The organism is Flavobacterium swingsii, assembly GCF_900111965.1.
Classification (GTDB): Bacteria; Bacteroidota; Bacteroidia; order Flavobacteriales; family Flavobacteriaceae; genus Flavobacterium; species Flavobacterium swingsii.
In genome coordinates this window covers 173,014-403,699 of sequence record NZ_FOJT01000002.1, presented here as the reverse complement: position 1 = coordinate 403,699, position 230,686 = coordinate 173,014, and the positions used below count along the sequence as shown (strand labels likewise).

The 230,686-nt window shown below is 32.0% G+C and carries 215 protein-coding genes and 1 tRNA gene (2 of these 216 running past the window's edge); 95 read left to right on the top strand and 121 right to left on the bottom strand.

What is annotated here, in order from left to right; translation table 11 throughout:
- Positions 1-125 carry the 3' portion of an alpha/beta hydrolase gene (locus BM053_RS04645; protein ID WP_091474545.1) on the top strand. The gene continues 940 nt to the left of window position 1, outside the view, so only the last 125 of its 1,065 coding nucleotides appear in the window; its start codon lies beyond the left edge, outside the window; it ends in the stop codon at positions 123-125.
- A 213-nt stretch (positions 126-338) separates the two neighbouring features.
- Here the strand turns inward: BM053_RS04645 and katG are convergent, their stop codons facing one another.
- Positions 339-2,555 carry a catalase/peroxidase HPI gene (gene katG / locus BM053_RS04640; RefSeq protein ID WP_091474543.1) on the bottom strand — a complete coding sequence of 739 codons (2,217 nt, stop codon included), beginning with the start codon at positions 2,553-2,555 and terminating at the stop codon, positions 339-341.
- A gap of 216 nt (positions 2,556-2,771) precedes the next feature.
- On the opposite strand from katG, the gene BM053_RS04635 reads away from it, so the two are divergent.
- Positions 2,772-4,754 (top strand): amino acid permease, encoded by a 1,983-nt coding sequence (locus BM053_RS04635; protein WP_091474541.1) that lies wholly within the window; start codon positions 2,772-2,774, stop codon positions 4,752-4,754.
- 70 nt (positions 4,755-4,824) lie between these two features.
- On the opposite strand, the gene BM053_RS04630 is transcribed toward BM053_RS04635, so the two are convergent.
- On the bottom strand, positions 4,825-6,027 hold the full coding sequence (locus tag BM053_RS04630; RefSeq protein ID WP_091474538.1) for an aminotransferase class V-fold PLP-dependent enzyme: 1,203 nt from the start codon (positions 6,025-6,027) through the stop codon (positions 4,825-4,827).
- A 262-nt stretch (positions 6,028-6,289) separates the two neighbouring features.
- Between BM053_RS04630 and BM053_RS04625 the strand changes: the two genes are divergently transcribed.
- Positions 6,290-6,748, top strand: a complete 459-nt coding sequence (locus BM053_RS04625) for an Lrp/AsnC family transcriptional regulator (RefSeq protein ID WP_091474536.1) — start codon at positions 6,290-6,292, stop codon at positions 6,746-6,748.
- Between the two features lie 89 nt (positions 6,749-6,837).
- Positions 6,838-8,241, top strand: coding sequence for a dihydrolipoyl dehydrogenase (gene lpdA, locus BM053_RS04620; RefSeq protein ID WP_091474533.1), 1,404 nt, complete (start codon positions 6,838-6,840; stop codon positions 8,239-8,241).
- Positions 8,242-8,309: 68 nt separating this feature from the next.
- Here lpdA and BM053_RS04615 read toward each other — a convergent pair whose 3' ends face one another.
- Positions 8,310-9,572, bottom strand: coding sequence for a dicarboxylate/amino acid:cation symporter (locus BM053_RS04615; protein WP_091474531.1), 1,263 nt, complete (start codon positions 9,570-9,572; stop codon positions 8,310-8,312).
- Between the two features lie 105 nt (positions 9,573-9,677).
- A complete protein-coding gene (gene aroC, locus BM053_RS04610; protein ID WP_091474529.1) occupies positions 9,678-10,745 on the bottom strand; it encodes a chorismate synthase in 1,068 nt (355 codons plus the stop codon).
- A 157-nt stretch (positions 10,746-10,902) separates the two neighbouring features.
- Between aroC and BM053_RS04605 the strand changes: the two genes are divergently transcribed.
- On the top strand, positions 10,903-11,472 hold the full coding sequence (locus BM053_RS04605) for a hypothetical protein (RefSeq protein ID WP_091474527.1): 570 nt from the start codon (positions 10,903-10,905) through the stop codon (positions 11,470-11,472).
- A gap of 42 nt (positions 11,473-11,514) precedes the next feature.
- On the opposite strand, the gene bshA is transcribed toward BM053_RS04605, so the two are convergent.
- The 10 genes from bshA to BM053_RS04555 all read right to left on the bottom strand — a co-directional run bounded on the left by bshA (position 11,515) and on the right by BM053_RS04555 (position 22,507).
- Complete coding sequence (gene bshA, locus BM053_RS04600) at positions 11,515-12,663, bottom strand: N-acetyl-alpha-D-glucosaminyl L-malate synthase BshA (RefSeq protein ID WP_091474524.1); 1,149 nt, start codon at positions 12,661-12,663, stop codon at positions 11,515-11,517.
- Between the two features lie 72 nt (positions 12,664-12,735).
- Entirely contained in the window at positions 12,736-13,089 is a 354-nt protein-coding gene (locus tag BM053_RS04595) for a hypothetical protein (RefSeq protein WP_091474522.1), read from the bottom strand.
- 7 nt (positions 13,090-13,096) lie between these two features.
- Complete coding sequence (locus BM053_RS04590) at positions 13,097-16,108, bottom strand: serine hydrolase domain-containing protein (RefSeq protein WP_091474520.1); 3,012 nt, start codon at positions 16,106-16,108, stop codon at positions 13,097-13,099.
- Between the two features lie 156 nt (positions 16,109-16,264).
- Positions 16,265-16,747, bottom strand: a complete 483-nt coding sequence (locus BM053_RS04585) for an ABC transporter ATPase (protein WP_091474518.1) — start codon at positions 16,745-16,747, stop codon at positions 16,265-16,267.
- Between the two features lie 13 nt (positions 16,748-16,760).
- The gene (locus BM053_RS04580) at positions 16,761-17,555 is read right to left on the bottom strand and encodes a phosphatase PAP2 family protein (protein ID WP_091474516.1); all 795 of its coding nucleotides are present in this window, start codon (positions 17,553-17,555) and stop codon (positions 16,761-16,763) included.
- On the bottom strand, positions 17,555-18,346 hold the full coding sequence (locus BM053_RS04575) for a (Fe-S)-binding protein (protein WP_091474513.1): 792 nt from the start codon (positions 18,344-18,346) through the stop codon (positions 17,555-17,557). Before BM053_RS04575 ends, BM053_RS04580 begins: the two co-directional genes overlap by 1 nt.
- A 70-nt stretch (positions 18,347-18,416) precedes the next feature.
- The gene (locus tag BM053_RS04570; protein WP_091474511.1) at positions 18,417-18,860 is read right to left on the bottom strand and encodes an LNS2 domain-containing protein; all 444 of its coding nucleotides are present in this window, start codon (positions 18,858-18,860) and stop codon (positions 18,417-18,419) included.
- 138 nt (positions 18,861-18,998) lie between these two features.
- Positions 18,999-20,324 carry a 4Fe-4S dicluster domain-containing protein gene (locus BM053_RS04565; RefSeq protein WP_091474509.1) on the bottom strand — a complete coding sequence of 442 codons (1,326 nt, stop codon included), beginning with the start codon at positions 20,322-20,324 and terminating at the stop codon, positions 18,999-19,001.
- Between the two features lie 24 nt (positions 20,325-20,348).
- Positions 20,349-21,296 carry an MlaD family protein gene (locus tag BM053_RS04560; protein ID WP_091474506.1) on the bottom strand — a complete coding sequence of 316 codons (948 nt, stop codon included), beginning with the start codon at positions 21,294-21,296 and terminating at the stop codon, positions 20,349-20,351.
- Positions 21,297-21,337: 41 nt separating this feature from the next.
- Positions 21,338-22,507: an N-acetylmuramoyl-L-alanine amidase family protein gene (locus BM053_RS04555; protein ID WP_091474504.1), complete on the bottom strand. Its 1,170-nt coding sequence runs from the start codon at positions 22,505-22,507 to the stop codon at positions 21,338-21,340.
- A 78-nt stretch (positions 22,508-22,585) separates the two neighbouring features.
- On the opposite strand from BM053_RS04555, the gene BM053_RS04550 reads away from it, so the two are divergent.
- A complete protein-coding gene (locus tag BM053_RS04550; RefSeq protein ID WP_091474502.1) occupies positions 22,586-25,312 on the top strand; it encodes a putative LPS assembly protein LptD in 2,727 nt (908 codons plus the stop codon).
- 23 nt (positions 25,313-25,335) lie between these two features.
- Positions 25,336-25,716: a RidA family protein gene (locus tag BM053_RS04545; protein WP_091474500.1), complete on the top strand. Its 381-nt coding sequence runs from the start codon at positions 25,336-25,338 to the stop codon at positions 25,714-25,716.
- Positions 25,717-25,790: 74 nt separating this feature from the next.
- On the opposite strand, the gene BM053_RS04540 is transcribed toward BM053_RS04545, so the two are convergent.
- Positions 25,791-27,104, bottom strand: coding sequence for a tetratricopeptide repeat protein (locus BM053_RS04540; protein WP_091474498.1), 1,314 nt, complete (start codon positions 27,102-27,104; stop codon positions 25,791-25,793).
- Positions 27,105-27,196: 92 nt separating this feature from the next.
- A complete protein-coding gene (gyrA, locus tag BM053_RS04535; protein WP_091474495.1) occupies positions 27,197-29,812 on the bottom strand; it encodes a DNA gyrase subunit A in 2,616 nt (871 codons plus the stop codon).
- Between the two features lie 257 nt (positions 29,813-30,069).
- Here gyrA and BM053_RS04530 point away from each other — a divergent pair, with 257 nt between their 5' ends.
- The 4 genes from BM053_RS04530 to BM053_RS04515 all read left to right on the top strand — a co-directional run bounded on the left by BM053_RS04530 (position 30,070) and on the right by BM053_RS04515 (position 35,715).
- On the top strand, positions 30,070-32,625 hold the full coding sequence (locus BM053_RS04530; protein ID WP_091474493.1) for an ATP-dependent Clp protease ATP-binding subunit: 2,556 nt from the start codon (positions 30,070-30,072) through the stop codon (positions 32,623-32,625).
- Between the two features lie 119 nt (positions 32,626-32,744).
- Entirely contained in the window at positions 32,745-34,118 is a 1,374-nt protein-coding gene (rimK, locus tag BM053_RS04525; RefSeq protein WP_091474491.1) for a 30S ribosomal protein S6--L-glutamate ligase, read from the top strand.
- A 12-nt stretch (positions 34,119-34,130) separates the two neighbouring features.
- A complete protein-coding gene (locus tag BM053_RS04520; RefSeq protein WP_091474488.1) occupies positions 34,131-34,634 on the top strand; it encodes a DUF421 domain-containing protein in 504 nt (167 codons plus the stop codon).
- A 70-nt stretch (positions 34,635-34,704) separates the two neighbouring features.
- On the top strand, positions 34,705-35,715 hold the full coding sequence (locus BM053_RS04515) for a hypothetical protein (protein ID WP_091474486.1): 1,011 nt from the start codon (positions 34,705-34,707) through the stop codon (positions 35,713-35,715).
- A 7-nt stretch (positions 35,716-35,722) separates the two neighbouring features.
- On the opposite strand, the gene ypfJ is transcribed toward BM053_RS04515, so the two are convergent.
- The 3 genes from ypfJ to BM053_RS04500 form a co-directional block, all read right to left on the bottom strand.
- Entirely contained in the window at positions 35,723-36,577 is an 855-nt protein-coding gene (gene ypfJ / locus BM053_RS04510) for a KPN_02809 family neutral zinc metallopeptidase (RefSeq protein WP_091474484.1), read from the bottom strand.
- A gap of 43 nt (positions 36,578-36,620) precedes the next feature.
- The gene (locus BM053_RS04505; protein ID WP_091474481.1) at positions 36,621-40,640 is read right to left on the bottom strand and encodes a PAS domain S-box protein; all 4,020 of its coding nucleotides are present in this window, start codon (positions 40,638-40,640) and stop codon (positions 36,621-36,623) included.
- A gap of 104 nt (positions 40,641-40,744) precedes the next feature.
- Positions 40,745-41,974 carry a glycosyltransferase family 4 protein gene (locus tag BM053_RS04500; RefSeq protein ID WP_091474479.1) on the bottom strand — a complete coding sequence of 410 codons (1,230 nt, stop codon included), beginning with the start codon at positions 41,972-41,974 and terminating at the stop codon, positions 40,745-40,747.
- A 96-nt stretch (positions 41,975-42,070) separates the two neighbouring features.
- Between BM053_RS04500 and miaE the strand changes: the two genes are divergently transcribed.
- The 3 genes from miaE to BM053_RS04485 are packed head-to-tail and all read left to right on the top strand — an operon-like array spanning position 42,071 to position 43,290.
- The gene (miaE, locus tag BM053_RS04495) at positions 42,071-42,652 is read left to right on the top strand and encodes a MiaE family protein (protein ID WP_091474477.1); all 582 of its coding nucleotides are present in this window, start codon (positions 42,071-42,073) and stop codon (positions 42,650-42,652) included.
- A gap of 17 nt (positions 42,653-42,669) precedes the next feature.
- Positions 42,670-42,954 carry a DUF2752 domain-containing protein gene (locus tag BM053_RS04490; protein WP_091474475.1) on the top strand — a complete coding sequence of 95 codons (285 nt, stop codon included), beginning with the start codon at positions 42,670-42,672 and terminating at the stop codon, positions 42,952-42,954.
- Between the two features lie 6 nt (positions 42,955-42,960).
- Positions 42,961-43,290, top strand: coding sequence for a CCC motif membrane protein (locus BM053_RS04485; protein ID WP_091474473.1), 330 nt, complete (start codon positions 42,961-42,963; stop codon positions 43,288-43,290).
- Positions 43,291-43,359: 69 nt separating this feature from the next.
- Here BM053_RS04485 and rocD read toward each other — a convergent pair whose 3' ends face one another.
- Together rocD and BM053_RS04475 are read right to left on the bottom strand one after the other, a co-directional pair.
- Positions 43,360-44,604 carry an ornithine--oxo-acid transaminase gene (gene rocD, locus BM053_RS04480; protein WP_091474470.1) on the bottom strand — a complete coding sequence of 415 codons (1,245 nt, stop codon included), beginning with the start codon at positions 44,602-44,604 and terminating at the stop codon, positions 43,360-43,362.
- Between the two features lie 99 nt (positions 44,605-44,703).
- The gene (locus BM053_RS04475) at positions 44,704-45,249 is read right to left on the bottom strand and encodes a DUF1697 domain-containing protein (RefSeq protein WP_091474467.1); all 546 of its coding nucleotides are present in this window, start codon (positions 45,247-45,249) and stop codon (positions 44,704-44,706) included.
- A gap of 86 nt (positions 45,250-45,335) precedes the next feature.
- On the opposite strand from BM053_RS04475, the gene BM053_RS04470 reads away from it, so the two are divergent.
- The 5 genes from BM053_RS04470 to BM053_RS04450 all read left to right on the top strand — a co-directional run bounded on the left by BM053_RS04470 (position 45,336) and on the right by BM053_RS04450 (position 51,618).
- Entirely contained in the window at positions 45,336-48,119 is a 2,784-nt protein-coding gene (locus BM053_RS04470; protein WP_091474465.1) for a CUB domain-containing protein, read from the top strand.
- A 140-nt stretch (positions 48,120-48,259) separates the two neighbouring features.
- Positions 48,260-49,672 (top strand): 23S rRNA (uracil(1939)-C(5))-methyltransferase RlmD, encoded by a 1,413-nt coding sequence (rlmD, locus tag BM053_RS04465; RefSeq protein ID WP_091474463.1) that lies wholly within the window; start codon positions 48,260-48,262, stop codon positions 49,670-49,672.
- Between the two features lie 9 nt (positions 49,673-49,681).
- Entirely contained in the window at positions 49,682-50,188 is a 507-nt protein-coding gene (locus tag BM053_RS04460) for a DUF6452 family protein (RefSeq protein ID WP_091474461.1), read from the top strand.
- Entirely contained in the window at positions 50,160-50,870 is a 711-nt protein-coding gene (locus BM053_RS04455; protein ID WP_091474459.1) for a DUF6048 family protein, read from the top strand. Before BM053_RS04460 ends, BM053_RS04455 begins: the two co-directional genes overlap by 29 nt.
- A gap of 100 nt (positions 50,871-50,970) precedes the next feature.
- On the top strand, positions 50,971-51,618 hold the full coding sequence (locus BM053_RS04450; RefSeq protein ID WP_091474456.1) for a hypothetical protein: 648 nt from the start codon (positions 50,971-50,973) through the stop codon (positions 51,616-51,618).
- Positions 51,619-51,671: 53 nt separating this feature from the next.
- On the opposite strand, the gene BM053_RS04445 is transcribed toward BM053_RS04450, so the two are convergent.
- Positions 51,672-51,905: a hypothetical protein gene (locus BM053_RS04445; RefSeq protein ID WP_091474454.1), complete on the bottom strand. Its 234-nt coding sequence runs from the start codon at positions 51,903-51,905 to the stop codon at positions 51,672-51,674.
- Positions 51,898-53,082, bottom strand: a complete 1,185-nt coding sequence (locus tag BM053_RS04440) for a THUMP domain-containing class I SAM-dependent RNA methyltransferase (RefSeq protein WP_091474452.1) — start codon at positions 53,080-53,082, stop codon at positions 51,898-51,900. Before BM053_RS04440 ends, BM053_RS04445 begins: the two co-directional genes overlap by 8 nt.
- A 123-nt stretch (positions 53,083-53,205) precedes the next feature.
- Here BM053_RS04440 and BM053_RS04435 point away from each other — a divergent pair, with 123 nt between their 5' ends.
- The 8 genes from BM053_RS04435 (at position 53,206) to BM053_RS04400 (ending at position 58,448) form a co-directional block, all read left to right on the top strand.
- Positions 53,206-53,970 carry a methyltransferase domain-containing protein gene (locus BM053_RS04435; protein ID WP_091474450.1) on the top strand — a complete coding sequence of 255 codons (765 nt, stop codon included), beginning with the start codon at positions 53,206-53,208 and terminating at the stop codon, positions 53,968-53,970.
- An 81-nt stretch (positions 53,971-54,051) separates the two neighbouring features.
- On the top strand, positions 54,052-54,720 hold the full coding sequence (locus BM053_RS04430; protein WP_091474448.1) for a ZIP family metal transporter: 669 nt from the start codon (positions 54,052-54,054) through the stop codon (positions 54,718-54,720).
- Between the two features lie 5 nt (positions 54,721-54,725).
- Positions 54,726-55,238, top strand: coding sequence for a hypothetical protein (locus BM053_RS04425; RefSeq protein WP_091474446.1), 513 nt, complete (start codon positions 54,726-54,728; stop codon positions 55,236-55,238).
- 18 nt (positions 55,239-55,256) lie between these two features.
- A complete protein-coding gene (murQ, locus tag BM053_RS04420) occupies positions 55,257-56,075 on the top strand; it encodes an N-acetylmuramic acid 6-phosphate etherase (RefSeq protein ID WP_091474444.1) in 819 nt (272 codons plus the stop codon).
- A 221-nt stretch (positions 56,076-56,296) separates the two neighbouring features.
- A complete protein-coding gene (locus BM053_RS04415; RefSeq protein ID WP_091474442.1) occupies positions 56,297-56,524 on the top strand; it encodes a DUF6095 family protein in 228 nt (75 codons plus the stop codon).
- A complete protein-coding gene (locus tag BM053_RS04410) occupies positions 56,511-57,092 on the top strand; it encodes a DUF1572 family protein (RefSeq protein ID WP_091474440.1) in 582 nt (193 codons plus the stop codon). The genes BM053_RS04415 and BM053_RS04410 overlap by 14 nt, the downstream gene beginning before the upstream one ends.
- Before the next feature lie 85 nt (positions 57,093-57,177).
- Positions 57,178-57,549: a DNA topoisomerase IV gene (locus tag BM053_RS04405; protein WP_091474438.1), complete on the top strand. Its 372-nt coding sequence runs from the start codon at positions 57,178-57,180 to the stop codon at positions 57,547-57,549.
- A gap of 38 nt (positions 57,550-57,587) precedes the next feature.
- Positions 57,588-58,448, top strand: a complete 861-nt coding sequence (locus BM053_RS04400) for a TerC family protein (RefSeq protein WP_091474436.1) — start codon at positions 57,588-57,590, stop codon at positions 58,446-58,448.
- 209 nt (positions 58,449-58,657) lie between these two features.
- Here the strand turns inward: BM053_RS04400 and BM053_RS04395 are convergent, their stop codons facing one another.
- The gene (locus BM053_RS04395; RefSeq protein WP_091474434.1) at positions 58,658-61,393 is read right to left on the bottom strand and encodes a DNA gyrase/topoisomerase IV subunit A; all 2,736 of its coding nucleotides are present in this window, start codon (positions 61,391-61,393) and stop codon (positions 58,658-58,660) included.
- A 42-nt stretch (positions 61,394-61,435) separates the two neighbouring features.
- The gene (locus BM053_RS04390) at positions 61,436-63,292 is read right to left on the bottom strand and encodes a DNA topoisomerase IV subunit B (protein WP_091474431.1); all 1,857 of its coding nucleotides are present in this window, start codon (positions 63,290-63,292) and stop codon (positions 61,436-61,438) included.
- Positions 63,293-63,511: 219 nt separating this feature from the next.
- On the opposite strand from BM053_RS04390, the gene BM053_RS04385 reads away from it, so the two are divergent.
- Positions 63,512-66,259 (top strand): TonB-dependent receptor, encoded by a 2,748-nt coding sequence (locus BM053_RS04385; RefSeq protein WP_091474429.1) that lies wholly within the window; start codon positions 63,512-63,514, stop codon positions 66,257-66,259.
- A gap of 50 nt (positions 66,260-66,309) precedes the next feature.
- Here BM053_RS04385 and BM053_RS04380 read toward each other — a convergent pair whose 3' ends face one another.
- The 4 genes from BM053_RS04380 to BM053_RS04365 all read right to left on the bottom strand — a co-directional run bounded on the left by BM053_RS04380 (position 66,310) and on the right by BM053_RS04365 (position 69,901).
- Complete coding sequence (locus BM053_RS04380) at positions 66,310-66,990, bottom strand: TIGR02117 family protein (protein ID WP_091474427.1); 681 nt, start codon at positions 66,988-66,990, stop codon at positions 66,310-66,312.
- 87 nt (positions 66,991-67,077) lie between these two features.
- Positions 67,078-68,172 carry a redox-regulated ATPase YchF gene (gene ychF, locus BM053_RS04375; RefSeq protein ID WP_091474425.1) on the bottom strand — a complete coding sequence of 365 codons (1,095 nt, stop codon included), beginning with the start codon at positions 68,170-68,172 and terminating at the stop codon, positions 67,078-67,080.
- A 108-nt stretch (positions 68,173-68,280) separates the two neighbouring features.
- The gene (locus BM053_RS04370) at positions 68,281-69,441 is read right to left on the bottom strand and encodes a hypothetical protein (protein WP_091474422.1); all 1,161 of its coding nucleotides are present in this window, start codon (positions 69,439-69,441) and stop codon (positions 68,281-68,283) included.
- A gap of 109 nt (positions 69,442-69,550) precedes the next feature.
- Entirely contained in the window at positions 69,551-69,901 is a 351-nt protein-coding gene (locus tag BM053_RS04365; RefSeq protein WP_091474421.1) for a 4Fe-4S dicluster domain-containing protein, read from the bottom strand.
- Positions 69,902-70,002: 101 nt separating this feature from the next.
- Here BM053_RS04365 and BM053_RS04360 point away from each other — a divergent pair, with 101 nt between their 5' ends.
- The 6 genes from BM053_RS04360 (at position 70,003) to BM053_RS04335 (ending at position 74,824) form a co-directional block, all read left to right on the top strand.
- Positions 70,003-71,061 carry an acyl-CoA reductase gene (locus tag BM053_RS04360; protein WP_091474419.1) on the top strand — a complete coding sequence of 353 codons (1,059 nt, stop codon included), beginning with the start codon at positions 70,003-70,005 and terminating at the stop codon, positions 71,059-71,061.
- Positions 71,062-71,203: 142 nt separating this feature from the next.
- Entirely contained in the window at positions 71,204-72,274 is a 1,071-nt protein-coding gene (gene serC / locus BM053_RS04355; RefSeq protein ID WP_091474753.1) for a 3-phosphoserine/phosphohydroxythreonine transaminase, read from the top strand.
- Between the two features lie 76 nt (positions 72,275-72,350).
- Complete coding sequence (locus tag BM053_RS04350; RefSeq protein ID WP_091474417.1) at positions 72,351-73,310, top strand: D-2-hydroxyacid dehydrogenase; 960 nt, start codon at positions 72,351-72,353, stop codon at positions 73,308-73,310.
- A 49-nt stretch (positions 73,311-73,359) separates the two neighbouring features.
- Positions 73,360-74,016 carry a DUF937 domain-containing protein gene (locus BM053_RS04345; RefSeq protein ID WP_091474415.1) on the top strand — a complete coding sequence of 219 codons (657 nt, stop codon included), beginning with the start codon at positions 73,360-73,362 and terminating at the stop codon, positions 74,014-74,016.
- 46 nt (positions 74,017-74,062) lie between these two features.
- The gene (locus BM053_RS04340; RefSeq protein WP_091474413.1) at positions 74,063-74,488 is read left to right on the top strand and encodes a DUF6146 family protein; all 426 of its coding nucleotides are present in this window, start codon (positions 74,063-74,065) and stop codon (positions 74,486-74,488) included.
- A gap of 30 nt (positions 74,489-74,518) precedes the next feature.
- Positions 74,519-74,824, top strand: coding sequence for a DUF6787 family protein (locus tag BM053_RS04335; RefSeq protein ID WP_091474412.1), 306 nt, complete (start codon positions 74,519-74,521; stop codon positions 74,822-74,824).
- A gap of 28 nt (positions 74,825-74,852) precedes the next feature.
- On the opposite strand, the gene BM053_RS04330 is transcribed toward BM053_RS04335, so the two are convergent.
- Together BM053_RS04330 and msrA are read right to left on the bottom strand one after the other, a co-directional pair.
- Positions 74,853-75,167: a hypothetical protein gene (locus BM053_RS04330; protein ID WP_091474409.1), complete on the bottom strand. Its 315-nt coding sequence runs from the start codon at positions 75,165-75,167 to the stop codon at positions 74,853-74,855.
- 49 nt (positions 75,168-75,216) lie between these two features.
- On the bottom strand, positions 75,217-75,855 hold the full coding sequence (gene msrA / locus BM053_RS04325; protein WP_091474407.1) for a peptide-methionine (S)-S-oxide reductase MsrA: 639 nt from the start codon (positions 75,853-75,855) through the stop codon (positions 75,217-75,219).
- A gap of 140 nt (positions 75,856-75,995) precedes the next feature.
- Here msrA and BM053_RS04320 point away from each other — a divergent pair, with 140 nt between their 5' ends.
- From BM053_RS04320 to BM053_RS04305, 4 genes are all read left to right on the top strand, one after another.
- Positions 75,996-76,673, top strand: coding sequence for an ABC transporter ATP-binding protein (locus tag BM053_RS04320; RefSeq protein ID WP_091474404.1), 678 nt, complete (start codon positions 75,996-75,998; stop codon positions 76,671-76,673).
- Positions 76,666-77,430: a TIGR02757 family protein gene (locus BM053_RS04315; protein WP_091474402.1), complete on the top strand. Its 765-nt coding sequence runs from the start codon at positions 76,666-76,668 to the stop codon at positions 77,428-77,430. The genes BM053_RS04320 and BM053_RS04315 overlap by 8 nt, the downstream gene beginning before the upstream one ends.
- A gap of 42 nt (positions 77,431-77,472) precedes the next feature.
- Positions 77,473-78,879 carry a tRNA uridine-5-carboxymethylaminomethyl(34) synthesis GTPase MnmE gene (gene mnmE, locus BM053_RS04310; protein WP_091474400.1) on the top strand — a complete coding sequence of 469 codons (1,407 nt, stop codon included), beginning with the start codon at positions 77,473-77,475 and terminating at the stop codon, positions 78,877-78,879.
- 74 nt (positions 78,880-78,953) lie between these two features.
- The gene (locus BM053_RS04305) at positions 78,954-79,433 is read left to right on the top strand and encodes a universal stress protein (RefSeq protein WP_091474398.1); all 480 of its coding nucleotides are present in this window, start codon (positions 78,954-78,956) and stop codon (positions 79,431-79,433) included.
- A gap of 70 nt (positions 79,434-79,503) precedes the next feature.
- Here the strand turns inward: BM053_RS04305 and BM053_RS04300 are convergent, their stop codons facing one another.
- Positions 79,504-79,878 carry a YchJ family protein gene (locus BM053_RS04300; protein ID WP_091474396.1) on the bottom strand — a complete coding sequence of 125 codons (375 nt, stop codon included), beginning with the start codon at positions 79,876-79,878 and terminating at the stop codon, positions 79,504-79,506.
- Between the two features lie 130 nt (positions 79,879-80,008).
- On the opposite strand from BM053_RS04300, the gene BM053_RS04295 reads away from it, so the two are divergent.
- From BM053_RS04295 to BM053_RS04285, 3 genes are all read left to right on the top strand, one after another.
- Positions 80,009-80,731 (top strand): DUF4369 domain-containing protein, encoded by a 723-nt coding sequence (locus tag BM053_RS04295; protein ID WP_091474394.1) that lies wholly within the window; start codon positions 80,009-80,011, stop codon positions 80,729-80,731.
- Positions 80,728-81,156: a TlpA family protein disulfide reductase gene (locus BM053_RS12275; protein WP_167357296.1), complete on the top strand. Its 429-nt coding sequence runs from the start codon at positions 80,728-80,730 to the stop codon at positions 81,154-81,156. Before BM053_RS04295 ends, BM053_RS12275 begins: the two co-directional genes overlap by 4 nt.
- Positions 81,157-81,306: 150 nt before the next feature.
- Positions 81,307-81,388: transfer RNA gene (locus tag BM053_RS04285), tRNA-Tyr, on the top strand.
- Between the two features lie 119 nt (positions 81,389-81,507).
- Here the strand turns inward: BM053_RS04285 and BM053_RS04280 are convergent.
- From BM053_RS04280 to BM053_RS04265, 4 genes are all read right to left on the bottom strand, one after another.
- Positions 81,508-81,930: a DoxX family protein gene (locus BM053_RS04280; RefSeq protein WP_091474392.1), complete on the bottom strand. Its 423-nt coding sequence runs from the start codon at positions 81,928-81,930 to the stop codon at positions 81,508-81,510.
- Between the two features lie 77 nt (positions 81,931-82,007).
- On the bottom strand, positions 82,008-83,648 hold the full coding sequence (locus BM053_RS04275; protein ID WP_091474390.1) for a M1 family metallopeptidase: 1,641 nt from the start codon (positions 83,646-83,648) through the stop codon (positions 82,008-82,010).
- Between the two features lie 89 nt (positions 83,649-83,737).
- A complete protein-coding gene (locus BM053_RS04270) occupies positions 83,738-85,303 on the bottom strand; it encodes a S41 family peptidase (RefSeq protein ID WP_091474388.1) in 1,566 nt (521 codons plus the stop codon).
- Positions 85,304-85,347: 44 nt separating this feature from the next.
- On the bottom strand, positions 85,348-86,976 hold the full coding sequence (locus BM053_RS04265) for an acyl-CoA carboxylase subunit beta (RefSeq protein ID WP_091474386.1): 1,629 nt from the start codon (positions 86,974-86,976) through the stop codon (positions 85,348-85,350).
- 172 nt (positions 86,977-87,148) lie between these two features.
- On the opposite strand from BM053_RS04265, the gene BM053_RS04260 reads away from it, so the two are divergent.
- Both BM053_RS04260 and BM053_RS04255 read left to right on the top strand, forming a co-directional pair.
- Positions 87,149-87,802 carry a DUF47 domain-containing protein gene (locus BM053_RS04260; RefSeq protein WP_091474384.1) on the top strand — a complete coding sequence of 218 codons (654 nt, stop codon included), beginning with the start codon at positions 87,149-87,151 and terminating at the stop codon, positions 87,800-87,802.
- A 22-nt stretch (positions 87,803-87,824) separates the two neighbouring features.
- A complete protein-coding gene (locus BM053_RS04255; protein WP_091474382.1) occupies positions 87,825-89,267 on the top strand; it encodes an inorganic phosphate transporter in 1,443 nt (480 codons plus the stop codon).
- 145 nt (positions 89,268-89,412) lie between these two features.
- Here BM053_RS04255 and BM053_RS04250 read toward each other — a convergent pair whose 3' ends face one another.
- From BM053_RS04250 to BM053_RS04240, 3 genes are all read right to left on the bottom strand, one after another.
- Positions 89,413-89,976: a hypothetical protein gene (locus BM053_RS04250; RefSeq protein WP_091474380.1), complete on the bottom strand. Its 564-nt coding sequence runs from the start codon at positions 89,974-89,976 to the stop codon at positions 89,413-89,415.
- A gap of 131 nt (positions 89,977-90,107) precedes the next feature.
- Entirely contained in the window at positions 90,108-90,689 is a 582-nt protein-coding gene (locus tag BM053_RS04245; RefSeq protein ID WP_091474378.1) for a dual specificity protein phosphatase family protein, read from the bottom strand.
- A gap of 66 nt (positions 90,690-90,755) precedes the next feature.
- Positions 90,756-92,684, bottom strand: coding sequence for an LTA synthase family protein (locus tag BM053_RS04240; protein WP_091474376.1), 1,929 nt, complete (start codon positions 92,682-92,684; stop codon positions 90,756-90,758).
- A gap of 129 nt (positions 92,685-92,813) precedes the next feature.
- Between BM053_RS04240 and BM053_RS04235 the strand changes: the two genes are divergently transcribed.
- On the top strand, positions 92,814-94,241 hold the full coding sequence (locus BM053_RS04235) for an L-serine ammonia-lyase (RefSeq protein ID WP_091474374.1): 1,428 nt from the start codon (positions 92,814-92,816) through the stop codon (positions 94,239-94,241).
- Positions 94,242-94,264: 23 nt separating this feature from the next.
- Complete coding sequence (locus BM053_RS04230; RefSeq protein ID WP_091474372.1) at positions 94,265-94,864, top strand: hypothetical protein; 600 nt, start codon at positions 94,265-94,267, stop codon at positions 94,862-94,864.
- Here the strand turns inward: BM053_RS04230 and BM053_RS04225 are convergent.
- From BM053_RS04225 to BM053_RS04205, 5 genes are all read right to left on the bottom strand, one after another.
- Positions 94,853-95,950 (bottom strand): porin, encoded by a 1,098-nt coding sequence (locus BM053_RS04225; RefSeq protein WP_091474369.1) that lies wholly within the window; start codon positions 95,948-95,950, stop codon positions 94,853-94,855. The two genes, BM053_RS04230 and BM053_RS04225, sit on opposite strands and share 12 nt — an antisense overlap.
- Positions 95,951-95,964: 14 nt before the next feature.
- A complete protein-coding gene (locus BM053_RS04220; RefSeq protein ID WP_091474367.1) occupies positions 95,965-97,899 on the bottom strand; it encodes a KUP/HAK/KT family potassium transporter in 1,935 nt (644 codons plus the stop codon).
- A gap of 108 nt (positions 97,900-98,007) precedes the next feature.
- Positions 98,008-98,697 carry a response regulator gene (locus tag BM053_RS04215; RefSeq protein ID WP_091474365.1) on the bottom strand — a complete coding sequence of 230 codons (690 nt, stop codon included), beginning with the start codon at positions 98,695-98,697 and terminating at the stop codon, positions 98,008-98,010.
- A complete protein-coding gene (locus BM053_RS04210; protein ID WP_091474363.1) occupies positions 98,690-99,802 on the bottom strand; it encodes a sensor histidine kinase in 1,113 nt (370 codons plus the stop codon). Before BM053_RS04210 ends, BM053_RS04215 begins: the two co-directional genes overlap by 8 nt.
- Positions 99,803-99,891: 89 nt before the next feature.
- The gene (locus BM053_RS04205; protein ID WP_091474361.1) at positions 99,892-100,332 is read right to left on the bottom strand and encodes a nuclear transport factor 2 family protein; all 441 of its coding nucleotides are present in this window, start codon (positions 100,330-100,332) and stop codon (positions 99,892-99,894) included.
- A 101-nt stretch (positions 100,333-100,433) separates the two neighbouring features.
- Here BM053_RS04205 and panB point away from each other — a divergent pair, with 101 nt between their 5' ends.
- Genes panB through BM053_RS04185 form a run of 4 tightly spaced genes read left to right on the top strand, consistent with a single transcriptional unit; the run spans position 100,434 to position 104,052 of the window.
- A complete protein-coding gene (panB, locus tag BM053_RS04200; RefSeq protein WP_091474359.1) occupies positions 100,434-101,252 on the top strand; it encodes a 3-methyl-2-oxobutanoate hydroxymethyltransferase in 819 nt (272 codons plus the stop codon).
- 7 nt (positions 101,253-101,259) lie between these two features.
- A complete protein-coding gene (locus BM053_RS04195; RefSeq protein WP_091474357.1) occupies positions 101,260-101,955 on the top strand; it encodes an RluA family pseudouridine synthase in 696 nt (231 codons plus the stop codon).
- 28 nt (positions 101,956-101,983) lie between these two features.
- On the top strand, positions 101,984-103,312 hold the full coding sequence (locus tag BM053_RS04190; RefSeq protein ID WP_091474354.1) for an aldehyde dehydrogenase: 1,329 nt from the start codon (positions 101,984-101,986) through the stop codon (positions 103,310-103,312).
- 20 nt (positions 103,313-103,332) lie between these two features.
- Entirely contained in the window at positions 103,333-104,052 is a 720-nt protein-coding gene (locus BM053_RS04185) for a DUF2189 domain-containing protein (protein ID WP_167357285.1), read from the top strand.
- 72 nt (positions 104,053-104,124) lie between these two features.
- Here BM053_RS04185 and BM053_RS04180 read toward each other — a convergent pair whose 3' ends face one another.
- Positions 104,125-105,012 carry a hypothetical protein gene (locus BM053_RS04180; RefSeq protein WP_091474350.1) on the bottom strand — a complete coding sequence of 296 codons (888 nt, stop codon included), beginning with the start codon at positions 105,010-105,012 and terminating at the stop codon, positions 104,125-104,127.
- A gap of 118 nt (positions 105,013-105,130) precedes the next feature.
- On the opposite strand from BM053_RS04180, the gene BM053_RS04175 reads away from it, so the two are divergent.
- Complete coding sequence (locus tag BM053_RS04175) at positions 105,131-106,165, top strand: formimidoylglutamase (RefSeq protein ID WP_091474347.1); 1,035 nt, start codon at positions 105,131-105,133, stop codon at positions 106,163-106,165.
- A gap of 101 nt (positions 106,166-106,266) precedes the next feature.
- A complete protein-coding gene (locus BM053_RS04170) occupies positions 106,267-107,511 on the top strand; it encodes a DEAD/DEAH box helicase (RefSeq protein ID WP_091474345.1) in 1,245 nt (414 codons plus the stop codon).
- Positions 107,512-107,742: 231 nt separating this feature from the next.
- On the opposite strand, the gene pdxH is transcribed toward BM053_RS04170, so the two are convergent.
- From pdxH to BM053_RS04155, 3 genes are all read right to left on the bottom strand, one after another.
- Positions 107,743-108,387: a pyridoxamine 5'-phosphate oxidase gene (gene pdxH / locus BM053_RS04165; protein WP_091474343.1), complete on the bottom strand. Its 645-nt coding sequence runs from the start codon at positions 108,385-108,387 to the stop codon at positions 107,743-107,745.
- 87 nt (positions 108,388-108,474) lie between these two features.
- Entirely contained in the window at positions 108,475-109,380 is a 906-nt protein-coding gene (locus BM053_RS04160; RefSeq protein ID WP_091474340.1) for a ribonuclease Z, read from the bottom strand.
- Positions 109,380-110,552: a proline dehydrogenase family protein gene (locus BM053_RS04155; protein WP_091474338.1), complete on the bottom strand. Its 1,173-nt coding sequence runs from the start codon at positions 110,550-110,552 to the stop codon at positions 109,380-109,382. The genes BM053_RS04160 and BM053_RS04155 overlap by 1 nt, the downstream gene beginning before the upstream one ends.
- Positions 110,553-110,648: 96 nt before the next feature.
- On the opposite strand from BM053_RS04155, the gene aroB reads away from it, so the two are divergent.
- The 4 genes from aroB (at position 110,649) to BM053_RS04135 (ending at position 114,865) form a co-directional block, all read left to right on the top strand.
- Positions 110,649-111,716: a 3-dehydroquinate synthase gene (aroB, locus tag BM053_RS04150; protein ID WP_091474335.1), complete on the top strand. Its 1,068-nt coding sequence runs from the start codon at positions 110,649-110,651 to the stop codon at positions 111,714-111,716.
- 275 nt (positions 111,717-111,991) lie between these two features.
- On the top strand, positions 111,992-113,386 hold the full coding sequence (locus BM053_RS04145; protein ID WP_091474333.1) for a type III PLP-dependent enzyme domain-containing protein: 1,395 nt from the start codon (positions 111,992-111,994) through the stop codon (positions 113,384-113,386).
- An 81-nt stretch (positions 113,387-113,467) separates the two neighbouring features.
- Positions 113,468-114,439: a deoxyhypusine synthase family protein gene (locus BM053_RS04140; RefSeq protein ID WP_091474331.1), complete on the top strand. Its 972-nt coding sequence runs from the start codon at positions 113,468-113,470 to the stop codon at positions 114,437-114,439.
- Between the two features lie 9 nt (positions 114,440-114,448).
- On the top strand, positions 114,449-114,865 hold the full coding sequence (locus tag BM053_RS04135; protein ID WP_091474329.1) for a DNA primase: 417 nt from the start codon (positions 114,449-114,451) through the stop codon (positions 114,863-114,865).
- A 62-nt stretch (positions 114,866-114,927) separates the two neighbouring features.
- Here BM053_RS04135 and BM053_RS04130 read toward each other — a convergent pair whose 3' ends face one another.
- The 7 genes from BM053_RS04130 to BM053_RS04100 form a co-directional block, all read right to left on the bottom strand.
- The gene (locus tag BM053_RS04130; protein ID WP_091474327.1) at positions 114,928-115,257 is read right to left on the bottom strand and encodes a ribonuclease Z; all 330 of its coding nucleotides are present in this window, start codon (positions 115,255-115,257) and stop codon (positions 114,928-114,930) included.
- A 9-nt stretch (positions 115,258-115,266) separates the two neighbouring features.
- Entirely contained in the window at positions 115,267-116,193 is a 927-nt protein-coding gene (locus BM053_RS04125; RefSeq protein WP_091474326.1) for an aspartate carbamoyltransferase catalytic subunit, read from the bottom strand.
- A gap of 1 nt (position 116,194) precedes the next feature.
- The gene (gene pyrR / locus BM053_RS04120; RefSeq protein ID WP_091474324.1) at positions 116,195-116,731 is read right to left on the bottom strand and encodes a bifunctional pyr operon transcriptional regulator/uracil phosphoribosyltransferase PyrR; all 537 of its coding nucleotides are present in this window, start codon (positions 116,729-116,731) and stop codon (positions 116,195-116,197) included.
- 84 nt (positions 116,732-116,815) lie between these two features.
- Positions 116,816-118,093: a glycosyltransferase family 4 protein gene (locus BM053_RS04115; protein WP_091474322.1), complete on the bottom strand. Its 1,278-nt coding sequence runs from the start codon at positions 118,091-118,093 to the stop codon at positions 116,816-116,818.
- The gene (gene crcB, locus BM053_RS04110) at positions 118,090-118,464 is read right to left on the bottom strand and encodes a fluoride efflux transporter CrcB (RefSeq protein WP_091474320.1); all 375 of its coding nucleotides are present in this window, start codon (positions 118,462-118,464) and stop codon (positions 118,090-118,092) included. The genes BM053_RS04115 and crcB overlap by 4 nt, the downstream gene beginning before the upstream one ends.
- Positions 118,465-120,906 carry a YfhO family protein gene (locus tag BM053_RS04105; RefSeq protein WP_091474318.1) on the bottom strand — a complete coding sequence of 814 codons (2,442 nt, stop codon included), beginning with the start codon at positions 120,904-120,906 and terminating at the stop codon, positions 118,465-118,467.
- A gap of 113 nt (positions 120,907-121,019) precedes the next feature.
- Positions 121,020-121,295 carry a DUF4834 family protein gene (locus BM053_RS04100; RefSeq protein WP_091474316.1) on the bottom strand — a complete coding sequence of 92 codons (276 nt, stop codon included), beginning with the start codon at positions 121,293-121,295 and terminating at the stop codon, positions 121,020-121,022.
- 107 nt (positions 121,296-121,402) lie between these two features.
- On the opposite strand from BM053_RS04100, the gene BM053_RS04095 reads away from it, so the two are divergent.
- From BM053_RS04095 to BM053_RS04085, 3 genes are read left to right on the top strand one after another with little or no spacing between them, the layout of a single operon-like run.
- Positions 121,403-122,470, top strand: coding sequence for a transporter (locus BM053_RS04095; RefSeq protein WP_091474314.1), 1,068 nt, complete (start codon positions 121,403-121,405; stop codon positions 122,468-122,470).
- Positions 122,470-123,588: a GTP cyclohydrolase gene (locus tag BM053_RS04090; RefSeq protein WP_091474312.1), complete on the top strand. Its 1,119-nt coding sequence runs from the start codon at positions 122,470-122,472 to the stop codon at positions 123,586-123,588. Before BM053_RS04095 ends, BM053_RS04090 begins: the two co-directional genes overlap by 1 nt.
- Before the next feature lie 11 nt (positions 123,589-123,599).
- Positions 123,600-124,406, top strand: coding sequence for a tetratricopeptide repeat protein (locus BM053_RS04085; protein ID WP_167357284.1), 807 nt, complete (start codon positions 123,600-123,602; stop codon positions 124,404-124,406).
- Positions 124,407-124,458: 52 nt separating this feature from the next.
- On the opposite strand, the gene BM053_RS04080 is transcribed toward BM053_RS04085, so the two are convergent.
- From BM053_RS04080 to BM053_RS04065, 4 genes are all read right to left on the bottom strand, one after another.
- Positions 124,459-125,718 (bottom strand): cysteate-C-fatty acyltransferase, encoded by a 1,260-nt coding sequence (locus BM053_RS04080; protein ID WP_091474308.1) that lies wholly within the window; start codon positions 125,716-125,718, stop codon positions 124,459-124,461.
- Between the two features lie 264 nt (positions 125,719-125,982).
- The gene (locus BM053_RS04075) at positions 125,983-126,630 is read right to left on the bottom strand and encodes a hypothetical protein (protein ID WP_091474306.1); all 648 of its coding nucleotides are present in this window, start codon (positions 126,628-126,630) and stop codon (positions 125,983-125,985) included.
- A gap of 84 nt (positions 126,631-126,714) precedes the next feature.
- Entirely contained in the window at positions 126,715-128,058 is a 1,344-nt protein-coding gene (gene purB, locus BM053_RS04070; RefSeq protein WP_091474305.1) for an adenylosuccinate lyase, read from the bottom strand.
- A gap of 72 nt (positions 128,059-128,130) precedes the next feature.
- A complete protein-coding gene (locus BM053_RS04065; RefSeq protein ID WP_091474303.1) occupies positions 128,131-128,820 on the bottom strand; it encodes an SIR2 family NAD-dependent protein deacylase in 690 nt (229 codons plus the stop codon).
- Positions 128,821-128,882: 62 nt separating this feature from the next.
- On the opposite strand from BM053_RS04065, the gene BM053_RS04060 reads away from it, so the two are divergent.
- The gene (locus BM053_RS04060) at positions 128,883-129,536 is read left to right on the top strand and encodes a TrmH family RNA methyltransferase (protein ID WP_091474301.1); all 654 of its coding nucleotides are present in this window, start codon (positions 128,883-128,885) and stop codon (positions 129,534-129,536) included.
- 21 nt (positions 129,537-129,557) lie between these two features.
- On the opposite strand, the gene BM053_RS04055 is transcribed toward BM053_RS04060, so the two are convergent.
- The 3 genes from BM053_RS04055 to BM053_RS04045 form a co-directional block, all read right to left on the bottom strand.
- On the bottom strand, positions 129,558-130,967 hold the full coding sequence (locus tag BM053_RS04055; RefSeq protein WP_091474299.1) for an MBL fold metallo-hydrolase: 1,410 nt from the start codon (positions 130,965-130,967) through the stop codon (positions 129,558-129,560).
- 71 nt (positions 130,968-131,038) lie between these two features.
- Positions 131,039-131,824, bottom strand: a complete 786-nt coding sequence (locus tag BM053_RS04050) for a sulfite exporter TauE/SafE family protein (protein ID WP_091474297.1) — start codon at positions 131,822-131,824, stop codon at positions 131,039-131,041.
- 29 nt (positions 131,825-131,853) lie between these two features.
- The gene (locus BM053_RS04045; RefSeq protein WP_091474295.1) at positions 131,854-132,606 is read right to left on the bottom strand and encodes a carboxypeptidase-like regulatory domain-containing protein; all 753 of its coding nucleotides are present in this window, start codon (positions 132,604-132,606) and stop codon (positions 131,854-131,856) included.
- A 211-nt stretch (positions 132,607-132,817) separates the two neighbouring features.
- Between BM053_RS04045 and BM053_RS04040 the strand changes: the two genes are divergently transcribed.
- The gene (locus BM053_RS04040; protein WP_317040202.1) at positions 132,818-133,279 is read left to right on the top strand and encodes an SRPBCC family protein; all 462 of its coding nucleotides are present in this window, start codon (positions 132,818-132,820) and stop codon (positions 133,277-133,279) included.
- A gap of 143 nt (positions 133,280-133,422) precedes the next feature.
- On the opposite strand, the gene BM053_RS04035 is transcribed toward BM053_RS04040, so the two are convergent.
- The 5 genes from BM053_RS04035 to BM053_RS04015 form a co-directional block, all read right to left on the bottom strand.
- The gene (locus BM053_RS04035; protein WP_091474290.1) at positions 133,423-135,396 is read right to left on the bottom strand and encodes a DEAD/DEAH box helicase; all 1,974 of its coding nucleotides are present in this window, start codon (positions 135,394-135,396) and stop codon (positions 133,423-133,425) included.
- A 100-nt stretch (positions 135,397-135,496) separates the two neighbouring features.
- The gene (locus BM053_RS04030) at positions 135,497-136,069 is read right to left on the bottom strand and encodes a non-canonical purine NTP diphosphatase (RefSeq protein ID WP_091474289.1); all 573 of its coding nucleotides are present in this window, start codon (positions 136,067-136,069) and stop codon (positions 135,497-135,499) included.
- Positions 136,070-136,087: 18 nt separating this feature from the next.
- Complete coding sequence (gene guaB, locus BM053_RS04025; RefSeq protein WP_091474287.1) at positions 136,088-137,560, bottom strand: IMP dehydrogenase; 1,473 nt, start codon at positions 137,558-137,560, stop codon at positions 136,088-136,090.
- Positions 137,561-137,748: 188 nt separating this feature from the next.
- Positions 137,749-138,615, bottom strand: a complete 867-nt coding sequence (locus BM053_RS04020) for a hydroxymethylglutaryl-CoA lyase (protein WP_091474285.1) — start codon at positions 138,613-138,615, stop codon at positions 137,749-137,751.
- A gap of 22 nt (positions 138,616-138,637) precedes the next feature.
- Positions 138,638-139,699, bottom strand: coding sequence for a quinone-dependent dihydroorotate dehydrogenase (locus tag BM053_RS04015; RefSeq protein ID WP_091474283.1), 1,062 nt, complete (start codon positions 139,697-139,699; stop codon positions 138,638-138,640).
- 191 nt (positions 139,700-139,890) lie between these two features.
- Here BM053_RS04015 and BM053_RS04010 point away from each other — a divergent pair, with 191 nt between their 5' ends.
- Both BM053_RS04010 and BM053_RS04005 read left to right on the top strand, forming a co-directional pair.
- A complete protein-coding gene (locus BM053_RS04010; RefSeq protein WP_091474281.1) occupies positions 139,891-141,075 on the top strand; it encodes a hypothetical protein in 1,185 nt (394 codons plus the stop codon).
- 60 nt (positions 141,076-141,135) lie between these two features.
- Positions 141,136-141,912 (top strand): hypothetical protein, encoded by a 777-nt coding sequence (locus BM053_RS04005; protein ID WP_143076461.1) that lies wholly within the window; start codon positions 141,136-141,138, stop codon positions 141,910-141,912.
- 8 nt (positions 141,913-141,920) lie between these two features.
- Here BM053_RS04005 and ytxJ read toward each other — a convergent pair whose 3' ends face one another.
- The 14 genes from ytxJ to BM053_RS03935 form a co-directional block, all read right to left on the bottom strand.
- A complete protein-coding gene (ytxJ, locus tag BM053_RS04000; protein ID WP_091474279.1) occupies positions 141,921-142,307 on the bottom strand; it encodes a bacillithiol system redox-active protein YtxJ in 387 nt (128 codons plus the stop codon).
- Between the two features lie 48 nt (positions 142,308-142,355).
- The gene (locus BM053_RS03995) at positions 142,356-143,063 is read right to left on the bottom strand and encodes a response regulator transcription factor (protein WP_091474278.1); all 708 of its coding nucleotides are present in this window, start codon (positions 143,061-143,063) and stop codon (positions 142,356-142,358) included.
- Positions 143,064-143,066: 3 nt separating this feature from the next.
- Complete coding sequence (locus BM053_RS03990) at positions 143,067-144,650, bottom strand: sensor histidine kinase (RefSeq protein WP_091474277.1); 1,584 nt, start codon at positions 144,648-144,650, stop codon at positions 143,067-143,069.
- A gap of 68 nt (positions 144,651-144,718) precedes the next feature.
- On the bottom strand, positions 144,719-145,303 hold the full coding sequence (gene coaE / locus BM053_RS03985) for a dephospho-CoA kinase (RefSeq protein WP_091474275.1): 585 nt from the start codon (positions 145,301-145,303) through the stop codon (positions 144,719-144,721).
- 1 nt (position 145,304) lies between these two features.
- The gene (locus tag BM053_RS03980) at positions 145,305-146,303 is read right to left on the bottom strand and encodes a glycosyltransferase family 2 protein (RefSeq protein ID WP_091474273.1); all 999 of its coding nucleotides are present in this window, start codon (positions 146,301-146,303) and stop codon (positions 145,305-145,307) included.
- Between the two features lie 89 nt (positions 146,304-146,392).
- Positions 146,393-149,245 (bottom strand): T9SS type A sorting domain-containing protein, encoded by a 2,853-nt coding sequence (locus BM053_RS03975; protein WP_167357283.1) that lies wholly within the window; start codon positions 149,243-149,245, stop codon positions 146,393-146,395.
- Positions 149,246-149,384: 139 nt separating this feature from the next.
- Positions 149,385-150,575 (bottom strand): enoyl-ACP reductase FabV, encoded by a 1,191-nt coding sequence (gene fabV / locus BM053_RS03970; RefSeq protein ID WP_091474270.1) that lies wholly within the window; start codon positions 150,573-150,575, stop codon positions 149,385-149,387.
- Between the two features lie 55 nt (positions 150,576-150,630).
- A complete protein-coding gene (gene recN / locus BM053_RS03965; protein ID WP_091474268.1) occupies positions 150,631-152,283 on the bottom strand; it encodes a DNA repair protein RecN in 1,653 nt (550 codons plus the stop codon).
- A 9-nt stretch (positions 152,284-152,292) separates the two neighbouring features.
- A complete protein-coding gene (gene porD / locus BM053_RS03960; RefSeq protein ID WP_091474266.1) occupies positions 152,293-153,180 on the bottom strand; it encodes a type IX secretion system protein PorD in 888 nt (295 codons plus the stop codon).
- A complete protein-coding gene (gene coaBC / locus BM053_RS03955; protein ID WP_091474264.1) occupies positions 153,173-154,381 on the bottom strand; it encodes a bifunctional phosphopantothenoylcysteine decarboxylase/phosphopantothenate--cysteine ligase CoaBC in 1,209 nt (402 codons plus the stop codon). Before coaBC ends, porD begins: the two co-directional genes overlap by 8 nt.
- A 7-nt stretch (positions 154,382-154,388) precedes the next feature.
- On the bottom strand, positions 154,389-154,703 hold the full coding sequence (locus BM053_RS03950; protein ID WP_091474262.1) for a DNA-directed RNA polymerase subunit omega: 315 nt from the start codon (positions 154,701-154,703) through the stop codon (positions 154,389-154,391).
- A gap of 9 nt (positions 154,704-154,712) precedes the next feature.
- Positions 154,713-155,507, bottom strand: coding sequence for an outer membrane protein assembly factor BamD (locus BM053_RS03945; protein WP_091474260.1), 795 nt, complete (start codon positions 155,505-155,507; stop codon positions 154,713-154,715).
- Positions 155,508-155,607: 100 nt separating this feature from the next.
- Complete coding sequence (dapA, locus tag BM053_RS03940) at positions 155,608-156,489, bottom strand: 4-hydroxy-tetrahydrodipicolinate synthase (protein WP_091474258.1); 882 nt, start codon at positions 156,487-156,489, stop codon at positions 155,608-155,610.
- Positions 156,490-156,493: 4 nt separating this feature from the next.
- Complete coding sequence (locus tag BM053_RS03935; RefSeq protein ID WP_091474256.1) at positions 156,494-157,012, bottom strand: DUF6913 domain-containing protein; 519 nt, start codon at positions 157,010-157,012, stop codon at positions 156,494-156,496.
- 56 nt (positions 157,013-157,068) lie between these two features.
- Here BM053_RS03935 and BM053_RS03930 point away from each other — a divergent pair, with 56 nt between their 5' ends.
- Positions 157,069-157,854 (top strand): 5'-nucleotidase C-terminal domain-containing protein, encoded by a 786-nt coding sequence (locus BM053_RS03930; RefSeq protein ID WP_091474254.1) that lies wholly within the window; start codon positions 157,069-157,071, stop codon positions 157,852-157,854.
- 27 nt (positions 157,855-157,881) lie between these two features.
- Complete coding sequence (locus BM053_RS03925) at positions 157,882-158,799, top strand: bifunctional metallophosphatase/5'-nucleotidase (RefSeq protein WP_091474252.1); 918 nt, start codon at positions 157,882-157,884, stop codon at positions 158,797-158,799.
- On the opposite strand, the gene BM053_RS03920 is transcribed toward BM053_RS03925, so the two are convergent.
- From BM053_RS03920 to rpsF, 7 genes are all read right to left on the bottom strand, one after another.
- The gene (locus tag BM053_RS03920; RefSeq protein WP_091474250.1) at positions 158,796-159,479 is read right to left on the bottom strand and encodes a lysoplasmalogenase family protein; all 684 of its coding nucleotides are present in this window, start codon (positions 159,477-159,479) and stop codon (positions 158,796-158,798) included. The genes BM053_RS03925 and BM053_RS03920 overlap by 4 nt on opposite strands.
- A gap of 2 nt (positions 159,480-159,481) precedes the next feature.
- A complete protein-coding gene (locus BM053_RS03915; RefSeq protein ID WP_091474248.1) occupies positions 159,482-160,165 on the bottom strand; it encodes a hypothetical protein in 684 nt (227 codons plus the stop codon).
- A 1,480-nt stretch (positions 160,166-161,645) separates the two neighbouring features.
- Positions 161,646-163,646: an NAD-dependent DNA ligase LigA gene (ligA, locus tag BM053_RS03900; RefSeq protein WP_091474241.1), complete on the bottom strand. Its 2,001-nt coding sequence runs from the start codon at positions 163,644-163,646 to the stop codon at positions 161,646-161,648.
- Between the two features lie 71 nt (positions 163,647-163,717).
- Positions 163,718-164,191 (bottom strand): DUF6495 family protein, encoded by a 474-nt coding sequence (locus tag BM053_RS03895; protein ID WP_091474239.1) that lies wholly within the window; start codon positions 164,189-164,191, stop codon positions 163,718-163,720.
- 102 nt (positions 164,192-164,293) lie between these two features.
- A complete protein-coding gene (gene rplI / locus BM053_RS03890) occupies positions 164,294-164,737 on the bottom strand; it encodes a 50S ribosomal protein L9 (RefSeq protein WP_091474237.1) in 444 nt (147 codons plus the stop codon).
- 63 nt (positions 164,738-164,800) lie between these two features.
- Positions 164,801-165,097 (bottom strand): 30S ribosomal protein S18, encoded by a 297-nt coding sequence (rpsR, locus tag BM053_RS03885; RefSeq protein ID WP_091474235.1) that lies wholly within the window; start codon positions 165,095-165,097, stop codon positions 164,801-164,803.
- 5 nt (positions 165,098-165,102) lie between these two features.
- Positions 165,103-165,444, bottom strand: a complete 342-nt coding sequence (gene rpsF / locus BM053_RS03880; RefSeq protein WP_011963956.1) for a 30S ribosomal protein S6 — start codon at positions 165,442-165,444, stop codon at positions 165,103-165,105.
- Between the two features lie 169 nt (positions 165,445-165,613).
- Between rpsF and BM053_RS03875 the strand changes: the two genes are divergently transcribed.
- Positions 165,614-166,306, top strand: a complete 693-nt coding sequence (locus BM053_RS03875; RefSeq protein ID WP_091474233.1) for a LytR/AlgR family response regulator transcription factor — start codon at positions 165,614-165,616, stop codon at positions 166,304-166,306.
- Here BM053_RS03875 and priA read toward each other — a convergent pair.
- The 4 genes from priA to nadC are packed head-to-tail and all read right to left on the bottom strand — an operon-like array spanning position 166,303 to position 170,999.
- On the bottom strand, positions 166,303-168,753 hold the full coding sequence (gene priA, locus BM053_RS03870; RefSeq protein ID WP_091474231.1) for a replication restart helicase PriA: 2,451 nt from the start codon (positions 168,751-168,753) through the stop codon (positions 166,303-166,305). The genes BM053_RS03875 and priA overlap by 4 nt on opposite strands.
- 1 nt (position 168,754) lies before the next feature.
- Entirely contained in the window at positions 168,755-169,177 is a 423-nt protein-coding gene (locus tag BM053_RS03865) for a DUF2147 domain-containing protein (protein WP_167357295.1), read from the bottom strand.
- Positions 169,178-169,179: 2 nt separating this feature from the next.
- On the bottom strand, positions 169,180-170,127 hold the full coding sequence (locus BM053_RS03860) for a YihY/virulence factor BrkB family protein (protein ID WP_091474227.1): 948 nt from the start codon (positions 170,125-170,127) through the stop codon (positions 169,180-169,182).
- Positions 170,128-170,141: 14 nt separating this feature from the next.
- The gene (gene nadC, locus BM053_RS03855) at positions 170,142-170,999 is read right to left on the bottom strand and encodes a carboxylating nicotinate-nucleotide diphosphorylase (RefSeq protein WP_091474225.1); all 858 of its coding nucleotides are present in this window, start codon (positions 170,997-170,999) and stop codon (positions 170,142-170,144) included.
- A gap of 106 nt (positions 171,000-171,105) precedes the next feature.
- Here nadC and rlmH point away from each other — a divergent pair, with 106 nt between their 5' ends.
- The 3 genes from rlmH (at position 171,106) to BM053_RS03840 (ending at position 173,215) form a co-directional block, all read left to right on the top strand.
- A complete protein-coding gene (rlmH, locus tag BM053_RS03850) occupies positions 171,106-171,579 on the top strand; it encodes a 23S rRNA (pseudouridine(1915)-N(3))-methyltransferase RlmH (protein ID WP_091474223.1) in 474 nt (157 codons plus the stop codon).
- Positions 171,580-172,476: a glycosyltransferase family 2 protein gene (locus BM053_RS03845; RefSeq protein WP_091474221.1), complete on the top strand. Its 897-nt coding sequence runs from the start codon at positions 171,580-171,582 to the stop codon at positions 172,474-172,476. It abuts the gene before it with no gap.
- A gap of 241 nt (positions 172,477-172,717) precedes the next feature.
- Positions 172,718-173,215, top strand: a complete 498-nt coding sequence (locus BM053_RS03840; protein ID WP_244148503.1) for a methyltransferase domain-containing protein — start codon at positions 172,718-172,720, stop codon at positions 173,213-173,215.
- Here BM053_RS03840 and BM053_RS03835 read toward each other — a convergent pair.
- From BM053_RS03835 to BM053_RS03825, 3 genes are read right to left on the bottom strand one after another with little or no spacing between them, the layout of a single operon-like run.
- On the bottom strand, positions 173,212-174,294 hold the full coding sequence (locus BM053_RS03835; RefSeq protein WP_091474216.1) for a glycosyltransferase family 4 protein: 1,083 nt from the start codon (positions 174,292-174,294) through the stop codon (positions 173,212-173,214). The two genes, BM053_RS03840 and BM053_RS03835, sit on opposite strands and share 4 nt — an antisense overlap.
- Complete coding sequence (locus BM053_RS03830; RefSeq protein ID WP_091474213.1) at positions 174,291-174,689, bottom strand: sugar 3,4-ketoisomerase; 399 nt, start codon at positions 174,687-174,689, stop codon at positions 174,291-174,293. The genes BM053_RS03835 and BM053_RS03830 overlap by 4 nt, the downstream gene beginning before the upstream one ends.
- Before the next feature lie 3 nt (positions 174,690-174,692).
- Positions 174,693-175,793 carry a glycosyltransferase gene (locus BM053_RS03825; RefSeq protein WP_091474211.1) on the bottom strand — a complete coding sequence of 367 codons (1,101 nt, stop codon included), beginning with the start codon at positions 175,791-175,793 and terminating at the stop codon, positions 174,693-174,695.
- A gap of 36 nt (positions 175,794-175,829) precedes the next feature.
- Here BM053_RS03825 and BM053_RS03820 point away from each other — a divergent pair, with 36 nt between their 5' ends.
- Positions 175,830-176,966, top strand: coding sequence for a glycosyltransferase family protein (locus tag BM053_RS03820; RefSeq protein ID WP_091474208.1), 1,137 nt, complete (start codon positions 175,830-175,832; stop codon positions 176,964-176,966).
- On the opposite strand, the gene BM053_RS03815 is transcribed toward BM053_RS03820, so the two are convergent.
- From BM053_RS03815 to BM053_RS03800, 4 genes are read right to left on the bottom strand one after another with little or no spacing between them, the layout of a single operon-like run.
- The gene (locus BM053_RS03815) at positions 176,963-178,048 is read right to left on the bottom strand and encodes an acyltransferase family protein (RefSeq protein WP_091474203.1); all 1,086 of its coding nucleotides are present in this window, start codon (positions 178,046-178,048) and stop codon (positions 176,963-176,965) included. The two genes, BM053_RS03820 and BM053_RS03815, sit on opposite strands and share 4 nt — an antisense overlap.
- On the bottom strand, positions 178,048-179,322 hold the full coding sequence (locus tag BM053_RS03810; RefSeq protein WP_091474202.1) for an O-antigen translocase: 1,275 nt from the start codon (positions 179,320-179,322) through the stop codon (positions 178,048-178,050). The genes BM053_RS03815 and BM053_RS03810 overlap by 1 nt, the downstream gene beginning before the upstream one ends.
- Complete coding sequence (locus BM053_RS03805; protein WP_091474201.1) at positions 179,323-180,414, bottom strand: DegT/DnrJ/EryC1/StrS family aminotransferase; 1,092 nt, start codon at positions 180,412-180,414, stop codon at positions 179,323-179,325. It abuts the gene before it with no gap.
- The gene (locus BM053_RS03800; RefSeq protein WP_091474200.1) at positions 180,411-181,388 is read right to left on the bottom strand and encodes a GNAT family protein; all 978 of its coding nucleotides are present in this window, start codon (positions 181,386-181,388) and stop codon (positions 180,411-180,413) included. Before BM053_RS03800 ends, BM053_RS03805 begins: the two co-directional genes overlap by 4 nt.
- Positions 181,389-181,495: 107 nt before the next feature.
- Between BM053_RS03800 and BM053_RS03795 the strand changes: the two genes are divergently transcribed.
- Positions 181,496-183,283 carry a T9SS type B sorting domain-containing protein gene (locus BM053_RS03795; protein WP_091474199.1) on the top strand — a complete coding sequence of 596 codons (1,788 nt, stop codon included), beginning with the start codon at positions 181,496-181,498 and terminating at the stop codon, positions 183,281-183,283.
- Here BM053_RS03795 and BM053_RS03790 read toward each other — a convergent pair whose 3' ends face one another.
- Positions 183,284-183,889: a trimeric intracellular cation channel family protein gene (locus BM053_RS03790; protein WP_091474198.1), complete on the bottom strand. Its 606-nt coding sequence runs from the start codon at positions 183,887-183,889 to the stop codon at positions 183,284-183,286.
- Positions 183,890-184,037: 148 nt separating this feature from the next.
- Here BM053_RS03790 and BM053_RS03785 point away from each other — a divergent pair, with 148 nt between their 5' ends.
- The 4 genes from BM053_RS03785 to BM053_RS03765 all read left to right on the top strand — a co-directional run bounded on the left by BM053_RS03785 (position 184,038) and on the right by BM053_RS03765 (position 189,214).
- Positions 184,038-184,826 (top strand): TrmH family RNA methyltransferase, encoded by a 789-nt coding sequence (locus BM053_RS03785; protein WP_091474197.1) that lies wholly within the window; start codon positions 184,038-184,040, stop codon positions 184,824-184,826.
- A 259-nt stretch (positions 184,827-185,085) separates the two neighbouring features.
- Positions 185,086-187,305: a RelA/SpoT family protein gene (locus BM053_RS03775; protein WP_091474194.1), complete on the top strand. Its 2,220-nt coding sequence runs from the start codon at positions 185,086-185,088 to the stop codon at positions 187,303-187,305.
- 108 nt (positions 187,306-187,413) lie between these two features.
- Positions 187,414-187,866, top strand: a complete 453-nt coding sequence (locus BM053_RS03770; protein ID WP_091474193.1) for a Fur family transcriptional regulator — start codon at positions 187,414-187,416, stop codon at positions 187,864-187,866.
- Positions 187,867-187,942: 76 nt separating this feature from the next.
- The gene (locus BM053_RS03765) at positions 187,943-189,214 is read left to right on the top strand and encodes an adenylosuccinate synthase (protein ID WP_091474191.1); all 1,272 of its coding nucleotides are present in this window, start codon (positions 187,943-187,945) and stop codon (positions 189,212-189,214) included.
- A gap of 67 nt (positions 189,215-189,281) precedes the next feature.
- On the opposite strand, the gene BM053_RS03760 is transcribed toward BM053_RS03765, so the two are convergent.
- The 3 genes from BM053_RS03760 to BM053_RS03750 form a co-directional block, all read right to left on the bottom strand.
- Positions 189,282-190,055, bottom strand: coding sequence for a toxin-antitoxin system YwqK family antitoxin (locus BM053_RS03760; protein ID WP_244148502.1), 774 nt, complete (start codon positions 190,053-190,055; stop codon positions 189,282-189,284).
- A gap of 149 nt (positions 190,056-190,204) precedes the next feature.
- Positions 190,205-192,088, bottom strand: coding sequence for a membrane protein insertase YidC (gene yidC, locus BM053_RS03755; protein WP_091474186.1), 1,884 nt, complete (start codon positions 192,086-192,088; stop codon positions 190,205-190,207).
- Between the two features lie 92 nt (positions 192,089-192,180).
- Complete coding sequence (locus BM053_RS03750; protein WP_091474183.1) at positions 192,181-193,791, bottom strand: CTP synthase; 1,611 nt, start codon at positions 193,789-193,791, stop codon at positions 192,181-192,183.
- A 179-nt stretch (positions 193,792-193,970) separates the two neighbouring features.
- Here BM053_RS03750 and BM053_RS03745 point away from each other — a divergent pair, with 179 nt between their 5' ends.
- Complete coding sequence (locus BM053_RS03745) at positions 193,971-194,291, top strand: magnetosome magnetite crystal formation protein family (RefSeq protein ID WP_091474181.1); 321 nt, start codon at positions 193,971-193,973, stop codon at positions 194,289-194,291.
- 53 nt (positions 194,292-194,344) lie between these two features.
- On the opposite strand, the gene BM053_RS03740 is transcribed toward BM053_RS03745, so the two are convergent.
- From BM053_RS03740 to guaA, 5 genes are all read right to left on the bottom strand, one after another.
- Complete coding sequence (locus BM053_RS03740) at positions 194,345-194,575, bottom strand: DUF3820 family protein (protein WP_011964002.1); 231 nt, start codon at positions 194,573-194,575, stop codon at positions 194,345-194,347.
- 81 nt (positions 194,576-194,656) lie between these two features.
- On the bottom strand, positions 194,657-195,058 hold the full coding sequence (locus BM053_RS03735) for an OsmC family protein (RefSeq protein WP_091474180.1): 402 nt from the start codon (positions 195,056-195,058) through the stop codon (positions 194,657-194,659).
- Positions 195,058-196,974 (bottom strand): PBP1 and LysM peptidoglycan-binding domain-containing protein, encoded by a 1,917-nt coding sequence (locus BM053_RS03730; RefSeq protein ID WP_091474155.1) that lies wholly within the window; start codon positions 196,972-196,974, stop codon positions 195,058-195,060. Before BM053_RS03730 ends, BM053_RS03735 begins: the two co-directional genes overlap by 1 nt.
- A gap of 44 nt (positions 196,975-197,018) precedes the next feature.
- Positions 197,019-198,722 carry a LysM peptidoglycan-binding domain-containing protein gene (locus BM053_RS03725; protein ID WP_091474153.1) on the bottom strand — a complete coding sequence of 568 codons (1,704 nt, stop codon included), beginning with the start codon at positions 198,720-198,722 and terminating at the stop codon, positions 197,019-197,021.
- Between the two features lie 244 nt (positions 198,723-198,966).
- Positions 198,967-200,496 (bottom strand): glutamine-hydrolyzing GMP synthase, encoded by a 1,530-nt coding sequence (guaA, locus tag BM053_RS03720; protein WP_091474151.1) that lies wholly within the window; start codon positions 200,494-200,496, stop codon positions 198,967-198,969.
- A gap of 100 nt (positions 200,497-200,596) precedes the next feature.
- Between guaA and BM053_RS03715 the strand changes: the two genes are divergently transcribed.
- Positions 200,597-201,118, top strand: coding sequence for a hypothetical protein (locus BM053_RS03715; RefSeq protein ID WP_091474149.1), 522 nt, complete (start codon positions 200,597-200,599; stop codon positions 201,116-201,118).
- A gap of 92 nt (positions 201,119-201,210) precedes the next feature.
- Here the strand turns inward: BM053_RS03715 and BM053_RS03710 are convergent, their stop codons facing one another.
- Positions 201,211-201,912 carry a gasdermin gene (locus BM053_RS03710; protein ID WP_091474147.1) on the bottom strand — a complete coding sequence of 234 codons (702 nt, stop codon included), beginning with the start codon at positions 201,910-201,912 and terminating at the stop codon, positions 201,211-201,213.
- 138 nt (positions 201,913-202,050) lie between these two features.
- Between BM053_RS03710 and BM053_RS03705 the strand changes: the two genes are divergently transcribed.
- The 4 genes from BM053_RS03705 to BM053_RS03690 are packed head-to-tail and all read left to right on the top strand — an operon-like array spanning position 202,051 to position 205,829.
- Entirely contained in the window at positions 202,051-203,061 is a 1,011-nt protein-coding gene (locus BM053_RS03705) for a DHH family phosphoesterase (protein WP_091474145.1), read from the top strand.
- A 7-nt stretch (positions 203,062-203,068) separates the two neighbouring features.
- On the top strand, positions 203,069-203,635 hold the full coding sequence (gldI, locus tag BM053_RS03700) for a gliding motility-associated peptidyl-prolyl isomerase GldI (protein ID WP_091474143.1): 567 nt from the start codon (positions 203,069-203,071) through the stop codon (positions 203,633-203,635).
- Between the two features lie 26 nt (positions 203,636-203,661).
- Positions 203,662-204,756 carry a peptidylprolyl isomerase gene (locus BM053_RS03695; RefSeq protein ID WP_091474141.1) on the top strand — a complete coding sequence of 365 codons (1,095 nt, stop codon included), beginning with the start codon at positions 203,662-203,664 and terminating at the stop codon, positions 204,754-204,756.
- 20 nt (positions 204,757-204,776) lie between these two features.
- Positions 204,777-205,829, top strand: a complete 1,053-nt coding sequence (locus tag BM053_RS03690) for a BamJ family beta-barrel-assembly machinery protein (protein ID WP_091474139.1) — start codon at positions 204,777-204,779, stop codon at positions 205,827-205,829.
- 78 nt (positions 205,830-205,907) lie between these two features.
- Here the strand turns inward: BM053_RS03690 and BM053_RS03685 are convergent, their stop codons facing one another.
- The 4 genes from BM053_RS03685 to BM053_RS03670 all read right to left on the bottom strand — a co-directional run bounded on the left by BM053_RS03685 (position 205,908) and on the right by BM053_RS03670 (position 209,730).
- On the bottom strand, positions 205,908-206,345 hold the full coding sequence (locus BM053_RS03685) for a hypothetical protein (protein WP_091474137.1): 438 nt from the start codon (positions 206,343-206,345) through the stop codon (positions 205,908-205,910).
- Between the two features lie 91 nt (positions 206,346-206,436).
- Positions 206,437-208,677 carry a M1 family metallopeptidase gene (locus BM053_RS03680; RefSeq protein ID WP_091474135.1) on the bottom strand — a complete coding sequence of 747 codons (2,241 nt, stop codon included), beginning with the start codon at positions 208,675-208,677 and terminating at the stop codon, positions 206,437-206,439.
- 120 nt (positions 208,678-208,797) lie between these two features.
- A complete protein-coding gene (locus tag BM053_RS03675) occupies positions 208,798-209,079 on the bottom strand; it encodes a hypothetical protein (protein WP_091474133.1) in 282 nt (93 codons plus the stop codon).
- Positions 209,080-209,208: 129 nt separating this feature from the next.
- The gene (locus BM053_RS03670; RefSeq protein WP_091474749.1) at positions 209,209-209,730 is read right to left on the bottom strand and encodes a hypothetical protein; all 522 of its coding nucleotides are present in this window, start codon (positions 209,728-209,730) and stop codon (positions 209,209-209,211) included.
- 344 nt (positions 209,731-210,074) lie between these two features.
- Between BM053_RS03670 and BM053_RS03665 the strand changes: the two genes are divergently transcribed.
- From BM053_RS03665 to BM053_RS03655, 3 genes are all read left to right on the top strand, one after another.
- Positions 210,075-210,620 (top strand): GNAT family N-acetyltransferase, encoded by a 546-nt coding sequence (locus BM053_RS03665; protein ID WP_394332540.1) that lies wholly within the window; start codon positions 210,075-210,077, stop codon positions 210,618-210,620.
- Between the two features lie 49 nt (positions 210,621-210,669).
- Positions 210,670-211,179, top strand: coding sequence for a hypothetical protein (locus BM053_RS03660; protein WP_091474128.1), 510 nt, complete (start codon positions 210,670-210,672; stop codon positions 211,177-211,179).
- Between the two features lie 98 nt (positions 211,180-211,277).
- Positions 211,278-213,482, top strand: a complete 2,205-nt coding sequence (locus BM053_RS03655; RefSeq protein ID WP_091474126.1) for a TonB-dependent receptor plug domain-containing protein — start codon at positions 211,278-211,280, stop codon at positions 213,480-213,482.
- A gap of 83 nt (positions 213,483-213,565) precedes the next feature.
- On the opposite strand, the gene BM053_RS03650 is transcribed toward BM053_RS03655, so the two are convergent.
- Positions 213,566-213,790 carry a VF530 family protein gene (locus BM053_RS03650; protein WP_091474124.1) on the bottom strand — a complete coding sequence of 75 codons (225 nt, stop codon included), beginning with the start codon at positions 213,788-213,790 and terminating at the stop codon, positions 213,566-213,568.
- A gap of 64 nt (positions 213,791-213,854) precedes the next feature.
- Here BM053_RS03650 and smpB point away from each other — a divergent pair, with 64 nt between their 5' ends.
- Entirely contained in the window at positions 213,855-214,307 is a 453-nt protein-coding gene (gene smpB, locus BM053_RS03645) for an SsrA-binding protein SmpB (protein WP_091474122.1), read from the top strand.
- An 8-nt stretch (positions 214,308-214,315) separates the two neighbouring features.
- Here the strand turns inward: smpB and BM053_RS03640 are convergent, their stop codons facing one another.
- Complete coding sequence (locus tag BM053_RS03640; protein WP_091474119.1) at positions 214,316-214,957, bottom strand: protein-L-isoaspartate(D-aspartate) O-methyltransferase; 642 nt, start codon at positions 214,955-214,957, stop codon at positions 214,316-214,318.
- Positions 214,958-215,086: 129 nt separating this feature from the next.
- On the opposite strand from BM053_RS03640, the gene BM053_RS03635 reads away from it, so the two are divergent.
- From BM053_RS03635 to BM053_RS03595, 9 genes are all read left to right on the top strand, one after another.
- Positions 215,087-216,052 carry a Gfo/Idh/MocA family protein gene (locus BM053_RS03635; RefSeq protein WP_091474117.1) on the top strand — a complete coding sequence of 322 codons (966 nt, stop codon included), beginning with the start codon at positions 215,087-215,089 and terminating at the stop codon, positions 216,050-216,052.
- 41 nt (positions 216,053-216,093) lie between these two features.
- Complete coding sequence (locus BM053_RS03630) at positions 216,094-216,981, top strand: 3-hydroxyacyl-CoA dehydrogenase family protein (protein ID WP_091474115.1); 888 nt, start codon at positions 216,094-216,096, stop codon at positions 216,979-216,981.
- Between the two features lie 70 nt (positions 216,982-217,051).
- On the top strand, positions 217,052-218,278 hold the full coding sequence (locus BM053_RS03625) for a DUF1015 domain-containing protein (protein ID WP_091474113.1): 1,227 nt from the start codon (positions 217,052-217,054) through the stop codon (positions 218,276-218,278).
- A 17-nt stretch (positions 218,279-218,295) separates the two neighbouring features.
- On the top strand, positions 218,296-218,958 hold the full coding sequence (locus tag BM053_RS03620; protein WP_091474111.1) for a YggS family pyridoxal phosphate-dependent enzyme: 663 nt from the start codon (positions 218,296-218,298) through the stop codon (positions 218,956-218,958).
- A gap of 56 nt (positions 218,959-219,014) precedes the next feature.
- Positions 219,015-220,376 carry an exonuclease domain-containing protein gene (locus BM053_RS03615; protein ID WP_091474110.1) on the top strand — a complete coding sequence of 454 codons (1,362 nt, stop codon included), beginning with the start codon at positions 219,015-219,017 and terminating at the stop codon, positions 220,374-220,376.
- 155 nt (positions 220,377-220,531) lie between these two features.
- Positions 220,532-221,455 carry a tRNA (adenosine(37)-N6)-dimethylallyltransferase MiaA gene (gene miaA / locus BM053_RS03610; RefSeq protein WP_091474107.1) on the top strand — a complete coding sequence of 308 codons (924 nt, stop codon included), beginning with the start codon at positions 220,532-220,534 and terminating at the stop codon, positions 221,453-221,455.
- 229 nt (positions 221,456-221,684) lie between these two features.
- Positions 221,685-221,966 (top strand): hypothetical protein, encoded by a 282-nt coding sequence (locus BM053_RS12085; RefSeq protein ID WP_143076460.1) that lies wholly within the window; start codon positions 221,685-221,687, stop codon positions 221,964-221,966.
- Positions 221,967-222,160: 194 nt separating this feature from the next.
- Positions 222,161-223,423 (top strand): peptidase T, encoded by a 1,263-nt coding sequence (pepT, locus tag BM053_RS03600; RefSeq protein WP_091474103.1) that lies wholly within the window; start codon positions 222,161-222,163, stop codon positions 223,421-223,423.
- Between the two features lie 12 nt (positions 223,424-223,435).
- Positions 223,436-224,011 (top strand): YdeI/OmpD-associated family protein, encoded by a 576-nt coding sequence (locus BM053_RS03595; RefSeq protein ID WP_091474100.1) that lies wholly within the window; start codon positions 223,436-223,438, stop codon positions 224,009-224,011.
- Between the two features lie 53 nt (positions 224,012-224,064).
- On the opposite strand, the gene yajC is transcribed toward BM053_RS03595, so the two are convergent.
- From yajC to BM053_RS03575, 4 genes are all read right to left on the bottom strand, one after another.
- Positions 224,065-224,337 (bottom strand): preprotein translocase subunit YajC, encoded by a 273-nt coding sequence (yajC, locus tag BM053_RS03590; RefSeq protein WP_091474098.1) that lies wholly within the window; start codon positions 224,335-224,337, stop codon positions 224,065-224,067.
- A 5-nt stretch (positions 224,338-224,342) separates the two neighbouring features.
- On the bottom strand, positions 224,343-224,858 hold the full coding sequence (locus BM053_RS03585; RefSeq protein WP_091474096.1) for a DUF1573 domain-containing protein: 516 nt from the start codon (positions 224,856-224,858) through the stop codon (positions 224,343-224,345).
- Between the two features lie 11 nt (positions 224,859-224,869).
- Positions 224,870-225,781: a transcription antitermination factor NusB gene (nusB, locus tag BM053_RS03580; RefSeq protein ID WP_091474094.1), complete on the bottom strand. Its 912-nt coding sequence runs from the start codon at positions 225,779-225,781 to the stop codon at positions 224,870-224,872.
- Between the two features lie 167 nt (positions 225,782-225,948).
- Positions 225,949-227,052, bottom strand: a complete 1,104-nt coding sequence (locus BM053_RS03575) for a Glu/Leu/Phe/Val family dehydrogenase (RefSeq protein ID WP_091474092.1) — start codon at positions 227,050-227,052, stop codon at positions 225,949-225,951.
- Between the two features lie 193 nt (positions 227,053-227,245).
- On the opposite strand from BM053_RS03575, the gene BM053_RS03570 reads away from it, so the two are divergent.
- Positions 227,246-229,006, top strand: coding sequence for an ABC transporter ATP-binding protein (locus tag BM053_RS03570; protein ID WP_091474090.1), 1,761 nt, complete (start codon positions 227,246-227,248; stop codon positions 229,004-229,006).
- A 63-nt stretch (positions 229,007-229,069) separates the two neighbouring features.
- Positions 229,070-229,459 carry a PUR family DNA/RNA-binding protein gene (locus BM053_RS03565; RefSeq protein WP_091474747.1) on the top strand — a complete coding sequence of 130 codons (390 nt, stop codon included), beginning with the start codon at positions 229,070-229,072 and terminating at the stop codon, positions 229,457-229,459.
- A 45-nt stretch (positions 229,460-229,504) separates the two neighbouring features.
- Here the strand turns inward: BM053_RS03565 and BM053_RS03560 are convergent, their stop codons facing one another.
- Both BM053_RS03560 and secDF read right to left on the bottom strand, forming a co-directional pair.
- On the bottom strand, positions 229,505-229,843 hold the full coding sequence (locus BM053_RS03560; RefSeq protein ID WP_091474087.1) for a tRNA-binding protein: 339 nt from the start codon (positions 229,841-229,843) through the stop codon (positions 229,505-229,507).
- 106 nt (positions 229,844-229,949) lie between these two features.
- Positions 229,950-230,686, bottom strand: the end of a protein-coding gene (gene secDF / locus BM053_RS03555; RefSeq protein WP_091474084.1) for a protein translocase subunit SecDF. It continues 2,230 nt past the right edge of the window; the window shows 737 of its 2,967 coding nt (coding positions 2,231-2,967); its start codon lies off the right edge, out of view — the gene reads right to left on this strand; it ends in the stop codon at positions 229,950-229,952.

Genomic DNA, 230,686 nt, shown 5'->3' with positions numbered 1-230,686 from the left:
TAAAACAAAGAGCAGACGCAGTTGGAGTTGAAAATGTGACATATTATGGAAAAAACCCAATCTTGTATTCTGACCCAAGTAATGAAATTTGGACACAATTCTGCAAAAGAAAAATTAATGAATAACTGCCTACAACAAGGCGGTTTGCAAAAATTGAGGTTTAGTCATTAATTTAAACTCTGTTTTGTACTTTTTTGGTTCGTGATTTAACTAAAATTTAGTAAAACCAAATTCCTCAATGTCATAAAGCTGTCGGAACGTTATTTAAAAGAAAAAACATACTCTATAAAAAACTCTCAAGTCACCTTGAGAGTTTTTGTTTATAACGCAAAGAAAAATTATACCAAATCGAAACGATCCAAATTCATTACTTTGTTCCAAGCTTTTACAAAATCATTAATGAATTTTGGTTTCGAATCCGAACAAGCATACACTTCTGCTAATGCTCTCAACTCTGAATTAGAACCAAAAATAAGATCTACGCGAGTACCTGTCCATTTCAATTCGCCAGTTGCACGATTTCGACCTTCAAAAACTGTTGCATTATCAGTTGAAGCTTTCCAAGTTGTGCTAATATCTAATAAATTTACAAAGAAATCATTTGAAAGTGTTTCTGGTTTGTTTGTAAAAACACCTAATTTCGACTGATTAAAATTGGCATTCAATACACGTAAACCACCAACTAAAACCGTCATTTCTGTTGTTGTTAATGTCATTAATTGTGCTTTATCAACCAACATTTCTTCTGCAGAAACGGTATAATTCGTTTTCATATAATTACGGAAACCATCAGCTTCGGGTTCTAAAACTGCAAAAGATTCTATATCAGTTTGTTCTTGTGATGCATCTGTTCGTCCAGCCACAAAAGGAACTTTTAGATTTTGTCCCGCATTATTAGCTGCTTTTTCAATTCCAACAGAACCTGCCAAAACAATTAAATCGGCTAAAGAAACTTTTTTACCATCAAATTGTGAATTGTTAAATGCTGATTGGATACTTTCTAATGTTCCTAACACTTTCGATAATTGAGAAGGATTATTAACTTCCCAATTCTTTTGTGGTGCTAAGCTAATTCTTGCTCCGTTGGCACCACCACGTTTATCTGAATTTCGGAAAGTAGAAGCCGATGCCCACGCTGTAGAAACCATTTCAGAAACCGTTAATCCTGAATCAAGAATTTTAGTTTTCAATGCAACAATATCATTTTCATCGATTAATTTATGAGTAACAGTCGGAATTGGGTCTTGCCAAATTAACTCTTCTTTTGGAACTTCAGGTCCTAAATAAAGTGGTTTTGGCCCCATATCTCTGTGCGTTAATTTGAACCAAGCACGAGCAAATGCATCTGCAAATTCATCAGGATTTTCATGAAAACGTTTAGAAATTTTAGCATAAATTGGATCCATTTTCATGGCCATATCTGCAGTTGTCATCATTAATCTTTGAGATTTTGATGCATCACCAGCAGTTGGAGCCATTTTTGCATTTGATCCAGCAGTTGGTGTCCATTGATGAGCACCAGCTGGACTTTTAGTTAATTCCCATTCGTAACCTAATAATACATTAAAATAATCGTTATCCCATTGTGTTGGATTTGGTGTCCATGCTCCTTCAATTCCACTCGTAATAGTGTCGTTACCTTTTCCACTACCAAATGTATTTTTCCAACCTAAACTTTGTTCTTCAATAGAAGCACCAGCAGGTTCTGGACCAACATATTGACCCGGATCAGCAGCACCATGCGCTTTTCCAAATGTATGTCCGCCCGCAGTTAATGCAACCGTTTCTTCATCATTCATTGCCATACGAGCAAAAGTTTCACGAATGTCTCTAGCAGAAGCCAAAGGATCAGGATTTCCATTAGGTCCTTCTGGGTTTACATAAATAAGTCCCATTTGAACCGCAGCTAACGGATTTTCTAATTCCCTATCACCTTCATAACGTTTGTCATCTAACCATTTTCCTTCTGGTCCCCAATAAATATCTTCTTCTGGTTCCCAAACATCAGCACGACCACCACCAAAACCAAAAGTTTTAAATCCCATTGATTCTAAAGCACAGTTTCCTGCTAAAATCATTAAATCTGCCCAAGAAATTTTATTCCCATATTTTTGTTTGATTGGCCAAAGTAATAAACGAGCTTTATCTAGATTTCCATTATCAGGCCAACTGTTTAGTGGTGCAAAACGTTGTGTTCCAGCTCCAGCTCCACCACGACCATCGGCAATACGATAGGTTCCAGCACTGTGCCAAGCCATACGAATAAAAAATGGACCATAATGTCCGTAATCGGCTGGCCACCAATCTTGAGAATGGGTCATTAAGTCTACGATATCTTGTTTTAAAGCTTTATAATCAACACTTTTAAATGCTTCTGCATAGTTAAAATCTTCTCCCATTGGATTAGATAGTTCCGAATGTTGACGAAGAATATTTAGTTTCAATTGATTTGGCCACCAATCTGTATTTCTTGTTCCGCCACCGGCAGATTGTTTTGGTGTACCTCCAGAAAAAGGACATTTTCCTCCTCCGTTTGAATTTGTGTTATTTTCCATAATGCAATAGTTTTTTGATTTTCAGTTTATTATATCAAATTTAAGGATTAAACCGACAAGATTATATCAGAATTGATTATTAATTTTTATTTTAAAATAGCAAATAACTATCATTTTTAATAAGAATTATGAAACATAAAATTTTTATTCAGTAAGTTTTATATATTTGTTTCCTGCAAAAAAAGCAGCATTAATCAAACTATAATTAACCCATTTATGTCTTTTTCAAAATTATTCAGAAAAAAAACAGTACAAGATATTCTTAAACAAGTCGCTCAAAATGAAGCCGACGGTCATAATAGCTTAGGAAAACATTTAAAAACCAGAGATTTAGCTGCTTTTGGAATTGCTGCCATTATTGGTGCAGGAATTTTTAGTACGATAGGAAAAGCTAGTTTTGATGGTGGACCCGGAGTAATTTTCTTATTCCTATTTACTGCCATTGCTTGTAGTTTTGCCGCTTTTGCTTATGCAGAATTTGCTTCGATGGTTCCCGTTTCAGGAAGTGCATATACCTATTCTTATGTTGCATTTGGAGAAATCATCGCCTGGATTATAGGTTGGGCTTTAATTATGGAATATGCTATTGGTAATATTACCGTTGCCATTTCATGGAGTGATTATTTTACGGGATTGATGGACGGAATTATAACCACATTAAACACCAAATACGGATTGCATTTAAAACAAATAGCCGAATGGGTTCAAATGGATTACTTAACCGCTTCTAACGGATTCAAGGAAGCTACTGCCTTAATGCAAGGTGGAAAATCGTTCGAAAACTTATCTGATGGATTAAAAAGTGCTTACACTGCCTGGACAACTGCTCCAACATTAGGGTCGTTCCATTTTGTAGCCGATTTACCCGCTTTATTCATTATTATTTTAATTACTGCATTAGTTTACAGAGGAATGAAAGAATCACGAAATGCCAGTAACTTTATGGTAGTTGTGAAACTTTGTATCATTTTATTAGTAATCGCTGTAGGTATATTTTATGTGGATACTGCCAATTGGCATCCGTTTGCACCAAATGGTGTAGGTGGAATTCTAAAAGGTGTGTCTGCTGTTTTCTTTGCTTATATTGGTTTTGATGCTATTTCAACTACTGCCGAAGAATGTGAAAATCCACAACGTGATTTACCACGAGGTATGATGTGGGCTATCATTATATGTACCGTTTTATATATTATTATTGCTTTGGTTCTTACTGGAATGGTCAATTATTCTGAATTGAATGTGGGTGATCCATTAGCATTTGTTTTCGATAAATTAAACTTGAAATGGATGTCAGGAATTATTGCCGTAAGTGCTGTAATTGCTATGGCAAGTGTTTTATTGGTCTTCCAGATGGGACAACCAAGAATTTGGATGAGTATGAGCCGTGACGGATTATTGCCGAAACGTTTCTCTAAAGTTCACCCTAAATTTAAAACACCTTCATATGCAACTATTGTTACTGGTTTTGTGGTTGCTATCCCTGCGTTATTTTTGAACCTTACAATGGTAACCGACCTATGTAGTATTGGAACTTTATTCGCTTTTGTATTGGTTTGTGCTGGAGTTTTAGTATTGCAAAACAAACCAAATATTCCAAGAGGAAAATTCAAAACACCTTATGTGAATTCAAAATTTGTAATGCCATTTTTAATTATTATAGGTTTTATTTTTGCATTTATATACAATAAGCAATCTACCATGGATTTCTTAACTAATGAAAAACAAATTAATGATCCAGCAACGATTGTGACTTCTTTAAACAAAGAACAAACAACACTTGTTTTTGATTATATTACTAAAAATAATTCTGGAAATGTTAAGGCTTCAGAAGATTTAGAGCAGGTTTTGAGTGATTTCCAACAAAAAGACGACACAAGTTATAAAATAGTAGTAGATAGTCTTCCAATTGATAATTCATTGAAATACGAAAGTGGTTTCAGTTTATTTAAACACAAAATTCCAATGTGGATTTTCTTAATTGTTTTATTTGGTCTAACTATTTGGTCTAATCGTCAGAATTTATCATTAATACCTCTTTTAGGATTAATCTGTTGCTTGTATATGATGGCCGAATTGAGCATCTGGAATTGGATTTACTTTACGCTTTGGCTATTAATTGGTCTTTGTATTTACTTCGGGTTTAGTCGAAAAAATAGTAAATTGAATTTGGCAGAATTAAAATCTGATATTGAAAATTAATAAAATTTTAAATCAATAAAAAAATCCCATCTCAAATTGAAATGGGATTTTTTATTTTATAAGAATAAATCTACAAAATTTCTAATTCTTTCATACAAGCATGCATCATCTCATAAGTACGATTAATATCATTATCTAAACCTATCGAGAAACGAATTAGACCATCTGTTAAGCCCATTTCTGCTTGCTCTTCCAAAGGAATTTCACTAGATGTAGAAGTTCCCGGAGCACTAAACAAAGTTTTATAAAAACCTAAACTTACTGCTAGATAACCTAAGTTTCTTTCTTGCATCAGTTCCATCAATTCGTTGGCTTTATCAAGCGAACCCACATCAATAGTCATCATACCACCAAAACCATATTCGTGGTTAATCATACCTGAATAAACTTCGTGACTTGGGTGAGATTTCAAACCTGGATAAACCGTTTTTATTCCGTTTTCTTCAAATTTTTGAGCCAAAAACATCGCATTATGACTGTGTTGCTTCATTCTAATGTGCAAAGTTCTCAAGTTTTTCATCACACTTGCCGAACGCAAACTATCCATCGTTGGTCCTAAAAGCATACTAGCACCAGAATTTACATTTTTTAAATCATTAATAAATTCTTGCGAAGCACAAACCACACCACCTACCGTATCACTACTTCCATTGATGTATTTTGTTAAGCTGTGAATCACAATATCCGCACCTAATTTTACTGGAGAAACCGACAAGGGCGAAAAAGTATTATCAACCACTAATTTCAAATCATGTTTAATCGCAATTTTTGCCAAACCAGCAATATCAGCAACTTCAAGCAGAGGATTACTCACCGTTTCGCAATACAAAACTTTTGTATTTGGCGTAATGGCAGCCTCTACAACATCCAATTTAGTAATATCTACAAACGTAGTTTTGATACCAAATCGTGGTGCTAAATTTTTCAAAAAAGCATACGTTCCACCATAAATAGTTCTACTCGAAACAATATGATCACCGTTGCCACACAACTGCAAAAGCGTTGGTGTAATAGCTCCCATTCCAGAAGCGGCAACGTTTGCCGTTTCCGTTCCTTCCATCGCAGCAAGTGCTTTGTCTAAATACAAATTACTTGGCGAAGAATGGCGAGAATATAAGTAACAACCTTCAGCATTACCTTCAAAAGTGTCGAACATTGTTTTTGCCGACAAAAAGGTATAAGTCGAACTATCTGAAATAGATGGGTTTACACCACCAAATTCTCCAAAATATTGTAAATCTTGTATTTTGTCTGCGGGATTAAAATTTTTCATACTTTTATTTATTTTTTAGAAGCTATTTCCTGCTATCCACTTTATCTTTTTGTTTGTCGAAAAAACAAAACAAAAAGGATATCGTTTCTATCAGGGCTAGGACATTCCATTATTAACTAACAATCATCAAAAAAACAAAATATTAGATTTAATTACAATACAAATTAAATAAATTAGAAAATAAAACTATAATTTAATATATTTGTAATTATTTAAACATTAAATTTAATTATAAATCCTCATTTTTAGAAAATTTAAAATCATGAATTTAGACGAAATCGACAAAAACCTATTAAAACTACTACAAACCGATAGCAAAAAAACAACAAAAGAACTTTCTTCGAAACTAAATCTTTCTGTAACAGCGGTTTACGAACGCGTAAAAAAACTAGAACGAGAAGGTATTATAGAAAAACATGTTGTTTTGTTAAACAGAAAAAAGGTTGAAAAAGGATTTGTAGTTTTCTGTCATATCAAACTCATTCAACACACAAAAGAATTCTTAACAAAATTTGAAAGTCAAGTAATTAAACTCCACGAAGTACTAGAATGTCATCACGTGAGTGGCGATTACGATTATATTCTAAAAATTGTTCTCAAAGACATGGAAGAATATCGTGAATTTCTAGTAGAAAAACTCACGACATTAGAGCATATAGGCAGTACGCACAGTACATTCATGATTTCTGAAGTAAAAAACACAACCGTTATAGAAATTTAATTTTTTTTTAAAATTGCTATTAATTTTTGCCATTGTCATTGCAATTAAATTCGTAATTTTGCATCACTAAAAACAAAAACACACTTACTATGAGTTCATTTGACGTAGTCATTATAGGTTCAGGTCCAGGCGGATATGTATCAGCAATTCGTTGCGCACAATTAGGTTTCAAAACTGCAATCATCGAAAAATATTCGACTCTTGGCGGAACCTGTCTTAATGTAGGTTGTATTCCATCAAAAGCATTATTGTCATCATCACACCATTACGAAGAATTACAACATTTTGCAGACCACGGAATTGAAGTTTCGGGAGAAGTAAAAGTAAATCTAGAAAAAATGATTGCACGCAAACAGGCTGTTGTTGACCAAACTTCTGGCGGTGTAAAATTTTTGATGGACAAAAACAAAATCACAGTTTTCGAAGGATTAGGTTCTTTTGAAGATGCAACTCATGTAAAAGTTACAAAAGCAGACGGAACTTCAGAAGTTCTTGAAGCTAAAAATATTATTATTGCAACAGGTTCTAAACCATCAAATCTTCCTTTTATCAAAATCGATAAAGAAAGAATTATCACATCAACCGAAGCCTTAAAATTACCAGAAGTTCCTAAACATTTAGTAATTATCGGTGGTGGTGTTATCGGGATTGAATTAGGTCAGGTATATTTACGTCTTGGAGCACAAGTTTCGGTAGTAGAATATATGGACAGAATTATTCCAGGAATGGATGCTAGTTTGTCTAAAGAATTGACAAAAGTGTTGAAAAAACAAGGCATGAAATTCTACGTTTCTCACAAAGTAAAATCGGTTGAAAGAAATGGCAATGCTGTTACTGTTCAAGCTGAAAATGCTAAAGGAGAAACCATCACTCTTGAAGGTGATTATTCGTTAGTTTCTGTTGGTCGTCGTCCTTATACTGATGGGCTTTCGGCAGATAAAGCTGGTGTAAAAATTACTGACAGAGGTATGGTTGAAGTTAACGATCATTTACAAACTTCGGTTTCAAATATTTATGCTATTGGAGATGTAGTTCGTGGTGCAATGTTAGCGCACAAAGCAGAAGAAGAAGGTATTATGGTTGCCGAAATTTTGGCAGGTCAAAAACCACATATCGATTATAATTTAATTCCTGGAGTCGTTTATACATGGCCAGAAGTTGCTGCTGTTGGAAAAACAGAAGAGCAACTAAAAGCTGATGGTATTAACTATAAAGCGGGAAGTTTCCCATTCAAAGCATTAGGAAGAGCAAGAGCTGGTGGAGATATCGACGGATTTGTAAAAATTCTTGCCGATGCAAAAACGGATGAAGTTCTTGGAGTTCATATGATTGGTGCTCGTTGTGCCGATTTAATAGCCGAAGCTGTAGTAGCAATGGAATTTAGAGCATCTGCCGAAGATATTTCTAGAATGTCACACGCACATCCTACATTTGCAGAGGCAATAAAAGAAGCAGCATTAGCCGCAACTGATAATAGAGCATTGCACGTATAGTTTTATTTATATATTACAAAAAAAGCCAAATCTTACGATTTGGCTTTTTTTATGTAAAAATTTTTAATTTATTCTTTCTCCCACTTTCCTACAACACTTGTCGCTAATGCATTTCCTAACACGTTTGTTGCGCTACGAAACATATCACAAAAATGGTCTATTGGTAATATTAAAGCAATTCCTTCTACTGGAATATCAAACATGCCACAAGTAGCGGCAACTACTACTAAACTCGCCCTTGGCACACCTGCAATTCCTTTGCTGGTAAGCATTAAAACCAAAAGCATGGTCATTTGTGTGGGTATATCTAAATGAATTCCTGAAGCTTGCGCAATAAAAATACTAGCAAATGTCATATACATCATACTTCCATCAAGGTTGAAAGAATATCCTAGGGGCAACATAAACGAAACAATTTTGTCTTTTACACCAAAACGTTCTAATTCTTCGGTTAGTTTAGGAAAAACCGCTTCCGAGCTTGTAGTTCCGAAAGCAATGATTAATGGACTTACAATATGTTTTAATAAAACTTTCATTCTGCTTCCCAAGAAAATAAATCCAATTACAAGTAAGAAAACCCACAAGGAACTAATTCCTACTAAGAAAGAACCAAAAAACTTGGCATAAGTTAATAACAAATCATTTACATCACGAATGGCAAAAACTCCCGCAACAGCACCAAATACTCCTATTGGCGCAAATTTCATTACGTAACCAACCATTTTAAGAATTACATGAGAAATTATTTCTAATACATTTGTTACGGGTTTTGCATAAGTCCCCATTGATGCAGTTGCCAACCCGAAAAAGATAGAGAAAATAACAATTTGCAAAATCTCATTGGTTGCCATGGCTTCAAAAATACTTTTTGGAATAATATGTTCTATAAAGTTTTGTGCCGAAAAATTTTGTGTTTTATCTGTAACCTCAGAAGCGGTTGCTGGATCGATATCTATTAATTTTAGTCCAACGCCTGGTTCGAAAAAATTGACCCAAAACATCCCTATTAACAACGAAATAAAGGAAGCCGTAAAAAACCAACCCATTGCCTTTCCTCCTATTCGTCCTACGGATTTGATGTCGCCCAATTTTGCAATTCCTACCACTAAGGTTGTGAGTACTAATGGTGCAATAATCATTTGTACCAAACGAATAAACACGGTGGCTAACATTTTTATATAACCACTAAATGCTTTGGCATCTTCTGGTGTGTAATTGTTGTGAATAAAGATTCCTAAAACTGCTCCAAGAAGCATTGCTATTAGGATTTGAGTGGTAAGGTTACTAAAAATTGATTTTTTGGTTTCGATTTTAGGTTCTGTTGAATTCATAGTTTATGGTTGAATGTTATTGTTTTTTAGCCCCGATAGTAGTGGAAATCCTTTTGTTTTTTTCTTTAAAAAACAAAAGATTGGAACGTATAGCGGGATTGGCTTCTAATGCTTGTTATAAATTTTATTTAAAAGAAAAAAATCAGCAATTACAAGTGCTGCCATTGCCTCTACAATGGGAACAGCACGTGGCACAACGCACGGATCATGACGTCCTTTGCCTTGTTGTTCGATAATTTCGTTCGTATTTGTGAGTACTTCTTGTTTTTGAATAAGTGTGGCTACGGGTTTGAAAGCAACACGGAAATAAATATCCATTCCGTTTGAAATTCCGCCTTGAATTCCTCCTGAAAGATTCGATTTTGTAGTTCCATCTTCGTTATAAGAGTCGTTGTGGTCGCTTCCTTTCATCTTAGCGCCACAAAATCCGCTCCCGAATTCGAAACCTTTTACCGCATTTATAGAGAGCATAGCTTTGCCTAATTCAGCATGAAGCTTATCAAATACTGGTTCTCCGAGACCTATTGGTACGTTTTGTATGACGCAAGTTATAGTTCCGCCAACGGTGTCTCCTTGTTTTTTAATTTCTTTGATATAGTTTTCCATTTTCTCAGCCGAATCCAAATCTGGACAACGGACAGCATTGCTTTCTATTAATGAAAAATCTAAATCTTGGTAAGGTTTGTCTATAAAAATTTCTCCTACAGATGATACAAAAGCATTTATTTTTATTTCCGGAATGACTTGTTTTGCAACCGCACCAGCCACTACTCTACTGGCTGTTTCCCGAGCAGAACTGCGTCCACCTCCACGATAATCACGAATTCCGTATTTTTTTTCGTACACATAATCCGCATGACTTGGACGATATGAATCTTTTATGTGTGAATAATCATCAGATTTTTGATTTGTATTAGACACAATAAAACCAATTGGAGTGCCTGTGGTTTTTCCTTCAAAAATTCCTGAGAGAAATTGCACTTCGTCCTCTTCTTTTCGTTGGGTAACTATTATTGATTGTCCTGGTTTACGGCGTTGCATTTCGATTTGAATGGCGTCTAAGTCGAGTACTATGTTTGGCGGGCAACCATCGATAATTCCTCCCAAAGCTTCTCCGTGAGATTCTCCAAAAGTGGTAATTTTAAAAATGTTTCCGTAACTATTTCCTGCCATTATTTTTAGTTTGAAACAAATATAACCTAATCATTAAAACTTATAAAATAATATTTAGATTTAATTTAGATATCATTAAATAAATGACTAAAATTGATTAATGGTGCAATAATTGTATCTTTATCTGCGTTAAATAATAACTTAAAACAAATTTATTATGAAAAAATTATTTATTACTGCTTTAATGCTTACAGGATTTGCATTTAGCACACAAGCACAACAAAAAAATGCAATTGGGATAAGATTAGGAGATAACTCAGGTTTTGGTGGTGAAGTTTCATTTCAAACCGCTGTTTCTAAAAATAATCGTATCGAATTAGATTTGGGTTTTAGAAACCAAGGTAATGTTTATTATGGCTACGGAAATGGTTATGGAAATAACTATAATTATGGTAAAGGTTATGGTCATAATGATGTTAAATTAGTTGGGATTTACCAATGGGTATTTGATATTAATAACGGATTTAAATGGTATATAGGTCCTGGAGTTGGAGCTGGTATATACAGTTCGAAAAACTATTACAATCCAATAATTGAACAATATGAAACTAAAAATGGTGCTTTTGCTGTTATAGCTGGAGATGTTGGAGTTGAGTATAATTTTAAATTTCCTTTGCAACTTTCTTTTGATGTAAGACCAGAAATATACCTTAGCCCTGATTATGTAGATGCTAGAGATAATAGTTTTGGTCCTGATTTAGGATTGAGTGCTAGATACAGATTCTAAAAAATATTTTATACCAAACATATAAACATCATTAATCTAAATTTAGATTAATGATGTTTTTATTTTAGATTCTTCTATAGCTTCTAAATATAAGTTTTCATACAAAGGAACTATTTTTTCTACCGAGAATTGTTTGGCTACTTCTAATGATTTTTTCTTAAATAAGTTTAGATTATTTTCATCAGAAATAATTTTAAGTGCATTTTCGGCCATTTCTTTTACGTCGCCAATATTACTCAAATAGCCTGAAACTCCATCGATATTTACTTCTGGCAAACCACCCGAATTACTAGAAATTACAGGAACGCTACAAGCCATGGCTTCAAGTGCTGCAAGACCAAAACTTTCGGTTTCTGATGGTAGTAAAAACAAATCGGTAAGTGCTAAAATTTGATTTATCTCGTTACTATTCCCGAAGAAAATAACTTTGTCTGTTATGCCTAATTTTTCACATAATTTTTCGGCTTTGGCTTTTTCTGGACCATCGCCAACCATCATTAGTTTTGCGGGTATTTTTTGTTGAATTTTATAAAAAACTTTTACAACATCAGGAATATTTTTTACTTTCCTGAAATTACTAATATGTGTAATAATTCGCTCCTCAGGTTTCGCCATTACCGAACGTTTACAAGGAATATTATCGACTATTTTATTTTCTAATTCGATAAAATTTGGGATAACTTCGATCTCATTTCTAATATCAAAAAGTCTGAGTGTATCGTCCTTTAAACTCTGAGAAACCGATGTTACTTTGTCCGATTTATTAATACTAAACGTAACGGCAGTTTTGTAAAATGGGTGGTTTCCAACCAGCGTAATATCGGTTCCGTGCAATGTCGTAACCATGGGAATAATAATCCCTTGATCTTTTAGCATTTGCTTTGCCATATAACCCGCATAAGCGTGCGGAATGGCATAATGTACGTGTAATAAATCTATTTTGTGGAGTTTTACCATATCGACCAATTTGCTGGACAAAGCCAACTCATATGGTTGATAATGAAACAGTGGATATTCGGGAACATTTACCTCATGGTAATGCACATTTGGGTTTAATAATGCCAAACGAACGGGTTGCCTGTAAGTAATAAAGTGTATTTCGTGACCACGACGGGCGAGTTCTAGACCTAATTCGGTGGCAACAACGCCACTTCCTCCAAAGGTTGGATAACAAACTATTGCTATTTTCATTTATTGATTTTGATGAAACGAATTTACTGAAAATAGAATTTATCCTACGATAAATAAAAGTTAAATATTCAACTATATTTTACAACAACCATCTAATGATGCAATACCTTCTGCAGTTGCTTTTGTTTCATCTGCATCATATCCCATTTTTGAAATGCTATTTTTTATAGTTTGTAAATTTGTCTTTTTGGCATTATAATATACTGTAAATGTCATTTTTTTATCATCTAACTCATACATTTTTAGTCCTTTTATTTTCAACATTTCTGTCTTAAATTTCAGTCCACAAGTTTCACATTCCTTACAATGATCACAATTTAAAGTAGTTTTGATAACCGCTTTTTGATTTGTTTTTTGGGCGAATGTTGTATTTGAAATAAAGAATACAAAGATGATTGAGATTGCTGATTTTAATAGATTTTTCATTTTATAATTATTTTATAATAGCTTCTTGAATAATTTTCTGAATATCTTCTCTAATATTTTCTTTAGATAATTTATTTGATGCGTTTGAATCTGGAAAAGTCCTGTTAGATAAGAAAACATACACAATTTCTGTTTCTGGATCTACCCAAGTCATAGTTCCTGTAAAACCTGTATGTCCAAAACTTGTTAATGATGCACAACCGCATGTTGGTCCTGATGTTCCTGGCAATTGTGGCTTGTCAAGTCCAAGCCCTCTCCTATTGCCTTCGGCACAAAAATAACAGGTGTTAAAATCGTTAAAAGTCTTTTCCGAAAAATATTGAATACCGCCGTAATTTCCTTTTTGTAAATACATTTGCATCATTTTTGCAATATCTATAGAATTAGAAAAAACTCCTGCATGCCCAGCAACACCACCTTGCATAGCTGCTGCCATATCATGTACATATCCTTGAACTATTTGATGACGGAAATAGGTATCGTTTTCTGTTGGTGGAATCATATCTATATCAAATCTTTGAAGAGGATTATATAATGTACTACTCATTCCTAGCTTAGAAAAAAAGTTTTCTTCTGCTAATACATCTAACTTTTTATGATGGTGTGTCTCAAGATATTCCTTTAGTAGGATAAAAGTAAAATCGCTGTATTTGTATTCTTTTTTAAGTAATAATTTACTATCAATAATCTTTTTTATAATTGTATCATTGTAATCATTTCGTATAAACAAATTTTCATCTACTTGTGTAGAGAAGTTTATTAATTCTGTTTTTTTATAATACTTTGCTAATGGTTTTTTAGAAATTGAATCGATTGTTTTTTTGTAAAATGGCTCCCAAGCTTGCAAACGAGCATAGTGAGAAAGCAATTCTTTGAAAGTAATTGAATCTTTATTTGAATTTCTTGCTTTATGAATCATTTCGCCAAGACGAGTATCTAAATTTATTTTTTTTGTGTCATAATCTAACATTACGTTAGGTAAAGTTCCTATTATTTTAGATAGTGAGGCAATATCATATATATCTGAGTTTTTTACTTTGATCTCTTTTTTGTAAGTATGGTAACCAAAAGATTTTTGATAAATTACTTTTCCTCTTCTCGCTACTAAAATTTGAGCTCCAGGCGTTATTCTATTTTCAATTGCTTTTAAGGCTATTTTGTCTATTTCTGCTAATTTTTCCGAGCTCAATCCTACACTTTCTGGAGTTGAAAATCCTAATCTATTAATTTTTTGAGTCGATAATCCATCACCTACTTTAAACAGATTACCAACCGAAACAGGTAATTTCCCTTTAGCTTCGATGGCTCCAAAAATTAATTCTGCTGATACTTCCTGAGCGATATCTCCATTTTGATATGAAACTATTATACTTTCAATATTATCAATACTTTTTAGTGATGATAGAATATAAGGTTTAGTAAATACATCTAAAATAACATCATTATTTTCTGATATTTTCTCAATTAATGCTAATTCAGTCTCAGTAAATTCATATTTTTTCCACCATGATTTATCTGAAACATGATAACCTAAAATTACTTTATTATATTTTTTTAGCTCTAAATTTAAGCTATCAATATTTTCATTAGAGACAACTGTAATATCTGCATACTTTTTTAGTGTAGTTAAAAAGGTATTTCCAGAATCATCACCAATTTTCACGTAAGCAATTTTAGTTTTCTCTAGTTCATTAATAGGTAAAGTCTGATGGTCATTCTTTGCAACTGTGATTGCATTTTCAAATAACTTATACTGCAAGGAATTACTATATGGTGTGTTAAGTTCAGAATATAAATTATTTATTTCTATTGGTTTATATTTATTTAAACCTGCTTTATATTTATAATTTAAAATTTTCTTTACTGAATATTCAATACGTTCATCAGGTATTAAGGTGTCTTTGTAGGCTTGTGTAAATTTTTCGACTGCAAGTGGTACGTCTTCTGCGAAAAGTAGAATATCATTTCCCGCTAAAAATGCTTCAAGATCGATTTCTCCTGGCTTTTTAAAATTACTTGCTCCTTTCATATTCAAAGCATCAGTAAAAATTAATCCGTTAAAGCCTAATTGTTTTTTAAGGATATTTGTTACTACATTATAAGATATTGATGATGGATGATTTTCTCTAGTTTCAAGACTTGGCACGTTTAAATGAGCAACCATAACTGAAGACAACCCTAAATTAAACATTTTTTTATACGGATAAAACTCCACTTCATTTAATCTCTCTTTAGAAAAATTAACGATAGGAAGTCCTTTATGTGAATCCGTTTCAGTATCGCCATGACCAGGAAAATGCTTACCCGTAGAAAAAACACCTTGGTTTTGAAACCCTTTCATTAGAGCAACGGCCCTTTTTGTTACTTCTTCTTTGTCTTCTCCAAAAGAACGGTTACCTATAATTGGATTATTTGGGTTTGTATTAATATCTAAAACTGGTGCAAAATTAAATTGTAAACCCATTCGTTTGGTTTCCTTTCCCATTTGAGCTCCCAAATCTTCGATAAGCTTCATATCTTGAATGGCACCGAGTGTCATATTCCAAGGGTATTTATAGGTAGAATCTAGTCGCATACTTAATCCCCATTCGGCATCATTTCCGATAAACAAAGGGATTTTAGATGCTGCCTGAAAACGATTGGTTAGTTTTGCTTGACGAACTGGTCCTCCTTGAAAAAAAATCAGGCCTCCAATTTTATAGTTTTTTATCAGTTTGTCTAATGCGTTAAAATGAACCGTATCTTTATTAGAATAAGCTGCAACCATAAATAATTGACCCAATTTTTCTTCGAAAGTCATGATGTTGTAAATACTATCTACCCATTTTTTTTCTGAATGTGTATCTTCAAAAAAGTTGAAACCAACTTTTGAAGGATCGATAAATTTTTCGCTTTTAGATTTTTCTACATTTTTAGAAACAGCAGTTTTTTCCTTACTCAAATTTTTATTTACAGAACAATTGACCATAAATAAAGTGAGTACAGAAAACAATAGAAACTTAAAACCTAAATTTTTCATTATAATTCTTTGTGATTGCCCGCTTTGCAGACCATTCTTTTTTTACCGCAGATTCACATATTTTTTTTGTGATTCTTGAATTTGTGTGATTTTTTTCGCCGCAAATTCACGAATTTATAATCTGTGAATCTGTGGTAAAAATAACGTTATCCTTTTTTAAAAGAAACGACTATGCCAGCTATCTTCTGCAGGAACTTCCCAAGATTCGTTAAATTCTTCGATAGAATTTACTAGATTATTAAAGACAATTGTCGAACCTGTAACGGCTTTGTCTTTAGCCATTTTTTTAAATTCGATTAATGTTTTGTGGGCTACAAACTTACCATTTTTGAAAGTTACATTCATTTTATCTAACAAATCAACCTTATATTTTTGTTCTAATTCTTGTATAAACTGAACAGACTTATCGATAGAACAACCTGTTGCTGCTTGCACTTCTGGATTTACTGCAAAAATAATAAACCGATTGTATTTTAGTAAATATGAAGCTTCAAGACTTGTTCCGTGAGCAGACCAATCTTGAATAAATGCTTCTGTTGCAACTTGAATTTCGGCAAATTCCTCATCGGTAAATTTACGATTGGATTGGTAAATCCATATTTTTGATTCTAATGGTAAGTCTTCAAATGGAACTAACATATTTTATATTTTTTTAAAATGTAGAAACTAACCCAAAACCAGTGGTTTTTCCATCATAATATGGAATAAATGCTGTTTTTGTATTTGATTCTTTTTTATTTGTAAAAAGCTTACTTACAATTGGGTGTAACCAATATCCAGCTTTGGCACTTAAAATTCCTATTCCTGCTCCAGCAACCACATCAGACAACCAATGTCTATTATTATACATTCTGAAAGCTCCCGTTCCTGTGGCAACTACGTAACCTGATATTCCGTACCAGATTGATTTTTCTTTATATTCTTGATATAACAACTCTGCTCCCATAAATGCTGTAGCGGTGTGTCCTGAAGGAAATGAATTAAATGATGTTCCGTCTGGTCTTTCCGATACGTATGTTCTTTTTAATGTATTTACCGCTAATCCCATAATTAAATAAGATGTGGCAGAAATAATGGTTTTATCCTTAATGCTATTTTTACTTTTTACTCCCAATGCATCTATAGCATATATTGAAACCAAAGGTGTGTATTGAGAAAAATCATCTATTGTTAATTTTTCATCAATATGTTCTTTTACTTCTTCTCTTATTTGAGTGTTAAAAGACGTTAATTGATGACTTTCTAAACCTATAATACCATATCCGATTAATACGGCTGGAATTACTAGTTGATAATAATTAAATTTTATATTCTTATTTTCAGAAATCTTAACAGAGTCGATAAAAACATTACTATTTATTTCTTGTGCAAACGATGATGAACCTATGTAAAGAAAAAGTATTGGTATTAAAAATATATTTTTAATCTTAAAACAGAAATCATACATTATAAATCTTGAGCATTTGCAATTAGTTCGGCGATATCCATCACTTTTACGTCAGCTTCTTTTTCTTTATTTTTTACACCGTCGGTTAACATTGTGTTACAAAACGGGCAACCTGCTGCGATGATTTCTGGTTTGGTTTCTAGAGCGTCTTCTGTTCTTTCAACATTGATTTCTTTGTTTCCTGGTTCGGCATCCTTAAACATTTGCGCTCCACCTGCTCCACAACATAATCCGTTGGCTTTAGATCGTTTCATTTCGACTAATTCGGCATCAAGTTTTTGAATTAATTCTCTTGGCGCTTCGTATATTTTGTTGGCACGTCCCAAATAACATGGGTCATGAAAAGTGATTCTTTTTCCTTTGAATTGCCCGCCTTCAATCGTTAATCGTCCGTCGTCTAATAATGATTTTAGGAATTCTGTGTGGTGTACTACTTCGTACTTTCCGCCTAATTCTGGATATTCATTTTTTATTGTATTGAAACAATGTGGACAAGCGGTTACTATTTTTTTTGCTTCATAAGCATTTAGTACCTCGATATTCATCATGGCTTGCATTTGAAACAAAAATTCGTTTCCTGCACGTTTTGCTGGATCGCCTGTACAACCTTCTTCGGTTCCTAATACTGCAAATTCGACGTTTGCACGGTTTAGAATTCGTACAAAAGCTTTGGTTATTCTTTTTGCTCTATCATCGAAACTTCCTGAACATCCTACCCAAAATAATACTTCTGGTTGTTTGCCTTGGGCTAGCATTTCGGCCATTGTAGGCACTATTAATGTTTCTTGCATAATCTGTTTATTTGGTTATTCGGTTATTTGGTTAATCGATTGAACGATTGAAAAAATAAACAAATTTTAATTAATCTTTTCCGTCGTCGAAGACTTGTATTGTTACTTGTTTGTCTATCAAATCGGTGAATTTTCCTTGGTAACGTGTTGCTTTTACCAAATGATTATCTATCCAGTGGTAGTTTCCTCCTCGTGGTTTTCCCATGACCATTCCGTGGTATTTGAATCCGTGCTTTTTGAGCCAGATTTCGGTATATTCGCGGTGTTCTTCGGTTCTTGAGGTAAAAAAGAAAATTATATGTCCTTCGTCGTACCATTTGTTTAGCGTTACTAATGCGTCAGGATATACTTCGGCAGTAAGCATACGTTCTGGTTCTTCGTTTGGAATATCGTCGCAAATGGTTCCGTCTATGTCTATTAAATAGTTTTTTACACCATCTGGCAAGATGGGACTTATGGTTTGTCCGTTTTCTGATGTAGCTACTAAATTTTTATTTAAATCTTCGATGTTCATTGTAATGCTTATTTATGCTGTGTGTTGCGTGAGGGATTGTAGTGAAAATCCTTTTCTTTTTTTCTTTAGAAAAAGAAAAGATTGTAACGAAAAGCCCGACCCCGCCATTAAAAGCGGGGTCACGCCCAAAATATTATTTTATTCGTTTTTCCAATTTAATCGGTCTTGCTGGTTGTATTGCCATGGCGCACCGTTGTTTTCGATGTTTGTCATCATGGCGTTTAATGACTGTGGCGCTGCACTTTGCTCCATAACGAGGTAACGACGCATGTCCATAATGATTGATAATGGGCTGATATTTACGGGACATTCTTCGACGCAAGCGTTGCATGAGGTACAAGCCCAAAGTTCTTCGGGTGTAATGTAATCGCCCAGTAGGAATTTGCCGTCTGGTATGAATACGCCTTTATTGGTATCGATATTATTTCCTACTTCGACCAATCTGTCACGAGTATCCATCATGATTTTTCTTGGTGATAATTTTTTACCTGTTTGGTTGGCTGGACATGATGATGTGCAACGACCACATTCAGTACAAGTATAGGCATTTAACAACTGAACCCAATTTAAATCTTGCACGTCTTGTGCCCCGAATTTACTTGGAACGGCATTGTCGTCTGGTGCTGGTACAGCGAATGGATCGGCATTTGGATCCATCATTAGTTTTACTTCTTTGGTAACACTTTCTAGATTGTCAAACTGTCCTTGTGGATTAAGGTTTGCAAAATAAGTGTTTGGAAACGCTAATAATATGTGTAAATGTTTAGAGAAATACAGATAATTTAGGAATACTAAAATTCCGCAAATGTGTAACCACCAAGCCGCTCTTTCGATTAGAATTACAGAACTTTCATTCATTCCGTTGAATATTGGCGCCAAAAACTGACTGATTGGAAATGAACCAGCATGAGTATAATGATGTACATTCATAGTTTGCAACCACAAATCGGAAGCGTTTAATATCAGAAATAATGACATTAATACTATTTCAAAATATAAAATATAATTGGCGTCAGATTTTGGCCAACCTTTTAAATCGGAATGTATAAATCTTTTTAGTTTGATGATATTTCTTCTTATTAAAAAAGCAATTACAGCAACTAATACTAACAGTGCTAATATTTCGAACGAACCTATTAACACATTGTAAAATACTCCTAAAAACGCAAAAACTCGGTGTGTTCCGAATAATCCGTCGATAACGATTTCTAAAACCTCAATATTGATAACTACAAATCCTACATAAACAAATATGTGAAGGATTCCTGCTACGGGACGTTTGACCATTTTAGATTGTCCGAGTGCAATCATTGCCATATTTTTCCATCTTTCTGATGGGTTGTCAGAACGATTTATGTCTTGTCCTAGTTTTATGTTTCGGAGAATTTTTTTGACATTGATAGCAAAATACCCAATTCCTATAGAAAGAATAACGAAGAATAATATATTGTCTAAATAGCTCATAAATGGTTAGTTTATTTGGGTTGTTTATTTTTGTACTGGTTGTTCCACATAAGGTTTTTCTTTTTTGCCAAAAAGAGAAACATTAACATATCTTGTTGGGTGTAATCTTACATCTTGCAGTAATAATTCTAACTCTTTTGATGCTTTAGATAGATTAGTATACATGGCATCGTCTTTTAGCAATTTACCCATTGTTCCTTTTCCTGACTCTAAATTTGTCATGATTTTATTGACATTGTCTAAAGTTGCTTCTAGATTTTTGACTGTCGCTCCTAGATTTGCTTTGTCTAAATCGGAAGATATTTTTGCGAAATTTTGAGTAGTTTTGTCTAAATTAGCTACTGCACTTCCTAGTTTCTCTTTGTTATCTACCAGAATATCATCTACATTTTTAGATACTTTACTAAAGTTTGACATGGTTTTGTTTAGCTCGGCAATTGCAGTTTTTAGATTTGCTTGTGTTTGTGCATCTAAAACGGTGTTGATATTTGATATTAATGCATCGGCATTTGCCAAAACTTTGTCTAAACGAGCTTGAAGTGGTTCTAGTTTTTGTCCCAAAGCATCTGTTAATCCTAATTTTATTCCAGACAATAGTTTATCGCCATCGCTAGTCATATTATTATCTTTATAATTTGGAATAATTGCAATTTGCTTTCCTGCAATAACGCCTGGCTCATAAATTTGTGCCACACTTGTTTTTGAAATAGGAAACTGGTCATCATCTATTTGTAGTTCGACTAATAGTTTTCCGTTTGTGTTTAACACTATCGAATTTACTTTTCCTATTACTTTTCCGCTTACAGTAACTGGTGCCGATGTTGCTAATCCTTCTACATTATCGTATTCGACGAATAGTTTTTTGTGGCTGTTAAATAAGTTTTGACCTTTTAGGAAACTGTATCCCCAAATGAATAACAAAATTGAGGCAATGACTAATATGGCGGTTTTAATTTCTCTAGTGATTTTCAAGGTAAGTTGTTTTTAACAAAATTAATAAATTCTTATTAGTATTACTTCTTTAATGCTTCGTTTAAGCTAATTTTTATTCCATTTTTAAAGGCTACAATAAATGCAGAATCATAACCTTTGGTTTTTGCTTCAAGCAATTGCATTTTGGCAACAACAAAATCGTTTGTTTCTCCGTACATATATTTGTAGTAATCTTTTTCTAAAATAAATGAAATTTTATCTAAACCATTAAAATTTTCTGGTTTTGCCTCTATTTTAGATGTGCTTGCTTTTAGTTGGATTTTAAAAATTGGTTTGTTTACATCTAATTTTTTATTATCAACGGCTTTTTTTATTTCTTTTGAAGTATCCTTTATTTGAGTTTGAACATTTACTTTTGGTGTAGAATCTTTTATTTCTGGTTTTTCATATTTTTTAATATCAATAACTGGCATTGTACCACCAAAATGTTCAACTTTCATTCTAAAAATAGCATCGGCAATTGTTTTTGCAATATTATGTTGTCCTTCTTCTGAATTTAAATAAGCGCCCTCTTCTTTATTTGATATAAAACCCGTTTCTACAAGAACTCTTGGCATAAATGCTTTGTGCAATACCATAAATGGGGCTTGAGCAACACCACGAGATTTTCTGTTTAATTTATTTTCTAAACCATCTTGTATTCTACTTGCTAGTTCGATACTTTGATCTAAATATTCTTCTTGTGCTAATGTCGCGCTTATTAATGATTCTGGCGAATTAGGATCATATCCTGCGTATTTTTTCTTATAATTATCCTCTAAGGTAATAACCGCATTCTCTTTCTTTGCAATTGCCAAACTCGAAGCGCTTTTAGAAAGTCCCATTACAAATGTTTCAGAACCATAAGGATCTGGTTTTACATTTGCATTACAGTGTATTGATACGAAAAAATTAGCATTTGCTCTATTAGCAATATTAGCTCTTTCTACTAATTCGATAAAAGTATCGTCGTTTCTAGTGTATATAACTTGTACGTCAGGATCGGCTTCTAATATTTTTCCTATTTTTAAAACTATACCTAAATTTATATTTTTTTCGACACAACCATTATAAACAGCACCAAAATCTTTGGCACCATGTCCTGCATCAAGAACAACTTTAAATTTAGAATTGGTTTGTGCTGAAGTTGTTGCAACAAAAACTAAGGATAAGGTTAAAATTAAATATTTTACTTTTAATGTGAATTTCATACTTGTATTTTTTTATAAATGACCTTAAAGGTTATAATTTTACTAAATGCTTAATTTTTTTAAAAATAGATTGTAAGTTTGTCACTTCAAAAATTAAGCCATATTTTTACAAAAATAGTATTTATAGCGTTGCGTACAAACTTATTTCATATCGTTTTTTTAGCTTTTTTATTAACTTTTGGATATAACACTTCTTATTCCCAAGAGTTGTCTAAAAAAAGTCTTGCTATACCAGCTAAAAATCAGAAAGATAGCTTAAATATTGGTATAAAAAATATTGTTAAAATGAATGATACTATCAAAAAAGATAGTGTTGTTAAAAAAAAGCCCTTACTTGATGCTCAAATTAAGTATAAAGCTGCAAAATATGCCAAAATAAATCAAAAAAAGAAGCAAATTACACTATATGACAAAGCCGAAGTATATTATAATGATATCGAACTAAAGGCTGGAACTATTGTAATAGATTACGAAAAAGACGAAGTTTATGCAGGAAGAATAAAGGATTCTGCCAATGCTTATTCTCAATATCCTTATTTCAAACAAGGAGAAAATGTAGTCGAACCAGATTCTATTCGTTTTAATTTTAAAACAAGAAAAGCTTTAATCTGGAATTCTAGAACCGACCAAGATGAATTTAGAGTAAAAGGAGAAATTACAAAAAGAGAAAACGATTCGGTTTATTTTATAAAAAATGCTCGTTTTACTACCTCAAAAAACCTAGAAGATCCTGAGTATTATTTTCTTGCTCGAAAAATCAAACTAGTTCCCGGAAAAAAAGTAGTAACTGGATTTACAAACATGGTAATTGCAGGTGTTCCAACTCCTATTGCAATTCCGTTTGCTTATTTTCCTTTATCGAAAGAAACCAATGTTTCGGGAATAATCATTCCAACGTTTGGAGATTCGAATGCGCAAGGTTATTTTTTGCAAAACGGTGGATATTATTTTGCTTTAAGTAAGCATTATGATTTGGCACTTTTAGGCGATTATTACACGAATGGAAGTTATGCTTTTAGAGCAGAAACAAATTATGCAAAGATTTATAAATACCGTGGTAATTTTAACTTCAGGTTTGAAAATCAGATTACTGGTGAACGTGGTTTACCTGGTTACGGAAAAAATAATATTTATAATTTGCAATGGAGCCATTCTCCAGATACTAAAGCAACACCAAATTCTAGATTTTCGGCATCGGTAAATTTAGGAAGTCAGAAATATTTCAAAAGTTCATTTAATCAAATAAATAATTCAGCTTCGTTAAACAATACGTTAAGTTCTTCCATAAATTATTCGAAAACATTCAATACCGTTCCACAAGCAAATATTGCCATTACTGCAAACCATAGTCAGAACACAAATACAGGACAAATAAACATGACTTTGCCAACGTTAACAGCAAGTTTAGACAGAATGTATCCTTTTGCTAAAAAAGAAGAGAATAAAAAAGGTTTTGTAAAAAATATTAACCTTACTTATAATTTATCGGCAAGAAACGAAATACAAACAGTCGATTCTTTATTTTTTAAACCTCAAATGTTTCGTGATGCAAAAAACGGAATGCAACACACAATTCCATTAAGTACCAATTTTAAAGTTTTAAAATATTTGAATGTAAATACATCAGCAAATTATATCGAAACATGGTATTTGAAAACAATCGATAAAAAATACAATGCTGTAACTAATGTTGTTGATGAAACTATAAATAATGGTTTTGATGCCTTTAGAACCTATAATTTTAATGCAGGATTGGGAACTACAATTTACGGAACTTTTAACGTAAGTAAAGATAAAAAAATTCAAGCTATTCGTCACGTTATGACACCAAATGTAGGATATAGTTATAAACCAAGTTTCGAAAAATATTATGATACTTACGCCACCGATGGAAGTGGGAAAATGGCAGATTATACTCGTTTTGAAAAAGGAATTTTTGGAGCACCAGACAAGAATTTTTCTAATATTTTAAGTTTCGGATTAAACAATACTTTCGAAGCCAAAGTAAGAGATCGAGATTCTACAAAAGTAGAGCCAAAGAAGATAATGTTACTTAACAACCTTCAATTTTCTACAGGTTATAATATGAGTGCAGAAGAAGGAGCACAAGCTTGGCAACCAGTTCGAGTTAGTGGCGGAACAAATTTGTTTAAAGAAAAAATGAATGTGAATTTTGGAGCCACTTTAAATCCTTATGCGATAGATGCTAATGGGAAAGCACTAAACATCTTTAATATAGACAATAATGGAAGCCTTTTTAGACTAACAAGCGCTAATATGACCCTGAATTATTCCTTGTCTAGTAAAGGTAATAAGGAAGAGAAAAAAGACGATTCATTCAACAATAAAGGATTACAAAATGGTGGTCGGGAAGATGATTTATTCGGAAAAACTACCGATTTTAGTAACCGTAATGAAAGTCAGTTTGGAAAAGATGACGAGGAAGACAAGTTTGCAGGTTTTTTTAATGCTCAAATACCTTGGGATTTAAAACTAGCCTACTCGCTAACTTATGACAACAACAATCGAGAGAAAAAAATTTCCAGTAGTTCGCTTATGTTTTCTGGAAATATAGATATTACACCTAAATGGAAGGCTGGAGTTTCGTCTGGTTACGATTTTGTACAAAATGGTGTTACTTATACCCAATTGCGTTTCGAACGAGATTTGTTAAGCTGGCGAATGGATTTTAATTGGATGCCTTTTGGTAACCAAGCTTCGTGGTACTTTTTTATAGGAATTAGCTCTTCTGCTTTAAGCGATATTAAGTGGGACAAACGTAATACACCAGACAAAAGACTTTAATTTTAAATAAAAAAAATAATTAAATGAAAAAAATAATTTTTACAGACAAAGCGCCTGCTCCTATTGGCCCATACAACCAAGCAATTTTGAGTGGGAATACTTTATACACTTCTGGACAAGTAGCTATAAATCCTACTACAGGAGATTTAGTTTTAGATACTATTGAAGTAGAAACCGAGCAAGTTATGCAAAACCTAAAAGCAGTTCTTGACGCAGCTAATATGACTTTTGATAACGTAATAAAAACAACCATTTTTATCATGAATATGGGTGATTTTGCAAGAATAAATGCCGTTTATGGAAAGTATTTTACCGAAGAAACTGCTCCTGCAAGAGAAACAGTTCAAGTTTCTTGTTTACCAAAAAATGTAAACATCGAAATATCGATGATTGCTGTGAAGTAATTTTTTTTGTAGATATTATTTTAATATTAAACATTATCCATAAAAAAAGGCTCTAAATATAGAGCCTTTTTAAGTTATTTTTTTGCCTTTAATGCTTTCGCTTTTTCGGTCATATCGAGCGCATAATAAATATTAAGTAATGTCGTTTTTATTTCTGTATCACCTGTAAAAAGTTCTTCTGCTTTTTCTAAATAAGGTAATGCTGATTTATATATTTCTCTTTGTTTAACTTTTAATGCATCATATTTTTTATTTTCCGCTGGAGAAGTACCAAGTTTATTCATTTGTTCTACAATTTTAGTTGCTCCTTCTAATTTTAGAACAGCAAGATTGATGTAGGCATTTTTATATTTTGGATCGATTTGTATTACTCTCAAATAATTTTTTTCAGCTTCAGCCTGTCCGTCTTTAGATTTTGCAGAAATAACACCTAAATTAAAAAACAAATCAGCATCATTTGGATTTTTAGCTAAGACTTCTGTAATTAATTTTTTATAAGTATCATAATCCTCTGTTTTTAAATACAAATTGGCTTCTACCATTATTAGGTTTGTATCGTCAGGATTGACAAGTCTTGCATCAACAATAGCTTTTTTTGCGTTTGGAATATCATTTTTTCCAATATATGATTCAACAATATTCTTGTAAATATCTCCTTTTCTAGATGGTGTTTTTTCAATTTTAGGATCGGTATGTGTTCCTATTTTTACTGCAAGATCTCTTTCGGCAATTGTAGTAAAAGAGTTATACTCGTCATTTACCTTACTTTTTGCTAAATAAGTTGTTGCTTCACCTGTATATTTTAGTGCATTTAACTCATTATAATATTCAATGGCTTTATTATATTCCTGAGCTCTGAAAGCATACTCAGCAGCAATATAAAGTCTCTCTAAATCCTTTTTGTCTAATTGATATATTAAATACGCTGCTTGAGAAACTTCTTTATACTTTTTTTGACCATCTAATGCAACAACATATTCCCATAATAATGGTTTATATTTTACTTTATTTTCGTTTATATTTTTAGTGTAAACCTCTTTACCTGCTTTTTTCTCAAAATCTAAAGTTGCATTTAGTCCTGAAGATAAGTTGGCAATAGTTTCCAAATTTATAAAATCAGCTTTTTGCATTGCGGTTGCATTTGCTCCCAAAGCATTTATTTGCAAAATTGGCAACATACATTTGTAAAATTCTGAATAAATTTTATCTTCTTCTTCGATAGCTACATCACCATATTTTATAGCATTTTTTTTGTAATCTACTAAATCTGCTTCAGTAATGATTTCTTTTGTGTAGATTTTTTTTAGTGTTTTAATCTCATCTTTTTGAGCAAATGTTGCTAGTGAGAAAAATAATAATCCTGTAATTATTTTAGATTTTGTATTCATTTTTATATGCGTATTAATTTTTATTTATTAAAATTTAAAATAGGATTTTCAATATCTGTGCCAAACATTAAAAATCCTATTTATATAATTATTTATGCTTCGTCGTCAGAATCGTCTTCGTCTTCTTCTTCCGAATCATCTTCTTCTGAATCGTCATCGTCGTCATCGTCAGCCGTTCCGTCATCTTCAAGAACTTCTAATACTGGTTTTACTCTTTCGATTACCGATTCGATAACATTTCCTTCTTCGTCAACAAGAACTTCTTCTACATCATCTTTCATTACTTTTGTAACTGCAGCGATTGAATCTTTTCCTTTTAAGTTAATTAATTTCACTCCTTGTGTTGCACGACCCATTACTCGTAAATCTTCTACAGCCATTCTGATCGTTAATCCTGATTTGTTTATAATCATTAAATCATCAGCATCGGTAACAGAATTGATAGAAATAAGTTGTCCAGTTTTTTCTGTAATATTCAAAGTTTTTACACCTTTTCCACCACGGTTTGTAATTCTGTATTCATCAAGACTAGAACGTTTTCCGTATCCGTTTTCGGCAACAACTAGAATTTCGCTATTCATATCATTTACAGAAACCATTCCGATAACTTCATCAGATTCGTCTTTTAGTCTAATTCCACGAACTCCAGAAGCTGTTCTTCCCATTGGACGGGTTTTAGTCTCTTCAAAACGTAGTAATTTACCCGATTTTACTGCTACAATTATTTGACTATTTCCATCTGTTAATTCGGCTGATAATAATTCATCACCTTCCTTAATCGTAATAGCTGCAACACCGTTTACACGTGGTTTAGAATATTTATCTAAAGATGTTTTCTTAACCAATCCTTTTTTGGTCACCATAATCAAATTATGAGTCGTCGTATAATCCTTATCTTTAAGATCTTGTGTACAAATAAAAGCTTTTACTTTATCGTCACTTTCTATATTGATTAAGTTTTGTAAAGCACGTCCTTTTGCCGTTTTACTTCCTTCTGGAATTTCGTAAACACGCATCCAATAACATTTTCCTTTTTGAGTAAAGAACATCATATACTGGTGGTTTGTCGCCACATACATATGTTCTAAGAAATCGGCATCACGAGTTCCTGCTGATTTTTGACCAACTCCTCCTCTATTTTGCGTTTTGTATTCGTTAAGGTTTGTACGTTTAATGTATCCTGCGTGAGAAATTGTAATTACAACATTTTCATCGGCAATTAAATCTTCAATACTAACATCTCCTCCAGAATATTCGATTTGAGAACGACGAGCATCGCCATATTTCTCACGCATATCCTCTAATTCTTCTTTAATTAATGCTGTTCTTAAGTTTACATCTGCAAGTAAAGCTTTCAAATGCTCAATTAATTTCATTAATTCTTCGTATTCTGCTCTTAATTTGTCTTGCTCCAGACCTGTAAGCTGACGCAAACGCATTTCTACGATAGCACGTGCTTGAATATCAGATAATTTAAATCTTTCGATTAATTTTTCTTTGGCTTCATCGGTATTTTTAGAAGCACGAATTAAAGCAATTACTTCATCAATATTATCCGAAGCAATGATTAAACCTTCTAATATGTGTGCTCTTTCTTCTGCTTTTCTTAAATCGAATTGTGTTCTACGAACTACAACATCGTGACGGTGTTCTACAAAATAATGAATCAAATCTTTTAGATTCAACATTTGCGGACGACCTTTTACCAGTGCAATATTATTTACACTAAATGAAGATTGTAATTGGGTATATTTATAAAGTGTATTTAATACAACGTTTGGTGTTGCATCTCGCTTCAAGATATATACGATACGCATTCCGTTTCTGTCCGATTCGTCACGAATATTCGATATTCCTTCGATTTTTTTATCATTAACCAAATCGGCCGTACGCTTAATCATATCGGCTTTATTGACTTGGTAAGGGATCTCGCTCACGATAATACATTCGCGACCATCCACTTCTTCAAAACCAACTTTTGCACGCATAACGATACGTCCACGACCCGTTTTAAAAGCTTCACGAACACCTTCGTATCCGTATATTATACCACCAGTAGGAAAATCTGGTGCTTTAATATGGTGCATTAACTCATCAATCTCAATATCGTTATTTTCAAGATAAGCTAAAGTTCCATTTATAACTTCGGTTAAATTGTGAGGTGGCATATTTGTTGCCATACCAACCGCAATTCCAGTAGCTCCGTTTATTAATAAAGTGGGAACTTTAGTAGGCATTACTTTTGGTTCATATAAAGTATCGTCAAAGTTTAACTGAAAATCGACAGTTTCTTTTTCTATATCGGCCATAATTTCTTCCGAAATTTTACGCATTCTGGCTTCTGTATAACGCATGGCTGCTGGGCTATCTCCATCGACAGAACCAAAGTTACCTTGACCATCTACTAATAAATAACGTAAAGACCATTCTTGAGCCATACGAACCATCGCATCATATACTGATGTATCTCCGTGTGGGTGATATTTACCCAGTACTTCTCCGACAATTCTGGCAGATTTCTTGTGGGCAGATTTTGAAGTTATTCCTAAATCATACATACCATATAAAACCCTTCTGTGAACTGGTTTTAGACCATCTCTCACATCTGGTAAGGCACGCGATACAATAACCGACATCGAATAATCGATGTAAGCTGTTTTCATTTCGTCTTCAATGTTAATTGGTATTAACTTTTCTCCTGTCGACATACTATATTTATGTTTAATTATGTAATTTTAAAAATCTTGCTAATATAAGCTTTCTCGATTATTTTTTACATACTAATAAATAGATTTTTCTTCTTTTTATTAACAATATCAAAGGTTGTTTTGGTTAATAAATAATCTATATTTTAACACTTGTTTTTGAATATTTTTTTGTCAATTAGCTGTCAGTACATTTGATGCGGAACGATTTTTGCATTTCTATTGATAAATCACTAAATTTACATTAACAAGATATAATTATGGATGATAATTTTTCACCAAGAGTCAAAGATGTAATTACTTATAGTAAGGAAGAAGCCTTGCGTTTGGGTCACGATTTTATTGGTACCGAGCATTTAATGTTAGGTATTTTACGTGACGGAAATGGTACAGCGATTTCTATATTAAATAATCTTTCTATCGATTTAGATCATTTGCGTAGAAAAGTCGAAATACTAAGTCCTGCCAATCCAAACGTAATTGTGAGTAACGATAAGAAAAACTTGCATCTTACAAGACAGGCCGAAAGAGCTTTGAAAACTACTTTCTTAGAAGCTAAAGTTTTTCAGGCTACTTCGATAAGTACTGCACATTTATTGTTATGTATTTTGCGTAACGAGAATGACCCAACGACAAAATTACTTAATAAATTACAAATTGACTACGATACAGCCAAAGAACAATATTTGAATATGACACCAACAAATAACGAAGAAGATTTTCAAGACAACTTACCGAAAAATGAATCTTCTTATGGAGATGATTCAGGACAAGATGACAGTCTAAAAGGAGATAGTTTTAACAATCCTGCCAACAAATCGAATAAGAAGTCTAAAACTCCTGTATTAGATAATTTTGGTAGAGATTTAACCGAAATGGCCGAAGAAGGCAAACTTGATCCTGTAGTAGGACGTGAAAAAGAAATAGAACGTGTTTCTCAAATTTTAAGTCGAAGAAAAAAGAACAACCCATTACTTATAGGTGAGCCTGGTGTTGGTAAATCGGCTATTGCAGAAGGTTTGGCATTAAGAATTATACAAAAAAAAGTGTCTAGAATTTTATTCGGAAAACGTGTAGTTACTCTAGATCTAGCTAGTCTTGTGGCTGGTACAAAATACCGAGGACAGTTTGAAGAACGTATGAAAGCTGTGATGAATGAATTAGAGAAAAACGATGACATTATCCTTTTTATCGATGAAATTCATACCATAGTTGGCGCTGGCGGAGCAACAGGTTCGCTAGATGCTTCTAACATGTTTAAACCAGCTTTAGCCCGAGGAGAAATACAATGTATTGGTGCCACAACACTCGACGAATACCGTCAATATATAGAAAAAGACGGCGCTTTAGAAAGACGTTTTCAGAAAGTAATTGTCGAACCAACTTCTGTTGAAGAAACTATTACCATCTTACATAATATTAAAGACAAATACGAAGACCATCACAATGTAACGTACACCGACGAAGCCATTGAAGCTTGTGTAAAATTGACTGATAGATACATGTCTGAACGATTCTTACCAGACAAAGCGATTGATGCTCTTGATGAAGCTGGTTCTCGTGTGCACATTACAAACATTGATGTTCCTAAAAAAATTCTTGAATTAGAACGTCAATTAGAAGAGGTTCGTGAACTTAAAAATTCGGTTGTAAAAAGACAAAAATATGAGGAAGCAGCCAAGCTTCGTGATGATGAGAAAAAATTAGAAAAAGACTTAGCCATTGCGCAAGAAGAATGGGATGATGATGCTAAAAACAATAAAATTGTAGTATCGGAAGATAATGTTGCCGATGTGGTTTCGATGATGACAGGAATTCCTGTAAATCGTATTGCTCAAACCGAAAGTAATAAATTAGCTCACTTACCAGAACTTATTCAAAATAAAGTAATTGGACAAAACGAAGCGGTACTAAAAATTGCTCGTTCTATACAAAGAAATCGTGCAGGATTGAAAGATCCAAACCGACCAATTGGTTCCTTTATTTTCCTTGGACAAACTGGTGTTGGAAAGACACAATTGGCAAAAGTTTTAGCCAAAGAATTATTCGATTCTGAAGATGCGTTAGTTCGTATCGACATGAGTGAATATATGGAAAAATTCGCTATTTCTCGTCTAGTTGGAGCGCCTCCAGGATATGTTGGTTATGAAGAAGGCGGACAATTAACAGAAAAAGTTCGTAGAAAACCATATTGTGTCGTTTTATTAGACGAAATTGAGAAAGCACACCCAGATGTTTTCAATATGATGTTACAAGTTCTTGACGATGGTTACATGACCGATAGTTTGGGTCGAAAAATCGATTTCAAAAATACAATTATCATCATGACATCTAATGTTGGAGCGCGTCAATTAAAAGATTTTGGTCAAGGAGTTGGTTTTGGAACTGCTGCCAAAGTTTCGCAAGCAGATGATAACTCGAAAAGTATTATCGAAAATGCCTTGAAGAAAACATTTGCACCAGAATTTCTTAACAGAATTGACGATGTAATTGTATTTAATGCTTTAGAAAAAGAAGATATTAATTCGATTATCGAAATTGAATTAAACAAATTATACGCTCGAGTTAAAGAATTGGGGTACTCACTTTCTTTGTCAGACAAAGCAAAAGCTTATGTTGCCGAAAAAGGATTCGATAGACAATTTGGTGCTAGACCACTAAAAAGAGCCATTCAGAAATATGTAGAAGATGTTCTTGCTGAGGAAATTATCACCTCAAAAATTGCTTCTGGCGACGAGATTTTTATGGACTTTATAGAAGGAGAAACTGAACTAAAAGTTACGATTCAGAAAAAAACTGAAGAACCAACAAGTTAATTTTTTTCACAATACATTCAGACCATCTTTTCTTAGGATTAGATGGTTTTTTTATTTTAAAAAACTACACTTTTATTAATTCAAATATCTACTTTTGATTTATTAAAATATCCCATAATATGTTAGCACAAAAACTAATTCTAGGAAGCGAAGAATGGTGTTCATTTCCAGATTTAAATATTCCAGTTATCAAAGCCCGTGTAGATTCAGGTGCAAAAACATCGGCATTGCACGCAGTAAATATTGCGCCTTTTATTCGTGACAACGAGAATTGGGTCAAATTTGATATCAATCCAATTCAAAACAACACCAAAACTGTTAAACATTGCGAAGCAAAACTAATAGATAAACGTGTTGTAAAAAGCTCTAGCGGTTATCGCGAACAACGCTTTGTGATACAAACAGAACTAAAAATTGGAGAGGCAACTTGGAAAATAGAAATGACATTGACCAATCGAGATTCGATGGGTTTCCGTATGCTTTTGGGTCGTGAAGCCATGAGTGGAAGAGTTTTAGTTGATCCTGAACAAAAATATTTATTAGGACAACCCACTTTAGAATCGATAAAAACATTTTATCAAAATTCTGATGAAGTAAAAAAAGGACTAAAAATTGGGCTTCTTGCCAGTAATCCTGAGTTATATAGCAACAAACGTATTATGGAAGCTGGTGCCATGCGAGGACACGAAATGCATTTTTTGAATATTAAAGAATGTTATATGAAACTCGACGCTACCAATCCCGAAATTCATTATCGTGGTGGAAAAGTATTAGACAATTTTGATGCTGTAATTCCTAGAATTCGTCCAAGTATTACTTTTTATGGTTGCGCGCTAACCAGACAATTTGAAGCTTTGAAAGTTTTTTGTTTAAACTCATCGGCGGCAATAACACAATCTCGCGACAAATTATATTCGTTGCAATTGCTGTTAAATCACGGAATTGATATTCCAACTACAGGCTTTGCAAATTCCCCTTTAGATACTGACGATTTGATAAAAATGGTTGGTGGTTCGCCACTTATCGTAAAATTATTAGAAGGAACGCAAGGAAAAGGTGTCGTTTTAGCAGAAACAAAAAAAGCGGCCGAATCGGTTATAAATGCTTTCAAGAGTTTGAATGTTAATATATTAGTACAAGAATTCATCAAAGAAGCCAACGGTAAAGATTTGCGATTATTTGTTGTAGATGGTAAAGTTGTAGCTACAATACAGCGTGAGGCTTTGGCCGGAGAATTTCGTGCCAATATTCATTTGGGCGGAACGGCATCGGTAATAAAACCAACCGCAGAAGAAAAGAAAATTGCAATAAAAGCTGCAAAAGCCATGGATCTTAAAGTGGCCGGTGTAGATATTATTCGTTCATCGAAAGGACCATTATTATTAGAAGTAAATTCATCGCCCGGACTAGAAGGAATTGAAGGTGCAACGCACAAAGATATTGCTGGTGAAATGATTTTAGCGATTGAGAAAAATTTTAAAACGAAACATTAATTTTTTTTTTAAATGAATGAATATCTTGAAATAATCATACGAAGTGTTTCTGTATATTTTTTTATGCTAATCGCTTTGAGAATATTTGGCAAAAAAGAATTATCCCAACTCAACACTGCCGATGTCATTCTTATTTTACTCATAAGCAACGCCGTACAAAACGCTATGGTTGGTGCTAACACATCACTTGTGGGCGGAATCATAGCTGCTTTTGCATTGTTTTGCATCAATTTTATTTTTAAAAAAGTAATGCTAAAATCTTCCTTTATTAAAGATTTAGTACAAGACAAACCCGAAATTTTAATTCACAACGGAAAAACCGAATTCGAAACGCTTGCTCGATTGGGAATTACTTCCGACGAACTCGAAGAAGCCATTCGCGAACATGGTGTTGAACATTATAATGAAGTAAAATTAGCCATGTTTGAAATAGACGGAAATATTAGTGTTATTTCTGGAAACGAAAATTTAAAACAAACGAAACACAAGCGAAGAATTCATAAATCGTTGGTTTAGTTTGACAATGAGATAGTTGGTAATAATTTTCATACAACACTAAAAATTGATAAAAAAATAAACAATAAAAATGCCCAAAGCCAAAAAAGGATTTAAGTTAGAAAACTATATGATAGTTATTGGAGGATTTATTCTAATCTTTTTAACTTATATAGGTTACAGAATAAACAATTCAGAAGGAAGATTAATACCAATTAGTGTCGTAGCATTAATTGCAGGAGTAATATATGAAAGCAAACGTATAACTGAGAAATGGTCTACCGTTTTATATTCTGCTCTTGGCTCATTTGTTTTTAGTTTTTTGGCATTCCTGCCGGGAAAAAGAGAAAGAATATACGACTTCGAAAATCACATAGAAATGTGGCCATATACTTTCATACTAATTTTCATAATTATAACAATTGCAATGAATGAAGATAAAATAATTCCAAAACTAACCGAAGGAATTACGCTTATGAAATCAGTAGCAATTATATATTGGGTTATAGATTATGGATTTTTAAATACTGAAAATAAATTCATGATTGCAATTATGATTATTGGTTTACTGTTTGCTATATTTTCAATAATTCATGCATTTACACATATTGAATTAACAAGAACTAACAGATTAATATTAAGTACTTGGAGTTCAATAATACTTGTTTTATTTGCATTAGACAACATTTATAGAGTTTATCAAAATGATGATATTGAAAATACGAGCAATATAATAAATGGAATTTGGATTGGAATTCAATATTTTCTACTTGGAATTTCAAGTGTATATATTATTCAAAATATGTTTATGTTAATTGGATTTTTACCAGGAAAACAAAGTTTTTTTAATGCCAGATATTATAGAGAGCTTAAAGAATTAAAAAATCAACATATAAAAAGATATTCTGAAGAACAAATCAGTATTTTAAATTCTATATTTTGTATTTTATTTACTTCTACAATATTTTATTTGAACTATAAGTACCAAATTTTACCAAGACACACTGCTATTTGGCTTGTATTTGTATTATTTCCTTTGATTTTATACATTTATGAATATATAAAAAGAAAAAAACTACTACTAACAGAGGTTTCAAAATAATTACTAACTAATTCATTTCTGCAAAAGTATCTCCTTGGCGAATATCGCCAGTAGTGTAACCTTTCATAAACCAATATTTGCGTTGTTCAGATGTACCATGTGTAAACGATTCAGGAACAACCTGTCCTTGTGTTCTGCTCTGAATAGCATCATCACCTACAGCTTGTGCCGCGCTTAATGCTTCGTCAAGATCGTCCATATCAAGATTTTGCTGGTTGTATTTTGCCCAAAGTCCTGCATAAAAATCAGCTTGAAGCTCTAAAGCTACCGATAATTTATTAGCTTCTACTTCACTCCTACTTTGCTGTAATTGTCTTACTTTATTAGATGTTCCTAAAACGGTTTGAATATGATGCCCAACTTCGTGAGCAATAACATAAGCAATGGCAAAATCTCCGCCTTTTGCACCAAAACGTGTTTGAAGTTCTTGGAAGAAAGCCAAATCCATATATACTTTTTCGTCTCCTGGACAATAAAATGGTCCTGATGCTGCTGAAGCACTACCACAAGCAGTTTCGACTGCATCGGTAAATAATATCATTTTTGGCTGACGGTATTCTATATTATTTTCGCTAAATATTTGTGCCCAAATATCTTCGGTATCGGCAAAAACGGTTTTTACAAATCCACCAACTTCTTGTTCTTCTTGAGTCAATTCTCTCGAATCAGATTGTGTAGTGGTTTGTTGCTGATTCATCTGCTCTAACATTGGTGTAAGCATTTGTGCATTTTCACCACCAAAAAGATTAAGTAACAAAATAATAATTCCTAATGCTCCGCCACCCACAACTGCTTTACCACCTGTTGACATTCCTCTTCTATCTTCAACGTTTTCACTTTGACGTCTTCCTATCCATTTCATAATTTAAATTTTAAAACATTTATACAAATATACTTTTTCCTTTTTATTGTAACCATTTCAGTAATATATTTTCAAAAACTTCTTTTATAATTGGTTTCGAAATATAATCGTTCATTCCTGTTTCTATACATTTTTCCTTTTCGCCTTTTATTGTGCCAGCTGTTAGTGCAATTATTGGAATTATTTTATCTATTTTTCTTATTTTTTGAGCAGTTTCATATCCATTTAAAATTGGCATTTGAATATCTAATAATATAATATCTGGTTCGACTTCCAGATACTTATCTATTCCTAGTTGACCATTTACGGCTTCATAAATTACTGTGTTGGGCATTATTTTTTTTACTAATGTCCTAGCAAGCAACATATTAATTTTATTATCTTCTACGATTAATACTTTTTTATTTAAATTAAAAACGTCATTTTTATAGAACTGTCTTACATCTTCGTATTCTACTTCAATATTATTTATGTTTACTTCATTGGCTTTAGAATAGGCGAGATTAAGATCGAAGAAAAAAGTGCTTCCTTTTTGTAAATCACTATTCAATTCTAACTTACTACCCATTAATCCTAAAATATTATTTGAAATGGTAAGTCCTAAACCTGTTCCTCCAAAATTACGAGTTGTCGAGTTATCTTCTTGCGAAAATGGCTCGAATATTTTTTTGTGGTTGTCTTTCTTAATCCCAATACCACTGTCTATTACGGAAAACTTGAGTATTACGTTAGTTTCAGTTTTTGATTCGACTAAAATATGTAATTCGACTTTTCCTTTGTTTGTAAATTTTACCGCATTAGATAATAGGTTGAGTAAAATTTGCTTTATTCTCAAAGCATCAATCGAAATATATTCAGGAGCTTCTTTGTCTATAGTTAAGTTTAATGAAATATTTTTTTGTTCGGAATCGAAACGAATAATATCGATTATTTGATTTGCAAGCTCATACAGGTTTACAATTTGATAATCAAGTTCTAATTTTCCTGTTTCAATTTTTGAAAAATCTAAAATATCATTTACAACTTCTAACAAAATATTTGCCGATTGGTTTACTGTTGCGATATATTCTGACTGATTTGTGTCTAGTTTTGTGTCTTGCAATAAGTTTGAAAAACCTACAATTGCATTTAGCGGAGTTCGAATCTCATGACTCATATTTGCTAAAAATTCGGATTTTGCTCTGTTTGAAGCTTCTGCAAATTCTCTAGCTTTAATTTGAGATTCAATAGTTTTTTTCTCGGTAATATCTATTAGAATTCCTTCTATATAGGTTACAATTCCTTCTTTTACAATTACATCTCCAAATTCTTCAACCCATATATATTCTCCATTTTTTCTTTTAAGCCTATATGTTAGATGAAAAGGCTCTTTCTTAATTATTGATTCTTTATTTATCTTAATTGCAAGGGATTTATCATCTGGATGAAGAAGGTCTATTAATGAGATGTTTTTGTTTAGAAATTCACTTTTGTGGTATCCTGTTAATTTTTGAATTTCATCATTAACGAAAATTTTAGACCAATTATCATCATTTTCAGATAAATAGACTGTTCCTGGAATGTTATTTGCCAGTAACTTAAATCTATCTTCACTTTCTTGAAGCAAAATTTCGCTTTCTATCCGCTCGATTGTTGTAGAGATATTATTTGCTAAAATTTGCAAAACCCCAACTTCATCTTCTGACCAAGTACGCCCGTAAGTGCAATCATCAAAACCTATCGAGCCATAAAATTGATTTTTCACAAAAATCGGGAATATTAAGATTGTTAATATGTTTTGTTTTTCTAATCTCTTTTTTATTTTTTCATCTTTAATATCCTTAATAACGGCATTATAAACCTTATTTTTTGAGAGATAATTTATAAAAAGTTCATTCTCAGAATGCGGCATGTTTTGTAACTCTGGATTATTAATCTGAGCTTCGATATTTGTATTTACCCATTCGTTTTTTTGGCTCATTGTTTTTTGCAACGGATTATTTTCAAAATAATAAATTCGGTCTACTTTTGTAGATTTTGCTACTATAGAAAAAATGTCTGTTAAAATTGAGTGAATATTATTACTCTTCAATAATTTTTCAGTCGATTTTGCAATTGATAATAAAATTTCTGATTTCAAAGCCAATTTTTGTTCCGTTTCAATACGTTTTTTAGACTCAACAACTAACGAAATTATATCAGCTATAGAACGTGCAAAACTAACATCATCAGTATCCCATTTTCTGATTTTTCCTGTATTTTGCATACATAATACTCCAACTTTTTCTCCGTTTGCAATTACCGCGACATCGATCATCGATTTTATATTGTGATTATTGTAATTACTAACAAACTCCTGAACATAATTATTATTAAAAACATTTTCAGAAACAATAACATTTTGTTTTTCAATTCCTTCAAAAAATTGAGGACAATCTGATTTTAATATTTCTTTTGGGTTTGAAAATGTATTTTTATTCAAATCATATAGACTCTCGCACGTAATTTTGTCATTCAAATAATTCCAATAACTTATCCGATTAATTCCTGAACCTTTAGATGCATATTTTAATATTTTATTAATAATTTCGTAAAACGAATCATCGTGTGTGTATCTGTTTGCTATTAGATTATTAATGATTTTATTATAAACCTCTATTTTTTCTTGTCTATTTTTTTGTTCAAATTCTAAATTTTTTATAAATGAAATATCTCTTGCAATGGCAAGATGTCCAATTATTTTTCCCTTTGCATTTCTAGATAGAGTAACCTTTTGTGATACCCATAATTCTTGCCCATCTTTTTTTATTATTGGAAATTCTATATACGGAATTTCGTCATTAGTAAGTGAGCAATCCATATAAAATTTTGTAACCGTATCTACATAATCTTTATGTACAAATAATGAAAAATGTTTTCCTATTCCTTCTTCTATCTTATAATCTAATAATTTTTCGGCAAATTCATTTATAAATGTAAAATTGCCATATTTGTCTGTTTCGTAAATAATATCCGAAGCAGATTCTATAAGGTTTTTGTATTGGTTTTCGACTTCAATTTGTTCTGTTACGTCTTGACCAATTCCTAGATATAATTCTTCTGAATATTTTGAATCTTTCCATTGAATATATTTATAATTACCATTTTTACATTTTAATTTTCTAGTGTATAATTTTGGACTTATTTCATAATCGATTGTTGTAAATTCTTTATCGTCTGTTAATTTCCAAAAATTAAATCCTTTAACTTCTTCTGAGGTATAGCCTAAAATACGATTTATGTTTTCGCTGCAATAGATGACTTCTCCTTTTTTATTTACTGCTAGAACAAGCGAAGTTCCATTATTTACAATGTTATCAGCAAAAAGAAACTTGTCTTTTGAATTAAGGTTTGTAATATGTCTTATATGATTTAATATCGATATTAAAACTGAAAAAGATAAAAAAACAACTGCTTCTTTTTTATTAATAAATTCTAATAAATACAATAAACAAATTATAGTTAGAACTGAAAAAACGAATAACCAGTAATATTTTAAAACCCTAAAAACATTGTATGATAAGAAATACATAATTGCAAACTCGATTGCAGATGCGATACTCGTTGGGTATACTATTATTTTATAAATAGTTGATATTCCGTAAAATATAAAAACTACAGCGAAAATTATGGCTATATTATTATACACACTTTTATATTTTTTGCTAAGAAAATATATTAGTAATAAGACGAAACCTGTAATAAGATTAAGTTCTAAGGTATTTCTCTCTCTAACTCCAGTAAATTCGATTACTAAATCTATTACTGGAATTATAATTCCTAGAAATAAAAAATATAAACTAAGTTGTTCGTTTGTGGATTCAATTTTCGAATAGTTTTTTACAAAATCTTTATTGTAGTTGGAAGATTTTCTGAAAAGAATATTTATTAGTAAATATAAAATCCCAACAACACTCAAAATAAACCACCAGCTAGAAAAAATAGGTTTTTGAATTGGTATAATTTTTTGATAATCTACAACTTGACCAATCAAAGATTGATTAATTACAAATAATAAAATAAAATATAAATATTTTTTTAACATCAAAACCGCTTATTTAAACCTATTTATCTTAATTTTTTATAAGATGTATGCACATAAAGTTAACACATTTTAGGAAACAAATACACTATACAATAAAAAAACTCTTACTTATTTTTTTCTTCAATCCAGCGTGACATATATTTTGTGCTTAATGCTGTGTGATGTAGTAACAAATTCCCCATAAAATTTTGCTTTCTATGGCTTTCTAAATTCGATTGTAGAAAATTAATTTTATCTGCAAACATATTTTCAAATAAATCGACTTTAAATCTATTTTCCAAAATTTTAAATCCGTTTTTTTGAGATTGATTCCAAATACTTTCCTCTTGATATAACAACACTACTTTAGATGCAAATTCGTTAAAATCATCAGCTATAAATCCGTTCCAATTATAATTTGCATTTATTCCTTCTGCACCAATATTCGTAGTAATACTTGGAGTTCCTAATTGCATGGCTTCGAGTAGTTTTCCTTTTAGACCAGCTCCAAAACGTATTGGGGCAAGCAAAATTTTTGCGTTTCTAATTACATCTCTTGCATTTTCAGCACGGCCATGAATCATGAAATTTTCTTTTGGATTGTGTAATTGCAATACTTTTTGCGACGGATAAGCGCCATAAATATGCATTATTGCATCAGGTAATTCTTTCCTTATTTCTGGCCAAATCTTCTCTTTAAGTTGTTTTACTGCGTCCCAATTGGGTTCGTGAAGAAAGTTCCCTATAAATACAAAATCTTTCTTTTGATGAAAACTCAATATCAAATTTTCTGCTGTAAAACCATAAAACAAAGGTAAATAATGTAATAAATCAGGATTTATTTTGAATGTTTCTATTAAAATTTTCATCTCAAATTCTGATATGATTAATGACAAATCGCATCGCAAAATACTAGCGATTTCTCGTTTAGCTATTTCAGATGTTAACAAATCCGAAAGTTGAAATTCTATGTTTTTCTTAACCGCATTTTGACGCGTTAATCTTAAGCAATGTAAATCTTCGGTATCTAAAATTCGTAATGCATTTGGGCAGTTTTCGTAAACGCGCCAGCCAAACTGTTCTTCGATAACAAATCGGTCAAACAATACCATTTCAGGATTTAATTCTTTTATAAAATCATCGAAAGTGTTAGAATTTAGAACAATCTTTTGTGTTGTAACTCCAATAGATTTTAAGTCATAAGAAAAATCACTTTCCTGTGCTGCCGATGCAAAAACAACAGAAAACCCTTGTTTTTGAAACAACTCAATCAGTTGCAACATTCGTGTTCCTGCTGCCGAAGATTTTGGTTCTGGCCAAACCAAACCTATTATTAAAAGTGTCTTATTTTTCAATCTAAAAAATTTTATGCAAAATACGATTATTAATTATTTTATTCGAGGTTAAAATCAAAACTAAAAAATGTAATTTTACAGTCTTATTTTTAAGTTATGTTAGGATTAAAATTAAAAACCGACCCACGCTGGGTAAACATCGTAGAATCGAACATAGAAGAAATTCTTACTGATCACGCTTGGTGCGAACAAAAAGCAGCCACAAATGTAATTACCATAATTACTTACAATTCCGAACATGAAGAATTAGTAACCGAATTGCTTAAAATCGCCAAAGAAGAAATAGATCATTTTCAGATGGTTCATGAAATTATTAAAGAACGTGGACTAACTTTAGGGCGAGAACGCAAAGACCATTACGTAAACGAATTGTTCAAATTTCTAAAAAAAGACGGTAGTCGTAATGATGCTTTTGTAGATAGATTACTATTTTCGGCAATGATTGAAGCTAGAAGTTGCGAGCGTTTTAAGGTGCTTTCTCAAAATATTAAAGACAAAAAACTAGCGGATTTTTATAGAGAACTCATGATTAGCGAAGCAGGACATTATACTACATTTTTAGGATTTGCCAGAAAATATTCAGAAAAAGTTGATGTAGACAAACGTTGGGCAGAATGGTTAGAATTTGAAGGTGAACTCATCTCAAATTATGGAACAAAAGAAACCATTCACGGCTAATTATTTAAAGTCAAAAAATGAAAATCGAAGACTTCATGATTCCCTGCGTTAACAAAACACTCTTTGGTATAGATTGTTTCGGTTGTGGTACGCAAAGAGCATTCGTTTTAATCCTAAAAGGAGAATTTGTTGAAGCTTTTTATATGTTTCCTGCCATTTATACTACTATTTTATTTTTTATAATTCTGGGATTAAACTTTATTGACAAATCTAGAAATTACCACAAAATAATTATTTCATTGGCAATTATTAATGCTTTTATTATGGTAATTTCTTACATTTACAAACTAACAAACTTTTAAAAAACTATGGAAAAACAAAAATTACCAAATGGAACTGCTGTCCTTATTTTAGGAATTTTATCAATTATTACCTGTTGTTGTTATGGAGTTGGTTTAATTTTAGGAATTATAGCTTTCGTCTTAGCTAAAAAAGACATTGCATTATATGCAGCAAATCCTGAATTATATTCTAATTATAAAAATGTAAATACAGGTAAAATATTAGCCATTATTGGTATTGTTTTAAGCGCAATATACTTACTTTTTGTTATTTGGATGATTGCTACATTTGGATATGAGAACATGCAAAATCCAGCATTGATGCAAGAAAAAATGAGAGAATTAATGGGCCAATAATTCCATTTAAAAACATAAAAAAACCGCTTCAACTAATTTCGAAGCGGTTTTTTATTTTACTATACTTTCTTATTTTTCAAATTGTTTCAATGTTTTAATAATTATCGAAACACAATCTAACAATTGTTCTTCATTCATTACTAATGGTGGTGCAAAACGAATAATATTTCCGTGAGTTGGTTTGGCTAACAATCCGTTATCACGCAAAGCCATACAAATATTCCAAGCGGTATCACTTTCTTCGGTATCATTTATCACAACTGCGTTTAACAAACCTTTTCCACGAACTAAAGTTGCAATGGTTGAAGTTTCGATAAATTTAGCTAATTCCGAACGGAAAATCTTTCCTAATCTCTCAGCATTATCAGCTAATTTTTCATCAGTAACAACTTGAAGTGCTGCAATAGCAACCGCCGCCGCAATTGGGTTTCCACCAAAAGTAGAACCATGTTGACCTGGCTTAATCACATTCATAATAGCATTATTTGCTAAAACTGCCGAAACCGGATAAGCTCCACCCGAAATTGCTTTTCCTAAAACTAAAATATCTGGTTGTACATTTTCGTGATTTACTGCTAATAATTTACCCGTACGAGCAATTCCTGTTTGTACTTCGTCAGCAATAAATAAAACATTATGTGCTTCACAAAGTGCTTTGGCTTTTGCCAAATAACCTTCTGCAGGAACGTAAACACCAGCTTCACCTTGAATAGGTTCTACCAAAAATCCTGCAATATTTTTTGATGCTTTTAATACATTTTCTAAAGCTGTCAAATCATCATAAGCGATGCTAATAAAACCAGCGGTGTAAGGACCAAAGTTTTTACGTGCATTCTCATCGTTAGAAAACGAAATAATTGTCGTTGTTCTTCCGTGAAAGTTTCCGTCGCAAACAATAATTTGTGCTTCATTTTCGGCGATTCCTTTTTTCTCGTAAGCCCATTTTCTACATAGTTTCAAAGCAGTTTCTACCGCTTCGGCACCAGTATTCATTGGTAATACTTTATCAAAACCAAAATAATTGGTAATAAATTCTTCGTAAGGTCCTAATTTGTCATTATAAAAAGCACGAGAAGTTAATGTTAATGTTTGAGCTTGTTCTATCATAGCTCCCACAATTTTTGGGTGACAATGACCTTGATTTACTGCCGAATAAGCCGACAAGAAATCATAATATTTTTTTCCTTCAACATCCCAAACATATACGCCTTCTCCACGAGCCAAAACAACTGGAAGCGGATGGTAATTGTGTGCTCCGTGTTTGTCTTCTAAAGCAATAATTTCTTGTGAACTGATTTTTTCTAATACTGACATGGTAATAATTGTATTGATTTTAGTAATCTCAATTCCTTCTTTTGGAGAGAAATCATCCCTATTTTCGACAAAAATAATGAATATTCTTCAATTTACTGCTTATCTTTCTTCAAACATTTCCAACAACTTGGTAACCGTATTCCAGTTTCTGATCGTTGCCGTTACACTTAGTTTCTTTTCGATATATTTCTGATCTAATCTGGTTTTCCCTGCGCCAATATCATATTTAATGTAAATTCTGCTAGAATCAATACTCGCTTCATCAGGTTTAAACTGGCTGATTTTTAAATCATTTAGCGCCGAAGCATTCAATTCTTTCGAAATAAAAGCTACATACAATTTTTTCGTATCTATTTCTTTTTCTTTTAGATAGGTATTATTTTTAAAACAATCTTCTAAATCTTTTTTACCAATAACAACGATAGGAACATCATGACCAAAAACCTTAAAAATCTCCTGTTTGATTGTAAAACCAACACTTGGACCGTTTTCTTCTTCCGAATCTACAAATACATTTCCTGATTGAATATACGTTTGCACATTTTGGAAACCAATATTTTCTAATGCAATTTTTAATGCATCCATTTTTATCATATTGTGTCCGGAAACATTGATGCCACGTAGAAGAGCGAGATGGGTTTTCATATTAAATTAAAATTTTAACAAAAGTATTTTTTCTAAACCAGTATAACAAGAAAAAGTATATATTTGATTTTCAAACTATTACTTTTATGGAAAAAAAAATACTCTACCTTTTTTTATTAATTACATTCTCTGCTAATTCTCAATCTTGGGAAATAAAGTCCAACAAAAATTACAACCTTATTTTTGAAGAAGCTTATGCACTTTATCCTGATATTCCAAAAGGAATTTTAGAATCTATTGCTTATACCAACACGCATTTAAATCATATTGTACCCAATCTTGAACATCAAAGTTGTATCGGTTTACCAAACGTTTATGGTGTGATGGGCTTAACGGATGATGGCAAAAACTATTTCAGAAGCAACTTAAAATTGGTTAGTATTTTATCTGGTTTTTCTGAAAAAGAAATAAAAGAAATTCCGCAAACAAACATTTTAGCGTATGCAAAAGCGTACAACACTTTATTGCAACAAACTGAAGATAAATCGATTGAAAACCAGCGCGCAATTTTAAATCAGTTAAGCGAATTACCACAGCAAAATTCTTATTTTTTAGATTCGTTTTTTTATTCAGTGTTAATGAATATCAACCAATCGCAATTTCAAGCCATTCATAAATTACCCAATTATAACATCAATTTTCAAAAAGTTTTTGGTCAAAATTTAAATATTTTACAATCGAAATCGATAAAAATCACGAAAGATAAAATTGAAACCGAAGACGGACAAACTTACCAACAAAACAAAATAATGGCGCCACCTTGCGGTGATGTTTCGGCAGGATTTCCCTATACTGTTTTGGCAGCTCCAGCCGATCCTGGAAATTATAGTTCACGTAGTGGTACCGCAATAACTCACGTAACTATTCACACCATGCAAGGTTCGTATGCAGGTGCTATTTCATGGTTTCAAAACCCTACGGCAAACGTTTCGGCACATTACAATATTCGTGCTTCCGATGGTCAAATTACACAATCTGTTTGCGAAATTGATAAAGCTTGGCACGTGAGTAATTCTAATCCATATGCCATTGGAATAGAGCATGAAGGTTTTGTTGAAGATGCTTCTTGGTACACCAATATCATGTATGTTGTTTCGGCAAAGTTAACTGAAGATATTGCAACTCGCCGTGGAATTAACCTAAAAAGAACCTACGATAAAAATGGAGATAGTGGTACAAATTCTATTAGCGATGGATGCTTCAAAGTAAAAGGACACCAACATTTTCCTGCTCAAACCCACGTAGATCCAGGACCGTATTGGGATTGGAATCGATATTATGATTTACTAAATCCAGCTTCTGATGCTACAACAAATACTTATACAGCGTGCAACGGAACGTTTTATGATTCGGGTGGTTCCGCTGGAAATTATGGTAACGACGAACGTACTTTTTATCTCATAAAACCTATTGGAGCAGGAACAGTGTCTCTAAACTTTACCGCTTTAAATTTAGAAGCAGGATACGATTATCTATATGTTTATGATGGCGAAAGTTATAACGACCCTCTCATTGCAACCTTAAATGGCACTACTCTACCTGGTACAATTACTGGCACAAGTGGCAAATTATTATTGGAATTTAGAACTGATTGTTCAACAGTAGGTTCAGGCTGGGCGGCCAACTGGTCATGTAATACTACAGCACCAATTTGTGAAGAACCAACGACTCTAACTGAAAATAATATTACACACAACACTGTTCGGTTTGATTGGGCTGATGTAGCCACAGCAACTTCTTACGAGATAAGATACAGACATGTTTTAAATACTTTTTGGGATACATTTACCACAACAATTTCTCAATATGATGCCACCGGATTAGCTTCAGATGGACATTATTTATGGCAGGTACGAGCCATTTGTAACGAACAAGACCGTTCCGCTTGGATTAGTAAGGAATTCATTAAAGCTACTGTTGCTGCAAACATGACCACAACTATTTGTACTGGTCGTTTTACAGATGTTGGAGAAGAAATTGGTGGTTACCGTAACAACGAAAACTACACGTTTACTATTGCACCAACAGGAGCTTCATCAGTAAAATTGACCTTTGAAAGTTTTAATACAGAACTTAATTATGATTTTCTTAGAATTTATGATGGCCCCACAACCGCTTCAACTTTGTTGGGAACGTATTCTGGAACAACTATTCCTCCAGTAATTAATTCATCTGGCGGAAGCTTAACACTAAGATTTACTTCCGATAATTCGACAACAAAAGCAGGTTGGGTAGCCAGTTGGACCTGTTGCGATGCTAAAGAAATCAATATCACAGGGAATGGCAACAACGTATTATATAACAGCGTGACAACAAGCACTACAAACAACACCAATTTTGGTACTGTAAGCGCCGATACAACTAAATCTTTTAAAATTAATAATACTGGTTCTACACCATTAACTGTTAAAAATATTGGAATTTCAGGAACTGATGCTTCAAGTTTTACGATTTCAGGAGTTACTTTTCCAGCGGTTATTGCTGCTTCGGGGAATTTAGCTTTTAGTATAGATTTTGGAATCAGTACGACAGGAACTAAAAATGCAACTGTAATTATTAACAATGACGATTGCAATGAAGCATTGTACAATTATGCAATTCAGGCAACTTACAGCACATTATCACTATCTGAATTTGAAAATTCGAGCAACATTTTAGTGTATTCAAATGGAAGCGCAATTCATGTTGATTCTTCTTTAGAAATCATCAAATCGGTTCGTATTTTTGATGTTTTAGGTCGACAATTATATGAAAATGACAATGTAAACAGTACTGCTTTTAAAGTAAATTTGGTTTCCAATAAAAATATTTTACTCGTTCAAGCAAAAACTGAATCAGGAAGTTTTAAAACAGTGAAAATAATTCATTAACAAAGTTAAAAGCACAAATCATTCAAACTAAAAAAGCTGCAATTAGTATCGATTGCAGCTTTTTTTATACAATATATTTCTAAATTTCATACTTCTAATTTTATAGTTCGTAAAGCGCTTCATTTTATTATCTTTGCAACATGGGAAAAAAAATAACAGACAAAATCGTTTTTGATACGGTAAAAGTCCTTGATGCGGGTGCAAAAGGCGTTTCGGTAGCTAAGGCTCCTGATGGTAAAGTAATTTTTATATCTAATGTCGTGCCTGGCGATGTGGTCGATGTGCAAACTTTCAAGAAGCGTAAGGCTTATTATGAGGGAAAAGCCATCAATTTTCATGAATATTCTGAACACAGAACGGAACCTATTTGCGAACATTTTGGTGTTTGTGGTGGTTGTAAATGGCAGAATATGAAATATTCGCAACAATTACATTACAAACAAAATGAAGTTTATAACAATTTAAAAAGAATTGGAAAGGTAGAAATGCCTGAATTCGAGCCAATTTTAGGCTCTGAAAAGCAGTTCTTTTACAGAAATAAAATGGAATTTGGTTTTTCGAACGCTCGTTGGATGACCGAAGCCGAAATAAAAAGTGAGGAAGAATTTGATGACCGAAATGCCTTGGGTTTTCATATTCCAAAAATGTGGGACAAAATTTTAGATATTACCAAATGTCATTTGCAAGAAGATCCTTCAAATGCAATTCGTAACGAAATCCGTCGTTTTGCAATAGAAAATGATTTACAGTTCTTCAATCCAAGAAATCACGAAGGTTTACTTAGAACATTAATGATTCGTACCGCTTCGACTGGTGAAATCATGGTTTTGATTCAGTTTTTTGAAGAAAATAAAGTACAACGCGAATTGATTATGAATCATTTGGCTGAAACTTTTCCAGAAATTACATCATTACAATATGTGATAAATGGAAAACCAAATGACACGATTTATGACCAAGATGTAAAACTTTTTAAAGGTCGTGATTATATTTTAGAAGAAATGGAAGGTTTAAAATTTAGTATTAATGCCAAATCTTTCTACCAAACCAATTCTGAACAAGCTTACGAATTATACAAAATAACTAGAGATTTTGCTGGATTAACAGGAAATGAACTGGTTTACGATTTATATACTGGAACTGGAACTATTGCACAATTCGTATCAAAACAAGCCAAAAAAGTAATTGGAGTTGAAGCTGTTCCTGAAGCTATTCTTGATGCTAAAGAAAATGCAAAACGCAATAATATTACCAATTGCGAGTTTTTTGTTGGTGATATGAAAAACGTTTTCAATGATGCATTTATAGCCCAACATGGTCACCCTGACGTAATTATTACCGATCCACCTCGTGATGGAATGCACGCTGATGTAGTGAAACAAATCTTAAATATTGCTCCTGAAAAAGTAGTTTATGTAAGTTGTAATTCAGCAACACAAGCCCGTGACTTGGCGCTTATGGACGAAATGTACAAAGTAACTCGTGTGAGACCTGTAGATATGTTTCCACAAACACATCATGTTGAAAATGTTGTACTTTTGGAAAAACGATAATTAATTTCGATGAAAAAACTAATTATAGCTTCGATTGTCTTAGTAATTGCATTTTTATTCTGGAATTGCGAGAAAGATGATATTTGCGAAGACGGAACGCCAACAACACCAAGAATGATTGTTGAGTTTTATGATAATTTAGAACCTACAACAAAAAAAACTGTTACTAATTTAGGAATTGTTGCCGACGGAATGACAACTGGGCTTTTGTATAATGGTGTAAGTAAAATTGAAGTTCCGCTACAAACCACTGCTGATATTACTAAATATAGTTTCATTTTTGATTCACAAAATGTAGATACTTCACTTCGAAATACGGACAAAATAACCATCAATTATACAAAAACTGATGTTTTTATTTCTAGAGCTTGTGGTTACAAAACCGTTTTTAGTTTGCTTGATAATCCTAACGGAATTGTAAAAACTATTGATACTGATAATTGGATTAAAGAAATTGTAATTCAGAAATATAAAATTCTTAACGAAGATGAAGTTCATGTTAAAATTTTCTTTTAATATCCTAATTCTATTCTTATCGTTTGGCACTTTTGCACAAGATAAAAAGAAAGACACAATTGTACCTAAAACACAACGATATGGTTTGCGTGTCGGTGTCGATTTGTCTAAACTAGCCAGAACAGTTTACGATAAAAATTATAAAGGTTTAGAATTTGTAGGCGATTATCGTTTGACAAAAAAAATGTATCTCGCCGCAGAAATTGGTAACGAAACTAAAACCACCGACGATAACACGCTAAACTTTACAACCAAAGGAACTTATTTTAAAGTAGGTTTCGATTCTAACAATTACGAAAACTGGTTAGACATGGAAAACATGATTCACATTGGTTTGCGATATGGAGTCAGTTCTTTTAGTCAAGAATTAAATAATTATAAAATATACAATACTGACACTTATTTTCCAGTTGCCCAACCAGTTGCTGTTGGCACAAAATACAACGGATTATCTGCACAATGGGTTGAAGTTGTTGCAGGTATGAAAGTAGAATTGTTTAATAATCTCTATGCCGGATTTAGTGGTCGTCTAAACTATCTGGTTTCGAACAAAAAACCTGAGAATTTTGATAATTTGTACATTCCTGGTTTTAATAGAACTTACGACGGAAAATTTGGTGTAGGTTGGAATTATACAATTAGTTATTTCATTCCTTTGTATAAATCTAGTGGCAAAAAATAGTAAATTCTAAAAAGGAAATGAAAAAATAATCTCTCCATCTATACTTGGATAATTTTATTTTTATCACCAATTAGGCAAATTTAGACGTTAGCCAACATTTATGAAAAACTCAATAATCATACTAACCTTATTTTTTAGTAGTTTGTGTTTAAGTCAAGTTAAAGAGGACAAACTTGATTCAATACTTTCTACAACTACATTAAATCTAAAAGCCAAGAAAGTAATTGATATATTTTGTATTTCACAAAGTTGTTGGGAAACAGTAGGTAGAGAAATTATAGATACGAAAACTGATATAGTAATTAAATCTGAGTTTTTTGAGTTAAATAATTTTACAGCATATGTATTTTGGAAAGAAAATTCCAAAATTTATTTACAGAAATTTGATTACATAAATAAATTTAACCCTATTGAAATTGATGATTTTGGATTGTTTGAAATGATAAAAAAAAACTCTCCAAAAATCAAAAATGAAAAAGTTTTAGAATACGAAACTAGAATTGGATTCAAAAAAGTAGTAATAGATCAATTACCAAGTTGTCAAAGTAAGCTTTATTTTTACAATAAAAAGGATTTACTTATTAAAGAATTTAATGAACACCATCTAAAAACTGAATATTCAGATGGCAGTAATAAAAACTTAAATTACAAATCGAATAGTAAACTAAAAATGATTGAAATATTTAATGTTTGTGATTCAAAAATTGAAGAAGCAAAAGAAAATAAACTATTTCACAAAATAGAATAGTAAACGTCACTTAACAAAGATTTTAGCAAGAAGGAGTTTAAGAATTGAAAAAACTACTTTATCTCCTTAAATCCTTTTATAAAAAGCCATTTCATAAATAATTTCTCGCCTTCATTAGTTTGAATGGTTTGAAATTTTGGAGCCAAAATTGTTCCCACTACAAAAGCAGTAACCGGAATCCAATAACCTTCCAAATTAGTATAAGTTCCTACTAAATAGCGAACTGTAAAAAAGATAATAGCAAATCCTATAAAATTATAAACGAATGATTTTGTTTTTTTAGACATTTTCTTCTTGATTTAAATCATTATTAATTTGAAATTTCGTTCTCTTGCTTCCTTCGTACATTTCGTATTTTACCAATCGAGCTTCTAAACTTCCGTTGAAAAGTTTAATTTTTCGTGAAGGTTTTAATCCTACAAATTTTAATGCTTCAAGGTTTGCTGTAATAAACCAAGCATTTGTATTCGGATAACTTTGTTTTAAAGTATCACCAATTTCTCTATAAAAACGTTCCATTTCGATGTCTAATCGTTCACCGTAAGGTGGATTAAAAACCATGTGCAATTTGCCCTCTGTATTTTTTTCAGTTTCAAAGAAATTTTGCTCAGAAATGGTTACATATTCATCAAGATTAGCGTTTTTTATATTGGCAATCGCTTTCTGAACAGCACTTGGCGCTTTATCGTGACCAACAATCGTATAATGAAATTCTTTAATTTTTTTCATTAACGAATTCATAATACTGTCAAACAATTCGTTGTCCCAATCGTTCCATTTTTCGAAAGCAAATTCCTTACGATTTATATTTGCAGGAATATTACAAGCAATCATAGCGGCTTCGGCAAGAATTGTTCCCGAACCACACATAGGATCTATAAAATGTCCTTGACCTTCCCAACATGAAAGAAGCAACATTCCGGCTGCTAAAACCTCATTTATAGGTGCAATATTCGTTGCAGTTTTGTAACCACGTTGGTGCAATGAAGCTCCAGAAGTATCTAAAGCGACCGAAACCTGATCTTTATCTATGTGAACATTGATTCTCAAATCTGGAAAATCCTTATCTACACTTGGACGAATTCCCGTTTTTGCTCTAAACTGATCTACAATTGCATCTTTACATTTCTGAGAAACAAACTGCGAATGTTTAAAATATTCTGAGTGAACCGTCGTATCTATTACAAAAGTTTGATTGGTATTTAAATATTGAGACCAATCGATTCCTTGAATGTTTTTGTATAAATTCTCGTCACTTTTAGCTCTAAAATAATAGATAGGTTTCAGAATTTTTAAAGCAGTTCGCAAAGACAAATTGGCTTTGTACATAAAACCTTTATCACCAGCAAAACTTACCATTCTGGTTCCCATTTCTACATCTTGCGCACCTAATTGTGTGAGCTCTTTTGCTAATATTTCTTCGAAGCCAAAAAAGGTTTTGGCAATCATTTTAAAATTTTCCATTTTTAATATCAATGTCAATTACAAAAATCAATTCAAAAAGCGTTGTGAATGTTGATGTAATAGTTATTTTTCTGCAAAAATACATTAAATTTGCAGTTATATTTGAATTTCAAAGAACAAACAATGTCAGAATCCGAAAATCCTAATTCTCAAATCGAAAATTCTAAATCAAATAACTGGTTTGCTACATGGTTTGACTCACCTTATTATCACATACTTTACAAGGATAGAAATTACCATGAAGCTCAGGTTTTTATGGATAATCTTACACATTATTTGAATCTTCCCGAAGGTGCGACTGTATTAGATTTAGCTTGCGGCAAAGGTCGCCATGCGATTTATTTAAACCAATTGGGATTTAATGTTTTAGGTGTAGATTTATCGCCAAATAGCATTGCAGAAGCTAGTAAAAACAACAATATACATCTGAATTTTAAAGTTCACGATATGCGTGAGCCGTTTGAAGAAAAATTTGATGCTATTTTTAATTTATTTACCAGTTTTGGATATTTTGAAAGTGATTCCGATAATTTAAAAACATTAATTTCTATAAAAGAAAGCTTGTCGGAATATGGTTTTGCCGTTATCGATTTTATGAATGTAAATCATGTTATACAAAATCTAGTTCCTGAAGAAGTAAAAACGGTTGATGGAATCGATTTTCATATCAAGCGTTATCTAAAAGACAATCACATTTGTAAAGAAATTGATTTTAAAGACAACGGAGAGAAATTTCATTTTACAGAAAAAGTACAAGCATTAACCTTACAAAATTTTGAAGAAATGATGGAAGAAGCAGGTATTTATTTGCTTGATATTTTTGGTGATTATAAGTTAAAGAAATTTCATAAAGCCGAAAGCGAACGATTAATCATGATTTTTAAATAAAATGGCTATTGTTTATTCGGTTAATCGTTTATTTGTTTAATCGATTAACCAAATAAACGATTAACCGAATAAACCAAATTAATGGAATATTTATTACCTCTTTTTTCAGTGTTATTAGGTTTCGGAATTGCTTTGTTTTTGCAACCGAAGAACAAAACCAATCTGAAATTATTACTGGCTTTTAGCGGTTCTTTCTTGTTGGCATTAACCGTTATACATTTATTGCCAGAAGTTTACGAAACAAAAAGTCATGCTATCGGGATTTATATTATGGTTGGAATTTTGTTCCAAATCATACTCGAATTTTTCTCGAAAGGAGCCGAACACGGTCACGTTCATGGTCACGACAAACTAACACAAATGCCTTGGGCGCTTTTTATTAGTTTGTGTTTACACGCTTTGTTAGAAGGTTTTCCGGTAGGTCATCATCATGATTTAGCCATTGGGATTGCGATTCACCACTTCCCTATTGCTATTATTTTAACGACATTTTTCTTGGGTGCTCAGCTAAACAAAACGACTTTATTTTTGTTTATGATAACCTTTGCCGTCATGACACCGTTAGGAACTTTAGTGTCAGAAAACTTTCCTGTTTTAAACGATTATTACACACAAATAACAGCTGTTGTAATTGGAATATTATTTCATATTTCGTCAACTATTATTTTTGAAAGTAGCGAAGGACACAAATTTAATATTGCCAAAATTTCGATGATTATTTTAGGAATTGGATTGGCTTATTTTGTGTAAAAAAAATGAAAAAAAAATCTAAAATGAAAAATAAATCTAAAATACTGCTGCTTTTTTTGATTTTGATGAATAACATTTCTTGTGGAATTCGTAATCATATACATGGTGGAGAAAGTTTTCAAAAAAACACATCATTTGCTATTATGAATGATGAAGACAAAATAGGAACAACAACAAAATTAAGTACTTTTTTGAAAGAGAAAGGATTTAATGTTGTACCTATTAAAAATGCTACAGATGCTATTAAAAATAGAACTCCCCTTAAAGGAAGTAATGTAAATAAAGATATTGAGAATATTTTTTCTATTGCTGACATAAACTCTGTTTATGGCATAGAATTATTTTATGAATCATATGGAGACATCTTTACAAGTTCATATAAGTATTTTGGATATAAAATAATTAATCTTAATACTGGTCAAGAAGTAATGACTGGTTACAATCAGGATCAAATTAATAATACTATGAAACAAGTTTTGAAGAAATTATCTGAAGAAATATATAAAAAAGTTATCTAATTTTAAAGATTCAAATTAATGACCTTCACAAAAACCACCGAACAATCTTCAAAATACGAACATTTAGAAAAAATGTCTATCAATGAATTATTATCTAACATTAATAATGAAGATAAAACTGTTCCATTTGCCGTCGAAAAAGCGGTACCACAAATAGAAAAATTAGTTGCTGAAATCGTTGCAAAAATGAAACTCGGCGGGCGATTATTTTATATTGGAGCCGGAACTTCTGGAAGATTAGGCATTGTAGATGCTTCGGAATGTCCACCAACTTTTGGTGTCCCGTTCGATTTAGTAAACGGAATTATTGCTGGTGGAGACAAAGCCATTCGCAGAGCAGTCGAAAATGCCGAAGACGACACGACTCAAGCTTGGATAGATTTATGTGAATTTAATATTAATGAAAACGACGTCGTTATTGGGATTGCAGCTTCTGGCACAACTCCTTATGTGATTTCTGGATTAGAAAAATGCAACGAAAATAACATCATTACTGGTTGTATTACTTGTAACGAAGGAAGTCCGTTGTCGCAAACTGCAAAATTTCCTATTGAAGTCGTTGTAGGTCCGGAATTTGTAACTGGAAGTTCTCGTATGAAAGCAGGAACGGCTCAGAAACTAGTCTTGAATATGATTTCGACAGCAACGATGATTCAGCTCGGAAAAGTAAAAGGTAACAAAATGGTCGATATGCAATTGAGCAATGACAAACTTGTAGATCGTGGCGTAAAAATGATTATCGAAGAAATTAATGTGAGTTACGAAGAAGCTTCGGAATTATTGAAAAAATACGGAAGTGTGAGAAATGCCGTAGATAATTTTCATTTAAATAAATAGAATATAGACAATCAAATTTGACTATTCGTGACTTGTGTCAAGTCTTTTTTCTTGCCACAGATTTCACGGATTCACACAGATTTTGTAGGCATTTAAAAGGAATCTGTGGAAATCTTTTTAATCTGTGGCAAATTTTATAGTTTTGGTACTAGTCATATAATTAATTTTTTGTCCGTTTTATGAAAATCCTAAATCAAAATTATTAAATCATAAATTACTATATGTCAACAAATAAAGAAGTATTATTTAAAGGAATAAAATATATAGCATGGGCTTTGCCTTTGTACTTTATGGGTCCATCAATTATATACAATGCTTTTATAAATAAAGAAAATAATTGGCATTATTTGGTTTTAGCAATTGGGATGACGGCTTGTTTTTTTGCTATATTTTTAACTTTTAGAGGATTAAAAACCATAATGCAAAGCTTATTCGATGGAAACAAATAATATTTATCTAGAAAGTGTAAAAAAGCAAATGCTTTATTATAAAACAATTGCTGAAAAAGCAATGGAACAATTAGAACCAGAGCAATTATTTGTTTCGGTAAATGAAGATACAAATTCGATAGCGACCATTGTAAATCATCTTTCAGGAAATATGCTTTCTCGTTGGACGAATTTCTTAACCACAGATGGTGAAAAAAAATGGCGAGAACGTGATGCTGAATTTGATTCCCATTTTGATGGAAATGACAAAAAAACTATTATAGAAATTTGGGAGAAAGGTTGGGATTGTTTTTTTAATGCGATTAATGATTTACAACCAGAACAATTATCACAAATCATTTATATAAGAAACGAAGGTCAAACGGCAATGGACGCTATTAACAGACAATTGGCACATTATCCTTATCATATTGGACAAATTGTTTTTTATGCCAAAATGCTCAAAAAAAGTGACTGGAATAGTTTGTCGATTCCTAAAAACAAATCGAAGGATTATAATGTCGATAAGTTTTCGAAAGAAAAAAGTATCAAGCATTTTACTGATGATGAATTGAATAAACTAAAATAGCCCAGATTGTAACGAAAATCCTTTTGTTTTTTTCTTTAAAAAACAAAAGATTGTAGTGTAAAGCTGGAAATAGCTCCTAAAAAATATGAAAAAATTATTGATACTTCCTTTACTCCTATTATTAGCTTCTTGTTACAACCAGGAACGAAATTGTAAGGATTTTAAAACCGGGAAATTTACATTTACACAAGTGATTGATAGTGTCCAAAAAACATCGACTTTCGAGAGGTCTGAAAACCTGCAAATAGAGACTTTTGAAGGCAAAACCGATACCGCATCGGTGCGTTGGGTAAACGATTGCGAGTGTGTTTTGCAAAAATTAAACCCTAAGAATATGCAAGAAAAGAAATCTATTTCGATGAGAATCGTTACTACTAAAAAAAATACTTATACTTTTGAATATTCTTATGTAGGAGAAGCAAAAAAAGAAAAAGGAACTGTAACAAAAATTGATTAACTCCGTATAAACTTTAAACACTAAATACTTACTATAAAATGATGGAATTATTAACAAACCCAGATGCTTGGATTGCCTTATTAACACTAACTTTTCTTGAAATTATTCTCGGAATAGACAACATTGTATTCTTGTCTATCGTTTCTGGAAAACTAAAAGAGGAAGACCAACCAAAAGCTCGCAGAATTGGACTTTTGTTAGCTATGGCTTTTAGAATCGTATTGCTTTTCGGAATTACTTGGGTTTTAGGATTACAGCAAACATTGTTTTCGATAGATTTAGGAATTTTTTCGGCACATGTTACGGGTCAGAGTTTGATTATTTTTGGTGGTGGTTTGTTTTTATTATACAAATCGGTTTCTGAAATTCACCACAAAATGGAAGGCGAAGAAGATTCGGAAAAAGGAAAAGCTGGAAATACTTTGTCGGCTGCAATTATTCAAATTGCATTGTTAAACTTGGTTTTCTCTTTCGATAGTATTCTTACAGCAATTGGATTAATAAGTATGAAATCGCCCGCAGAAGGCGGTTTTGGTTACGACGGAGCACTTGCTATTATGATATTAGCCATTATAATTTCGGTAATTATTATGATGATTTTTGCTGGTCCGGTAAGTAAATTTGTAAATGAACATCCTACAATACAAATTCTTGGATTGTCATTTTTAATACTTATTGGAGTAATGTTACTGGCAGAAGGTTCGCACTTAGCGCATTTCCGTTTTGGTAATGATGTAGAAGTAGGAACTATACCAAAAGGTTATTTGTACTTCTCGATTTTCTTCTCATTATTCGTCGAATTCTTGAATTTACGAATGAAGAAAAGCAAAAATCCTGTCAAATTACACAACAGTACTATTGTAGATAAAGATTTAGAAGATACTAATGTTACGAATTAATTTGTAGCGAAACGCTCGGGAATACTTGTAAACCATGTTCCTGCTGTTGTTTCAATCTAACAAAAAATCCCAATTATAAAACTATAATTGGGATTTTTTTGTTAGGATTTCCACTGCCATCAGGGCTAAAGAGAAAATTAAATTTTGTATTTGTTAATTATACCTGAAAGGTTTCAAAAACCTGTCAGGTATTTTTATTCTAAATATATTTAATCTAAACTTAACGTTATTTGTCCGTCATCATCTAATTCGGTTTGAATATCTTCAGAAACATTTTCATCATCTGAAACTTCTAATTCTTCAGGAACAACTTCGACTGGTTCATCGTAAGGTAAAGATTCTAAAAGATTCACTTGCTTTAGCTTGTCAGTTGTTAATTGATTTCCAATGGCTTTTATTCCTTTTATTCCTATAAATTGTTCTAAATCTATCGTTTGATTTTCTTTCTGAACACCTTTTACTTTATTAAAAATAATTTCGGCAACAGGACGCCAATCGGTCGAAACAATTTCTAATTGAGACTTTTCGTGTTCCGTAATAAAAATTTCTTCTTTATTTTCGTTTTCAACTAAGAAACGTTTGATATAATAGCGTTCTTTTTCGCCATCGTAATAAATCGCCGAAACAGGTTTTTTAGGATGCCATTTTTCCAACACAACCATATCTTCATCAAAATGCGTGGTTAATTCTGGAATAATAGTTTTCAGTTTCCCTGATTGATTGATGATTAACAAACGATCATTCGGTCGAAATTCTCCTAACAATTCTCCTCTTCCATCTACATTCAATTTCTGAACAGTATCATCAAACCAAACTTTTCTTGGTCGTAAAGTAGATATTCCTTTTTCTTTTAATTCAATTTTCTTAATCGGATATTTAGAAACCGTATTTCCTTTGCTCACACGACCTTTTATGGCAATTTCAGCAAAATCTAAATCCCATTTCAGCTTCTTAATACTTCCTACTTGACGCAACAAAATAGTGACAACCTCAGCTTCTCCATTTGGATTATGAGAGAAATATAAAACCTGCGAACCACTGGTTCCGTTGGTTAAATCGTACATTTTATCACGAGTAACTCCCGAAACATTGAAACGTTTTATAAACGAAGAACCATTTTTTCCGTCACGGTAAATCATGTTGTAAATCGTGCGTTTGTCGCTTTTGTCGAAAATTGCAATATGAATAATGTCTTTACCAATAAATTTCTTTTCATCGACCTTTGTTACCATCATATTTCCATCACGAAGGAAAACAATAACGTCATCAATATCAGAACAATCGGCAACATATTCGTCTTTTTTGAGTCCAGTTCCTACAAAACCTTCTTCCTTATTTACATACAATTTTGTGTTACGTAAAGCTACTTTTGTTGCTTCAATTGTATCGAAACTTCTCAGTTCTGTTTGGCGCTCACGACCTTTTCCGTATTTATCTTTTAATTTGGTAAAATAATCAATAGCAAAATCGATTAGATTCTCTAAATGGTGTTTTACTTGTTCGATATCACCTTCTAAAGCTTCTATTTTATCTTGCGCTTTGTTACTGTCAAATTTAGAAATACGCATAATTCGTATGTCTAACAATCGAAGAATATCTTCTTCGGTAACGGCACGTTTCAGGTTTTTTGTAAATGGTTTTAATCCATCGTCAACTGCTTTTATAACATCTTCACGAGTAGTTTTGTCCTCAATATCACGGTATATTTTATTTTCGATAAAAATACGTTCTAACGAAAGGAAATGCCATTGCTCTTCGAGTTCACTTAACTGAATTTCGAGTTCACTTTTTAGCAATTGAACCGTTCTGTTAGTCGAAATTTTCAACATATCAGAAACACCAATAAATAATGGTTTGTTGTCTTCAATAACACAACCTAAAGGTGCAACCGACGTTTCGCAAGCTGTAAATGCAAACAAAGCATCGATGGTTTTATCTGGAGAAACACCAGGAAAAAGATGAATTAATATCTCAACTTCTGCAGCTGTATTGTCTTCTATTTTTTTGATTTTGATTTTCCCTTTTTCATTGGCTTTCAAAATACTATCAATTAATGTTGATGTATTTGTCGAAAACGGAATTTGGGTAATGACTAATGTTTGCTTGTCTAATTGAGAAATTTTGGCACGAACACGAACTCGTCCGCCACGAAGACCATCATTATAATTGGAAACATCGGCAATACCAGCCGTTTGAAAATCTGGATAAATGGTAAATGGTTTTCCTTTCAGAATTTTTATCGAAGCATCAATTAATTCATTAAAATTGTGTGGCAAAACTTTTGTTGAAAGTCCAACGGCAATTCCTTCTGCCCCTGAAGCCAATAACAACGGAAATTTAACAGGCAAATTATTTGGTTCGGCACGACGACCATCGTAAGAAACACCCCAATCGGTAATTTTTGGAGAATACAAAACTTCCAAAGCAAATTTAGACAAACGTGCTTCGATATAACGAGAAGCTGCAGCGCTATCTCCTGTTAAGATATTCCCCCAGTTTCCTTGACAATCAATCAGTAATTCTCGTTGACCAATTTGTACCATTGCATCACCAATACTCGCATCTCCGTGAGGATGATACTGCATCGTGTGACCTACAACATTGGCAACTTTGTTATAACGACCATCATCTAACTCTTTAAGTGAGTGCATAATACGACGCTGAACTGGTTTGAAACCATCTTCAATCGCAGGAACGGCACGCTCTAGAATTACGTAGGAAGCGTAGTCCAAAAACCAATCTTTGTACATTCCTGTAACTTTGGTAATGGTATCTTCCGGATTTTCGTCGTTTTCGTAAAAATGCTGACCTTCAAAGTGTTTTGCATCTACTTCGATAATTTCATCAGCGTCATTTTCTTCTTGATTTTCATCAATAGAATGGTCTTCCGATTGGTTATCGTCTTCTGAATTTGGGTTTATGTTATCTTCTTCTTCGTCTTTCATTTATGCTGAATTATTTCAGTATCTTTTCCGTTAACTTAATATTTAATTTGCTTCAACAACATCTAACTCAACTTTCAGATTATTGATAATAAATGTTTGTCTATCCGGTGTGTTTTTACCCATATAAAACTCCAATAATTTTTCAATCGATGTGGCTTTATCTAACATAACAGGATCTAGACGAATGGTTTCTCCTATAAAATTCTTGAATTCATCGGGCGAAATCTCTCCTAATCCTTTAAATCGAGTAATTTCTGGTTTTGGCTTCAGTTTTTCGATGGCATCTCTTCGCTCTTGCTCGGAATAACAGTAAATGGTTTCTTTCTTGTTACGCACACGAAATAATGGAGTTTGAAGGATATATAAATGTCCTTCTTTGATCATTTCTGGGAAAAATTGCAAGAAAAAAGTAATTAACAACAAACGAATGTGCATTCCGTCGACATCGGCATCGGTAGCAATTACGATATTGTTGTAACGCAAATCTTCCATACTTTCTTCAATATCTAATGCGGCTTGAAGCAAGTTGAATTCTTCGTTTTCGTAGACAATCTTTTTAGACATTCCGTAGGAATTCAAAGGCTTACCACGTAAACTAAACACCGCTTGCGTGTTTACATCACGTGATTTAGTAATCGAACCAGAAGCTGAATCTCCCTCTGTAATAAAAAGCGTACTTTCTAAACTTCTAGGATTTTTAGCATCAGTCAAATGCACTCTACAATCACGCAACTTTTTGTTGTGCAAACTAGATTTTTTGGCTCTGTCTTTGGCTAATTTTCTTATTCCAGAAAGCTCTTTACGTTCTCTTTCTGCTTGTAGAATTTTACGTAAAAGTAAATCGGCTGTTTCAGGATTTTTATGTAAAAAATTGTCTAATTTGGTTTTAATAAAATCATTTACAAATGTTCTCACCGAAGGTAAATTAGGTCCCATATCGGTAGATCCTAATTTGGTTTTGGTTTGACTTTCGAAAACTGGTTCTTCAACCCGAACTACAATCGCAGAAACTATCGATTTACGAATATCTGATGCTTCGAAAGGTTTGTTGTAAAACTCTTTGATAGTTTTTACAATCGATTCTCTAAAAGCACCTAAATGCGTTCCTCCTTGTGTGGTATTTTGTCCGTTTACGAACGAGTAATATTCTTCCGAATATTGTGTTTTGCTATGCGTTATCGCTACTTCGATATCATCACCAAGAAGGTGAATAATCGGGTAAACCATGTCTTCTTCGGCAATGGTTTCTTCTAATAAATCTTTTAATCCATTATCTGAAAAATATTTTTCGCCGTTGTAAATTATCGTGAGTCCTGTGTTTAGATAACAATAATTTTTGAGCATTTTGATAATATACTCATTTCGATATTTATAGTTTTTAAAAATAGCTTCATCGGCAACAAACGAAACTTTTGTTCCTTTACGCTTCGTGCTTTCTATAATATCTTCTTCGAGAGTTAGATTTCCTGCAGAAAACTCGGCAGCTTTTTGCTGGTTGTCACGAACAGATTCTACACGAAAATAATGAGAAAGTGCATTTACAGCCTTTGTTCCTACTCCATTTAAACCTACTGATTTTTTAAATGCTTTAGAGTCGTACTTTCCTCCAGTGTTCATTTTAGAAACTACATCGATAACTTTTCCTAATGGAATACCACGTCCGTAATCACGAACGGTAACCAACTTCTCTTTCATAGTCACTTCGATGGTTTTTCCGGCACCCATCACAAACTCATCGATACAGTTATCGAGAACTTCCTTGAGAAGAATATAGATACCATCGTCTGGCGAAGAACCGTCGCCTAGCTTCCCAATGTACATTCCCGGACGCAAACGAATGTGTTCTTTCCAGTCGAGTGAACGTATATTGTCCTCATTATATTGATCTTGCTCTTGCATAAAGAAATCTTGGAATTTTTGCTAATGTAAGATTTCTAATGAAAAAATAAAATAGCTTTTACAGAAAGTTATCAAAAGAGTTGTTATCATTTATTTTGATATAAAATTCTTCGAATTAATAAATTATTAACAATGATTACCTGATAATATTATTGGATTTGATATTTTTTAATACAAAAAATTCATAATTTAGCAGAAACCAATAACAAACACACAATTATGAAAAAACAACTTTTATTTACCTTACTTTTATTAGGATTATCCTTTTTAGGATATTCGCAGAAGAAAATTTCGGGGCAAATTAATAACCCGAATGGACAACCTTTAACAGGAGTAAATATTCTTGAAAAAGGTACAAATAACGGAGCTTCAACTGATTTCGAAGGAAAATTCTCAATCACTGTACAAAGTAGTGAATCTAAATTAATTGTAAGTTCTTTAGGATTTAAAACTATCGAAATAAAAGCTTCTGAAAATATATCAATAAATCTTGAGGAAGAAGGCTTTGGACTAGAAGAAGTAAATATTCAAGCAGTAGGCTCTAGAAATTCTAAGAGAACTGTTGTAAATTCTGCTGTTCCTGTTGATATTATTAATGTAAAAGATGTAACAACACAAAGCGGAAAAATTGAAATTAATGAATTACTACAATATGTTGCACCATCATTTAATGCCAATAAACAATCTGGTTCAGATGGTGCCGATCACGTAGATCCAGCTTCACTTAGAGGAATGGGACCAGATCAAACGTTAGTATTAATTAACGGAAAAAGAAGACACCAATCTTCATTAATAAATCTTTTTGGAACTCGAGGAAGAGGAAATACAGGGACCGATTTGAACGCAATTCCTGCTTCAGCGATAAAAAGAATTGAAATTCTTAGAGATGGAGCCGCAGCACAATATGGTTCTGATGCCATTTCAGGGGTAATAAATATCGTTTTAAACGATAACGTAAATGAACTTACTGGAGCTGTAACTTACGGAGCATATAATACCGATGCAAGAGGTAATTTTCCTACTGGAACTGCAAACACTCCTGGGTTTAGATTAGATAAAAATGGAAATGGAAATTCTTTTGGCAAAGACAAAAACTTTGATGGTAACTCTACGAAAGTTGCTGCCAATTATGGAGTAAAAATAGGTCAGAAAGGTGGTTATGCAAATTTTACAACCGAATTCTTAAACAAAGAAAAAACTTTGCGTCCTGGATTCGATTTTAGAAAAGGGTTTGGTGAAGCTGAAATTTTTAGTGCCAATTTTATGGCTAATTTAGCTATTCCAATTACTGATAAAATAGAGTTTTACGCTTTTGGCGGCAGAAATTATAGAGATACCGATGCTTATGCATTTACTAGAAACGATGGCGAAAGAGTTGTAGAATCTATATATCCTGGCGGATTTACACCACGAATTACTTCAAATATTATAGATAATTCAATCGCTGCAGGTTTTAGAAAAAATACAAGCAGTGGTTGGAAAATAGATTTGAGTAATACTTATGGTAAAAATATTTTCGACTATACAATAAAAGGAACATTAAACGCTTCATTAGAAGGTGCATCACCAAGAGAATTTAGAGCTGGTGGTCATAGTTTAAGTCAAAACACTACAAATCTTGATTTTTCAAAAAATTATGATTCTGTTTTAAGTGGTATGAATTTAGCTTTTGGAGCAGAGTTCCGTTCAGAAACATTTAAGATTTTTTCTGGAGAAGAAGGATCATATGCAACTTATGATGTAAATGGATCACCAGTTAATGCAAACACTAATCCAGCAGATATCGTTTATTGGTTAGATGAATTTGGAAATCCTAATTTGGATGATGATGGAAACCCTATTCCAAGACCTGGAGGTTCTCAAGGGTTTCCTGGTTATAGCCAAAAAAATGTGGTTGACAAAGGAAGAACAAACTTATCCGCTTATGCTGATGCTGAATTTGATATTACTGAAAAATTCTTAGTTAGTACTGCGGTACGTTTCGAAAATTACAGTGATTTTGGTAGTACTGTCAATGGAAAATTAGCTTCAAGATATAAGATTACAGATAATATAAACATTAGAGGTTCTGTAAGTACTGGATTTAGAGCGCCATCGTTAGCTCAAATTTACTACAATACTAGTTTTACAAATTTTAGTAGTTCTGGAGCAACAGAAGTTTTACTTTCTGCTAATGACAGCCCAGTTACAAAAGCTTTTGGTATTGGAAAACTAAATGAAGAAAAAGCAGTAAATGCATCTCTAGGGCTTACTTTATCTAAAGGAAGTTTTACAGCAACTGTAGACGGTTACATGATAAATGTAAAAGACAGAATCGTATTAACAGGATATTTTGATGCAACATCTTTAGGATTAAATGTCGATTCAGCACAGTTTTTTACCAATGGTGTAGATACTAAAACTAAAGGTTTAGATATGGTTGTATCTTGGAAAAAAACAATAGGTAATTCTAAATTCGGGGCTACTGCTGTTGGAAACATAAATGACATGGAGATTTCTAATGTTAAAAACAGAGATTTAGATAGTCAGACCTTCTTTGGAGAGCGTGACAAAGCCTTCTTATTAGCTTCTGCTCCATCAAACAAATTTGCATTAAACTTAAATTATGGTTATAAATTTCTTGATGCTGGTTTAGCATTTACAAGATTTAGTGAAGTTAAATTATTAGATTATCAAGTTTATGAAGATCTTGAAGATTATAGAACAGATCCATCAGAAACTTCAGCTCAATTGTTTGACAACCAAATAAAAGCAGCAACCGATACTTACGGAGCTAAAATTGTAACCGATTTAACTTTAGGTTTCAAATTATCTAAAGCTCTTAAATTAAGCTTAGGGGCTAACAATTTACTAAATATTTATCCCGACCAACAAGACGACTGGGTTGAAGCAGGAGGATATTGGGATTCAGTTCAAATGGGATTTAGTGGTGCTTACTACTATGCTAGACTTGGATTTAAATTCTAATCTATTTTTTGAAATAAAACAAAAATGCCGTTCACAAGACGGCATTTTTTTTATCGATAATGGCAAAAAATTCCACCATCATAAGGTGTCCAAAATGCGGCTTTTTGGTTTGATGTTTTTAGTGCTTCATTTGTCCAAGTATTACAAGTTTTAAATAAACTATAACTTCCTTTTGCTTCATAAAAAGCATCATTATTAGCATAACCGCGACCTGAAATACATTGCAAGTTTTTATTAGAATCTCTCTGAAAACTATCATTAATAAAAATGATTAATTTTTGGTAATTTTCTTTAGATATTAAAATTCTCTTACAGCTTCCGTTTTCAGAAACCGATCTGTAAAATGTAGTATGTATTGCTGAAGTACTTAATCCAGTTGCAGCATAAAATGCCGTACTCATTTTCAAGTCTGACCATTGTGGTGTATTTAAGTAAAAACCTTTGTCTCCCCAACCTATTGCAACATAATTCATTACTGAATCTTTAGATTTTGTTTGATTGAACTTAATTTCTTGACTCCAATCTTTTATTTCGTTTTTTATAGGAACAATAATGTCTGTATGAACTCCATTGGTTTTAATAAAAATTTCGATTTCTTCATTTTGAATAACATCATCATTAACAGTAATCTTTGATAATCCGAAAACGGAAAATGAATATATTAAAATAAGAATTACAAATGCTAGAATGATTTCGAAAAATATTTTTAGAGATTGTTTGAGGCTTTTCATAATTTATTTTTGAATATTCAATTCAAATATCAAGCCAAAAAAAGCCCGTATTTTCATACGAGCTTTTTTTATTTTTTAATAATTTTATTATACGTTGAAACGGAAATGCATCACATCACCATCTTTTACGATATATTCTTTACCTTCTACTTTAAATTTTCCTGCTTCTTTTGCTTTGGCTTCGGTTCCGTAATGAATGTAGTCCTCGTATGAAATGACTTCGGCGCGGATAAATCCTTTTTCAAAATCAGTGTGAATAACTCCTGCGGCTTGTGGTGCTGTTGCTCCAACATTGATTGTCCAAGCACGTACTTCTTTTACACCCGCGGTAAAGTAAGTTTGTTGATTTAATAATTTGTAAGCTGCACGAATAAGTACCGATGCACCTGGTTCTTGCAAGCCCATATCTTCTAAGAACATTTTGCGTTCTTCGTAAGTTTCAAGTTCAGTAATATCGGCTTCGGTTCCTACTGCTAAAACGATAACTTCTGCGTTTTCATCTTTTACTAACTCACGAACTTGGTCTACATATTTGTTTCCTGTTGCTGCTGAATCTTCATCAACATTACAAACATATAATACTGGTTTTGAAGTTATTAATTGAAAACTCTCGAATAATTCTTCTTCTTCATAACCTTTTGGCTCGACTGTTCTTGCAGATTTTGCTTGTAGTAATGTTTCACGAATTCTATTTAGTAATCCTTCTTCTAATTGCGCTTCTTTGTTTCCAGTTTTTGCTGCACGTTTTACTTTTTCTAAACGTTTTTCGACAGTTTCTAAGTCTTTTAATTGCAACTCGATATCAATCGTTTCTTTGTCACGAATTGGGTTTACATTTCCGTCTACGTGAATAATATTATCATTATCGAAACAACGCAAAACGTGAATAATTGCGTTACATTCTCTTATATTTCCTAGAAATTGATTACCCAAACCTTCTCCTTTACTTGCTCCTTTTACGAGTCCTGCAATATCAACAATATCAACAGTTGCCATTTGTACTCGTTCTGGTTTTACCAATTCTTCGAGTTTTTCGATTCTTGGATCAGGAACGTTTACAACACCAATATTTGGTTCGATAGTACAAAACGGAAAGTTGGCACTTTGTGCTTTTGCGTTTGATAAACAATTAAATAAAGTCGATTTTCCTACATTTGGTAATCCTACAATTCCTGCTTTCATTATGCTTTTGTTTTATAAAGTGTGCAAATATAGGTTAAAAGTTGCAAAGGGTCAAAGATTCAAAGTTCAAAAAAATACGCAGTGCAATTTTTAAGATTAAAGGAAAAACTATAGATGTGATAATCTTTCGATAATATCTTTTTCTTCTTTTGTAGATACAAATCCTGATTCGAAATCCCAATAATCAGTAAAAAAGGAAGATTTTTTATTAATTAGAGATTTGTCTTTGAAAACATTTTTGTCATTGTATTTAAACAATTCTTTGTCAAAATTGGTAATTATCATGTGATTATTAACTTCTATTCTTCTGCTTTGGTCTTTATATTTTTTCTCAAATCCAATTACTTCTTTAGAATTTGCTAGATAATAAAGATCATTTTCTATTCTAAAAGTATTTTTAAATTCTAATTTATATATTTTACTATTCTTTAGGAAAGATTGTCTTAAATCTTCTAATCGAGAATCTGGAACCATCGAGCTGACTTCCATTATAACCATCTTATTTCGTTCGTAAATTATTGTGAATTCTGAGAAAACATTACTGGATTCTTCTAATGGCACTGCTGTAATTACTAAAAAATTTTCGTTGTTTGGATATGATTTAATTTGAAAATCGTATTTTCTCTTTGCACCTGATGCTAAAATTTCTTCTAAATATTGAAATTGGTAATAGTTTTCGATGATATTATTTAGATTATAACCTAAAAGTTCTTCATTTATATCACTATCTAACAACCCAACTGCTCTGTTTTGTTCAACTAAAATATCTGTTTTTATATTTCTTGAGTTTCCTGCTATTTGAAAATTGATTAACCCATCGTTAAAAAAAACAATTTGGTCATTTTTTTTGTAAAATTCCCTTAAATATACTTTCAAATTGACAGGAATTGTTATTTTATCTAACGAGTTTTTTATTAATTTTCTTAAAATATCTTGAGGATGTTCGCTTGTTAAGATAACTTCTTCTAATCGTTTTGCATTACTTTCTAGATAAACTTCATTAATTTTCTTATCTAAATCAAGGTATTTTACAATATATGTTTTGTATGAAGAGTTTTCGAATTGCAAATCGGATTCTTTTGATAAACTGATGTTTGCCTCACCATTTGTGTTGGTTAAAAAACCTTGTTTCGTTTTTAGTGATGTTATGGTAACTTCGGGAATAGGCAAACCTGTTTCGACGTCTTTTACAATAACTGCAAATTCGATATTTTGAGAAAAGACAAAACCACTAATAAATAATAATGTAAAAGATAGAAATTTCTTCATATTACTTTTGTTTATTCAAATTTAACACAAAAATTTAACATATTAAGACTACTTTAAACATAAAAAGAGAATTTCCTCTCGAAAATTCTCTTTTTATTGTTAGTTTTTATTACTCATTATGCAAAAATGCTTGTCTGTTTAGCAACGTTTCTTCGCTTTCTACATAATTATCATCTGGAACACAACAATCTACAGGACAAACAGCTGCGCATTGTGGTTCGTCATGAAAACCTTTACACTCAGTACATTTTCCTGAAACTATATAATAAATATCATCTGAAATTGGTGTTTGTGCTGCATCAGAATCTACTTCAGTACCATCGGGAAGTATAATTTTTCCTGATAATTTTGTTCCGTCTTTATATCTCCAATCATCGGCACCTTCATAAATTGCAGTGTTTGGACATTCTGGCTCACATGCGCCACAATTGATACATTCGTCTGTTATAATTATTGCCATTTTATTTTAGAATTTAGATTTCAGATTTCAGATTTATAAAAAATGAAATTCTTATTTTTGTACAAAATTACAATCAAAACCATTCATAAACAAATAAACAAATGTTACAAAGCGATAAAAAAAGATGTTTTATTGAATTAGGGAAATTTTTAAAGCAATTTTCAGTAAAAAATTCTGTAAAAAATGAAACTGTTTTGCATAACAATTTGTTTTTTGATGATTTTATTTCTCTTATAAATCTTTCGCAATCTCATAATGGTTGGTACACTGAAGAAAACGTCTATTTTTCTATCAATTCTTGGGCAAAAGCTTTAACAGAAGAAAATCTAGAAAAATGGTTGTCTAATTATTCTTTTCCTGAAGTTGAACCAAAAACCGTTGGATTAATTCTTGCGGGAAATATCCCGTTAGTAGGTTTTCATGATTTTTTATCGGTATTAATTTCTGGACATAAAGTTTTGATTAAAACCTCATCAAACGATCAGCATCTGTTACCTTTTTTAGCCAAATATATAATCGCTGTCAATCCTGAATTTAAAAATTATATCACTTTCGTTGAAGGAAAATTAGAAAATTTTGATGCTGTAATTGCCACTGGAAGCGATAATACCGCCAGATATTTCGAATATTATTTTAAAGACAAACCATCAATTATTCGTAAAAACAGAAATTCTGTTGCCGTTTTAGATGGTTCAGAATCAAAAGAACAAATGATTTCTTTGGGAGAAGATATTTTTAGATATTTCGGACTAGGATGTCGCAATGTTTCTAAATTATTTATACCTAAAAATTATAATTTCGATTTGTTTTTTAATGGTGTATTTCCTTATCAAGATGTTATCAAATATGAGAAATACGCTAATAATTATGATTACAACAAAGCGGTTTTCTTGATGAGTAATTTTAATTTGTTAGATAATGAATTTCTAATCATTAAAGAAGATTCGAGCTACTCCTCGCCTATTTCTTCTGTTTTTTATGAGTTTTATGATGATATAAATGATATTAAAAATCGTTTACAAACCGATAAAGACAAAATACAATGCATTGTTTCTAATAATTTAGTCGAAAATAGTATTGCTTTTGGAGCAACTCAAAAACCAAATCTTTGGGATTATGCTGATAATGTAGATACTATTGATTTTTTAATTAATCTATAATTTTAAGATTATGAGTACATCAAAAATCAGCCAAATTATTGGTGCCGAAAAAGAAAAATCAGAACACATACATAAACCACATTTTAATTTAGAAGCCCTCGTTAATTCAGGGAAAAACACAACTACTACACAACAACAAACAATGAAAAAACACAATTACAGCGCAGGACCTTGCATACTTCCACAAGAAGTTTTCGAGAAATCGGCACAAGCAATTTTAGATTTTAACAATTCTGGACTTTCACTTTTAGAAATTTCCCACAGAAGCAAAGATTTTGTGGCCGTTATGGAAGAAGCCAGAGCATTAGTTCTGGAACTTTTAGGACTGGAAGGCAAAGGTTACCAAGCATTATTTTTAGCTGGTGGCGCCAGTTTAGAATTCCTGATGGTTCCTTATAATTTGATGAAAGAAAACGGAAAAGCAGCTTATTTAGATACAGGAACTTGGGCAAGTGGCGCAATAAAAGAGGCCAAATATTTTGGAGAAACTGTTGTCGTAGCTTCATCGAAAGAACAAAACTACAACCACATTCCTACAAATTATACCATTCCTAGCGATGCAAATTATTTTCACTGCACGAGTAACAATACCATTTTTGGAACCCAAATGAAATCATTTCCAGACACGAATATTCCAGTAGTTTGCGATATGAGTTCTGACATATTTTCGAGAGTTTTAGATTTTTCTAAATTTGATTTGATATACGCTGGCGCACAAAAAAACATGGGACCAGCTGGAACTACTTTGGTTGTTGTTAAAGAAGAAATTTTAAGTAAAACGGGACGTTACATTCCATCGATGCTAGATTACGAAAAACACATTAAGGCAGAAAGTATGTACAATACACCGCCAGTTTTTCCAATATATGCCTCACTTTTAACATTACAATGGTTGAAAAATTTGGGCGGAATTCGGGCGATAGAAAAAATAAATAACGCAAAAGCAAATTTATTATATTCGGAAATTGACAGAAATCCTTTATTTAAAGGTGCTGCAAATGTTGAAGACAGAAGTAATATGAATGCTACTTTCTTATTAAACGATGAAAGTCATACTGAATTATTTGACAAAATGTGGAAGGAAGCTGGAATCTCAGGATTGCCTGGTCATCGCTCCGTAGGTGGTTATCGTGCTTCGATGTACAATGCTTTACCATTAGAAAGTGTACAGGTTTTAGTAAACGTAATGAAAGAATTAGAAAATAAAATATAGTTGATTTGGTTATTTGTTGATTCGGTTATTCGATCAAACAAATAACCAAATAACCGAATTAACAAATAAACATAAGATGAAAATATTAGCTAACGACGGGATTTCTAAAAGTGGAATTCTCGCATTAGAAAAAAGTGGTTTTGAAGTCATTACTACAAAAGTTGCACAAGAACAAGTTATCAATTTTGTAAATACACATCAAGTTGCGGTTATACTAGTTAGAAGTGCAACCAAAGTTAGAAAAGATATTATCGATGCTTGTCCGTCGCTAAAAATCATAGGTCGTGGCGGCGTAGGAATGGATAATATAGATGTTGATTACGCTATTTCGAAAGATATTCAAGTTATAAATACACCCGCTTCGTCATCAAACTCAGTAGCAGAATTGGTTTTTGCTCATTTGTTTTCGGGCGTACGATTTTTATATGATTCAAACAGAAATATGCCTTTAGAAGGCGATACTCGTTTTAATGATTTGAAAAAAGCTTACGCTGATGGTATCGAACTTCGTGGCAAAACCATCGGAATTATTGGTTTTGGAAGAATAGGACAATCGGTAGCAAAAATGGCTTTGGGATTAGGTATGAAAGTAATTGCGTCGGATAATTATGTTGGAAAAGCAGAAATTAAAGTCGAATTTTATAATGGTCAATTCATAAATGTAGAAATCGAAACCGAACCTGTAGATGATTTACTAAAACATTCAGATTTTGTAACTCTTCACGTTCCCGCCCAAAAAGATTATATCATAGCTAAAAGAGAATTCGATTTAATGAAAGATGGTGTGGGAATTATAAACTGTTCTCGTGGCGGAATTATAAATGAAGTTGAGCTAGTTGCCGCTTTAGATAGCAAAAAAGTACTATTTGCTGGTTTAGATGTTTTTGAAAATGAACCAACACCTGCAGTTCAATTATTGATGCATCCAAACATCTCGATGACACCACATATTGGTGCTGCAACTATTGAAGCACAAGACAGAATTGGCACGGAACTTGCAGAGCAGATAATTGCTTTAGTAAAAGCGGAAATATAAATATATTTCATACATTTACTATAAAATCAATTAAAAACTAAAACAAATTATGGCTGGATTAATGGATTTATTAAATAGTGATTTAGGAAAACAAATCATATCTGGAGTTTCTGGACAAGTAGGAACAAGCGAAGGAGAAACTTCTTCTGTTTTGGAATCTGTTTTACCTTCATTGGTTGGTGGAATGATGAATAATGCATCGACAGCCGAAGGACAAAGTGGTTTACTAGGCGCACTTTTAGGAGGAAAACACGGTGGTTTACTTGATAATTTATCAGGAATGCTCGGTGGTGATGTTCAAGAAGATGGCGGAAAAATTTTAGGTCACGTTTTAGGTGATAATCAGGAAAATGTTCAAAATCAAGTGAGTCAAAATACAGGAGTTAGCTCTGATAAAATTGCCATGATTATGAAAATTGCTGCACCAATCCTTATGGCTTATCTTGCAAAACAAGCACAAGGTAGCGGTTTAAACAATAGTGGAACTACTGCAAATGGTGGTGGTCTTACTGATATTCTTGGCGGACTGTTAGGTGGTGGTCAAACACAACAAACACAAGCACCATCATCTATGGGAGGTTCTATATTAACATCAATGTTAGATCAAGACGGAGATGGACAACTCGGATTGGGCGACGCTGTTGCGGCAGCGACCAAAAAAGGTGGTCTTGGCGGATTACTTGGTAATCTTTTCGGAAAAAAATAATAATGATAAATCCCGCTTCGGTGGGATTTTTTTATAAAATTAAATCATGAAACATTTTACATTTTTTGGATTAATTTTAATTTGTCTTGTTGGTTGCAAGACAAAGAATATAGCTGCAACAAGTACTCCAAATCCTATCAAAGGTGATACGGTAAAAATTGCTAATGAAGCTTTAGAATATGAAGTCACAATTATAGATGCTGGATTTACCTATTGGCTTAATAGTCGTGCATTTCCTAGAAATTATCATTCTGAAAGTTATTTAGAAAGCAAAAATAGATTTTATGTTGCTGAATGGAATAATCGTGCTTTGCAGCCTATGCGCTATGACCCCAGCTTATACGAAATGCAAATTAATTACGATAATAGTGTCCATTATGGTTACGAAGTAAATTATTTGATATACAATTACATGATTTATTTTCAGAATACTTACAAACAAAAGCTTTATGGTTTTGTTCCTCCTAGATAATATTTTATATTTGTTTCAAATTTTAAAACTATGAACAAGTTAAAACAACGTTGGGGAATATCTTCAAATTTTCAGTTGGTTGTTATATTTATAGTTTTTGCAATAAATGGTTCTCTTTCGGCAAGAATTTCTTCTTTTTGCATGGCTTTTTTAGGACTGAATAAAACCAATTTACCATGGCTTTTTTATTACTTGATACTTATTGTTCTCGTAATGCCTTTATATCCTTTTTTGCTTATTGCAGTTGGTTTTATTTTTGGACAGTTTCCTTTTTTCTTTGTTTTTAGTAAAAAAATGCTCAAATCGATGGGATTGGGTTTTATTTTTAAAGCATAAAAAAGCCCCAAATTGGAGCTTTTCTAACTTATCTGTTATTCTTTTTATCTAAATAGTTTTCGTAAAACCATGTTATTGTAAACGTCGGAATAATATCCGTAAAGGGAATTAACTCTTCTAATGTTCCTATAACTCCGGCTACTTTACCTGTTGTTCCTTTGTACATAGCAACCAATAACATTCCCGAAATTGGTGCCCAAATAAAATCGACAGTTTCAGCTATTCCTGGAAAGATATAAGATAACATACCTATAAAATCGAAAATTAATCCTAAAATTAATTTTGCAATTGTAGCTTGTGGCTTTACTTTCGATTTTACTTCTATTTGTATTTCTTGTGACATTTTTTATAAATTAAAATTACACTTATAAATATACAAAACTAATGCCAAACTATTTTTTGAGCTTGTCTTTAAACTCTTTTCTCACTTTGTCAATCTTTGGCGTAATCACATAAGTACAATAAGATTTATTTTTGTTCTGATTGTAATAATTCTGATGATAATCTTCGGCAACATAAAAAGTACTTGCGTCAGAAACTTTTGTAACTACTTTTTTGCCATAAGTATTAGCTTCATCTAGTTGTTTTATATAAGCTAATGCAATTTCTTTTTGTTTTGCATTAACACAAAAAACCTCGCTACGATATTGCGTTCCCATATCGGCCCCTTGACGGTTTATTGTTGTTGGATCGTGGGTTGCAAAAAATACTTCTAACAATTCCCCATAGGAAATTTTACTTGAGTCGAAAATAATTTTTATGGCTTCAGCATGGCCAGTTGTTCCCGTACAAATGTCTTCGTAAGTTGGGTTTACAGTTTTTCCTCCTATATAACCTGGTTTAACATTTTCTACACCATTTAGCTCTAAAAAAACTGCTTCGGTACACCAAAAGCAACCTCCTGCAAAAATGGCAATTTCTTTTCCGTTTTCGATATTCATAGTATTGGGTTCAAATTTTTCGATAGTATTGGGTTTCGATTGACAGCTCATTGTCATTATCGATAAAATAGATAACCATAAATTTTTCATAGCATTACTTTTTATAAAATTAGAGAAATAACGTTCAAAAAAGTCAATATTAACGAAACTTTATAATCATATACGACCAATCTCTACTTTTAGATTTTATTATACACAAATTTCTTTGTTTCTTTGTGAAAACAGATTGTATGATTAAAGCAAAAAATATTCAAAAAAGTTATGACACGTTACAAGTGTTAAAAGGTGTTGACTTGCATATTGAAAAAGGCGAAATCATATCGATAGTTGGTGCTTCTGGAGCAGGAAAAACCACATTGCTTCAAATTTTAGGAACACTAGACAAACCTACAGAAAATAATGGTTCTTTTTTAGAAATAAATGGGCAAAACATTCTGAAAATGAACGATAAAGATTTATCTAAATTTAGAAATCTTAATTTAGGTTTTATCTTCCAATTTCACCAACTTTTACCTGAATTTACAGCTTTAGAAAACGTTTGTATTCCTGCATTTATCGCAAATAGATCGAAAACTGAAACTGAAGTTGAAGCCACAAAAATTCTAACCTATCTAGGATTAGAACACCGAATGAGTCACAAACCAAACGAACTTTCGGGCGGAGAACAACAACGAGTAGCAGTCGCGAGAGCTTTAATAAACAAGCCTGCCATCATTTTTGCCGACGAACCTTCTGGAAATTTAGACACTCATACTGCCGAAAATTTGCATCAATTATTTTTCAAACTTCGAGACGAATTCGGGCAAACTTTTGTCATCGTAACTCACAACGAAGAATTGGCCAATATGGCCGATAGAAAACTAATTATGGTCGACGGAAATATTACATCGGAACTCATAAATGAATAAAACCGAACTCAAATCTTTTCTTGACGAAAAAGTTATTCTCTACAATAATCTAAATTTTATTGAAAGTGATCCTATTCAAATTCCGCATTTATTTTCATCAAAAGAAGATATAGAAATTGCTGGATTTTTAGCCGCAACTATAGCTTGGGGAAATAGGAAAATGATTATTAACAACTCACATAAAATGATGCAACTCATGGGGAATTCTCCTTATGATTTTGTCATGTCACACAACGAAAACCAATTAGAATCGTTAGATAACTTTGTTCACCGAACCTTCAACGGGCAAGATTTTATACAATTTATAAAAAGTTTGCAACACATTTATACAAATCACAATGGTTTGGAAGCTGTTTTTGCTAAAAATGCCACAAAAGATTCGATGCAAAAAAGCATTTCCGAATTCAAAAAAATATTCTTCGAAGTAAATCATTCACCAAGAACCCAAAAACATGTTTCTGACCCGATGAATAGTTCGGCAGCAAAAAGAATCAACATGTTTTTGCGTTGGATGGTTAGACAAGATACTCATGGTGTCGATTTTGGTCTTTGGAAAACAATTTCTATGTCGGCATTATCTTGTCCTCTCGATGTACATTCAGGCAATGTGGCTCGCAAACTCGAATTGTTATTAAGAAAGCAAAACGATGCCAAAGCACTTTCCGAATTAGATACCAATCTGAGATTATTAGATGCTAACGATCCTGTAAAATATGATTTCGCTTTGTTTGGCTTGGGCGTTTTCGAGAAATTCTAATTATTTATTTTCACTATCTTTGCACCTCTCAAACTTAAAAAAATGATTTACCACGATACAATAGTTGCGCTTGCTACTCCTTCTGGCGCTGGAGCCATTGCAGTCATTAGACTTTCTGGTCCAGAAGCCATAACTATTGCTTCGTCAGTATTTCAATCGGTTTCGGGCAAAGATATTACCAAACAAAAATCGCACACGCTGCATTTGGGTCATATTGTTGATGATACTAAGGTTTTAGACCAAGTATTATTATCCATATTCAAAGGAACAAATTCTTATACTGGAGAAAGCACGATTGAAATTTCTTGTCACGGTTCGACTTATATTCAACAACAAATTATACAATTATTACTTCGAAAAGGCTGTCGTATGGCACAAGCTGGAGAATTTACTTTGCGTTCTTTCTTGAACGGAAAAATGGATTTATCCCAAGCCGAAGCAGTTGCCGATTTAATCTCGTCCGACAATGAAGCGGCGCATCAAATTGCAATGCAACAAATGCGTGGTGGTTTTTCTAATGAAATCGCCAAACTGCGTGAGGAACTTTTAAACTTTGCTTCCTTAATTGAATTAGAATTAGACTTTGCCGAAGAAGATGTCGAATTTGCAGATAGAACCCAATTTAATGATTTATTAAACAGAATCGAGTTTGTATTAAAACGTTTAATTGATTCGTTTGCTGTTGGAAACGTAATCAAAAACGGAATTCCTGTAGCGATTGTTGGTGAACCAAACGTAGGAAAATCGACATTATTGAATGCTTTATTGAATGAAGAACGTGCCATAGTTTCGGAAATTGCTGGAACCACTCGTGATACAATTGAAGACGAATTGGTTATTGGCGGTATTGGTTTCAGATTCATAGATACAGCCGGAATTCGTGAAACAAAAGATGTCATAGAAAGCATCGGAATCAAAAAAACGTTCGAAAAAATAGAACAAGCACAAGTTGTTTTATTTTTGATTGATAGTTTACAATTGATAATTGACGATGAGAATAAGTTAAAAATTGAAATTGAAAAAATAAAAAATCAGTTTCCGTTGAAACCATTAGTTGTGGTTATTAATAAAATCGACTCTTTAAATCAAGAACAAAAAAAATCGCTTTCTAAGAAATTAGCAGTTATCAATTATTCATCGTTAATTAAAATTTCTGCCAAAGAAAATATTGGTGTAGATGAACTTAAAAATAAATTATTATCCTTTGTAAATACTGGTGCGTTGCGCAATAACGAAACTATTGTGACCAATACCAGACATTACGATTCGCTACTCAAAGCGCTAGAAGAAATTCAGAAAGTTAAATATGGTTTGCAAACCAATTTATCTTCAGACTTAATGGCGATAGATATTAAGCAAGCCTTGTACTATTTTGGAGAAATTACAGGACAAGTGACTAACGATGAGCTCTTAGGAAATATCTTCGCAAATTTTTGTATCGGAAAATAAGTTAATCAGTTGAAAATCAATAAGTAAAAATTATATTTTGTAACTTTATATCAAATCATTTAATCTAATTACAAATGAAAGATATCAAGATGAACAAAGTTTTAATAGCTTTAGATTATAACCCTACGGCGCAAAAAATTGCTGAAATTGGGTTTTCGTTAGCAAAGTCGATGAATGCAGAGACTATCTTGTTACATGTTTTGTCGTCACCTGCTAATTATGCTACTATTTACGATCCTATCATGGGATTTGGTGGTTTTGTAAACTTAGATACATCGCAACCAGATAACGAGTTCTTAACAAAAACAGCTTTTGATTTTTTAGAAAACGTTAAAGAACATTTAGATGATGCATCAATTACAACATTGGTAAAAGAAGGTAATTATGCCGATGCAATTCTTGAAACAGCAAATATACATAGAGTAGATATTGTAATAATAGGAAGTCATAGCAAAAAATGGCTCGAAAAAATACTCGTTGGTAGTACTACCGAAAAAATATTGCATGATACAAATATTCCTATTCTTATCGTGCCAACAAAGAAAAAGGATTAACCTTAAAATATAAAAAACATAAAGTTGCTAAACATCTTCTGTTATAGTAAATGTTGTTTTATGCAAATTTTTAATAGCATTCTCCATCTACATAAAACCAAGTTCCATCCTCTTTTTTGAAAGTAGATATCTCATGATGCATTTGAGATTTTAGTTTATTATCAATATAAAAAGCTTTAAACTCGACAGTTGTTTCAGTTGTATTTACAATTTCGAGTTTCACCCATTCGTTTTCTGAAGCAAAAACAAACATTTCTTGTTTGTCATGAAATTTTCTAGTCGAAATATGTGTCGTAGCTAAAAGATAATCAACATTCTGAACACAATAAGCGGAATATCTGGATTGCATTAAGGTTTCGGCAGTTGGCGTTTTTTTAGTACCCAAAATATACGGTTCGCAACATTCTGAAAATATTCTATTGGAATTACAGTAGCAGTTTTTCATTAATATATAAAATGATTACAAAATATGACTATCAGCCGTTCGCACTATAAATAATTAACAACAAAATAACAAAAATTGCTTTTAATAATGATAAAAAACTTTATTTTTGCACTCAAAATAAATTAAAAATATGAAAAAAATAATTGTAATTGCTCTTTCTGCCTTCGTAATGTCATGTACAGGAATTATTGGAAATGGGTTTAAAATTTCGGGAGAAATAAAAGGACTTCCTGACGGAACAAATGTTTTCTTAGAAAAACAAAATACTGCTCCTGCAATGGGCGTAGTAGCTGTAGATACCGTACAAGTTAAAGACGGTAAATTTACATTTGAAGGTAAAGCTGAAGAACCAGAAATTCACAGTATTCGTTTCGACAAAACTCAAGGAGGATTTATCGTTGTGGTTGAAAAAGGGAACATTAACGTTGCAATAAAAAAAGACAGTATTCAATTAGCTAAAGTTTCTGGAACATTCAACAATGAAGAGTTAACAAAATATAACGCTGAAATGATGAAAATTCAAAAAAGAATGATGGATTTTCAAACCAAAAATATGCCTGCAATGCAAGCTGCATCAGAAAAAAAGGATACAGTTGCAATAAACAAACTTAGAAAAGAATATTCTGCGTTTCAAGAAGAATTTACAACTTCAAATTACAAATACATAGAAAACAATCCTAAATCATTCCTTTCGGTTTTACTTGTTGAAGGTATGTTTAATGATCCACAAGCTAAAGTTGAGAAAATCAAAAAGTTTTACGAAGCATTAGATTCTGATGTAAAGGCTACAAAACCTGGAAAAAGCATTCAAACAAAACTTGACGGCGAAAAAAAAAGCAATCTAAAGAAATAGATTTATCAATAGGTAAAAGTGCTCCTAATTTTACGGCAAAAAATGTTGACGGAAAATTAGTATCGCTTAAAGAATCTCTTGGAAAAGTAACTATTATCGATTTTTGGGCGTCTTGGTGCGGACCTTGCCGCAGAGAAAATCCTAGTGTCGTTGCATTATACAATGAGTTTCATGCAAAAGGTTTAAATATCATTGGGGTTTCTTTAGACAAAGAAGCAACTGCTTGGAAAGAAGCTATTACAAAAGACAAATTAAGTTGGACACAAGTTTCTAACTTAAAACATTGGGAAGATCCTATTGCAGCAACATATAATGTACAAAGTATTCCTGCTACATTTTTATTAGATGCAAACGGAAATATTGTTGCAAAAGACCTTCATGGTGATGAGCTAAAAGCTAAAATTACTGAGTTATTGGCTAAATAAACTAATAAATCATACAATTATAAAAATCTCCTAGTAATAGGAGATTTTTTATTTTGTTTACTTCCAAAGAGTTAGAAAAAATTACAAATATTATTTATTTTTTTGTTTGTAAACCAGAAAAACAATTTTATATTTGCACCCGGCTATTAAGGGGAGATACTCAAGCGGCCAACGAGGGCAGACTGTAAATCTGCTGACTACGTCTTCGTAGGTTCGAATCCTACTCTCCCCACAAAACAAAAAACACATTCTTAATGAAGTTCTTACTTCATTAAAATGTGTTTTTTTGTTAAAGCAAATTCCTTACTTTTTACTTTAGTATTAAAAAAAAATCAGAAATTATTTTTATGTTTATTGTTGCATCTTAAAATAATAATCGGCCGAATGTTTTCCGCTTCCATAAAAAAGGAAGAAAACACAAACAAGAAAAAGTGACAGCGATAAAATTAAATTTGCAACGTGCATTTCTCCAATAAAATTAATTAAAAAGGCAGCTAATAGAATTGGTAGTTGCGACACAATTGCCCACCTTGTTAGTAATCCGAAAACTATCATCACACCACCAACCAGATGCGCAGCGACAATATAATGTACAAATAGCATTCCGCCTCCTAAATTTTTAATTGGCGCTATTAAATCGGTATAATATTGGGTGTTTGTTAAAAATGAAACCCCTTTTGTAAATAAAAATACGCCAACAGCAATTCTTAGTATATCAAGCCATTGGTAAGTGTGAGCATTTGCCCATTTGTTCAAATTTTTTACTGTTTCCATTTTGCTTTAGTTTAGAATTATAACACTAATTTACAAAATAAATAAAAACAAAAGTCTAAAAATCAGATATTTATAATTTACAAACCACTTTTTACGTAAAATTTATCTTTTAAAACCTCGATTTGTGAAACATATTTCATTTCAAAAGGTAATTTTTGCCATTTGTTTGTAGCCATAAGTCTTATTTTTTTCTTTTTAAAAATAATATCTATTGGCATTTCAAAATTAGGCTCTTCAGTAATCCAAGCAAATTCGAACTGATCTTTAGTTCCGCTGCTTCTAAATTCTAATCTTGGAATCGTAGTATATCTGAGATATTGATTAAAAACGGATGTCAAATTGATTCCTGATTCTTGATTAAAAAAATCGATTACCGTTTTAGTATCAATAATTTGATGGCGGTATGTTTCAGAATATTTTAAGAGCATTTTCCACCATTTTTCATCATCATTTACAATGTGACGAATCGTGTTTATAAGCAATGCTCCTTTTGGATACATATCTCCACTACCCTCTTTATTTACACCATAATGTCCAATAATTGGTTGGTCGTTACTTATATTATCACCCAAACCATAGGCATATTTCATGGCTTTATCATAACCAAATTGGCATTCGGTAAAAACGATTTCTGAATATTGTGTAAATCCTTCGTGAATCCACATATCGGCAATATCCTTACTAGTAATACTGTTTCCAAACCATTCGTGGCCACTTTCGTGAATAATAATAAAATCGAAAAGCATTCCTATTCCTGTTCCTGACAAATCGTTTCCTAAATACCCTTTTAAGTACTGGTTTCCGTAAGCCACAGCACTTTGATGTTCCATACCTAAATACGGTGTTTCTACAAGTTTGTAACCATCTTCAGCAAATGGATATTTTCCAAATTTAGACTGAAAACAATCCATCATAGGTTTTACTTCTTCAAAATGCTTGCGGGCTTTTTCTTCATTTTCACGCAAAACATAATAATCTAAATCGAGTCCTTTATGATTGTCATGTATGTGAGCATAATCGGCAATATTTAAAGTAATATCATAAGTATTTATAGGATTTTTTACTTCCCAATCCCAACGTGTATATCCATTTTTTAAGTTTTCCGAACCTAATAATCTTCCGTTAGAAACATTCATCAATCCGTTAGGGACCGCTACTTTTATTGTTGCACCTAAATCTGGTTCATCACTTTGAGAATCTTTTACAGGATACCACAAACTGGCGCCAGTTCCTTGCACAGCAACACCTATCCATGGTTTTCCTTTTGAATCTTGATTAAAAACAAAGCCTCCGTCCCAAGGCGCTCTTTTTGCAATTATTGGTTTTCCTGAATAATAAAATCGGATTTTTTCTTGGCTTCCAACTTTTAAACTTTCGTTGAAAGTGATAAAAACAGCAATTTCATCACGTTTATAATTCAGTTTTTTGTTATTAAAAACAATGCTATCTATTTGCATATTCTCGAATAAATCGATTTGAATTTTATTGGTGTTCTCAACAACCTTGAAAGCAATATCGTTGTAACCTATTATTGTTTTTTCTGTTGGATTAACTTTGATATTCAAATCATAACGTTGCACATCGAAACAAGTTCTTTCTGGTCGCAAACCGCCTTGAAGCGTGTCACGGTGAGTAAAATTCTCTTTAGGGACAGTTAGTTGTGCCGAAACACTTTGAAATCCAAGCAATACAATCGAAGCTAGAAAAAGTTTTTTCATAAGAATATTAAATAAAAAATCTACTACGTAAAGTTAGTAGTAGATTTTATTTTCTTGGTTTATTTAAGTTTTATTTAACTGAATGTTAATTACTGCTTTGCTAAATCAGTTAAATTTTCGCTTTTAATATCGTTTAAAATCCAATCCAATTCAGGATCTCTGTTATTTATCCTATTCTCAAGTGTTGGCAAAATTTCTTTATCTGGGAAAATTCCCCTTCCTTCTACTTCTGTTTTATAAGCTGGAATACAAGCCATAAGTCCCATTCTGACATTAATTTTAGAGTTTGGCATCTCTACCATTGGCATTCTTCCTGCAACAGTTCCGTTATAGGCTCCGCCTGTTTCTTCTCCTACAAATATTGCTCTTTTTGAACCTTTCAAATTAGAAGAAATAATACTTGAGGCTGAAAAACTGCCTCCATTTATAAGTACATATACTTTTCCTTTGAAATTATTTGCATCTGGTTTCTTGGTTTTAGAACTTGCATATTTATAATATTTGTTATCTTCATTTTTATGAACCGAAAAATACATTAATGGATAATATCCGATAGCAAAAATTGTTTTTAGAATTTTAGTTGCAACGCCGCCACCTTTATAAAAATCGGCGTATAATAGGCTAGTTTTTTTAGTAACTAATGATTTTTCAACAAAATTAAAATCTTTATCGGTTAGATAAGTATATAGTTTTGCTATTTCATTCAGTCGTCCTCCACCGTTATTTCTTAAATCGATAATTAAAGTTTTGGTATTAAAATTTTTTATTTTTTGGAAACTTTGTTTGTAAAACTCTTCATAATCTCCTTCTTTAAATCCTTGAATTTTTATAATTGCAATGCTGCTATCTTTTTCTATAAATTTAAGATTTCGCATGTATTTTTTGCTTTTGGCTTCATAACCAAAAATGTCTTTCTTTTTTGCGATTGCTTTTTTTTGTTCTCTAGTAAGAACTATTTTTGATTTTTTAATTTCGGTCGAATCTACTATTTGTCTTTTTATGACAATAGACTTTAATTCATTTTTAATCTTAAAATCATATTTTATAGAATCTTTAGTATCATTATTTAAAGTGTACATCATTGAGAAACGTTGCCCCAAAAAGTTCTTTTTTAACGTTTGATTAAAACCGTCAGAAGTAAAGTTCTTTTTATAATCATCTAATAATATTGAAACATTTTTTCCATCGATAGAGACAATTTCACTTCCAACTTCAATTGATTTATTATTTGATTTATTTTTTACAACATATAATTTATCATTAAAAACCTCGTAATCAAATTGTGACAAAGGGTTTTCTCCACGTTTTTTTATGCTTTCAGTTTCTCTCTTGGTAAATTTTTTGGTTGTAGGAACTACAAACATATGTCCTTGTCGTACTTCGCAAATAACTGGCGCAATTTTTTGATAGAATTGAAAACTCGTCATTGGTTTATTTATCGTAGTTTTTAAACTATCGAATTTAAAATCTAACTTTTCTTTTGAGATATACCAATATAATTTTGGATGTAAATCTTGTAACTTGTTGTAAATAAAATCAGTATCAGATTTTAAATCTTGTTCAGAAATTAAATCATTTAGGTGTTCATTATATTTTTTTATTGATGAACAACTTACAAAAAATAATATTGAGATTAGAAGAAGTACTTTTTTCATATATATATTCTACTTAATAATTGATTTAGTTATAAATTAAATTTCTAAACCTGAATTACTCCTAAATTAAACTGTTTCTCGATTGGTGCATGATTTGCTGCTTCGATTCCCATCGAAATCCAATTTCTAGTTTCTAAAGGATCTATAATTGCATCGGTCCATAAATGCGCCGCCGCATAATATGGAGAAACTTGCTCGTCGTAACGTGCTTTTATTTTATCAAAAAGTTCTTTTTCTTTGGCTTCATCTACAACTTCTCCTTTATTTTTTAAAGAAGCAGCTTCTATTTGTGCCAATACTTTTGCGGCTTGTGTTCCGCCCATAACGGCGAGTTCAGCACTTGGCCAAGCAAATATTAATCTTGGATCATACGCTTTTCCACACATGGCATAATTTCCTGCTCCGTAAGAGTTTCCAACAATTACAGTAAACTTCGGCACTACCGAATTAGATACTGCATTGACCATTTTGGCGCCATCTTTTATGATTCCTCCGTGTTCTGATTTACTTCCAACCATAAATCCTGTAACGTCTTGTACAAAAACCAATGGGATTTTCTTTTGGTTACAATTGGCAATAAAACGAGTCGCTTTATCGGCAGAATCTGAATAAATTGCGCCACCAAATTGCATTTCACCTTTGGCAGTTTTAACTACTTTACGCTGATTGGCAACAATTCCTACAGCCCAACCATCAATACGAGCATAAGCTGTGATTAATGTTTTTCCGTAATCGCCTTTGTATTCATCAAATTCAGAATTATCGACCATACGTTTTATAATTTCGTACATATCATATTGGTCTGCACGCGATTTTGGTATGATTCCAAATATTTCTTTTTCATCAAGAGCTGGTTTTTCAGACTTAACTCTGTTATAACCTGCTTTGTCGAAATCACCAATTTTCCCAACAATGCTTTTTATTCTGTCTAGAGCATCTTTATCGTCTTTTGCTTTATAATCGGTCACACCCGAAATTTCGCAATGTGTTGTGGCTCCACCTAATGTTTCATTATCGATAGTTTCTCCAATTGCTGCTTTTACTAAATAACTTCCTGCAAGGAAAATACTTCCCGTTTTATCTACAATCATAGCTTCGTCACTCATGATTGGCAAATAAGCACCACCAGCCACGCAACTTCCCATAACGGCAGCAATTTGGGTAATTCCCATACTGCTCATAATGGCATTGTTTCTAAAAATACGTCCAAAATGTTCTTTATCAGGAAAAATTTCGTCTTGCATTGGCAAATAAACTCCGGCTGAATCGACTAAATATATAATAGGAAGTCTATTTTCCATAGCGATTTCTTGCGCACGAAGATTCTTTTTTGCTGTTATTGGAAACCAAGCACCAGCTTTTACAGTGGCATCGTTAGCAACAACAATACATTGTTTTCCGGAAATATATCCCATCTTTACAACTACGCCACCAGATGGGCAACCGCCGTGTTCTTTGTACATTCCTTCTCCAACAAAAGCACCAATTTCGATGTTATTTTCGTTACTATCAAGTAAATAATCTATTCGTTCCCGAGCAGTCATTTTGCCTTCGGCATGTAGTTTTTGGATTCTTTTTTCGCCTCCGCCTAATTTCACTTTAGCAAAACGTTGTCTTAAATCAGATAATAAAAGTTTATTGTGGTCTTCGTTTTTGTTGAAGTTAATGTCCATTTTTGTAATATATAAATTGAAAAAGAAATAATAATTTTATGTGGCTAAAATACAAAATCAATTGTGAATTTAATCATTCAAATTTATTATATAATTGAAGATTATTTTTTAAGATTTAATGTTAACTTAACATTACATTATTACATTTGCAGCCTAATTAAAAAATAGCAAAATGGCTTTAAAAGATTTATTCCAATTTTTTGTACCAAAAGACAAAACCTTCTTTCCTTTATTTATAAAAGCTTCTAATGAATTATTTGCTTTATCAGAAAACCTGCATGAAGCTGTAAATATTAGTAAAGACGAAAAAAAGAACCGTATTGATTATTACAAACAAGTTGAATTGTTAGTTATTAGTATCGAAGAAACTACGCATAAAATGAATTTAGAATTGAGTAAAAACTTTATTACTCCTTTTGATAGAGAAGATATTCATTCATTAATTACTTCGATAAATGAAGTGGCAAACAATATTTATTCGGCTTCAAACAGAATGAAATTGTATAATGTTGGGAAGATTAATAAATCTATCAGAAAATTAACAGAAATTAATGTTGAGTCTTGTAACCACATAAATAATGCTGTTATTGAATTAAAAGATTTAAAAAATCTTGATAAAATAAATGACAGTGTAAAAAAGATATACAAATTAGAAAGTAAAGCCGATGTTATTTTTGACAAAGCAGTTGCTGATTTGTTTGAAAATGAGACCGATGTCATTAACATAATTAAATACAAAGAAGTTTTATCAGCATTGCATAATGCTACTGATAAATGTAGAAATGTTGCCAGAACACTTGAAGCAATTTCGGTAAAACACGCTTAATTAATTTATTAAAATTCTTCAAATGGAATTAACGTTACTTATTGTAATCATTGTTATTGCATTATTATTTGATTTGGTTAACGGTTTTCATGATGCAGCAAATTCTATCGCTACCGTTGTTTCTACAAAAGTTTTAACTCCTGGACAAGCCGTTGTTTGGGCAGCGTTTTTTAATGTACTTGCCTTCTGGATATTTGACATGAGCGTTGGAAATACGGTTGCAAAAACTGTAGATAATGGCGCCATAAATCTTTGGGTAATTCTCGCTGGACTAATTGCCGCAACTATTTGGAATTTATTAACCTGGAAATTAGGTATTCCATCATCATCATCACATACACTTATTGGAGGATTTGCTGGAGCAGCAATTGCTCACGCAGGTTTTAGTGTTGTAAATTCGGCAGAAATACTTAAAGTGGTTGCTTTTATTTTCTTAGCACCAATTATTGGAGGAATCATTTCCTACATCATTACCATCATCACAATACAAAGAAATCCTTATAAAAAAATTGGTTCATTTACGGTACTTTCCTTAGGTATTATGTATCTAATGAATCATATGGTAAATTATATGGATGTTAAACCTATTATGATGTGGATTGTAGCTGCTATGTTAGGCGTAATGATTCTGTTTTATATTTGGTATTATGTTGTTCATGGAAAAACCCAAACTGTTTTGAAAGAATCTAACATGTACAAAAAATTGCAATTACTATCATCAGCAGCGTTTTCTTTAGGACATGGTGGTGCCGATTCACAAAAAGTAATGGGTATTATTTGTGCTGCTTGTATGGTTTATGCCAACATTGCCAGAGAAAAAGGTGTTGAAAATACTATTGATAAAAATCTTCAAGTTACCGAATTAATGCAAATTGAATACGAATCTGCCGATGGTAAGAAAGAGAAATTTAAGCCAGAACACACAAACGGAGATAAAATATTTGTTTACACAAAAGGGAAAGATATCTTAGATGCAGCAACAAATCAAGTTATTTTTGAAGACAAAAAACTAAATGCAACTTATCCAGAATCGGCTCAATTTGCAGATTATATAGTTGATGGAAAACTAAAAGATGGCTACAAAGTTAAAACCAAAGTACATTCGGATTCGATGCCTTGGTGGATTGCATTTGGTTGTTACCTTATGATTGGTTTAGGAACATTAATGGGTGGTTGGAAAATTGTGAAAACAATGGGAACCAAAATCACAAAAGTAACACCGCTTGAAGGTGTTTGTGCAGAAACCGCAGGAGCGTTAACCTTATTTACAGTTTCTAATATGGGAATTCCTGTTTCTACCACGCATACAATTACAGGTTCTATAATTGGTGTTGGTGCCACAAAACGATTGAGTGCTGTGCGTTGGGGAGTTACAATAAGTTTATTATGGGCTTGGGTTCTAACAATACCAGTTTCGGCAGCAATCGCAGCCATTGTATATTACATTACAACACTATTTGTATAAAATATTTTATTATAAAAGTAAAAAGGGAGAAATGTAAATTTCTCCCTTTTTTATGTTTTGAATTTGAGAGTATTTTACAAACAAAACCAAGTCTAGCAATCCCATAAAACCCCTCTTGTGCGCAGTTGTAATGCGATACTAGTTTTTAATTTGTTTTAAGAGGTTCAGTTAAAAAATATCCTTGAAAAAAACCTTCGTTTACAGAAGCTTGAAAGGTTTCACCAATTGAAAAAGAATCAAAATTCTTTGACCTTACCTTGTTCTTCAATTTTCCATTTTTCGAGTTGAAAATGATATAATAATCGGTTGACTTTCCGTGAGATATATTTTTATCTGTTACAATTAATTCAATCTTACTCACAGTATTACCTTTTAGCCAATAATTGAGGTTCATTTTTAATCCCATTACCAGAAGGAAATTCGAAAGAACTAAAATTATGAGATATGCAAAAACAGAAACTAATTTCTTCAATTTAGACTTAGGAAAATTAATATCAATTTTATTAATTCGTTTCAGTACTAAAATGATACTTAAATGAATAAAGCAAAAGGTTATTACGGTAATAATATCTATGCTAAAGTGTGAATCTAAATATATATCATCCAATGAAAATAGACCAATAATTAAAAATATGGCTGCTGTTACAAATGGTAGAGTTCCAATTATTGCAAAGAGGTCTTGGCGTTTAGATAAAGAAGTTTTTTTCATATTTTAAATTCATTTTAAAATCACACTCTTCTTGGAGGGTTTTCAGCAATTGCGGACAACTCATTAATTTGTCTAATTAATCAACCTTTCAAAATATTTAAAAGTCCAACTTAAATGGTTCAAAAAACATATTATTTCAATGAATCTTTTCTCGATTTGTAATGCATCAAGTATTCTCCTTTTGGTTTACCATCATCAAAAGAGCTGAATTTTATTAAGGTTCTTACATTATTTCTGGCTTCTTTGTTAGTGAAATTTTCGTACTCAATTCTGTAAATTGCAGAATACATTTCGGCACGACCAACACCGTGATAACAATGAATTAAGACTGGATAATTGGCTTTGTTATCCATGATTTTTAAAAATGAATTTACATTTTCTTGTGTAGGAACCTGATCTGAACCATTATTAAAATAGTTTACTCCTTTTATTTTTGCAATGGCTTCTTTTTCGGCAGTTAATTCTTGTGGAATTTCTGGATTATTAACTAAATCGGCAGTTCCTGGAAAACGCAAATCGACAATAGATTTTATATTATATTTCTTAACATAACTTGCTATTTCATCTGGCGGAATCACGCCCGATTTGTATACTTTCCCTTCGGTTATTGTTTCGAAATTATGATTTATATTCATATCATACACATACTTTCCTACAAATAGTAGTATGATAATACTTAACGTTATGACTATTTTTTTTATTTTAGAACTCATATAAAATCTGTTATTTTGTTGCAAATGTATAGCAAAATTTAAAAATGGAAGATAAAATTATGTTAACTAATTTGCTGTCAATTTTTTATCGATAATTCTTCTCATATAATCCTGAATAAAGGCTTTTGCCGAAATTTCGATTTTCTCAATTTCTTGATTTTTTACTTTCCCTATCAAATTACGTTCTAAACCCAAATCTGTTTTATCATATATTCCTACAATGTCTTTTCCATCGAAAGTACAAATATAATTTCCTTGCATAAACTGGTATTGTCCACCATTAAAATTGCAAACAAATGGTGGGATTTTTTTGTCTCCAACCAAGCTTCTTCCCCAACTTCTAAAGGGTTTCTGATAACCAATCATATCTAATATTGTAGGATAAATATCTATTTGTTGCGCAAAATCGGTATTAACACCTTTTAGATTGCTATTGGGTTTGTAAATTAAAATAGGAACTGCCGAACGGTTAACAATTTGATTATAAAAAGGATAATAGGTCTGATTGCAATGGTCGGCCGTGATTATAAAAATGGTATTGTTAAACCATGGTTGTTTTCTCGCCGATTCGAAGAATTTTTTGAAAGCAAAATCGGTATAACCAACCACGGTGTGCATAGGAATGGTTCCTTTTGGGAAAGTATCTTTGTATTTTGCTGGCGGAATAAACGGTTCGTGCGACGAAACTGTAAATATTGTACTAAAAAAAGGTGTCTTCTTTTTGTCTAATTCTTGTTTCATAAATTGCATAAACGGCTCGTCCCAAATTCCCCAAGAACCATCAAATTCTTTGTCGTTATTAAACTCTGTTCGTCCGTAATAATGGTCGAAACCTAAAATATTTCCGAAGCCTAAAAATCCCATTGAACCATTAGCTGCACCATGAAAAAATGACGTATCATAACCCAATTCCTGAAGCGTAGAAACTAATGATTGTATTTTTTGCTTCGGATATGGTGATGATGTAAATGCATCTCTAAATGACGGAATCCCAGCAATTACTGACGACATTCCGTGTATCGATTTGCTTCCGTTTGCAAAAGCATTGGTGAAAATTAAACTTTGTTGCGCTAACGAATCTATAAATGGTGTATAACTTTTGTAATCGGGAATCGCATAATTTTTATTAAATGAACCCAAATATTCTCTTCCCATACTTTCGGTAATAATAACGACAATATTGGGTTTTGTAAGAGGATTGTTTTTGTATTGTTTTATAGGCTGGATTGCATTATTTATTTGTTCTTCAGATACTAAATTAATCTTCTTAAAACTATTAGTTTTCATTGTTCTGATTAATGCAAATGGCGTATTTAAAACAATATCAGCATGTTGTGGTTTTGTAACATATCGGTTTGCATCAATCATATTAATAGGTCTGGTGCTTTTCTTAAAATCGCCACGAATCCCACCAATAGCAAGAGTTGCAATAATTAACAATCCAATTACAGAATATAAAAAGTATTTAATTTTATTAATATTAATGGGCAAATTTTCAACTTTTACTTTTTTGTACAGATAAATCCATAAGAATAATAGTATAAAAAATAATACATAAACATGCCAATAATCTACAATAAAACGAGAAAACAAACTACCTTTATTGGTCTCGTTTTTAGCAATATCTAGAATTGCAATCGTAGTTCTGGCATAAGTAAATCGGTAATAAATATAATCTATAAAATTCGTTGCATACGCGATAGCGTTAAAAAGGAAATAAATCCAAAAAAGGAAAATTTGGTATTTTTTTGAAGTATTTATCCAAAATGGAAGTATCGAAAGTAAAATAAACAATCCGTTTACATACAAAATCGCAGTCGTATCAAATACCAAACCATGATAAGCTAACAATATATATTCTGAAACAGAATCTACTTTTAGTAATTTATAATTGTATAAAAAGAAACCCAATCTGGCAATAGAATAAAACAAAAAAGCCAATAATATTCTATAAAATAAGGCTTTATATTCTTGAAATCTGAAAAATTTAGACATGCAAAATTAGGTTAAAAAGTATTTGTAAAAATAGAAAAATATAATGGCAAAGGAAGGATTTTAATATATAATTATTATTCTAACTTTATCAAACAAACCATATATTTGTAATACTAAAGAATCAGTTTTATGGAAGAGTGTATTTCAGTATTTGACATGTTAAAAATTGGCGTTGGTCCATCAAGTTCACACACGCTTGGGCCTTGGCGTGCTGCCGAAAGATTTTTAGCCGAATTAACTGAAAGAAAAATATTAGACAAAACCATTCGAGTTAAAGTCGATTTATACGGTTCTCTTTCGTTAACAGGAACTGGTCACGCAACCGATTTAGCCATAATGTTAGGACTTAGCGGACAAGATCCTGAATATATCCCGGTGCAAAATATTTCTGGAATTATAAAAAATATTGAAGACAAAAAGGAAATAAATTTGGGTAACAAGCAACTCATTCCATTTTATTTTTTGCAAGACATTGTTTTCAACAAGAACTTCCTTCCTTTTCATGCCAATGGCTTAACATTTACAGCATTTACTTCCGATGAAAAAGAATACCAATCGACCTTCTACTCTATCGGTGGTGGATTTGTGGTTAAAGAAGAACGAGCAAATGCTAAGAAAAAAATTGAAATAAAATGTGCTTTTCCTTATCCAATAAATCTAGCAGAAGAACTTTTGCAATATTGTATTAAGGAAAATAAAAAAATATCTGAAATCGTTTACGAAAACGAAAAATCGATGCGTTCTGAAGAACAAATTCACCATGAATTAATGCGAATTTGGAGCACTATGCTAGAGTGTATGCACATTGGTTGTCATAGTGAAGGGATTTTACCCGGCGGATTAAATGTAAGACGACGTGCATTCGATATGCATCAAAACCTAATCGGATTAGCCAATTATTCGAACCCACAAGAATGGCTGGAATGTATTAGAAAAACCGAAGTCAAATTTCGTCAAATCCTAAAATGGGTTTCTTGTTTTGCCCTTGCGGTAAATGAAGTAAATGCTTCGTTAGGACGAGTAGTAACAGCGCCTACCAACGGAAGTGCTGGCGTAATTCCTGCTGTTTTGATGTATTATTTAGTAATTGAAAACCATCAAGCTGGCGAAAAAGAAATCAAACAATTTTTGATGGTTGCTGGCGAAATAGGAAGTATTTTCAAAAAAGGAGCAACAATATCGGCTGCAATGGGCGGTTGTCAAGCTGAAATTGGTGTATCATCAGCCATGGCTGCGGCTGCACTTTGTGAACTCATGGGCGGAACTCCTGAACAAGTACTTATGGCGGCTGAAATTGCTATGGAACATCATTTGGGATTAACCTGTGACCCGATTGGTGGTTTGGTACAAATTCCGTGCATCGAAAGAAATACTATGGGAGCCATAAAAGCCATAAATGCTGCCGAATTAGCCTTAGAAACCGACCCAAAAAATGCCAAAGTTCCTTTAGACAAAGTGGTGAATACGATGTGGCAAACGGCTAAAGACATGAATAATAAATACAAAGAAACTTCCGAAGGTGGTCTTGCAATTGCTGTAAATATGGCAGATTGTTAGTCAATTTGAATAAACATTAAAAAATGAATATTGAGCAACAAACACCCCGAGAACTACTTCAACAATTTTACATTGATAATAATTTAGGATTAGATGGTGGTCAAAAAAGCTCTAGTGTAAAAATTGAATTGACTCCAAAGTTTAATATCTATTTTCCAAATTTTGATGCCCGCCGAAAAGCAGTAATGAAACACGACATTCATCATTTATTAACAGGATATGATACTTCTATTATTGGCGAAAGTGAAATTAGCACTTGGGAAATTGCCTCAGGATGTAAAAAATATTGGGCCGCTTTTTTAATCGATACTAGTGGTGTGATGGTTGGATTACCTTTCAATTTTCTACGAGTTTTGAGAGCATTCGCAAGAGGAAGAAGAACAAAAAATTTGTATTACGATATGTTTTCTAACGAAACAGCTCTGGATATGAAAATTTCCGAATTGCGTGAAATTTTAAATCTCAATCAAAAAAATATAGCTCCAAATTTAACGGATGTGATTTTATTCACCTTATTCATTTTCTTTGGAGCCATTTATTCTATTTTACTTTTGGTTACACTGCCTTTTTTGCTTTTATATTCAATTTATATAGAAATATCAAATCGAAAATTAGAACTGTAATGACAATGAAGTTGTTAAAGCTAAATTATCTTCTTTAAAAAATGTATTCCTTACAAAAATAGTCTCACTTGCATTTAAATATCGTGCTTCGAAACGAATTTTTGCCATTTTAAACGGAGCATAATCAAAGTTTAATGAACTTCCTGAAACTTCAAAAGGAGTAGCTGTTGCCAAAGGATTTACAATCACATTGTACTTGTCTGAATAATATTCTAATCGTAAGGAGCTGCTCCATTTTTCCGAAAGTTGATATTGCGAAATTAAAACCGGACTGTACCAAACAAAATATCCATTCGCTTTTTTAAATTTCTGTTGAAAACCGGCATCAAAACCAACCGTAAAATTCAGTTTATCTGTTGCTTTATATTGACAGTATAAATTATTGAAATAACGCATTTTTCTATCTGCATCTGGCGAATCAGATCCAATAAATGTACTCCAATTAAACACTACTTTATCCGATTTTTTATAGGTTAATTGTGTTCCTAAACTCAACAAACTATTTCCTTGTAATCTTCTAATTCGTTGCCAACCATTTAGTACTGAAACTGACATTAACCATTTTGAGGAAGGCTCATAAGTTAGTTTTGCACCTGTTAAAAAATAAGGAGAGTTTTCGGCTAAAATTGAACGAGTAAGATTTTGATTATTAGCCCCAATGGCACTTTCAAAACCAATATGGGAAGGCAAAATTCCAGCATCTAACCATAAATTATTTTTAAAATTTAAAGAAATTCCAACATTGGCTTCGTTAATTAATCGCAACTCTTCATCTTCAGCAGTATAATTATCAGAAACATAAGTTCCTGCTTGTAGTGCTAAATTGGCTCTGTATTTTGCATTCGAAACCGAAACTTTAACCAATCCTAAATTGATATTGAATTCATTGTGTCGGTTATAGGTATACAAAAATGGCTGACGAATTCCTATGTCTGTTTTATTAAAATCGTAACTATAATAAGTTTCAATACAACCCGAAAAGTCAATTTTAGGTTTTAAATTATTTATTGAATCTTGTGACCACATTTTTTGATTAAAAATCAAAAGAAATACGGAGAAAGTAGTAATGGCGGTTATTTTTCTCATACTGTAAAATTAATTTATTTTCTGTTTAATTCAAGATTTGTTGCTGGACTATAAATCATTGGTACATTTTCAATTTCGACATCGCTTTTATCTAAACCAAAGGCTTTTTCATCGGAAATAGAAAGTTTTTTTAACCAGAAATATGAAGTAAGCAACCAGCCATCTTTTAATTCAAAATCATTTTCAACTGATAAAAACTTTTCGATGATGATGAATTTGAAGTCGGGTTCAGCATTGTATTTAGTAGAACCATCAGGACGAATGTGCAAATTGAGCTCTTTTCTTTCCACCAATTCTTGAACGATTTTTTTAAAATATAATTCGACTTTGGGTTGTACTCTAAAGCCAAGATTCAGTATTACTTTGATGACTTTATCGTCTAAAATTTCGACTACTTCATAGTTTAAAGCAAATGGATCGTTGGTTCTGTTGATGTGTAAAAACCAGTAAACATCTGCTCTTTTAGGTTTTTTGGCAAAGATAGATTTCATGATTTTTTCTTCGATTTCATAGGTTTTATCAGCTTTGGATAGATAAATTAGATGTGTAGAATATTTTGGAATACTATCATCATCACTCAATTCGTTTAACATTGGCGTTTGTTCGACCAAATTGGTGAACTTTAAAAAACTATTGTTAATTTTTCTTGAATAATACCAAACATACATGACCATAAAAATGAATAATTCGAAGAAAAGAAACATCCATCTTTCTTTAATTTTAACCACATTGGCAATAAAAAATGACACTTCAATAATCGAGAAAATTAACAGTACAATTGCAACCCAACCAATTTTAATTTTCTTGATAAACACTAAATAGTACGATAGCAATAATGTCGTCATTAACATAGCAATCGTAATCGAAAATCCGTAGGCCGCTTCCATATGTGCCGAGTTTTTGAAATATAAAATCATCAATATACATCCAGCCCAAAGTATGGTATTTACAGATGGAATGTAAATCTGACCTTTTAAATTGGTTGGGTTTTTTAAAGCCACGCGAGGCCAAAAGTTGAGTGATATGGCTTCATTAATTAGAGTAAATGAACCACTGATTAACGCTTGAGAGGCAATAATCGCCGCCAATGTTGCAATCCCAATTCCAATGATTAAAAACCATTGCGGCATGATGGTGTAAAAAGGATTTTGTCCGTTCAGAAACTCATTTCCTTGATGCATCAACCAGGCACCCTGTCCTAAATAATTGGTTACCAAAGCTATTTTTACAAAAATCCAGGTAATACGAATATTTTCTTTTCCACAATGTCCTAAATCAGAATACAAAGCTTCCGCTCCTGTTGTACATAAAAACACAGCACCTAAAAGCCAAAACCCATTCGGATATTCGACCAATAATTTATACCCATACATTGGATTTAATGCTTTTAAAATATCTGGATGATGTACAATTTGCGAAAGTCCTAAAACCAACAACATCGTGAACCAAACCACCATCGCCGGACCGAAAATATAACCTACTTTTTGAGTTCCAAAACGTTGAAAAATAAACAATCCTGAAAGAATGGCAATCACAATGGGAATTGTTGGTAAATTGGGAACGATAGCTTCCAGTCCTTCTACAGCTGAGGCTACTGAAATAGGTGGCGTTATAATTCCGTCAGCCAATAAAGTGGTGGCTCCTAAGATGGTTGGAATGACTAACTTTCCTTTGCCAAAACGTTTGACTAAAGCATATAAAGAAAACACACCGCCTTCTCCTTGATTATCGGCAGAAAGTGTTAGAAAAACATATTTGAAAGTGGTTTGAAAAGTAAGCGTCCAAAACACGCAGGAAATTCCGCCGTAAACCAATAATTCGGTGATGGCTCTATCACCAATGATTGATTTCATTACATATAGTGGGCTGGTTCCAATATCGCCGTAAATAATTCCAAGAGCGACTAAAAGTGAAGCAGCACTGACTTTTTGGATGGTTGATGTATTCATTTTTATATTAATTTTAAATTTAATTTGTGTTCATTTTTGAGCATAGCAAAGCCTGATTACGATGAAAATGATATTCGCAATAGCAATTATTCGATATGTAAAGTTTGGTTATCCGGAATTGAATCGGTAGCCTACACCAGATTCGGTTAAAATATATTTAGGTCGGTTTGGATCTTCTTCTAGTTTCTTTCGAAGTTGGGCAACAAAAACCCTTAAGTATTGTGTTTGTTCAGAATAGCTTTGTCCCCAAATTTCTTTTAAAATGTATTGATGTGTTAAAACTCTTCCGTCGTTTTTTAATAATAAGGTGAGTAGAGAATATTCGGTAGCAGTGAGTTTGATGACTTCCTCTTTAACTTTGACCATTCTTGAAACAAAATCGACAGATACTGCACCAAATTGCATAATGGATTCATTTTTATTCTGACTCGTCTTGCCTCGCAATGCTGTTCTCATTCGCGCCAATAATTCTTGAGTTCTGAAAGGTTTTGTCAAATAATCATTGGCACCATGATCTAATGCTTTTACTATTTCCTCTTCCGCACTTTTAACCGTTAAAATGATGATTGGATTTTGAAACCATTCTCTCAATTTTACCAAAATTTCTTGTCCGTCTTCATCAGGCAAACCCAAATCTAACAGAATTAAATCAGGTTGATGACTTGCTGCCATTGTAATTCCTACTTTACCATCAATAGCAAAGAGTACTTTGTAATCGTTGGCTTCCAATGAAATTTCAAGTAGTTTTCGTATTTGAATTTCATCATCAATCACTAATATTGAAAAACCATTATTCATTTTCGAGAGAATTAATTGGTAAACAATCGACATTAAATTCAATGGTGAAAATAGCGCCACCATTTTCGGCATTTTTCAAACTAATGGTTCCATTTTGCGCTTGTACAAATCCTTTTACGATAGACAATCCCAATCCTGTACCTCCAGTTTTAGCACTTTTGAATCGGTAAAATTTATCAAAAGCACGATCTATTTCTCCATCGGGAAAACCATAACCATCATCGGTAATCATAATTATGCATTTTTTAATCAAATCGATATGGTTGTCGTAATCAGCATCGACTTCATATTGGGCTTTAATAGTAATATTAGCTCCTTTTGGCGTGTGTTGTGCGCAATTGTAAACCAAATTATAAATGATTTGTTCCATCAAACCATAATCTAATTTGAACAATGGCAAATTATCATCAATAAGGTAGTTAATTTTATGGTCTTTGGTTTCTTCTGTCAAGCGATTGCAAACATTGTAGATGATTTCTTTAACATCGCACCAGTCTAATTTTGGTTGAATATAACCAGATTCTAATCTAGACATGTTTAAGAGATTTTCAACTTGATAGTTGAGTTTCATCGAAGCTTTTTCAATTTCATTGTGCAATTTTTCTTGAGTTTCTATAGATAAATGGACATTTTTTTGCTGTAATGTATCTATCGAACCTAAAATAGCTGCAATGGGAGTTCGCAATTCATGAGAAAGGGAATCGAGAAGCGAATTATACAATTTCATCGTGCTCGCTCTAGTTTCAATGATATGAATGGCGCGTTGCATTCTTCTAAATTTGTTGGTCAAAACCGCATTAATCAAAGCTATGATAAAGAACATCATTAACAAAAATGTATCTTCGGCACTATCTATATGTAAAGTATAATAGGGTTTTATGAATAGAAAATTTAACGCCAAAGCGCTTAAAACCGCCCCCACTAAAACAGGTTTAATTTCTAAAAAAATAGCTAGTAACGAAACAACAACTAGCAATAAATAACCAACCACTTTATATTCGACAATATCTCTAACGAATAAACAAAGTAGCGATACAATAACTACAGAAAGTATACTTATAAGATACTGACTTTTAGGTTTTTTATATTTAATAATACTTTTCATTTCTAACAGATTAATACTGCAAAGTTAAAGCATCTATTGTAAGTATTTTATAATATAAAAGCTGTTTAGTATAAAGATTTTATAAAGATTTATTTGCTGTTTTTTCTTCTGGTATCAATAATATAAATAATTTTCCAAACATTATTCTCTTTAAAAAATGTAAAAGCATTTACACCAGAATGACTTAGTTTTCCGTTAATATAAAATTCGTAAGGCGTCCAAGCGTGTGCCATTGCTCCATCAATTTGAACTTTATAGCTCAAAATCTTTTCTTCAAATTTCATATCCGCTGGAAAAGTCGAAAATGATTTATAGAATTCTTCCGTTTTCTCATCAACTAATTTAGTTCCTTTCTGTCCTTCCATAATAGATTGTAAAATCATTGTAGAATGACAAACCGATTTAATTTTGATTGTATCTTTTACATGAAAACCTTCAAAAAAAGTATTAACAGTTTTTTCAATTTCAAACTGTTGTGCATTCATATTTAAAGCAAAACAAAGAATAAATAATGTTACAAAATTTTTCATATTTCAGTTTTTTAAAGTTTACTTTATTTGTATCAAAAAATGAATAATTGTTACACTTTTATAGAATTTGTAGTACTTTTACACTTCAAAATTCACCACTTATGTCAGTAGCAAAAAAAGATTACAAACGAATTACCACCAAATCATTGATAGAAATGAAAACCAATGGTGAAAAAATTTCTATGCTTACAGCCTACGATTATACGATGGCAAAAATTGTAGATACCGCTGGAGTTGATGTTATTTTGGTTGGAGATTCTGCCAGTAACGTGATGGCTGGACACGAAACGACTTTGCCAATAACCCTTGACCAAATGATTTATCACGCATCAAGTGTAGTTCGTGCTATTGAAAGAGCTTTGGTTGTGGTCGATTTACCATTTGGAAGCTACCAATCAGATTCAAAAGAAGCCCTACGTTCATCTATTAGGATTATGAAAGAAAGTGGCGGACACGCCGTAAAATTAGAAGGTGGAAGAGAAATAAAAGATTCTATCAAGAAAATTCTAAATGCTGGAATTCCAGTAATGGGACATTTGGGACTTACACCTCAATCTATATATAAATTTGGAACTTATACTGTTCGTGCCAAAGAAGAAGAAGAAGCTGAAAAGTTACTTGAAGATGCACAATTATTAGAAAAATTAGGTTGTTTTGCTTTGGTTTTAGAAAAAATTCCGGCGCATTTAGCAACAAAAGTGGCTCAAAGTATTTCTATCCCCGTAATTGGCATTGGAGCTGGTGGAGGAGTCGACGGACAAGTTTTAGTCATTCACGATATGTTAGGAATGAACAACGAATTTAGCCCAAGATTTCTAAGAAGGTATCTAGATTTATATGATCAGATGACAAAAGCCATAGGTAATTATGTTGCTGATGTAAAAAGTAAAGATTTTCCGAATGCTAGTGAGCAGTACTAGATAGCAAATGGCAGAGAAAATAATTTCGACAAAAAATAATCTACAAATTCTTCACGAAGACAATCACATTATTGTGGTAAATAAGCGTGTGGGCGATATTGTGCAAGGAGACAAAACAGGCGACAAACCACTTTCGGAAGTTGTCAAAGAATATATAAAAGATAAATACAATAAACCTGGTGAAGTTTTTTTAGGCGTTGTTCACAGATTAGACAGACCAACAACAGGAATTGTAGTTTTTGCAAGAACCAGCAAGGCTTTAACCCGACTAAATGAAATGTTTAGCAACCGAGAAACGCAAAAAACCTATTGGGCAGTAGTAAAAAACAAACCTCCAAAAAGTGAAGATAAATTAGTTCATTATCTGAAAAGAAATGAAAAAAACAACACTTCAAAAGCGCATATTAAAGAAGTTCCTGAAAGTAAATTGGCTTCTTTAGATTATAAAATTATTAAGGAGTTAAACAACTATTTTGCTTTAGAAATTAATCTTCATACAGGTCGTCATCATCAAATTAGAGCACAACTTTCTGCCATTGGTTCACCCATAAAAGGAGATTTAAAATACGGTTTCGACCGAAGTAATCCTGATGGTGGCATACATCTTCATGCCAGGAAATTAGTTTTTACACATCCTGTTACTAAAGAAAATATACAAATTATTGCGCCAGTTCCTGATGATGTAATTTGGCGAGCCATTTAATTTATTATATTAGCTAAAAATATTTTCGATGAATAATTTACCAACTGTTTCGCAAAGAAAAGAAGCTTTAAAAAAGCTCTTGAAAAATATTATCATTCACGAAGAAGAAATTCTGGAAGCTTTACATAAAGATTTTAAAAAACCAAGATTTGAAGGTATTGTTACCGAAACATCCTATATTATTTCGGAATTAAGGAATACCATCAATAAAATAGATGCTTGGAGCAAACCAAAACGGGTTTTTCCATCACTTCTAAATTTTCCTTCTTCGGATTATATATACAGCGAACCTTACGGAAAAGTGCTACTCATTTCCCCTTGGAATTATCCTTTTCAATTAGCAATTAGTCCGCTTATTGCAGCGGTTGCAGCGGGAAATAAAGTAACACTTAAACCATCTGAACTTACACCTTATACGTCGGCAATAATTTCAAAAATAATTAGAGAATCTTTTGAAGTAAAACACGTAGTTGCTGTAACTGGCGATTATACTATTGCTCAGGATTTACTAAAAAAACGTTGGGATTATATTTTCTTTACTGGAAGTGTTGCCGTTGGAAAAATTGTAGCAAAAGCTGCTGCCGAAAACCTAACACCAGTAACACTCGAATTAGGTGGAAAAAACCCTTGTATTGTAGATGAAACTGCTAATCTTCCGCTTGCTGCAAAACGCATAATTTGGGGTAAAATCCTAAATGCAGGACAAACCTGTATTGCTCCCGATTATATATTGGTTCATCATAAAATGAAATCCAAATTAGTCAAATATCTTATCGAAGAAATAAAAAATGCATTGGGAGAAAACCCAGAAGAATCTGAAGATTTTGCTAGAATTATCAACCTTAAAAATTGGGAAAGACAATTAAGTTTAATCGAAAATCAGAATATTCTTTTTGGTGGAGAATCTAACCGAAGTGATTTTTACCTTGCTCCTACACTACTCGACGAACCTAGTTTGGAAAGTCCTGTTATGAAAGATGAAATTTTCGGACCTATTTTACCAATCATTTCCTACGAATCAAAGGCAGATATTGAAAGAATTATTTCGAAATACGAAAAACCATTATCCCTATTTATTTTCTCAGAAAACAAGTCGTTTATCAAAGAAGTTTTAGGTAAATATTCTTTTGGTGGTGGTTGTATAAATGACACTATAATTCATTTTTCAAATAGTCGTTTGCCTTTTGGTGGAGTTGGTCATAGCGGAATTGGCGCTTATCATGGTAAGCTAAGTTTCGATACTTTTTCGCATAAAAAAGCCATTGTTAAAAAAGGAAATTGGCTTGATATTCCGTTGCGATATGCGCCGTACAAAAACAAAGTAAATATTATAAAACGAATACTAAATTGGCTTTAATTTAAACAAAAATGGAAGAAATGAATGACACTAAAAAATCTTTAGATTTAGGAGAAGTAATTAATGAAACTTTCGAAATCTGGAAAAAAACGGCACTCATGGGCGGATTGGCTTTTATGTTTTTAATGCTTATCCTAATGACGCTCGCAATGGTGGGAATTGGTTATTTTTTCAACAAAGAAGAACTTCCTGAACTGATGAAAAATTTTAATCCAGAAACGTTATCAACCAACGGAATGTTAATTTATTTTGCTGTCGTTATAGGTTTTACAGTGCTTATAAGCCCGTTTATAGCTGGAATGCTAAAAATGGCTCATGATGCAGATAATGACCAAGAAGTTACTTTTTCTTCAATATATTATTATGTAAATAGTCCTCAATTTTTGAATATTATATTAACTACAACTTTAATTTCAATATTCTCAGTAGGATTAAATGTATTACTAAAAAATGCGTTGCCAAATACTTCTGGAGATATATTAGGATTTATAGTATCCTACACAATATCAGTACTTACATTTATAGCAATCCCTTTGGTTATTTTTAAAAATTTAAATTTTATTGATGCTATCAAATTAAGTTGTTCAAGAATCCTAAATAACTTTTTTATTGTTTTATTATTAATGATTGTAGCTGGGCTATTTTCGGCAGTTGGAATCATTGCCTTGTGTATTGGTTTATTTTTTACAATACCATTTGCTTATGCAATGCAATATAGTATTTACAAAAGATTGGGTTAGAAATTATAATATCAAAAAAAATCCCGTGTCGTTTTTTAGAACGACACGGGATTTTTTTATACTTACTATAGTCTATTTTAAAGTAAAACTTGTTTTAGAAACCAATTCGGCTTTATCGAAAATGTTTACAAAATAAGAACCGCTTTGAATATCTGTAACTGGTAAATCTTTTTCAACTTTAACCGTTTTATTTTCATATTTTACAGAAGTTACAAAACTATAAGTCAACGATTTTTCGCCAAACATTTCTGTTTTTTTGTCACCTAAAACATTGCTTTTACTGTCTATTACTTGAACATAATAGGTTTTATCTCCAGATTTTGCGATTTGATTCTCGGCAATCATAAAACTAATTTTTAAAACATCAGCTCTGCTAGCCTTATCAGTAGAAACTTGTTTTCCTGAACCTTTTTGTTTTACAGCCGATGATTGTAAATTCAATACCGAAAGTTTCGATCCTTTCTCGATTGTATTGGCCATTTTAAAATTCTGGTCTACCAGCGTATCCGTATATTTTCTCGCTTCACCAAGAACAACAGCCGTACTATCTCGTTGCACCGTTAGTTTTGCATTCTCTCTTTTTAAACCATCAACTTGTTTCATCAAAACTGCCACATTACTTCTTAATGTAGCGGCTTCGGTTTTAAATTTTGACATCGAAGCAACATCTCCTTTAGATTTTTCTACATCGGCCATTAATTGCTGAATTTTATCTCTTTCGGCAATTAACTCTTCCGATAAAGTAGTATTTGATGATATAGCAGCATTAAGAGAATCTTTTTGAATCATTAAATCTTTAAGAACAGCATCTTTTTCGCTAATTAAAACATTTTCAACAGTTTTAGAATCATTTTTAATCTTATAAACATACCATAAACTACCTAATAAAAGTAGTGCTAATATTGCGATTATGGCTTTAAGACCTGAGTTGTTACTCTTTTTATTTGTTATACTTTCCATTTTGTAAACTTGGTTTTTTGAGGTTAATTAATTTATAGGTGCAATTTATATTATTATTCTGTAACTTTTAACGCAAGTTTAAAAAAAATAGTATTTTTGGTTCATCATAATTTCTAACATGGAAAACTTAATACGTTTCAAACAATCTGATTTAGCAAAAATTACAAATTTCCGAAACGGAGAAGTAAAATTTGGCGAAAAAATGATTACAGTACCTAAAGATGAGAATATTACAGAATTCATTACCCAAAGTGAAGCAAAATATGTCATTTTAGGAATTCCTGAAGACGTAGGAGTTAGAGCAAATTTAGGTCGATCTGGAGCAAATACAGCTTGGGATAGCGCCATACAAAGTATTGCAAACATTCAACACAACAGATTTTGCAAAGGAAATTCGGTTTTAATATTAGGTCAAGTAGATGTTTCGCAAGAAATGGATTTGGCAAAAGATTTAGACGAAGCAAAACCCGAAGACAGAAAACAACTATTTAAAATTGTCGAACAAATAGACAAAGAAGTTTCTCACATTATTTTTTCGATTGTAAAAGCTGGAAAAACTCCCATTATTATAGGTGGCGGACACAATAATGCTTATGGAAATATAAAAGGCACGGCACTTGCCAAAGGAAAACCTGTAAATGCTATTAATTTTGATGCCCATTCCGATTTTAGAATTCTAGAAGGAAGACACAGTGGCAATGGTTTTTCTTATGCTTTTGATGAAGGATTTCTTAAAAAATATTTCATATTCGGATTACACGAAAGTTACACCTCAAAAAGTGTTTTAGATTCGATAAAAAAAATAGATGACCGAGTTAGATATAATACTTACGACGAGATTAAGATTCGTCATCAGAAATATTTCGAACAAGAAATGATTCAAGCTTTAGACTTCATCAAAAATGATTTTTTTGGTATCGAAATCGATTTAGATGCTATTCCAAATATTCCTTCGAGTGCCATGACTTTAAGTGGTTTTTCGGTCGAAGAGTTAAGACAATTTATCTACTATTTTGGTCAAAACCAGAATGCAAGCTATATTCATATTTGCGAAGGCGCACCATCACTTGGCGAAGAAAAAAATAGCCATTTAATAGGAAAACTTATTGGTTATTTAGTTACCGATTTTATAAAAGGTAATTCTCAAGTATAGTTGAATTGGTTAACCGTTTAACTGTTTAATCGATTAACCAAATTAACGATTAAACGGTTAAACAAATCCACAAATAACCTATCTTTGCATAAAATTAAAATATGTTATTCGAAGATTTATCATTATCAAAAAGTATACAAAGAGCCGTTTTTGAAGAAGGTTACCTTAGCGCAACTCCAATTCAAGAACAATCTATCCCAATTATATTAGCAGGACAAGACTTAATAGGTTGCGCACAAACAGGAACAGGAAAAACAGCTGCATTTGCAATCCCTATCATTCATAATTTACACAGAATCGTAGGTTCATCAAAAAAAGAAAAACTAATTCGTACGCTTGTCGTTACGCCTACTCGTGAGTTGGCTGTACAAATAGGCGAAAGTTTTGATACTTACGGAAAATATACCAACTTAAAACAGTTAACAATTTTTGGTGGTGTGTCGCAAAATCCACAAGTAGATCAGCTAAAAAGTGGTGTCGATATTCTAATTGCAACGCCTGGAAGATTACTAGACTTGCACAAACAAGGATTTATTAATTTAGATCACATGCATCATTTAGTCCTTGACGAAGCCGACCAAATGCTAGACATGGGATTTATAAACGATGTGAAAAAGATTGTAAAACTAACGCCTAAAAATCGTCAAACTTTACTATTCTCGGCAACCATGCCCATAGCGATTCGTGAACTTGCCGAAATGTTTCTTACAGATCCTGCAACCGTACAAGTAGCACCAGTATCATCGACTATCGAAACGGTAGACCAACGTTTGTATTATGTAGATAAAGCTGACAAAAGACAATTATTGTATCATATTATTAAAGAAGAAAAACTGAGTAATATTCTTGTTTTTTCGAGAACAAAACATGGTGCCGATAATATTGCCAAAGCATTAAAAAAGCAAGGTTTAAATGCCGAAGCCATTCATGGAGATAAATCTCAGAATGCACGTCAAAGAGCTTTAGACAATTTCAAAAACAAAGAATGTGATATTCTTGTTGCCACAGATATTGCTGCTCGTGGTATTGATATCGAATTTTTACCTTATGTGATTAATTTCGATTTGCCGAATATTCCCGAAACTTACGTGCACCGAATTGGAAGAACAGGTCGTGCTGGTCGTGAAGGAATGGCTATTTCTTTTTGTGGAAAAGACGAAGAAGGTTACTGGAAAGACATTATAAAACTTACCAAAGCCAAAGTTACCACGATAGACGAACATCCTTTTCCTTGGAAAAAAGGTTCTGAAGAAACCACGAAAGTTCATAGCTCAAACCGAAGCGGCGAAAAAGAAAAATCTAGAAAATCTGATGCTTCGAAAAAGAATAAGAAGCGTTGGTATTAATACAAATAAAAAAAATGCTTTAGTTGGGGGACTAAAGCATTTTTTATTAACAATCAAATAAACTAAAAAACAAACTATCTTTTTACGAAGTGATTCGTACTTTTTTCTGATAAAAATCAAAACTCATTACTAAGTTTCGACAGTACAATAGTATGATAAAATTCGATAAAGTGATTAATATAATCGATAAAATGTATTTAATTTGTTAATTTATAATTATAATCTTACAATTTAAGGCGCTAATCTTTCTATCTTCCAAGAAAAGTCAGTATTTAATTTATAACGGATTCTGTCATGCAAACGATTCGGGCGACCTTGCCAGAATTCAACCTCTTGTGGTTCAACAATATAACCTCCCCAATTTTTAGGTCGAAGGATTTCTTTTCCTACACAATCAGCTTCTAATTGTTTTAGTTTTTCTTCCAGAACTGTTCTTGATGCTATTACTTCGCTTTGGTTAGACACTATTGCACCTAATTTGCTTCCGTCTGGTCTAGATTCGAAATAACCATCAGAAAGATTCTCGGCAATTTTTCTAACTCTCCCTTTTATAATAATTTGACGTTCTAAGGAATGCCAAAAAAAAGACAAACATACATTTGGGTTATTTGCTATGGCGCGACCTTTTTCGGAATCGTAATTGGTATAAAAAATAAAACCTTCGTAAGTAAATTGTTTCAAAAGTACTACTCGAGCTTTAGGAAAACCATCTAAACCAATAGTAGAAACAGTCATGGCATTTACTTCTTCTACTCCGCCAAAATCTTCTACTTCATGAAACCATTTCTTGAAAAGCATTATTGGATCTTCTGGAATATTAGTTTCCAATAATTCACTTTTCTCGTATGATTTTCTGTAATTGCTTAAATCTTCCATTTTTTGATTTTTTATTGTCGATTTGGTTATTTGTGGATTTGGTTATTCGAATAACCAAATCCACAAATAACCAAACAAACATTTATATTATAATTCAAAAACTTTACCATCATCTCCCAAAACTGCATTTTCAAAAATTGTTTGTGCTTCTTCCTTAAAAAGTTTTATCGATTCGTACCTGGTAGAATAATGTCCTAAAATAAGTTGCTTGCAATTAGCTTGCAATGCAATTCTAGCGGCTTCTTTAGCGGTTGAATGCATGGTTTTTTTAGCTAATTCTACTTCCGATTCTAAAAAAGTGGTTTCGTGATACAAAACATCTACATTTTTAATAATCGGAATAATCTCCTCATTATACATCGTGTCAGAACAAAAAGCGTAACTTTTAGGAGCTTCCGGATCGAAAGTTAATTCTGAGTTTGGAATTACTCGTCCGTCTTCTAAAGTGATGTCTTTTCCGCTTTTTATATTCTGAAAATAACAAGTTTCTATTTCGTAATTCTGAACCGCATTTACATTCAGTTTGCGTTCTTTTATCTTTTCTTGAAACAAAAATCCATTAGTATAAACCCTGTGTTTTAGCGGAATTGTTTTTACAATTACTTTATCATCTTCAAAAATAATTTCCGATTCGGTACTTGTAAGTTCTACAAAATGCAAGTCATATTGTGGCCAAGAATTAGATAATTTTAACTGTAATTTTATAATTTCCTGAATTCCTTTTGGGCCATAAACTGTTAAATCATTATTCCTATTTAACAAATTAAAAGTCGAAATTAATCCTATTAATCCATAAAAATGGTCGCCATGCAAATGGGAAATGAAAATATGATTTATTGCCGAAAACTTAATTTTATTCTTACGCAATTGCACTTGAGTTCCCTCGCCACAATCTATTAGAAACAATCTATTTCTTATTTCTAATACTTGCGAAGTTGGGTTTGTAAATGTTCTCGGTGTGGCTGCATAACAACCTAATATGGTAAGATTCATTAGTTTTTCCCTTTTCTGCGATTGCGTTCGGTTTTTATTAATAGTAATTCGCGACTGGTTTGTCCTGCTACCGAAGTATTTTCTTCGGCACGACGAATTAAGTAAGGCATCACATCTTTTACAGGACCAAAAGGCAAATATTTTGCTACATTATAACCTTCGTTAGCTAAATTATAACTGATATTATCGCTCATGCCATATAATTGCCCGAACCAAAGTCTAGAATCATTTTTAGAAATACCTTTTTCTTGCATTTTTTGCATTAAAGTGTAAGAACTCAATTCGTTGTGAGTTCCTGCAAAAATGGCCATTTTATCGATATTATTAATCATATAAGAAACCGCTGCATCAAAATTATCATCGGTTGCTTGTTTCGATTCGCAAATAGGAGATTTATATCCTTTTTCTTCGGCACGTTTGTTTTCTTTTTCCATATAAGCACCACGCACGAGCTTCATTCCTATATAAAAACCTTCCGTTTTTGCTTGTTCATGCAATTTTTTAAGATAATCTAATCTGTCCCAACGATACATTTGTAACGTATTGTAAACAATTGGTTTTTGTTTATTATATTTTTGCATCATTCTAGCAACCAATTCATCGGCAGCATCTTGCATCCAACTTTCTTCACCATCAATTAATAATGAAATATCATTTTCAAAAGCCTTTTTGCATACTTTCTCAAATCGTTGTTCTACCCTATTCCATTCTGCTTGTTCTGCTTCGGTTAGTGTTTGTCCTTCTCCTAATTTTTCGTATAATTCAAATCGTCCAAAACCTGTTGGTTTAAAAACTGCAAACGGAATGGCTTTTTTTTCTTTAGCAAAATCGATAATCTTCAAAGTCATTTGCATTGCATCATCAAAATGTGCTTCGTCTTCTTTGCCTTCTACCGAATAATCTAAAACCGAAGAAACTCCTTTGGTAAACATTTTATCGACCACAGGAATACAATCGTCTTCAGAAACTCCACCACAAAAATGGTCGAAAACAGTGGCGCGAATTAATCCTTCAACTGGCAAATTAGCATTTAAAGCAAAATTTGTAACCGCAGTTCCTATTCTAACTAATGGCTGAACGGCAATCATTTTAAACAAAAAATAAGCTCTATCTAGCTCGGTATCACTTTTTAGTGAAAATGCATTTTGGGTATTATCGAAAATTTTATCCATATAAATAATAATGTTATGCAAATATAATATAGTAGCGTATTTTTTTATGCAAATTTTACTTTATTTTGCACAACATATAAAATAATACTAGCCATCATGGTTTCAATAGTTTCAAACGGATATTCAATACATTTCAACCAAGACGGTTATGATTTTTTAAATCGTAATATTAAAGAAAATAATTACTCGAAAATTTTTGTTTTGGTCGACGAAAATTCGAATGAATATTGTCTTCCTCAATTATTACCCATGATTGAAACTAAATCTGAGATAGAAATTATCGAACTCGAATCGGGTGAAGAAAACAAAACCATCGAAACCTGTATTCAAATTTGGAATGTTTTAATAGAATTAGGAGCTGATAGAAAAAGTTTAATCATCAATCTTGGTGGTGGTGTAATTACGGATATGGGCGGATTTATAGCGTCAACTTTCAAACGCGGCATTTCTTTTGTAAATATTCCAACGACTTTATTGTCGATGGTTGATGCTTCGGTTGGTGGAAAAAATGGAGTCGATTTAGGTGGATTAAAAAACCAAATTGGAACCATAACCAATCCAGAAATGGTGATTATAGATTCTAGTTTTTTAGAATCGCTTCCGCAAAACCAAATGCGTTCTGGTCTTGCCGAAATGCTAAAACACGGATTAATTGCTAAAAAATCACATTGGGAAAAGTTTAAAAATCTAAAAGAAATAGATTTTGATGATTTTGATGATTTAATTTTCGAATCGATAACTATAAAAAGTGATATTGTAACTCAAGATCCTACCGAAAATGGAATTAGAAAAGCATTAAATTTTGGACATACTTTAGGTCATGCCATCGAAACTTATTTTTTAGAAAATTCTGATAAAACAAATTTGCTTCACGGAGAAGCTATTGTTGCCGGAATGATATTGGAAAGCTATATTTCTTTAGACCAAAAGTTAATTTCCGAAAGTGAATATGCTGAAATAAAATCGACATTAAACAATATTTTCGACAAGATTATTATCGATGAAAATGAGCAAGAAAATATCATCGAATTGCTTATTCACGACAAGAAAAATGAGTACGGAAAAGTACAATTTGCACTTTTAGATGGCATCGGAAAAATAAAAATAAATCAAGCTACTGATAACGAAACAATTATCGCCGCTTTTTTGGATTATAAAAATTAATGATTTTTTAATAAAATATATATTATCACATTAATATTTTTTTAAATTTGCGCTATGAATAACGGCTGTAAAGACAACAACAATAATCAATTTCGAAAACCTAAAAATGGTTTTATAAATTCTGTTTTAAGAAAACGGGACGATTTGTTGGCTTTATTTTCGATAAATTCATTTAGACAGAACGAATTAGAAATAATTTTTGCAAATATTCGAGTTTGATTAAAAAGTAGCTTATTTTTTTTATACTTTTAATCTATTAAACCTCTGATAAATAAATGAATACAAAATATTCTGACTTAATAAATCAAACATACTACTTCCCACAAGAAGAATTCACTCTTGCAAAAGACAACCTTCAATTTCACAATATTGATTTGATGAAATTAGTGGAGCAATATGGAACACCATTAAAGTTTACCTATTTACCACAAATTTCCAGCAACATAAAAAGAGCCAAAAGTTGGTTTAGAAATGCCATGGAAAAAAACAATTACGAAGGTAAATATTACTATTGTTATTGTACAAAAAGTTCTCATTTTGAATATATTATGAATGAAGCTTTCAAAAACAACATTCATATAGAAACTTCTTCCGCTTTCGACATCAATATTGTTGAAAATTTATTGCAAAACGGAAAAATAAATAAAAGCACATATGTAATTTGTAACGGTTTCAAACGTGACCAATACATAGAAAATATTGCTAGAATTATCAATAACGGGCATAAAAATACTATTCCAATTATAGATAATTATGAAGAATTAGATTTGCTTCAAGCAGAAATAAAAGGAAAATTTAAAATTGGAATTCGTATTGCTGCCGAAGAAGAACCAAAATTTGAGTTCTATACGTCACGATTAGGAATTGGATATAAAAATATTGTTCAGTTTTATAAAAAACAAATTCAGGAAAATGATAAATTAGAGCTGAAAATGCTTCACTTTTTTATCAATACAGGAATAAATGATAATGCCTATTATTGGAATGAATTGGTAAAATGTATCAAAGTATATATTTCACTAAAAAAAGAATGTCCAACATTAGATGGGCTTAATATTGGTGGCGGATTTCCTATCAAAAACTCCTTAGCATTCGAGTACGATTATCAATATATGATTGACGAAATCATCAATCAAATAAAAATTGCCTGCGAAGAAGCAGAAGTTGATGTACCAAATATTTTTACTGAATTTGGATCATTTACAGTAGGAGAAAGTGGAGGTGCGATTTACCAGATTTTGTATCAAAAACAACAAAACGATAGAGAAAAATGGAATATGATAGATTCTTCTTTCATAACCACATTACCAGATACTTGGGCGATAAATAAGCGTTTTATCATGTTAGCTATAAACCGTTGGAACGACCAGTACGAAAGGGTTTTACTAGGGGGAATGACTTGCGACAGCGACGATTATTACAACTCAGAGCAAAATATGAATGCCATATATTTGCCAAAATACAATAAAGAAAAACCTTTATATATTGGTTTCTTTAACACAGGCGCTTATCAAGAGACAATAGGCGGTTACGGAGGATTACACCACTGTTTGATTCCGCAGCCAAAACATATTTTGATAGATAGAGATGAAAACGGTATTATTGCAACAGAGATTTTTTCTGAACAACAAAAGGCCGAAGACGTACTAAAAATATTAGGTTACAAATAAATAACAAAACCCATTCGATTAAATACATAACTGAATCTACACCCGAGCGATAGCGAACGGATGAAATAAATAAACAAGAAAATGAAAGGACCAATAAGTCAGTTTATCGAAAAACACTATTTGCACTTTAATGCAGCCGCATTAGTCGATGCTGCAAAAGGCTACGAAGAACATTTACTAGACAATGGTAAAATGATGATTACACTTGCAGGAGCAATGAGTACTGCCGAACTAGGGAAATCATTAGCAGAAATGATTCGTCAAGACAAAGTACACATTATTTCTTGTACAGGAGCGAATCTTGAAGAAGACATTATGAATCTTGTAGCGCACAATTCGTACAAAAGAGTGCCTAATTACAGAGATTTAAGTCCACAAGAAGAAAGAGATTTGTTAGACAATCACTTCAATAGAGTTACCGATACTTGTATTCCAGAAGAAGAAGCTTTCCGTCGTTTGCAATCTCATTTGTTTCATATTTGGAACAAAGCAGAACAAGCTGGCGAGAGATATTTTCCGCATGAATTTATGTATCAAATGATAAATTCTGGTGTTTTGGAGCAATATTATGAAATAGACCCAAAAGATTCTTGGATGGTTGCTGCAGCAGAAAAAAACTTGCCAATCGTAGTTCCAGGTTGGGAAGACAGTACTATGGGAAATATTTTCTCTTCTTACTGTATCAAAGGAGAATTTACAGCTACTACTATGAAAAGTGGTATCGAATATATGATGTGGTTGGCAAAATGGTATCCTGAAAACTGCGAAGGAAAAGGAATTGGTTTCTTCCAAGTTGGTGGTGGTATTGCAGGAGATTTTCCTATTTGTGTGGTTCCAATGTTGTACCAAGATATGGAAATGCATGACATACCTTTTTGGAGTTATTTTTGCCAAGTTTCAGACTCAACAACCAGTTATGGTTCGTATTCTGGAGCAGTACCAAACGAAAAAATTACTTGGGGAAAATTAGATATTGATACTCCAAAATTTATCGTCGAATCTGATGCTACAATCGTAGTTCCACTTATATTTGCTTACATTTTAGATCTATAATATATATTTATGAAAAGAGTTATTGTTGATTATTCAAAACTTACAGGAGAAATTTTAAACTTATTGGTCGAAAAATTTCCCGACGGATATGATGATTCGAATATCGTGCGTTTTAAAAATGCAAAAAACGAAACTATCGAAGCGGTTGAGGTACGTACTGTTGACACTATTTTTCTAGTGAAAATAAGCACCAAGCTTTCTGACAGAATAATAAACTACGATGAAGATGATGAGTTAGCAGATGATGTTGATGTAGAAGACAATTCTATCGACGCACTAAAAGAACTCGAAATTGATGATGATGCCGATGACGATGACGACTTAGAAAAAGCTGACACAAATGACGGAGATGATTCTGACGACGACGATGATGACGATAAGGACGAACCAATAGATGAGGATTCTGACGAAGATGATGAAGACTAAATAATAAAAAAGGAACTCAAATTGAGTTCCTTTTTTTTATGTTTTAATATAAATATAGTAGACTAAAATCCTAAATCTCTTTCTATTTCTTCCATTTCAATAATATCATGAGCCTCCAAAACCGAAGGTACTACCACAATTTTTTTTGTATTTGCATTAAAATCAAATTCAGAAGCAACAATCACAAATGATTTTTTCTCTTTTTTATGTTTTTTATAAAAATCGGCAAACAATAAAATATCTTTAGCAATCAAACTTTTATAAGATGATAAATCAATTATCAAATTATGTTTGCTAAAGCTTGTGTCATGATCTAATTTCAACAAAAATGAAGCTAAATCACCTTGCGTATCTTTTATAATAATAGTATGTCCTTTTTCTTCTACTTTCATATAACAAATTTACTTAATTTTTGAAGCCAATAGATAAATTACTGCCATTCTTATGGCAACTCCATTTTCAACTTGGTTTAATATTACTGATTGTTTAGAATCCGCAACATCGCTTGTAATTTCTACACCACGATTTATAGGTCCAGGATGCATGATTACAATTTCTTTATTTAGAGAATCTAATAATTTTTTATCCAAGCCATATTGCATGGCATATTCCCGTGTTGATGGAAAATAACTAATGTCTAGTCTTTCGTTTTGCACGCGTAACATATTGGCTACATCGCACCATTCCAGAGCTTTTCGCAGGTTTGGTTCGACTTTTACACCTAATGCTTCAATATATTTTGGGATTAATGTTTTGGGACCACAAACCCGAACTTCTGCACCTAATTTTTGTAAAGAATATATGTTTGAAAGCGCTACTCGTGAATGCAAAATATCACCTACAATCACTACTTTTTTTCCTGAAACATCACCTAGTTTTTCACGAATTGTATAAGCATCTAATAAAGCTTGCGTTGGGTGTTCGTGTGCGCCATCACCAGCATTTACAATACTTGCTTTTACATTTTTAGACAAAAAAACTGCCGCTCCTGGCGATGCATGTCGCATAACCACCATATCAACTTTCATCGAAAGTATATTGTTTACGGTGTCTACCAATGTTTCTCCTTTAGTTACTGATGAGCTTGATGCTGCAAAATTTATAACATCTGCCGAAAGGCGTTTTTGTGCTAATTCGAATGATAATTTAGTTCTTGTACTGTTTTCAAAAAATATATTGGCAATGGTTATATCTCGAAGTGAAGGAACTTTTTTAATAGGTCTATTAATTACTTCTTTAAAATGGTCGGCGGTTTCAAAAATGAGATTTATATCATTCTCATTAATGTATTTTATTCCTAATAAATGATTTACGCTTAATTCCTTCATCTTATTTTGTAATTAATTCTACTGAATCTTCTCCCGTTGTTTCAGACCAATTTACGACCACTTTTTCGTTATTTATAGCATCAACTTGACGACCACGATAATCTGGCTGTATTGGTAAATGACGACTAAAACGTCTGTCTATTAGTACCAAAAGCTCTACTTCGCTAGGTCTTCCGAAGGATTGTATGGCAGATAGTGCTGCATTAATACTTCGTCCTGTATAGAGGACATCGTCTATAAAAATTACTTTTTTGTTTTCGACAAGGAAATCTATTTGGGTTTTATTTGCTTCGAGTGTTTCGCCACGACGAAAGTCATCTCTAAAAAAAGTAATGTCCAAAAATCCTAAAGCAATATTTTTTATTTGATATTCCTCTTGCAGAATTTGTTTTAATCTATTGGCAAGTTGTGTTCCACGAGGCTGAATTCCTATCAGAATAGTATTGGAAAAATCGAGATGATTTTCTATTAACTGACAAGCCAAACGGTGAAGTATGATGGAAACTTCTTTGTGGTTGAGCAAAATTTTTTGACTCATAATAGTTTGTGTGTTTGGAATACAAAAATAAGTTTTTTTTTGGATTAAAAAAACAATTAAAATTTGTGCTAATTCTTTAAAATACTAACGTACGAGTTTTGATAGTTTTTCTGTCAAATTCTTTCTTGAATATTGTTGCAATCCAACTGGTGAAACCGTCAGTTTTTGTGTTAAATACAATTCGAAATAAGATAAAATTTGATTCTTTAATCTCTCTTTTTGATCATAAGTAAAGAAAACTCCTGTGTTTGTTTCTGTGATAATTTCAGCAAAATCAGAACCTTTAGGTCCAATCGCAATTATAGGTCTTTCGGAAACCATGTATTCGAATAATTTCCCTGGAATGATGCTTTTAGTTTCTGGCGAATCTATTTCTATCAACAGTAAAATTTGAGATTTCTTTTGATATTCAACTGCTTCTTTATGAGAAACATAACCGAGGTTATTTATATAAGAATTTAGATTAAAAGTATCAATTGCATCTAAAATTTCTTGGCTTACTTTCCCAATTAGTTTTAATTGAAAATGGTTTGCGAATTTTTCGTTTTCAGCAATTAATTCACTCAAAGATTCCCATAAAATCATAGGATTTCTATCTGACAAAAAGGAACCAATATGTGCTAATGTAAATTTTTCATCTAATGATTGTTTTGAAATATTTTCTACATCATAACCATTTGTAATTACTTCAATTGGTTTTGATGTAATTGCCTGAAATTCGGCTTTTGTCGTTTTACTTGTTACAATAATGGTATCGGCAGTATTTAAAACATTTCGTTCTAAATTTTTATGCTTTTTTTCGGCATAAGAAGATAGTTTTAATGCCGAATGGTAACCAATTGTTGTCCAAGGATCACGAAAATCGGCAAACCATTTTACATTCAAATTTTGCTTCAATTTTAATCCAATTAAATGCAAACTATGTGGTGGTCCTGAAGTAATTATAGTATCGATATTGTTTTCTGAAATATACTTTTCTAAGTATTTCACAGATGGTTTTACCCACAAAATTCTTGCATCGGGAATAAATAAATTACCACGAACTATCAGTAATAACTTCTGAATAAAACTTTGTTTCTTCTGATTTGGAATAATACCAGAACTAATGCCTTTTGTACTTTTTTTTGAGAAAATAGAAGCCAATTGGTAAGGTTCAACAATTTTATTTTTTAAAATAATAGCTTGGTTTGAAACTTCACTAACCAAACCTTCATCTACAATTGGATACGTCGGATTTTCTGGAATATAAACAATCGGTTGAATATTATAATCAGGTAAATATTTTACAAATTTAAGCCAACGCTGCACACCTGGTCCGCCAGCTGGTGGCCAATAATAAGTTATGATGAGGACTTTTTTCATAATCCTTTAGCAATTGTTAATCCTGCCCAAGTTGCCATTAATCCTAAGAAAACACTTAGACTAATATATAAAAAAGCAATTAGCATTTGATTACTTTGCAATAATTGTACATTCTCGTTAGAAAATGCAGAAAACGTAGTGTAACCACCACAAAATCCTGTGATTAAGAACAATTTTAAATCCTGAGAAACAGCATTTTGTTTTTCTAAATAACCAAAGAATAATCCTATGAGCAAACAGCCAATAATATTAGTTATAAAAGTCGCGTAAGGAAAAGCGGTTTGCACATATTTGTTCATAACAACAGTCGTTAAATAGCGTAAAACACTACCTAGTCCTCCGCCAAGTGCTATGTAAAATATGGTTTTCAATTAAGCTTTTTTGCGTTTGGTTTCATAATAAATTCCGCCACCTAATAATAGTAAAATTCCGATGAAACTTAATAAAGAAATCATACTTCCGGTTTTTATAACTTGTGGCTCAAATTTGAATTCTATAGTGTGTTTTCCTGCAGGAATTGACAAACCTCGTAAGGCATAATCGACTCTATCATGATAGGTTATTTTTCCATCTATATAAGCATTCCAACCATTTTTATAATACATTTCAGAGAAAACTGCGTAACCTAAATTCGGATTATTTGAAATGTATTTTAGCTCGTTTGGTTCGTATGAAGTTAGTTTTATTGTTGCTTCATCTGTTTTATAAGTTTCATCTTTAATAAAATTTCCTTTGTTAAAATTAAATACATCGTCCGAAGTTTTATTTCTAATTGCAACATTTTTTGTATCTAATTTATCCAAAGATTTCATTTCTGCATCAGCAGAATTTACAAATTTTACCTCCTTTACAAACCAAGCATTTCCGTTAGCTTGTGTATTATGAATAGCTATTTTTTCTCCTTTTTCGTTGGTTTGAATTAAATATTTAACATTTAGCATATTTACTACTTCCATGTTATTCTTAGCAATTTGATAATCGAATAAATCTTGCATTCTTCTAGGCTTTACTGCACTATAACCTCCGATTGATTTATGAAAATAAGAAGCTCTTGGATCACTCATCACATTTTGAGAAACTTCGAAAACACGATAATACGATTTGTCTTTTAATATACTTGCATCTAGTTCGGTTTCTTGAATTGGCTGCTCTACTTCTTGCTTAGATACAAAATTAGAATTATTTAGATAATTTTTATCAATAAAAAACAAATCCGAAATCATTATTATTCCTACAACTATCACGGCTACTTTATGAGAAATGGTATTTTTTATAGACAACCATAACACTCCAAAAGCCATTAAGATTAGAAATGAGGAACGTAACAAATCAGCAGAAAACATTGTTTTTCTGTCTAATTTTAAGGCATCAATAAATTCTGGTCCATAAGATTCCGCTAAATAACGATCGCTTCCTCCTGCAAAACTAAAACTTCCTTTGAAAACGAATAACAAAGCTAAAATTCCGATACTTACAGAAGCTGATTTCCATAAGTTTGTCCATTTTTCTTTATCATCTAGTTTAAAGAACGACTGTAATCCCATAATTGCAAGAACTGGCATACATATTTCGAGTATCACTTGTATCGATGAAACGGCTCTAAACTTATCATACATTGGTACGAAATTGATAAAGAAATCCGTCAATATTGAAAAATTCTTTCCCCAAGAAAGTAATAATGTTACAATTGCTCCTGCCAGAAAAACATATTTTATTTTTCGTTTATCACAAAAAAGAGCTATTACTGCTAAGAAGAAAACTACAGCACCAATATATGCGGGAGCAGCTACAATAGGTTGATCTCCCCAATAAGTAGGCAAACCTTTTACGATTTCCTGTGCTTGATCTTCAGGTACATTTTGCGCAACTACATATTCGTACATGGCAGAATTAGTTCCTAAATTTTCATTATTTGAACCTCCAAAAATTCTTGGAGAAATTAGATTAAAACTTTCGGCTATACCATAACTATATTCAGTAATATAATCATAAGTCATACCTCCAAAATTGTTGTTTTTAGTACCATCAGGATTATAAGTTAGTTGGCTTTTTCCACGTGTACTTTCTTTAGCATATTCCGAAGTAGCCATTAAACTAGTTGCATTTGTTCCTACGGCAAATAATCCTGCGATAGCAAAAGTTCCAAAACTATACAATAGTGGTTTATATTCCTTGCTTTTAATGGCTTTGTACACAAAATAAACCAATACTATCAATAAAAATATCAGAAGATAATAAGTCATTTGTGGGTGATTTGCATTAATTTCTAATGCAGCGGCAAACAATGTGAGCAAACCTCCAAGTATATATTTTTTTTGTTGTAAGACCAATAAAACTCCAGCAATAACCATTGGCATATAAGCAATCGCATGGGCTTTTGCATTGTGACCAACTCCTAAAATAATTACTAAATAGGTAGAAAAACCAAAGGCTAAGGCTCCAAAAAATGCTTTGAGTGGATTTATTTTTAATACCAAAAGCAAAATGTAAAATCCTAAGAAATACAAAAACATATAATCTGCAGGACGAGGCAAAAACCGAATTAATTCATCAATTTTTTTGATATAATTATGAGGATATTTTGCGCCTAACTGATAAGTTGGCATACCACCAAAAGCAGAATTTGTCCAATATGGTTCGGTATTATTTTCGGCTCTAAAATCATTTTGCTCCTTCGCCATAGCCGTATATTGTACTATGTCTGACTGAAGGATTTTTTTGCCTTGTAAAACTGGATAAAAATAAATAACAGAAACTAATACAAAAGCAAAAATAGCCAATGCATGTGGGTAAAATCGTTGTAACTTGTTCATAAAGTAATGATGTTGAATCAAAATAAGGCGTGAAGATAATGAAATTTTAGAATTCAGATATTAGATTTTAGATTTTTATGTAGCTACTTAAACTCTAATCTGAAATCTGACTTCTACTCTACTTCCTCATAATCGATATAATCTCCAACTTGCTTCGTAGGTTTTTTTTCGAAGTTTTTAGATTCTTTTTTAGGAGTTTGAGAATCTTGATTATTTTGCTGATTAAAAGGATTTTGGTTTTGATGTCTTTCGAAATTGTCCTGTACTTTATTGACAGCCTTTTGCAAAAGTATTGGCAAAAAGATGCGTGACAAGAATTTGATTAGGTAATAAAACCCAATCATATAAATTATTGTTTTAAAAAAACCATTAAAAGAAGCTTCTTGCATTGTCTAATTTTTTATCAAAAATAATAAAACTAAATTTTAAAACTGAATTTTGATTCTTAAAATAATGATAAAATTACTACATTTGATTTCTTGAAAATAAATTTTTTATGAAATTACTCAAATCGATAGTTATAACAAGCGTTTTATTAACTTCAATTGCAAATTACGGTCAATTTACCGATCAGATAAACTCTAATAGACCAGGAAAATCTATGGGAGCATTTGCCGTTGGAAAAAAAATATATCAGGTAGAAAGTGGAGTCTATTACATTAACGAATCTCATGATGTAAGAAATTATGACGCTCGTGGATTCGGTTTAGATTTTGCTGCTCGTGGCGGATTTATAAAAGAACAATTAGAATTTATTTTAGAAGCTCAATTTCAATTAGATAAATATTCAGCAGAAAATTTTAGTACTGGCAGAAGTGGTTTAAAACAAACTCTTTTTGGTGCAAAATATTTGTTTTATGATCCGTTCAAAAAAGGACCAGCAAAACCAAATATATACAGTTGGAAAGCAAACCACAGAATGAGTTGGAAACAGTTTATTCCTGCAATATCAGGTTATGTAGGTGCAAATTATGTAATGAAAAACGATTACAGCATTCCAGACGAATCGGTAATTAGTCCTAAAGTTATGCTTATTACACAACATCATTTTGGTATGAAATGGGTTTTAGTTAGTAATATAATTGCAGATAAAATCACGTCGAATAATTCAAGTTTTGGGTCTATATTCACTTTAACGAGAGGAATTAACGAAAAATGGTCTGCTTTTGTAGAAAACAAAGCAATAAAAGGAGATTATTATTCTGACGGAATATTTACAATAGGCGCCACACATTTACTAAAAAACCACATACAAGTTGATGCTTCGATTAGTAAAAACATCAAATCGACACCATCATTATTATACGGAGGAATTGGTTTTTCTTGGCGTTTCGACAAAAAACACAAAGACATTCAAATTAAAGACGGAAAAGAAGTAAAAGAAGAGAAAAAAGACAAAGATTCGAAAGGTGTTAAATCGCAAGAAGAATTAGATAAAGAAAAAGCTAAAGCTGAGAAAAAAGCTAGAAAAAATAAACCTGACGGAGAAGAAGAGCCAGTTCCTGAAACAAAGAAAAAACGTTTAGACGATCTCGAAGAAGAAACTCCAACTCCAACTCCGTAATGATTACTATAAAAGAAGCCAAAACGAAGAGTGAACTTACCCATTATATCAAGTTTCCTTTTTCACTATATAAAAATAATAAATATTGGGTTCCGCCGATTATTGCCGATGAACTTGAAACTTTCGATAAAGTCAAAAATCCTGCTTTCGAAAACGCAGAAGCCTATTTTTATTTAGCCTATCGCGATAATAAAATCGTTGGAAGAATTGCTGCAATTATAAATTGGAGCGAAGTAAATGACCAACAAAAAAGCAAAGTTCGTTTTGGCTGGTTCGATGTTATTGATGATATTGAAGTCACCAAAGCATTGCTCGAAAAAGTACAAGAATTAGGTAAAAAAAACAATCTTGATCATATAGAAGGTCCTATGGGATTTTCTAATCTGGACAAAGTGGGCGTACTTACCGAAGGATTTGAAGAAATAGGAACCATGATTACTTGGTACAATTTTCCTTATTATGCGACTCATTTTGAGCAATTGGGTTTTGTTGTCGAAAAAGAATATATAGAAAGTAAATTCCCTTTCGAGAACGTAAAATTAGAGTTTTTCGACAAAGCGCAAGAACTTATAAAAAGACGTTACAACCTGAAGGCTTTAAATTTCAAAAAAACAAAAGACGTTTTACCTTATGTAGACAAAATGTTCGATTTGTTTAATACTTCTTATGCAAACTTGTCTTCTTTTGTAGCCATTTCGGACGTTCAAAAAGAATATTTCAAGAAAAAATACATTTCGTTTATCAATCCAGAATATATCAAATTTGTAGAAGATAAAGATGAAAATATAGTAGCTTTTGCTATTGTTATGCCTAGTTTTTCGACAGCTTTACAAAAAGCCAAAGGCAAGCTTTTCCCTTTTGGATTGTTTCATTTATTAAATGCCAGAAAAAACAGCAAAGACGTTACTTTTTATCTAATAGGTGTTCATCCAGAATATCAAAACAAAGGAGTTCATGCTATTATTTTCAAAGAAATGCACACCACATTTACCAAAAAAGGAATTCAAAATTGTATTCGAACACCAGAATTAGCGGACAATCATGCGATACATTTACTTTGGAAAAATTTTGACCCTAAAATTATTTGCAGAAGAAAAACGTTTAGGAAAGAATTGTAAAATATTTTATGATGAAAAAAATATTATTTCTACTTTTTTTAATGTCCAATTTAATGTTTGGACAAACCGAATTATTAAATAATAATACTGCAACCCAAATTGATTCGACTTTATGGCAAGGTGTTAGAAACCGGATTAAAGACCAAACTTTTTTCATCAAAATCAATCCTACTGGAGAAAACTATTTTAAAAGAGCAAAATTAAAAGGCGAAATAGAAGATTATAATGGAGCCATATCTGATTTAGATTTAGCTCTTAAATTATCTCCTAATGAACTAGCTATTTATTATACTCGTGGTGGATATAAAGAAAGAATAAACGATTTGAATGGAGCATTAGAAGATTTTACAAAAATAATTATTTCCAAACCTAGTTTTGAATGGGGTTGGCACGACAGAGCATTAATAAATATAAAACTTAAAAAATATGAAAATGCTGAAAAAGATTTAATAAAAGCACTAGAATTAAAACCAAATTGGGGTATGGCAATTTTTGCTCAAGGATTAATGTATGATAAGAAAAAAGAATATGAAAAATCTATATTATATTATACTAAAAGTTTAGAAATTAATCCTGAAAATTACTTAGCTTTTAATAATATTGGTTTTATAAATTTTATGCTTAAAAAATATGATTTAGCAATATATAATTATTCAAAAGCAATAGACTTAAATTTAAAATATTTTAATGCATATCGAAATCGTGCAGATGCTAGAATTGCAAAAAAAGATTTTTCGGGTGCTTGTCAAGATTTAAATATTGCGTCAGGATTAGGCGACTTGAAAGCCAAAGAATACTACAAAGAATATTGCAAATAAAACAAAAAAATCCATTCAAATGAATGGATTTTTTTTATAAATCTAAAATTAATTAAGAAACATCAACCGTAGTTCTGTCTGCAATTTCTTTATACGTTCCGTTTACTAATTTCTCACGAATGGCTTCAAAAGCAGTAAGAGTTTCATCAATATCGGCAATCGTGTGCGACGCTGTAGGAATCATTCTTAACAAAATCATACCTTTAGGAATTACAGGATAAACCACAATCGAAAGGAAAATACCATAGTTTTCTCTCAAATCATTTACCATAATCATCGCTTCTGGGATAGAACCTTCCAAATAAACTGGTGTAATACAAGTGTTTGTATCACCAATATTAAATCCTTTTTCTCTCAATCCGCTTTGTAACGCATTTACATTTACCCAAAGTTTGTCTTTTATTTCAGACGATTCACGCAATAATTCTAAACGTTTTAGTGAACCAATTGTTTGAATCATTGGCAACGCTTTAGCAAACATTTGAGAACGTAAATTATATTTTAAGTAATCGATAATATCTTTATCGGCAGCTATAAAAGCTCCAATATTTGCCATCGATTTTGCAAAAGTCGAAAAATAAACATCAATTTCATCCTGAACTCCTTGCTCCTCACCTGCTCCAGCACCAGTTTTTCCTAGTGTTCCAAAACCATGCGCATCATCTACTAGCAAACGGAAATTGTATCTTTTTTTCATTTCTACAATTTCTTTCAACTTACCTTGTTGCCCACGCATTCCAAAAACACCTTCAGTGATAAACAAAATTCCACCACCAGTTTCAGTAGCTAATTTTGTAGCACGTTGCAGGTTTTTCTCCATACTCTCCACGTCGTTATGACGGTATGTAAAACGTTTTCCCATGTGCAAACGAACACCATCTATAATACAAGCGTGTGCATCGACATCGTATACAATAACATCATTTTTAGTTACTAAAGCATCAATAGTTGACACCATTCCTTGGTAACCAAAATTCAATAAATAAGCCGATTCTTTCATTACAAAAGCAGCCAATTCTTCTTCTAATTGCTCGTGATACTTAGTGTGACCAGACATCATACGAGCACCCATAGGATAAGCCGCACCATATTGTATCGCCGCATCAGTATCTGCTTTTCGAACTTCTGGATGATTTGCAAGACCCAAATAGTCATTCAAACTCCAGTTTAATATATTTTTTCCTTTAAATTGCATTCTCGGACCCAATTCGCCTTCCAATTTTGGAAACACAAAATATCCTTCCGCCTGCGAAGCCCATTTTCCTAATGGTCCTTTATTGTTTTGAATTCTTTCGAATAAATCTTTTACCATAATATTAAAATCTAAATTTTAAATCCCGTTCCGACAACTTCGGAATTGGTTGCGAAATTAATTATTTAATCTCTCTTATCATAATTTTTTTTAGGAGCAATTTCCTGCTGTTCACTCTATCTTTTGCTTTCTAAAGAAAAAAGCAAAAGGATGCCGTTTCCATCAGGGCTAAAAATACCGTTTTCATAATAAACATTACTTTTAAATTAGCCTTATCCCAATTTCATGAAACCTCTGTTAGCAGAAGGTTGAATAATTATATGTTCAAATTTTATTTTTCATTCTATTTTTCGTACTTAAATATCCGCCCCAAAGTGTTGATAATGGCGCTAAAGATATAAAAATTGATGGTTTTAATTCCATTCCCTTAAATACTGCAATTAAAACTGATATAATTAGTATTGAAGTTATAATGACTAAAAAAGGAAATAACCAAACTTGTTCAAAAAAAGATTTCTTCCTAATTAATTCAATATTATTTTCAGTTTTATACTTTTCAATTTTGTTTTCAAGTTCTTGACAAAAAACATCAAATTTCATCGGATTACAAAAATTTGAATTTGAAACTATTCCAATTTTTTTTCCGCTTTTAAGTTTTATATTTAAAGTTGTGCCATTATAAATATGAATTTGATAATTTTTAATTTCATTTAAGTTAATTTTTTCCTCTGCTCCATTTAGGTTAAACTCAATTTCACAATCACTAATTGTTGCAAATCCTTTTTTAGGGATTTTTTTTCGGTTAAGCCAAAATATGAGAATAGGAATTCCTAGAGAAATTGTTATTAAAATAAGGAAATTTAAATTCAATTGAAGAGTTATAAATAGAAGTGCAATAAATGTAATTAAACAAATCATAAATAAACGAAAAGCAAATTTAGTATCGTTAAATTCAAAATCATATTTGGTCATTATTTTTGTTTTTTTTAAGTTTGTTTTGAACGCAATTTTGTCAGCAATTTTCTGCTAACTTGCTAATTTGTCTTCAATCAGAAATTATATTCCCAAAAAGTTACTTGGTGTAATCACTAACAATTCATTTTTAATGGCATCAGAAACATCTAAAGTAGCAATAAAATCATGAATCGCTTTTTTATCAATCGTTGTGTTGGTTCTTGTTAGTCCTTTCAAGGCCTCGTAAGGATTTGGATAACCTTCGCGACGCAAAATCGTTTGAATAGCTTCTGCTACAACTGCCCAGTTTTTCTCTAAATCTTCGTAAAATTTCGGTTCGTTTAATAGCAATTTATTTAAACCTTTTAGCGTTGCTTCAAAAGCGATTAAAGTATGTCCCATGGGCACACCAATATTTCTTAAAACCGTACTGTCAGTCAAATCGCGTTGCAATCTAGACAATGGTAATTTTGCCGAAAGGTGTTCGAAAATAGCATTGGCAATTCCTAAATTCCCTTCCGAATTTTCAAAATCAATTGGATTTACTTTGTGTGGCATTGCCGATGATCCAATTTCGCCTGCTTTTATTTTTTGCTTAAAATATTCCATCGAAACATACGTCCAAACATCTCTATCTAAATCGATTATAATGGTATTTATTCTTTTTAAAGCATCAAAAAATGCAGCAAAATGATCGTAATGTTCTATTTGTGTTGTAGGAAAAGAATGGTGTAAACCTAGTGTATCTTCTACAAAATTACTACCAAATTTTCTCCAATCGGTATTTGGATACGCAACATGGTGTGCGTTGTAATTTCCTGTAGCACCACCAAATTTAGCTGCAAAAGGAATGTTAAACAACAAACGCATTTGCTCTTCCAATCGTTCTACAAAAACGCCAATTTCTTTTCCCAAACGTGTTGGCGAAGCGGGTTGTCCGTGGGTTCTGGCTAACATTGGCACTGCTGCCCATTCTACACTTAACTCTTTTAGTTTGGAAACCAAACCTATTAATGATGCCAAATAAACTTTTTCGAACGCTTCTTTTGTAGAAAGCGGAATCGCTGTATTATTTATATCTTGAGAAGTTAATCCGAAGTGAATGAACTCTTTATATTGTGACAAACCTAACTTTTCGAAAGCTTCTTTGATAAAATATTCAACTGCTTTTACGTCGTGGTTCGTTGTTTTTTCGGTTTCTTTTATCCAAAGTGCATCTTCGGTCGAAAAGTTTTTGTAAATATTTCGTAAATCCTCGTATATATTTGGATTCACTCCTGAAAGTTGCGGCAAATTAGCCTCGCAAAGCGCAATAAAATATTCAATTTCTACTAGAACTCGATATTTTATTAAGGCTTCTTCAGAAAAATAGGTTGAAAGTGATTTTGTTTTACTTCTATAACGACCATCTATTGGCGAAACAGCATTCAATTCAGTTAGTTGCATTTGTTGTGTTGTTGTTTAAAAGCGCAAAGATAAACAGATTTTATGTTTTTAGGTTTTAGGTTTTAGGTTTTTTTATTGAAATTTTTCAAGCTCTTTCCTAACAATTTCCATTCCTTTAGAACCCGTTGTAGAAACTACTTTAATATCGTTTGGCGAATCATAAATCGTTGCCGGATTAGGATCAATATAATAAACAGATATGTTTGGGTTGGCAAAATTTATTAATCCAGCCGCAGGATAAACTTGCAATGATGTCCCAATAATGATTAAAACTTCCGCTTGTTGCACTAATTCTATGGCATATTCTAAAGCAGGAACATCTTCGCCAAACCATACAATATGTGGACGTAATTGATTTCCTTTATCATCAAAATCACCAAGATTTAAATCTTCCGACCAATTCAAAATATAATTTTCCTTTTTTGTACTTCTGACTTTCAACAATTCGCCATGCAAATGCAAAACATTTGAACTTCCTGCACGTTCGTGTAAATCATCAACGTTTTGAGTTATAATTTGAACATCAAATTTATTTTCTAATGCTGCCAGAATCTGATGTCCAGCATTAGGCTCTACTTCCTTGAGTTGCTGTCTTCTCTTGTTGTAAAAATCAAGAACTAATTTAGGATTTTTATGCCAACCTTCTGGCGTAGCAACATCCATAACGTTATGAGCTTCCCAAAGTCCATCACTATCACGAAATGTTTTTATACCACTTTCAGCAGAAATTCCGGCTCCAGTTAAAACAACTAATTTTTTCATTTTTATTATTTGGAACTAAAACTACACAATTTCACTATTTTTGCCAAAACAAATAGTATAAAATGGTCGATTTAGATTACTTAGCTTTTTTAGAAAACATATTGACAGACAACCGAAAAGAAAAATTTTTGAAAGTCTTAGAAAACAGAACAAACCATTTTACAATTGCCGTAGAAGATATTTTTCAGATGCATAATGCGAGCGCTGTTATGCGCAGTTGCGAGGTTTTTGGAATTCAGGAACTTAATGTAATCGAGGAACGTTATGGCAAAAGCATCGATAAAGAAATTGCAATGGGCGCACAAAAATGGGTCGATATTAATACTTTCGATAGTGTTTCTAATTGTATAGAGACTTTAAAAAATAAAGGTTACCAAATCATTGCGACCACACCACACGAAAATGATTGTTTGATGGAGGATTTTGATATTTCTAAACCAAGCGCTTTGTTTTTTGGTACCGAAAGAGATGGTTTATCGGAAGAAATTCTCAAACAAGCTGATGGTTTTCTGAAAATTCCTATGGTTGGTTTTACCGAAAGTTTGAATATCTCGGTTTCAGCAGCGATTATCATTCAGAATTTGACTGAAAGATTACGTAAATCTGATGTAAATTGGCAATTATCTGATGACGAAATTCTAGAAAAAAGATTGGCTTGGGCAAAAAGCTCTATTAAGGATATTAAAAGAATTGAGGCTAGATATTACAATAACTAGCCTCGATTTCAGTTCTTATTTTTAAAATTTACTTTGACAAACAAAATCGGTTTTTGGTAAATTTGTTTTTGCAATCGCATTGTAACCGCCTTCTATTTCGGTGAAATTTCTGTAACCTCGAGCTTGCAATATCGACGCTGCAATCATACTACGATAACCGCCAGCACAATGCATAAAGAAATGTTCTTGCGGATTGATGTCTTTTACCCAATCGTTTATTGCGGCCAAAGGTTTGCAAAATGCTTCTTCGATATGCTCGGCGCTATATTCTGTTTCTTTGCGAATATCTATAACTTTGCTTTCGCCAATTTTTACTTGATTTTCAAATTCAGTAGCAGTAATTCGGTTTACAGTATCTATTTCTTTTCCTGTATTTTTCCATGATTCGAAACCGCCTTGCAAATGTCCTAATACATTATCGAAACCTACTCGGCTTAGTCTAGTTACAGTTTCTTCTTCTTTACCAATGTCTGAAACTATGATTATTGGCTGGTTTACATTAGCAATTAGCGCTCCAACCCAAGGAGCAAAATCGCCAGCAATACCAATATTTATAGATTGCGGAATGTGTCCTTTAGCAAAATCACCACTGCTTCTGGTATCTAAAACTATTGCTCCCGTTTCTTCAGCAATAGCTTCAAATTCAGTAACAGATAATGATTTCATACCATTATGTAATACATTTTCAAAACTAGGAATTCCTGATTTATTCATAGCAACATTCATTCCAAAATAAGAAGGCGGAGGTAGCAAACCATCAGTAACTTCGGTAATAAATTCGGCTTCGGTCATATTGGCTCTTAGTGCATAATTCAGCTGTTTTTGTTCTCCAATTGTCGATACAGTTTCTTTACTCATATTTTTGCCACAAGCAGAGCCAGCACCATGTGCGGGATAAACCGTTACATCGTCAGCAAGTGTCATTACTTTTGTTCTTAACGAATGAAAAAGCATTCCAGCCAACTCATCTTGCGTCATCGATGCTGCTTTTTGTGCCAAATCCGGACGACCAACATCTCCAATAAATAAAGTATCTCCTGAGAAAATAGCTTTGTCTTTTCCGTTTTCATCAATAAGTAAAAAACAAGAACTTTCCATGGTGTGACCAGGTGTGTGCAAAGCTTTTATTTTGATGTTTCCTATGGTAAATTCCTGATTATCATTGGCAGAAATAAATTCGAAATCAGGATTTGCGTTTGGCCCATAAACAATTTTAGCTCCCGTTTTTTTGCTTAAATCTAAATGCCCTGAAACAAAATCCGCATGAAAATGAGTTTCAAAAATATATTTCAGTTTTACATTATCTCTTTCTAATCGACCAAGATAAGGTTGAATTTCACGTAACGGATCGATAATTGCAGCTTCGCCATTTGAAGTGATGTAGTAAGCACCTTGCGCCAAACAACCTGTATATATTTGTTCTATTTGCATTGTATTATAATTGATATTATTAGACAAAAATAAGTCATCTATTGTTTAAAATAGAATTATTGATTTAAAGTTTATAAAAAAAATTCTTTCGATATAATATAAATTCCCATGATCAATACAAACCAACCAAAAGCTGGTTTTAGTTTCGAACCATCTATTTTTTTTGATAAATGAGTTCCTATAAACATTCCAAAAATTGCTATTGATGAGATGATAAATAGTAATTTATAGTCCAGTTGAATTCCGTTTATGACATCTCCACCAAATCCTATAATCGAATTGATAAAAATGATAAATAAGGAAGTTCCTATAGCTTGTTTCATTTCTAAACCAGCAAAAAATATTAATGCCGGAATAATAAGAAAACCACCACCAGCTCCTAAAAATCCTATTACAAAACCAACAATTAATCCAATAAGTGATAATTGAATAAAACTTATTTCTTGCATTTTTTTATCAGCATTTGACCTTTTTATCATCGAAACTGAGGCAAAAATCATCAATATTGCAAAAACAAGCATGATGAGTGAATTTTTTGTGAACTCAAAATTATTGATAAAAAATAAATGATTTGGAATATTAGGCAACACTATTTCTCTAACGAATAATAATGATATTACTGATGGAAAGGTAAAATACAAAGCTGTTTTTAGTTTTAAATTCCCTAACAAATAATGCTTATAAGAACCTATTAATGCAGTTATTCCGACTATAAATAATGAATAACTGGTCGCATTCTCTGGATTTATTTTAAATAAATAAACTAAAATAGGTATGGTAAGTATAGACCCGCCACCACCTATTAATCCTAATGAAATTCCTACAAGTATAGAAGCAAAATAGCCTAAATATTCCATTACTATGTTTTATGTTTGAATGAAGAAAACTATTTTTTCAAAACTTTATATTCCTCATAACAGCCGTTTATAGCATCTAAAATTTGCAAATCATTTGCCGTTTGTACAAATGCTTCAGAATAACTGCAACGTTGCAAAATATCGGCAAGTTCCTTTTTATCGATACCTAAAAGTAAGTAAATAGTTTGGTGATCGTACTTTGTTTGAAGCAAATTTCTTAGATTTTCATCTTTTTTTAATTCCTTAAGTCTTCTAAGTTCTTTCGGCTTTTTTCCAAAGAAATTATAAAGCATATCGGCTGGATTAAATAAGGAATTCATAACCCGACCAAAAGCTTTTGGGGAACTCTCGCCAGCTTCATATCGACTTGTTAGTCCCGAAATATTGTACCAATAATTTTCTTTTTCAGGAATGAGTTTCGAATCGACTTCGAGATAACCTGTTAAATCGTATGGAGGAATTACAACTTCCTCGAGCGCATAGGCTTTTTCGGTAAGGTGAATTCGGTTTGCATTACTTTTTATCCAATCATTTGTCACTTTTATTTCGATAGATTGAAAACCCAAACTCGAAACCAATAACACATCATTTACATTGGCTGGAATCTTGAAATTCCCTTTTGCATCAGTCACAGCACCTTTTACTAGGTTTATATTTACGACATTAATATTCCACAAAGGCAACATAGTATTGTCGTTTATGACGGTACCGGAAATAATCGTTTCTTGCGAAATTGCCGAAAATGAAATAAAAAATATAAATAAAATGGTAAAATTTCTCATGCTAAAAATTTGTTGGGCTAATGTAATTATTCATGTTGAGATATTTTCAATTTATATTATAATTATAAGAAAATTAACTATAATTGTTAATTAAATCAGAAATGATATTTGAATGTTTAATCGAAATTTATTAACTTTATACGTTATGGAGCAGCGACCATTAAAAAAAACGGGCGGAACCCAAAAGCCAGACGAGTAGGGATTTACACCAATGTATTTTATGTCAAATAATAGCAGCGTATCGTTACACAGAGTTCTTAAATCTTCTCCTGAAAAAATTTACCGTGCATTTACTGAGGCTAATGCGCTTGCTTCTTGGATACCTCCATATGGTTTTCTTTGTACTGTACATGAAATAACTGTAAAGATGGGGGGGACTTATAAAATGTCATTTCATAATTTCTCAACTGGCAATGGTCACTCATTTGGTGGGAAATATATCGAAATTAAACCTAATGAATTTTTAAAGTATACAGATCAATTTGATGACCCAAATCTTCCCGGTGAAATGATTACGTCCGTTTGGTTGCGTAAAGTTATTGGAGGTACCGAATTAAAAATTTTGCAGGAAGGAATCCCATCTGTTATACCTGTAGAAATGTGTTATTTAGGTTGGCAAGAATCTTTAGAAAAATTGACTAAGTTGGTCGAGCCCGAAATTCCAGACGCATAAAATTTTCTCTTGTACTTATAATCTTTTGTGGTAAATTTACGTAACCACCGTAAATCTGACGAGACAATTTGAACTCATTTTAATAAAAAAAGCCTTGAAAAAATTAATTTTCAAGGCTTTACTATTAAGTCAAAGACTATTATTTAGCTTCTTCTTGGTCTTTTAGGTCTTTCAGAACTTGATTCAGAAGGACGTGGTGTAAAACCTGATCCTGATGAACGTCTTTCGTTTCTTGGCGCTCTGTCTGAAGACTCGCTTCTTTCTGAACTTCTTCCAAAACCACCTTCTCTTGGAGCTGATCCTCTACTAAATCCGCCTTCTCTTGGAGCCGAACTTCTTGATTCGCTTCTTGGTCCAAAAGCACCACCACCAGATCTTGGCGCTGAACTTCTTTCTCCTCTAAAACCTCCTCCGCCAGAACTTCTTCCGCCACCGAAACCACCACCAGAACTTCTTCCGTTGTGATCACGACGTCCAGAGCTTGAACCACCGTCATTTTTAGAGATTTCAACGTTTATTCTTCTTCCGTTAAGGTCGAATCCGTTAAGAACTTCCATTACTTTATCAGTATGTTCTGCATCGGTATTAAAGAAAGAGAAACCTTCTTTTACATCTACTTTAAATACATCATCACGACCTAAGTCTAATGTTTCTTTTAAGAAATCTTTCAATTGCATCCAATCGAAATCGTCTCTAGAACCAATGTTTACAAAATAACGCGTTGCGCCATTGTTGTTATTCTCTCTTGGAGCACCATCTCTATCATCACGCTCACGTCTGTCTGAACCTGAAGATTGATTAGAAATATCTCTGTTTTTCTTGTAGTAAGCAATAAAACGATTAAATTCTACCGATACCATTTTCTTAATTAGCTCTTCTTTAGATAAATCTTCTAAAACGCTATTAATAGCTGGTAAATAGTTGTCAATTTCGTGATCAACTTCAGTATCTTTAATTTTGTTTGCTAAGTGTAATAATTGGATTTCGCAGATTTCGATTCCTGAAGGAATTGTTTTTTCTTCAAACTTTTGTTTGATAATTCTTTCGATAGAAGAAATTTTGCGAATTTCACTTTTAGTTACAATAACAATAGAAGTTCCTAGTTTTCCTGCACGTCCGGTACGACCAGAACGGTGGTTATAGGTTTCTATTTCGTCTGGCAATTGGTAATTTACAACGTGTGTAATATTATCAACATCGATTCCACGAGCAGCAACATCAGTCGCTACAAGCATTTGGATTTGTCTACCACGGAAAGCTTTCATAACACCATCACGTTGCGCTTGAGATAAATCTCCGTGCAAAGCAGCAGCACTATAACCATCTTCGACTAATTTTTCAGCCACAGCTTGTGTATCACGTTTTGTTCTACAAAAAACTACAGAAAAAATGTCTGGATTAGCATCGGCTAAACGTTTCAAAGCTTCGTAACGATCACGTGCATTTACTAGGTAAAATTCGTGAGAAACTGTTGCAGAACCTGAGTTTTTAGCTCCTACAGTAATTTCTATTGGATCGGTCATGAATTGTTTTCCAATTCTAGCTACCTCAGCAGGCATTGTTGCAGAAAACAACCAAGTGTTTTTCTCGTCTGGAGTTGTAGATAAGATGTTTACGATGTCTTCGTAGAAACCCATGTTTAACATTTCGTCAGCCTCGTCAAGAATACAGTAGTTTATTTGAGAAATGTCAACTAATCTTCTGTTAATCATGTCTTGCATTCTTCCTGGAGTTGCCACAATAATTTGCGCTCCTCTTTTGATGTCTCTTGCTTGTTCTGTGATACTTGCACCACCATAAACTGCCACTACATTAATACCTTTTTCGTATTTTGAGTAGTTTTTAAGTTCGTTTGTAATCTGCAAACATAGTTCGCGAGTAGGTGATAAAATTAACGCCTGTGTATTTCTATTGTTGGCATCAATTTTTTGAATGACTGGAAAACCAAAAGCTGCCGTTTTCCCTGTCCCTGTCTGAGCCAACGCAACTAAATCAATGTCTTTTTCCAATAGCATCGGAATCGCTTTCTCTTGTACTTCGGTCGGATTCTCAAATCCTAGATCGATAATCGCACGTAGTAGCGATTCTGTCAATCCTAATTGTTCAAATTTGTTCATTATTTATTTTTAAATTCGGTGCAAAAGTACATCGAATAAACGAGATAAACTAATGTTAAATCGAGAATTAAAAATTTATTAACAATTGAAAATCAATAAGTTACTTTTTAAAGAAAGCAATAAGTTGTCTTGTAGCTTTGCCACGATGGCTAATATTTGCTTTTTCTTCGAGCGAAATTTGAGCAAACGTATGTTGATAACCTTCAGGCTGAAAGATGGGATCGTAGCCAAAACCTTGATTCCCAAGCTTCTCTTTAGTGATTTCTCCTTTAGCAATTCCTGTAAATAGATGTTGTTCGTTATTAATATTTAAACAAATAACGGTTTTGAATTGGGCGTTTCTATTGGTTTTATTGTCTAATTCAATTAACAACTTATCCATATTATCATTGTCATTACGTTGTTCGCCAGCATAACGAGCGGAGAAAACACCTGGTTCGCCATTTAGTATTTCAACTTCTAACCCTGTATCGTCAGCAAAACAATCGTAACCATATTTTTGAGTTACATAATTCGCTTTTAGAATAGCGTTTCCTTCGATGGTATTGGCTGTTTCGGGAATATCCTCGTGACAGCCAATATCAGAAAGGCTTAGTATTTTGATGCTTTCTGGGAGCATACTTTGTATTTCTTGTATTTTATTTTTGTTGTTTGAAGCGAATACGAGTTGCATGATTTGGATTGTTTTTAATTACCTCGAATAATTAGGTGCTTCCTTAGTGATAGTCACATTATGTGGGTGACTCTCTCCTATTCCGCTAGTTGTAATTCTCACAAAACGTCCAGTTTCTTGCAACGTTGCAATGTCTTTAGAACCACAATAACCCATTCCTGCACGAAGTCCACCAACAAATTGTTGCATACTTTCATTCAATTCTCCTTTGTATGGTACACGACCTACAATTCCTTCGGGAACTAATTTTTTGATATCGTCTTCTACATCTTGAAAATAACGGTCTTTCGATCCTTCTTGCATGGCTTCAACAGAGCCCATTCCTCGATAAGATTTGAATTTTCTTCCTTCAAAAATGATGGTTTCTCCTGGAGATTCTTTAGTTCCTGCTAAAAGTGAACCCAACATCACACAATCTGCTCCAGCTGCAATAGCCTTAGGAATATCACCTGTATAACGAATTCCACCATCGGCAATTACTGGAACTCCAGATCCTTTTAGTGCTGCTGCGACTTCTAATACTGCAGAAAATTGAGGAAATCCTACTCCTGCAACGACTCTTGTGGTACATATAGAACCTGGTCCGATACCTACTTTGACAGCATCAGCACCATTTTGTGCTAAATATAAGGCGGCTTCTGGCGTAGCAATATTTCCTACTACTACATCTAAATCAGGGAATTTTGCTTTTACTTGTTTCAAAACATCTACTACTCCTTTTGTATGTCCGTGGGCTGTGTCAATAATTACTGCATCGACACCTGCTTTTACAAGTGCTTCAGCTCTTTCAACCGCATCGGCAGTAACACCAAGTGCTGCGGCAACACGCAAACGACCAAACTTGTCTTTGTTAGCGTTTGGTTTTTGAGTCAGTTTTGTAATATCTCTAAAAGTGATTAAACCTACTAATTTATTGTTTGGATCTACTACCAATAATTTTTCGATTTTGTGTCCTTGTAAAATAATTTCTGCTTCTTGCAATGAAGTTCCTACAGCTGCTGTAACCAAATTTTGCGAAGTCATTACTTCGGTTATCAGTCTATTATTATTTTTTTCGAAACGTAAATCACGATTGGTTACGATTCCTTTTAGTGTTTGATTTTCATCTACAATTGGAATTCCACCAATACCGTATTCGCGCATTACTTGTTTGGCATCTGCTACGGTTGCTGATAATGGTAAAGTAACTGGATCGATTATCATACCTGATTCGGCACGTTTTACTTTGCGTACTTCGGCTGCTTGTTGCTCGATAGTCATGTTTTTATGCAAAACTCCTATTCCGCCTTCTTGTGCCATTGCTATTGCCATAGCACTTTCGGTAACAGTGTCCATCGCTGCGGAAACAACTGGTGTGTTTAGAGTAATATTTCTTGAAAAATGTGTTTTGATACTTACTTCGCGTGGCAATATCTCTGAATAACTTGGGATAAGTAATACGTCATCGTAAGTTAGTCCTTCTCCGATGATTTTAGAATTGTGTGCTTTCATGTGCAATTTGTAGTTGTAGTTAAATTGCGTGCAAATATAGTGATTTTTTTGTTTATTCGGTAATTTGGTTATTCGTTTATTTGTCTTTACCGATTTGCCCTAGCCCAGATAGGAACGATATCCTTTTTGAGAGCCTTTTCGGCGATACAAAAAGATATAGTGGATAGCTGGAATAGCTCCTAAAAATGCTAATGATATAAATTGAATATTTTTGATGCTTCGTTATAGGCACTTTCGAAACTCATTGGACTGGTATTTGTATTTTCTTTTTGTGTGGTAAAATAAGATAACATTTTCTCCGTAGGCATATTTCCTGTCAAATCGTCTTTTGCCATAGGACAACCACCAAATCCCTGAATCGCTCCATCATAACGACGACAACCTGCTTTGTAAGCGGCGTCTATTTTCTCATGCCACTTGTCTGGTGTGGTATGCAGATGAGCACCGAACTCGATATTTGGGTATTTTGGTATTAAATTGGAGAATAAATAACGAATCACTTCTGGTGTTGATGAACCTACAGTATCCGAAAGGGAAAGAATTTTTACGCCCATATTGGCGAGTTTCTCTGTCCATTCTCCTACAATTTCAACATTCCAAGGATCTCCATAAGGGTTACCAAATCCCATAGAAATATAGGTTACGACTTCTTTATTTGTTCTGTCGGCAATGTTTAAAATTTCTTGTAAGGTAACCAGAGATTCTGCAATAGTTTTGTGGGTATTTCGCATTTGGAAATTCTCCGAAATAGAAAACGGAAATCCTAAATATTGAATTTCTTTGTGAATAGAAGCGTTTTCAGCACCTTGTGTGTTGGCAATAATAGCCAATAATTTACTTTGGGTTTGTGACAAATCAAGTTGTGCTAAAACTTCTACCGTGTCTTGCATTTGTGGAATGGCTTTTGCCGAAACGAAACTCCCAAAATCGATAGTATCAAAACCTACTCGCAAAAGCGATTGAATATAGGCAACTTTTTTCTCGGTAGGTATAAACGCCTTGATACCTTGCATGGCATCACGAGGACATTCGATAATTTTTATTGGTTGGCTCATTTAAAAAGGCAAAGTGGTAAAGTTACAAACTTTTTTTAAGAACTGCTTTATTAATTGCTTTTACTAATGCTGGTCCTTCGTAAATAAAACCTGTATAAAGTTGAATTAGGCTTGCTCCTGCTTCTAGTTTTTCGATGGCATCTTGCACAGAATGTATTCCTCCTACTCCTATTATTGGGAAGGCTTTGTTGCTTTTTTCGGAAAGGAAACGAATCACTTCGGTAGAGCGATTGGTGAGTGGTTTTCCTGATAATCCACCCATTTCTATTTTATTAACCGATTGTAAACCTTCACGAGAAATGGTGGTATTGGTTGCAATTACTCCTGCAATTTTTGTGGTTTTTACAATATCGATAATATCTAATAATTGTTCGTTTGTTAAATCCGGAGCGATTTTTAGTAGAATAGGTTTTGCACTTCGCCCTTCGACTTCGCTCAGGGTGACAAGCTCAGTGTTATATCTTTGAATGTTTTTTGTTTGAAGCGTGTTTAACAATTGTGTTAATGGCTCTTTTTCCTGTAGTTCACGAAGATTTGGTGTGTTAGGCGAACTTACATTTACTACAAAATAATCGACATAATCATATAAAGCATCGAAACATATTTCGTAATCGGAAGTGGCATTTTCGTTTGGCGTGAGTTTGTTTTTACCAATGTTCCCTCCTATTAGTACTCCGCTGTTTTTCTTTAGTCTTTCGACTGCTTCGAGAACGCCGCCGTTATTGAAACCCATTCGGTTGATGATTGCTGAATCTTCTTGCAAACGAAACAATCGTTTTTTAGGATTTCCTTCTTGTCCTTTTGGAGTTAGTGTTCCTATTTCGATAAAACCGAAACCAAAATTGGATAATTCTTTATAAAGCTTGGCATCTTTGTCGAAACCAGCTGCGAGTCCTACTGGATTTTTGAATTTTAGTCCGAAAACTTCTCTTTCTAATCGTTTGTCGTTTACTTCGTACAAGGATTTGAATATTGATGTAAATCCTGGAATTTTAGATACTGTTCTTATTAATGAGAAGGTAAAATAATGCACTTTTTCGGGATCAAACCAGAAAAGTATAGGGCGAATAATGAGTTTGTACATTTGTTGTTGTGTTGTGTTTTGCAAAAATAGAAAATTGGTTTCAGTTTTTACTGTTTGGTTTGCAAAAATATTGGAATGCCCTAGCCCTGATAGTAGTGGAAATCCTTTTTTGAGGTTTTTACCGAAAAAAAGATTGAAACGGATAGCAGGAAATAGCTCCTAAAAAAATATATTTGTAAAAATTAGAAATCATGCGAAAAATTACTTTACTCTTATCGATATTACTTTTAATTTATTCTTGTGGTGTTAAAAAAACGCAGTCTTTACTGAGTGATGGTGATTATGATAACGCCATAAATCGTGCTGTGGAAGCCTTGCGAACTAAAAAAGATGCGAAAGGAAAACAAGATTATGTGTACTTGCTCGAGGAGGCTTTTGCCAAAGCTAAAGATCGTGATTTGCGCAATATAGACATGCTTGCTAAAGATGCTAATCCTGCAAATTTAGAGAAAATATATAACGATTATTTGCAGTTGAATAACCGTCAGGAGCGCATTCGTCCGTTGCTACCATTGCAATTATTGAAAGAAGGAAGAAATGCTTATTTTCCTTTCGATAATTATTCGGACCAAATTATAAACAGCAAAAATGCCTTATCGAAATACTTATACGATAATGCTGTGAAACTTTTGAAATCTAATAACAAAATGGATTTTAGAAAATCTTATGACGATTTGGGTTATTTAGAAAGCATAAATCCTGGTTATAAAGATGTAACAAAATTAATGAATCAGGCACAACAAAAAGGTACTGATTTTGTGAGTGTTTATACCAAAAACGAAACCAATATGGTTATTCCTGTTCGTTTGCAAAGCGATTTGTTAGATTTTAGCACTTTTGGACTAAACGACAAATGGACGGTTTATCATAGCAACAAACAAAAAGGAATCAGTTACGATTACGGATTGATTGTAAATTTCCGTCAAATAAATATTTCGCCAGAGCAAATAAAGGAGAAGGAATTTATTAAGGAAAAACAGATAAAAGATGGTGTAAAAGCATTATTGAATTCGCAAGGAAATGTGGTAAAAGACAGTTTGGGTCATACTATTATGGTTGATAATTTTAAAACTATTCGTGTTGATATTTATGAATTCAGACAGTTTAAATCTTGCCAAGTAACTGCAAAAGTTGATTATATCGATTTTAGAACCAACCAACTTATTGAAGCTTTTCCTATAAGTAGTGAATTTGTTTTCGAAAATATTTATTCGACTTATAACGGTGACAAAAATGCTTGCGATGACAGTTATATGCCTTATTTTAATAAACGTGCCGTTGCTTTTCCTAGTAACGACCAAATGGTTTATGATTCTGGCGAAGACCTGAAAGCTAAATTGAAAGATATTATTGTTAGGAATAGGTTTAGGAGATAAGATTTAATTTACGTTTAATTGTCGAAGCATCGAGTTATAGGCAAGATTAAAACACATATGATGGATAAAAAAACAAGAAATTTAATTAAAGAGTATACTTCCGAAAAAAAGGAAAGTTCGGATAATCTAATACCTCTTTTTGAAAAAGTTTTGGACATTTTTGTTGTTACACATTATTATGATCAAGATGACGACGATAAAGAATATGACACCTTGTTCTGTAATATTCATTCTAATTTTACGCAAGGACACAATTGTGTAGCTTGTAATTTGAATAATAGTAACAGATTGATTCAAAATTTTTTACTTCAATATAAAAGTTTTCACGATTCTCAATTAACTTTCACAAATTTCATACTACTCTTATATTTACAAGTAGAAGTTTGTAACGAGTATTTCAACATAATGTCAATTCCTGAAAATTATAGATTAAAGTATTTTCAAATTTTTCAAGAAGTAAAGCATTGGGCAAATTTTTTAAAACATCCCAAAGGTTTTATGTTGGTTCATCATCCAAATTGGACTTTTGAGGGAAGGATTTCTAAGGATTCCTCAAAATCTAAGCTTAAAAAGTCGAATCCATTTTTAGACTCTGACTTCATGAAAAAATATTACTCTGGTGACAAAAACAATAACGAACTATATAAAACTCTAATACGAAAAGAAGATTTATATGTAGAGTTTCCAAATCCAATTAACTTAATAACCAAATTTACTGAAGCTCAAAAAAAGTTTGCTGAAATTATTTCGAAAAATGAAATTGTGCGAGAAATGCTGAACGACAAAACAACTTTAGAAGAATATTTTTCACAAAGTGAAGACGAAATCATCCTATAACAGAGATTTTACACAAACTTCCCTAAACCATTAGCATCAATACTTTCGTGAGATGCATTGTAAACAGAAACACCATTTTGTATCACGATAAGTTGTGGCGATTGGTGAATAACGCCAAAACTGTTGGCAATTTCGTTCGAAATATTTCGGTGTTCTAACAAATCTAAAAAATAGAGTTCTAGTTTATTTTCTAAATTATATTCGTTTTCAAATTGTTTCAAAACCATTCGGCTTATGCTACAACGTGTGCTGTGCTTGAAAATAGCAACTGTTTTTTCGTGTGATAAATCTTTAATTTCGTTTATCTTACCCAAATCCGAAAGTGGTTTCCAATTTACTTTTGAAACTATTTTATCGGTTTCAGAATGACCAAATATATTTTTAAATAAACTCATTTTATTGTTTTAAAAAAAAGCTCCGATTATTCGAAGCCTTTTCTATTTTTATACTGCGTTTTTTATGGCTAACCTAAATCCTTCTCCGTGAATGTTGATAATCTCAACACCTTCATCTGGTTTCAGGTATTTACGAAGTTTGGCAATATATACGTCCATACTTCTTGAAGTAAAGTAGTTATCATCTCTCCAAATTTTTGTTAATGCTAATTCTCTTGGCATCAAATCGTTTTCGTGAAGTGCTAACATTTTTAGCAATTCGTTTTCTTTTGGTGATAATTTTATGGTTTCTTGACCTGGAAAATCTAAGAAACGTAATTTTGAGTTTAAATCGAATTTTCCGATTTTAAATTCAAATTTCGCAACATCTGTTTTTGTTTCTGAAGCTTTACGCTGAATAATTGCTTTAATTTTCATCAACAAAACTTCCGAATCGAATGGTTTGTTCAAATAATCGTCTGCTCCTACTTTGTATCCTTTTAGCACATCTTCTTTCATAGATTTTGCTGTTAGGAAAACGATAGGCACTTCTTTATTTTTTTCGCGAATTTCTTTGGCTAATGTGTAACCATCTTTGTAGGGCATCATGACATCTAGAATGCACAAATCGAAATTGTCCTTTTTGAATTTTTCGAAACCTTCCATTCCATTTTTTGCAAGTGTTACCTCAAAATCGTTCATAGAAAGGTAATCGCGAAGTATCGAACCAAAGTTTGGATCATCTTCTACTAATAGTATTTTTTTATTTGCTTCCATAGTTTAATAAATTAGGGGTAATTTGATTATAAATGTGCTTCCTTTTCCTTTTTCGCTTTCTACCATTACTTCTCCGTGGTGGTCGTCGACTATTCTTTTTACGTAGGCCAACCCTAATCCGTGACCTTTTACGTTGTGTATATCTCCTGTGTGTTCTCTGTAAAACTTGTCAAATATTTTCTTTTGAGAAGCTTTGTTTATTCCCATTCCTTCGTCTTTTATACTAATAATAATAAAGTTCTTTACATTTTCTGAACTTACTGTTATTACTGGCTTTTCGGGCGAATATTTTATTGCATTTTCTAATATATTGACTAATACATTGGTAAAATGCACATCGTTTAACAACACATTTGTCTGTTTTGCTTTTAGATTTACGCTTATTTTTCCTTCTCTGTCTTCAACTATCAAATTCACGTGTTCTATCGCTTCTTCAATAATATCATTCATATTATATGCCTCTTTTGTAATATCGAGTTCTCGCTTTTCTAATTTAGAAATTTGTAACACGTTTTCTACCTGAGCATGCATTCGTTTGTTTTCGTCCTTAATCATTTGCAGATATCGAAAAACTTTCTCTTTATCATCAATAACCTTGGGATTCTTTATAGCATCTAAAGCTAAATTGATTGTTGCAATAGGTGTTTTGAACTCATGCGTCATATTATTTATAAAATCGGTTTTGATTTGAGAAATATGACGTTGCTTATTCAACTGATTTAATCCTGTATAATAAGCAACAATAATAATGGCTGTAAACAAAAATGCTAACATTGCAATTCCTATTAAATCCGATATTAAGAATTCCTTCTTTTTAGGAAAACTAACCAATAACTGGTATTTACTCACACCATCATTGTCTGTAAAAACTGGAATGTCGTACGTGTTTTTCTTGTCGTACTTAAACTTTTCAGATTTTACTTTTGTTGCTAAACCATTGCTGTAAATACCAAATTCGAACGGTGTTTTTATACCATAACCACTCAATTCATAAGCCAATAAATCATACAATTGCTTGTTAGAAACTCTTTGGGTTATAGATCGTGTTGCGGCAATGTCCTTAAAATATACTCCAAATGTTGCTTTGTCTAGAACGTCCATTCTTCCAGATTTTTCTATCTTTTCGTCTGGAGATAACGTACTATTTAGATTGTTATCATTAATAGTATTTCCGCTATAAACTTCGGTAACGCGTTTAGAAATATAGTTTTTAAGCTTTGTTGAATCTTTATTTTTATCAAAGAACGATGATGGCAGCGAATAATCTTCTGCAATCAAACTATTAGAATAAATAATCGTTTCGTTCGTTACTGCATTTTTTTCAACATAAAAAAACTTGAGTAATTCACTTTGTTGCGGGCTTTTTCCTATACTGTCTTTAAGTTTGTTGTATGTACTTAAAAAAGTGTAGGTTTCCTGCTCTTGTAATTTTTTAGATACATTATCTATAACTTGTTTTACTTGGTATTTAAATTGCTCGTCTTTATTTTTGAAAGACGCATTTATCAAATAACCTTGTACAACAATGATTCCCAACAGGGAAAGTGTCATTAAAAATACTACAATGCGAAACAACGTTTTATTCATTGATACAAATTTAACATTTTAACATTTGAATCCTAAATATATTAACCAAATATTAACAAATGGCACTTTTAATATAGATTTTTTAATTTTTTAAGAATTCCTTGAAATTGAAGTTTGGCTTCATTTAAGTTTTCATTTTCAATAACATAGTCACTTTTTGAGGTTTTCTGACTATCGCTCCACTGATTTTTTATTCTGTCTAAAACAGCTTCTTTGGTAGAATTATCCCTTGACATCACACGTTTTATACGGGTTTCTTCCGAAGCGATAACGGTAATAATTTGATCACAATATTTATAACTTCCACTTTCAAAAAGAATAGCAGCTTCTTTGATGACAAACGGTGAGTTTTGTTTTTTTACCCAATTATCAAAATGTTTTTTCACCAATGGGTGAATGATTTTGTTGAGTTCTTTTAGTTTTTCTGGATGATTGAAAACAATTTCTGATAATTTATTTCTATCAATCTGATGGTTTACAATCACTTCTTGACCGAAATATTCTCCAACTAAACGAATCGTTTCTGGCAAAATCATTATTTTTTTTGCTTCATCATCTGCAATATATACAGGAATTCCTTCGGCTTCAAAAAGTCTAGCAATGGTTGTTTTACCACTTCCAATTCCGCCGGTTAAACCTATAATTTTTGTCATTTTAAATTTTAAAAAATAATTCAGGAAATGCTTCTTGAGGTTTTTCCTTCAGAATATTGATTTTAAAAAAGGATTCTATAAATCCCAATCCGTAACCGAAAAACTGCTTCCAAACTGCTATTATAGAAAGATATCCAACATAAATATTTTTGTTTTGAATAGATGACATTATGAAAATTAGAATCGTATAAGCAAAATATAATTTCAAAATCCAATCGAAAGTAAAAATTAAAGAAACAACTCCAACAATAAAACCAATAACAAATATTGATGGCAAAAAGAAGGTTGCTTTTGCATATTCTGGGTACCAATGGTTAAGAATTGGTCTTGCTTTACCAAATTTATTTACTTGAATATAAAACTTCTCCCAATCGATTCTTCTTTTGTGATATACGAATGCTGACGTGATTAGTTTGGTTTCGAAACCTAACTTCCACAAACGAATACTCAAATCTGGATCTTCACCTGGGTGAATGTTTGAAAATCCTTTAGATGCTTCAAATGCTTTTCTTGAAATTCCCATATTGAAACTTCGTGGCTGAAATTTTTCTATTTTTTCTGAACCACCTCGAATACCTCCAGTTGTAATAACTGATGTCATCGTAAAGTTTATGGCTTTTTGTACGGCTGAAAAACTAGGTAACATAGCATCTGGACCACCGTAACAATCTACATATTTATGAGATAAGCTTTTAGAAACTTCTGTCAAATAATTTTCGGGAATGATACAATCTGAATCTAAAATAATAAAATAATCTGATTTAGATTGGCTCATACCAAAGTTACGAGAATCACCAGGTCCTGAATTATATTTCAGGTAATATGTGATAGCTAATTTACTTTTATATTTATCTACAATATGTTCACAAGGAATGGTCGAACCGTCTTCAACAATAATAATATCGAAAGATTCTTTGTAAGTCTGTTTAGTTAAACTTTCTAAAAGTTCCTCGATTTCTTCTGGACGATTGTAAACTGGAATAATAAACGAAAAATTCATTGATAAAAAATTTTGACAAAGGTACATTTTTTTATAAAAAAAAAGCCATTCGACTAGCGAATGGCTTTTAACATTTTTAAAAACTATTGTTATTGTTTTACAACTTTCAATGTTTTAACCAAACCATCTACAGTAACTTTTACTAAATAAGTCCCGTTTGATAAGTTTGACATATCAATTTTAGATTGAGTAGCATTGATAGATTTTGTCATTACTTCCTGACCTAACAAATTATGTACAGATACATTAGAAATCTCTTGTGTGTAAGATAAATTCAATACATCTTTTACTGGATTAGGATAAGCTGAGAATCCAGTAATATCGAAAGATGCTCTACTTAATGAAGCATCGTAAGCTGAAATACTGAAATTTCCTTGAAGTCCATTCCATCCAAATGCTCTAATCAATAAAGTATCCCCAGGATTTAGCCCTGTTAATGATAATAAAGAATAATCGCCGTTAGCTGAAGGGCTTGAAAAATCATCACAGTCTACTTCTACTAGCGCACCACAAGTACCTGAATAAACAGATGTTACTGCATCTAACAATGCATTTGCTCCTCCTACAGAATCAATATCTGTCTCAATAGTAATATCACCAGATGGTGGCACTACCACACTATACCAAACATCTTTACCAGAAGTCGCAAAACCAGTTGTTCCACAAGAAGGACTTGGTGTTTCTGAACTTAAAGTAGCTCCTGCGTTTGTAGTGTCAATAGCATTATCTGCAAAATCAGCACCAGGAATTAATACTATTGGAGATGAACAAGAATCGTTTGTAGGAGGTGTTGCTGGTGTAGTAAATGAAACTGTAGTCCAAGTACTATAAGTAGGTCCTGCACAAACAGTTCTTACATGAAAATAATACGTTGTAGAAGCAGATAATGGTGTTGCATTATAAGTCTCTCCAGGTAATGTTGTTCCAGATCCTGCAGGATCAGTAGCAGTATTATCTAAAACATATTCGTAATTACCAGTTGTTGCTGTCCATGTAATTGTAGCACTAGAACTTGTTAGTGCAGATACAGCTAAACCACTAGGATTATTACAAGCTGGGATTGGCTCCCAAACTACATCATCAATTAATACACTAGCACCTATAGTTCCTGTATGTCTAAATGCTAAATAGTTTGAATATGATCCTGCTGCTGGAGTAAAAGTATAATCCTCATATACTAATGAAGCTGCATTTACAGAACCTAAAGCAACAAAACTACTGTCATCGTTAGGATCTGTTAAATAACCAATTTCTACATCATCACCAGCGGTAAAATTACCTCTCATTTTGAAGTTCAAACGATGTGTACCCGCACCTAAATTAGAAACTGGTACTGTTTTAACAACTCCTAAACTGCCTGAAAAACCATAAATATACATTGTATTTACACCAGAACTTGGGTTTGTTGTTTGTATATTCGCATTACCACCAGTACCTACTCTACTCCAACAATTTGGGAAGCTAGGAGCAGTAACACTATCAAAATTTTCTATAAATGCCGTAACAGGAGCACAAGCTGTTGTAAACGAAACCGTAGACCAAGTACTGTAAGTAGGTCCTGCACAAACAGATCTTACATGGAAATAATAAGCTGTAGAGGCAGATAATGGTGTTGCATTATAAGTCTCTCCAGGTAATGTTGTTCCAGATCCTGCAGGATCAGTAGCAGTATTATCTAAAACATATTCGTAATTACCAGTTGTTGCTGTCCATGTAATTGTAGCGCTAGAATTCGTTACTGCAGATGCAGCTAAACCAAGTGGATTAATACATGATGGAGATACCTCAAGTTTAAAATCATCAAAATTAATTCCATTAGGAGCAAAAGGACCTGCAGCATGTATTCCAAAAGAGTAATTTCCAGAAACAGTTGGTGTAAAGTAAACTGTAAATAAAGTCCAAGCTGGACCTTGATATCCTGTTTGTGAAGACAACGTTGTTGACATTGCTCCAGATGTTTGAGCAGTTCCAACTCCAAGTGTCACATCGTATCCTACAACTGCATCATTTGTTCTCATATAATAACTAAAAGTATATGAAGTTCCAGCTGTTAGTGTTGCTAATGGTGTAAAAGCCCAACCATCAGTACTCCAAGTTCTTCTTAAAGAGTTTGCTCCACTATTTGCAACTGGACTAGTCGAAATTGACCAATTACTCGTTATATTCTCATATGCCCAACAAGATGGGAATAGATCTGTTCCTGTAGCTAAAGCATCAAAATTTTCAGTCCAAGGTAAAACCGTAATAGCTCCACAAGTTGCAAAAGATGTTTCCGAACATGCTGTTGCTGGACCGTTTCCATTATAAGGGATTACTGTTACATAATAAGTTGTTCCTGCTATTAAGGTAATTAAATCATAGGTTAATACATTTCCAGCATCAAAATTATTTAAAACATTTGTACCTCCTGGCATAGTACCCACATTTAATCTATATCCTGTTGCTCCTCCAGTTGCTGCTGACCAAGATATAACACTAGAAGAAACTCCAGTTGCTCCGTTAGCGGGTGTAGACAATGCAGTGCATGATGGAGGTGTAAGCGCTGTGAAAGTTGCTTCTACATCTATTGTAATAGTAACTGTATCAGACCAAACATCATCATCATGAGATGTTATTGTCAATGTAGTAAATCCTGTAATATTTACATTATCAAAATCTGCAGCACAACCAGTAATAGCAGTACCTCCATCTATAGACAAATCAAATGCATACCAACCTGCTCCAGCAGAATCACAATTACCATTAGTTAAACTTCCTGCGGAATTAGTTAATTTCAGACTTGTTAAAGGATTTGCTCCATAACAATTAATAGAGCTTGCATTAATTGTTAATACTGTTGGATCATCATCTTGCCCTGTTGCAGTAAATGTCTGCGTACAAGTTTGTGCATTTATTTGCCAACTAGTGACCAATAAAAACAGTAATAAAGTAATTTTTTTCATAGTTATATTTTTTGGTTTAAGCATGCAATATATGAAAAATATTAATCATTTGTTAAATTATCAATAGTATTTAAGCATAAAACATAAAAAAAACCATGAAATACATTCATGGTTTTGTAAATATCTATTCTTTATGTAATTATACTATACTTGAAACATTTACCATTTCGTTAGTATCTGCTTTATAATCTACTCCTTCAAATCCGAAGCCAAAAAGATTATGAAAATCATTTCTATATCCTTCTAAATCGCCTATTTCTGGCAATGTTTCGGTAGTAGCTTCTAACCAAAGTTTGGCTACTTTTTCCTGTACATCAGCTCTCATTTCCCAATCATCTATACGGATTCTTCCTTTATCATCGGTAGGAATTGCATTTCCTGTATATAATCTTTGCGCATACAATCTTTGCATTTGCTCGATACAACCTTCGTGGATTCCTTCGGCTTTCATAATTTTATACAATAATGAAATATATAAAGGAATAACTGGAATAGCTGAACTTGCTTGTGTAACCAATGCTTTGTTTACTGAAACATATGCTTTTCCTTCTAAATCCGCCAAACTATCTGTAATAGAAAAAGCAGTCGCTTCTAGATGGTCTTTTGCTTTACCAATGGTTCCTTTGCGATAAACTGCTTCGGTAACTTCTGGTCCTATATATGAGTAAGCAATTGTAGTAGCATTATTAGCTAATAAATTTTCCTTTTTTAAAGCATCAATCCACATAGACCAATCTTCTCCACCCATTACAGTCACGGTGTTTTCGATATCATCTCCTTCGCAAGGTGCTATAGAAATATCCGAAACTTTTCCTGAATGAAAATCGACAGTTTTATTGGTAAACGTTCCTCCAATTGGCTTTAGAACCGAACGATGCAAAACTCCTGTTACTGGATGCAAACGAACTGGTGATGCTAAACTATAAATAATCAAATCTATTTGACCTAAATCTTTTTTGATTAAATCGATAGTTTGTTGCTTTACTTCGTTAGAAAATGCATCTCCATTGATGCTTTTTGCGTACAAACCAGCTTTTTTTGCTTCATTTTCGAAAGCTGCCGAATTGTACCAACCTGGTGAAGCTGTTTTTCCTTCACTTGCTGGTTTTTCGAAGAAAACTCCTATTGTAGAAGCATCGCAGCCAAAAGCACTTGTAATTCTTGAAGCCAAACCAAAACCTGTTGAAGCTCCAATTACAAGAACTCTCTTTGCTCCTTCTATATGTCCTTTAGATTTTACGTAAGCTATTTGATTTTTTATATTTTGCTCACAACCTGTTGGGTGCGCTGTAAGGCAAATAAATCCTCGCATTCTTGGTTCTATAATCATCTTTTATGTTTGTTTATTGATGTATTTATTTGTTAAACAAAATTATTAAAAAAAATTAGTTTAATAATGATTTTGCGTGATTAAGTGCCGAATCTGAAATATCTTTTCCCGATAACATTTCGGCAATTTCTACAACTCTCTCATTTTGAGATAGTAATTTCAGTTCTGAAATGGTACTTTCTCCTTCCGATGATTTGAAAACTTTATAATGTTGGTTTCCTTTTGCAGCAATTTGTGGTAAATGTGTAATGGCAAAAACTTGCATCTTGTTACTCATTTCTTTCATGATATCACCCATTTTATGAGCAATTTCTCCAGAAACTCCTGTATCTATTTCATCAAAAATAATGGTTGGTAATTTCGAATAATTGGCTAAAATTGCTTTGACAGCCAACATAATTCTTGACATTTCTCCGCCAGATGCTACTTTTTTCAGCAAACCAAAATCGGTTCCTTTATTTGCCGAAAACAACAATTGCACTTCATCTTTTCCTGAAGGCAAATAGTTTTGTGTTTGATTTATTTCGAACTGAAATCTAGCATTTGGCATTCCTAACTGCGTCAGAATTTCAGTGATTTGAGTTACTAAAACTGGAACTGCTTTGCTTCTATTTTGATGAATTTCGGAAGCTATTTTATCTAAAACCAATACACTTTCGTTTAGTTGATTTTCTAATTTTTGAATTTGATTCTCTAAATCACTAACCAAAACCAATTTACTGTCTAAATCATTTTGAATGATTAACAATTCAGCAATCGATTCTACTTGATGTTTTTTTTGTAAAGAATATATTGTTTGCAGTTTTTGATTTACCAAATCTAATTTTTCGGGATCATTAACTAATTTTTCTGCTTGCCCAGAAAGCTCGATAGAGATATCTTCAAATTCGATTAATGTACTTGAAACTCTTTCAAACAAATCCTTAAATTCTGATGATAAGCCTGAAATTTTTTGCAACGAAATTTTAACTTCTTTCAAGTTTTGTATAATTCCTATTTGCTCTTCATTGGCCACAGCCAAAGATTTATCTAGTGATTCTTTGATAAACTCGACATTATTCAACTTCTCAAAAATACTTTCTAATTCTTCTTGCTCGTCTGATTTTAAATTTGCCGAAAGCAACTCTTCTAACAAAAATGAATTATAATCCTGCTCTTTTGACAATGCTTCTTTTTCAGCATGTATTTTTTTTAATTCGATTTTTACCGATTTATATTTGGCTAAATTTTGCTTGTAATCTACAAGTAAATTTTGATGGTTTGCAATCGCATCAAGAATCTCGATTTGATAAGCTTCATTAGACAATTCTTGCGTTTGATGTTGCGAATGAATATCTAACAAATATTCGCTCAAATCCTGTAATTCGGTAAGATTTACTGGGCTGTCATTTACAAAAGCTCTAGATTTCCCTGAAGGCAAAATCTCACGACGAATGATGGTTGTGTCTTCGTAATCTAAATCATTTGTGGCAAAAAAATCTTGTAAATTGTATTTTGAAATTTGAAATTGTGCTTCGATAACACATTTTTGTTCTTTGTCTTTTAAGGAAGTTAAATCGGCTCGTTTGCCTAAAACTAATCCTAAAGCACCTAATAGTATCGATTTTCCTGCACCAGTTTCACCTGTAATAATAGAAAATTGGTTAGAAAAATTCATTTCCAACTGTTCTATCAAGGCGAAATTTTTTATAGATAATGAAGATAACATAATGAGGAATTAATAACTAATTTTTCCCCATTTGCTGGAATTTGTAGGAGATAATTTATTGAGTGCGTTAATAACTTCAGTGACATCAACTTTTGGTCCATCGGTATAAATGCTAAGTATTTCATCAGCTTTAGCATCAAAAAATACTCTAGTCAGATAAGCGTTTGGTCTTGTTTCCGCTATTTGGGATAATGTTTTTAAAGCAATTTTTATATTTTCTTTAGCTTCTTTTGGGTTATCGGCCATTTTGTCTAAAGCTTTCAAATGGTATTCGTACATCGTTTTTCTAAAAGCTACAAAAGCAGGCGAAAGCATATCATTTATAAGAAAATATCTGTTTTGATTTTTGTCCGATTGGCTCCAACCTTTTATTTGACTTTGTTGTGCGACATTGGCAATATTTAAAGCATTTTCTAAAGATTTAGAACCTCCTTCGAGTGCAAACGTATCTGCATCGACACCTATAATTAAATTGGAATAAAATGCCATTATAGAAAGTAAGTTAGAATCGAATGAGTTTTGATCGAAAGCTAAATTCTGAAATTCTGTATAACCAAAATTAATATCCTTGTCGTTTATATTTAAAATAGGTGACATATAAGTCGAATTATAAACAGGTCTTGAAGCCTGAACTTGCAAAGTTCCTGTAAACTGATCGGCATCATATGTTGTGATTGTAAAGAAAAAAGAACATTCTATTTTTTCGGCTCCTTTATAAGTTTGGTCAGACCATTTTCTATTATTTACAAACTCTGTAAGCGATTTTTTGAGTGTTTTAAATACTTGTTGGTTTGTTGCCGTAACTTGATCTGTATTGAAAGTTACAGAACAATTGAGTTCTTGGGCTTGTGCAAACCCAAAAAATGACAGAAATAAAAAAACAAATATTTTACGCATAATGTGAGACAATTTTATTTACAATATCAATAGCTACTGCTTCTTTCGATTTTAATTCTTGCGGTTCTATCTTAAATTTTTTGTCTATAAATGTAACTTTATTTGTTGGTTTTCCAAAACCAGCACCCAAATCATTTAAAGAATTAAGAACTATCAAATCTAGGTTTTTTTTCTGAATTTTCAGCTTTGCATTTTCAATTTCATTCTCAGTTTCTAGAGCAAAACCAATCAGAAATTGTTTTTTTTTGATTTGACCCAATGACAACAAAATATCTTTTGTCTTTTCTAATTCTATAGTAAACGTAGCTTCGTTCTTTTTTATTTTCTGTGGGGCTACATTTTTTGGACGATAATCGGCCACTGCTGCTGCTGCAATCATCACGTCATAATCGTTAAAATATTTATGACAAGTATTATACATTTCTTCGGCAGAAGTTACTCGAACTAAATTAATTAAAGAATTATTTACTTGAAAATGTGTTGGTCCAGAAACTAAAGTAACTTGAGCTCCCAAATTTGCAGCTGCAATGGCAATATCGAAACCCATTTTTCCTGAAGAATGATTTCCTATAAATCGAACAGGATCTATGGCTTCATAAGTTGGTCCAGCTGTAACAAGGATTTTTTTACCTTTTAATGGTAATTTATTTTCGATGTCTTTTTCTAAAAATGCAATGATATTTTCTGGTTCTGCCATGCGGCCTTCTCCGGAAAGTCCACTGGCTAATTCGCCACTTTCGGCAGGAATAATGGTGTTTCCAAATTTGGAGAAAGCTTCAAAATTTGTTTTTGTAGATGGGTGTTTGTACATATCTAAATCCATTGCTGGCGCGATATATACAGGACATTTTGCCGAAAGATAGGTAGCAATAAGTAAATTATCGCAATTACCTGAAACCATCTTAGACATTGTGTTTGCTGTTGCTGGCGCAATAACAATATAGTCTGCCCAAAGTGCTAAATCGACATGATTGTTCCAAACTGCATCTTGATCATCTTCATTAAAAAAAGAAGAATGAACAGGATTTTTAGACAGTGTAGACAGTGTGAGTGGTGTTACAAAATCCTTAGAAGCAGGAGTCATTATCACTTGGACATGCGCTCCTGCTTTTATGAATAATCTAACTAACGACGCTGATTTGTAAGCGGCAATTCCACCAGAAACTCCTAGTATTATTTTCTTACCGCTTAAAACAGACATAGTTGTTTTATTTTGTTGATTTGTAGTAAATTTTATCTTCTAACCATTCTTCAACTGCCAATGCGTGTGCTTTTGGCAATTTTTCGTAAAATTTAGAAACTTCGATTTGCTCTTTGTTTTCGAAAACTTCTTCTAAACTGTCGTTATAAGTAGCAAATTCTTCTAATTTTTCGATTAGTTCTTTTTTAATTTCAGCATTAATCTGATTTGCTCTTTTAGCCATTATGGTAATCGCTTCATAAACATTCCCAGTTGGTTCTTCAATTACTGTTTTGTTGTAAGTAACTGTGTTTACTGGAGCTGTAGTCTTTTTTAAATCCATGACTTTTTTTTATTTAGAAAATTGTTGTAAATCTTTATCTATCCTAACCAACATTTCGTCAGCTGTTTTTTTGAATTCTGTATTTGCATTAAAATTTAGCAAAGCTTCTTGTGCTGCTTTTGCAACATTTAATCTTTCTTGCATTTTAGATGGCACACTGTTTATCGCTAATTGGTAACTTGCATTTAACTTATAAAATAAGGCTTGTTCTTTGTATGGTGTTCCTGGATAATCTGCAATAAAGTTATCTAAAGCTTTAATTGCAGGTTTAAAATCTGAAATTGTATTGTATTGTTTTGCAATTTCAAAAGCTTTTTTCTCTAATTTTTCTCTCAAATCTTTTACGATTACGTTTGCATCGGCTAGGTACTGAGAATTTGGATATTTATTAATAAAATCTTGTAATTTATTAATTGCTTTATCTGTATCCGTTTGGTCCAATGTATAAACTGGCGACAATTCAGAATATGATTTTGCTCCTAAAAAAGCTGCTTCTTCTGCTCTTTTACTTTTTGGATATAATGCTGCAAAACTTTCAAACTGATATCCTGACAAATAATATTGTTCTGTTTGATAATAAGACTGAGAAAACATATAAAATATATCTTCAGCTTCTGGTTTTCCTTTTAATACTGGAGAGATTTGTTCGAAAAGACGAATGGCTTTTTCATACTTGCCTTTTTCGTACATTTTCGTAGCGGCAGCACTTTTTACAGCCACATCTTCAGATTTAATTGCTTTTTGGTATTCGCTACAAGACGAAAACAAAGCAATTATTAGGAATGTGTATAGTATTTTCTTCATATTTATTTTAAAACTATCGATTTTATTGAGTTTTTGAGTTCAAAAAACCGAACTGCAAATTTAGTTATTAATTCTTATATACAAAACTTTATTTTCGTTGTTATTTTGATAGCTGTTTTGTGAACAAATCTAATCTGTTTGCTAGATTTTCGTTGACACTAACTAACGGCAAACGAACTGTATTTTCTGAAAGACCTAATGATTTAAAAATTTCTTTTACACCACCTGGATTTCCTTGCTCAAAAATCATGTCGATACTGTCCATTAATTTGTAATGTAAAGTATAAGCTTCATCTACTTTTCTTTGCAAACCAAGACGCACCATTTCTGAAAATTCTTTTGGATAACCCTCTCCTATTACCGATATCACTCCTGATCCACCTGCTAAAACCATAGGAAGTGTAATCATATCATCGCCAGAAATAACTAAGAAGTCTTTTGGTTTTCCTTGTATTAGCTTCATGGCTTGTACAATGTCTCCTGCAGCTTCTTTTATTCCTATTAGGTTTTTGAAATCTTTTGCTAGTCGTAAAACTGTTTCTGGCAACACATTACTTGCCGTTCTTCCTGGAACATTATACATGATTACTGGAATTGGCGAAGCTTCGGCAATCATTTTGAAATGCTGATAAATACCTTCTTGAGTTGGTTTATTATAATACGGAGAAACTGAAAGTACTGCTGAAAATTTAGAAAAATCTCTTGTTTTTAATTCTTCAACAACTTTCATAGTATTATTTCCTCCAACACCTAAAACCAGAGGTAACCTTCCGTTATTAGCTTCTACAATTGTTGCAATTACGAGTTCTTTTTCGTCTTGAGATAGTGTTGCTGGTTCTCCAGTTGTACCTAAAACTACAAGATATTCGACACCACCATCAATAACATGATTTACGATGCGTCTTAAAGCTTCTACATCAACAGAAAAATCTTTTTTAAATGGCGTTACAAGGGCAACTCCTGTTCCAATAAATGCTTGCATGGTTTTATATTTTGTTTAAAATTTTTAAATATCTAAATAGTTCGTGAACAAAAACTTTATAATTTTCGGCATTGGTATTAATCATTAAATGATTTAATCTTTTGTCGACAGTAGAAAATCCTACTTTAAATAAAGCTTTCGAATGGTTTGTGATAAGTAATAACGGTGCTTTTTCAGTATCATAGTAACTTATTAGCATATCGAAAGTTTCGTTTATAAAATCTGTAACGAAAATTTGCGTTAAATCTCCTTTCCAACTCATATCTTTATTACTAAATGTAGGCTGAGAAAAGGTTTCGTTTTTTTTTATTTTATCTCTAAAAACAATCGTTTTTATATTACTTTCTTTAATTCCGCAAGTGATTAATTCTTTTACAAGCTGCTCTTTATCAGTAAAATAACTCTCATCAACTACTAATCCTACAGTTTGTATTGGTGTTGTTAACGAACTCGGCTTTACGTTATGAAGACTTCTTTTTAATATTTTTTTAAGTGAAATTTCTTTTATATACTTTATAAACATATTATATTTACGTTTTAATCTTAAAAACAAATTTAATCAAATAAGATTTAATTGTCATGGTAAATGTAAAAAAGAGTGCCCTTGTTTTAAAACATTTTGTTTTAATTTTAACGTTAATTGTATTTGGAAGTAATTGTTCGGCACAATTAGTTATATCAAAAATAGAAGCTAAGCAGATAAACATAAATGAGAAATCATATTCCCTAGCGGAATACAATGCCTATATTTCTCCTTATAGAACGCACATTGACAACGAGTTGAATACTATTTTAGCAGTTTGCCCAGAAACTTTAGACAAAAGCAAAGGACAATGGCAAAGTAATATTGGTGATTTTCTTGCTGATGCTACGCTCGAAAAAACAAGTCCTTTTTTTAAAAAACGTGAAAACTTAGATATTGATATTTGTATTTTGAATCATGGTGGAATTAGAGCTATTCTTCCGCAAGGCGATGTAACTACAAGAACTGCTTTTGAAATTATGCCGTTCGAAAACACCACGGTCGTTGTTGCCTTAATAGGCGAACAAATTGCGGAATTTGTAGATTATTTTATCAAAGAGAAAAAACCACACCCAATTTCTGGTATAACCTTTACTATTAATACTGAGAATAAAGCGGCAGATATTATGGTTGGCCAAAAACCATTAGACCTCACGAAAACTTATTATGTTGTTACTTCCGATTATCTTTCGAATGGTGGAGATAATATGAACTTTTTTAAGAAAAACACAAAAACATACGATTTAGAGTATAAACTTAGAAATATATTGATTGACTATTTTAAAGATGTGGATACCATTCCTATTACTAAAAAAATAAAAGTTACTCAAATCAAACAATAACATTACAATCTGATTAATAAAAAGACCATGAAAAGAAGAGATTTTATTCAGAAAACTGCAGCAAGTGCAACATTACTAACACTTGGAGGACTATCATTGAGTAGTTTTACCACAAATAATGTTAAAAAAATTACTGTTTTACACACAAACGACACTCATAGTCACATAGATCCTTTTCCTGCTAACGACCCTAAAAACCCAAATATGGGTGGTGTGGCTCGTCGTGCAGCAATTGTTGAACAAATTAGACGAGAAGAAGAAAATGTATTGTTGCTAGATGCTGGAGATATTTTTCAAGGAACACCTTATTTTAATTATTATGGTGGTGAATTGGAGTTTAAGCTAATGAGTATGATGAAATACGATTTAGCAACTATAGGAAATCACGATTTCGATAACGGAGTAGATGGTTTACTAGCTCAAATGCCACATGCAGAATTCGATTTTGTTTCGGCAAACTATGATTTCAAAAATACAGTTCTTGACACTTTTATAAAACCTTATAAAATCTTCAAAAAAGCTGGTCTAAAGATTGGTGTTTTCGGGCTTGGAGTCGAATTACAAGGTCTTGTTGATGTAAAACTGTATAAAGAAACCAAATACAATAATCCGATTGAAGTTGCCCAGGATATGTCACGTATTCTAAAAGAAGATGAAAAATGTGACATTGTAATTTGCTTGTCGCATTTGGGTTTTAACTACAAAAATGATTTAGAAAAAGCTTCAGATATTAATCTGGCCAGAAAAACTAAAAATATCGATTTGATTATTGGTGGACACACGCATACTTTTTTAGACAAGCCTGTTATCGAAAAAAATATTGAAGGGAAAGAAGTTTTAATAAACCAAGTAGGTTGTTATGGAATAAACTTAGGTAGAATTGATTTTTATTTAGATAGTGAAAAAAATGTTGCCGCCGCTGGTGGAAAGAAAATTATTATCTAATTCTTCTCCGATAAAATCATAAACTTATAAAGCGAAAATTGTGCTATAGAATAAAATATCATAGCAATAGGCTGAAAAATAAACATATTTATATAATACAATTTTAGTGTTATTATAAACTGAATTAAGGTGAATAATATAGAACTTATGAGTAGCCAAAAATTCATTTTATTATTATATATAATATAATTTGCTAGCGAAAAACCGCCTAAAAAACTCATAAGTAGTACTTGCATTATATAAATATAGAATCCATCTCTTATCATATCAATCGTAAGACTGGTAACATATAAGAAAACAATTGCAAACGGTATAATTCCCAGAAAAACTGGCAAATAATTTTTTACTTTTACAATTTTTATCACGAGATAAATTATTAATATTCTGTAAAACATAAAAAAAAGTGAGCCTAATAATATCGAACTAAAATCTTTTGCTATAAAAAATATGTTCGCCGTGAATCCAAAAATCAAAGCAAGAATAAAATAAATATTTCTCTTTGCTGATGATTTCCAATATATAACAATTAGAATTGGACAGATTAAGGGTTTTAGAAGATAAATAAAACTTGGAAAAGAGAAAAACTCAGCTATAACTTCTGCCAAAGTAACAACGAAAAATAGCAAAATGAGAACATTTACTTCGTTTGTACTTTTAATATTAATGACTTTATTTTTCATTTTTATAATACTTCTTCAATCTCAGAATTGCAAGTTATATATTTTACCATATAATAATAGGATGCAAACTGAACTGTTATATTTAAAACTATAAAAATTTCTAAGTTTAAATAAAAATTATATACTGCATAAAAAACATCGGTAGTAATAAAACAAATACACATAATTAAAGCATAAAATGTCTTATTGCTTTCCTGGTTTAAATGATTGAACCCAATGATTGAAGCCAAAACACATAATACAATTCCATAAATAATATATAAGTTATTAGAAAAATCATCTAATCCTGACATCAACCCCAATACAACATACAAGATTATAAAACATCCTATTACGATTAATGCAAAATAAAAAAACTTTATATTAGATAGGTATTTTAACGAAATGTCTTTGATTGCAAAATATATAAATATCAAATAACAGAACATATTTAATAATGCAATTGGAATATTACCGTTTGGTAAATCGAATAAAACCAGCATGTCTGAGGTAAAACTACTAACCAAAATGATTAGAAAAAGCCAATTTGTTTTGCTTTTTTTTACTTGAATATAGTAATACAAAATTGCAGGTACAATCATGGGTTTCATCAAAAGTGTTATAAGATCATTTTCTATAACTATTCCAATAACTGCAAAAATACTTGCAAATAAGTACAAAAAAAGTGATGGTTTATTTGTTTTCATTCCTCAACAAAAAATAATTTACTAAAAAGTAAAAAGATATAATATTACACAAAACACTTATATATCTAAAAAAAATAAAATCATAATAGTAGTAGTAAATGACATAAAACAAATCGCAAATTATAAAACAAAATGTTGCCATCATTAGAGACACAACTTCTTTGCTGTTTTTAAAAGCATATAAAACTGTATTTAAAAAACCTAGAATTAACAATATCGAACCATAAACGATAATATATAGATACAAAACTGATGTTGAATCGAATACTAAAAATAAGCATACATAAAGCAATGATGACAAGAAAAATAACATTAAAATTATATATGTTAAACTGACATTATCTAGTGATTTCAAATTTATTTCGAATAAACTTCTAATTACAAAACCCAGAAGAATACAGTAAACTACCAAATTTACTAGGATTACATATTGTAGGGTAAGCTCGTCTTCAAAAAGATTAAAAATACCACTTACAAAAAGCAACAGTAAAACTATTGAAAACCAAAAGCTAACTTTCCCGCGACTTTCTTGCAAATAATAAAAAAATATTGACGAGGATATAACAGGTTTTGATACTAAAGTTAAATACTCATTATCAATGATTATTGACAGGAAAAATAAAAATCCCGAAATCATATACAACAATAGTGGCGGTTTTATCGCTTTCATATTATAAACATACAAAATTATTCTTTAAGAGATTTTTTATACTGCAATTTATAATTTTCAGACAAAAGATTATGCCACTTTTTTATGTTCGTTTGCATTCAAAAAATAATTAACTAAAAAATAAAACGAAACAATATAACAAAAAACACTCGTATATCTAAAAAATAAAAAAGGATAATAATAGTAATAAATTCCGTAACAAATCTCGCAAATAATTATGTTTAGTACTGCTAGAATAAGATAAGTATTTTTAGTAGAAGAATCTACTAGATAAAGCAATGTACTGCAAACTCCAACTGCTGTGAGCAAAAAATCATATGCATACATAAATTTGTACATCTCGAAAGAAGTATCAAACACTATAAATCTAGAAATATAAATTAGACAAAGGAAAAAAATTAGAATTAATAGAAAAGCTGAAAAATTATTTTTTTGCATTACTTCCAACTTAAAAACGGCTATTTTTTTGACCAAAATGTATCCAAAAAAGCTATACGCACAAAAATTTAGAAATAAAACATATTTAAAGTTGTCCTTACCTTCTAATAAATTAATCATTCCTGATAAAAACAATAAAATTAAAACAGTAAAATATTCATAATTGAAATTATCCTTACTTCTATTAATATAATAAACACATAAAACTCCAATAAAAATTGGCTTTGCAATATAACCCAACAAATTATAATTCAATATTGTAGATAACAGGTACAAAATTCCCGAAATAATATATATAATAATGAATGAATTTAGAATTTTCATTTAAACAGGTTTATTTTTAATGCTAACAAACCCGAGAGCTTAAAGCATTTATAATTTCAGCATTTCTATAAAATCATTTTCGCTAATAATGGAAACTTTCAGTTGGTTTGCTTTTTCTAATTTTGCAGGTCCCATATTATCGCCAGCAATCACATAATTTGTTTTTGTCGAAATAGAACTTCCTACTTTTCCGCCATTATCTTCGATAGCTTTTTTCAGCTCTTCGCGAGAATAAATTGCAAAAACTCCAGAAACCACAAATATCTTACCTGAAAGTTTATCCGATACAACCGAATTATTATCTTCAGAAACTTCTAACTGAATTCCGTTACTTTTTAACCTCTCTAAGATACTTATATTTTCTTGATTATCAAAGAATTCAACTACACTTTGTGCGATTTTATCTCCAATTTCATCAACCATAACCAATTCGAGTAAATTGGCATTGGCAATCGCATCAATATTCTTATAATGTTTGGCTAGTTTTTTCGCTACCGTTTCGCCTACATAACGAATGCCGAGCGCAAACAAAACATTTTCGAAAGGAATATTTTTGGAGTTTTGAACGCCTTGCACTAAATTTTCGGCACTTTTTTGTGCCATTCTTTCCAATGGCAAAATCTGTTCTACCGATAAATCATATAAATCAGCATAATTTTTAACCAAACCATTGTTATACAATAAAGCAACTGTTTCTCCTCCCAAACCTTCAATATCCATCGCTTTCCGAGAAATATAATGCTGAATTCGACCTATAATTTGCGGCGGGCAACCGTAAAAATTAGGACAATAATGATTGGCTTCTCCTTCTTTTCTTTTAAGCTCAGTTTGGCATTCTGGGCAATGTGTTATATAAATCGTCCTTTCAAAATTTGATAATCTTTTTTCTAAATCGACACCAATAATTTTCGGGATAATTTCGCCTCCTTTTTCTACAAAAACAGTATCATTTATTCTAATATCTAATTTTTCTATCTGGTCTGCATTGTGCAAAGAAGCACGTTTTACAACGGTTCCAGCCAACTGTACAGGCTCCAAATTTGCCACTGGCGTTATAGATCCAGTTCTCCCTACTTGATAAGAAATCGAATTTAATTGTGTAAAAACTTGTTCCGATTTAAACTTATACGCTATTGCCCAACGTGGCGATTTTGCTGTATATCCTAATTCATCTTGCAAATGTAAATCATTTACTTTTACCACTACTCCATCGGTTTCATAAGGCAAAGTATGCCTGTTTTTATCCCAAAGATTTATAAAATCGAAAACTTCATTCATATTTTTAGCCAAATGACTTTGTTTTGGAACTTTGAACCCCCAAAGCCTAGCTTTTTCTAATCCATCGAAATGAGATTGAAATGATAAATTGTTTCCGATTAATGAATACAACAAACAATCTAAAGGACGTTTGGCAACTTCGGCACTATCTTGTAATTTTAAACTTCCCGAAGCCGTATTTCTAGGGTTTGAATATGGTGTTTCTCCAATTTCAATCAAATCTTGGTTCATTTTTTCGAAACCAGCAAAAGGCAAAATAATCTCTCCTCGGATATCAAATTTTTCAGGAAAATCACCTTTTAGTTTTATAGGAACTGCTTTTATTGTTTTAACATTATTGGTCACATCGTCACCCTGAAAACCATCACCTCGAGTTACGGCACGAACTAATCTTCCGTTTTCGTAAGTGATAGAAATTGAAGCTCCGTCGTATTTTAGCTCACAAATATATTCTAACGGAACATCGCCAAGCACTTTTTGAATTCGGTTTTCCCAATCTAACAAATCATCTTTCGAGTAAGAATTGTCTAACGAATACATTCGGTAATCGTGTTTTACGGTTTCAAAATTTTTGGTAATGGTTCCGCCAACTCGTTGTGTAGGTGAATTTTCATCGAAATATTCCGGGTGTTTTTGTTCTAAACCTTGAAGTTCAGACAGTTTTACATCAAAATCATAATCAGAAATCGTAGGATTATCTAAAACATAATAATTATAATTGTGAAGATTAAGTTCCTCACGTAATGATTTTATTTTTTGCAAAACGTCCATAAATGATAAAATTGGCTATTCTAGTTTATGAGCACTAAAATAACCAATTTTATTGTATTTAAACCCTAAAATTAGGAATTCATTATACTATCTATTTGTTTAAATAACTGTCCGTCGCTCAAAAAAGCACCTTGTTGTATCAATTCGAAAAGCGAAGTATTTCTTTCTTCAGTAAATTCTTTTTTACCTACTTTCATTTCAATATTGTCGGTAAACATATTGTCGCTTAACCATTGTAAACCTTCTTTTGTTAGAAAATTTGTTTCTGGCACGACCGATTTTAATACTATTGATTGCACATGAGTATCGAAACAATGAAAAAGGAAAATGTAATTTTTAGAAAAATGTTCTAAATATTCAGCTCTAGTAAGAACGCCTTCCCAGATTAAATCTGAAAAAACATCTAATTCTTGCTCAGCTACTTCTGGTTTTTCGAGTTTAATTTTATCCCATTCTCCTTTATCGATAGATTGAGTTGAAAGAAAATTTATAAATTCTGGATGCAATTCTTCAAATTGCTCTTTGGTTAGTCTGTCGTATTTCATTTTAGTCTTCTTAGATTTGTTAGATTTTTAGACTTCTTAGATTAAAAAAAAGATAAAAAAAAAGCCTTCTTTTGCAAGAAGGCTTTTAATATTTGCAAGAAATTATGCTTGTTCAGCAACAATTTCGTAAGCTAAATCTACAATTACATCACGGTGCAAACGAACTGAAGCAGTATATTTTCCTGTTCTTTTTACGATTCCTGAAGTAATAAATTTTCTGTCGATAGATTGACCACCTTTAGCTAAAGCTTCAGCGATATCAATGTTAGTGATAGATCCGAAAAGTTTCTCACCACCTGCTTTTGCAGTAATTTTGATCTCGATAGCTTTAAGAGCTTCTGCTAATGTGTTTGCATCTGCAACCACTTTAGCTTCTTTGTGAGCTCTTTGCTTTAAGTTTTCAGCTAATACTTTTTTCGCAGAAGAAGTTGCCATGTGAGCAAATCCTTGAGGAATTAAAAAGTTACGACCGTAACCTGCTTTTACATTTACGATATCGTCTTTAAATCCTACGTTTTGCACGTCTTGTTTTAATATAAGTTCCATGTTGATGTCCTTTTAGAGAAGTTAGGTTTTCATTATAGAAAAACCAACAACTTTGTTTTTAAATTATTTTAATAAATCGGCAACGTATGGCATAAATGCTAAGTGACGTGCTCTTTTTACAGCAACTGAAACTTTACGTTGGTATTTTAATGAAGTTCCTGTAAGACGACGTGGTAAAATTTTACCTTGTTCGTTTACGAATTTCAATAAGAAATCTGCATCTTTATAATCGATATATTTGATTCCAGATTTTTTGAAACGACAATACTTTTTAGTTTTGTTCGTATCTATGTTTAAAGGCGTTAAATATCTAATATCTCCGTCTTTTTTTCCTGAAGCTGATGTTTGTAATGTTGACATAATAATTACGCTTTAGTTGCTTTTAATTTTGCTCTTCTTCTCTCAGCCCATGATATTGCATGTTTGTCTAAACTTACAGTTAAGAAACGCATAACACGTTCGTCACGTCTAAATTCAGTTTCAAAACCAATTAACACTTCTCCTGGAACTGTAAATTCGAATAAATGGTAAAAACCACTTTTCTTGTTTTGAATTTCGTAAGCCATTTTTTTCAAGCCCCAATCCTCTTTGGATACCATTGTAGCTCCTTTTGAAGTTAAATAATCTTCAAATTTGCTTACTGTTTCCTTTACCTGAGTTTCAGATAAAACGGGATTCAAGATGAAAACAGTTTCATAATGATTCATAATATAAAATTTTATTTGTTAAAAATATGGGTGCAAAAGTACTCATTAAATTTTAATACACAAACTAAAAGCATAAATAATCGATGAAAGTGAATATTTTACCAAAAAAGGTTTGGTAGCTAAAGAAAAAAAACTATTTTTATCATACTAATCTATTAAAAATGACGTTATGAAGTTGAATTGTATTGTTGTAGATGATAGTTCTATCCAAAGAATTTTGGTAACGAAACTTGTAGAATCCCACCCTAATTTAACTCTGGTTGGCGATTTTTCTAATGCCATTGAAACTAAAAATTGTCTGACAACCAAGTCTGTCGATTTGTTATTTTTGGATATAGAAATGCCTGTAATAAGCGGCTTTAACTTATTAGACGGACTAAAAGAAAAACCACAAACTATATTTATTACTTCAAAAGCAGAATATGCCGTCAAAGCTTTCGATTACGATGCTACGGATTATTTGCAAAAACCAATTACAAAAGAACGTTTCAACGCTGCCGTAAAACGCGCTATGGATATGTACCAACTTCGTAGAGATAGTCTTGAGGAAGAAGGTGAACATATTTTTATAAAAAGTAATTTAAAGAAACTTAAAATTTATACGGCAAAAATAAAATGGATTGAAGCTTACGGCGATTATGTAAAAATTGTTACCGAAGATGATAGCCACTTGGTTTTATCGACCATGAAATCCTTTGAACAAGATTTATCTAAAGAAAAGTTTATCCGTGTTCACAAATCTTTCATTATTAATATAGATAAGATTGAAAAATTCAATAGCAAATTTGCCGAAATTGGAATTACTAAAATTCCGTTAAGCCGAAACAAAAAAGAAGATTTAGCTAAAGCTTTAGATTTTTAATAAAAATCAACATTTACAGTTACTTTGATAGCTCTAAATTGCGAAACAGACTCGAAACTATTCAGAATTTTTTGAATAGTTTTTTTTGTGCTTCCCAATGATTTTTCTTGTGGAATTTTTATTAAAATAGTTCTGATGTACTCGTTTCTAATTCGGTTTATTGCTGGTTCTTCTGGCCCAAGAACAGGAATATCAAATTGTTGCTTCAAAACCTGATACAACCACATAGAACCTTCTTTTAGTTTGTCGAAATCTTTTTGTTTTAATGTGAGTTTAATCAACTTAAAATAGGGTGGATAATTGTATATTTTACGTTCGTACAATTGTTCTTTAAACATCGACAAATAATCGTTTTGCACCACTTGCAGAATCGTATTGTGGTTTGTATTATAAGTTTGAATAATCACTTTCCCTTTCTTATCCGATCGTCCTGCCCTACCCGATACTTGCGTCATCATCTGGAAACTACGCTCGAAAGCTCGAAAATCTGGAAAATACAACATCGAATCGGCGTTAAGAATTCCTACGAGCGATACATTATCAAAATCTAATCCTTTGGCAAGCATTTGCGTTCCTACTAAAATATCAACTTCTCGGTTTTTGAAACTATCAATCAACTTCTCGAAAGCATATTTACCTCGAGTGGTATCTTGATCCATTCGTTTGATGTTTTTTGTTGGAAAAAGAGAAGCCAATTCCAATTCTATTTGTTCGGTTCCAAAACCTTTTGAAGTCAAATCGATACTCGAACAAGCGTGACAATTAGTTGGTTTGGCTATACTGTAACCACAATAATGACAGCGCAATTGGTTTTTGAACTTATGATACGTTAAACTTACATCACATTGCGGGCATTGCGGCACGTGACCACAAGTCATACATTCGATAACTGGCGAATAACCCCGACGATTTTGAAACAAAATAATTTGTTCCCCGTTCGACAACGCTTCTGCAATGGAATCGATTAGATTTTGACTGAAATGTCCCGTCATTTTTTTGCGGAAATAACTATCTTTCAAATCGACCAATTCTATTTCAGGCAAAACGGCATTTCCGAAACGTTCATACAATTCGACCAATCCGTATTTGTTATTTTGAGTATTAAAATATGTTTCGATACTTGGTGTAGCGGAACCTAACAAAACTTTGGCCTTATGGAAATTTGCCAAAACAATCGCTGCATCACGAGCGTGATATCTTGGTGCAGGGTCGGTTTGTTTGAAAGTTTGTTCGTGTTCTTCATCGACAATAATGAATCCCAAATCTTGAAAAGGCAAGAACATTGCCGACCTTGCTCCAATAACAATTTGAGCTTTGTCAGACGAGTTTAAAACTTGGTTCCAAACCTCAACACGTTCGTTATTGCTATATTTTGAATGAAAAACCGCTACTTTATTTCCAAAATGTTTGGTTAATCTAGAAACCAATTGTGTGGTGAGCGCAATTTCTGGCAACAAGTACAAACACTGTTTCTTTTGCTCTAAAAACCTTTCAATTAGCTTGATATAAACTTCCGTTTTTCCCGATGCGGTGATTCCGTGAAGCAAACAAACTTCTTTTGAAGCAAAAACGGTTTCAATTTCTTTTAAAGCTTTATTTTGTGGTTCGCTTAATACGATTTGGCTTTCATTTACATCATCAAACGAAACTCGGTCTTCTTGAATATAATATTCCTCAAAAATTTCTTTATCGATTAATGCTTTTATAACCGCCGAAGTTGCTCCAGAAAACTCGGTCAATTCTTTAACAGAAATTGGCTTTTTTGTAGAAGCTTGCAATTGAAAATAACTTAATAATATCTCTTTTTGTTTTTGTGCATTTTTTAGAACCAATAATAATTCCTCAAGTTTTTCATTAGAATTAAATTGGGAAAACAACCGAATATAACGCACCAATTTCGGTTTGTATTCTTCGACCATTTCTTCCTGAAGCGTAATAATATTTTTAGCTAGAAGTTGCTGAATGACTGGAAAAACTTTCTTTTTATTTAAAACTGAAGTAACCTCACTAATTTTTAGAGAACTTTGCTGATTTAAAGCTTCTACCAATAAATATTCTTCGTCCGAAAGTTCATTTTCATTAACCGAAAAATCTTTTTTGGCAGAAATAATTGTTTCGCTTTCTAATTGCAATGCCGATGGTAACGCACATCTAAAAACTTCGCCTAACGTACACATATAATACGAGGAAATCCATTGCCAATGTTGCAATTGTATTTCGGTGATAATGGGTTTGTCATCAATAATTTGATGAATTTCTTTGGCTTCATATAAGGTTGGAGCATTGTGATGCAACTCCGAAACCAAGCCTGTATAAAATTTACTTTTACCAAAAGGAACTGCCACACGCATACCAATTTTCAGGTAATCGAATTCTGCTTCCGAAACGCTGTAAGTGAAGGTTTGTGGAAGTGCAAGCGGTAAAATAACTTGTATGAAATGTTGCATTTTATTTTACTCTAACCCAAGTTTGCGAACGCCCAATTAAGGCAAATCCCATGTAACCACGAACTTCGAGTTTGTCTTTACCTGAAATTTTGAGAATACATTTGTACAAATTTCCAGTTTCTGGATCTAGGATTTTTCCGCCATTATGTTCATCATCGTCTTTTGTGAGTCCTTTTATAATTACAAGTCCTAAAACAGGTTTGTTTTTATCGGTTCCTTCACATTTTTCGCACTTTCTGTTGCGTTTAGTTGCATCAAAAATTTCGATTACTTTTCCGTATACTTTTCCATTGTTTTCATATACCTCAACAATAGATTTTGTTTCTCCTGTTTTATCATCAATCGTTTTCCATTTCCCTAAAACGGTTTGTGATTGCATTTGGAAACATGCTAAAAGTAAAAGCAAAAGCGTTAGTTTTTTCATCATTATAAATGTGGATTTTTAGTTGGGTGGTGTTTTAGTTTGTATATTGATGCGTCTAATTCGAAACCTAATAATAAGACCATACAGTTTATCCAAAGATAAAACATTACAATAAGTAATGTTCCTATCGATCCGTATAGTTCGTTATATTTTGAAAATTTAACCACCCAAATTCCAAAGAAATAAGACGATAAAATGATTAAAACCGTGGTAAAAACAACTCCTATTGTTATAAAAGCCCGTTTTCTTGTTTGTCTGATTCCAAATCTAAAAAGTATTCCGATTGAGGTTAATATCATTATAATCACGAAGGAATATCGTCCGTATTCTATAAGCGAAATTTTATCGGAAATTCGGCTAGAAAGCACATCTTGTATAATTGTTCGCTGAATAAAAACTTCAAAAATAATAATGGTAGCCACTGTCACCAATAGTATAGTTGTAAGCACCATCGAGATAAATAATGCTACAAAATATTGTCTGAAATAAGCTCGTTTTTCTACAACATGTTGAGAAGTTTCAAAACCGCTCATCACAGCATTTACGCCATTTGTCATCAGAAAAACGGACAAAATAACTCCCGTAGATAATAATCCTGAATGACTGTTGTGCAAAATATCATTTATAATAACATCAATAGCATCGAAAGTTGTAGGTGGCACATTTTCTCGTACAAATCCTAAAAAATCTTCCTGAAAATCAGCAATTGGAATATACGGAATAAGATTTAAAATAAATAACATAAACGGAAATAGCGCCATAAAAAAGCTCCAAGCAATCGCCGCAGCTCTATAACTTAAAGCGCCTGTAAGAATTCCAGAAATATAAAAATCAATTAACTCATATAAAGAAACTCCTTGCAGCCAAGGCAGTTTTATGTTTTGCAACACAATAACTAATTGCTTGATTACGGGGATTTTTTTTAATATTTCTTCTGTGGTTTGACTCATATTCAGATTGCAGATTAAATTGCTTTCAAACTCAAATCCATATTATGAACCGAATGCGTTAATGCTCCAGACGAAATATAGTTTACACCACAATTCGCATATTCACGAATGGTTTTTTCATTGATATTTCCTGAAGATTCTGTTAAACATTTGTTTCCAATTAGTTTGACAGCCGTTTTTGTATCTTCAAAATTAAAATTATCTATCAATATACGATAAACACCCTCGGATTGTAGTATTTCTTCAATTTCGGTTAAATTTCTAGCTTCGACAATAATTTTCAAATCGAGATTATTGTCTGCAAGATATTGTTTTGTTTTGGCAATAGCCAAAGTAATTCCGCCAGCAAAATCATTATGATTGTCTTTGAGCATAATCATATCATACAAAGCAAAACGATGGTTTTCGCCTCCACCAATTTTTACTGCCCATTTTTCGGCAGCACGAAAGCATGGCGTTGTTTTGCGAGTATCTAAAACTTTAGTATTTGTACCTTCAAGTAAATTTACATATTGCTTAGTTTTTGTGGCAATCGCACTCATTCTTTGCATCGAATTAAGCACTAATCTTTCCGCTTTTAGAATAGATTGAGAACTTCCTGAAACATGAAAAACGACATCTCCATGTTTTACTTGGCTTCCGTCTTGTATGAAGGTTTCAACATCTAAATTTGAATCTACGTGATTAAAAATCATTTTTGCAAATTCGACACCCGCTATAATACCGCTATCTTTTACTAATAATTTGGCTTTCCCAGTTGCCGAAGCAGGAATGCAAGCCAATGAACTGTAATCGCCAGAACCTATATCTTCTCGAATTCCGTTTGTAATAATTAATTCTAGTTCTTGGTTAAACTGTGCTTCTGAAATCATATTTACTAAATTATAAGGCTAAAATAGGGAAAAATGTGCATTTGGTTATTTGTTTATTCGGTTATTTGGGAAATTTTTTAACCTTTGTAATTCAGAATTTAAAAAAATGAATATCAAACTCATTGCCATTGGCAAAACCGACAATAAAAACCTACAATCTTTAATTGACGATTATACGAAGCGCTTGTCTTTTTATATCAAATTCGATTTGGATATTATTGCCGATATTAAAAATGTAAAAAACTTATCCGAAAGTCAGCAAAAAGAAAAAGAAGGCGAACTTATTTTGTCTAAAATCACACCAACGGATCAATTAATTTTGTTAGACGAAAACGGAAAAACCTTTTCGAGCATAGCTTTTTCGGATGAATTACAAAAGAAAATGAATTCAGGAATTAAAACTTTAGTATTCGTAATTGGCGGTCCTTATGGTTTTAGCGATGAAGTTTACAAGAAATCTTTTGGAAAAATTTCGCTTTCGCCAATGACGTTTTCGCATCAAATGGTTCGGTTATTTTTTATCGAACAATTGTATCGTGGTTTTACTATCTTGCGTAACGAACCGTATCACCATCAATAAATGCTTTCGATATTAATTCCTACTTATAATTACAATACTTTTTCATTGGTTGAAGAACTAACGAATCAAGCTATAGCAACGGGAATTTCTTTTGAAATTATTGTTTTAGATGATGGTTCGACTGATCAAATTTCATTGAAAGAAAACTCCAAAATAAATACTTTAGAAAATTGTTCTTATAAAATTTTAGAGAAGAATATTGGAAGAAGTGCCATTAGGAATTTACTAGCAAAGACTGCAAAATTTGAGAATTTACTTTTTTTAGATTCAGATACAATACCAACCTATGGAAATTTCATATCGGAATATATTGCACATATAAACGATGATGAAAAGATAATTTACGGCGGTATTTTATATCAAAAAGAGAAACCAAATAAAACCAAAATTTTAAGATGGGTTTATGGTAATAAAAGAGAAGCTTTATTAGTCGAACAGAGAAATAAAAATTGTTACTTATCCTTTTTAACTTTAAATTTTTTAATCAAAAAAAGTGTTTTCAACAAAGTAATTTTCAATGAATCTATTCCTAATTTAAGACATGAAGACACTTTATTTTCGTTTGAACTTAAACAAAAAAATATTCCCGTTTTTCATATAAATAATCCCGTATATCATTTGGGTTTAGAAAGTAGTATTGATTTTCTTAAAAAATCTGAAGAGTCAATAATTGGTTTGCATTATTTAATTTCTCATCGTCTTATTTTGCCTGAATATACAAAATTGAGTAAGACTTATTTCTATTTAGAGAAAATGAAACTTATAGGAATATTTAGATTTATGTTTAACAAAAGTCAGTTTTTATTAAAAAAGAATCTTTTAAGCGAAAATCCATCACTTTTCGTTTATGATTTGTATAGAATAGGCTACTATTGTAAAAGCGTACAAAAACAATAAAATGTATCAAACTTTAAAAAAAATAATAAGCAAAATAGTTTCAAAAAAGTTTCTTTATAAAAATGAATTCTTTTTTAGAAACCTGTACGCATTGGCGTATAGCGGAAACTCCCATCAATGTAATATTTGCGAAAAAAAATTAAGTAAATTTGTCATTAACCAAAGACATGAATTATTATGTCCCAAATGTGGCAGTCTTGGCAGAGATAGAAGGTTATGGAAACTCCTAAAAACAGACTATTTGAAAGAGAATTATACCGTATTAGATTTTTCTCCGTCAAGAAGCTTGTCGCATAAACTTAAAAAAGAAAACTCAATAAATTATTTAAGTACAGATTTATCAGGAAATTTTAATGCTGATTTTGAGTACGATATCACAAAAATTGATATGAGTTCTAATACTATCGATTTAATTATTTGCTATCATATTTTAGAACATATTGATGAAGATTTGCTTGCTATGAGCGAACTATTTAGAGTTTTGAAACCCAACGGAATTGCCATTATTCAAACTCCGTTTACAGATGGTGATATTTATGAAAATCCTTTGATACAATCACCGGAAGAAAGATTAAAACATTTTGGTCAAGAAGATCATGTTCGAATATATTCTGAAATAGAATTGAAAAACAGGTTAGAAAAAACAGGTTTCGATGTAACAATTAGGCATTTTGACAAAATAGAAAACTATAACAAACTTCTAGAAAACGAGAGTGTTTTTGTTGTTAAAAAAGTCTAGTCTTCGAGAAGGTTTTTCCAAATTTGCATAACAGAGTCTATATTGTATTTTTGGGAACTTATTTTTGCGCTTTCTCCAATTTTTAATCTTAAATCTTCGTTTTCAATTAAAGTTATAATTGTATTCACAAAGTCACTCTCATTTCCATTTTCGATAAGAAAACCATCTTCCTTATCATTAATAATCGCTCTCGGTCCGCAAGGGCAATCGTAAGCAATACAAGGCAAACCACAACCCATAGCTTCTATAAGTACCAGCGGGAATGCTTCAGATCTTGAAGTCATTAAGTAAAGAGAAGACTCTAGATATTTTGTTTGTATGTCTTTTGTGGGTGCAATAAAATTTACATAACTAGAAATTTGCAAACTGGAAGCCATCTGCTGATAGGTTAAATCATTTTCCCATTGTCCGTAAATATCAAGAGTCCAATCAGGATATTTTAGTGTTATTTTTTTCCATACAAACAATAATCTGTCTAAGCCTTTTTCGTAACTATGACGAGTCGCAGCAATTGCTTTTTTACTTTGTAAATTTGATTTTTTTTGAGAAGTAAAACTTATCGGATTTGGAATAATTTCAGCATTTTTTAATTTCCATTCATTACTATTTTCCTGAGATAAAAAAATAACTTTATCAAATTTGTTTAATGTAATTTGTTTAATAGAATGAATTGCTTTTTGTTTAAGTTCATCTATTTTACTCTGAGAATCTGTCTTTTTCAGAAATCTAGAAACATGAGTTTCAAATAATATTGGTATTTTAGTCTTAATAATCCAAGGAATAGAAACCCATAAAACCGCATCGCAAACAATAATTATATCTGGCTTTTTTTCTGCAATTACTTTTTTAATTAATCGAAGATAATTCCACAAAAAAAACAATGATTTTTTAGAATCAGCAATGGTATACCATTTTATTTTCTCATTAAAATCATAAAAAAAACCAGCATTTGTAGTGTTTGCAGCAAGAATGTGCACTTCATAATTGAAAACCGAAACAAAATAATTTGTTTTCAATGATATTACACGAGCAATACCACCAGAATTTGTTAAGTCTGGAGTTATATATAAAATTTTCATATAACTGATTTCAAAAAATCATCATAATCTCGAATATAATCTTCTTCAATAAAAACATCTGATGCAAGAACGAGACAAACTGCTCCAGAAGAGAAATTTTCTAATTCTCTCCAAATATTTGTTTTTATTAGTAATCCTTTATTCGGTTTGTTTAAAAGCGCCTTTACTTTTTCTTTACCATTATCTAGTACAACTTCAAAACTTCCACTCAAAGCGATTAAAACTTCATATTGATTTATGTGAGAATGTCCTCCTCGAAAAGCATTGCTTGGCACATCAAAAAGATAATAAATCCTCTTAAATTCGAAAGGCAAAATATCATTTTGAATAAATGCTAAATTACCTCTTGCGTCTTCTATTACAGGAAAATTTATATATTTAATAAGGTCGTCCATTGTTTATATTTTAATTTTCATCAAATCTAACCATTGTTGACCAATTATTTCTAATGAAAAACGTTGTACGCTTTGTAAAGCATTTTTTTTGCAAAAATTATATAGGGTTGTATCTTCTATAAACAAATTCATCGCTTGGGTTAGTTTCTCTAAATTTTGATTTTCTACAAGAATACCGTTGTTTTTATCGATAATCATTTCTCTTGGTCCTGTAGCACAATCGAAAGCTATTACTGGTGTTTGACAAGCTAACGATTCTAAAATTACGTTGGGCAAACCTTCGTTTAAGCTACTTAGAACAAAAAATTTTGCATTCTTTAAGAACTTATACGGATTTTCTTGGTAACCTAAAAAATGTACTAAACTTTCGATATTACTTTCTTTTGCTATTTTTTCTAATGGTTGCTTGTTTCCTTTTCCTAAAATAATGAGATGAATTTTATTTTTTGGCAAAATAGAATTTGAATAACTTAAAATTAATTTGTCAAATTGCTTTACATTATTTTCAAATTGTCCAACGGCAATAATATATTCATAATCGATATTTAAACTTTCATTTTGTTTTTCATAAACATCTTCAAGACGAATTGGATTAGAAATAGTTACCAAATTTTTTAAATTATACCTATCTTTTATGAGTTCATTTATCTTGTCTACTATAGTCACCGTAGCATAACAGTCTTTATAAATTAGATTGGTCAGCCATTTATTTTTAGGCATATAATAATTTATAAGATAACTGTGTACTGTTAGAATGGTTTTAGTTTTATATATAAATTTTGACAAAATTAGCTCTTGTATATATTTAGTTCTGGGGCGAAAATCTATAATAAAATCAAAATTATTGGCCTTCAAGTATTTTCTTAAAACGAGAAGTCTTTTGCATTTATTTACAAATCCGTTACTTTCATTTTTTAGTAATCCTAAATTCAGAAGTTTTCCAGAATAAGAATAATTTACTCTGTCTAGAACAATTATATTATGAATTTCGATACCCATTTTATCAAAAAAAATAGACAAATTTGCCATGACTTTTTCGCCTCCGCCTTCTCCCAAACTAAAGCCAATTAAAGCAATTTTATATTTTTTATGGGGTAATATCATTCTTATTTTATTATTTTCGTTTCAAATATAACAATTATGCGAATACTACTTGTTGGAGAATACAGTCTTTTGCACAATTCTTTAAAAGAAGGGTTGCTCCAACTTGGTCATGAGGTTATTTTAGCCGGAAATAGCGATGGTTTCAAAAAATATCCTGTCGATTATGATTATGAAGCTAAATGGCTTAAAACCAAACTATTTGATATTCCAAGAAAAATTATTTACCGTCTTTTTAAATTTGATTTAGCTGATTTAGAATACGGAATTCGTTTTTATTTTTTGCTTCCAAAACTCAAAAACTTCGATGTTGTACAATTTGTTAATGAAGCTTCTATAAAAACATCTAAAAAATTAGAATTATTTTTAATAAAAAAGATTTGTGCTAGTAATAACAAAATCTTTGTTTTATCATCTGGTATCGATTATTTGACTTTAAAGTTTTATACCGAAAACAAAAACTACAAATCGCTTTTGCAACCTTATTTTCAAAACTCAAAATTGAAAGAATTTAAACCTTTTTTTACTTATTTTAAAAGAAGTCATATAAAAATTCATCTTTACATAAAAGAAAAATTCAATGGTATTATTGCCACAGATTTTGATTATGTGGAAGCTAACAAAAAAGCACCTAATTATTTAGGATTGATTCCTTATCCTATCAATTACACAAAATTCAGTTATAACGAGCTTGTTATTAGTGACAAAATAATTATTTTTTTAGGTATCAATAAATATAGTTATAATCAAAAAGGCATGCCTTATTTTGAAAAAGCGCTAGAAATAATAAAAGAAAAATATGGTAATCGAGTAGAAATAATTATTACCAAAACAGTTCCTTATCCCGTTTATATAAATTTATATAATAAAGCCCATATTCTTTTAGATCAATGTTTTTGTTGCGATCAGGGCTATAATGCGCTAGAAGCTATGGCAAAAGGAAAAGTTGTTTTTACCGGCGCCGAAAAGGAGTTTACTGATTATTATAATATTCAGGAAAAGGTATGTGTAAATGCAAAACCAGACGTTGCTTATTTAGTAAATGAATTGTCTTTTTTGATAGAAAATCCAGATGAAATTATTGCCATTAGCAAACGAGCCAAAGCTTTTGTAGAAAAGGAGCATGATTATGTGAAAATTGCTGAAAAGTATTTAGAGGTTTGGGGAAATAATTAGACCGAAGAAAATTTAGTTCTTAGATAATTATTTACTGGTAATTCTAAACACTGATACAAAATTATTGCAATTATATTTAAACTCACAAAATGGAAAATATAATTTTCTCCTATTTTATTTAAAACAGCAACAAATATTCCCATGTGTATTAAATAAAAAACATAGGAACTCTTGCCTAATATTTGAAACAATCTACTCTCTAATATTTTAGAAATTAATGTTTTCTCAAATATCAAACCAATAAAAAGTGGAGCAATTCCAAATAATGGAAGTAATAATGTATTGATGATTTTACCAAACATACAATCTGTTCCGTAACCATCTCCAACTTTTAATATTGATAATAGGAATACAAAAAAACAAATTGAAAATAATCCAAAATAAGTGATAACCCTGAAATTTAAGTTTTCAAATTTCTTAATAAATATAGCCAAACTTATTCCGATAAAAAACTCGATACAACGCCCAAAAAAAGTAAAATCGAGCATAAAATCTTGAGTCTTCATCAAGCCATAAAAAGAATAATCTTGAAATATATAAACTAATAAAAATCCTGTCATTAATATTAAAATAGGTAATGCAAGTAAGAATAGTTTGCTTTTTTTAACAACTATAAATAATAATGGAGCAATAATATAAAATATTTCTTCAACTGTAAGCGACCAACCTTGTCCAACTCCAGTAAATTTAAAATCATTAAAAAAACCTCTTAAAAAAGTAATATTTAAGAAGTAAATTTTAAAATCTGAAAATGAATATTGTGCATGCAAAATCGCAAAAAATAAAAATGTGATTGTTGTTAGCAAAAAATACATGGGATAAATTCTCGCAAAACGATTAATCATATATTCTTTAAAATTAATATTTTCGAGATTATAATATCTGTAAGCTATTAAGAAACCACTCAATACAAAAAACAAGGTAACTCCTATATGTAACTCCGAAAAAAAATCATAAACCCCTTGTCCAAATATATTTTTATTAATTGGATTAAAATGGTGAAAATAAACCATAAACGCAGCTATAGCCCTTACGCCAGTTAATGCTGAAAAATAACCCTTATTTGTTTGTATATCTTTCATTAAAACAAACTTTTTCTAAAATAAATTCCTAAAACCAACAAATACATCCCATAAGTAAATGCGTGAGCTATAACAACTCCTTCAATATTAAAAATATTGATAAAATAAATACTCGAAAAATAAAGTATTAATAATGATACAATTTCGGTAACGATAAATGCTTTTGTCATCTTTTTTGCAAAAAACTGAAAACCTAAAATCCAAGAAGCTGCTTTTAGGAAATCGCCAACCAATTGCCACAAAAATAAATCAGAAACTGGCTCAAAATCTTGAGTAAAAAGTATTTTTATCATTAATCCTCGTAGCAAATAAATGACAAATAATCCGACAGCAAATAATGGCAATACATTTTTGTAAAAACTCCAAAAAACTAATTTTGTTTCTTCGTTTGTTTTTGCCTGCACTAATTTTGGATAATAATATACGGTAAGCAACGTGTTTACGAAAAGTAAATAATAAGTAGATATTCTTGTCATTGCTTCCCAAAAACCTGCTTCTTTTAATCCAATATTATCTATAACTTGATTTCGAATTGCTAAAAAAACTATAGGCCCAAAAATTCCTGAAACCAAAGCCATTAGAAAATAATGAGATAGATTTTTAATGATTTTAAAATCAAAAAAACTAAAACTGATAGAATCTAGTATCGAAATTTCTTTAGAAATGTAATAAACCGTAACAAAAAACAATAACGATGGCGTGATGATGATGGATAATAAAGCACCGAGAACCAGCCATTTCCAAATAAAAAATAACGTAACAAAAAGCCCTATAATATTCCCTATAATATTAATATAAATAACTGTTTTAAATCGTCCTAATCCGTTTATAATAGCAATTAAATATATCGACGAAGCATATAATGGTAAGATAATTGCCAATACTTTAAATACGTAAGAATATTCTAATTTACTTCCAAAAACAACTTGATTCCAATGATTTGCAAAAAAAAACAACACGCTACTTATAACAATTGTAACAGCAAGTAAGCTAAAAAATAAGGTGGAAAATATTTTTTTGAATTGAAGATTGTCTTCTTCGTTTTCGGCAACATATTTTACAATTCCGTTCTGAAATCCTAAAGTCGAAACACTTTCGACCGAAGTTAAAAAATTACGCAAATTTCCTACCAATGCCATTCCAGATGGACCAACGAAAATAGCCAAAACTTTCGAAGTGATTAATCCAACTCCAATCTTAATTAATACACTAATGCTATTTAAAGAAGTGATTTTAAATAGTTGTGAAGAAGTTATATTTTTTAAAAAATTCAATTAATATTGATTTAAAATTTCGATAATAAAACCAACTTCATCATCTGTAATAACTGGACTTATGGGCAAACTTAAAACTTCTTCGTGTATTTTTTCAGTAATAGGAAAAGACAAATTATTATAACCAGACAAGGCTTTTTGTTTGTGTGGTGCCACCGGATAATGTATGAGCGTTTCAATCCCGTTTTCTAACAAATATTGTTGCAATTTTTCGCGATTTTGAGTTCTGACAACAAACAAATGAAAAACATGATTAGTAGTATTATCCAAAAAAGGCAAAGTAATCTTATCATTTTTTATTTCCGAAATATAGCGTTTTGCAACCGTTCTTCTTTTTTCATTATCTGAATCTAAATCAGGTAATTTTACATTTAAGAAAGCTGCTTGAAGCTCGTCTAATCTAGAATTTACGCCAATAAAATTATTGTAATATTTAGTTTCAGAACCATAATTTCGTAATGATTTTATAGTTTTTGCTAAATCGTCGTCGTTTGTTGTAATTGCTCCGCCATCACCTAAAGCTCCTAAATTTTTCCCTGGATAAAAACTGTAGGCTTGGGTGTTGGGTGTTGGGTGTTGGGTGTTGGGTAAAGCACCATGCGACTGTGCTGCATCTTCTATAACCAATAAATTACGCTGATTTGCAATTTCATTTATTTTGTCCATTTCAGCCAATTTCCCATAAAGGTGAACTGCAAGAATTGCTTTGGTTTTCGGAGTTATTTTTTCTGAAATTAAATCAGAATTTATATTGTACGTTTCTAATTTTGGCTCGACCAAAACAGGAATTAAGTCGGCTTGTAAAACGGCTAAAATACTAGCAATATAAGTGTTTGCAGGAACAATAACTTCGTCGCCTTTTTGCAGTTTTCCTAACTGAATATAGGCTTTAAAAATAAGCACCAATGCATCTAAACCATTACCAACTCCTATGCAATGTTTGGTTCCGCAATAATTAGCAAAATTTTCTTCGAAAGTTTTTACTTCGTTACCTAAAATATACCAGCCCGAATTCATTACGGATTGCAACTTTTCTTGAAAAGCTACTTCGTAAGGTTTGTTAATTTTATTTAAATCTAAAAATCGAATCATAATATTACATTATCTAATAAAATATAATTACTCGTTTTTACTTCATAAAAATCCTGAATAATTGTACTGGCTCCGAAACTTTCTTTCCAGAAACACAAGCCATTATTTAGATTTTTTCCTTGATTTTCGTTTGATATTCCAAAATCGAAATATTTTTTATCCCCAAAAACTTCAGTAAGTAAATGATGGTATAAATAATCTAAACTTCCCAATTCGTTTTTATTCTCGTTTGCCGAAATATATTGAGCATGAGCCACTTGATTGCTTTCGAAAATTGTGGTTCCTGCCACTATTTTATCTTCCAAATAAACATTAAACTGACGAATATTTTTAGGGAATTTAGCTTGTAAAATTTCTATTTCCTGTAAAGCGTGAACAGGTTTTGTATTGTGTCGTTTTTCTAAATTTGGTATTAATATTTGATTCCAAAACAACGAAAAATTTGTTTCTTCCTTAACAACTAAACCATTCTTAATACCTTTATTTACACCTTCAAGCCTTCCTTGATTCAGTTTGTTTTTTTGCATTAAATCGATAACTGACAAACTATCTCGTCTGTACAATTTTGCATCAACTAAAAAAAGTGCATACATGAGTTCTTCGGTAGGTTTTATATGATAAATAGACGGAATTATTTTTATATTAATGGTATTAATATCAATATTATTAAGAAATTTTAAAACCGTCTGAAAAACGTTTAAAACAACAGCTAATTTCAATTTATCGGAATAAATTAACCCACCATAAGTGAGTCCTTGATGCGAAAAAACAGTATCTCCTACTCTATTTGCTGGCAAAATCGCCACGAGTTTTTCTTTATCAAAAACCATCAATGAGAAATCATCAAATCGATCTTTGTGATATTCCATAAAATCACGATGAAACAAAAAAGTAGCATTTTTTGCTTCATTAATAAAAGTGTTCCAAAGCGAATAATCTTTTGCTTCGTATGGTCGAACTGAGTAATCTTTCACCTAATTTATTTAAACTTCGGAAAATTACACATTTTTTCATAAATCTTTCAAATTTAGAAGCACAGAATCATAAAAATAGTATCTTTAAAAAAATGTTTCTATTATAAATGACTAAAAAACTACTTTTTTCAATTGTTATTTTCATTGTTGGGATAAATACCATTTATGCTCAAAATATTACATTGTATAATCAGTTTAACGGACGATATGATTTTACATTTGTAGGAAACACACTAAATACCGACGAAAACGGAACAGGTGCGCCGTGTACAATTACTACTGGTTCTTCTGATGTGGTAAACTTAAATATAGGCGATACAATTGAAGCTGCTTATTTGTATTGGGCTGGTTCTGGAACAGGAGATTTTGATGTGAAATTGAATAGTACAAATATTACTTCCTCAAGACAATTTAGCGTGATACAAGCCACTTCTGGAAGACCTTTTTTTAGTGCTTTTGCAGATATAACCACTTTAGTTCAAACCACAGGAAACGGAAACTACACTTTTTCTGAATTAGATTTGACCGCTGTCATTCCTGATTATTGTAGTAATGGGACAAATTTTGGTGGTTGGGCAATAATAATTGTTTACAAAAATAGTGCGCTTCCGCTGAATCAGCTGAATGTTTATGATGGTTTACAATTTGTCCCGAACGCCATCGATATTACATTAAACAGTCTAAATGTGATAGACAATCAAGATGCAAAAATTGGTTTCTTGGCTTGGGAAGGCGATCGAAGTATTGCCGAAAACGAATCGCTTCGCATCAACGGAAATCTGATAAGTAATCCGCCATTAAACCCAGCAGACAATGCATTTAACGGCACGAATAGTTTTACTGGTTCGGAATTTTTATACAATATGGATCTTGATGTGTACAACATACAAAATAATATAAATATTGGCGATGTAAGTGCTACGATTCAGCTGACATCGGACAGGGATTTTGTGATGATTAATTCGATAGTTACCAAACTAAATAGCCAACTTCCAGATGCCACTGTCAAAATTGATGCTATTGCACAATCTTGCAACACAAGAACCTTAATAATCGATTATACAGTTAGTAATACAAATAGTACAAATTTTCTTCCAGCAGGTACTTTTATTACTGTTTATGCAAACAATCAAGCCGTAGGAACTACACAAACAACAGTAGATATTCCTATTGGAGAAAGTAGAAATCATCAAATTACAGTTGCTATTCCAAGTACAATTCCTGCTACTTTCGATTTAAAATTTGTTGTCGACGATAATAATGGAATCGCTAGTGTGACCGAAACCAATGAAAATAATAACAATTATATACAAAATGTAACGCTTTGGCTTTCGCCAGAATTTAATATACTTCCAGACCTAACTGTTTGTAGTAATTACAATGAAAAAGGCGTTTTCAATTTTTCTGATTACGAGCAACTTGCCAAAAAAAATGCGACCGATATTGTTGCTTTTTTCGAAACCAATGCCGATGCTGTTACCAATACAAATCCAATAATTAATACCTCAAATTATAGTGCGCAAACCACACCAAAAACAATATCTGTAAGAATTACTAATGCGCATTGCTTTTCCGTAACCGAGTTTATACTTATTACCAAACCTTGTCTGCCAATTATTTATAATCACTTTACACCAAATGGAGATGGAACTAACGATTCTTTTTTTATTGAAAATTTAAGAGGTTATCCTAATTTTAGTTTATTAATTTACAATCGTTGGGGGAAATTAGTTTGGGAAGGAAATATAAACTCGCCCGATTGGGACGGAAAATCGAACCAAGCTGGAGTAGTTTCTAAAGGCGATTTACCAGAAGGAACTTATTATTATGTTTTAAATTTAAATGACTCTAAAAACACCGAACCAATTGTTGGTTGGGTTTTCTTGAATAGATAATTACGATTTATTTACAATTGGTTTCAAACTCCATTTGAATTTTACAGCCATCAATCTAATAATGATGATGATTGATGAAGTCATTAGGTAAATTATATCATCTTCAAAATTTAATTTCTTCAAAAGAAAGAAAATAATTCCTCCAATAATACAAATCGTTGCGTAAATCTCTTTTCTAAAAATTACAGGAATTTCGTTGCACAAAATATCACGAATAACACCCCCAAAACAAGCTGTCATCGTTCCCACCGCAATACAAATTACAGGATGTAGGTGAATATCAATCCCTTTTTGAATTCCTATTAATGTAAAAACTCCCAATCCAATCGTGTCAAAAACAAACAAAGAAGTTCTTAGTTTATCGAATCTATTTCTAAAAATAAACGCTAATAAAAACGCTAGTATAATAGCATAAACACCATTTAAATCCTTCATCCAACCCACAGGAGTATTACCAATCATGACATCACGTAAGGTACCACCACCAAGTGCTGTTACAAAAGCTATGATAAAAACGCCAAACGGATCCATCTTTTTGTTCATCGCGGTTAATGCACCAGACATAGCAAAAGCCATTGTTCCAATAATATCTAAAAGGTAAAACATGAGAAAGTTGTGAATTTATATAGTTGTGTTGTGCAAAATTACAGAAAATACACCAAAACTTATCGGATTAAAAAACCTTTTTTAGGTTGTTGAATATTTACTTGAAGTTTGAAAAAACTTAGTAACTTTGAACCTTTTCTATTTCAAAATGAAACAAATAACTTCCTCACAAAATCCGTTTATAAAATCGTTGGTTTTATTACAAGAAAAATCGAAAGCCAGAAAGCAATCTGGAACTTTCCTAATAGAAGGACAACGCGAAATAGAATTAGCTCTGAAAGGCGGATTTATCATAGAAACCATCTTGTTTTTACCTGATTTAATTACCGAAAAACAAATCCAAAAATTAATAAATCAGCCTGCTGATTTAATCGAAATTTCGAAAGAAGTCTATCAGAAACTAGCCTATCGCGATACCACCGAAGGAATTCTTGCCATTGCCAAGACAAAACCATTCCTTTTATCGGATTTAAAATTATCTAAAAACCCATTAATTCTTGTTGCCGAAGCACCCGAAAAACCAGGAAATATTGGAGCATTACTTCGCACTGCCGATGCAGCAAATCTAGACGCAGTTATTATTGCCAATCCAAAATCAGATTTATACAATCCAAATATTGTTCGCTCTAGCGTAGGTTGCTTGTTTACAAGGCAAATCGCAACAGGAACAACACAAGAAATTATTGCTTTTTTAAAAGAAAAAAATATCAATTTTTATTGTGCCACATTACAAAACTCGACTTCCTATCACACCCAAAATTACACCACACCAACCGCATTAGTTGTAGGAACCGAAGCTACTGGTTTAACTCAGGAATGGCGGGACAACGCAACGCAAAATATTATTATTCCTATGCAAGGCGAAATAGACAGTATGAATGTTTCGGTAGCAGCAGCGATTTTAATCTTTGAAGCCAAACGACAAAGAGGGTTTTAAAAAATCAATATCAAAAAACAATATCTAATTTAGGCGTTACCACAAGGGTCGGGCTATACACTTCAATCTTTTTTGGGAGAAAAACCCAAAAAAGGATTTCCGTTTCACCCGAGCCTGAAAGAGCGAACTGGCGAAGCAATCCCTAACGCAAAAAAAACTGCATCAAATATAATTCAATATAAAAAATCAATTTCAGTAATAAAAAAACCTTTCGTAATTCATTTTTTTATCCTAACTTTAGGAATTGAACAACAATGTTATGGTAGAAATTGATATCGAAAAGGAAAATAAAGCTATTGCGCAAGAATACAAGGAGTTACTTCGCATAAGTTACCAAACACTTACGCCAGAAGACAAAAAACTCATTCGAAAAGCCTTCGATGTTGCTGTTGATGCACACCAAGACCAACGCCGAAAATCTGGCGAAGCTTATATTTTTCACCCAATTGCCGTGGCAAAAATTGTAGCTGGAGAAATTGGTTTAGGAGCAACTGCCATTGCCGCAGCATTAATGCATGATGTTGTAGAAGACACTGATATTACTGTCAAAGAAATTGAGCAAATGTTTAATCCTAAAGTAGCACAACTTGTAGAAGGATTAACAAAAATTTCCCAGGTAAAAAAGGACATGAACATTTCGATGCAAGCCGAAAACTTTCGTAAAATGTTGCTTACACTAAATGATGATGTTCGTGTAATTATCATAAAACTTGCCGACAGATTGCACAATATGCAAACCATGGAATCGATGGTGGATCATAAACAAGTTAAAATTGCTTCCGAAACATTATACATATACGCACCACTCGCCCATCGATTGGGTTTATACAACATCAAGACAAAACTCGAAGATTTAGGATTAAAATATACGGAACCTGCTGTTTACAATGATATTGTAAGTAAAATAAAAGAAACTAAAGAGGAACAAGACCAATACATTAAAAATATTACTGATGTATTAAAAAAATCTCTCGACGAAGAAGGTGTCGAATATATTATAAAAGGTCGCCCGAAATCTATTTACTCTATTCGTAGAAAAATGGCAGCTCAAAACGTCACTTTCGATGAAGTTTACGACAAATTTGCCTTACGAATTGTTTACAAATCAAATCCGCATGACGAAAAATTCTTAGCTTGGAAAATATATTCAATAGTAACAGATCATTATCGTCCGAGTCCGAGCAGATTACGAGATTGGATTTCGTCTCCAAAATCTACTGGTTACGAAGCATTACATATTACCGTTATGGGACCTTTAGGACGTTGGGTAGAAATTCAGGTTCGTAGCGAACGCATGGACGAAATTGCCGAAAAAGGATATGCAGCACATTACAAATACAAACAAGGCGCAAACGAAGAAAGCGGACTCGATGTTTGGTTAAATTTATTAAAAGAAGCATTAGAAAATTCTGAAACCAATGCAGTCGATTTTGTAGAAGATTTCAAAATGAATTTATATGCAAAAGAGATTTATGTCTTTACGCCAAAAGGCGAAATTAAATCTTTACCCAAAGGCGCAACATCACTAGATTTTGCTTTTAGTATTCACTCAGAAATTGGAATTCGCACAAGAGGCACAAGAGTAAATGGAAGATTGGTTCCGTTAAATACCGAACTAAAAAGTGGCGATCAAATAGAAATAATTACTTCTCAAAACCAGAAACCAACCATAAACTGGATCGATTATGTAACCACATCGAGAGCGAAAAATAAAATCAGAAACGTACTTAACGAGAATACCAAGAAAATTGCCGAAGACGGAAAAGAAATATTAACTCGAAAATTAAAACATTTAAAAATATCATTAAACGAATCTACTGTTAATGAATTGGTTAATTATTTCAAATTAAAAACTAGCTTAGATTTATTTTACAGAGTTGGAATTAGCGCTATTGACAATCAACAATTAAAGGATTTTGCTGCTCAAAAAAGTAATGCTTTTATGAACTTCTTTAAAAGCAAAATGAAAAGAAGTCCGAGTTATAATCCTGAATTAATAAATAAAAATGAGTTGTCAAGCAATTATGACATGCTTGTTTTTGGAGCAGAACAAGACAAACTTGATTATAAATTATCTGCTTGTTGTAATCCTATTCCTGGAGATCCTGTTTTTGGATTTGTTACCATTAACGAAGGAATAAAAGTACACAAACGTGACTGTCCAAATGCAATTAGTATGCAATCTAATTATGCTTACCGAATCATGCAAGCAAAATGGGTAGATTCCTCGCAACAAGAATTTAAAGCCATTCTCGAAATCACAGGTATGGATAGTTTGGGATTAACCAACGAATTAACCCGAGTTGTTTCCAACAATATGCATGTAAATATTCAAAGTATTTCTTTGAGTGGAGAAGCAGGGCTTTTTAACGGAACATTAGCGGTTATTGTACCTAACAATAACATTCTTAAAAAACTAATCGATAATATTAAAACAATAGATGGCGTAGATAGGGTTACTAGAATATACCATAATTAGTTACTAAACCCCTTTGTTTTTAAAATTTTAAAATCAAAAAAACATCTTATTTTCACTTTCGACTTTATGACTTTCGACTTTAAGACTTTTTGATTACCTTTGCCAGATATGACACTTATAGCTACAGATAATACTACCAATCAGGAAATTGTAAAAAATGTTTTTACAATGTATCTTGAAAATAAAGGACATCGAAAAACGCCTGAACGCTACGCCATTCTTCAAGAAATATATGATAGCGAAGACCATTTTGATATAGAACATTTGTATATCAAAATGAAAAATAAAAACTATCGTGTTTCTCGTGCTACACTATATAATACTATCGAATTACTGTTAGACTGCGCACTAGTTCGCAAGCATCAGTTTGGACAAAATCAAGCACATTACGAAAAATCATATTTCGACAAACAGCATGATCATATTATCATGTTAGATAATGGAGAAGTTATCGAATTTTGTGATCCAAGAATTCAAACCATCAAAAAAACAATGGAAGAAATTTTTAACATCGAAATTCAAAACCATTCTTTATACTTTTACGCAAATAGAAAAAAATAACTACACATAACTAACTACAACACACCCGAGGCGAAGCCGAACTGAATGGAGCGCAGCGGAATTAAACAACAACACAATGACAGTAGATTTATTACTAGGATTACAATGGGGCGATGAAGGCAAAGGAAAAATTGTCGATGTATTAACCTCAAAATACGACATTATTGCTCGTTTTCAAGGAGGTCCAAACGCTGGACACACATTAGAATTCGACGGAATAAAACACGTTCTAAGAACGATTCCTTCTGGAATTTTTCACAAAAACAATATCAATATTATTGGAAACGGAGTCGTAATTGATCCAGTAGTTTTTAAAACTGAAGTAGATGGATTGGCAAAATTTAATTTAGATTTAAAATCAAAGTTAATCATTTCTAGAAAAGCGCATTTAATTCTTCCAACACATAGATTACTTGACGCAGCATCAGAAGCATCGAAAGGGAAAGCTAAAATTGGTTCTACCTTAAAAGGAATTGGACCAACTTATATGGACAAAACTGGTCGTAACGGAATTCGTGTTGGCGATATCGAACTAGTAGACTTTAAAGAAAAATACCGTGCTTTGGCTAACAAACACGAGGAAATGATCAAGTTTTATGATGTTTCAATTCAGTATAATTTGGCTGAATTAGAAAAAGAATTCTTTGAAGCTATCGAAGATTTAAAAAAATTAGATTTTATCGATTCTGAAGAATATTTACATCAAGCGCAAAAAGCAGGAAAATCTATCCTTTGCGAAGGCGCACAAGGTTCGTTGTTAGATGTCGATTTTGGTACGTATCCGTTCGTAACATCATCAAACACAACAGCTGCTGGAGCTTGTACTGGTTTAGGAATTGCACCCAATAAAATCAAAGAAGTGTACGGAATTTTTAAAGCGTACACAACTCGTGTAGGAAGTGGACCATTCCCTACTGAAGATTTTGAAGAAGCAGGAACAACAATGGCAAAAGTAGGAAACGAATTTGGTTCGGTTACTGGTCGTCAGCGTCGTTGTGGTTGGTTAGATTTGGTTGCACTTAAATATGCAGTACAAATAAACGGTGTAACCCAACTAATGATGATGAAAGGTGACGTTCTTTCTGGTTTTGAAACATTGAAAATATGTACTTCATACAATTATAAAGGACAAAACATTTCGCATTTACCATATAACATCGAACCTGAAAATATAGAGCCTGTTTATACCGAGTTTAAAGGTTGGAAAGCCGATTTGACAGGAATGAGTACTTATGATGAATTACCTAAAGAACTTAAAGACTATATTGATTTTATTGAAAAAGAAGTCGAAGTTCCAATAAAAATAATTTCTGTTGGTCCAGATAGAAAACAAACAATAACTAAATAATACTAAAAAAACGCTTTGATTTCTCAAAGCGTTTTTTTTTTATAATTAAAATAGAAGATTCAAAAAACTATTTCTTTTCTTTCAATCCTTTCAAACTTGGTTTTTTGTAACCGTTTATAGTATCAGCATTCATCTGGCGAACTAGTTTTCCTTTGTTATAATATTTCCAAATACCATTTTTCTTGTCTTGTTTAAACTGACCAGAAATTACTACTTTTCCAGATTCGTCATAAACTTTGTATGGTCCTTGCATAACATCTTTTGCAAAAACAGATTCTTCGACTAACTTTCCTTCCTTAGAATATTTTTTAGAGATTCCTTCTTTAAGGTTGTTTTTATATAAAATTTCTTCTGCTAGTTTTCCATCTGTATAAAAAACTTTTCTAGATCCTTCTAATTTATCATTTATATAATTTTCAGTCGTCATAACTGTTTTCTGACCTTTATGGTAATATTTCCAAACGCCTGTACGAAGTTTATTGTACATATTTCCTTCGCTTACTTTGTTTTTATTTTCATCAAAAAAAATGGTATAAGCGTTGTTTTTAGCGTCAAAATTACGTGTTGCCATGACTAACTTCTTGTCGCTATTGGCATAATAAGTAAACAATCCCATTTCTTTCCCATGACTAAAGTTACCTTCGTATCGTAGTATTTTCGAATCATCATAAAAACCATTCCATAATCCTTGACGCAAGCCGTTTTCGTCGAAACTATTAGGTGAAACTTGTGGTTTTATAGGTTCTGCTTTTGGTGTTTCTACTTTTGCAATTTGGGAATAACCAAATGAGAAATTTACCAATATTATAAAAACTAAATATTTTTTGATTGTTTGAGACATCATAATTTTAAAAATTGACTGTTCTGTATTAACTCTAAATGTTGTTTTTTATTATTGAATTGGAAATTTATTTCATAAAACCACATCAAAAACAATACCGATTCTAATTTATAAAAAAAATCATTCGCCGTAACGAATGATTTTAATTTTTATTTCTTTTTGTCTTTTGCTTTTTGTGCTTCAGCTTGTTCCATTACCTCTTGTAATTTTTTCTGAAACTTACCTTGTTTTTTAGGCTCTTTCAATTTGTTTTCTTGTATTTGAGCATGAATTTTTGCATCATCAACAATATAATTTTTAATAACGAGCATAATTCCTATGGTAATTAAATTTGAAATAAAGTTATACAAACTTAACCCTGAACCGTAAGTATTAAAGATAAACAACATCATAATTGGCGAAACGTACAACATCATTTTCATGATTTTTGTCATATCTGGCATTCCTTCTTGTTGCGGAGCAGACATTGCTTGATCTCCCATTGTCATTTTTGTATAAAAGAAAATGGCAATAGAAGCTAATATTGGAAACAAACTCACGTGATCTCCGTAAAATGGAATATTAAATGGCAATTTCATTATCGAATCATAAGATGATAAATCGTCTGCCCAAAGAAATCCTTTTTGTCTTAACTCGATTGCAGCTGGAAAAAACTGAAACGAAGCCATCATAAACGGAAGCTGAATAAGTGCCGGAATACAACCCGCCATTGGGTTTACGCCTGCTTTATTATACAATTTCATTGTTTCTTGTTGCTTTTTCATTGGGTCTTTCCCAAATTTCTCATTCAACTCAGTGATTTCTGGACGCAATACTTTCATTTTTGCTTGCGACAAGAATGATTTGTAAGTAATAGGCGACATCGCCAATTTTATTAAAATGGTAAATACAATAATGGCAATACCATAAGGAATTAATGAGCCTAACAAACCAAATAATGGCATGAAAATAAACTTATTTATCCAACCAAAAATTCCCCAACCAAGCGAAACAATTTCGTCAAGATTTCTATCATAAGCATTCAGAATTTTATAATCCGAAGGACCATAATACCAGTTCATTTTATAATTTACTTCTCCATTATTAAATGCTAATGGTAATGTTGCGCTATAACTTTTAGTAAAAATGGTATCTTGCTTTTCGTCTTTAACTAAATTTGAAGAAACTAATTTCGATGTTTTGAAAGGTGTTTTTGTCAATAAAATTGAAGTAAAAAAATGCTGTTTGAATGCTACATAAGTAACTTCTTTTGCTTCTTCTTCATCATCAGATTGGTTCAAATAATCATCTTTACCTTCTTCGTGTTCATAGATAAGTTCGGTATAACGGTTTTCGTATGAAATACTTTTTTCGTTACGATAACTTTTTAAGTTCCATACTAAATCAGCTGGTTTTGTTGTGTTTAGAAGCGATGATAATCCTTGCGAATGCACATCAAAATCTAACATACAATCATTAGGTTTCAAAACATATTTGTATTCTAAAAATTGGTTTTCACCTGCTTTTAGTTTCATCGATAGTATTTGGTTTGCGCCTACTTTTGTAAGTGTTGGCTCAAAAAACATATCTTTAGTATTTAAAACCCTGTTGTCTTTTGTTTGCAATACAATGTTCAAACCTGCATTATTGTCTTTAATAAGCTGTACTAATTTCCCTGAATCTTTAGAAATTTGTTTGAAATTTTTTAAAGTTGCTTCGGCAATATAACCACCTTTATTAGCAATTTTAAGAATTATCAACTCATTTTCGATAGTTGTAAATGCTGTTTTCGCAGAAGGCAATGTAGCTGAATAAGCAAAACTACCCAAAGTTGTTTTCATTTTTGCTACTTGAACTGAATCAGTAATAGCTACTGGCGCAACTGTTTCCGAAACTTTTGGCTCTTGACTTTTAGATTTTTCTACAAGTTCTTGTTTGGCTTTTTTATCAATTTCTGCTTGTGTAGGTTTGTTTTGGTACATAATCCACATCATGATACCAAAAATTAATACAAATCCAATAATCGAATTAAGGTCTAATTTCTTCTTTTCCATCTTTTATTTTTTGCTTCAAGCATTAGGCTTCAAGCGGTAAGCTTATATTAGTCTATATATTTTTATTTTGTTACCAAAATAAATACTCTTAATTAATTTTTATGTTTTACTGCCGCCGCCACAAAACTAACAAATAATGGATGCGGAGCCAACACCGTACTTTTGTATTCTGGGTGGTACTGAACACCTATAAAAAACGGATGATTTTCCAATTCTATAACCTCAACCAAACCAGTTTCCGGATTTATTCCAGAAGTGACTAATCCTGCTTTTTGTAATACTTCTAAATACTCACCATTAAACTCATAACGATGACGATGACGTTCTAAAATATCCGATTTTCCGTATATTTTATGTGCCAACGTATTTTCCGTTAAATGACATTTCCAAGCACCCAAACGCATGGTTCCGCCTTTGTCAGTTATTGTTTTTTGTTCTTCCATCAGGTTTATAACTGGATGTGAAGTATTTTCATTCATTTCGGTCGAATTTGCATCGGCGTAACCCAAAACATTTCGAGAATATTCTATAACTGCCATTTGCATTCCTAAACAAATTCCTAAAAACGGAATATTATTTTCTCTTGCATAACGAACGGTTTCTATTTTCCCTTCTATTCCGCGACCGCCAAATCCTGGTGCAACTAGTATGCCATCTAATCCTTTTAGTTGATTTTCTGCCGTTTTGGCATCTAAATATTCTGAATGGATAGAAATTACATTTACTTTCGTCTCGTTTGTGGCTCCTGCATGAATAAATGCTTCAAGAATTGACTTATAAGAATCTTGCAACTCAACATATTTACCAACCAAACCAATGTTTACTTCATGTTTCGGATTTTTGTGCTTTTGCAAAAACTCATTCCATAGTTTTAAATCTGGAGTCGATTTTTCTGGCAAATCTAATTTTTTCAATGCTACTTTATCCAATCCTTCTTCAAGCATCAAATTCGGGACATCATATATGGTTGAAGCATCGATAGATTGAATTACTGCTTCTCTTTTTACATTACAAAATAAAGCTAGTTTGTGACGCAAATCTTCCGATAGTTCATATTCGGTTCTGCAAACTAAGATGTCAGCTTTTATACCGCTTTCCATCAATGTTTTTACAGAATGTTGTGTTGGTTTTGTTTTTAATTCTCCTGCTGCTGCCAAATATGGGACTAAAGTTAGATGAATTACAATTCCATTATTTTCACCTAATTCCCAAACTAATTGACGCACCGATTCGATATATGGTAATGATTCGATATCTCCTACTGTTCCTCCAATTTCGGTAATTACAATATCGTAATCGCCTGATTTTCCAAGCAATTGCATACGTTCCTTAATCTCATTGGTAATATGAGGTACAACCTGAACAGTTTTTCCCAAAAATTCTCCACGACGTTCTTTTTCAATCACCGAAAGGTAAATCCTTCCTGTGGTTACGTTGTTTGCTTGAGATGTTGGTACATTCAAAAAACGCTCATAGTGACCTAAATCTAAATCAGTTTCAGCACCATCATTAGTAACATAACATTCGCCATGTTCATAAGGGTTTAGTGTTCCCGGATCGACATTTATATAAGGGTCAAATTTTTGGATTGTCGTTCTGTAACCTCTTGCCTGTAATAATTTCGCTAAAGAAGCGGCAATAATTCCTTTTCCTAATGAAGAAGTAACTCCGCCTGTAACAAAAATATATTTCGTTTGATTCATTGTGTTGTGTTGTTGTAGTTGTGTAAAAAACGTGGCAAAAGTACAATTATTAATTGATAATTAATAATGGATAATTGACAATTAACCGTTAAATTTTGATGCTTTTTTTGGTATTAAATTACAAATCATAAATATATTTTTTTATATTTGAGTAACTAACAAACCAAAAAACAGATATTATGAGTAAAAAAACAATTTCAATTATTAGCTACATTACCATTATAGGTTGGATAATTGCTTTTCTAGTTTACAATAATGAAACAGAAAAATCATCATTAGCAAAATTTCATTTGAAACAATCTTTAGGATTGGGAATTTTAGGGTTTCTGAGTGAAATCTTGTCTTATATAGTTCCTTCTTTAGATTTAGGGTTAACTATTTTAAGCTTCGGATTACTTATTCTTTGGATAATTGGTATTGTAAATGCTGTAAATGAAGAAGAAAAACCAGTTCCTTTAGTTGGAAATTTGTTCGTAGATAAATTCGATTTTATCAAGTAATTCTTGTTTTTCTAAATATAAAAATCCTGTCTAAAAATAAGACAGGATTTTTTTTATGGTTTTGGGTATTTCTTTTTTATGTTTCTAATTAATTCTTCGAGTCCGTTTAGTTTGAGCTCATATATTAGTTTGAGTTGTTCTCCTAATTCTCCTTTGGGAAATCCTTTGTTACTATACCAAACAATATAATATTCTGGAATATCTATAAGAAAATAGCCTTCGTATTTGCCGAAAGGCATTTTTGTATGCGCTAATTTGATGAGTTGTTTTTGATTTTGATCCAAGTATTTTTATTTAACCACGAAGAACACAAAGTTTTTCACGAAGTTCACAAAGTTTTATTTAGTTACAAAGTTCACAAAAAACTACTGCCAATTTATAGTAATATCTTTTTCAATATCTGGATTAAGGCTTAACAAAACTGGACAATTCATTGCTGTTCTCTCAAGAATAGTTTTTGTTTTCTCGTCAGCAGCAATCGACATATTCATGATAATTTCTATTCTGGAAATTTTTCTTGGTTCGGCTTGCATAATTTTAGTTACTTCGATAGTAGTTCCTATTAAATCTACGTTCAAATCTCTTGCTTTTATTGCCATTATAGTCATCATACAACTTCCTGTAGCATTTGCAACTAAATCGGTTGGCGAGAATGCTTCGCCTTTCCCGTTATTGTCTATTGGTGCGTCCGAAAGGATTTCGGTTCCTGATTGTAAGTGAATAGATGAAGTTCTTAAATCGCCTAAATATGTTATTTTTGATGTCATTATTTTGCTTCTTTTATGGTTAAATCTGTATCATAATATAAGATATAAACGCCTTTGTTTGTATATCCTCCGTCGGGATTTTGTTTGTAATAAAACCTGTTTTCAACTTGTTCGGTGGCAGTTTCATTTAGTGTTTCAGTAATATTTTTTTCTTGAGTCAAACGCAATAAAACATCAAAAGTCACATCGAAACCACGCGTAGCAAACTGATTGGGTACTATTTTATTTTTTCTTTTAAAACTATTCTCGAAAATATTTGCTTCGTCCGATTCGTTAACACGAGTAAGCGAAGGATAATGCATTTTTAATTTCGTAAGTCGAGTCATCGCAATTTCTTCATAATCTAAAGCGTCGTTTTCTCCTAAAATCACTAATTTGATGTCATAATTGGGTAATAAGCTCGCTAAAGTATTGGTTATACTCAAAATAAGATTTGTTTTTTCGGTTTCCATGATGACAAAATTTGTTTTGTCTTTGACCAACATTGATTTCAAATTTTCGATATCTAAACTTCCTTTTTCGGTAAATTGTGCAAAAAGAACGTCTTTATGATTTTCTGAAATATACTGTTTTACCGATGCTTTTTTAGGATCTACAATAGCAATCATGTTGCCATTTTTTGCTCTCATAAAATCGAATATAGCATTTTTTATATCATCAACAGATGGTGTTGCTTGCACTAAATTTGGAAATTTCTTATCATAATCTTTAGACAATGGCGAAAAAACTGGAACATTACTAGCACTTAATAAACTGGCTGTTTTTTCGACATTATTTTGGTAAAATGGACCTATAATTGCATCAAAAATTTTTAAGTTATTTTCTTGAACTAAACTCGTTACATTAGATGTCGATTTGGTTTCGTTAGAATCTAAAATAGTCACATCGACATTCAAACCCATTTTTCGAACAGAATCGATGGCTACCAAAGCACCCGCATAAAAATCGAGTGTCATATTCAGAAATTTATCTTTTTTAAGACGCGCTTTGGTTGAGTTGATTGTATCTTGGTCTAATTTAGTCAGATTGAAAGGAAGTAGTAATGCTAACTTTTTGTTCGTTCCTTTTTGAATGCTTTTCGTCAAATCTTTGTATTCTTTTTTCATTGCCAAAACCGATGATTTCATAGGAACTTTGATACTCATTCCTTCTATAACTCCATCTTTCAATTCTGGATTTAATGCTAATAATTCTTCCTGAGTTACTTCAAATTGATTCGAAATACTGTATAAAGTTTCTTTGGCTTTTATAACATACAAACTCTCTGAAGGCTTTGGTGTTGGTACATTAACAATTATTGGTTTTGGGGCAACATTTATTTTTTCACCATTTATTAATAATTTAAAACCTATTGGTAATTCGATATTTACAATTTCAGGATTTAGTTTTTCCAGTTGTTCGATTGTAATTTCGTATTGTTTAGCAATTGCATATTTAGTTTCTTTGGCTTTTACTTCGTGGTAAACTGCAGTTTTGGGATTGTTTGGCTTCGGTTTTTCGACAGGAATCGATTTTCCTTTTGCTGGAATCATTAAAACCATACCAATTTTAACACCTTCTTTTAGTGTTTCAACGTTTGCTTTTTCGATGTCAGAAATAGAAACATTGTACAATTTAGACAAACTATACAGAGTTTCTTTGGCTAAAACAGTGTGCTTTTTTGTGGTAGAATTTGAAGGGATTTCAACTTTTACTTTAGCTTTATTGGGGATAATTAAAATGGTGTTTTCTTCAACTCCTTTTTGTGCATCAGGATTTAGTTTGTATATATCTGAAGGCGTAACGCTATATTTTATTGAGATTTGAGCTATTGTTTCTCCTTTTTGAACTTTGTGTTTTATTAAATTGGTCGATTGTGCTAATGCAAGATTAGTGCTCAAAAACAAAAAGCAAACGATATATATAAGGTATTTCATTATGTAGGTTTGTATAGTATTATAACTAAAATTTGAGTGTTTTATTATTCTTTTTCAATTTGAACAATAAACATATTTTTATAAAGTGAATTTTCTTTCTTTACATTATATTCGAAAAGTGCTTCGTTTGCATTTTTGAATTTCTTTGTAAAAACATAATAAGAAAAAACATTAACATTATAGAAAAATCCTGTGTTTATCTCGCCAGAATCAGTAAGTTTTCTTGCAAAAATATCTCTTAGTTCGGCTTCTGTAAAAGTATCTACAATAATATAAAAACCGTCTTCTACCTCGTTTAAATTTCTTAAAACTTCAATTTTCACGGCTTTTTCTTCGTTATAATCTTTGTTATTTAGCGCTTTTTTAATTTGTTCGGCGGTTGGTTTATTTTCAGTTGAAGCTAAATCTTTATTAGTTTCCAAAGCTTTCTTTTGGTATCTTTTTAATTTTACTTGCGCTAATTTGTCGTCATAATCTCTGGCTTCCGAGCTGTAAAAAGTAGCTTTAGAGATTCTACGTTTCAGCTCTACATTTTTCTGAACTCCAAGTGAATCTATTTTTGTAAATAATTGTTTGTTTCGTTTTTCGTTTGCTTCTTGTTTGGTTTGAATGTTTTTAATTACTTCAAGTAATTCCGCATCTTCCGAAGTATTATTTTTTATTTTCTGATTTTCATTTACTTTTTTCTTGTATTCGTGGTTTTCTGCCAAAGTAATTCGCTGTACTTTAGTCATTAAACCTGTATAAATTTTTCGATTATCGGCCAAATCTCTTTTCAATTCGAGAATCATTCCATTTGTTTCACCCATGTTTTTATAAGAATCTTTTTCTAAACTTTTCGATTCTTGTAAATCATCAATATCTTTATTTTTCAGGGTTTCAAGGTCATCGCTCATTGTTACTACAAGAGAATCTAGTTTTGAAATTAAAATTTCTTGAATGTTTTTATTGGCTTCCAATACCAATTTTAGTTTTTTTGCCGAGCCGCCTTTGGTTTCGTCTATTTCATTCAAATTTACTTTTAATGAATTTACTTTTAAAACCTTCTGATTCATTTGTTTCTGAACCGTTAGTTTGTCTTGCAAATCTTCAATTTCGGTAGTTTTTGCTTTATTTTTTTCGATGGCAGCTTGTTTTTCAGCCAATGCAATCATGAGTTCTTCGTTGTCGCTGTTGGGTTTTATTTGTTTTACATTGATAGCCAATTTATTGCCTTCAACCAATCCGTTTATAATTTCTGGATTTTGAGTTTCTAGTTGTTCGATAGAAATTCCGTACTTTTTTGCAATAGAATATTTTGTCTCTTTTGGTAACACAACATGAAAAACGGTTTCTGCATTTATAATTCTTGCCTGACCATTTAATGTTTTCTTTTTATTGGGAATTGCAATACTTTCTCCAATTTGTAATCCATCTTTTAAAGCTTCTGTGTTAGAATTATCTAAATCCTGCACCGAAACATTGTATAAACGGGCAATACTAAATAATGTTTCTTTGGGCTGAACTTGGTGTGTGTTTTTCGAATCGTGTAAAACAGCAGGTTTATTAGGTACAATTAGAACCTGATTTTCTTGAATCCCATTTTCGGTTCCAGGGTTTATTTTATAAATATCTGAAGGCGTAATATTGTAAGTTTTTGCAATTTGAAAAATATTTTCGCCTTTTGCCACTTTATGAGTAAGGGTTTTTTCTTGTTGAGCAAAGACAAAATTCGAGATACACAAAAACAATAATACTAAATACTTCATAAGGTAAATTTGTTTAAAAAAATAAGTCATTACAAAGTTATCTAATGTAATGACTTATCATAATTTATTTTAACATTTTTGATTATCGAATTCTTTTTTTACCGCAGATTACTTCGTCAATTCGCTTCGCTCGGGTTACAGATTTTAAAAATAAAAAAAATCACCAAGATTCTCAAAGGTTACACAGAGATACACGAAGAAATTTTAAAAAATCCGTGAGTATCCGCAACATCCGCGTGCCTATTTATTCCCACTCGATAGTTGCTGGTGGTTTCGAACTTATGTCATACACAACTCTATTTACACCTTTTACTTTATTAATAATATCGTTAGAGATTTTCATCAAAAATTCATACGGAAGATGTACCCAATCTGCAGTCATACCATCGGTAGATTCTACGGCTCTTAAAGCAACTACTTTTTCGTAAGTACGCTCGTCGCCCATAACACCAACGCTATTTACAGGAAGTAAAATCGCGCCTGCTTGCCAAACTTTGTCGTACAATCCGTGTTCTTTAAGTCCGTTGATGAAAACGGCATCAACATCTTGCAAAATCTGAACTTTTTCAGGAGTAATATCTCCCAAAATACGAATAGACAATCCTGGTCCAGGAAAAGGATGTCTTCCTAATAATTCGGGATCAATTCCTAACGTTGCTCCTACTCTACGCACTTCGTCTTTAAACAACATTCTAAGTGGTTCAACAATTTTTAATTTCATATAATCCGGCAAACCACCTACATTGTGATGCGATTTGATAGTTGCCGATGGTCCTTTTACCGAAACTGATTCGATTACGTCAGGATATATTGTGCCTTGTGCTAACCAAGTAACATTCTCAATTTTATGTGATTCATCATCAAAAACTTCGATAAAAGCATTACCAATAGCTTTTCTTTTTAATTCTGGATCAACAAGCCCAGCTAAGGCATCATAAAAACGTTGAGAAGCATCTACTCCTTTCACATTAAGTCCCATTCCTTCATATTGATCTAAAACACTTTGGAATTCATTTTTTCTCAACAATCCGTTATTTACAAAAATACAATATAGGTTTTTACCAATAGCCTTATGTAATAAAACCGCTGCTACTGTCGAATCTACACCACCAGAAAGTCCTAAAACCACTTTATCATCTTTTAGTTTTTCTTTTAGTTCGGCTACCATTTCTTCAACAAAAGCATTTGGTGTAAAGTTTTGAGGAACTTCGGCAATTTTCACCAAAAAGTTCTCTAACATTTGCTTTCCATCGGTCGAATGAAATACTTCCGGATGGTATTGTATGGCGTAGGTTGTTTCTCCTTCAATCTTGTAAGCAGCATTTTCTACATCTTGTGTACTGGCTAATTTAACTCCGTTTGTAGGTAATTTTTTTATCGAATCACTATGTGACATCCAAACTTGTGAGTTTAGATTTACGTTGTCAAAGAAAGTTTCGTTCTCCTTAATATAAGCTAAATTTGCACGACCATATTCGCGAGTGTTCGAGGCAGCTACTTCTCCACCAGAAAAATGGGCTAAATATTGTGCACCGTAACAAACAGCTAACAATGGTAATTTGCCACGAATTTCTGATAGATCTGGATGCAAAGCATCTTCTGAACGAACAGAAAATGGGCTTCCACCAAGAATTACGGCTTTATAAATAGATAAATCGGTAGGGATTTTATCGAAAGGGAAAATTTCGCAGAATATATTTAATTCGCGAACTCTGCGGGCAATCAATTGCGTGTATTGTGACCCGAAATCTAAAATTAGTACGTTGTGTTGCATGCGCAAAAATACTTTTAAAATTTTAAATTCTAAAATATAATTTACAATTTATAGAAGCTAATTAATACATTTGTGAAACATCTATATTAAGGGAAATAACATGAAGACAAAAATATTTTTAGCAATTATTATTACATCACTTATCTCGTGTAATAAAATAGATGAATTATTAACATTTAGCGTGACTAATCAGGCTTCTTTTACTGTAAATAGTGGATTTCTTGTTAATTCTCCTTTAGAAATTCCAACTCCAGATGTCACTACAAACTCATCATCAAACTTTAGTAATAACAATACCAGAGCCGATTTAGTAAAAGACGTAAAATTGCAAGAACTGAAACTTACTATTACAAATCCTACTGATAAAACATTTAGTTTTCTTAAATCGGTACACATTTATATCTCTACAAATGCAAATGATGAAGTTGAATTGGCTTATGCAGACAATATTGTTTCGACAGCCAATACTATAAATTTAACTTGTACTTCGCAAAGATTAGATGCATATCTTAAAGCATCTAGCTATAAATTACGAACTAAAGTAACAACTAAAGAAACAGTAAATCAAGATGTTACCATAAAGGCTGATATGAGATTTAGCGTAGTTGCTGATCCGCTATAATTATTGATTTTATTTGATTTTTTATAATATCATTAGTAACAACAATTTCTTAACTGAAGCACTTTATTATAAAAGTATCGTAAAAAAATAGCTTAAAAAAGATTTCTGCTGTCCGAAATTAAACTTAATTTTTTGAATGTACTTCTGTCAAAATCAATTCTACTGGCTTTAATGGCAATTGGAAAATAATTATTTTCGCTGGAAACCATTTTCAATTTATTATTGTTTTTAGTCGAAAAATCTAATTTTCCATCAGCAATTTGATTTAAAGTTGTAATTAAATTGGCATTTAATGAAAAATCAGTTTCAATATCCACTACTAAACTTTTAGCAAAAACGACTCCCGTAATAAGGATAATGTTATTTTGGTTGGCATTTTTTAGAAGAGAAGGATTGGCGTGAATAAAATCGGCGGAAAATAAATATTCTTCAAGATTACCTACCGCATATTCTTTTGTAATTGAATTGTCATAGCTAATAGTAACCAATTTTCCAGAAGTTATTTTTGATGATAATTCGAATGCACCTAATCCAAGTGATGCTAAAATTTCTTCTAAAAGTGTAATTCCAATATTAAATTCATAATCATTTTTGTGATTGGAATTAATACTTAATGCTGGATTTTCGATTTCAGTTAAAACAGCTTCACTTTTAAAAGCATGATTAATATTAGCATAATACAATTCGGCTTCGCTAAAAGTTTTTTTCAACCACAATTGCAATGGTTTCTGATTTCTAATTGGGCCTTCTATTAAATCATAACCTTGATTACTTAAAAAATTTGTTAGTTTCATTATGCTGTTTTTTATGCTAATCTGTAAAATTAAGTAGCACAAATGTAAGATTTAATTCACATATCGTCTTTATTGTCAACTTTAAAATTATGATAATTTTAAGTATTTAAATTAAATGAAAATCTGTATTTTCGCAACATGATGACAGATACTGAAATTGAAGCAATAAAAACATTATTAGCTTCACCAAAAAAAATAACAATCATTCCGCACAGAAATCCTGATGGCGATGCTATGGGATCTACTCTAGGATTATATCACTTTTTAGTTCAACAAAACCATGAGGTTGTGGTAATGTCGCCTAATGAGTTTCCTGATTTTTTAGCTTGGTTACCAGCTTCAGAAAAAGTATTGGTTTTTGAAAAAGACAAAGAAAACTGTACTAAAATTTTAGACCAATCCGACTTAATTTTTACTTTAGATTTTAATGCGCTGCACAGAACTGGAGATTTGATGCAAGCTACATTAGAAACATTAGACAAAACTTTTGTGATGATAGACCATCATGAGTTTCCAGATTCTTTTGCAAAATATACTTTTTCGGATACAAAATATGGTTCTACTTGCGAGATGGTGTATCATTTTATACATCAATTAAAACAAGAAAAATTCATCAATAAAACCGTTGCAACTTGTATTTATACAGGAATTGTAACCGATACTGGTTCTTTTCGCTTCCCAAAAACAACAAGCACAACACACCGAATGGTTGCCGATTTGATTGATAAAGGTGTCGAAAACAGTGCTATTCACAATCAATTATTTGACAAAAGCTCTTACAGTCGCTTACAATTGTTAGGTCGTGCACTTCAAAACATGAAGTTAATGCCTGATTATAAAACGTCATATATTACACTTTCGCAAGAAGAATTAGATACTTATAATTTTCAGAAAGGCGATACGGAAGGAATTGTAAATTACGGACTTTCTATTGACGGAATCGATTTTACTGCTATCTTTATCGAAAATACTGCCGAAGGAATTGTTAAAATTTCATTCCGCTCGCAAGGGAGTTTTGATGTAAATCAGTTCTCTAGAAATTATTTTGGCGGTGGCGGACACATCAATGCTGCGGGAGGAAAATCGGACAAATCATTGCAAGAAACTATTGCAAATTTTGAAAGAATTGTAAAAGAAATTAAAAAATAAAATTGATATGAAATTATTAAAAATCATAGGTTGTTTACTTCTTGGCATGAATTTAGTTACATGTTGTACAACAAAACAAGAACCAAGAAGACCCGTTTCGCAAGCATCGGGCGAGTTTATGAAACAATCGGTTGAAAGAAATAAAAAACTGAACGAAAATGAAGAAAATATCATTGCCAAAATAATTAAAAAAGATACTGCTGTCAATTATATTGCATCAACAAAAGGATATTGGTATTATTATAATACAAAAAATACCACGGAAACTGCAAAACCTATAAAAGGTGATATTGCTTTTTATGATTATGAAGTAAAAGATATAAATGGGAACATTATTTACAGTCAAGCTGAACTAAAACCACATCAATATGTAGTTGACAAACAGGCGATTATGATGGGTTTACGTGACGGAATTAAATTAATGCAAAAAGGCGAAAAAGTAACGTTTTTGTTTCCATCACACATGGCTTTTGGCTATCATGGCGACAACAAAAAAATAGGAACAAACGAACCTCTAATTTGTACAGTTACCTTAAATGACATTAAACCGTTTTCAAAAACAACTGAAAATTAAAATTAACTAACCATATTTTTTAAACAATGAATAGAATAACAAAATTAGTATTAAGCCTTACAGCATTACTCTTATTTTCATGCAACTCACAACACGATAAGTTGTCAGATGGTCTTTATGCCGAAATAGAAACGGGTAAAGGGAAGATTTTACTACAATTAGAATTCGAAAAAACACCAATAACCGTTGCAAATTTCGTATCACTTGCCGAAGGAACAAACACTTTTGTTAACGAAAAATTTAGTGGAAAACCTTTTTATAACGGATTAAAATTTCATAGAGTAATTGCCGATTTTATGATACAAGGTGGTGATCCAGACGGAAATGGCTCTGGCGGACCAGGTTACAAATTTAAAGACGAGTTTCGTGACGATTTAAAAATGGACAAAGAAGGAATTCTTGCTATGGCAAATGCTGGTCCAGAAACTAACGGAAGTCAATTTTTTATTACACACAAAGAAACCAATTATTTAAATGGTCGTCACACTGTTTTTGGTCATATTATAGAAGGTCAAGATGTTGTAAATAAAATAGCGCAAGATGACGAAATCATTAAAATAGAAATTATCCGAAAAGGAGAAGCTGCCAAAAAGTTTGATGCACCAAAAGTTTTTAAAGACTATTTCGATACCCAACTAGTTGCAAAAAAAGCAGATGATGCCAAATATGCAAAGATAATAACTGATAAAATCGCTTATTTTGCAACTGTTAAAGCCAAAGCTACAAAAACAGAATCAGGATTAATGTACACTATTGTAAATAAAGGTAAAGGTAAAAAACCAGCAGCAGGAACAACGTTCTTTTTTCATTATGCTGGTTATTTTGAAGACGGAAACCTTTTTGACAGCAGTTACGAAAATGTAAATCGCGAATTCGGAAAATTCGATGCGAACAGAGCCGCACAAAACGGATACCAACCATTCCCATTTGTAGCAGGAAAAAAAGATGGTATGATTCCAGGATTTATCGAAGGTCTAGAAAAAATGTCCTTCGGAGATAAAGCAGTTGTGTTTATTCCTTCTAATTTAGGCTACGGAGCTCAAGGAGCAAATGGTGTAATTCCACCAAACACTAACTTGATTTTTGAATTAGAAATGTTAGAAAAAATGCCAAGTAAATAATATAAATATTTAAAAAAAAGATGAAAACAAAATTAAACTTATTATTAGTATTCCTTTTAGTTATCGCAAATGGTTATGCTCAAAAAGGAACAAAAAATGTAGAAGCAAAAACTACAGCAAATGGAATATTTGCAGAATTTGATACCTCAAAAGGGAAAATTGTAGTACAATTAGAATATGTAAAAACGCCAATCACTGTTGCAAATTTTATATCATTAGCAGAAGGAACAAATACTATCGTAAAAGCAGATTTGAAAGGAAAACCATTTTATAACGGATTAAAATTTCATAGAGTAATCAAAGATTTCATGATTCAAGGTGGTGACCCTTTAGGAAATGGTTCTGGAGATCCTGGATACAAATTTAAAGATGAAATTACCGATTTGAAACACACCAAAGGCGGAATATTATCGATGGCAAATTCTGGTCCAGCAACAAACGGAAGTCAGTTTTTTATCACACACAAAGACACACCATGGTTAGACGGGAAACATACCGTTTTTGGTAGTGTTGTTTCTGGAATGGATATAGTAAACAAAATTGCGCAAGACGATGTGATAAACAAAATTACTATTTCTAGAAGTGGAGCTGAAGCCAAAAAATTTGACGCAGCAAAAGTTTTTGCAAATTATTATACAACTAAAGATGCCGAAGCAAAAATTCAAGCTGAAAAAGAAGAAAAAGAAAGAGCTATTGCAAATGAAATTGCATTAAAAGAATTTGCAAACGGACAAACAACCGCAAGCGGATTAAAATATATTGTTTTAAAAGAAGGTACTGGTTTAGCTCCTACACCTGAAAGTAATGTAAAGGTACATTACACTGGAAGTTTTACTAATGGTAAAGTTTTTGACAGTAGTGTTCAACGTGGAGAACCGATAGATTTCGGTTTAAATCAAGTTATAAAAGGTTGGACAGAAGGTCTTCAATTAATGAAAGAAGGTGCTAAATATAAATTTTTCATACCTTATACCTTAGCATACGGAGAACAAGGTTATCCTGGCGCTATACCAGCAAAAAGTGATTTAATTTTTGAAGTAGAATTGATTAAAATAAATGTTGCTACAAAATAATAAAGGATACAAATTCAAATAAAAAAGGGAACAAAATATAAAATTTTGTTCCCTTTTTTTTAATTCCTAAAATTGGTTTTATCCTTTAAATTTCCAATCAAATTCGTCCTTATCATTTATTGTTGCTCCGAGTTCAAACCGAATTACTTCTTTGTATTCGACCTGAAAAATCATCCAATTACTTTCGTTAAAATAATTATCGACCGTGTCAAAATTTTCTATTTCAAGAGATTTGATGCCTTTGTTTGTTATATTTTTCTCAACCTCATCGATTTGTTTTCCTATTATTTGTTCAGAAAACAATTCTAAATCAGGATTTGAACTTATCATATAACCCAATTTCAAATTCTCATCTTCATAAAATGTTAGTCGCAATTTTTTATCATTATATAAAAAAATAACATTACTCTCTTCGTCTTTGTATTGCTTGTCAGGATTACCATAAATAGCTGTAACATCTTTTTGTTTCATGCCAAAAATGAGTTGGTCGATTCCTGTTTTTGGATTTATTTTCATAAATAATATTTTATACAAATGTAATCTTATATTTAAAAACAAAAAAGTAGGTAATCAAATTACCTACTTTTTTTTATAAATAATAAAAGAATTATTTGTCTTTAGTAAACTCGAAATTTTGTCCGCCTATACTTAACTTGAATCCAGTTTTTAACTCGTTATACTGTACTGTTAGTTGAGCTTGTTCGAATGTAAACTTACCGTTTCCAAGGTTTTCTAAAGAAGTAGATGGTTGCCCTTCAGCATTTATAACGATTGTATCGTCATCTTGAGTAACGTTTATCTTAATAGGAATTTGAGTACTTGAGAAATTACCTAAATAAGCATCTAAATTCATTCCTTTTTCAATTCCATTTTTAGCATCAGTCCAAACATTATTTGCTGAATTTGTATCAGGAAAAACGTGATTAGGGTCGATAGTAATACTTTCTAATTCTTCGGTAGAATTGTGTTTGAAAGTCCATGATTTGTTACGTTGCCAAATTTCTACTGGTAATGTTATTCTAGAAGTTGCACCACTTTTGGTTTTAACTTCAATAATAACAGGCATTGGCATTTTTTCTAAATTATCAATAGTGATTAAAGCACCTTGTTTGGCATCATTTTTTACATATTTCACTTTAGTAATTGACTGATCTAGACGCCAGTTATTGATAAACCAACCTCTCCAAAACCAGTTTAAATCTTCTCCTGAAACATTTTCGATAGTTCTAAAAAAGTCGTCTGGAGTTGGGTGTTTAAAAGCCCAACGGGCTACATAAGTTCTGAATGCTTTGTCAAATCTTTCTTTTCCTAAAATTTGCTCACGCAACATGGTTAGTCCTGCTCCTGGTTTTGTATAAGCTAAAAGTCCTAAATTTGCTTCTTTTAGTCCGTCTGGTGCAGAATAAACCGGTTCTGTATCAGGATTTGTAAGCATTCCTGCAGTTTGATGCATATTCATCGCAGGTTGTTTGTATTCACCTTTGTTAAAATCTTCGGCACTTAACGAATTGATAAAAGTATTAAAACCTTCGTCCATCCATGCAAATAAGCGCTCGTTAGAACCTACAATCATAGGAAACCAAATGTGTCCGAATTCGTGATCTGTAACGCCCCATAAATCTAATCCTTTAGATTCCCAACTACAAAAAACGATTCCAGGATACTCCATTCCGCCTTCATTTCCAGCTACATTTGTTGCAGCAGGATAAGGATATTCGTACCAACGTTTAGAATAATTTTCGATTGATGCTTTTGTGTATTCTGTAGATCGTCCCCAAGCATCATTACCATTACTTTCTACTGGATAAGCAGAAATAGCTAACGATTTTTTGCCGCTTGGTAAATTAATTTTTGCAGCATCGATAACAAATGCTGAAGATGAAGCCCAAGACATATCACGGGCATTTTTAATTTTAAATTTCCATGTTAAGGTTTGCTTTCCTGCTGGACGAGAATTAGCATTTGTAACTTCATCGGCAGAACGAATTGCAACGGTTTTGTCGCTCAATTTTGCAGCTGCCCATCTTTTTTGTTGTTCTGCAGTATAAACTTCTGTTGAATTTAGCAATTCTCCCGAGCAAACTACAATGTGATTTGCTGGTGCTGTAATGGCTACATCTAAATCTCCGTATTCTAAATAAAATTCTCCTGCACCTAAATATGGAAGTGAATTCCAACCTTTTACGTCATCATACACACACATTCTAGGATACCATTGTGCAACAGTATATATTTTTCCGTTTTTAGTTTCTAGCACTCCCATTCTGTCTGAACCATAAAAAGGAGAAACAAATGAATAGTCTATTTTAAGTTTTATACTTGCCCCGTTTGCTTTAAGTTCTTGTGGCAAATCTACTTGCATTCTAGTATCTACAATAGTAAATTTCGCATCACTTTCGGTCGATTTTCCGTTTGATGTAGTAATAACTTTTACTGATTTTATTTTGTAACCACCGTCAAAATTTTCTCCTTTAGCTCCATTTCTGCTTCCTTTAACAGGAATAACAGCGTTTCCTCGAGAATCTTTTTTAAAAAGGTTTTGATCTACTTGCATCCAAAGAAACCCTAACTTGTCTGGACTATTGTTTGTATAAGTTACTGTTGCCGATCCTGAGATTTCGTTTTTAGCTTCGTTTAGCGATGCTGTTAGTGAATAATCGGCTCTGTTTTGCCAGTATTTTGAACCTGGCTGACCACTTGCCGAACGAGTTTCGGTAGCATTTTTTGTATAAAAACCAGGTGCAAAAGCGTCGTGATAGTTATAATTTGTTACTTGTTGTGCTGAGATTATATTACTTCCGAAAAATAATGCGGAAATAAATAATCCTTTAATCATGTTTAATTTCATTGTTCATTTTTTTTTGATTGTTAAAATTAGAGTAAGTTTTTACTTTTTTGTTACAAAGAAATGTTAAAAAAAAGACATCAATATGATTGATGCCTCTCTTTACATTATATATTATAGGTTTTAAATAGATTTATAAATTCTATTTATAGGAATTACAACTCCTTTTTTTAGGATAACCCTTTTGTCTGTTACGCCCCAAATAGTGGTTTCGACAACTTTTTTAGAATAATCATCTTCAAAATAAATTTTAATTTTAGAATGCTCTAAATTTCCTAACGAAAGTGCTCTTTCTAAATCGGAATTTCTTTGGTTAATTGCTTCTTTATCTTCTAAGACATCTATTTCAGGAAAGTGAAGGTTTTCGATGGCTTCTTTTTCTATAATTTCAAAATTTGCATTCATAACTTAATTATTATTTTGTTAATGATATGTTCGAGGTTTTATAAAGTTAATGAATTTTATTTAAACAATTACAAAATAAAAAAAAGAGACTACAAAAAATAATCTCTTTTTTTTATAGATGTGTAATATTTATAATCCTGCAATAATATTTCCGTTAGGTTGAACGATTAGTTTTTTTATCTCTTTGTCTTTTTTAATTTTTAAGTTGTATTGTTTTTTAATAATATCTCCATCTTCTTGAGTATATAAAAACTTATCTTTTACTATTGTCCAGCCAGGATATGATTTGAATACTGAGAAAATAACTTGTCTAGGAAGTTTTACATTTGTATAATTCTCTACAACGCTCATTAATTTCCCATTTTCATTATAAGTCGCAGCTAAATAGGCATTTTCAGCTTCCATAACAACTAAATACTCGTTATAACCCTCATAATCTTTACCCAAATCGTACCCAATAAATTTTTCTTGCATTTGTCTTACTTTCTCATCGGGATTTCTATCTGGTAAATATATAGAAAAATCTTTGCCAGCAGTTTTCATTACGATAGCTGGTAATTCATTATATTTTAGTTCTTCGTCTTCTAAACTTTGTGAGTATGATACCGTCGAAAAACATAATAATGCTAAAACACTAAATAATAATTTCATGATTACTTTTTTTTTAGTTAAAATTTGTAAAATGTTTTTGAAATAAAACCACGTAGACATACTAATTTTCTTCCTCTATTATTATTTGGATTTTATTAAAAAATAGTGGTTAAAGTAATTTTTGTGTAGTACTAAACAAAGATAATTTATACTTAAGTTACTGATTGTTAATTATTTCACAATATGAAGTTAAAAAAAAAGTTGAGTTTTAATAGGAAATAAGATTACTAAAAATAACTATATTTAATGATAATTAGAAATTAATCTATTAAACAATCCCTCATTAATAACATTATAAATAGTAATTTTAACACCTATATTTTAATCTAAAATTTTATATTATTATGAGTTCATTTTTACCTTTTAAAGATTTAGAATCCGAAAGATTACTGTTAAGACAAATAACATCGAACGATGTAAACGAAGTTTTTGCCCTTAGAAGTAATCCGGAAACTATGAAATATATTCCCAGACCATTAGTTACCACTACAGATGACGCGATGGATCATATAAAAATGATTCAAGATAAAATAGAGAAAAACGAAGGAATAAATTGGGCAATTACCTTAAAGGATAATCCGAAAATGATAGGAATAATTGGTCATTACAGAATACGATGGGAACATTTTAGATCCGAAATAGGTTATATGTTATTGCCCGAATATCAAGGAAAAGGAATTATTACCGAAGCCATACAACTCATGTTAGATTATGGTTTTAACGAGATGAAAATGCATTCATTAGAAGCCATTATAGATCCTAAAAATACCGCTTCGGCAAAGGTTTTAGAAAAAAATGATTTTGTAAAAGAAGCCCATCTTATACAAAATGAGTTTTATGATGGTAAATTTCTAGATACGGTCATATATTCTATTCTAAATAATTCATAAATACTGGCAAGTATGTCTTAAATAAAAAATTATATTTGCGAACTATTTTATGCTAAACAGAATAAAAAATATTTCCATTTTTGTAGTTGTCACATTCTATGTGTTGCAATTGTGTATTTTATTTTCTGGTGCTTTAATAGAGCGCATTCAAGAAATTAGAACGCAGATTCAGGTTTCTAAAATTCATTTGGCAGAAAAAAAATCGATACCTCTTTCGCAATGGAATTCATCACATGATAAAAAAGAATTTAAAATAAATAATGTTTATTATGATGTCATTTCTTTCGAAATATTATCAGATAAAGTGGTGATTAATGCTGTAAAAGACATACATGAAAATAATTTCCGAATTGTATTAAACAATCTTTTAAACAAAAAAGAAACTCCTCATTCCGGTAAGAAAAAAAATTATAAAGCTTACCATTTTATCACAACGCTAAACAATAATGATTATAATATTGAAAGTGATTTCAAATTACTATCAATAAAATCAAATTTTTATACTCCAAATGGAGATGTAAATAAAATATCCTTGACTGTATACAGACCTCCTTGTTAATTAATTGTTTGTTATAAAATATTAGAAATCCGTTTGGCATAATTATTAAAAAAATAATTATGCCAAATTGGCAATGCAAAACAATTAATTAATTTAAGATGAAAAAAATATTATCTATTGTAGCTCTTATGGCTACTATGGCTGGGTTCTCGCAAACAGATACCACAACAGCTAACCAACTTGGAGAAGTAAAAATAGAATCCCAGCGATATACAAAATCAAAGAGAAATAACTCTCAAGCGATCGAATCTATTACACAAAAAGATATCGAATTTGGAAATTTTCAAAATACTGCTGACATGCTTTCTAATTCAGGAAAGTTATTCGTTCAAAAATCACAACAAGGTGGTGGAAGTCCCGTAATTAGAGGTTTAGAATCAAGTCGTATATTATTACTTGTTGATGGCGTAAGAATGAATAACCTTATTTTTCGTGGAGGTCACTTGCAAAATGTACTTTCAGTCGATGAAAATATGTTAGAAAGTACTGACATCCTTTTTGGTTCATCTTCAACTCAATTTGGAAGTGACGCATTAGGTGGCGCTATCAATTTAATCACAAAAAGGCCTTTATTGCTTTCTCAAAACAATGGGAAATCATTTTCTGGAAGCTTAAATACACGATATTCGACTGCAAATGAAGAAAAATCAGGTTATGGCGATTTCAGATTTTCTGGTGACAAATGGGCAACATTAACAGCTATTTCTTACAACGATTTTGGTGATGTAAAAATGGGAAGCAAAAAAAATGGAAAAAATGACTTTTTTGGAGCAAGACCATATTATATCGAAACTGTAAATGGTGTAGATAACATTGTTAAAAATGACGATCCGTTAGTACAAAAATTTTCAGGTTATAAACAATATAATGCAATGCAAAAAGTATTGTTTAAACCAAACGAATCAACTGAACACAATCTTAATTTACAGTTTTCAACCACAACTGACATTCCTAGATATGATAGATTGACTGATTTAAAAGGTAATGGTGATTTAAAAACATCTACTTGGAATTATGGTCCACAAAAAAGAATTTTAGCTGGTTATAAATTCAATAAACAAAAAGCAATTTTAAATAGTGATTTAACAATTGGTACTAGCTATCAAAATATTGAAGAAAGCAGAATTAATCGTAATCACGGAAAAACTGGTGAAGAATCTAGAGTTGAAAAAGTAAGTGTATACTCTATCAACGCTGATTTAAAAGCAAAAATTGGTCAAGGTGAATTATTATATGGAGTTGAAGGTTTTTACGACGATTTAAAATCGACAGCTAGCATTATAGATATTAAAACAGGAGTGGTAACACCAACAAACACAAGATATCCTGACGGAAAAAACTTTACATTAAAAACTGATGCTTTTGCTACTTATTTTTCTAAACTTACAGAAAAAACTACCTATAATTTAGGCGCTAGAGTAGGTTATGCCAAATTACACAGTGAATTTGTAGACAAAACCTACTTCCCTTTCCCTTTCTCTGATATAGATCAGAAAAACATTACTTATAGTGGAGCAGCTGGTATTACCAACAATTCTAATAAAAATATTAGAGTAAGTTTTAATGTAGCAACTGGCTATAGAACTCCAAATGTAGATGACTTAGCGAAAGTTTTTGACTCTGCTAAAGGTGTTTCGTTAGTAGTACCTAATCCTGATGTCAAACCTGAAAAAAATATTACTGGAGACTTCAACATTGCACTTTACACTGACAAAATTTTCGAATTTGAAAATACCGTTTTCTACACACAATTATTTGACGCAATTGTAACTGATAAATTTACTTTTAATGGACAAAACACGGTTGATTATTATGGCGTGACAACACCAGTTGTAGCAAATCAAAATTTAGGAAAAGCTGAAATTTTTGGTTACTCAACTTCTCTTAAAATCAATCTTTTAGAAAAATTGAAATTCTACGGAAACTTCAATTACACTTATGGAAGAGTTAAATCTGAAAATGACAATACTTCAAGACCATTAGATCACGTCCCTCCTATTTATGGAAAAACTGGATTTAATTATGAATACAAATGGTTAAATCTTGATTTAAACATGTTATACAACGGTAAGAAAAATTTAGAAGATTACTCAGCAAGTGGCGAAGATAATTTAGTTTATGCTCCTGCAAACGGAATGCCTGCTTGGCAAACTTATAACTTCAAAGCGGCCATAAAGCCATTTAATTCTTTAACAATTTATTCAGGTATTGAAAATATTTTAGATATTCAATACAGAAATTTTGCTTCTGGTATAAATGCTGCCGGTAGAAATATATATGCTGGTGCTAAATTAAATTTCTAATTTTTTTAGTAAATTATTTAAATCTAAAATGCGAAGTAAAATTTACTTCGCATTTTTTTTAGCTTTATTTTTAAAGATTTTATTTAAAACTTAGGCAATGTTTTAATATACAATTCTTCTACTTTTTTTCTTGCCCAATCGGTTTTACGCAAAAAAGTTAAACTAGATTTTAATGTCGGATTTTCTCTAAAACATTTTATATTTATTAGTTCCCCTAAAGTATCAAAACCATAAAAACCAATTAGCTTTTCTAAAATTTGCTGCAATGTGATTCCGTGCAAAGGATCTTTAGATTTATTATTTTCCATTTTGCAAATATAAATCATTTCTAAGTTTTGCACTTCATATATTTGTTATTACATTTGCAATCCTATGCTAAAAACAGTTAACATACTAAACAAAAGAGCCAAATTCGAATACGAAATTATCGATCGATATACCGCTGGAATGGTCTTAACTGGTACCGAAATAAAATCGATACGATTAGGTAAAGCTAACATTGCCGAAAGTTTTTGTGAGTTTCAAAATGAAGAACTTTTTGTTATTAATTCTAATATCGAAGAATATCATTTTGGTCATCAATACAACCACAAACCAAAAAGCGAACGCAAACTTCTTTTGAACAAACGAGAATTGAAAGGATTATTAAAAGACGTACAAAACAAAGGACTTACTATTATTCCGTTACGTTTGTTTACTAACGAAAAAGGCATGGCAAAACTAGACATTGCACTTTGCAAAGGAAAGAAAACTTTCGACAAGCGAGAAACCATCAAAGACCGCGATAACAAACGCGATTTAGACAGAATTAAAAAGGAATTTTAAATACTTTTTTAATTTTTATCTTCTAACAAAGGTACAAATCTAAAATCTCCAAACTCGTGTTTTTCAAATTGAGTTTCGCCTTTTCTAATAACGAGTGTCATTACTTGAATATCTTCTCCAACAGGAATTACGAGTTTTCCTCCTATTTTTAATTGTGACATTAATGCTTTTGGAATTTCTGGCGCACCTGCAGTTACTATAATACTATCAAACGGAGCGTAATTTGGTAAACCTTTATAACCATCACCAAAAGACAAATGTTTGGCTCTAATTCCTAATTTTGGTAATAATAACGATGTTTTTTTAAACAATTCATTCTGGCGTTCTACACTATATACAACTGCGCCAACCATACACAAAACGGCTGTCTGATAACCAGAACCTGTTCCTATTTCTAATACTTTATCGCCTTTTTTTACTTCTAATAATTCAGTCTGAAAAGCCACTGTATAAGGTTGCGAAATGGTTTGCCCAGCTCCTATTGGGAAAGCTTTGTCTTGGTAAGCATAATCTTCAAAACTGGAGTTCAAGAAAAGATGTCTCGGAATTTTGCTAATCGCTTCCAATACACTTTTGTTAGTAATCCCTTTTTGTTGCAAAACGGTTACTAACTGATTACGAAGTCCTTGATGTTTCGATGTATCTTTCAATTTTAAGAGTATTAATTTCTGTAAATTTAGAAAACAAATTGCCAATTATCAATAATGATTCGAGTAATTTTTCACGAATTGACGAAGCAATTATCAATTAATTCCTATTTTTGTTCAAAATACATTTTTATGCTAAAAGTTGGCGTTTTAGGTGCTGGTCATCTCGGAAAAATACATTTACGATTGCTACAACAATCAGAAAAATACGAATTAGTAGGTTTTTATGACGAAAATCAAGAAAATGGAGCTAAAATAGCAGCCGAATTTGGTTACAAACAATTTGAAACCATTGCAAAATTAATTCACGCTGTCGATGTAATTGATATTGTAACTCCAACACTTTCTCATTATAAATGTGCCAAAGTTTCGATAAAATCTGGTAAACATGTTTTTATCGAAAAACCCATTTCAACTACTGTCGAAGAAGCTGAAGAAATTATAGCTTTAGCCAAAGAATATAATATAAAAGGTCAAGTTGGTCATGTCGAAAGATTTAACCCAGCATTTAAAGCGGTTAAAGACCAAATAAAAAATCCAATGTTTATCGAAACTCATCGTTTGGCAGAATTTAATCCTCGTGGAACAGATGTTCCCGTAGTTTTAGATTTAATGATTCACGATATCGATGCGATTTTGAGTGTTGTAAACTCGAAAGTGCAGCATATTTCAGCTAGTGGAGTTTCGGTAATTAGCGATTCTCCAGATATTGCAAATGCAAGAATTGAGTTCGAAACTGGCTGTGTTGCTAATATTACTGCGAGTAGAATTTCGATGAAAAACATGAGAAAATCTCGATTCTTCCAGAAAGATGCTTATATCTCTGTCGATTTTCTTGATAAAATTTGCGAAGTAGTAAAAATGAAAGATGCGCCTGAAACTCCTGGTGATTTCGATATGATTTTGCAAAATGCCGAAGGTGTAAAAAAACAAATTTATTACGAAAATCCATCGGTAGAACCTAATAATGCTATTTTAGATGAATTAGAATCTTTCGCCGATGCCATCAATAACAATACAACGCCTGTCGTTACTTTAGAACAAGCAACTGAGGCTTTACGAGTAGCGTATCAAATAATAAATTGTATGGAAAAGTAATCTTTCAATTCTTAAATTTTTAAATCTTTTAATATCAAATAATGAAAAACATAGCAGTAATTGGAGCAGGAACAATGGGTAACGGAATTGCACATACTTTTGCACAATCAGGATTTACAGTAAAACTAATAGATATTTCAGAAAAATCACTCGAAAAAGGTATTGCAACCATTGCTTCAAACCTTGACCGAATGGTGGCTAAAGGAACAATTACTGAAGAAGACAAACACAAAACTATTGGAAATATTATCACTTATACCGATATAAAAGACGGTGTAACTGGTTGCGATTTAGTCGTTGAAGCGGCTACTGAAAATCTAACTTTAAAACTAAATATCTTCAAACAATTAAGTGAAGTTTGCGATCACAATACGATTTTAGCAACCAACACCTCTTCCATTTCAATTACACAAATAGCAGCTTCGGTGGTGCATCCAGAAAGAGTTATAGGAATGCATTTTATGAATCCTGTGCCAATTATGAAATTAGTTGAGATTATTCGTGGTTACAATACAACCAACGAAGTGACTAAAACAATCATGGATTTATCTGTAAAATTAGGGAAAACACCAACTGAAGTAAATGATTATCCAGGATTTGTAGCCAATAGAATTTTGATGCCAATGATAAACGAAGCCATCGAAACATTATACAACAAAGTCGCTGGCGTACAAGAAATTGACACCGTTATGAAACTAGGAATGGGTCACCCAATGGGACCATTACAATTAGCCGATTTTATTGGGCTTGATGTCTGTTTGGCAATCCTAAACGTGATGTACGACGGTTTCAAAAATCCTAAATATGCGCCTTGTCCATTATTAGTAAATATGGTTATGGCAGGAAAATTAGGAGCAAAATCTGGCGAAGGTTTTTATGATTATGCCGAAAGCAAAAAAGCAGAAAAAGTTTCAAAACAATTCTCATAATTAACAATGGATAATTGATAATTGATAGTTAACATTATCAATTATCAACTGTCAATTATCAATTGAATTAATGGCAAAAATAATTCCATTCAAAGCCGTTCGCCCTTCTGCCGACAAAGTAGGATTGGTAACTTGTAGAACGTATGACGATTATAATTCGGCAGAGCTAGCGGCTTGGCTAAGTTATAATCCGTACTCGTTTTTGCATGTCATCCATCCCGCATTTGCAAATGCTCAAAAAATTACGATTGATAAGCGTTTCAAAAGTGTGGCGCATAAATACCAAGATTTTAAAGACGAACAAATATTAATCAAGGAAGAAACACCTGTTTTTTATTTATACGAAATTCAAACAAAATCGAACGTTTTTTCAGGAATTATCGCAGGAACTTCGGTAGAAGATTACAAGAATAATGTGATTAAAAAGCATGAAGATACTTTACAGTTTCGAGTAGAACTGATAAAAGATTACATGAAATATACGGATTTTAATGCCGAACCAGTTCTGATAACTTATCCCGATAGCGTCGAAATAAACACTTATATTTCTTTACGAAAAAAAAGTAAACCACTTTACGAATTTGCTACAACAACCAAGGAAAAACACACGCTTTGGAAGATTGATACACAAAGTGAAATAGATTGGTTAGAAAATCATTTCGAAAAGATTCCAAATCTTTATATTGCCGACGGGCACCATCGTTCGGCCGCAGCTGAATTATTATTAGACGAAAATAAGGGCACGAAAAACGAAAATCTCAAATCTTTCATGAGCTTTCTTATCGCCGAAAGCAATGTCAAAATATACGAATTTAACAGAATTGTTAGAGATTTGAATGGTTTTACTAAAGATGATTTTATTGCAAAAATCTCTCAGTATTTCAATATCGAAAACAAAAATCAAGAACTGTGGAAACCGAAAAACAAATATGAATTCGGAATGTATCTCGATGGCAGTTTTTATGCTTTGTTTTACAAACAAGAGAATATTCACAAATCAGAACACTTCGAAATCGAAAACTTAGATGCGCAGATTTTGTATGATACTATTTTACATCCACTTTTGGGCTTAGAAGATTTAAGAAATGACGAACGCATCGATTATGTTTCAGGAAAACAATCTGTTTCGGTTATCAAAGATTTAATTGATGAAGGAGAATTTAAAGTTGGATTTATGCTCTATCCATCGGATATTTCTGAAATAAAAGCTTTGGCAGATAACAATTTAATTATGCCTCCCAAAAGTACTTACATCGAGCCTAAATTTAGAAGTGGTTTGGTAGTTTATGAATTGTAGTTTTAATACTAAAAATAATGTCAATAGCTCAAAACCTAAATAAAATAAAAGCTTCACTTCCAGAAAGTGTCACACTTGTTGCGGTTTCTAAAACCAAACCAATTCCTGATTTGATGGAAGCTTACGAAGTAGGTCAACGCATTTTTGGTGAAAATAAAATCCAAGAAATGACCGAGAAGTGGGAAGCAATGCCCAAAGATATCGAATGGCATATGATAGGCCATGTTCAGAGTAATAAAGTGAAATTTATGGCTGAATATGTGAGTTTAATTCACGGAGTTGACAGCTTAAAATTACTACAAGAAATAAACAAACAAGCCGAAAAACACAATCGAATTATTGATTGTTTGTTACAAATATACATTGCTGAAGAAGAAACAAAATTTGGTTTAGACGAAAAAGAACTGAACGAATTATTAGCTTTAAACGAATTCAAATCATTACAAAATATCCGAATTGTAGGGCTAATGGGCATGGCAACATTTACCGAAAATCAGAACCAAATAAAAAAAGAATTCACACATTTGAAATCGATTTTTGATAATTTAAAGCCATTATCAATTATCAATTGTCAATTATCAATTATTTCCATGGGAATGTCTGGCGATTACAAACTCGCAATCGAATGTGGAAGCACGATGGTTCGAATAGGAAGTAGTATCTTTGGAGGAAGGAATTAATATAATTTTGTCATTTCGACGAAGGAGAAATCTCAAAAAACAATAAAAAACAATATTTGTACGCAATTTTAGACATAGAAACCACTGGAGGTCAGTATAACGAAGAAGGAATTACTGAAATCGCCATCTATAAATTCGATGGTCACGAAATCGTAGACCAATTTATCAGTTTAGTGAATCCCGAAATCCCAATTCAGCCGTTTGTAGTAAAACTCACGGGGATAAATAACGCTATGTTGGTTTCTGCACCCAAGTTTCACGAAGTAGCCAAACGCATTGTCGAAATCACTAAAGATTGCGTTATTGTTGCACACAACACCGTTTTCGATTACCGAATTCTTCGTACAGAGTTTCGTCGTTTAGGTTATGATTTTCAAGCAAAAACACTTTGTACGGTCGAGTTGGCGAAAATTCTAATTCCAGAACAACCTTCTTATAGTTTAGGAAAACTAGTTCGAGCCTTAGGAATCCCAATGACAGACAGACATCGTGCCGAAGGAGATGCACTGGCAACAGTCAAATTATTTAAAATGTTGTTAGACAAAGATTTGGGAAAAGTCATTGTAAGAGACAACATCAAAACCGAAATTATCAAAGGAATTGCGCCCAAATTATTCCATATTATTGAATCTTTGCCCAACAAAACCGGAGTTTATTACATTCACAAAGAAAACGGAAATATCATTTTTATTGGCAAAAGCAGAAACATCAAAAAAAGAGTCAACCAGCATTTTACAGGAATTACAAAAAGTGCGCTAAAAATTCAACAAGAAGTTTTTACAGTCACTTACGAAGAAACCGGAAGCGAACTTGTTGCATTACTCAAAGAAACTGAAGAAATAAAAATAAACCGACCTATTTACAACAGAATGTCTCCTAAAAGCCATTTTCCTGTAGCCATTTATTCTGAAACAGACACAAACGGTTATCTCAATCTAAAATTACAAAAAGCCGACGGTCGAAAAAAAGAAATCACAGCATACACAAGCCTTCAGGAAGGAAAAAATATTTTATTCAGAATTTCTTCTCACTACAATTTGTGCCAAAAACTAACAGGTTTATACGAAACAAAAGCGGAGTGTTTTCAGCATAAAATAAATGAGTGCGATGGCGCGTGTATTGGCAAAATTTCGCCCGAAGAATACAACAAACGTGTACAGGATTTTATCACAAAAAGCAGCTTCGAAAATCAAAGCATGGTTATTGTCGACAAAGGCCGAACCATCAGCGAGCGCAGTGCCGTTCTCATAGAAAATGGTGTATATAAAGGCTATGCTTTCTACGATTTAAACTATCAAATAAGCAATATCCAAATCCTAAAAACCCTTATTACGCCTATGCCTAACAACCGAAACACTCGAAATATTATACAAGGTTATTTACGAAAAAACAAAGTGATGAAAATCGTAAAATTTTAATCTTGTCACACTGAGCGTAGTCGAAGTGAGGAGCTATTCCCGCTATCCGTTACAATCTTTTTTCTTGTTCTCGATACGCTTTGCAAGCTACTCGAACTGACGAAAAAAGGATTTCCACTACTATCGGGGCTAAAAAACCAACAATCTGCTAATTCATGAATTATTTAATAACCATAATCGGGCCAACAGCCATAGGAAAAACTGCCTTAAGCATTGCTTTGGCAACGCAATATGGTTGCGATATTATTTCCTGCGATAGTCGTCAGTTTTTTAAAGAAATGCGAATAGGAACTGCAGTTCCGAGCGACGACGAATTAAGTCAAGCCACACATCATTTTATCCAAAACAAATCCATTTTCGAAGAATATACCGTTGGTGATTTTGAGAAAGAAGCCATTGCTAAATTAGAAGAGTTATTTATCACAAATAACATTCAAATCATGGTTGGCGGTTCAGGATTATATGTAGATGCCGTCTTAAAAGGATTTGATACTTTCCCAAATATAGAACCTACTATTCGTGAAGAAATTCAAAAAAAATACGACAAAAATGGCATCGAATATTTACAACAAAAACTACAAGAATTAGATATAGAATATTACAACAAAATCCTTTCCGAAAATCCACAAACCTTACAAAACCCACAACGTATGATGCGATTTGTAGAAGTTTGCATCGGAACAGGAAAACCTTATTCTTCGTTTCTAAACAAAGACAAAAACGCCAGAAACTTCACTCCAATTATCATTGGTTTAGAAGCCGACCGAGAAATTATGTACGACCGCATCAACCAGCGAGTTGATATCATGATAAATGAAGGTTTGCTTGCTGAAACCGAAAAATTATATCCAAATAAAGATTTAAACGCTTTGCAAACTGTTGGTTATCGTGAATTATTCAGTTTTTTTGATGGTGATTTTAATTTAATTTTTGCCATCGAAGAAATTAAAAAAAATACCCGAAGATTCTCAAAACGACAAATCACTTGGTTCAAACGTAGTGAAAATGCTATTTGGTTCGATTATAAAACAGATGTTTCAAAAATAATCGATGTTATTAATACAAAAATTAAACACTAATTTACACGTTATCAGCAAGTTAACCTAGAAAAACTAACAAAAGCAATAAATAAAAATGTTGATATACGAAACTCCAATTAAATTTTTTCAATATTTTATAGCAGCCTTAAGTTGCTTTTACATAATTCCGATATATTTTTCATCAATTTATTGGAATACAAAAGGTGATGCATTTCTTTACTTTATTGGAATTTCATTCTTTATACTTGCTATTGTACAATTTTTATATATGCTGAAAAATTTTCAGATCTATGAAGAATACTTAACTGTTAAAAGACCTTATTTTTTCAAATCTTTTAATCACACTTTCCAAAAAGACAGTATCGAGAAAATTGTTTTTAAAATATCAGCCACAAAGATTGGTGGAGGAATTAATTTAGTTGTATATCAAAAAACATTAATAACAAGTTTTCAAGTTAATTGTACCAAACAAAGCCTTAAAGAATTAATATCAAATTTGGAAAATGCAGATATTAATGTAGATGTTGTAAAAAACTTGAAATTAGATTAAAATAACCAGCCAGTAACAGCCGTTTTGCACAATGGCTGGGCGAATTATATCATTTAAAATTTGTCCAACTTAAATGAACTTATATGCCTTATCTGGTTTAAAATAATTCGTGCAAATTAGTGTAATTCGTGTTACTTTTCAATTTCTCTTTTCCTAAATAAATCTTATATTTGACCTTCATTAAAAAAAACAATATGCAACATATTATCGACCGTTTTATAAGCTACGTAACTATAGATACCGAATCTGATCCTAATTCAGAAGCAACACCAAGTACTGCAAAACAATGGGATTTAGCCAATAAATTAGTAGAAGAACTAAAAGCAATTGGTATGCAAGAAGTAACTATCGATGACAAAGCTTACATCATGGCGACTTTGCCTAGTAATGTTTCGCACGAAGTTCCAACCATTGGTTTTGTTTCTCATTTTGATACTACTCCAGATTTTACAGGAAAAGATGTAAAACCACAAATTGTAAAAAATTATGATGGTAACGATATTGTATTAAATGCAGAAAAAAATATCGTGCTTTCGCCAAAATATTTCAAAGATTTATTGCTTTACAAAGGGCAAACCCTAATCACAACTGATGGTACAACTCTACTTGGTGCCGATGACAAAGCTGGAATTACCGAAATTGTTTCGGCAATGGAATTCCTTATCAAAAATCCAGAAATTAAACACGGTAAAATTCGTGTAGGATTTACACCTGACGAAGAAATAGGTCGTGGTGCACATCATTTTGACGTAGAAAAGTTTGCTTGCGATTGGGCTTACACTATGGACGGAAGTCAGGTTGGCGAATTAGAATACGAGAATTTTAATGCTGCTGGTGCTAAAATAACTTTCAAAGGAAAAAGCGTACATCCAGGTTATGCAAAAGGAAAAATGATAAATTCGATGTTATTAGCAAATGAATTTATTAATGAATTACCAAAAGACGAAATTCCGCAAGAAACAAAAGGTTACCAAGGATTTTTTCATGTAACGCAACTTTCTGGAAGTATCGAAGAAACTCATTTAGAGCTTATTATTCGTGATCATGATGCTAGAAAATTCAAAAAACGTAAAGAACTTATTCATACTATTACAAAAAAAATGAATAAGAAATTTGCCAAACAATTTGGTGAAGATATTGTAATTACTGTCGTAAAAGACCAATATTACAATATGAAAGAAAAAGTAGTTCCCGTTTTTCATATTATCGATATTGCCGAAAAAGCGATGAAAAACTTAGGAATCAAACCGCTTATAAAACCTATTCGTGGCGGAACCGATGGTTGTCAGCTTTCTTACAAAGGTTTGCCATGTCCAAATATTTTTGCTGGTGGACATAATTTTCATGGAAAATACGAATACGTTCCTGTAGAAAGTATTCAAAAAGCAATTGATGTCATTGTACAAATTGCTCAAATAACTGCTTCTGGAGATTATAAAAAGACTGAAAAAAAATAATCTTTTAAACTAATGGCTACAAAAGTTTGGGATAAACAAAACGATCAATGGAGTGAAGAAATTGAACTCCTGAAGTCTATTGTAAATAAAACAAACCTTGTAGAAACCACTAAATGGGGCGGAATCGTTTATACTTATAACGACAAAAATGTTTTGGGAATTGGCGGTTTCAAATCTTATGTTGGTCTTTGGTTTTTTAATGGTGTTTACTTAAAAGATGAAGCAAATGTTTTAATTAATGCACAAGAAGGCGTTACAAAAGCACTGAGACAATGGCGTTTTGCATCAAAAAGTGAGATAAACGAAGAATTAATCTTAGTTTATATTGCAGAAGCTATCCAAATTGAAAAAGAAGGAAAATCATACAAACCAGAGAAAAAAGAAATAATTATTTCTGATTTTTTTCAGAATTTTATAAATGAAAACCCTGAAATTGCTAAAGCTTTCGAGTTGTTTTCTCCTTACAAACAAAAAGAATTTATCGAATATATTGATACTGCAAAGCAAGAAAAAACAAAACTCGACCGACTAGAAAAAATAAAACCTATGATTCTGGAAGGCAAAGGATTAAACGATAAGTACAGATAACAAAAAACCACGAAATCAAATTTCGTGGTTTTTTTATATTGAATTCTAAAAAACTATTTCTTGTTTAATGCTTCACTCATTTCGTTAGAAATTGCCGAGCGTTCCATTTTTAGTTTTCCAGACATTGTTTCTATAACAACTGTAGTTTCTGCAAGTTCAGCTACTTTTCCGTGCAAACCGCTTTTTGTAACTATTTTGTCACCTACTTTTAGCGATGCTTCAAAGCTTTTTTCTTTTTTTACTTTGTCATTTGCTGGTTTTATCATAAAAAAATAAAACACGAATGGTATTAAAATATAAGGTAAATATTGTACAAACTGTCCCATAATAATTATTTAGTTTTTGCAGGAGTTCCTGCTTTTGGGTTAATATTAGTTTTAAAGTGAATTATCTCGCTTCCAGCTTCTGTATTTGTTCTTAGTGTTACTGTTTTTTCTTGCTTTCCTATTTTTCCTTCAGAATTAAAAATGATGTTTACTTCACCACTTTCACCAGATTTTATAGGTGTTTTTGTCCATTCAGGAACGGTGCAACCACAACTGGCATGAGCATCTAAAATTACTAAATCACTTTTTCCTGTATTCTTAAACTTAAATACATGCGAAACTTTATCTCCTTGTGTAATATCTCCAAAGTCGAAATCTGAATTTTCAATTTCAATTTTTGGATATTCTCCAGGTTTCATAGTTTTCTTTGGCTCAATAACCGTTTGTTCTGCTGGGTATTGTGGTGACGTAATCATGTTGTTTGCATCCAAAACAATCGAAGTGTTTTCTTCCTTCTTTTTGCAAGATACAGTTGCTAATAATGATGCAACTGCAATAAAAGTCATTATATTCTTAATCATAAATTTACTTTTTACATTAAACCTCGTCCCGTTTTCTTTAATTTACCGTTAGCTTCAAATTCTTTGACTAAATTGTCTAAAATTCCGTTTATAAAAATACTACTTTTTGGAGTCGAATATTCTTTAGCCAATTCAAGATACTCATTTATCGTAACTTTTACAGGAATAGATGGGAATTTCAGAAACTCACAAATAGCCATTTTTAAGATTATTGTATCTATCTCGGCAATACGATCAGCTTCCCAATTCGGTGTTTTTTCTGCAAATTCTTTAGCTAACTCCTGATTATTAAGTACTACTTTTCTGAATAAGTTCCCTACGAATTCCTTGTCTTCGGTATCGTTGTATAATTTTGGCACAAAGAAATTACCGTTTTCGGTATTCTGAATGGCTTTCAATTGTTTTAGAATCAAAGTATTTACTAACGGAATATCGTCTATCCAAGTTAGTTTATGGTCTTCTAAATATTCGTATAACTTAATATTTGGAGCAATAATTTCGGCAAAAACTGAAGCAATAAAATCTCTATCTTCTTCAAAATTAGATTTGGTATTACTCATATAATCACTATACAAAGTACTTTCTTTGATGGCTTGTAATAAGATTAGGATATAATCGTCGTTATGTTTCCAGTTGTTTATTTTCCTGTCTTCGAGTGCATTTAGCAATGATTTATTCTCTGTTAGAATAGTCAAAACTTTGTTGTTTACAAACTTTAGGTTAGGATTTTTTTCTTCTTTAGTAACTAAGTGTTTGTTACGAGAAATTTCTATTAGTGTGTCTTCTTTAGATTGGATTTCGACCAATGTTGACACCATTATTAGGTACAAATCTTGTACGTTTTCGATACTTTGAAACAAGAATTTCTCTTCTTTCTCCAGATTATCTGATTGTGTTTGACGCATAGAATATAACGTCTGCATCACTTTAACTCGAATATGTCGTCTGTTTAACACTTTGTAAGAACATTTAAAAATTAATGGAGCGAAAGAAATTCTTTCACTCCACAAAAGTACAATTTTATTTTTAAGATTTATAGACTTCTTAGAATTTTAGACTTCTTAGAAAAAAAATCTAAATTTCTAAAAATCTATTTAGAGATTTCTTTTTTTCTTAAATCGATACGATTTTGCGCAATTCTCATTGCAGCTTGATGCGTCGTGATTTTATTTGTATCAGCATAATCGAAAATCTCCAATGTTGTATTGTATATATTTTCAGTTCTACGCATAGATTCCGCCATGTCATAACCTACAATTTCTGCATAAACATTAATAATTCCACCAGCATTAATTAAAAAATCCGGTGCATAAGCAATTCCTTTTTCTTGCAATAGTGCTCCGTGTATATTTTCGTTCCCTAACTGATTGTTTGCTGCTCCAGCAATAACTTTTGCTTTTATTTTGTGAATTGTATCGTCGTTTATAGTCGCTCCAAGTGCACAAGGCGCATAAATATCGACATCAGCTCCGTACAAATCATCGCCAGTATAAATTTGTGCTCCGTATTTATTACCTATTTCTTCTAATCTTCCTTGATTTATATCCGAAATGATAACTTTTGCACCTTCTTTTGTTAAGTAATCTACAAGGGTTTCACCTACGTGACCAATACCTTGTACCAAAACTTTTTTTCCTTCTAAAACATCTGAACCAAATTTGTATTTGGCAGCAGCTTTCATTCCCATATAAACACCGTAAGCAGTTACAGGAGAAGGGTTTCCAGAACCACCTTTTTCGATAGAAACTCCAGTAACGTGAGGTGTTTGCAGGCGGATTAAATCCATATCACCAGTCGTTGTTCCTACATCTTCGGCAGTAATATATTTACCACTTAGAGAGTTTACGTATTGACCAAATTTAGCAATCATTTCAGGTGTTTTATCTATTTTAGAATCACCTATAATTACTGCTTTCCCACCGCCAAGATTTAATCCTGTGATTGCAGACTTGAAAGTCATACCACGTGACAAACGCAAAACATCGTTTAGCGCTTCCCATTCGTTAGCGTATTTCCACATTCTAGTACCACCAAGCGCTGGCCCTAAAACTGTATTGTGTATACCAATTATTGCTTTCAAACCAGTATCTTTGTCATTGCAAAAAACAATTTGTTCGTGGTTATCGAAAGACAATTGTCCAAAAACTGGATCAATTTTATGAAGTTCGCTAGCTTTTACAGATTCTGTAATCATAATGAATATTTTTTAGATTGTGTCTTTTTAAAAAGTCGGTGCAAAATTACGCATTTAATTCAAAAATTCATAAAATTAAAGCTAATTGTTAATAAAATATTATTGAATTCGTAATTACATAATAATCAGAATTTTAAACAATTAATAGCTTTTATTAAAAAAAATAGCTTTTATACACCATTATTTATATAAAATGAAAGAATTACGCTATCTAAACCCTTATTTTTTTAAATACAAATTTCATTTTTTACTAGGAATATTATTTACCATTGCTGCCCGAATATTCTCGTTATTTACTCCAAAATTAATAGGAAGCTCTATAAATGCAATTGAAGAACATTTGAAATTGAATGCGTCAAATCCTGTTATTGTTAGAGAAATTTTATTGAAAAATATTTTGCTGATATTAGGAACTACTCTATTAGCAGCTATATTAACGTTTTTTATGCGTCAGATGCTTATCGTTATGTCTAGACATATTGAATTTGATTTAAAAAATGAGATTTTTAAACAATACGAAAATTTGACTCAAAATTTTTACAAACAAAATAGAACTGGAGATTTGATGAATCGCATTAGCGAAGATGTGAGTCGAGTAAGAATGTATGTTGGACCTGCGGTTATGTACACCATCAATACTGTGATTAGCTTTACAATTATCATTGTATACATGTGTCAGATTTCTCCTTTACTTACCTTATATACGCTTTTACCTTTACCAATTCTTGCTTATTTAATTTTCAAATTAAGTACCGAAATTAATACTCGTAGTACAGTTTTTCAAGAAAATTTATCAAGCTTATCTAATTTTTCTCAGGAAATGTTTTCTGGAATTCGAGTAATTAAAGCTTATAGCATCGAAAAAAATAAACAAGATGAATTCGATATTTTATCGTTACAAAGTAATGAAAAGAGCATGAAATTGGCTAAAACACAAGCATTATTTAGTCCGCTTATTTTACTATTGATAGGTATTTGCAATCTTCTGGTTGTCTTTTTGGGTGGTATGATGTACATTAACGGAAGTATAAAATCTATTGGAGATATTGCTACATTTATTTTAGATGTAAATATGTTGGTTTGGCCAGTTGCCACAATAGGTTGGGTTTCTTCATTGATACAAGAAGCTGAAGCCTCTCAAAAACGTATTAATGAATTTTTGAAAATCGAACCTGAAATTAAAAATAATAATCTGACTCCCATGACTTTTACTGGGAATATCAAATTTGATAAAGTGTCACTGGTTTATGAAGATACAAACATTAAAGCTTTAGATACTATTAGTTTTTCGGTAAATAAAGGAGAAACTTTGGCTATTATAGGACGAACTGGCTCAGGGAAATCGACTATTTTATCATTAATAAGCAGGTTATATGATCCGACTTCTGGTAATATAACGATTGATGGTGTGCAACTTCCTGAAGCAAACCTAAAAGATTTGCGCAATAGTATTGGAGTTGTACCGCAAGATGCATTTTTGTTTTCGGATACTATAAAAAACAACATCAAATTTGGCAAAGAAAATGCTTCCGACGAAGAAGTGATTGTTGCAGCAAAAAACGCTGTAGTTCATGATAATATTATTGGTTTTAAAAACCAATACGAAACTATTCTTGGTGAACGCGGAATCACACTTTCTGGCGGACAAAAACAACGAGTTTCTATAGCGAGAGCGATTATTAGCAATCCCGAAATTTTATTATTAGACGATTGTTTGTCTGCTGTAGATACCGAAACCGAAGAAACTATTTTGAATAACCTTCAAGTTATTTGTAAGGATACAACCACAATAATTGTAAGCCATAGAGTCTCGTCGGCAAAAAATGCGGATAAAATTATTATCATAGATAATGGGACGATTGTACAAGAAGGCACTCATAATCAATTAGTAAACCAAGAAGGTTATTACAATGCTTTGTATTTGAAACAAATTGCTGAAAAAGAAATGTTATAATTGTTGTTTTGTTCTGATTTTTTTTTCACTTTTGACGAAACAAAACAACCAAAAACCGATAGAATGAATAGGAATGAAAATGATATGTTAGAAAAGGAAGAGATTTTTTCTAAAGTATTAAGAGCCGGAAGAAGAACTTATTTTTTTGACGTTCGCTCTACAAAAGCTGATGATTATTACATAACCATAACCGAAAGCAAGAAATTTACCGAAGAAGATGGTTCTTTTCACTTCAAAAAGCATAAAATTTATTTGTACAAAGAAGATTTTACCGCTTTCGCTGAAATTCTAGAAGAAATGACTTCTTATGTACTAAATAACAAAGGTGAAGAAGTAATCTCGGAAAGGCATCAAAAGGATTTTAAGAAAGAATACATTTCAGATAAATCATCATCTGACGAAGAAATACCATCTACTGAAAATTTTACTGATATAGATTTTGATGATATTTAATTAATCACAAATGAAAGCCCAAAATTATTATTTTTGGGCTTTTTTTTATCCAATTCTCAAGCCGTTTTCTACTTTAATATCAGAAGAAAGTAAAACAATATCGTTTTCATTTCCTATCGAGCCAAGAACCAAACATTCGCTCATAAACTTGCCTATTTGCTTTACAGGAAAATTGACTACCGCAACAATTTGTTTGTTTAATAAATCTCCTTTTATATAACGCTTTTTTATTTGCGCTGACGTCTTTTTTATACCTATTTCTATCCCAAAATCGATGATGAGTTGGTACGCTGGTTTTCGTGCTTCTGGGAAATCATTAACTTCTATTATTGTTCCGATTCGCATTTCTACTTTTTCGAAATCTGACCAAGTTATTGTGTTCATTTGCTTTATTTTATTGAGCTTCGACTTAATTTCGTTTAAAATAAATGTACAAAAAAAATCCTCCGTTTTACAACGAAGGATTTTTTAATATTATATTTTAAAACGATTATGCGTTTGCTTTCGCGTGTCTTGCATTTATTTCTTCTTTGTCTTTTTTAGACATTGTGTCAACCAATACTGGCGTCGCAATAAACAAAGATGAATAAGTTCCTATGGCAATACCTATTAACATTGCAAAGATAAATCCTCTAATTGATTCTCCACCAAAGATAAACATAATCAACAATACCAATAACATAGTTAATGAAGTATTGATTGTTCTAGATAATGTAGTATTAATAGAGTCATTTACAATTTGGTTAATATTTCCTTTTCTGTTTCCGTCAAGGAATTCTCTAATTCTGTCAAATACAATTACAGTATCATTCATAGAATAACCAATAACAGTAAGAATTGCTGCAATAAAGTGCTGATCCATTTCCATGTGGAAAGGCATAAATTTATAACATAAAGAGTAAATACCCAATACAAATATAACGTCATGCGCAACAGCAGCTAATGCTCCTAATGAATAACCTAATTTTCTAAAAGATACTACTAAGTATAATGCTACAACCAACATCGCTCCTAAAACTGCCCAAAATGAGTTCGTTTTAATATCTGCTGAAATGGCTGGACTTATTTTTGAAGCCTGTAATACACCTAATTCTTTACCATCGTAAGCATTGATAAATTTTTCATAAGTCATATCTGCAGAGAAGTGACCTTTAAGTACATCATATAATTTTTGATTTACTTCTGTATCAATGTTTACTCCTTCTTCTTTAATTTTATATTTTGTAG

Coding starts and splice junctions, on each gene's coding strand:
- BM053_RS04400 (WP_091474436.1), top strand. CDS start 57,588: ATGATGGAATTATTAACAAACCCAGATGCTTGGATTGCCTTATTAACA.
- BM053_RS03595 (WP_091474100.1), top strand. CDS start 223,436: ATGGCTACAAAAGTTTGGGATAAACAAAACGATCAATGGAGTGAAGAA.
- BM053_RS03745 (WP_091474181.1), top strand. CDS start 193,971: ATGAGTAAAAAAACAATTTCAATTATTAGCTACATTACCATTATAGGT.
- guaB (WP_091474287.1), bottom strand. CDS start 137,560: ATGAAAGCACACAATTCTAAAATCATCGGAGAAGGACTAACTTACGAT.
- BM053_RS03835 (WP_091474216.1), bottom strand. CDS start 174,294: ATGAAAATTTTATATATAACTCCAGACTTAACAAATTCTGGTGGTATT.
- ligA (WP_091474241.1), bottom strand. CDS start 163,646: ATGGACGTTTTGCAAAAAATAAAATCATTACGTGAGGAACTTAATCTT.
- BM053_RS04445 (WP_091474454.1), bottom strand. CDS start 51,905: ATGTCTAAAAAAACAAAATCATTCGTTTATAATTTTATAGGATTTGCT.
- BM053_RS03660 (WP_091474128.1), top strand. CDS start 210,670: ATGCTAAACAGAATAAAAAATATTTCCATTTTTGTAGTTGTCACATTC.
- ypfJ (WP_091474484.1), bottom strand. CDS start 36,577: ATGAAATGGATAGGAAGACGTCAAAGTGAAAACGTTGAAGATAGAAGA.
- porD (WP_091474266.1), bottom strand. CDS start 153,180: ATGCGTAAAATATTTGTTTTTTTATTTCTGTCATTTTTTGGGTTTGCA.
- BM053_RS03830 (WP_091474213.1), bottom strand. CDS start 174,689: ATGGACGACCTTATTAAATATATAAATTTTCCTGTAATAGAAGACGCA.
- BM053_RS03650 (WP_091474124.1), bottom strand. CDS start 213,790: ATGGAAAATAATAAATCTAAAGATCCTTTGCACGGAATCACATTGCAG.
- BM053_RS04345 (WP_091474415.1), top strand. CDS start 73,360: ATGGCTGGATTAATGGATTTATTAAATAGTGATTTAGGAAAACAAATC.
- BM053_RS04635 (WP_091474541.1), top strand. CDS start 2,772: ATGTCTTTTTCAAAATTATTCAGAAAAAAAACAGTACAAGATATTCTT.
- BM053_RS04035 (WP_091474290.1), bottom strand. CDS start 135,396: ATGAACAAATTTGAACAATTAGGATTGACAGAATCGCTACTACGTGCG.
- BM053_RS04130 (WP_091474327.1), bottom strand. CDS start 115,257: ATGAAAGTAGAAGAAAAAGGACATACTATTATTATAAAAGATACGCAA.
- rlmD (WP_091474463.1), top strand. CDS start 48,260: ATGGGAAAAAAAATAACAGACAAAATCGTTTTTGATACGGTAAAAGTC.
- lpdA (WP_091474533.1), top strand. CDS start 6,838: ATGAGTTCATTTGACGTAGTCATTATAGGTTCAGGTCCAGGCGGATAT.
- BM053_RS04565 (WP_091474509.1), bottom strand. CDS start 20,324: ATGAGCTATTTAGACAATATATTATTCTTCGTTATTCTTTCTATAGGA.
- rlmH (WP_091474223.1), top strand. CDS start 171,106: ATGAATATCAAACTCATTGCCATTGGCAAAACCGACAATAAAAACCTA.
- BM053_RS04075 (WP_091474306.1), bottom strand. CDS start 126,630: ATGACCAAATATGATTTTGAATTTAACGATACTAAATTTGCTTTTCGT.
- BM053_RS04015 (WP_091474283.1), bottom strand. CDS start 139,699: ATGTACAAACTCATTATTCGCCCTATACTTTTCTGGTTTGATCCCGAA.
- BM053_RS04055 (WP_091474299.1), bottom strand. CDS start 130,967: ATGCAAATAGAACAAATATATACAGGTTGTTTGGCGCAAGGTGCTTAC.
- BM053_RS04250 (WP_091474380.1), bottom strand. CDS start 89,976: ATGAAAAAAACTTCTTTATCTAAACGCCAAGACCTCTTTGCAATAATT.
- BM053_RS03820 (WP_091474208.1), top strand. CDS start 175,830: ATGCGAATACTACTTGTTGGAGAATACAGTCTTTTGCACAATTCTTTA.
- BM053_RS04060 (WP_091474301.1), top strand. CDS start 128,883: ATGGTCGATTTAGATTACTTAGCTTTTTTAGAAAACATATTGACAGAC.
- BM053_RS04570 (WP_091474511.1), bottom strand. CDS start 18,860: ATGAACATCGAAGATTTAAATAAAAATTTAGTAGCTACATCAGAAAAC.
- msrA (WP_091474407.1), bottom strand. CDS start 75,855: ATGAAAAATTTATGGTTATCTATTTTATCGATAATGACAATGAGCTGT.
- BM053_RS03565 (WP_091474747.1), top strand. CDS start 229,070: ATGAATAGGAATGAAAATGATATGTTAGAAAAGGAAGAGATTTTTTCT.
- BM053_RS03770 (WP_091474193.1), top strand. CDS start 187,414: ATGACACTTATAGCTACAGATAATACTACCAATCAGGAAATTGTAAAA.
- gyrA (WP_091474495.1), bottom strand. CDS start 29,812: ATGTCGACAGGAGAAAAGTTAATACCAATTAACATTGAAGACGAAATG.
- coaBC (WP_091474264.1), bottom strand. CDS start 154,381: ATGTCTGTTTTAAGCGGTAAGAAAATAATACTAGGAGTTTCTGGTGGA.
- BM053_RS03690 (WP_091474139.1), top strand. CDS start 204,777: ATGAAAACAAAATTAAACTTATTATTAGTATTCCTTTTAGTTATCGCA.
- dapA (WP_091474258.1), bottom strand. CDS start 156,489: ATGCAAGCATTTATTGGAACAGGAGTTGCCCTTGTAACGCCATTTAAA.
- BM053_RS04085 (WP_167357284.1), top strand. CDS start 123,600: ATGAAAAAAATATTATTTCTACTTTTTTTAATGTCCAATTTAATGTTT.
- BM053_RS04050 (WP_091474297.1), bottom strand. CDS start 131,824: ATGGAATATTTAGGCTATTTTGCTTCTATACTTGTAGGAATTTCATTA.
- smpB (WP_091474122.1), top strand. CDS start 213,855: ATGCTAAAAACAGTTAACATACTAAACAAAAGAGCCAAATTCGAATAC.
- BM053_RS03655 (WP_091474126.1), top strand. CDS start 211,278: ATGAAAAAAATATTATCTATTGTAGCTCTTATGGCTACTATGGCTGGG.
- BM053_RS03935 (WP_091474256.1), bottom strand. CDS start 157,012: ATGTTTATAAAGTATATAAAAGAAATTTCACTTAAAAAAATATTAAAA.
- BM053_RS04630 (WP_091474538.1), bottom strand. CDS start 6,027: ATGAAAAATTTTAATCCCGCAGACAAAATACAAGATTTACAATATTTT.
- BM053_RS04210 (WP_091474363.1), bottom strand. CDS start 99,802: ATGAAAAGTATTATTAAATATAAAAAACCTAAAAGTCAGTATCTTATA.
- BM053_RS12085 (WP_143076460.1), top strand. CDS start 221,685: ATGCTGAAAAATTTTCAGATCTATGAAGAATACTTAACTGTTAAAAGA.
- BM053_RS03865 (WP_167357295.1), bottom strand. CDS start 169,177: ATGAAAAAACTAACGCTTTTGCTTTTACTTTTAGCATGTTTCCAAATG.
- pepT (WP_091474103.1), top strand. CDS start 222,161: ATGCAACATATTATCGACCGTTTTATAAGCTACGTAACTATAGATACC.
- BM053_RS04555 (WP_091474504.1), bottom strand. CDS start 22,507: ATGAAATTCACATTAAAAGTAAAATATTTAATTTTAACCTTATCCTTA.
- BM053_RS04030 (WP_091474289.1), bottom strand. CDS start 136,069: ATGCAACTCGTATTCGCTTCAAACAACAAAAATAAAATACAAGAAATA.
- BM053_RS03995 (WP_091474278.1), bottom strand. CDS start 143,063: ATGGAAGCAAATAAAAAAATACTATTAGTAGAAGATGATCCAAACTTT.
- BM053_RS04440 (WP_091474452.1), bottom strand. CDS start 53,082: ATGGAAAATTTTAAAATGATTGCCAAAACCTTTTTTGGCTTCGAAGAA.
- BM053_RS04215 (WP_091474365.1), bottom strand. CDS start 98,697: ATGAATAATGGTTTTTCAATATTAGTGATTGATGATGAAATTCAAATA.
- BM053_RS03980 (WP_091474273.1), bottom strand. CDS start 146,303: ATGAATTTTTCGTTTATTATTCCAGTTTACAATCGTCCAGAAGAAATC.
- BM053_RS04390 (WP_091474431.1), bottom strand. CDS start 63,292: ATGCAAGAGCAAGATCAATATAATGAGGACAATATACGTTCACTCGAC.
- BM053_RS04045 (WP_091474295.1), bottom strand. CDS start 132,606: ATGAGAAATTTTACCATTTTATTTATATTTTTTATTTCATTTTCGGCA.
- BM053_RS03945 (WP_091474260.1), bottom strand. CDS start 155,507: ATGAAGAAAATACTATACACATTCCTAATAATTGCTTTGTTTTCGTCT.
- nadC (WP_091474225.1), bottom strand. CDS start 170,999: ATGATTTCAGAAGCACAGTTTAACCAAGAACTAGAATTAATTATTACA.
- BM053_RS04460 (WP_091474461.1), top strand. CDS start 49,682: ATGAAAAAACTAATTATAGCTTCGATTGTCTTAGTAATTGCATTTTTA.
- BM053_RS03775 (WP_091474194.1), top strand. CDS start 185,086: ATGGTAGAAATTGATATCGAAAAGGAAAATAAAGCTATTGCGCAAGAA.
- purB (WP_091474305.1), bottom strand. CDS start 128,058: ATGCAACTAACTGAATTGAATGCTGTTTCGCCAATAGATGGTCGTTAT.
- BM053_RS04380 (WP_091474427.1), bottom strand. CDS start 66,990: ATGAAAAGCCTCAAACAATCTCTAAAAATATTTTTCGAAATCATTCTA.
- BM053_RS03575 (WP_091474092.1), bottom strand. CDS start 227,052: ATGATTACAGAATCTGTAAAAGCTAGCGAACTTCATAAAATTGATCCA.
- BM053_RS04305 (WP_091474398.1), top strand. CDS start 78,954: ATGAAAGATATCAAGATGAACAAAGTTTTAATAGCTTTAGATTATAAC.
- BM053_RS04455 (WP_091474459.1), top strand. CDS start 50,160: ATGAAGTTCATGTTAAAATTTTCTTTTAATATCCTAATTCTATTCTTA.
- BM053_RS04410 (WP_091474440.1), top strand. CDS start 56,511: ATGGAAACAAATAATATTTATCTAGAAAGTGTAAAAAAGCAAATGCTT.
- BM053_RS04020 (WP_091474285.1), bottom strand. CDS start 138,615: ATGAGCCAACCAATAAAAATTATCGAATGTCCTCGTGATGCCATGCAA.
- BM053_RS04615 (WP_091474531.1), bottom strand. CDS start 9,572: ATGAATTCAACAGAACCTAAAATCGAAACCAAAAAATCAATTTTTAGT.
- rpsR (WP_091474235.1), bottom strand. CDS start 165,097: ATGTCAACATTACAAACATCAGCTTCAGGAAAAAAAGACGGAGATATT.
- BM053_RS04275 (WP_091474390.1), bottom strand. CDS start 83,648: ATGAAAAAACTTTTTCTAGCTTCGATTGTATTGCTTGGATTTCAAAGT.
- mnmE (WP_091474400.1), top strand. CDS start 77,473: ATGATTTACCACGATACAATAGTTGCGCTTGCTACTCCTTCTGGCGCT.
- BM053_RS04330 (WP_091474409.1), bottom strand. CDS start 75,167: ATGTCACAAGAAATACAAATAGAAGTAAAATCGAAAGTAAAGCCACAA.
- BM053_RS04605 (WP_091474527.1), top strand. CDS start 10,903: ATGAAAAAATTATTTATTACTGCTTTAATGCTTACAGGATTTGCATTT.
- BM053_RS04485 (WP_091474473.1), top strand. CDS start 42,961: ATGGAAAAACAAAAATTACCAAATGGAACTGCTGTCCTTATTTTAGGA.
- BM053_RS04115 (WP_091474322.1), bottom strand. CDS start 118,093: ATGAAAAAAGTCCTCATCATAACTTATTATTGGCCACCAGCTGGCGGA.
- aroC (WP_091474529.1), bottom strand. CDS start 10,745: ATGGCAGGAAATAGTTACGGAAACATTTTTAAAATTACCACTTTTGGA.
- BM053_RS03665 (WP_394332540.1), top strand. CDS start 210,075: ATGAGTTCATTTTTACCTTTTAAAGATTTAGAATCCGAAAGATTACTG.
- BM053_RS03710 (WP_091474147.1), bottom strand. CDS start 201,912: ATGAAACTAACAAATTTTTTAAGTAATCAAGGTTATGATTTAATAGAA.
- BM053_RS04090 (WP_091474312.1), top strand. CDS start 122,470: ATGATTACTATAAAAGAAGCCAAAACGAAGAGTGAACTTACCCATTAT.
- BM053_RS04415 (WP_091474442.1), top strand. CDS start 56,297: ATGTCAACAAATAAAGAAGTATTATTTAAAGGAATAAAATATATAGCA.
- BM053_RS04185 (WP_167357285.1), top strand. CDS start 103,333: ATGAATGACACTAAAAAATCTTTAGATTTAGGAGAAGTAATTAATGAA.
- BM053_RS03790 (WP_091474198.1), bottom strand. CDS start 183,889: ATGTTTTACCTTTTAGATATTATTGGAACAATGGCTTTTGCTATGTCT.
- BM053_RS04170 (WP_091474345.1), top strand. CDS start 106,267: ATGTTATTCGAAGATTTATCATTATCAAAAAGTATACAAAGAGCCGTT.
- BM053_RS03785 (WP_091474197.1), top strand. CDS start 184,038: ATGAAACAAATAACTTCCTCACAAAATCCGTTTATAAAATCGTTGGTT.
- BM053_RS03815 (WP_091474203.1), bottom strand. CDS start 178,048: ATGAAAGATATACAAACAAATAAGGGTTATTTTTCAGCATTAACTGGC.
- BM053_RS03765 (WP_091474191.1), top strand. CDS start 187,943: ATGACAGTAGATTTATTACTAGGATTACAATGGGGCGATGAAGGCAAA.
- BM053_RS03930 (WP_091474254.1), top strand. CDS start 157,069: ATGGTAAATGTAAAAAAGAGTGCCCTTGTTTTAAAACATTTTGTTTTA.
- BM053_RS04405 (WP_091474438.1), top strand. CDS start 57,178: ATGAAAAAATTATTGATACTTCCTTTACTCCTATTATTAGCTTCTTGT.
- coaE (WP_091474275.1), bottom strand. CDS start 145,303: ATGACAAAAATTATAGGTTTAACCGGCGGAATTGGAAGTGGTAAAACA.
- BM053_RS04575 (WP_091474513.1), bottom strand. CDS start 18,346: ATGCAAGAAACATTAATAGTGCCTACAATGGCCGAAATGCTAGCCCAA.
- BM053_RS03760 (WP_244148502.1), bottom strand. CDS start 190,055: ATGTCTCAAACAATCAAAAAATATTTAGTTTTTATAATATTGGTAAAT.
- BM053_RS04140 (WP_091474331.1), top strand. CDS start 113,468: ATGAAAGGACCAATAAGTCAGTTTATCGAAAAACACTATTTGCACTTT.
- BM053_RS03570 (WP_091474090.1), top strand. CDS start 227,246: ATGAAAGAATTACGCTATCTAAACCCTTATTTTTTTAAATACAAATTT.
- BM053_RS03725 (WP_091474153.1), bottom strand. CDS start 198,722: ATGAAGTATTTAGTATTATTGTTTTTGTGTATCTCGAATTTTGTCTTT.
- BM053_RS04195 (WP_091474357.1), top strand. CDS start 101,260: ATGGCAGAGAAAATAATTTCGACAAAAAATAATCTACAAATTCTTCAC.
- BM053_RS04010 (WP_091474281.1), top strand. CDS start 139,891: ATGCGAAAAATTACTTTACTCTTATCGATATTACTTTTAATTTATTCT.
- gldI (WP_091474143.1), top strand. CDS start 203,069: ATGAAATTATTAAAAATCATAGGTTGTTTACTTCTTGGCATGAATTTA.
- pdxH (WP_091474343.1), bottom strand. CDS start 108,387: ATGGAAGATTTAAGCAATTACAGAAAATCATACGAGAAAAGTGAATTA.
- BM053_RS04365 (WP_091474421.1), bottom strand. CDS start 69,901: ATGGCAATAATTATAACAGACGAATGTATCAATTGTGGCGCATGTGAG.
- BM053_RS04490 (WP_091474475.1), top strand. CDS start 42,670: ATGAAAATCGAAGACTTCATGATTCCCTGCGTTAACAAAACACTCTTT.
- fabV (WP_091474270.1), bottom strand. CDS start 150,575: ATGATTATAGAACCAAGAATGCGAGGATTTATTTGCCTTACAGCGCAC.
- BM053_RS03950 (WP_091474262.1), bottom strand. CDS start 154,703: ATGGATTTAAAAAAGACTACAGCTCCAGTAAACACAGTTACTTACAAC.
- BM053_RS04540 (WP_091474498.1), bottom strand. CDS start 27,104: ATGAATACAAAATCTAAAATAATTACAGGATTATTATTTTTCTCACTA.
- BM053_RS04595 (WP_091474522.1), bottom strand. CDS start 13,089: ATGAAAAATCTATTAAAATCAGCAATCTCAATCATCTTTGTATTCTTT.
- BM053_RS04190 (WP_091474354.1), top strand. CDS start 101,984: ATGAATAATTTACCAACTGTTTCGCAAAGAAAAGAAGCTTTAAAAAAG.
- bshA (WP_091474524.1), bottom strand. CDS start 12,663: ATGAAAATAGCAATAGTTTGTTATCCAACCTTTGGAGGAAGTGGCGTT.
- BM053_RS03730 (WP_091474155.1), bottom strand. CDS start 196,974: ATGAAATACCTTATATATATCGTTTGCTTTTTGTTTTTGAGCACTAAT.
- guaA (WP_091474151.1), bottom strand. CDS start 200,496: ATGCAACACAACGTACTAATTTTAGATTTCGGGTCACAATACACGCAA.
- BM053_RS04505 (WP_091474481.1), bottom strand. CDS start 40,640: ATGTTAAAAAAATATTTATATTTTATTTTATTATTTGTAATTAATCAA.
- BM053_RS04350 (WP_091474417.1), top strand. CDS start 72,351: ATGAAAATATTAGCTAACGACGGGATTTCTAAAAGTGGAATTCTCGCA.
- BM053_RS03920 (WP_091474250.1), bottom strand. CDS start 159,479: ATGAAAAATAAAGTCATTAATATTAAAAGTACAAACGAAGTAAATGTT.
- BM053_RS04095 (WP_091474314.1), top strand. CDS start 121,403: ATGAAATTACTCAAATCGATAGTTATAACAAGCGTTTTATTAACTTCA.
- BM053_RS03915 (WP_091474248.1), bottom strand. CDS start 160,165: ATGAAAACAAATAAACCATCACTTTTTTTGTACTTATTTGCAAGTATT.
- BM053_RS04220 (WP_091474367.1), bottom strand. CDS start 97,899: ATGAATACATCAACCATCCAAAAAGTCAGTGCTGCTTCACTTTTAGTC.
- recN (WP_091474268.1), bottom strand. CDS start 152,283: ATGTTATCTTCATTATCTATAAAAAATTTCGCCTTGATAGAACAGTTG.
- BM053_RS03805 (WP_091474201.1), bottom strand. CDS start 180,414: ATGATTCGATTTTTAGATTTAAATAAAATTAACAAACCTTACGAAGTA.
- BM053_RS04530 (WP_091474493.1), top strand. CDS start 30,070: ATGGATGATAATTTTTCACCAAGAGTCAAAGATGTAATTACTTATAGT.
- BM053_RS04005 (WP_143076461.1), top strand. CDS start 141,136: ATGGATAAAAAAACAAGAAATTTAATTAAAGAGTATACTTCCGAAAAA.
- BM053_RS03585 (WP_091474096.1), bottom strand. CDS start 224,858: ATGATTAAGAATATAATGACTTTTATTGCAGTTGCATCATTATTAGCA.
- rplI (WP_091474237.1), bottom strand. CDS start 164,737: ATGGAACTTATATTAAAACAAGACGTGCAAAACGTAGGATTTAAAGAC.
- BM053_RS04515 (WP_091474486.1), top strand. CDS start 34,705: ATGCCCAAAGCCAAAAAAGGATTTAAGTTAGAAAACTATATGATAGTT.
- BM053_RS04280 (WP_091474392.1), bottom strand. CDS start 81,930: ATGGAAACAGTAAAAAATTTGAACAAATGGGCAAATGCTCACACTTAC.
- BM053_RS04625 (WP_091474536.1), top strand. CDS start 6,290: ATGAATTTAGACGAAATCGACAAAAACCTATTAAAACTACTACAAACC.
- BM053_RS04160 (WP_091474340.1), bottom strand. CDS start 109,380: ATGAATCTTACCATATTAGGTTGTTATGCAGCCACACCGAGAACATTT.
- rocD (WP_091474470.1), bottom strand. CDS start 44,604: ATGTCAGTATTAGAAAAAATCAGTTCACAAGAAATTATTGCTTTAGAA.
- BM053_RS03560 (WP_091474087.1), bottom strand. CDS start 229,843: ATGAACACAATAACTTGGTCAGATTTCGAAAAAGTAGAAATGCGAATC.
- BM053_RS04360 (WP_091474419.1), top strand. CDS start 70,003: ATGTTACAAAGCGATAAAAAAAGATGTTTTATTGAATTAGGGAAATTT.
- murQ (WP_091474444.1), top strand. CDS start 55,257: ATGACCTTCACAAAAACCACCGAACAATCTTCAAAATACGAACATTTA.
- ychF (WP_091474425.1), bottom strand. CDS start 68,172: ATGAAAGCAGGAATTGTAGGATTACCAAATGTAGGAAAATCGACTTTA.
- BM053_RS04425 (WP_091474446.1), top strand. CDS start 54,726: ATGAAAAAAAAATCTAAAATGAAAAATAAATCTAAAATACTGCTGCTT.
- BM053_RS03925 (WP_091474252.1), top strand. CDS start 157,882: ATGAAAAGAAGAGATTTTATTCAGAAAACTGCAGCAAGTGCAACATTA.
- BM053_RS03695 (WP_091474141.1), top strand. CDS start 203,662: ATGAATAGAATAACAAAATTAGTATTAAGCCTTACAGCATTACTCTTA.
- BM053_RS04040 (WP_317040202.1), top strand. CDS start 132,818: ATGTATTTTATGTCAAATAATAGCAGCGTATCGTTACACAGAGTTCTT.
- BM053_RS04270 (WP_091474388.1), bottom strand. CDS start 85,303: ATGAAAAAAGTACTTCTTCTAATCTCAATATTATTTTTTGTAAGTTGT.
- BM053_RS04125 (WP_091474326.1), bottom strand. CDS start 116,193: ATGAAGGAATTAAGCGTAAATCATTTATTAGGAATAAAATACATTAAT.
- BM053_RS04545 (WP_091474500.1), top strand. CDS start 25,336: ATGAAAAAAATAATTTTTACAGACAAAGCGCCTGCTCCTATTGGCCCA.
- BM053_RS04430 (WP_091474448.1), top strand. CDS start 54,052: ATGGAATATTTATTACCTCTTTTTTCAGTGTTATTAGGTTTCGGAATT.
- BM053_RS04255 (WP_091474382.1), top strand. CDS start 87,825: ATGGAATTAACGTTACTTATTGTAATCATTGTTATTGCATTATTATTT.
- BM053_RS03975 (WP_167357283.1), bottom strand. CDS start 149,245: ATGAAAAAAATTACTTTATTACTGTTTTTATTGGTCACTAGTTGGCAA.
- BM053_RS03635 (WP_091474117.1), top strand. CDS start 215,087: ATGCTAAAAGTTGGCGTTTTAGGTGCTGGTCATCTCGGAAAAATACAT.
- BM053_RS03735 (WP_091474180.1), bottom strand. CDS start 195,058: ATGACATCAAAAATAACATATTTAGGCGATTTAAGAACTTCATCTATT.
- BM053_RS04300 (WP_091474396.1), bottom strand. CDS start 79,878: ATGAAAAACTGCTACTGTAATTCCAATAGAATATTTTCAGAATGTTGC.
- BM053_RS03675 (WP_091474133.1), bottom strand. CDS start 209,079: ATGAATGCAAATTTTGAAATTATAGAAAAAGAAGCCATCGAAAACCTT.
- BM053_RS04230 (WP_091474372.1), top strand. CDS start 94,265: ATGAATATTGAGCAACAAACACCCCGAGAACTACTTCAACAATTTTAC.
- BM053_RS04520 (WP_091474488.1), top strand. CDS start 34,131: ATGAATGAATATCTTGAAATAATCATACGAAGTGTTTCTGTATATTTT.
- BM053_RS04065 (WP_091474303.1), bottom strand. CDS start 128,820: ATGAAAAAATTAGTTGTTTTAACTGGAGCCGGAATTTCTGCTGAAAGT.
- BM053_RS03895 (WP_091474239.1), bottom strand. CDS start 164,191: ATGAAATACGACAGACTAACCAAAGAGCAATTTGAAGAATTGCATCCA.
- BM053_RS03680 (WP_091474135.1), bottom strand. CDS start 208,677: ATGAAATTAAACATGATTAAAGGATTATTTATTTCCGCATTATTTTTC.
- serC (WP_091474753.1), top strand. CDS start 71,204: ATGAAAAAACACAATTACAGCGCAGGACCTTGCATACTTCCACAAGAA.
- BM053_RS03990 (WP_091474277.1), bottom strand. CDS start 144,650: ATGAATAAAACGTTGTTTCGCATTGTAGTATTTTTAATGACACTTTCC.
- BM053_RS04105 (WP_091474318.1), bottom strand. CDS start 120,906: ATGAACAAGTTACAACGATTTTACCCACATGCATTGGCTATTTTTGCT.
- BM053_RS03670 (WP_091474749.1), bottom strand. CDS start 209,730: ATGAAATTATTATTTAGTGTTTTAGCATTATTATGTTTTTCGACGGTA.
- rimK (WP_091474491.1), top strand. CDS start 32,745: ATGTTAGCACAAAAACTAATTCTAGGAAGCGAAGAATGGTGTTCATTT.
- ytxJ (WP_091474279.1), bottom strand. CDS start 142,307: ATGAGTTTATTTAAAAATATATTTGGTCATTCTGAAACCGATAAAATA.
- BM053_RS04260 (WP_091474384.1), top strand. CDS start 87,149: ATGGCTTTAAAAGATTTATTCCAATTTTTTGTACCAAAAGACAAAACC.
- BM053_RS03625 (WP_091474113.1), top strand. CDS start 217,052: ATGGCAAAAATAATTCCATTCAAAGCCGTTCGCCCTTCTGCCGACAAA.
- BM053_RS04315 (WP_091474402.1), top strand. CDS start 76,666: ATGAATAAAACCGAACTCAAATCTTTTCTTGACGAAAAAGTTATTCTC.
- BM053_RS04585 (WP_091474518.1), bottom strand. CDS start 16,747: ATGTTAGTTCCATTTGAAGACTTACCATTAGAATCAAAAATATGGATT.
- BM053_RS04590 (WP_091474520.1), bottom strand. CDS start 16,108: ATGAAAAATTTAGGTTTTAAGTTTCTATTGTTTTCTGTACTCACTTTA.
- BM053_RS03705 (WP_091474145.1), top strand. CDS start 202,051: ATGATGACAGATACTGAAATTGAAGCAATAAAAACATTATTAGCTTCA.
- BM053_RS04265 (WP_091474386.1), bottom strand. CDS start 86,976: ATGGACATTAACTTCAACAAAAACGAAGACCACAATAAACTTTTATTA.
- aroB (WP_091474335.1), top strand. CDS start 110,649: ATGGTTTCAATAGTTTCAAACGGATATTCAATACATTTCAACCAAGAC.
- BM053_RS04335 (WP_091474412.1), top strand. CDS start 74,519: ATGAACAAGTTAAAACAACGTTGGGGAATATCTTCAAATTTTCAGTTG.
- BM053_RS04475 (WP_091474467.1), bottom strand. CDS start 45,249: ATGAAAACCCATCTCGCTCTTCTACGTGGCATCAATGTTTCCGGACAC.
- BM053_RS04135 (WP_091474329.1), top strand. CDS start 114,449: ATGAAAAGAGTTATTGTTGATTATTCAAAACTTACAGGAGAAATTTTA.
- BM053_RS03715 (WP_091474149.1), top strand. CDS start 200,597: ATGAAGACAAAAATATTTTTAGCAATTATTATTACATCACTTATCTCG.
- priA (WP_091474231.1), bottom strand. CDS start 168,753: ATGCAACATTTCATACAAGTTATTTTACCGCTTGCACTTCCACAAACC.
- BM053_RS03795 (WP_091474199.1), top strand. CDS start 181,496: ATGACTAAAAAACTACTTTTTTCAATTGTTATTTTCATTGTTGGGATA.
- BM053_RS03860 (WP_091474227.1), bottom strand. CDS start 170,127: ATGAGTCAAACCACAGAAGAAATATTAAAAAAAATCCCCGTAATCAAG.
- BM053_RS03630 (WP_091474115.1), top strand. CDS start 216,094: ATGAAAAACATAGCAGTAATTGGAGCAGGAACAATGGGTAACGGAATT.
- BM053_RS03875 (WP_091474233.1), top strand. CDS start 165,614: ATGAAGTTGAATTGTATTGTTGTAGATGATAGTTCTATCCAAAGAATT.
- BM053_RS03620 (WP_091474111.1), top strand. CDS start 218,296: ATGTCAATAGCTCAAAACCTAAATAAAATAAAAGCTTCACTTCCAGAA.
- BM053_RS04450 (WP_091474456.1), top strand. CDS start 50,971: ATGAAAAACTCAATAATCATACTAACCTTATTTTTTAGTAGTTTGTGT.
- BM053_RS04080 (WP_091474308.1), bottom strand. CDS start 125,718: ATGGTAAAAGATTTATTCGAAAGAATTCAAAACAATAAAGGACCATTA.
- rpsF (WP_011963956.1), bottom strand. CDS start 165,444: ATGAATCATTATGAAACTGTTTTCATCTTGAATCCCGTTTTATCTGAA.
- BM053_RS04340 (WP_091474413.1), top strand. CDS start 74,063: ATGAAACATTTTACATTTTTTGGATTAATTTTAATTTGTCTTGTTGGT.
- BM053_RS03685 (WP_091474137.1), bottom strand. CDS start 206,345: ATGAAAATAAATCCAAAAACAGGAATCGACCAACTCATTTTTGGCATG.
- BM053_RS04225 (WP_091474369.1), bottom strand. CDS start 95,950: ATGAGAAAAATAACCGCCATTACTACTTTCTCCGTATTTCTTTTGATT.
- BM053_RS04100 (WP_091474316.1), bottom strand. CDS start 121,295: ATGCAAGAAGCTTCTTTTAATGGTTTTTTTAAAACAATAATTTATATG.
- BM053_RS04235 (WP_091474374.1), top strand. CDS start 92,814: ATGGAAGAGTGTATTTCAGTATTTGACATGTTAAAAATTGGCGTTGGT.
- nusB (WP_091474094.1), bottom strand. CDS start 225,781: ATGCAGACGTTATATTCTATGCGTCAAACACAATCAGATAATCTGGAG.
- BM053_RS04320 (WP_091474404.1), top strand. CDS start 75,996: ATGATTAAAGCAAAAAATATTCAAAAAAGTTATGACACGTTACAAGTG.
- BM053_RS04435 (WP_091474450.1), top strand. CDS start 53,206: ATGTCAGAATCCGAAAATCCTAATTCTCAAATCGAAAATTCTAAATCA.
- BM053_RS04240 (WP_091474376.1), bottom strand. CDS start 92,684: ATGTCTAAATTTTTCAGATTTCAAGAATATAAAGCCTTATTTTATAGA.
- BM053_RS04395 (WP_091474434.1), bottom strand. CDS start 61,393: ATGAAAGACGAAGAAGAAGATAACATAAACCCAAATTCAGAAGACGAT.
- BM053_RS03750 (WP_091474183.1), bottom strand. CDS start 193,791: ATGAATCAAACGAAATATATTTTTGTTACAGGCGGAGTTACTTCTTCA.
- BM053_RS04385 (WP_091474429.1), top strand. CDS start 63,512: ATGAAAAAACAACTTTTATTTACCTTACTTTTATTAGGATTATCCTTT.
- BM053_RS04295 (WP_091474394.1), top strand. CDS start 80,009: ATGAAAAAAATAATTGTAATTGCTCTTTCTGCCTTCGTAATGTCATGT.
- miaE (WP_091474477.1), top strand. CDS start 42,071: ATGTTAGGATTAAAATTAAAAACCGACCCACGCTGGGTAAACATCGTA.
- katG (WP_091474543.1), bottom strand. CDS start 2,555: ATGGAAAATAACACAAATTCAAACGGAGGAGGAAAATGTCCTTTTTCT.
- BM053_RS04180 (WP_091474350.1), bottom strand. CDS start 105,012: ATGGAAAGTATAACAAATAAAAAGAGTAACAACTCAGGTCTTAAAGCC.
- BM053_RS04205 (WP_091474361.1), bottom strand. CDS start 100,332: ATGAAAAATTTTGTAACATTATTTATTCTTTGTTTTGCTTTAAATATG.
- yajC (WP_091474098.1), bottom strand. CDS start 224,337: ATGGGACAGTTTGTACAATATTTACCTTATATTTTAATACCATTCGTG.
- panB (WP_091474359.1), top strand. CDS start 100,434: ATGTCAGTAGCAAAAAAAGATTACAAACGAATTACCACCAAATCATTG.
- BM053_RS04370 (WP_091474422.1), bottom strand. CDS start 69,441: ATGAAGAAATTTCTATCTTTTACATTATTATTTATTAGTGGTTTTGTC.
- miaA (WP_091474107.1), top strand. CDS start 220,532: ATGAATTATTTAATAACCATAATCGGGCCAACAGCCATAGGAAAAACT.
- pyrR (WP_091474324.1), bottom strand. CDS start 116,731: ATGAGTCAAAAAATTTTGCTCAACCACAAAGAAGTTTCCATCATACTT.
- BM053_RS04175 (WP_091474347.1), top strand. CDS start 105,131: ATGGAAAACTTAATACGTTTCAAACAATCTGATTTAGCAAAAATTACA.
- yidC (WP_091474186.1), bottom strand. CDS start 192,088: ATGGAAAAGAAGAAATTAGACCTTAATTCGATTATTGGATTTGTATTA.
- BM053_RS04245 (WP_091474378.1), bottom strand. CDS start 90,689: ATGAGTTCTAAAATAAAAAAAATAGTCATAACGTTAAGTATTATCATA.
- BM053_RS04145 (WP_091474333.1), top strand. CDS start 111,992: ATGAATACAAAATATTCTGACTTAATAAATCAAACATACTACTTCCCA.
- BM053_RS03825 (WP_091474211.1), bottom strand. CDS start 175,793: ATGATATTACCCCATAAAAAATATAAAATTGCTTTAATTGGCTTTAGT.
- BM053_RS03845 (WP_091474221.1), top strand. CDS start 171,580: ATGCTTTCGATATTAATTCCTACTTATAATTACAATACTTTTTCATTG.
- BM053_RS04580 (WP_091474516.1), bottom strand. CDS start 17,555: ATGTATGATTTCTGTTTTAAGATTAAAAATATATTTTTAATACCAATA.
- BM053_RS04470 (WP_091474465.1), top strand. CDS start 45,336: ATGGAAAAAAAAATACTCTACCTTTTTTTATTAATTACATTCTCTGCT.
- BM053_RS04155 (WP_091474338.1), bottom strand. CDS start 110,552: ATGGATAAAATTTTCGATAATACCCAAAATGCATTTTCACTAAAAAGT.